The organism is Paenibacillus alvei DSM 29 (assembly GCF_000293805.1).
Lineage (GTDB): Bacteria > Bacillota > Bacilli > Paenibacillales > Paenibacillaceae > Paenibacillus_B > Paenibacillus_B alvei.
In genome coordinates this window covers 115,344-346,029 of record NZ_AMBZ01000007.1, presented here as the reverse complement: position 1 = coordinate 346,029, position 230,686 = coordinate 115,344, and the positions used below count along the sequence as shown (strand labels likewise).

Here is a 230,686-nt window from a genome sequence, read left to right as displayed (position 1 = left end):
AATTGTTGCGCCGCGGAGGCACCCGCCTCCACGGATGCTTGAACAGCGCCAACATCGCCGGTTACCGCGATGGTCACTAGCCCGCCGCCCACATTGCACTTTTCTATCAGTTCGACCTGAGCTGATTTGAGCATGATGTCCAGACATTCAATCGCTGGAAGAAGTCCCCGCGTTTCAATTAATCCAAGCGCCTGCATGCTATCACCTCCTGTTACTGCAGCTTCCGATCAGGTTCGCCCGCCGGGTAAGTCATATAAAACATCCTCGCGCAGTTCGACGATCCCTTGGTCGCTTTCACCCCTTTGGGGATGAAGAGTACATCCCCCTCATGGGCGGTGAAGGTTCTCTCGTTCAAAGTGACATCGAGCGTGCCTTCCAACACGATATAAGTTTCTGCGTCGGCTGTCTCCTGCTCGAAGCTACCGCGGTCGACAGTCAGAAACCCTGCGCTCATGGAACTATCCGGCTTCCCGATTACCTCTTGACGATATACCTTGGCGCTAGCTGTTCCCGTTTCGTAAGCTTCCATTTTTACCGTCCGGCCCCGCACAAGTTTCAAGCCAGTCGGATCCGTCTCCGCTTGATAAGGTGGCTCGATAGTCGTTCCCAACAGCTTTTCAACCAGTCCTTTTTCCGATAACATCTTGAAAATTTTAAAAATAGCATTCATGTCGAGATCATCTTGAGTCTTGCAGCCTGCGGCTTCGGAGCTCTTAGTCCCACAAGGCTCATTGGTAAACTCTAACCCCAGCTCTATTGCCCTATCACGGGCCGCCGGTGTCACAATCGTGTTACGGTCAATGCAGCATTGCTTCTGTCCGGAAGCCGCCCATCCTTCTACATCCGCAGCACATATTAGTTTTTTCACAGTTCTCGCCCCCTCTCGCTGCATTCGATTACTGTTCGAATATTTATTCGAACACGCAGTCCGCGTCGATGATGCCGACGACGACGGCATCCACTGGAACATCGTCTGTATGCAGCATCTTGCGGGCCGAAGAGCCGGTGCAGACAATCACCCGATCACCTATGCCAGCGCCGATCGTATCGACTACAATCAAACGGCCCCCGTCGTCACTTCCACCAATCACCTCGGCCAGCATCAGTTTCATTCCTACAAGGGAATCGGCTTTACGGGTAGACCAGATATTGTGAATCAATTCAGCCGCAATCATTGCATTCCTTCCTCCCCGCTTTTCCGCTCCTCTGCTTAATCTCGGCGATGGCGTCCTCCACGGAAGCTGTGTCCCCAAAAATAGCGAGAAGAATCATGTTTTGCGGGCAACTGCCGCGAATATCCTCCACGGTTACGCCCACCACTTTTTCAGCTACATCAGCGGCCCAGACCATATCAATCAGCCTTCCCTGCACCAATCCTATCGCGTCACATTGGGGAACTTCCCGACTACTGGGCGCTCCTCTGCGACGAAGCAAAATGTCAAGCGTCCCCTTGGAAGGAGATTTGATAATCCGAAATTCCACTCACATCGCCTCCTGCGTACAATTCAGAGCAATGCCCAGCGGCGTGACAAACAGAGGGTTGCTAGGCTTATAGGTAGCAATGCCGGTCTTCTGCTCAATGATTGTCTCCATATCGGACAAGCAGCAGGTGCCGCCGACCAAGTACAATTCCTTGACCTCATGGCCCACAACATGGCGGTTGATGATGGAAGCAACCTTATCAATGACCGGCCGGAGCAGCGGCAGCAATTCTTGGTGATGGGCAGGGTCGCGCTTGAAACAGTCCGCTTCAGAAAAACTCATCTGGTATGCCCCGGCAATCACCAAAGAAAAGTGAGTGCCTCCCGTTGCTTCGTCGGCGACATAGACAACCTTTCCATTTTTCAGAATCGAAATGCCTGTTGTTCCGCCTCCAATGTCTACAATGGCTCCGTCGGATATTTGCAGCACGGCATTAGCCGCCGTAGGTTCGTCCAATAAAGCCGTAACTTCAAATCCCGCACCCTGGATCACATGCTTGATGGCGCCAGCATCCAGTAAATCGGTTCCCGGAGGAATCGCCGAAGCCGCATATTCAAGTTCTGCATCCAATTGCTGCTCCAACTGCGCTTTAAGCTCCCTCACGATCTGAATTGCTCCTAAGTAGTCCACTACCATTCCGTCGCGGACGACATCGGCGTAGCGGTAAGCTCCTGCCACCGGTTTCCGGGTCTCATCCAACACCGTAAGCACCACACAGGCCGTTCCCAGATCCACACCGGTATAGTAGAACGAAGACCGCCCTGCAATCGGTTTCTGGATGACCGCTTCAAATTGTTTTACCAGTTGATCGCAGTATGCGAAGGGTTTTGTTTCTGGCATGTTCTACCTCCTGTAGTTCTGCAAATAAGCGAGCTTAATGCGTTAATCATATAGTTGATTCCAGGAATAACAGGTTTCTCCGGCTTTTCTTGGGGACTGCCTGCTGCGGCTTCCAACACCGCAAACCCAAGCTCCCGCAAAGCGCTGCGCAGATGGTGCAGCAAAGCAATTTCTTTGCCCTTTTCCAATTGAATGTGAAACTCGGTCACCTCAAAGCAATCTCCCGCATCCTCAAAAAGAACATCGCAAGTAATGCCGGTACAACCATGGAAAGATAAATCGGCAGCAGATGTGCCGCCCCCTTCCCCTTTCTGGAGGGCTGAAAAAAGCTTTGACAGCTCTAGTACCTTCTGTGCCAGAAGCACATCCCGCTCCAGCAGCTCCTGCCCAGTTAACAAGAACAGGGCTGAGACGGACTGCATCTGACAGCGCAGCTTCCCACGCCGCCAATCCGGCTCTTCCGCTTGTTGCTCCGGATTAGGGACTGGCTCTTGCTTTTGTTCCTGGTTTTTCTCTTGCGTACCATAGGACACGGCGATCTGGCGATCTGTCAAGAACTGGCGCGCCTCTGGCGTTAATCGGCTTCCATGCTCCACCATGTATGATGTAAAAGGCCCTATCCTGTACACATTGCGCAATTCCATTTCGGTAATAAATTTCATGGTCTCAACTCCACTCATATTACCCGAACAAATAACGTTTCAATTCCCCGATTCCCCTTCCCACGGGAAGACTAATGCGGAAAAAGGGTTCGGTTATCCCGGCACGTTTCAAAACTTGTACACAATCGTTCTCATTTTCCAGCGCAAGATCGGCTTGCGTTATTACCCCGACAACGGGCTTTGTGAAAGAAGACGCAAAGCCGGGCGAGTAGACTTCCAGATGCCGGGACTGATCCACCAATATCAAAATATGGCTTGCGTTCTGCGCCGTTGCAATCAAATGGCTGTACATCCAGGTATTCTCGACATATGCGCCCGGTGTATCGATCGTCTTCGGCCCATAGATAATATCCTGCGTCCTCCGCAACGGGCGATTCGTACCATCAAGCGCATGGGCCAGCGTCGTTTTTCCGCAGTCTGTAGGGCCGATCAGCATAATGCGTTTTTTCATGTCCGTGTAATTTCCGCCGTCGCAAAACCCAGACTACCGCTCAACGTCTCAATGATGGTCCGTAACGCGGTTTCCACACTGGCTATATCTCCGGTGAGAAGCACCGAACCAGTAAAGCGATCCAGAAAGCCGATTTTCACATCTGCCACCTTGGTGGCGATATCGGCGGCAATAATGGAGGTTTCGCTGGGCGACAGTGTTAATATGCCAATTGCCCCCGCTTCATCGATGCCGAGTCTTTCATACATGTCAGGCACGGGTGAAGCAATGATATGGGCCAGCGTCACTTGTTTGCCCGGCACCGACTCCTGAATAATCCGCCCGAGATCAGGTCCAGCAGGCTGCTCCATAAACGTCCTCCTTAAAGATTTGCGAGTTTGTAAAGCGCTAGCTTTACTAAACAAAACTGGCTTCGTAAGCATGCTCTTAATGTTTGATTACCCGGACTGGGAAATGGTATTGGCTGATTTGACGTTCAATACGCTCCAGATCGGCTTCATTAAGGCTTAGATCGCGTTCAACGGTGTAAGCCATATCCAATTGCCTGTATTTGTTAATCCCCAGCTTGTGATAAGGGAGCAAATCGATGCCTTTAAAATTACGGTATTCCTTATAGGGAAGCAGAAACTCTACCGTTTCGCGGATGGTGTCCTCATCATCATTGAGCCCCTTCATTAGCGGCATCCGCACCTCCACGTTATGTTTGCGGGTGATCAGTTCCCGCAAATTTTCGAGAATGCGCTCGTTGCGTACACCCGTCAGTTGATAATGGCGATCCGAATCCATATGTTTCAGATCGTATAAGATCAAATCGGTAAATTCGGCCATGGCCAAAATCGCTTCCGGTTTGGTATGCCCAGAGGTTTCAATGGCCGTATGGATTCCGGAGCGCTTGCATTCCTTGAGTAAATTGACCGCAAACTCGGACTGCGCACATACTTCGCCGCCGCCCAACGTGACGCCACCCCCGGATGTCGTGTAGAACAGCATATCCTGCTCTACAATTTCCACAATTTCCGATACCGTCATATTCTTCCCGACGATAGAGAGCGCCCGTGCGGGACAAACCTTCTCACATTCCCGACAACCCATGCACTCGATCTTCCGGTCCACCACATGCTGCAGCTTGGAAGGCTCCTGCGACCCGGAAGTGTCCAGACGGTGAATTCCTCGGGGACACGCCGCAACACATGCGCCGCAATCGTTGCACAAATCCCGTTGGTACATTACCTGATATTTCTTTTCCAGACCCTCTGGGTTCGCACACCACTGACAGCGCAGGGGACATCCCTTGAAGAAAACAAGCGTTCGGATACCGGGGCCGTCATATATGGAGTATTTTTGAATGTTGAAAATACGTGCCTGCCTTTCCGGCATACCTGAATCCATAGCTGTGGCTCCTCCCTTTCCGCATATCTAATTGCCAGAATGTCTCTTCCCCGGCGTACAGCACCGGAGAAGAGCACGGGGCTATTTTTAGAAATGCTCAATCATCGTTCTGCTGATGATCTCATCCTGCACTTCTTTACACAATTCCACAAAGTATGCGCTATAGCCAGCGACCCGAATAATCAAATCACGGTATTGATCAGGATTTTGCTGCGCTTTAATCAGCGTTTCATTATCCACATAACTGAACTGCATTTGACCGTTTCCGAGAATGGAGGCCGTCCGCAACAGATTAATCAGTCCGTTCTCTCCTTCAGGTGTTTCCAGCAAACCGCGTAAAAGTTTGAAGTTATGCACCATACCAATATTCATGGCTTCGACATCTATTTTGCTAATTGATTTGATAATAGCCGTCGGGCCCTTCTTGTCATGACCCTGAGTCGGGCTGATACCGTCGGACAGCGGCAGCCAAGCTTTGCGCCCATTGGCGGTAGCACCGGTCATCTCGCCGAAAGGCGTATTATTCGAAATCGAAAGCGTACCGTGACTGAAGGTGGAGTACAGCGTTTTAAATTTGCGGTGATAGTTCTCAGTCCACCCGGTGATATCGGCGGCGATACGATCGGCATAATCGTCGTCGTTGCCGAATTTTGGCGCGTCCAGACAATCCTTGTGAATCTGCTCATAACCTTCGAAATCGGCCAGCAACGCGTCACGGATTTGCTCGAGCGAATATTTTTTGTCATCGTAAACCAGCTTCTTGATGGCAGCCATCGAATCGGTGTAAGTTGCCAGACCGGACCAGATCAAGCCAGGTCCCCAGTTATACATGGCGCCGCCGGCGGAAACGTCGCGGCCAGTCTCCATCGTGCCTTCATACATGATCGACATAAGCGGCTTTGGCGCATAATCGCGGTGAACGCGCTGGCTAATCACGGTACCCACTGCGGAAAGCTCGGTGATGTATTCTACCTGCTTCTTAACCGCCGCTTCAAATTCCTCATAGGTCGAGAAGTTCCGCAGATCGCCCATGTCCAATCCTGGCTTGCTTCCGTGCCAGAGCATTTTGCCACGGTTAAGGACAAACTCAATGGCAATCGGCCACTGGGTGTATCCGGTGGAGGTCCATTGATACAAGCGCCCGGATTTTTGCGGTTCCACACAGCCCATCAGACAGTAATCGCGAGCATCTTCGATACTGCAGCCCTTCATCAGCATCATCTTGATGTGGGAATCATCGAAATGGCAGGCTGGGAAGCCCAAACCAGCACGAACGACATCCACAATCTTCTTCAAATATTTCTGAGGAGAACTATTGTGGATACGGCAAGCAAGTGAAGGCTGATAAACGCCGACATGACGTACTGCATCCATGAGCAGGTAAGTCAAGTCGTTGGTGGCATCGCCCCCCTCTCGTTTTTGTCCGCCGACACACATATTGACGAACGGCTGGTAGCCGGCAAAGAACTTGGAGCCGCCCGCGCTGGAAACCCACATCATTTCCGAGCATTTGATTAGGAAACAGCCTGCAATCTCAAATGCTTCAAACTCTGTCAAACGGCCTGCTTTTCTGTCCGCCTCATAGAAAGGATACATATATTGGTCCACACGGCCGACAGACATGCCTGTCTGATTTTCTTCCACTACGAGCAAAGATTCTACGGTCCAGACCGATTGCATGGCCTCATGGAATGTAGTCGGAGCGTGAGCCGGCACGCGAGCGTTGACTTCACCGATTTTTTGCAACTCCGCCTTGCGCTTCGGATTTGTTTCTTTAGCAGCCAGTTGGTATGCGTATTCAGACATCCGTTTGGCATACGCCATCACGCCTTCGGTCGTATCCAGCACGGATTTATAGTAATAGATTTTGTCGATGTCTTCCGGGTTTTGCATGGACAGCTTCGCAATGTGCTCTTTGGCTTCCCGCTGGATATCCAGCATCCCTTTCTTCATAAGAATGACATCGTAGCCTGGGTTGGAGTCTCCGCCGCCGTTGATCTGATGATAGGAAAGATCGCTGACGAATGCTTCGCCGGAAAATTCCCACAGACCAGCATCCCGATATTGCTGTTCACAAATTTCATCCACCGATTTGCCTTCCCAGAACGGGAACAGCTCCTCGCGCATAATCCGCTTGTCTTCCTCGGAGATGTAGAACGGATCCTGAGGACGGTTGTGAATGGTATCGAGCTCATCCCGGGTCCAGCGCCAAGCAATGTCAGGCGAGAAAGCGCCTGCGCGCGGCGCGCCGCAAGGATGACCAACAATCAACTCGTTGTCCTGGATGAGCAGCGGAGCCTCTTCACACGCTTTGCGGAAAGCCTTGGCACGCAGCATAATTGCTGGCAGACCCGGATTTTCCTTGTATACCTGAGTAAAGGCTCTGGCACGATAGGTTGTAATGCTTGGCGTAGCGGTCAAATAATGTTCTTTCAAAGCCCGCAAACGCTCGGTCATTCCCTCCGGGTATGCGCATTCTTCCTTGCGATGCTGACTCGAGCCGTCTGCTGTCAGCGGTTGAGCTCCTTTATCTGATAGCCCCTTAGAAATTCCCTGGAACAGCTTCATGATCGCTGCTCGTTCTTGAGGAGCCATGGCTTTCGTAGCTTCGGCAAATTTGCTTGAAAACTCATGAATATCCAATATATTTCCCTCGCAATCTTGTAGGATTTATATATATAAAATGCGTGTTCAAAAAGGCCGGTTTTCAGCACCGGAGCTTATGCTTCCGATGTGCGTTTTTTCAAAACGCTTCAGTTGGATGAAGCTAGGGCCTGAGGAGCGGAGTGTACGTTTTGGGTACATGAGCACCTGAAATGTTTCCGGAGGAAACATACTTCGTAAGCATCTGCTTAGACCGGCTGAATTCAAGATTCGATGCCGAGTCCACTTCATGATTTACTTCGTGATCAAAAGCGGACTATTTGAACAACCTATTAAAAGCTTTTACGGTAAATGTGCGCCAACTCTTCCTCCGTTGGCTGACGAGGATTGGTTGGCGTACAGCGGTCTGCCATCGCGGTTCGCGCCATACGGGACAACGCCTCCTCAAAAGCATCCTGATCGACGCCAAGTTCGCGGATTCCGGTTTCGATACCGATGGAGCGTTTCAGCTTTCCAATTGCCTGGATCAAACTTACGGTTCCTTCACGGGCGGTTCGGGCCGGCAAGTGCAGCAGCGAAGCGAGCCTAGCATAACGTTCGCAAACCCTGTCTATGGCTTTTCCGCCCAAGTTGGCGTTATACTCCATTACCGCCTCAAGAAGCAGGGAATTCACCCGTCCGTGAGCAATGTGAAACGTTCCGCCAAAGGCGTGGGACATACTATGAATGATACCAAGACCGGCGTTAGTAAACGCCATTCCCGCCATACAGGATGCATGCTGCACCCGAATCCGCGCCTCTGCATCTGCCGGATTGTGGTAAAGCGTTTCCAGATGAGCAAATACCAGTTGGACGGCCTTTTCGGCTAATGCATCGGTAAAGTCGGTCGCTTTGGCAGAGACATAAGCCTCCAGCGCATGAGTCAGAACATCCATTCCGGTGTCCACCACCACTTTGTTTGGCAATTGCTTGGTAAGGGTGGAATCGAGAATCGCGATGTCTGGTGCGATAAAATCATCCACGATCACGATTTTGTCTCCGTCTACCGTAATTACCGAAAAGTCGGTTACTTCCGATCCGGTGCCGCTGGTAGAAGGAATGGCAATAAATGATGGTTTGACAAAAGGCGCGCCTTTCTCCTGTGCATATTGCCGGGCGAAGTACAGAACGCCCTTTGCTGTATCAATGACCGAGCCACCGCCCAGCGCCAGTAACACATCAGCGCCGCTTTCCCAATACACTTGAAGCGCTTCGGCCACAATACTGACGTTGGGATCCGGCTTAACACCGGTAAACACTGCAGTAGAGATTCCACCGCTTTGCAACAGATCAACCACTTGCTCCAGATAACCCAACTTCTCCATCATCTGGTCGGAAACGATACAGGCTTTCTTACCTTGAATTTCCGCCAGTTTCTTCAGTGACTGTTCGCCTGAATAAACCTTCGATTTCATAACAAAGATGTCGTTTATCACGGTCACCTCCCTTGAATTTATCGATAACCTGCCCTTAAGAAGGAAGGGCATAGCGGGCAATGATCTTTTCAATGTCTGGGTGTGGATTAGGAATAACGTTGGAACAGTACACCTCAGTCCCCATCGCCTGTACAGCGGCAACACCTGCATCTACTGCAGCCCTTACAGCCCCTACATCTCCGCGAACAAGGACAGATATATAACCGGACGCCACGTTTTCGTAACCGATCAAATCTACATCGGCCGCTTTGCACATGGCATCCGCCGCTTCCATGACGAATACAATTCCAAAGGTTTCAATGAAACCCAGTGCATCATGCTTGCTCATAACCTCTCTCCCTTCCCGGCAATTAAGCGTTAATTGCATGCGCTTTCACAATTCCTGCAATAGAACTGAGCGGACGCGGCATCACATTATGGGCAGTGACTTTGCCGATCTTCGCTGCCGCTTCAGCGCCAGCCTCTACTGCCGAACGAACTGCCGCGACATCACCTTTTACCATTATCGTTACAAGCGTGGAACCCACATTCTCATAGGATACAAGAACAACATCTGCTGCTTTAAGCATAGCGTCCGCCGCTTGAATGGCAGGAACCATGCCCAATGTTTCCACAAGCCCAAGAGCTTCTTCTCCCCGGTATTCCAATCGAACCTCACCTCACCTGGGTATTTTAATTTGTGAATCCGCTATTAATATCAGATACTTCAACTCCTACTTGCAGGTTAACATAGGTTCGCTCCGTGATTATGGAGGATTCGGTAGATGATTTTAGGATTCTAATGCCCCTTTTACCGACAATCTGGTACAAAAACGTCTTTCTTGCATCACAAGTACCAGAACGCCCTCAAGCTCGTTCGTTTCATTGAAATTCTCCTGCTATCTTGCTATAATTGTGGAAAAATCTGTGCGGCGAGTGTATACAATGGTTAACGCATGTATATGGAATGCCGAGAAAAGGCCATCATGAAACCTCTAACCGACTTTTTATCCAAACAAATGAATATGGAAGAACTGGTGCAGCGAAAACTCCGTCTGTTTTTTGAAGACGAGCGTATTGTTTTTGACAAATCTCGTTTTGCGGGCGGGTTGACCAATTATAACTACATTATGAATATCCACGGAACGGAGTACGTGATTCGCAAGCCCGGTAACCTGACGGATCAGATGATCGACCGCAGGATAGAGCGTGTAAACAACGGCATCGCTTCGGAGTTTGGCGTAAATTCGGAGTGTATCTATTTTGATGAGGAAAGCGGCATTAAGATCAGCAAATATATTCCCGATAGCACAACGCTTGCCGCGGCAGGCCCCATGGCTTTGCAAAGCTTGCAGGCCGTTTCTTCTTTACTAAAGAAGATTCATGGTAGTCCCAAGCACTTCCCTAACAAGTTTGATTGGCTCAGTGAGCTTGCCAAATATGAAACTATTGTCACGCAGATCAACGGTGAATTGTTTTTTGACTACGCGCCCTTAAAAGAGCAATTGCTTCGTTTCATGCAAGACCATGTCAAAAATGTCCTTTCCGTACCTTGCCATAATGATACGGTTCCAGAGAATTTTCTTGTAGACGGGGACGGCAGTGTCTATTTGATTGATTGGGAATATTCCGGAATGAACGATCCTGCTTTTGATATTGCTGCGTATATCATCGAATCGCGTTTGACAGCAGAGGCGATTGACCAACTGTTTGAAGCCTATTACGGCAATGCGTTGACGCAGGATGATCTGATGAAGGTCAAATGCTATATGATGGCCCAGGATTTGTTATGGACGGTGTGGGCCCTGCTGCGTCATTATACAGGGGATGATTACCTGGATTACTGCTCGCTGCGATATAACCGCCTGCGACGGAATATTCAAGTATTAAGCATGCAACCGGATTATCCTATCGCCGACATGGTAATGCGCTAGCACGAGCCTTCGTTTGCGCTGGGATGAGAAACTTTTGGAGGTTTATCCAGTCTCTTTAAAAACGATTGACGGGTCAGATCATATATAAAAAACCTGTACTTTCTTATCTACATGGATAAAAAAGTACAGGTTTTTTGTAATTTAAGCTCAGAATTTGCAATTGAATGAAGGCGCAGTACCCGCATTCCATTAAAATACACTACGTACTAATCCTCCATCGATTCTTAAAGCAGAACCATTAATAGCTGAAGAAAGAGGACTACTTAAAAACGTAACAAAATGTGCTATTTCTTCTGGTCGAATAAGCCGCTGAATGATAGAAGTTGGCCGATTTTCTTTCATAAACCGCAATTCAGCTTCCTCCATGTTCAATTTCTCATTTGGATATAAGCTGTTTAGCATCGTTTCCACGCCTTCCGTTAGAGTGGAACCAGGCATAATCGTGTTGACGGTTACGTTTGTGCCTTTCGTCAGCTCGGCTAAACTGCGTGACAGCGAGAGCTGCATCGTCTTAGTCGCGCTATAATGGGCCATTTCTTGAGAAGGCATAATGGCTGCTTCACTAGCGATAAATATAACCCGGCCTTCTTTTTTGAATCATTTGATTCAGGTACCATCGAGTAAGCCGAACACCACTCATAATGTTGACCTCAAACATCTTAAACCAATCTTCATCAGGAATATGAAAGTATTCTTTTGGCTCAAAAATCCCTAAGTTGTTAATAAGAATATCTACTTCTGGGTATTCCTCTATAACCTTTTGGCACCCTTTTTCTGATCCTAAATCAGATACTAATGACTGAAGGACAGCTTCAGGAGCCTGTTCTTGAATTTCTTTCATGGTTTGCTTAACCTTTTCTTCATGGCGTCCATTTATAATGACCGTAACGCCTTCCATTGCTAATGACATAGCAATTGCTTTCCCAATACCTGCTGTAGATCCCGTAACTAGCGCAGTCTTCCCTTTCAAATTCATAAACATTTGAAATCCCTCCAACATTAAATGTAGTTTCCTCTTCCCTCGCATTTACCACAACTGCTTTTAGCTCAATCAACACTTCATTTTTATAAAATAAGGAGTGGATAAGGATATGAACTCCAACAATTCCACTCCCCTGTAATTTTCTTATTGCTGCTTGATTGCAGGAAAATGAGGCAACACGTCTTCGCCTAGCTCATGAATAACTTCTTCAGCCGGCCTTTTCCCATCAAATAATGCAAAGAAAAGATGATTTACGCCAATTTCTTTATATATGTTCAGTAATTCTACTAATCGATTCCGCCCTACTCGGAATCCCAAACGAATCGGGGTAGGCATTTCATTTGGATCCTCTGATAAATCCAAATGCATGGGCTGTGTAAATGGTTTAAAGACCCCAGGATGGTACTGCTCCACAAGTTCTCTCCACTGTCGAATCGCCTCGGCTTGAAATTGCGGACTTCTCGGATAATACATCCATCCGTCGCCATTTTCCGCAAACCATTCCATCGACTGCTGCGCATATCCTGTAATGATCGTCGGAATTCGCTTTGTCGGTTTTGGAACTAAATTACTGCCCTGAATGACTCCTAAAGAAGATCGAATAGAAGGATACTCTTTATATAACACTTGATTTAAATAATGAAATGATTCAATGAATCGATCTCCTCGATCATCATGATTAACGTTCAGACCATGGAAATCGGCTCTCCGATCACCAGAAGAAACTCCCATAATTAAGCGTTCTGGAAATAAACGGTCGATCGTCGCGATTTCCTTAGCCACTCGTAAGGGATGACGTAATGTAAGGACAATCGCAGACGTTCCTAAGGCGATTTCTTTCGTCTGGCTTGCTAAATAGGTTAAATAAATAAGCATATCATAAATTTGACCTACTGCTGGGTCGCCAAACGAAGGATCTTCTAATATTACATCTCGAAGCCATAAACCGGTAAAACCATAATGCTCAGCTAATTGCGATAACTCTACTTGCTTCTCCATTGTCGGAGTTCCGAACTGATAATTTTCTAATGGAATGTGGAGTCCTAGTGTCAACTCCCCTTCTTTATACATCCGATTATAGCCGTGGTGATTGGAAAATACACTCATGAAGTTCTCCTTCCTACACGTTCCTATATATGAAGGAATTCATTAGAAATCAAAATTGTCCGGATCTGGACCCACTCGATGGTTCTGATTTAAACCGTCAATTTTTTTCATATCTTCTACCGTTAACTCAAAGTCAAACACTATAGAGTTTTCAATAATTCGATGTTCTTTTGTAGACTTTGGAATCGTCACAACACCATTTTGTAAATCCCATCGCAAAATGACTTGAGCTACAGATTTGTTATATTTTCTCGCAATTTCTGTTAAAAACCTCGTTGTCTAATAATTGCCCTTGCATTAATGGGGACCATGCCTCTAGCTGGATTCCATGTTCTTGGCAGAACGATTGGAGGTCTTTTTGAGTCAAACGCGGATGGTACTCCACTTGATTCACCATCGGTTTAATTTCTGCATCTTTCATCAATTCTTCAAGATGATGAATTTGAAAATTACTTACCCCGATTGCTTTTACTCTTCCTTCTTTATAAAGGGTCTCTAACGCTTTCCATGCGTCTTTATACTTACCTTCTACAGGCCAGTGAACGAGGTATAAATCAAGATATTCCAGCCCGAGCTTTTTTAAACTTGTTTCGTATGCGGCAATTGTGGACTCATATCCCAAATCAGCATTCCATACTTTGGAAGTTACAAACAAGTCTTCTCTTGAAATCCCAGCTTTTTGAATTCCTTCACGGATGCCTTGTCCGACTCCTTCTTCATTACCATAGATAGCTGAAGTATCAACACTACGATAACCATTCGCAATAGCTGCTTTTACCGCATTAACTAACTCAGGCCCCTCTTCTACTTTAAATACTCCAATACCAAACCAAGGCATTTTTACACCGTTATGCAACGTCGTTGTATCCTGCAAATTTTTGGTCATTCCAATTACCTCCATTATTATCTGTTTCGAATGCGTGGTCTTTATTTAAAATGTCCGACTTTTGGAAAGAAAGTCTTTATCTGCTCCCGTTACACCACTTTGTCCCCAGTTACCTGGAATCATTTCACGAATGACGATAAGTACTTTGTCCATAGGTGCATGAGTGAATTTAGAAGTTATTTGTGTAAGCTGGTTTACCCATTTATCCTTTGTATCTTGATCAAATGTATTCCATATATCAATCGTGATGACAGCCATTCCATCTATGTTATTATCCAGTGCATGATAAGACTCTTTTGTATTCCAATTGACCATCCTGCTCTTCTCTGCAAAATTAGCATCGATTGCGGCTGCCCCAGCTTTTCCCCAGTTTTCTTTCTCGAGTTCTTTTATCAATACTTGAATTTTGTCAGGGACAATCTTTAATAATTTTGTTGTAAGTTCGGTTACATTATAAATGAATTCCTTTTTTCATCTGTTGACATCGTTGGCCAAGTATTTAGCTCAATGAATGGCATAGTATCCTATCCTCCTCTCTTCAAATTCTTTATTTCAACCAGACTTTGAAGTACCCGATCTTTACCGCTATTTTGATCGTTTTCTTCTAACGCTATACTCCAACGAATAAGGATTCACAGCTCCAAGCACCATATTAAAGCTGTATGAATAAGTCCAATGGAGTTAGTTCTATCATTCGCGTTAGGTTTGAAGATGTCCACAACATGTATTATAAGGAGTATCTTTTGCGAAGGTAAGTACGCACTTTTAAGTTATATAGGCACCTAAAAGTAACATTTAGGATCTTATGTCCCTTTTTTGAATTGAATGGACTGAGTAACGAAGAAGAACAGAAAGAAATATTGGATTAGATGGTCGTCAGATGATATCATCATCCGATTATTGTGAGATCATGTTAATGCCAACGCAAAAAACACCTCCAAGGTTGTCTTCATATCTTGCGACATAAAAACATTCTCTTGAAGGTGTTAAGATGCACACCAGGTGGTAGATATGACTGCTTCTTTATTACATCGTATTTACAATTAATCCAATATGAGTGAAATAATTCAATGCTCCGAATAAAGTGAATGACACTCCCGTAATTGTCCAAACAGTACTCATAATTTTAACAACAAAAGACTCTCTATTCGCTAATGAGAAGGGCAGCAAAATAGCTCCAATTCCAGTAAGTGCGTATAGTCCTGAAATAAACGATGCTTCAAGCATAGGGTAGTCTGCAAACTGACCTGAAATAGGTTCTTCAGGCGGCGCTGCAAACAGTTGGAAATATACACCTGCAATTGCAATTGAAATCAGGGCAAGTCCCATCGCTGAAGCAAAATAAGAAAGAGGACGAGCCATTTCGACAGTCTGATCAAGAATTACTTTTGAGTCCTTTTTGAACTCTTTTGTCATTTGTTCATTTTTCGATATTTTATTTGACATACGCCAAAGGATAACTGCCCCTGCAAGCAACATTACTCCAAATGCAAGAGAGGGTTCTCCAAATATAATATCGTCAAAAGGAAATCCTACTTTGGATAAAGGCCATGTGAGCGTCATGGCTCCACCCAGAAGAGTAAGAATAAAGCCGGATACAGCAAATCCTATAGCCCATCCCTCTAAACTTACTTGTCTTCCTCTTTTAAGAAGCCATCCAAAACGGACTAGCTGCAAGAGACCTATTCCTGTTGCAATAGACATAATCGTGTTATACATCTGTGTATTTGACCATTCAATATGCATACAAATACTTCCTTTACTAGTGAAATAAATTATTCAAATTAACGAATTGTATATAAAGCTTTGGACCAAGGAATTAATTGGTCTAACATTTGGTTAACAGAATCGGTTTGCACTGCTTTTGGTTTAAAATCAGTACCATTTTCAAAATCTGTGAATAGTGACAAGGCTGGATGTACACGTACATCTGCAATTAATAGCTCACCCATAATACCACGCAAATGTTCAGCCGCTCGCGCACCACCTACAGAGCCATAAGATACAATACCCGCAGCTTTGTTATTCCATTCAACTCGTAAATAATCCAGTGCATTTTTGAGAGCACCTGTAATGGAATGATTGTACTCTTGTACGATGAAAACAAACCCATCTTGCTTTGCAATCACTTCTGACCAAGCTTGTGCACCAGAAGCATCTTGCCCTGGTTCACCTAGTAAAGGCAATTTGTAATCTGCAATATCAATAATTGTATAATTCGCATCTCCGCGTTGATCTGCAATTTCTTTTACCCATTGTGCCACCTGTGGACTTACACGCCCTTCACGTGTTGATCCAATAATGATTCCGATATTTAATTCTGCCATTACTTTTTCCTCCTTTTTATTTGAAGCAAAGAACCTATTTAAAAAACCCATTTCTTAATCCCACCTTTAAAAAGTGTAAAAAGGTTCGAATCCGTATATCTTGAATTCGAGTTAATAGTAACACGATTATTCAAATTTCGTCAACATTTCTAGACTAGGAAATAATATTACTAAATAAGTTAAATAGTCCCATCTGTTTTGTTGTCAATATATTTTGAAGCGGTATTTTTAGCTATTCGAAGTCTGAGCATCAGCAAGAACAATTTGATATAATACACCACACAATAAAGCAAGCATGAGAAGGTGATTCTTTGAAGATTGACAGGTTGATAGGCATTATTGGGGGGGTAACGAATAAAGAACGAGTTACGATTCAAGAATTAGCAGATAAATTTGAAGTAACGAAACGTACTATATTCCGTGATTTAGATACATTGAATATGGATTGGGTCGCAGATTTCGTAATTAGCCTTCAAGGGAAGGGTCGTGCATTGAAGCCCGCTTCCCTACGTCAAATTGTATAGGGTAAGCTTGAAAACATGGTTTCTTTCTATAAAGATGACATATATCGGTTGACTTCCATAGTTCAAAATAAGGGCATTCCCATACCATCAATTGAATCTAATTATGAAATCAAGTTTATCATAGTATACAAATAGTACAAAGAATTTTTGTATAACCCCCGAACATCTCTTCACTACCGATGTAATTAGTGCAAATTCTATCATAAATGAGTAAGCAGCAAAAACATGCAAAAGAAAAAACATCTCCCCAATTAAATGAGGAGATGTTCATACATTCATATATAATTAGTGAGTAATGGATGATTTCGGATATAACGTTGTTCCCCAAATCGAAACATTAATATCGCTTGCTAACGGAACGTTATATTCATCAACAACTGTTCTCCACCATTCCCAAGCAAGACCTGTGCATTCTCTCGCAAAAATTCTTATGTTCTTGGCATTAGGAGGAAGTGGGATTTCTGTTGAGAAATGAGCAGATCTATCGCGCCAATTTCCATCCCAACTTTTACGAGTCACGATTTCTTGTCCATCTGCATCATATGAAAATTCATCCCAATATACTTCAAACTGAGCTACATATGCACCACTATGATCAAGCTTAATTTTACCCTTCGAATATTCCGTCGTTTTCGTCTCGATATACTCGGTATTGTTGTGAACAGCAGCAATGGAATTGTCTTTCAAGAAGACACTTGTATATGAAATCGGGTAAGCAGGGTTCTTGCTGCTAAATTGTGCATTGTCCTTGATTACACTTTGGATAACATTGAAGTCTTTCGTAACGACTTGGTTATGGGTTTGCGCGTCGCCGCCTAGTACAACGGCAGTAAACGAGCTGTTCTCATAAATATCTTTGTACTGTCCGCTAGCTTGTATGCTAGGATTATTGAGCAACAATTTAAATGCCGTTTGTACGTCATTGCTCTTAGAAGTTGTTTCCAATTTTACGTAAATAGTTCTGCCGTAAGCCACGTTAGATACCATCAGCGGCGGTGCCTCATTGCTTACTCCCTTGCGAGCTAACTCAGCAAATGTCACACTGTCATCGAACAAGTCTGATGGATTGTTGGGCAGTCCTGCACTTACGGTATAAAAGATTTGCTTGTAAGCAGCAACCATCACTTTTTTCTCGCCATTTGCAACCGCGTTAAAGTCGATTCCGAGTGTACCGTTCAGTACTTTAGCGTTCACATTCAGGGCGCTGGAAATTTGATTTTGGCTGTAAACCATGGATTCAGCGTATTGTAATCTTGCAGGCAGTGTATGCGTGCTGGAATACTTCTCGCCCCAAGTCGACACGAGCTGATCAATGGCACTAGATACAGTGCCGTAATTTGGATTTTGAACGGAAATTGTATTCTCGTTCTTCAAACCAGGCAGATCGATGCTAATATCTAATGGTTTTCTCGCAGCCATAACCAGACTAGGCTGATTATCGGCAAAATCCTTATTTGCAAGCTGTATTGCGCCTGGATACGTGCGATTCGTGATTGAATCAACGATGGAAATATCTACGGGTGACGTTGTGAGTGATTTTTTGTCCCGTTCAACCACGATAAATTTGCCATTGGACTGAATGCCTTCTTTGGGAACAAAACTACTGATTTGATCCCCTTGAATAGCCAAAACCTCATTGCGATTATAGTTCAGTCCTGCGATCCCCATATCAATATCATTGGGTTCGGTTGGTGCTGCGGAGGAAATACTCGCAAAAGCGAACACTTGTAAGCTTACTAACAAACTTACGAGTACTTTCCTTCCTTTCAAGTGGTTTGATTTTTTCTTCATACAGTGATCCCCTTTTTATGTAAATTTGTAGTACTAATGTACTACATTAATTTTTTATCGGTAATTTGGTATGAATTTTTTATATTTATAAATAGAAAGAATACGAAATTTCATAACTTTTATGACAGGAATAAAATTTTTTTGAGTCTAATTCGAGTATATATCATAATACATTCCATATATGGGTTTTCTTATTAAACATGATTTTGTATATATAACACATAACCACCATATATAACCATTAAGAAAGAATCAAATAAAAAACTCCCCTAACAGCCCATTAGGAGAGTGTGTTTGAACCTAGATTAGCCAATCTATTCCACGCATGAGAATGCACCCTATTTCAAACCATAATTATGCGGTAACTTTAATATGTGTTTGAGCAAATTGACTTCGCTTACGGAGGTGGAAAAACTTGAAATGTAATGTTGGTAAAACAGAACAAGCGATTCGAATCTCGATTGGAGCTGCAATCATCTTTGCGGGACTTTATTATAGAAGATGGTGGGGATTAATTGGATTGGCCCCGATCATTACAGGCACAACCCGCTATTGTCCGGCGAATGCGGTTCTTGGCATAAAAAATTGCAAAGTGAAATAAATGCACCCTTTCGCTTTTATATTTTCCGTAATTCAATGACGATTGGTTGAAGTTTCCGATAATGAGTCTAAAACCTTATGATAGGTTTTGGACTCCGCTTCATCCAATCCCTTCAGTCATCTGTTGCCCGCCAATTCCATTTTCCGAGAGTTCCGTATTCATATTGGAATTAGCCACTGTTCATAATCCTGGATGATTCGGCGGATTGGCCTTGAGATAGGAGATAAACGCGCGGGATGCATATGAAAGATATTTATCCCGAGGATAAATGAGAGCCAACTCCCAAGCAATTTCCGGTTGAGAGACGGTAACGGCATGAATGGCAAGATGGTGCAAACGGTTCGCCATCGACCGCGGAATCAATGATATTCCTAGTTGCGAAGCTACCATCTCGCAACAGAAATCCCATAGAGAGGTCAAATGAGCGACCTTGGGTTCGAACCCAGCCTGCAAGCATGCTTGCTCTACTACGTCATGAAGGGCAAATTCCTTGGTGAACAGTATGAACGGCTCATTCTGTAATTCGGTCAAGCTGACGGATTTTCTCCCGGCCAGCCAATGATGACTGCTCACGATGACTACCAGTTCTTCCGTTAATAAGGAAACCGTTCGATACAAACGTGTGTTCACCGGCAGCACCGTGACCCCAAAATCGATATTTCCTTGCTCCATCTGCATCATTACTTGTTTCGCGCTGTATTCTACCATTTGAATCTCAATCTTGGGATATCTCTTCTTGAATCCGGCAATGATTTTTGGGAAAAGCAATGCGCTGATTGTAGGCATGATCCCCATTGTCACTTTTCCTCTTTGCACGTGAACCAGTTCATTTACAGAAGAAGATAAATCCTCTAGCATCTGTAAAATTTTCAAAGCCTTCTCGTTAACCAGCTTGCCTGTATCGGTGAGTACAATCTCCCTGTCGGAACGATCAAGCAAAGTAACGCCCAACTCATCCTCGAGACTTTTGATCATCTTACTGATAGATGGCTGAGAAACAAACAAAACCTGCGAAGCTTTTGTAAAATTTTTATGCTTGGCTACTTCTGCAAAATAATGAAGCTGTTTAATATCCATCTGATCCGGATCTTCCTCCTTCCCCTACAGGCAAAGTGGTATCCAAACCATTCATCCCTTGGCTCAAGATCATGATATGCTTGACACGCCAAAAACAGCACCTCGCGCCGCTAAACGCTTGGTGCTGTTCGAAAATGTCGATGGTTTAAACCGGATTTACCGGGTGCTTGCGCTCTGAGAAGAAGACAGCCTTTGATGAATAAGCATCGAAACGGTTTACTAACTCGGTACGCAGCGAATTGGCAGGAATAATTCCGTCAATAATCATTTCCGAGGCTAGCCGGTAAATATCAATGTCCTGTTTATATTCCTCACGCTTTTGTTCGATAAAGGCAGCTCGCTCGTTTTCAGGAAGCCCCGCAATTTTATTGGCATATACGGCGTTGACTGCGGCCTCTGGCCCCATCACCGCGATTTGGGCTGTAGGCAGTGCAAGACAACAATCTGGTTCAAATGCTGGACCAGCCATCGCATAAAGGCCTGCTCCGTACGCTTTGCGAACGATTACCGAAATTTTAGGCACGGTTGCTTCGGACATAGCTGATATCATTTTCGCCCCATGGCGGATAATTCCTGCTCGCTCCACCTTCGTGCCGATCATAAAACCGGGGGACGTCGGCAAGAAATAGAAGCGGGATATGAAATGCATCGCAAAGGGTAATAAAATCTGGCTGCCTTATCCGCTGAATCAAGGAACAGCACGCCTCCCTTCACCCGCGGCTGATTGGCAATAATCCCGACTGGTTTTCCGTTCATTCGGGCCAATCCTGTAATGAGCTCTCCGGCAAACAGCTTCTTTATCTCAAAGAATGATTCCTCGTCGATAATCCGATCAATCAGGTCATACATATTGAACGGGGCATTCTGATTAGTCGGGATGAGCTCTTCCAATGATTTTTCAAAGAATGGTGGTGCCACTGGTTCTGCGACCGGCGGTTGTTCAGAAAAATGGGAGGGAAAATAGGAAAGATATCGCCGCGCCATCAAAATGGCTTCTTCTTCGGTTTTTGCCAGTACATCCCCGCACCCGGAAATCGAGCAGTGCATATGAGCTCCGCCCATCTCTTCCAGCGTAACCTTTTCTCCGATCACCATCTCCGCCATTCGCGGGGATCCGAGATACATCGATGCATTTCCATCTACCATAATCACGATATCGCAAAATGCCGGAATGTAGGCTCCGCCCGCAGCCGAAGGGCCGAACAGCAGGCAGATTTGAGGGATTTTGCCCGACAATTTGACTTGATTGTAAAAAATACGGCCAGCTCCGCGCCTGCCGGGAAACATCTCGACCTGATCTGTAATGCGGGCACCTGCTGAATCCACGAGATAAATCAACGGAACTCTCATTTTCTCCGCCGTCTCTTGGATTCGAATGATCTTCTCTACCGTACGCGATCCCCAAGAACCGGCTTTTACGGTAGAATCATTGGCCATTACACACACGGTTCTCCCGTTCATTTTTCCAATCGCCGTAACGACACCATCCGCCGGAAGATCTTCTGCAGCGCAGTTAGCGAACAATGCATCCTCCAGCTCGAAACCCGGATCAAACAATAGCTTCAACCGATCGCGCACAAATCGCTTCCCTTTATCTGCATTCTTTTGATGATAAGATGGATCCCCTCCTTTGAGGATTCGTGAAACACGTTCCTGCAGCTCCTCCGGATTGAATTCGATGGACATCCCCTATTCCTCCTTATCTGCGACATGCTTGTTACTCGCCCTTAAATATGGGAGGACGTTTCTCTTTGAACGCCTGCAGTCCTTCCAAGCGATCCTTTGTCGGAATCGTCGCTTCATATGCATGCTGCTCAATCGCCAGCCCGGTGTTCAGCTCCACTTCCATTCCCTTATCGATAGCAAATTTGGCCTGGGTCACAGCGATTGGAGCATTTCGAACAATACGGCCCGCCATTTCTAAGGCCTTATCGAGCAGGAATTCAGGCGGAGACACAGCCTCTACCAGCCCGATGTTCCTTGCTTCTTCGGCATCGATTTTTCTTGCCGTGAAAATGAGTTCCTTCGCGCGCCCCTTCCCGATCAGCCTCGGCAGCCGTTGCGTTCCTCCAGCGCCGGGAATAATCCCGAGCGAAGTCTCCGCAAGGGCGAATGTGGCGGTTGTAGAGGCAATCCGAATGTCACAGGCCAACGCCACTTCCATTCCCCCGCCAACAGCGGCTCCGTTCATGGCGGCAATGACAGGCTGGGGCAAGGCTTCTACATCATTGATGGTTTCGCGAATGAAAGATACCGTTCTGCGTACCTGGTTCATGTCCATGCCTGTGCGTTCTTTTAAATCGGCCCCTGCGCAAAATGCTTTCTCGCCAGTGCCTGTGATTACGATACAGCGAACAGTCCGATCCAATTTACATGCCGCTGCCGCATCACGCAATTGTTCGAGCATCTTGATTGATAACGAATTGGCGGCTTCCGGCCGGTTCAACGTGATGAGCACAATTCCATTTCCCCTGTTAGAGACTAATACGGCTTTTTCCATGATCGCCCCTCTTTCCCTGAACCCAATCATGCACCTGCTTATTCGTTCGAGCTGTCGACCTGTAAATTCCGGCTCGGCAACGTTCTTCCGATCTTCTCCTGAATAAAGCGCGCCGCGGAGAGCAGCTTTTCCTGATTTACCCCCGTCTGAATCCCCATCGCATCCAGCATGAAAAGCAAATCTTCCGAAGCGACATTGCCGGAGGCTCCAGGGGCATACGGGCACCCTCCCAGTCCTCCGACAGAGGCATCGAATGTTGTGATCCCCATGTCCATGGACACCAGAATATTAGCCAGTGCCGTTCCACGCGTATCGTGAAAGTGCAGAGCCAGTTTCTTGGCATCAAAACGCTTTAGAAGCATACCCAATATGTCTTGTACCTGCTTTGGATTTGCAATGCCGATTGTATCCCCTAGAGATAACTCGCTTATCCCCATTTCGAACAATTTATCCGATACTCGGATGACCTCGTCGATAGAAACAGGCCCTTCATAAGGACAGCCAAAGACCGTTGATACATAACCGCGGACTGACTTTCCTGCGGAAAGAGCAGCTTGCACAACTTCTCGCAGAATGGGAAAAGTAATGCTTATTGACTTGTTTATATTCCTTTGATTATGGGTCTCGCTGGCAGACATAAAGACGGCCGCTTCATCCACGTTGGCTTCAAGTGCTCGCTCCAAGCCCTGCCGATTCGGAACAAGCGCCGAATACGTAATGCCAGGCATACGCTTAATTCCTTTTGCAACTTCAGCGGCATCTGCCAGCGCTGGAATCCACCTCGGATTCACAAATGAAGTGATTTCTAAGGATTTCATTCCGGTACCGGACAATTGGTTGATCCAAGCGATTTTATCTTCTGTTGCAACGAACACCTTCTCATTTTGCAATCCGTCCCTTGGACCCACCTCTTTGATCGTCACACTCGCCGGCCAGTTCATCTCCCCCAACCCCCAGCATCCGTTTAATCCAACTCGATCAGCAGCTCTCCCTCATCAACAAAGTCGCCTTCGCTCACGTTGACCTTGTTTACCGTCCCTCCGGTGCCAGATGTAATGGAAATCTCCATTTTCATCGATTCCAACACGACCACATTTTGTCCTGCCTCGACTTGATCCCCAGGCTTGACAAGAATCTTATATACATTCCCCGCCATAACCGCCACGATTTTGCTCATCTGAATAACCTCCTTTTTTACGAATAGCCTTTCGGTAACTCGCCGAGGCCTTATCCAATCAAGTCATGTCTGCTCCAGTACATATTTCGCAACAAAGCCTGTTGTTGTATCGCCTGAACGGAATGCTGGATGCCCGGTGACTTCTTGCAGCATTGGGATGTTTGTCTTGATGCCTTCAACCTGATACTCGGCCAGCGCCTGTTGAAGCCGATCAATCGCTTCATTGCGATCCTTCCCTTTGACGATCAGCTTCGCAATCATCGGATCATAGAAGGGCGTGACCACAGAACCATCGTGTACAGCCAGCTCATGGCGGATTCCTTCTCCTTCAGGTGTGGAAAACTTTGTAATTACTCCTGGAGATGGGAAGAACGTCTTCGGATCTTCCGCATAAATCCGTACTTCAATCGCATGGCCTTCGCGTTTCACATCAGATTGACCAAAGTTCAAAGAATGTCCTGCCGCAATTCGCAGCTGCTCTGCAACCAAGTCCAAGCCGGTAATCTCTTCTGTAATCGTATGCTCCACCTGCAGACGAGTATTCATTTCAAGGAAATAGAAATTTTTGTGCTCGTCGACTAAAAATTCGATCGTTCCGGCATTCCGGTATCCAATCGATTTAGCCGCCCTAACCGCCGCTTCTCCCATTTTTTCTCGCATGAGTTCATCCAAAAAGGCAGAAGGAGCTTCCTCTACGACTTTTTGATGACGCCGTTGAATGGAACATTCCCGCTCCCATAAGTAGACGGTATTCCCCTGGGCGTCAGCCAAAATCTGAATTTCGATATGCCGAGGATTTTCCACGACCTTCTCTAGATACATGGCCCCATCTCCGAAGAAATTAGCAGCACGCTTCTGGTTCCCTTCAAATGCTTGCTTCATCTCCGCTTCGTTATTTACGATTTGCATGCCGATGCCGCCACCGCCGGCCGAGGCTTTCAGCATAACCGGATAGCCGATACGGCTGGCTGCCTGTGCCGCTTCTTCCGCATCCGCTAACGGCAAGGAAATGCCGGGGACAACAGGCACGCCTGCCTGTTCCATGCTGTTTCGGGCTTCAATTTTACTGCCCATACGGGCAATGACATCTGCTGATGGACCGATAAATACGATACCGGCTTCCTCGCAACGGCGTGCAAATTCCGCATTTTCCGAAAGAAGTCCGTAGCCGGGGTGTATCGCATCCGCTTTTGAAAGAAGGGCGATTTCTAAAATTTTGTCAATTTTTAAATAGCTGTCTGTTACTTTGGGATTTCCGACTTCGTAGGCCTCATCCGCCATTTTGACGTGAGGGGCTTCTTTATCCACTTTCGAGTAGATGCTGACGGTGGCAATGCCCAGCGTTTTGCAAGTGCGGATCACTCGAGCTGCAATTTCGCCTCGGTTGGCGATTAGAATCTTTTTGAACATAGTCACGATCCCCTTTAACAACCGATCTGGCGTGCAATGACCATTCGTTGCACTTCCGAAGTTCCTTCCCCGATCTCAAGCAGCTTGGCGTCCCGGAAGAACCGCTCGACCTGGTATTCTTTCATATATCCATAACCGCCATGGATCTGAACGGCTTGATCGCACGCCTTCATGCATATTTCCGAGGCAAATAATTTGGCCATCGCCGCTTCCTTCTTGAACTTCCTGCCTTTATCCTTAAGCCATGCCGCTTTATACACCATAGTGCGTGCCAGTTCAATATTCATGGCCATGTCAGCCAGCTTGAATTGGATGGCTTGAAAGGAGGATAAGCTTTGTCCAAACTGTTTTCTTTCTTTAGCATATTGGAGTGATTTTTCGTAAGCCCCTTGGGCAATTCCAACCGCCATCGCTCCGATACCAATTCGGCCTCCGTCAAGCGTAGCTAAAAATTGCTTGTATCCATGTCCTTCTTTCCCTAGAAGATTTTCTTTGGGAACGGTTACATCTTGTAAAATTAATTCCGTTGTATTTGAAGCGTGCAGCCCCATTTTTTCGTAATTGTTAATGACCGTAAATCCTGGCGCATCTGTAGACACGATAAACGCACTGATTCCATCCGTCCCTTTGGTGCGATCGGTGACGGCCGTGAGCGACAGGTTTTTGGCAAAGCTTGCGTTGGTAATGAAGCATTTGGAACCGGAAATGATCCACTGACTCCCATTCAACTTCGCTGTTGTTTGGGTTCCGCCTGCGTCGGAGCCTGCATTCGGTTCCGTCAGTCCAAACGCGCCCATGTATTCCCCTGTACAAAGAGGAGTTAAGTATTTTTTCTTTTGCTCGTGCGTTCCGAATAAATGAATGGGTGCTCCGCCTAATGAAATATGAGCGGAATAGGTAATGCCCGTTGATGCGCAGACCCGGCTTAATTCTTCTACAGCGATAGCAAAGCTAATGGTATCCGCTCCCCCGCCGCCATACTGTTCGGGAAAAGGAAGACCCATGACGCCTACCTTCGTTAATTTATCGAAGACATCCTTCGGAAATTGCTTCGTACGATCCCGTTCATCCGCGCCCGGGGCAACCTCACCCTCCGAAAAATCGCGCATCATTTTTTTGATCAAGGCCTGTTCTTCGGTTAAATCAAAATGCATGATTTCATCGCTCCTTTTTAATAAAGTCCGATGTCCGTGCCGTAGCTTTCAATCTTTTGCTTGACTCTTTTCAAGAAGCGGCCGCACACAAGACCGTCCAAAACCCGGTGATCCAAGGAAAGACAAATGTTCATCATATCGCGAACGGCAATCATGTTATTGATGACGATCGGACGTTTGACGATGGCTTCCATACTCAAAATGGCTACCTGCGGTGGATTGATGATCGGGGCTGAAAGCACGGAGCCGAAGGAGCCTGTGTTATTCACGGTAAACGTTCCGCCAGTTAGATCCGCCTGCGTTAACTTGCCTTCTTTCGTTTTCGTGATCAATTCGTCTATCGCTTTGGCTAGACCATAAATGCTTTTCTGGTCGGCGTCCTTAATAACGGGAACGAATAAGGCATTCTCGGTGGCCACGGCAATCGAGATATGAACCGCTTTTTTGGCGATGATGTGATTGTCTGTCCACTGCGAATTTAAAATAGGGAATTCCTTCAGAGCTTCCGCTACTGACTTAATAAAGAATGGCAAATAAGTGAGATGGAGTCCTTCTTTTTTCTTAAACTCTTCTTTGATCCGGCTGCGATAACTAACCAGATTCGTGACATCGCATTCAACCATCAGCCATGCGTGCGGGATTTCCTGCTTGCTTTGTACCATTCGTTTGGCTATCGTCTTGCGGATGCCGGTAACCGGGATCATCTCGTCGGTTTGATGAATGGTAGCATGTAAGACAGAACATGCATCAATGGATTCGGAAGGCAGTGAAATATCGGGAATTGATGGTGCCGCTCGTGATGACGACTGAGATGGAGATTCTTTTGCGAAACTGGGGAGTCTTCGGGTTGTTTCCTTCCTTGTACGATTTGCATGATGTCTCTCCGGGTGATGCGTCCCGCAATGCCTGATCCTTCTATACGGGAAAGATCGAGGTTGTTGTCTTGCGCCAGTTTGAGCACGGCTGGCGAATAGCGCTGCTGCCGGGCTGATTGTACGGTAGTATCAACGGTTTCTTCATATGGGGCGGCAGAAGCTGGCTTGGATTCACCCGGTATAACCGCTTGTTTTTACCTCCTCAATACAGCAGAGCAAAGTTCCTACTGCTACCGTTTCGTCTTCTTGAACGACAATTTCGGTTATCGTGCCGCTAAAAGTAGAAGGAACCTCCGCAGTCACTTTATCTGTCAGCACTTCGCATACAGGATCGTATTTATTGACTTTATCCCCGACGTTGACGAGCCACTTGGAAATGGTTCCTTCCGTTACACTTTCTCCTAACTGGGGCATAACGATTTTCTCAGCCATATTCTCCTCCCGTCGGATCACAATTCAGCCAATTCTTTCATGGCCTGATATACTTTATCCGGGTTGAGCATGAAGAACTTTTCCATTGGCAAGCTGTAAGGCATAGCGGGAACGTCTGGAGCGCAAAGGCGTTTGATCGGAGCATCCAGTTCATAAAGGCATTCCTCTGCGATGATCGCCGCGACTTCAGCACCAACGCCGCCTTCCTTGTTGTCTTCATGAATAATGAGCACTTTTCCGGTTTTGCGAGCAGCCTCTACAATCGCTTCCTTGTCCAGAGGATATAGGGTGCGCAGATCCAGAATGTGAGCACTGTATCCGTCTTTAGATAGCTGCTCTGCCGCTTTTAGCGCAAAATGCAAGGTTAGACCGTAAGAAATAACGGTGATGTCTTCCCCTTGCTGCTTAATATCCGCCTTCCCGATCGGCACCGTGTAATCCGAGACCGGCACTTCTCCTTTGATCGAGCGATAACATCGCTTATGCTCGAAGAAAATAACAGGATCTTCATCGCGGATGGCCGCCTTAAGCAAGCCTTTGGCATCATACGGAGTGGAGGGCGTGACCACTTTTAAGCCAGGAATGCAGCAAAACATCGCTTCTACGCTTTGCGAATGATAGAGGGCTCCGCGAACTCCTCCGCCATAAGGAGCACGAATGACCAAGGGACAGTTCCAATCTCCGTTGGAGCGGTATCTCATTTTGGCTGCTTCATTCACAATTTGGTTGACGGCAGGCATGATATACTCGGCAAACTGAATTTCTGCAACTGGCCTCATTCCATGAGCAGCCGCTCCAATCGATACGCCTGCAATGGCCGCTTCCGATAGCGGCGTGTCGATAACCCGCTGTTCCCCGAATTCCTCGTGGAATCCCTGTGTAACCCGAAATACGCCCCCACGCACTCCGACGTCTTCTCCTAATACAAATACCCTGCTATCTTGCTGCATTTCCTCTCGAAGAGCTTGGGACACTGCTTCAAGATAAGAAATTACGGCCATTTCTCCTCACTCCCCTTATTTTGCATAAACGTGCTTAAGGGCATCTTCCGGAGCTGAATCCGGGGCATACTCCGCATATTCCGTGGCCTCATCGACTTCCATGCGTATCCGGTCATGGATCTCCCTGTCTGTATGTTCATCTAACAGTCCCGAATGTTTCAGATAATTGCTGAAGGATACGAGCGGATCCTGCTTCCTGGCCTCTTCCACTTCTTCGCGGGAACGGTAGGATCGATCATCGTCATCGCTTGAATGCGGGACTAAACGATTGAGCACCGCTTCGATAAGCGTAGGCCCTTCTCCTCTTCTTGCCCGATCGGCCGCTTCTTTCGTGACCTTGTATACTTCTAATGGATCATTTCCGTCCACACTAATGCCGGGAAACCCATAGCCCTTTGCCCGATCCGCGATGCTTTCGCAAGCCGCCTGCTTGGAAAACGGAACCGATATGGCGTACTTGTTGTTCTCGCACAAGAAAATGACAGGCAGCTTGTGCACCCCCGCAAAGTTCGCCGCTTCGTGAAATTCCCCTTGGTTGCTGCCGCCGTCCCCAAAGGCTGTTAATGCGACTAGTTTTTTTCTTGCATTTTTCCAGATAAAGCGATTCCAACTGCGTGCGGAATTTGGCTCGACACGACACTAGAGCCCGAAAGAATATTCCGGCTTTTGCTCCCGTAATGACCCGGCATTTGGCGTCCGCCGCTCGTTGGATCTCCTGCCTTTGCGAAAGCGGAAAGCATTAATTCCTGTGCTGTCAGGCCGAAAGCAATGACCATACCCATGTCCCGATAATAGGGACACAGAAAATCTTTCATTTGATCCAACGCGTATGTCGCCCCTATCTGTGCTGCTTCATGACCTTGGCAAGAAACGAGAAAAGGGATCTTTCCCGCACGATTCAGCAGCCACATCCGTTCATCTACTTTCCGCGCCAAGACCATATGCTGATACATTTCAAGAACCTGCTGATCTGACAACCCCAGTGCTTGGTGCCGGTTCTGGACTTGACCATTTCCGATGTTATTCATATCGTATCCCTCCGACAATTGTGCCGCTGCATACTGCGGTTTCCTTTATGTTACATACTGCCATTCCAATCGTGAAATACAAATAGTGCATAGTAACGATGCAAAAAAATATAGTCATTTGAAATGCTTCAGATCTTAATCATTGCAAAAGAATCATATTCAAAAGGTTACAGTAACGGGGGATGTTCAACAGGAACCATGTGAAAATAAATACACAGCGCCTTTGTCGGCGCTGTGTATTTTTAGTCTGATACGATGAGGTGCGACCATAATAGATAGCATTTTATAAGGAATGGAGCAGCAAAGGGGTCACTGGAGAGCTTTCATTGTAACCTTAGCAGCCTCTGCAATCAGTTCGTTATGATAGGCAGCATCTTTCTTATCGCGGCTGGATAGAACTGCAATGATAATAGGTGCTCGATTTGGTGGCCATACGATGGCGATATCGTTTCGTGTTCCGTAGCCTCCTGCTCCTGATTTATCGGCAACTTCCCAATCTATTGGAACGCCAGCGCGAATAAGCTTGTCTCCGGTAGCATTTCCGCGCATCCAATTCATTAGGAGATTTTGTTTATCGGCCGGGAGCGCATTTCCGACTGTGAAAGCCTTCAGATCATCAGCAAGCGCTTGAGGTGTGCTTGTATCGCGAATGTCTCCAGGAGTAGCCTCGTTTAATTCTGTTTCATAACGATCCGCGTGAGTAACTTGATCACCAATTTGTCTCAGCGCTTTTTCGAATCCTTTTGGTCCATCTAGTTCTTTAAGAAAAAGGTTGACTGCAGTATTATCACTGAAACGAACGGCAGCCTCTGCAAGTTCCCCAAGTGTCATTCCCGTATGTACATGCTTCTCCGTGATCGGTGAATATTCAACAAGATCATCTTTTGTATACGTAATAACTTTGTCAAGCTGCTCAATTTCGTTTTTTTGCAGTAGAACTCCTGCAGCTAAAGCCTTGAAGGTAGACGTATAAGCAAACCGTTCATTTGAACGATAAGTGATTGTCTGGTTCGTGCCTGTATCGATCGCATAAACGCCCAGTCGAGCATCATACTTTTTCTCAAGTTGAACGAATTGCTGATGAGCTTGATTGGCAGGCTTGAGTATTTGGTCGTTTTTTCTTTTGCTTCTGCCTGTAAGGATACCCCAGTAAACAAGTTGACATTTGTAAGAGACAAAGATAGTATTCCGACGAAAAGCGCTATTTTTCGTATCTTGGTATGTTTCAAAAAGATCCCTACCTTCCCTAGTTGGTTTCAATTCATGTTTTCACTACATTGATCGTGTAAGCTAATAACATGTGAAGTTATTACCAGATTAACAATGATTAACTAGAATTACAAATCAAACTGCTCACAAAGTTTTGATTAGATAAGTTTACAGGTGGAATTAGGCTGGAAATATCCTTGTTTACATAGCAAAAAAGTGCCTATATGAGCTATAGGCACTTTTAATTATAATATTTTATTTTCTCTCTCTAGTAGAACCGGATTCGTATTTCGTTGTAGGCTCCTTTACTTTATCGAAGACGATGATACCGTCGAACTGTTCTCTTGGAACGAATCGCATTGACATCGGCTCAATAATCTCCGACGTCATTCCATCCTCCGCTGCATAGATCGGCTTGAACATCCATGAGTTGCTCTGCTTCGGGGACTTATGCTTGGAAAGATCGGCATATGCAATTTTATACCCGCTTCGCATCATCAACTCTTCCAGACTTCCCTTCGGCATTGGCTTAATATCGAAGAGCTTCTGCGTCGTAATGGTGCTTGCCTTGCCGCTGTTCATATAGAGCCCAATTACATAAGCTTTATCCTTCAGCTTCTTATGGAGCAGTTCGCCCATGCTGGTAAAGCTGCCGATCCATTTTCCTTGCTCTTTGGTCTGAATCTTAGATGTATTCTTCGCTAAATGATCGTTATGTGCCCATAATATCACTTTTTTGCCGGGATACATCACCTTCATTAGCCATTCGACATTGTCAGCCATAATTCGGTCGCGGAATTCATAGCTTTCCTTCGTATTGTACATCCCCATCTCGATGAACTTTACTCGATCTCCGAGCGTCTTGATCGCAATATCCACCATATTCGGGTTGGCTGGATAAGCCGCAGCGAGCTCCTTCTTGTGCTCTTGGATGAATTGGATCAAGGCGTTGTATTTTGGCTCGTACGTTTCCTTGACCTTCTTAACGGCTGCCTTTGCCTCTGGATGGCCATCTTCCATGCCATATTCATTAAGTACCTTATACAAATCCGTCATGGCTTGCATCTCGAAGTTGAAATACTGCTGACCTTGCTCCTTGTCCACCTTGGCAATCCATCCAACAAGAAACTGTGTAAGATAGCCCGAAGTGAATTGCATGTCATAACCTGCGAGATGGAGCGGGTTTTTGGTTTCCTGCGACTTCTTTATGTATTCGAATAGATTCAGCGTTTCCTTGGAGTGCCAAATTGGAAAAATAGAACGCTGCATCATTTCTGCCGGGATCCATGTGCCGGCATTCTCGTCCGTCATGAAAGCATCCCCAAGTCCGGATTCAAATGCGATCACGTCAAACCCCATCTCTTCGTGCAAATACTTGATCAATCTTGTCTTCATGCTGCTGTATTCTGCAACACGGTGGAAATTCTCACCGAGACTGACGACCGTCTTGTCCTTCAAGATCGGCTTCAGAAACTCTAAATCTTTATAATTCGATGACGTGGTCGATGTAATCTCCCTTATACTTTCCTTCACTCCGTCATTCTTTTGCGCTGCTGCTGAGGCATTGAACGGGGATAGAATGAGCGCAAACGCCATACCTAGAGCTATTAATCCTTTTAATCGTTGTACTGCTTGCATGATGAAAATACTCCTCCTTAGAAATCCATTCTCGTTACTCTTTTATTTGCAAAGTCATCGTAACAGGAATTTCTAAGGAAAGTATAAAGTTGGAGTTGCTTCATTCATTATCAAATAATGTCCTTGTAACCCGACGACTTAGCAGTCAGTACCCCTTGTTTCTTTTGCCATCCTCCATTTCCATTCATCTTATACTCGATATCAAAAGCGTTTTTCACTTACTATGATACGAACCTAGGCAAATGAAGTTTGATTAGCATATATTGCTTGACAAAGGGGGGGAATAACTATGACTTCTAATAAAAGGAAAATAGGTAAAACACGCAAAGGCATTGCAATTATTTCACAGCGAAGACCGCCGTTATGTTTAGGCTGTTCACAGTATGCCCTGACTGCAATCAACGGCGCGATCAAGGATTTACGAGCGGCAAAGCGATTTCTTTCCCTTGGGAGATTTGAACGGGCTGAAACTGCTCTAGCTAATAGCCTCCCAGACATTACCAAGGCAATTCGTAATATTAATCGTATAGAACGCCATTAAAAAAGAGACGGTTTGCATTATGGTGAACCATCTCTTTTTTAGAAGGAAGATATTTACACACCTCTATTTAAGAATAATCCTCCCATTAGTAGATACCCTCCTTGGGCGTCTTTCCACGCCCTTAGCATTAAGGTCATTACTTGTGGTGGCACGGTTCCCGAGCTGTCTGTAACGACATGTGTAAAGGCCATCCTTTGCCAGATGGCCTTTCTTTTTAGAACATGATCGTACTCTCTAAGAGTAATTTACTGAGTACTGGTAAAGCTATTTGAAAATGAAGGTAAGGAGAATCCTTATGACTGAAAAACCGATTATTGTTTACTTTAAATCACCGGAACAAGCGAAGAAAGCTTTGGATCAAATGAAGAGCGAATTTGAAATAATCGAGTCCCAAATTGATCGTTTTGACGGGTACCCTGGAAGTGGGTATGACCCCAATAACCCTATTACTGGAGATATTCCAAGTTTGGGTTCGATTACACTCAACGGCAACTTTGGACGCGATTCCGGTATTTTAGCTGCCACAAGTACAAGTGCAAGCGGTATGAGTTCTGGTGGGACGAGGGTATCTGGCTTTGATATTATACTCACTGCAATTGTTGACAAAAATAATGGCGATAGGGCTATGCAGATTGCAAAGGAATGCGGTTGTTTGAATCTGGAATCGAACATAAAAGTTCAGAAGGGGTAAGGACTGACCTCCGTGATTGCACGGAAGGAATTAGTGCTAGTGATTATCCCTTCCGCAGCTTAACGAGGCCACCCGATTGTTCCCGCGGCAGCCTCGTAATGTTTTAATATAGAGCTATCGTCTCCTTTTTTTCAAGATACAATTTTCACGTTTTCGCTACTCAAAGCGGTTAATTGCTCGAATTGCTCGGGCGATGTCTGGAAGGCTGTTAGCCAACGCATCTTCAGCACACGCAAATGATGCAGCTCATTCCCTGCGATCGTATAAGCAAGCGCACGCGCGGATATCGTCATGTTGTTCGTGGTGCCTGTGCGAAGCGCAGCTTCATCGGTAAGACCACGCAGCAGCGTCAACGTCGCATGGCGGACGGCTTGATAGTCCTCCAGCAGCTCGGACATTGGCATTGAATCGAATGCGGAGCCGTTCATGAACTGATTCTCATCGAATCCCGGCAGAGGAGTCTGATCCCCTCTCGCAATACGCAACAGCCGGTATGCCATGACGCGTTCCGTGTCAGCGATATGACCGAGCACTTCCTTAATAGACCATTTGCCCGGCGCATAGCGACATTCCACCTGGCCAATGTAATTTGCAAATGCTTCCCCATACTCTGTCGAAAGTGGCTGTGTTACCATGTTCCCTACGCTCCTTTCTAAAAATCATTTTACGAACTTTATCTAGCTCCCTTTTTACATTTTATCATTACAAAATTCATAGCAGGCTTATTTTCCATCACTTTATTCGGCTCATCAATCTCTGAAAACTCGATTAATCCATACTTCCCAAATTCTCGTTTTATTGAATTCGAATCATAGAAGAACATTTTGACGCCATCCATAATCTCAAATCGATCTTGACTCAGTTCTCTGCCCTTGCCATACATAGGAGCCTTTTTTGTAACAGCAGTAAATATCATGTATCCCTCTGGTTTTAGCTGATTATAGCAGTCTTTCATTAATTTTTTCTTTCATGACTATTTAATAAATGGATCAAGGCATAACAGAATATGCCGTCATATCGTTTGTTATCAAATGGCATATTCGTCACTGAACCATGATAAATATTAGCAGTAACCCCGTTATTCCTAGCTAAATCAATCGCTGTTTTTGATATCTCAATACCTGTTACTTGAATTCCGTTGTCTGAAAAAATCTTTGCATTTCTCCCATAACCAAAACCAGGTATCAATATGTCCTTAACTTTCTTTTCAAGGAAAAAATTCTTTGCCAAAATAGCGGAGTTTGAAGGTTCTAATCCCCACATCATTTGTTTCTCTATAAAGCTTGCTTCCCAAAATTCTGTCATATTTATCTCCTCTGTATGTTATTATGCGAAATGATTAATATATATTACAGACATTCAATATCTGTAATTACAACATGGAAATCCACATTAGGACTAAGTGCAGCCAATTCACCGTTAAGTTTTTGCTTTAGCCATTACTTTTGAGCGTATAAAGCTCTTAGAAAGATATTATAGATCTTATTTGTCCATTATTGTACAGATGCAAATGATTCTAGTCAATCTCATATCTTTGAAGGAGACGATTTGAATGAGGAATCTTCCAGTAGAAATGTATAACTACCACACATGGGCGAATCAAACGATCCTAAATAGAATCAATGAAATTCCGTCCTCTGTACGAAGTCAAGAAGTGACTAGCTCCTTTCCTACCATCGCCATGCCCTTAGTCATATTTATACGGTTGATAAGATGTGGTACATGACTTTAACAGGTACGGATATGCGGGAGGCGCTGACAGCGTGTATACCGCTAAATGAGAAAATCCTGAACTCGGGCCGACGCGAAATGCGTTAGCCCGAACAGTCTGCTCAAAAATTCAACTCGCAATCGCAATGTTCCCATACATCAAATAAGATGTCTAACTCAGTTATCCCTTAGCGTATTAGCGAAATCATTCTTACAGAATTGCAAAATGATTACTTACTCTTTAAGAATCTCGTAATTTCAGCATAGAGCTCCTCTTGAAACTGTATTCGATCAAAGCCAGGAGGATCTTGTGAAGGGGGAAATGATGGCGAAACCATCGAAGCTGGAAATGGGCTCAAAAAGGAAAAATGTCCCGCATTTTGTACGGTTCTATATTGAACCTTATCTCGGTCAGCAACTCCATTCATAATAATTTGCGCGTGAAAAGCAGGCGTGAACGGATCTTTTTCGGCATCAAGCATTAAGATCGGAATGTTGATCATGCGTAATGCTTCTTCGGATTGAAACCATACCGATGCTGGCGCAAGCAATACAAGCGACTGAATACGGGGATCCGGCGTAACCTCAATGCGCTGCGGTTGACCTTCCGGTGACTCATGTGGAAATGAGGTTGGCTCGCCGCCTGCCGCTGCCAAAGCAGTGTATCCCCCGAGCGAATGACCGATAACCGAAACATCATTTGGTATAACTTTTTCAGCAAACCCCTCATTTTCAAAAAACCAATCGATGGCCATCCGAATATGTCTTGGTCTGTTCGCAAGATTTTGCATCGTACCTTCCAAGCTATTATCATTTCTGTTATTGAAGGGGTGTTCCGGCATTCCTACGATAAAGCCATTACGCGCTAAATGCTGGGCTAACATGCGATATGCGAAAGGAGTGCTGCCAGTACCGTGAGAGATCAGCACTAACGGGAACGTTCCTTCCAAGACCTCCGCATCACTTGCTAGCTCGGTCGGATAAGGCCCTAATTGAACAGTTTGTTCTGCAGTGCCTGTAGGATACATGATCCACATTGGAAACGATATGCTCAGAGCATTATCGGATATTTCTACTTTACGGAGCCCAGCATATCCGGGCTGTTTGATTTCATCTGTATTCATAGGTGTTCCCCCTGAGATATTAAGGATATAGGTTCGATTGCCACCATGGAGCTAACATACATATTCTATGCTGTAGTTCATGATATCGTTTTTGAACTATTTTGCGAAATGGGATGTCATTCTATTTTAACATTCGAATTTGATCATTTATTTTCCCCCTGCTCAGTCCTCCGTGATAACATATGGCAGATTCAATGTGAAATTCCAAGTACTTTTTCACCGATAATCGAGCTTCCTCGATATTGAGAGTGGTTGGCTCATGAATGCCTCCGAGTATTCCGTTTACACTATACAATGAATCTCCAGCAATTAATGTTTTACTTCTTTTTAAATAAAGACTGATATGACCGGGAGTGTGTCCAGGAGTGTGGATGATTTGAATTCCTCCGCAAAAGGGAAGTTCCTGACCGTCGTTTACGGTATTGTCTATCCTTCCCTTGGGGGGATTTTGTATTTGTCCGTCTTTAAGAAGGGGGAGTTCCCCTTGAATATAAGGCTGATCCAATTCGTGTGCGTATACTTGAACATGATCGCTGCACTCTCGCAAAATGTCAGGTAAACATCCAATATGATCAATATCCTGATGTGTCAAAATTACAACGTTAATCTGATCAAGTGAGACTCCTACTTTCTTCATAGCCGCTTTTAAATCTTCGATTTGTCCTGGAAACCCGGTATCTATTAATACCGCCATTTCCTGATCCCATAAAAGAGTTGGATGGATGGTATTCCCGTGAAAGTTCAGCTCAAGCATGTAAACGCCATTCGAAATTTCCACGTTTTTCAGCTCCTTATCAGCAAAGTGATGTAAGCCAATCTTGCTAGTCGTCGGACCCGACAAGCTCAATTCCCAGTCGTATTTGCTCCGCAGCGCGGTGGCATACACGCCTTGCTACACTGCTCCCCTGTTCTGCAGCCATTGTTACTTTCGGGGCGAACTGCCCGAACTATTGATCGCGCTTCATCAATAATTCTTGATAGTTTAAAATAAACCTTCTTTTCATGCCCTAGTTTGCATATCGTAATTGATTGATAGTTGTTGTAAATATCGTATTTTATTTATTTAATTTCCAGAATAAAGGATGATATTGCATTAATGATTATATGATTAAATTAACAAAGATGATGGCGGTTGTTGTGTGCGCATCCACATTCCTCGTCGCGTTGCCAAGCCCATCCCAAGCAGCAGATGGCGTGTGCTGCGCTCCAACCTTATGGAAAACCGCGACAAACTGCTTCAATGGAAAAACCATCATCCAAAGATACTACATGCAAACCTGCAAGTATGCGATGGCAAATCAGAGCCCAGAACATGGGTGGAGACAGAATCCTATAACGGATGCAAAGACCCGAACGAATACGGTTCACTTACGATTGCTGTCATCAATGTAAATAAGCGGCTCTACCGATTCGTTCTAGATCCCGAGAAGGATTCGACGGAAGGAATCGTAGGCCGTTTTATGGTTATAAGTCTCCGCATATAATCCGAACCCACATAGCATAATCCAATAATAAAGCTAAATCCCAGTGTCACTCTAACTTATTGCCGGGAATGTTGCACAAAAAACGCATCCGCTCCCAAAGGGACGAATGCGTTGAGATACAATCCTTTATTAACATATGCTAGCCCGATTGGCCTTCCCCAATTATACTACATAATGACATCCCCCGGTGTCCGCTGGCAGTTTACCGTCATTTTTCCACACTGATACGATGCCGCCGCTTTACCATCCTTCTCCGCACGTACCAACTGTAACCGAGCGGAAGCAGGCTGGCAGCGCCGATCCAAGCGCCGAAACCAAAGATATTCAGATATGCGTCCAAAGGTTTGGCAGGATCGCCGTCGTCTATCAATCCCAGTCCCAGCGCGGCACCAAGCACCAAGCCAATGTTACGGGTCAATGCAATCATGCTTCCGAGCGCCCCTGCGTCTTCCTTCACTGCGTGGCTCATAATGAAGCTGTTATTCGGCGAGGCGATCAGCCCCATCCCCGAACCGATCAAGGCCAGCGTACAAATAACTGCCCACAACGGCAATACGCCGAATACCCCGGAGAACAGCAGGAACCCGCCTGCCATGGCGCATAGGCCAAGTCCCATTAAGCGGCGTGATCCTATCCGATCAGATAAGTGCCCTGCGACGGGACCAATTACAGCCAAGAGAAGCGGATACGCCAGCATAACATAGCCGGTATCCGCCGTGGATACCGAAGTGATACCCGAAATATAAAATGGCATGAGAACTAATGCAATATTGGCCATCAGGAAAGATGCGCAGCTAATGATGAGACCGCAGGCTACGGCTGGAATACGGAATGCCGTGAGTGGCAGAAAAGGCTCTTTCTGTCGGGATTGCCACAACCAGCCCAAAGGCCAAAGAATTAGCAGGACTACGTACAGTAGAAGCATATTTGAGGATCCCCACCCTATGGCGCCTCCATTCACAATGGCGTAGATTCCAATGCCGATGCTGCCCATGAACAAAATGGCTCCAACTATGTCCAATGAGGCTTTCCTCGTTTCTTTCTTCTGATCAGCAGGGATGAAGCGCAGCGCTAACCCGGTTGCCGCGACTGCCACAGGCATATGAATCAGGAACGCCCATTGCCAGCTCAACCAGGCCGCGGTAAAGCTGCCTGCAACCGGTCCCGCCATGCCCCCCAAAGCAACAGCGGTACTCACGAACCCGAGAGCCCGCCCTCGAATCGCGCCCGGCATATGAAACGTGATGATTGCCATATTCGTTGCCTGAAACATTGCCGCGCCAGTTGCTTGCACAATACGCATAAGGAGGAGCACAGTAAGATTCGGCGAGATCGCTACCAGAACAGAGCTAATTGTAAATAGGGCTATGCCGCAGTTATGGATGCGGCGATGCCCCCAGCGATCGCCTAACTTGCCCATTAAGGGAAGTAGCGACGTAATGGCGAGAAGATACCCCGTCGTCATCCAGTGCACGGTCCCAATATCGGACTGAAACACGGTGACGAATCGGGGGAGCGACACATTCACTACCCCGGCGGTAAAGTGAGACAAGAACGCGCTGAGGCAAATTGCTGTCATCATCCATGCCCGCTGGTTGTCAGCTGTTCTGGGGCTTTCAAGTGCGGAAACGCTCAACAAACTTCCCTCCCTTTCAGCGGAAGAGCGGCTTGCCTGCTGTCGAACATGATAACCTGCCCCCGTTTTACGCAAATGGTACACCCTACATGGCCGTTGCCGCTGATGACCACAAACTCATCTTTTGCATGCATCTTTATCACCATATCCTGTAAAATTTGAATTAATAAACATTCTTGATTATACAGGGTCAAATTATTTTTACCATCCCATATTTCAGGGGTTGCAGCATGATTTATTTATTAAACTGTATACAGTATGAACTCCTTAACTTGTTTAGTGCCAACTCCGAACAGATAAGAAATATAATCCCTATATCGACTTTAGGCATTTCGTTATACAATGCACGCGATATTTGTTGTGTGCAAAAAAATAAAAGCCCGACCGAATATCCACTCCTTAGCGCAAGTGTCTATCTTCCGGGCTTTCATATAATCTACCTAAAATCTGACTACTTCTCCATTTTGTTTTGTGCAATAAAAGGTGATGAACGAATAAGCGTCCTTATCGGCCATAATGAGCTGCAATAATGCTTCTTTGGTGCCTTTTTTGGCTTGTTGGACAAGATGGCTTACTCTCATGTTCACTCCCCTTTTCATAGATAAGAGATTGCAGGTGTCAGAAAAGTTCATTTTATATATAAAAAAATTATTTATGGCTATTTATTTCTATATAATTCCAATCACTAGAGCAGTGACGACGAGAACAATACTTATGCCCCATATCCAGAACAGTGAGTAGCGGATATGGCGGCCCATCTCCAGACCCGCTAATCCGAGCGCCAGCCACAGGGCCGGGGACAGCGGGCTCACGAATGTCCCGACGATATTACCAATCACCATCGCGTACGCAGTGGACAACGAAGCGACGCCGAAACCGGATGCAATCTGATCGACGACGGGAAGCAGGGCAAAGTAATACGCATCCGTGCTCAATATTAAATCGAACGGAACGCCCAGTAAGCCGACGATAATATGCAGATAAGGCGCAATGCTGCCCGGGAGTATCTTCACGGCGTCGTTGGCAATGGCCGTAAGCATGCCGGTTCCGTTCAGAATGCCCAAAAATAAGCCGGCCGCAAGAATGATTGAGGCCATCGTGAGCGCATTAGGCGCGTGGGCACGCAATCGTTCCATCTGCTCATTCACCTTGAAGAAGTTAAGCGGCAAGGCGATGCTTACCCCGATCATAAAAGCTAGGCCCGCCGGGATAATTCCAGCTACAAGTACGCCAATCACCGATAAGGCGAGACAGGCATTGACCCACAGAAGTCTGGGGCGAGCGAGACCTTTCACTTGTTCGGACTGGACTAAAATCGAAGCAGCCGCTCCTGCCGCCGTCGCCTCTAGCGTGGCCGCCTCCTCCCGTGATCCATATTTGCGGATGATTCTCCGCTTCTCCCGAATGCCGAGAAGTGTGGCCAATCCAAGCATGAGCACCATGCCGATAATCTGGACAGGGATGAGCGGCTGCCATAATTCTGTGACATCCGCTTTCAGTACGGTAGCCGTTCGGCCCAACGGACCCGCCCACGGAATCATGTTCATGACGCTTGCGCTCCCTCCGACCAAGAGGAGCAGCAGATACGGATTCATCTGCAAGCGTTTATACACGGGCAGCAGCGCAGGTATCGTAATTAAGAAAGTCGAGGCGCCCGAACCGTCTAAATGGGCAATCGCGGCCACCAAAACCGTTCCGACACATACCGTGATGACGCTTCCGCGTGAAAAAGCGACCATTTTATTGATTAATGGATCAAAGAGTCCGACATCCTGCATAATGCCGAAAAAGATGATCGCGAAAATAAACATGATCGCGACTTGGATAACCGAGCTGACGCCATTTCCAAAAAAAACGCCAATTTCCGAAAAACTATACCCTGCGAGTAATGCGCCAAGGATCGGCGGTATCACCATGGCAACAATCGGGGTCACTTTGCCGCTAATAAGCAAGGCGACGATAATTAAAATTGTAATTAGACCAATCAAGCTCAGACTCAATAGGATATCCCCTTTCCGTGATCGCGGCTTTGCTCACCATTCCGTATTCCGCAATGGATGAATGCGTTTACAATTCGCTATGAACGAAACACCCGCTTTGCTTACTATGAAATTTATCACGGATAAATCGGACGATAAATATTGTAGCCATAAGAACGATAGAATTCATTTTATCGATTTTGTTCATAAGTTTCACAAAGGATGTATCTGCGTTCCGGTCTTCCCACCGTGCCATAGATAAGCATCGTCCGTACTCTCTTCAAGGATACTAAATATTCTAAATAACGCCGCGCCGTTGATCGGCTAATGCCAAGCTCGGCGCTTAATTCAACAGCCGTAATTCCCCCGATCACTTGCTGCGTGAAAACGCAGTAAATCTTTTCTAGTGTGATAGAATCAATCCCCTTCGGGAGAGCCGCATCCGCCCGGACGGAACTCAACACGCGATGCAAGCCGAACAAAGCGTCGATATCACTCTGCTTCATTTCTTTGGTGGAGCGCATCATGCTCCGATATTCCTTATATTCTGCCAAGGTAAGGCTGAAGCGCTCCTCGTCTACCGGCTTGACAATATAATCGAACACCCCGGCGCGAAGCGCTTCCTGAACCGCCTTGGCATCCTTCTCCGCCGAGACGATAATGATATCAGCATCATGACAGGACTGGCGAAGCTCCCATAACAGATTCATCCTTTCCACGTCAGGAATATATATATCCAATCAATAGCGTTGCATTAAATTTCAGACCTAATTACAAATTCTAAATTGTACTAAAAATGTTAAATTATCGACGTCCATTCAAAGAAAAAATCTCCATAATTAGGGGAGCAGGTAGTCCTGTCCAAATCCCTAATCATAGGAGATCGTACATGGACAAGGATACACTACTTTCATCATTTGGTAAATGGGTCGCACCACTAAATGCACAAATCATTTCAGATTGGACGGATAAAACCGGCGAAGATAAGTACGTTAAAAAGCTGCATTCACTGGCCTATCTCTTGATCTTTATGGATGCACAGCTGCAGCAGCGAGACTGTTTACGAACTATCGTTACTGAATTGCAGTGTAACGAAGCGTTCCAGAAAGAACTTGGAATTACGTCCATAAGCACCTCACAGCTATCAAGGAAAAACAACAAGCTTTCCAGTGAGGTTTTGCAAAGCATATTTGCGGATCTGGTCTTGAAAATCAGCGAGCACAGCCGTCCTGCTTCAGGGCGAATCGGCACAGTAAAATTGCTAGATTCCACGACGATGAGCCTATGTTTAAGTAAATACAAATGGGCAACGTACCGAAAAACAAAATCCGGTGTCAAACTTCATTTGCGAGTAACCTTTTGCGATCCGGACACGGTTTATCCAGAAAAGGCAGTGCTTACACCTGCGAAGCCTGCGGATCGTACTCAAATGGATGCTCTTATTGATGAAACCGGAGCCACCTATGTGTTCGATCGCGGCTATGTCGATTACAAGAAGTATGATCATTACTGCAGGGAAGGCATTTTTTTCGTAACTCGTTTGAAGAACAACGCGGTCGTGGAGACGCTCTCCGAATTTCCAGTAGCCGAAAACTCCTTGATCCATCGGGATCAAATGGTTCGAATCGGTAAAGGAAAGAAACAGATGGAAGAGGCATTGCGACTTGTAGAAACGACCGATTTAAAGGGTAAGCTGATCCGCATCATTAGCAATCGCTTTGATTTAACAGCAGAAGAGATCAGTGAGCTGTATCGCAATCGTTGGAAGATAGAAACATTCTTCCGTTGGGTTAAACAGCATCTGAAGCTGACGCGTTTCTATGGAGAGCAAGAGAACGCGGTATGGAATCAGATCCTCATTTGTTTGATCGCATATAGCCTTCAGCTCTTGATGAAAATGGAGCTTGGTACAACGAAGAGCTTATTAGATCTACATCGACTACTTATCTCAATGCTGTATCAGCCCTGGGAAACGTTCAGAGAAGCTGTTTTTCGGAAGCCTGCTCGCACTTCCAAAGGTCGGCAGAAAGTCGTAAAGACCTAAGATTCAGGAAAATAGTTCCTTGAAATGATAGATATTACCAAATGGGCGCGGCTACTTGCTTTCATAGAACCCTTAACTTTTTGGCTTATATGAAAGCAAGAAAACTGTAAATTATTTTATCTGCAACAATATCTTTCCTTTAATATTTGCAGTGGGATTCTTTTATGCAACGCTATTGATTTTAAGTAGATATTTCATTTAATTGTTCTTATTATTGTTTAAACTTATTACTACACGCTGATCACAGAATTATTTTTGGATTGTTCCTTGCTAATCATTTTCATTCGATACTTTGTACATATTGATTCTTCTAATTTACATGCTCGTATCAGCGTCGAATCTGTATATTGCATTTCTCGATTTATAGATGTTATCAGATATTACGGGCACCAAATAAGATCGTATCATTGATCGCTTCTGATCCATAATAATTTGATGATGCAATTAACAACCGACTTTAATTACTTACATAATCACCAATACTATGTGAATTTTTTCTCATTTCCATGCCGATGCATTCATTATTAATTTCGTCATCTAGTGTCGTTTCTAAATGCCTGCCAACACATGATATAAGGCAATTTCGTCTTTTTCCAGTCAACGATTCTATACAAACTTCTATTTGCTCATACTTGACACATGAAAGTTCGTTTATGTTACATGTACCTACCTCATTTGACGGTTTTTTTCAAATGAAATGGCATTTAGCATCTCGTGAGGCTCCATCCTTAAGTTATTCAAAAAAGAACTCGGTAATTTTATACCGAGTACAGTCCCCTTTTTGTATTGAAAAATCGAACCTTAACTAACTTAATTCTAATAGAGCTGCCAACCGTTCCAAATTCGTACATAGACTATGCAACAACTGATCGGCCGCTTCTTTATTGGCTTTCTTGACAGATATATCAAGGACAATCCGCTCATTCAGTATGCCGTAGTACAGACCGAAACCTTCGCTATTTACTGGCGCGAAAGTAAATGATTCCATAATCTCATAAGGTATGCTTGTCGTTGATATAAAGTCTGCAGTCAAAGCTTTCATCCCTTGCGACTGAAAGAAATAGTCGGATTGGCTTGGGGAGGCCTGCTTCAATTGGCTTATTCTCTTTAAGCCGAACAAATGACGCTCAATTCCAGCTCCGCGCTGGCAGGCTTTGATCCGTTCAGTATGCGCCGCTGCCGCGCGCTTAAAGCTGTCTATCAGTTGCTGCCGGCGTGATTGCCAATCCTTATCTACGCCTAGCTTACATTCATGCATATAACTTTCTACAAATTGCTTCTTTTCGTTGCTTATGGAACGGGCACATTCGGTTCTCCCTTGATAGTAATGGCGCATAGCGACCGGTTCATATACGCTTTGCAATTGCCCTGTTGACTCGTATTGGGCTAATGCTAAGGCAATATGGAAGAAGGCATCAGGACTTACTTGGCCACGCTTCATCAGAGACTTACCGAAACGATCAAAACTAACGTGGGCAAAATAATGATTATCGTACTCCGCTTGAGCCTGTTCACTGCATTGCACCAATAACGACTGCACGCGTTCATCTAGCTGCCAGCACAGCGCTGTAACTAACTCACTGCTACACTCTTGATGAGAAATCGATTCTTCTTGCTGGGTACCATCTTGTTGTGTAAACAGTTGATTTACCACATTCAGGACTGGCACACCGTCAATCGATGAATGCTCAAAATTAAAACGGATTGCACCGTTAGCATCGATAAGTATCTGCATCGTCTTCGCAAACCACTGATTTTTCCAACCTAATAACGCACAGTGCAACTGTTCCGCTGTGCTGTCAACTGCATCGTCTGAAAAACCGATCGCAAATATCGCATCATGAATCGTACGCAAATGCTGAGCATTCACAGGATGTTGCTGCAACTGTTCATACACATCCGCCGACAGTTCACGCTTGGCCGCCGCTACACTTTCGACAGAAACAGTCTCCTCGGGAACATTGATATAGCGCAAGTTACCCTCTAATTGCGCCGCTGGAATAACGGCACCTTGCTCATCCGTTACCATTAATTTGTAGAAGTGTGAGTTGCGGATAACAACGACGAAGTTATTTTCCACTGTATCTGCACCTACATAAAACTCATCTTCCCCATGAGCTGGCAAGCGGCAGCTCTTGAAAATATTTCGATAGTAGCTCATATCCACAGCTGCACCTTTAGCCGTCTCCTCCATTGGATAACGACCTGAAATTAGCTGTAAATAGATGCTTACCGCCCGTTCAATCAACAACGCCGCCTTATGAGCTCTGTCTCCCATATGAGCGTGATAATCCGGATGGATCGTTAACGCAATATTCGTCTCGCTTTGTAAGTTGCCCCTTGTCATTAAGTAGCTCTGCAGCCACCACGGAGCGAGCCAACTGTCTTCTCCAGCTTCTGCATGCTGCTCTAACTGTTGCTGCAACAGCGGTCCCTCATCTTGCTGAAAACGCAGCACAATATGCTTAAACTCATTTAATTGTTCTACGGTCAGTAGCGGTTCCGCCCACTCCAGCAAAGTCGTTAGTGTGTCTGGCAACATTGGAACGGGCAATTTTTTTAGAAGAGGTCGTAATTGTGTTGTGTACTTGTTCGTGTTGTTCATAACGATCTCCTCTTATCTCATGTCTCATGTTTAGGTTCGAGCGCTAGCTTAACCATCCAACCGAGCACAGCTAAAAAGGCAACCGTTATCACAAATAACCCAATATTACCCAATAGCGTGCCCTCTGCCAATGTTTGGTCTACTCCATATTCAGGCAACGGTAAAGGAACTTTCGTAGTCTCCATCTTAAGTTAACTCCTTTCCTAACCTCTGTTCAGATTCCTTTTGCAGCTTATGCTGAGGATCTACATATCCTTCACGCCTCGCGTCATGGCGCAATTGTCGAATCAACCCGGAAATCGCCAAGAAGAACACAAACATGTACGGAATACCTAAGAAAACTGCAATCGCCCGCACTCCATTCAGTGTCCCTGTAGCTACGTTGGCGAAGGCAACCATCGTGGTTATGACCGACCAGATCAAGGTGCGCACTACTGGCGCGTTTTCTGGTCCATTGCTTGTAATTATACTCAGTGAGATCATCGAACTTGTCGCAGTCGTTGACAGGAACACAAGAATCAACACGATAAACACAATCCCAGTGAGTGTGAACAACGGCAGCTTCTGCAAGACCATAATGAATGATAAATAGACGTCGTCAGGATGATCTTGAATATATTGAATAATTGAGCCATCGCCAACAATCGCATTGAGGAAGCCTGTGCCACCAAATACGCTGAACCATACAATGAGGAACATCACTGGCGCTAATACGCCCCCAACAATAATTTGCCGAATCGTACGTCCTTTAGAGATGCGGGCAATAAATATACCGAGGAACGGTGTCCACGAAATCCACCAAATCAAAGTCGTATTCGGCCAATCGAAGAACCACCCTTTATTTAGAAACGGCAAGGTCTCAAGACTAGTCGGCACGACGCCAAGAAACGTATTTTTGAACGTTTGTGCAATAAAGTTCATTAGAAACGGTGAGTTTCCTAATGCAAATACGTAAACCAATATGGCGACCGCAACAACAACGTTAATATCACCCAAAATTTTCATGCCTTTGCCGATTGGCAATACGGCAGCCAACGTATAGATTGCGAAAATCGCCAATAAAATGAATACTGAATAGCCTAAGCCTTCATTGTTATAGCCAAAAACGGAGGAAACCGCATTTTTAACTTGGAATACACCAAGACCAATCGAGGCTGCCATCGTCAGTGCGGATGCACCGGCTGCCAAAATATTGGTGATGTTAGCTAGTGGCTTGCCCCACTTTTATCCGAAAACCCTTCCGCAATCGGAGTCCCTGGCAAAAACTTAGCCCCACGTGAATAAGCAAAATAGCCAATCACTAATCCCGATATCGTATAGATCGACCATGCTGGCAAACCCCAAATAAACATCGTATATTTCATCGCGTTTTCAGCAGCGGCCACCGCATCTGCCCCAGATCTAATGCCACCGGCTGATTGCAAATAGTGAACAAGCGGCTCTGCGACACCAAAGTTTACTAGACCTACTCCAATTCCCGCAGTGAACAACATTCCTAGCCATGAAAAAGTGCTAAATTCCGGCTTTTCATCTTTCTTACCTAGCTTGACATTGCCAAACTTGCTAAAGGCAAGCACTAAGCAAATTCCGATAATAATAAGTGGAATCATCATCGTAAACCAGCTAAAGGTTCCGTGATACTGATATACCCATCCCCATAACGTGTTCGTCAGATTTTCGGGATTAACGACCGCCCATACAGAAAAAATGCCTGTGAATACAATTGCCGACCAGAATGTTAATGAACTTTTTCCGCCACTTGTCATGGAGGATAGAGGAGGTCCTTTTTCAGCCATAATGTGAAATCTCCATTCTTATGTTGTATTAAGTTCTTCCAAAACATAATATTTCCGTCTCACAGTCCATAAATTCATCAGTCTCAGTTATTGATAATTATTCAAGGCTGTTAGGGCTGTTTCTTGTAGTGAACGTCGAAATTGCAAACTAAAGCAGTTGAAAAATACACATAATTTAAACTGGAATGGAAACCATATGATCGATGAAGGAGGTTGATTATGGAAAACAAGTGTGGTTTGCATTCTCCGCAACAATCTGACGTTAACCGTCAATTTCAACTTCTGTCCACTAAGATTAAAAGCATGCTGGAATCCATGGATCAAGAAGATATCGACATTTTAAAAAATCTTAAGTTGCTTTCTAACGTATGTTCCGATACGGGGAAATTGGTTTCCGCCTATCACTTGAATCGACTGCTTCTTCCCTATACAAGTCAATGCACGGAAATTTTCAAAGCCATCAAGCTGCTAAGCGAGCAACGTAAAGGTGCCCTTATTATTGTTGAAAGAGAAGATAAGATACAAGATTGGATCACCGTAGGAACTCCTCTATCTGCAAAAATCTCAAGTACGCTGTTAGTCTCCATTTTTCATACAGGGAGTCCATTGCATGACGGCGCTGTGTTAATTCAGAATGATACAATCGTTTCAGCAGCAAATGTGCTTCCGCTGACCCGGAAACAGTACAAAAGTAAGCTTGGTACCCGACACCGCGCAGCAATTGGTTTATCCGAAAATACAGATGCCCTAACCTTCATCGTTTCCGAGGAAACGGGGGCAAAATCATTCACGTTTAACGGCTCACTATATGGATTCGAAATCCCTGACGAGCAAACTTAATCCTCTCTAGGAGTGCAATATTGAATATGAATAAAAACAAAATGAATGATGATTTCTCGCAGCTCCGAATCGAAATCAACGAAAAGCTAACCGAAATCGAAAAAAAGGTAAATCAAAATATAGCCACTCTAAGTCATAATGATATTCGCATCATTGATATTGTCCAAAAATTGTCTAGAAAACTGCTCGAATTGGAAACGACTGCATCAACTTACTTACTTAATCGTTTGTTGTCCAAGTATACGAAATGCAGTACTGAATTATCTCTTGCCATTCACAAACTTAGCCGAAAACGTCAAGGAGCTCTGATTGTAATAGAGGCTGGCGATCCTGTTGCGCCTTTTTTACAAGGAGGAATACCCATTAATGCTGTAATTACGAGTCAATTATTAGAATCCATATTTCAACCTGATAGTTTGCTTCAAGAAGGAGCTGTCCTCATTCAATCTGATTTGCTTGTTTCCGCATCCAACACCTTGCCTTTAACCGAACAAATATTTTGGGATCGAGCAGCTGATATTCGGGAATTATCTGCAATAGGCCTGTCTGAAAAGTGCGATGCATTGATTATATTAATCACAGACGGTGGAACAACCTACTTCTCATTGGAAGGCAATCTCTTTCCTTTTTCAGCATCCTGAAAAACAAAAAAGCAAGCAAACTAGCTGTTGCCTGCTACTATCCATTTTGCTACGTTTACTGTACGCTTAGCTTGATATTTAACCGCTGCCTGAACGTCCTCTACCATTTTTCCATTTTGGACGGTTACGCTTGTTCCGTAAGGGTTTCCCCCGGCTTTAAAAAGTGAGGCATCGGTATAACCTGGGGAAACCACAATGGCGCCCCAATGATACATCGCGGTATAGATACCTAAAATGGTTTGCTCTTGCCCACCATGAGCATTTTGCGCTGAAGACATCGCGCTAACCACCTTATTTGTGAGCTTACCATGGAACCATAGCTTACCGGTTGCATCTAAAAATTGTTTCATTTGTCCGGGCATAGTGCCGTAACGCGTCGGTACGCTAAAAATAATGGCATCTGCCCATTCAAGATCATCAAGTTTCACTATGGGAACATCCTTTACACGGTCAACATGTTCTTTCCATGCGGGATTTTCTTGTATTGTTTCTTCAGAAGCCAATTCTGGGACTCTTAAAACTCTCACTTCCGCCCCCTGCTCCATTCCGCCTTCTGCAGCCCATTGAGCCAAACGATAATTTGTTCCTGTCATGCTGTAAAAGATAATTGCCAGTTTAACCGGATACATCCCTCTATCTCCTATTCTTCATTCGAAATCTTCTTCATTCGGAATCATTACTTAACTAAAAAACAAACATAATATAAGTTTCACCTACTTCTTCCTGTTTCATACTCTCCTTACGTACTAGTACGTACGATATGATCGGCTGTTCGTATTGCTAAAGCAACTGTAGAATTCGTCGGATTCGCTGCAGCAAGAATGGGTATTACGCTGTTATCAGCAACATAGAGACCGGGAACTCCATGAATTTCTCCAATACGATTCGTTGCCGAGGTAGCTGGGTCAGTTCCCATTCGACACGTGCAAGATTCATGAACATCGCTTCCTGGCGGTAATAAGGCAGGCTCCCCATCTAAAGTTACTCCCATTGCATTCGCCGATCGAATAATGCCATCACGCATTTGATGGATTACCGTATAATCCTTGTTGCTATATGAAAAATGAACTTGGTTCAAAGGCACACCGTATTCGTCTCGAAGAGTAGGGTCTAAATAAACTCGATTCTCTGGCCTTGACTCGACTAAACCGAAAGCAGCATATACGACACTCACCTGATCGGGGAGCACTTTTTCCTCAAATTGCTGGTATGAAAAAAATTGATTGGGACCTAAGATTTGTATTTGATACGGAGATTCTCTTGTTTCACGCTTTAATATTGCCAGGTTGCCAATATTATCAGGGAACTGCCTGCGGCTTATTTTACCCGTTCCCAATACAAATGAATGGTTGGTTAAATAACGTCCGATTGCCGCTCCTTGTATGCCCGAATTGAGCAAAATGCGCGGCGTTTCCAACGTACTTGCAGATATAACAACGTTTTTTGCTCGAATGGTATGCGTTCTTTTATCTGGGGACATTACATGAACGCCTGATGCTTTTCCATTTTCGAGGAGTACACGGGTCGTATAGGCATTCACTGCAAGATCATAAGGTTTGTTATTTAGGGCATATGCAAGAAAATGAATGGAACTAAACCATGCATTCGAATGAATTTCCCCCATTCGCGGGCCTGTCATATCAATGGCAAGCGGCATATCAGTTGCTTCTAGTACACCTCCTGCAAGAAGCCGATTCATGAGAATCCTTTGCATGGTAGAACCATCGGCATAAGATGTAGTGCAATGCAATACACGCTCGGCAATCCTAAAATATACATCCAATTCAACTGGATGAACAGGCCAGGATTGGAGTTGAAACTCTGCAGGACGAGGACAAGCAGCATTCCAAAACAATGTCCTCCCGCCAAGGGCAAACGTTAATCTGGCACCCGAAAATTCCGGAAGTCGCTCCCCAATAGGAGTAGAATTATCGGGCCATAACTGATCACGCATGCGGTCGACATTCATAGTAGGGATATTCAATGCATGCGAATGAAATAATTTATCCCCTTTTTCAAGAATGCCAATTCTCTTTGCCCCTTGGTTTTTCCATAATTCACATAATCTATATAGCATTGCTCCTCCACCTGCGCCACTCCCGACGATAAGAACGTCATATTCCGAATTGGCCATTTCCTCGAGCGGTTTGGTTGGTATCCAATTATTAGGGTATCTCCACATATGAATCATCCTCTCAATCTTAGGATTCCAATCCATTTTATTACCCGCTTCTTGTCTCATATTCCACATTCATTATAGTATTCTGCTTCCTTACCTCTTAATATCTTGATTTCGAGATAATTTGTGTTATACTAACTTTTATAAAGCAGCTTATTATTAATAATTAACAGGAAGGGAGAGCAGTTATCCAATACAAAGGTCTTCTAAATTGAAAATGAGTTTATGGGAAACAATAAAAATAAATGCAAAAGGAGCAATTATCATGAAGAAACATACAACAGGTATCCATCACATCACGGCATTTGCTAGAAATGCGCAGGAAAACATCGATTTTTATGCAGGGATACTAGGTATTCGTCTTGTAAAAAAGACTGTCAATTTCGATGCGCCTGAGGTATATCATTTTTATTTCGGCAATGAAAACGGAAGTCCCGGGACGATTATGACATTTTTCCCTTGGGAAACTGGACGGAAAGGCCGCATCGGCGGTGGACAAGTAGGAGTGACTACGTTTGTCGTGCCTACGGGCTCAATGGACTTCTGGGAAACGCGATTACAACATTTCGGTGTGCAAATTACCCGAGAAGAAAGATTCGGTGAACAATTCTTGCAATTCTCGGATCATGACGGGCTGCAGCTCGAAATCGTGGCGCGAGAGGATGGCCCGAATAGCAAATGGTCTTTTGGAGGAATACCGGTAGACAAGGCCATTAAAGGTTTCGGAGGAGCCGTATTGTATAGTACTCATCCGAAGGCAACCTCTGAATTGCTTGAGAACGTGATGGGACTCGAAATGATTGGACAAGAAGGAGACTGGATGCGTTTCAAAGGAAGCGCCGATCTGGGGAATGTGATTGATATTAATATTGCACCAATGGAACGCGGGTCGGGAGGATACGGTACCGTGCACCATATCGCATGGCGCGCCAAAGACTTTGAGGATCATGAGGAATGGAGAGAGCATATCGGACAATCCGGATATCACCCAACTCCGATCGTCGATCGTCAATATTTCAATGCGATTTATTTCCGTGAGCAGGGAGAAATCTTATTCGAAATTGCTACCGATCCTCCAGGATTCACCCGGGACGAAGCATTTGAAGAGCTTGGTAAGGAATTGAAGCTTCCTGCACAATATGAACCGCATCGGGCGCAAATCGAGAAGCTCCTGCCGCCTATCCAGGTACGTGAATTGGAGGGTAAATAAATCATGCAGCATATTTTCCAAAAAGGCACGGATCCTTCAAAGCCTACGCTTGTCTTGCTCCACGGAACTGGCGGAACTGAGCATGATTTGCTTCCGATAGCGCAAATCGTATCGCCGGAGTCATCCGTGCTAAGCGTTAGAGGGAACGTACTAGAGCACGGCATGCCGCGCTTTTTCCGCAGATTAAGCGAGGGAGTCTTTGATGAAGAGGATCTTATCTTTAGAACCAATGAGCTGAATGAATTTCTGAATGAGGCGGCAACTAAGTATGAGCTTGATCGCAGCAACTTCATTGCGGTTGGTTACTCCAATGGAGCCAATATTGCCGGAAGCCTCTTATTTCACTACAAAGGTTCTCTAAGAGGAGCAATATTGCATCACCCTATGGTTCCGCGTCGCGGGCTGAAACTGCCCGACCTTGCCGGTTCGCCTGTATTTATCGGTGCAGGAACGAACGATCCGATTTGCGCACCGCAAGAGACTGAAGAACTGCAGTCGCTGTTAACCCAAGCGGGTGCACGTGTTACCGTCCATTGGGAGCAGCATGGCCATCAATTAACACATTCCGAGGTTCATGCAGCCGCATCTTGGTTACAAAGCCATATCAATCAGGGGTGAGCCCATGCTAACCATTTATCCGGAGGAACAAACCGAGCGGGATAATTATAAACTGCTCATCGGCAGTATCCTCCCGAGACCAATCGCGTTCATTACAACATTGTCAGCTGAAGGCGTATTAAATGCCGCACCTTATAGCTATTTCAATATCGTCTCTGCCGATCCGCCCATGGTCTCTGTATCCGTTCAAAGGAAAAAGGGCGTGCGCAAAGATACTTCAAAAAATATCATGGAAACAGGTTCGTTTGTTGTTCATATATCGGATGAGGATTATATCGAGGCAATCAATATGACGGCGGCTAATCTTCCGCCCGATGAAAGCGAAGTGGAGTTAGCTCATCTTACTTCTATCCCGAGCGCCAAGATTAAGGTTCCGGGGATTGCTGAAGCCAAAATCCGCATGGAGTGTACGTTAAAGCAATCACTTTCTCTCGGTGGCACTCCTTCGTCTCCAGCATGCGATCTAATTATCGGGGAAATCGTATGCTTTCACATTGCGGATGAATTGTATGAGAGAGGTCGAATCGATGCGCAGCAATTAAAGCCTGTTAGCCGACTAGCTGGCAACAGCTATTCCAAGTTAGGTGAAATCTTTTCGATTGATCGACCTAATTGATTCCCTTTTCTCAACATGTAAAACCAAAAGAATCCCACAGACATATCGCTGCTACGCTGACTGTTCATTTTTATCGGCATAGCGGCGATATATCAGGGGTCGGTAAAACTCATACAATAGCAAACGATATTTATATAAGGTGCGATTCTACATCATTGCTCCATACATGTCTCAAATAAAGAGCAATTCATTGATGTTATTCATAAAGTTATGGAGCTCTTTTGTAATCCTAATGAGTTGATGCTCCTCACAAAACAGCTTAATCTTAAGTTCATCCTCTTGTATGGAAATAGCGATCTCCGTAGATAATCTCTCCGTCTTATTACGGTACATCTCCTTAATGCCAGTTAGCTCATCCTTCATCTCAGAAGATTGGGAATCATAGTGACCCAAATAGTTAAAGATCGGAATTGTTATTGTTTCGGAGCTGTAGATATCTTTTAAAGCACGCCTCACCTTTTTAAACTTGTTCTTCGGTTCTTCATGGGACAGCAATGCGGTAAAATGAATATTTTTCTCATTTGCAAAACGAATCAGATCTTTTATTTCTTCAAAAGCAATATGTTGATCCCTGGATGAGCTTAAAGGCAGAATATCAATAAACGCACCGATTGTATGGTGATAATTATGTGACCCATATTTTCTTCCTGTATGCATAAGTGCAAACGGTACCCTCTCAAGCTCAAAAGCAACCTCTGCCGTTTTCAAAAACACCTTCAAGGAAAAATCCCACGGCCTATCTTGTACAGACTCGCGAATTTCTTCTGTCAACGGAATGGCGATCGTTGTATTTATCAATGATGCTTCCTTATATTTTTTAAAATATTGACTGAAGCTGTCCTGGAATTCGTTTAGTTTAAACCTCTCCATCAGTTCCTTTTCCGTAACTCCTTGAGGCCCTTTCAACTGTTCTTGTACATAATGCTCATATTGCAGGTTGTGTTGTCCTCTTAGTTCCCCATTGTTCGCATAGGCTTGACGTATACTGGCTTGGATGATTTCGGAGCTCATCGCATCAAAGATTAGATGGTTACATGGCATGTAAACCTTATAGTGACGATCAGACAATTTGATCATGATCATATGATACAGCAATTTGTTATAAAGCTTTGTACGTTCTACCTGTTCTCCATAAAGCTGATGGATGTAAGCCAGAGCATTTTCTTTCAGTGCTTCGCTTGCATGCTCCAAGTTCAAATACGGAATTTCAATGCCTTGAACTACACCATACGCTCGGATCATAGGTTGATCATCGGATGCAATTAGAACACTTCTCAATACACTTTGTTCGTTATTGACACACTCCATGCTCTTTTTCAGCAGCTCCACATTGACTTTATGGTTAAAATCTATGATTGCCCCGCTATACATTTGATTGGCATCCAGAATGATTTTCTGCATCGCTGATAGTGGATAAACCCTCGTACTCTCGTTATTACTTATAATCGCACGGTCAAATCCTTTGAGTTGGTCAGTTAAAGCTTGCTTCCATTGCGTGAAGTTGAGGGAAGCAAGCTCCTTGCTATCAAGAACTTCTTCCTCGAAATCCATTCCTTTGCTCGCCCAGCTTTTATAGATGTTACGTATATTTTCATAATAGAAAAAATCTTTAATGGATATATCGATATCTGCCTTTTTTAACTCTTTGTATATCTTTGCAATTCGTAGCGAATCTGCGCCTACTTCGAATAAATTGTCCTTCACGCCCAATTGCTGCAATCCTAATACATTTTTGCAAATGTTGATCATGAGATTCTCAATCTCATTTTCGGCTTCCTCATAATGAGCCGCCGTCTTAATGATGTCCTCTAGTTCAGGCAGTCGCTTTCGATCAACTTTACCATTCAAAGTAAACGGTAATGATTCCATTCTCACGAAGTATGCGGGAATCATATAAGAAGGCAATTTCTTGCCCAACGATTCCCGTAACGTATGGACGGCAATCTCCTTCTCCGCTACGTAATAGGCACAAAGATACTTCGTACCGTCCATTTCCTTATCAAAGATCGCAACCTGAGACACCTCTGGAATCTGTAACAGATTCTGTTCGATCTCGCCTATTTCAATTCGATATCCTCTAATTTTGACCTGATGGTCGATTCTTCCCCTATATTCGATGTCCCCATCAGGCAGCCATTTCGCTAGATCTCCTGTTCTGTAGAGAATCTCTCCTGGCTGATAAGGATTATTTATAAATTTTACTTTCGTCAGCTCCTTATTGTTCAGGTATCCTCTTGCTACACCCACACCTGCAATGCACAGTTCACCGGATACACCCGTTGGCACCAGTTTATTATGATTATCCAGTATCCATACTCGATGATTTTTAATAGGCGTTCCGATCGATATTTTTGCATGATTCTCCTGGGACAGCCTGCATGCGGTTGTACATACGGTATCTTCCGTCGGGCCATATGCGTTGATAACCTCTACGTTTCCAAGCAGGTGTGCGATTTGTTCAACTTTCAGTTCACTTCCTGCGGTAATCACCCGCTTCAATCCATTCAATGCCTCGACATTTGCCGCTACAAATGGGGGTATGGTTATCGTTGTAATCGCGTGCATTCTCATATATTCGTTGAACAAATCAGCATTGAGCAGTACTTCTCTATCCGGTATACAAAGTGTATTGCCAAGCAATAACGCCATACACAGTTCCCATGAGAACGCATCAAATGCGACACTTGCAAATTGCAGGATATGTTCATCGTTGCCAATTCCCAGATCACGTTCAAACCAATGCTTCAAGTTGATGACACCTTTATGCTCCACCATAACCCCTTTAGGCTTTCCAGTCGTTCCCGAGGTATAGATTACGTAGGCCAAATCATTGGCACTGTTGATATTATCGATTTGTTCAACAGAACTCGCATACAGTCTCTCTTTTTCTAAATCAATAACTTCATTGATCTCAAGTGTTCTCATTTGCGTAAGGGTATGGGTGGAAAGCATAATTGCTGCTTTACTATCTTCTAACATATAATTGATTCGATCTTCAGGATAATTCGCGTCAATAGGAAGATAAGCTGCGCCTGCCTTTAAAATGGCAAGTATGCCGATGACCATATCGATGGAGCGATCAATCATGATGGGTACAATGGAATCCACACTTATGCCTTTATCCCTGAGTAGCTTGGCCAACGCATTTGCTCTCTGATTTAGTTCCCCGTAGCTTAGGGTATCCTCACCGCATCGTACTGCGGCTTTCTCCGGGTTTCTCATAACTTGATCTTCAAAGAGACCGTGAATTGTACCCTCTGTTGGAACATCCATATAGGTGTCATTAAAACCATCCAACACCTTGTTTCTCTCGTCAGCTCCAACAATCTCAATCTCATCAATGCTTATATTTGGATTGGCAATGACCTGATTTAAAATATGGGAGAAGTGACCTTTGATTTTGTTGACTTCCTCTTCTTCATAAACCCCATCATTGTAAGTGAATTTGACAAGCAGTTCGTCTCCGGGAATGACTTTGATATTGAAGCTGTAGTTCGTTTCCTCAAATATTCGGGCCGACCGAATGTGGAGATTCACCTGATCCTGGATATCCTTAGGAATCATATCTTGATCGATCGGATAATTTTCAAAGACCATCAGCCCGTTGATGAGACCAGTACCAACCTCAGTAAGGTTTTGAACTTCAGCGATCGAACAGTATTGATAAGGCTCGCAATCATGGAAATCCGTCGTTATTTTCTGCAGCACTTCGCTATATCTTTTCTCTTGAGTAGTATTCACTCGCAATGGAATGGTGTTGATAAACAAGCCAACCATTTCATCAATGCCGTTTATTTGAGTCGTCCTGCCTGATACAATAAATCCGAACACGACATCATCCACATGATTGTATCTTTGAAGCTGAATCGCCCATACACTCTGGAAGATCGTATTAATCGTTACGTTATTTTGTTTCGCCACATTTTCGATTTGTTTGGTAATGTCTTGATCAAGGCTAAGAATGACCTCTTGCGGCTTTCCTTCGGTTACTGCCGCTCGTTCATCCTCACTACAAAAAGTCTAATGAGGATATCTTTCGATAAATCAAACCCTCTTTTCCGATCCTCCAAAACAAGCTGCTCGATATACGCTTCCTTTTCAATCCCCAGGTCTCTAATATCAAGGTACGTAAATTCAGCTTCTCTGGATTTGTAAACGATCTGCATGTTTTCTTTAAAACTGCTGCTGTCAAAATTCGTGCGAAAGACGTCATGGCGGGCGATGAGTTCCCTAAAGCTCTGGTTAAATAATTCCTTGTTTAGTTCACCGATCACTCTAAGCTCCATATTGACATGATAATATTCGCCTTTATCCGCCATCGAATGGAATAGAAGCCCCTCCTGCATCGGGGTAAGCGGGTAGATTCGTTTCACATTTTCGATTTGCTCGATGTTCTGAGTAATTTCGTCCCAAGATATGTGCTCATCGGTAAGATCCGAAGCGGTTATTTCTACATGATCCTGGGATATGCAATGATCAATGATCCAAGTAAGGCTATCCATATAGCGCTGTAACAATCTTTCAATCGTATCATCGTTAAACTCTTCCCTGATATAGCTCAAGGTCAGACGAAATTGTTTATGGAGCACCATAGCTGACATGTTCAGAGGATACAATCTGCTACTCTCTTTACTCACTGAATCTCCCGGAGAAATATCTGATAATATAAAGCTCGCACTTGATATATTCTCGTCGAACTGCCCCAAATAGTTAAAGCTGATGTCCGGTTTACGCATTGCCTTCCATTCAAATGGGGACAAATATTTCAAAATTCCATAACCTATCCCTTTATGAGGGATTCGTCTCAAGGTATCCTTTGTATCTTTAATTACGTCCGCTACATGATCTTTGGCGCGCAGAACCACCGGATACTGACTGGTGAACCAGCCAACTGTCCTTGTAATGTCCACCTCATCAATAATTTGTTCTCTTCCGTGCGATTCCAGATTAATGAGAATTCGATCGGTTTGGTTGAAGTCTGCTATCGTGTAGGTCAAGGCCGACAGAAGGATATCATTGATTTCCGTTGAATAGGCCTTATTTACTTTGGTTAATAATTTTTCGGTATAGGCCTTATCCAGTTCGATTGTCTTTTGTATGATCTTAGCGTTATCAATATTGGAGGGGTCATAATCCTTGTAAAGTTCTTTCAATTCCCATTCGCTGAGACTGTTCCAGTAATTGCGTTCATTTTGCAATGCATATCCGCTAGCATATTGTTTTTGCTTGGAAGCCCATTCTTGGAAGGAGGTCGTTTTTAAAGGCAGTTTCTGTTCTGGTTCGTTATAAAGCAAGTCAAAATCCTCTATTATGATTCTCCATGACACAGCATCGACTACCATATGATGAATGGCTATAAGCAAGTAGTCGCCCTTGTCCGTTTTAAACAGCCCTATTTTCACAAGTGGGCCCTTCGCTAAGTTCATGCTTGCTTGGAGTTCGGTGCATAAGCTTGTTATATAGTCATCCGCAATAGGTTTACCCCTGAGCTCATAAATATGAAAATCATACAATTTATTGGTTACTTCTCTGTTTATAAATGTATGGTCGACATATACGGCTCTTAACAGATCATGATGCTGCACAATTTGATCAAAAGCTCGTTCGATTCGGTCTACTCTAAAGCCTTCCTGTCGGAACAACATCAGATCCTGATTGAAATGATCCTGATTGAGATGTTCTTGCTCTAAAAACCATTTGTGAATCGGTGTCAGCTCGATCTCGCCTGATACCTCACTCTGATCGACGGCTTTCTTCGTATCCTTGATATGAACGATTAAGTCTTTCATTCTAGGGTTATTCATTAAGTCTTTAATCTCAAACGTATAGCCTCTATTGTTCATTTGAGAGATCGCTTGAATCGCTTTAATAGAATCTCCGCCCAGGGCGAAAAACTCGTCATTACGACCAACATTCTTTACACCTAATACCTTTTCCCACACCTGTGCAATTGATTTTTCCATGTCATTTCGGGGCGCTACATATTCTACTCCTGAATCAACTTCACCATCTGGTTCCGGCAGCGCCTTACGGTCTACTTTCCCGTTAGGGGTTAACGGCAACCGATCCATTTGTACGAAGTGCGATGGAATCATGTAGCTCGGCAGCGATGCAGCTACATGATCACGCAGCGCCGAAACAGATAATGCCGTCTCGCTGACGAAATACGCACACAAGTACGCCTGTCTGTCTTCTCCTGTCCGTGCCACAACGATTGCATCCTGGATCTCCTCATACAGCATCAAACGCTGGGCGATTTCGCTTGGCTCGATGCGGAAGCCTCGAATTTTGACCTGTTCATCGATCCGGCCCAAGTATTCTATATTCCCATCAGGCAGCCATCGGGCCAAGTCTCCCGTCTTATACATCCGTGTACCCGCTTCAAACGGGTTCGGAACAAATTTTGCTTCGGTTAATTCTGCATTGTTCAAATACCCCTGGGCTAGCCCGTCTCCGGCAACGCATAGTTCGCCCGCTACCCCAATAGGCTGTAAATAGTTATGACGATCGACGATGTATGCTTTTGAATTGCTGATCGCTTTTCCAATCGGGATAGATCTGTCGAACTCTTCCTTAATGACATAATAGGTCGAGAAGGTTGTATTTTCTGTTGGGCCATATCCATTAATCAGCTTCAGGCTCTGATGAGCCTTTCTTACTTGATTGACATGCTCCCAAGACAGTGCATCTCCACCCACCACTAAGTTTTTCAGCCCTGCAAAAATCGTCACGTCCTGTTGAACCAATTGGTTCAACAATGGCGAGGTCAGCCACATCGTTGTAATTTGGTTATTCCTTATTTCCTGCCCTAATCGTTCTGCATGTAAGAGGATATGCTCGTCAACTAAGACCAAGCCGCTTCCGTTCAGCAAGGCCCCCCAGATCTCAAATGTAGATGCATCAAAAACCATTGCCCCCGTTTGTAAAATCCGGTCGCCTTCCGCAAACTCAATGTAGTTTGTGTTTTTGACAAGCCGCACAACACTTCTATGCCCAACGATAACCCCTTTTGGTTTTCCTGTGGAGCCAGAGGTATACATGACATAGGCCAAATCAGAGGGGCTGTTCACTTGCTGCGGATTGCTGCAGCTTGCAGCCGACAGCTCTTCAGCGATTTGATCTATATGCACGATGTCGATATGGCTATCGATATGATGTCGCAACATCTCTCCGTGATTGGATGGAGCCAGAAGAATTCCCGTATTGGAATCTGCAAGCAGGGTATTCATTCGTTTTGCCGGATATTTCCGATCAAGAGGCAAATAAGCGCCGCCCGCCTTCAGGATACCTACAATGCCGATGACCATCTCCACCGAACGTTCTCCTATAATCCCAATCAAGACATTTCTTCCTACGCCCTTTTGTCTTAAACGATGGGCCAGACGATTTGCTCTCTCATTGAGCTCTTGATACGTAACCTGTTCATCCTGGCAGCGTAATGCGATTTGCTGCGGCACCCTGTCTGCTTGCTCTTCAAGCAGCTGAACGATCGTTTTATCCTTCGGATAATGGCTGTGCGTCTGATTGAACACATTGAGAATTTGCTGCTTCTCGCTGTCCTCGATAATTTCGACTTCCTTAACGCGCATCTGTATGTTTTCCAAAATCTGATCAACAACAGCATTAAACGCACCAATGATCTTTGAAATCCCCGCTTCAAACAAGGCGTTCTCCTTATAGATGAAATTGAATGTCAACTTGTCGTCTTGAGTCACAACTAGCGTTAGGTTATAATTCGATCCTTCAATAAGCTGATGAGGCAATACAAACACGGAATTCAGTATTTTTAAATCATTGTTTTTCAAAATTTCTTCGTTTAATTGCTTCTCATCAATCGGGTAATTCTCAAATACAAGGAGGCTGCTAATCAAATCGCTTTTCATTTCACTCTGATTTTGAATTTCAGCGAGGCTTACATAATCATGCTTGCCGTTTTGCAGTGTATTGCTGCTTATGCGCTTCACCAAATCTTGATATCGCAAGTTGTCTGTAAAGCGCACACGAAGCGGGATTGTATTAATAAACAGTCCTGGAATCACTTCCACGCCTTCGATTTCCGCATTTCTGCCTGATACGACATAACCATATACAATGTCATCCGAATTGTTGTATTTGCTAAGGAGAATCGCCCATATGCTTTGAACGATTGTATTTACTGTTACTCTACTCTCCTGGGCAAGGCGTACGATGTGTGACGTTTTTTCTTTGTCCCAAACCAGTGCCTTCTCTTTCAGCATAACTTCATTTGTTTTATTCTCTTTTTCAAAAGGCATCTTTGTGACTTCTTTGCATGCTTGCAAGTAATCCTTCCAGTACGCTTTTGACTCAACGATATCTTTGTTTTTCAACCAGTCGATATAAGCAGAATACGGCACTGCCTCGTTCAGATTCGCCTTTAGGCCAAGCTTTAATTCATTATAAATTTGAAATAATTCGATGAGAATTAAGCTGTTGCACCAGCCGTCCATCAAAATATGATGCAGATGAAAGATCATGCTGTATCTTTTCTCCTGCATTCGAACAAGCACAATACGCAGCAGCATATCCTTGCTTAAATCAAAGCGTCTTGTTCGATATTGCTTGATTAATTGTTCCAAATAGGCTTCATGATCATCGCCACGATTCGTAATATCCATATACTCAACCGCTGCGCTTCGCTTTTTATAAACCACCTGCATATTTTGCTTGAATGCGGAATAGTCAAACGTCGTTCTTAAAATATCATGCCGGTCGATAACAAGGTTAAAAGCCCGATCGAGCATTTCCAAATCGATTTGCCCTTCAACCTGAAAACAAGACAATTTAATGTACGTATCCTGTTCATCCGACAAAGCATGATAAAGCATACCCTCTTGCATAGGCGCAAGAGGGTAGATGTTCTTAATATTGTGAAGCTCATCCTTGTATACATGCAATTCTGCCATTGTGATGTCTTCTAGCGTAATATCGGTTACGGTGATTTCTGCTTCCTGTTTGGCTGAACAATGATCGATTAGACGGATCAAGTGATCTTGATATACGCTCAGCAGCTTTTCGACAGTTCCTGGATAAAACTCATCCTGTCTATAGGAAATCGAGATCATTATTTGGTCGGCAATGAGTATGGCTTCCATATCCAACGAATGGATGCTTGCAAGATAACTGGAGGAGTGGTCATTGAAACCATGATTTATGATCTCAAATCCATTTTCTCTTGCAGCTTGATCGCTTCTTCCTACATATTTGAAGCTAATTTCAGGCGTTACATCGTGAAAGTCTTCACTGGATAGGTACTTGAAGACCCCATAGAACCTTCCCTGATTGGGAATCTTCCGCAGCATGTCTTTCGTATGCTTGATTGTATCACCGAGATCATCGTAAGCTTTGAGCACAACCGGAAATTGTGAACTGAAGCATCCTACCGTTCTGCTCACATCCATAGCGTGGAACAATCCATCTCTCTCCTGGCTTATTAAGCTAATCAGCGTGTTCGCTTCTCTTGTCCAATCACGGATTGTCAGGGCTAAGGCGGCTAGTAAAATGTCAAGAAAATCCGTGCGATAGGCTTTGTTGAGCCTTTCCAGCAAATCACCGGTAACTTGTACACCAAGCTCTTGAACTTGTTTGTTCAACTCCATGCAAGTTTACCTCTTTCCCTTGGCAATTTTTTGAGGTTCGTCTCATGTAAGCTTTTCCAATATTCAGCCTGACTTTTTACACGGTAAGAGTTTGCAGATTCATGAAGTTTTTCTGACCAATCCTTGAAGGATGTCGTTTTCTTGGCAAAAGCGATGCTTAATCCTTCTTCCGCCTGTATATAGCCATTCGAGAAATCTTCGAGCAGGATACGCCAAGACATCTCATCAATGACAAGACCATGAATGGCAATGAATAACTTATCTCCCGCACTCGTCCTGAACAAGCCTAGTCTAACTAACGGGCCTTTTTCGAGCTCCATGCTGCTTTGAATCTCCTTGCATGTTCCGATAACTTCTTGATCCGATATGCTCTCATATACATGCAAGTCATACAGGTTTTTACCGGTATCTCGAATGACTTGCATGACATTGCCGTTATCATTCTTGTACACCATTCGCAATGCATCATGATGGATGAGCAGTTGATCAAAAACCTTTTTTACAATGTCAGCCTGGAGGCCGGCTTCCCTGTGCAGCATTTTAGTTTGGCACCAATGATGTTGATCTGTATGTTCTTGTTCAAAAAACCATTTCTGAATCGGAGTTAACGTTACTTCCCCTGCTGAGGATTCCTCACTATGCTTGATACGCTGCTGCTCAATCCAGTTTACTAGCTGCTTGATCGTGGGGTTTTTGTATAAATGATCAACTTCGAAAATGTAGCCTTTGGCTCTAGCTCGAGATATTAGTTGGATAGCTTTAATCGAATCCCCACCCTTTTGGAAGAAGTCATCGTTGAAGCCGATTGAATTTGAGCCCAAAGTCACTTTCCAGATCGTTGCTATCTCCTCTTCGATCTCATTGCGCGGAGCCTCATTGCTTACAACAGCACCGACTCGTCCTGAGAGCACCGGCAATGCATCACGAGCGGGCCTTCCATCCAAGGTATGCTTTCCCGCTTCTTCTTGTCCGAAATTCCCAATATCCTTGAGCGTAAGGCCAGAGTTATCGTTATGATCGTTATGGGTGATGAACTCTAAAATACGGCTATAGTCTTGCCCCCATCTCGCGACCGTCTCTTCTTTAAATAGGCATGTTTTATAAGTCATACCCATGTGAAAGACGCCATTTTCCTCAAGAATTTCAATGACAAAATCAAAATCGGAGAATTTCGTTTTATACGCATAAGGTGTAATTTCTACATTATCGATCGCGAGTACTCTTTCATCCGTTTTTTCATAGACAAACCTTACATTAATGAAGCCTTCCCTGCTGTTTTTCGCTTTTTTCATGTAACTTGCCAAAAAGTTGAACGGATAGTACATGTGGGAATAGGCTTCTAAACAATTTTGTTTGACTTCCTTTAAAAATGCTGTGAACGTCTTCTTATCCGACAGATTGTTTTTCAATACCATGGTGTTGGTGAACATACCAATGCTGTCATGAAACGAACCCTCTGCTCGGTTGGTAACAGGGGTGCCTATGCATATTTCTTCATTTCCGGTTAATTTTTTCAGTAAAAGAGTAAACGCTGCAGCCAGCAACATAAATAAAGAGCATTGATGGCGGGCAGACACTGATTTCAAATCACGAACCAATTCTGAGCCAAGTTTCATATGGACGGTATTGGCCGCAAAATCCGAATCTGCAGGGGCTGGATAATCGGCTGGGAGCTTCAGGACGCTAATATCTCTGGATAATTTGGTAAGCCAGTATTGTTCACCGTGCTTACACTCGTTCGACGCCAAATACTGCGTTTCCCACTCAACAAAATCTCTATACTGTTTATTCACAGGCAAAAGACGCTCATTCGCATATAAGCGCATAAATTCCTGCACAAAGATGCTCATCGAGATTCCGTCTGCTATCGTATGATGAAAGTTGAAAATCAACGTACCTTCATAAGCTCCTTCATCAATCAAGATGACCTTGAACAAAGGAGCTTCCGCTAGGTCAAACGGTGTAACGAATTGTTCGATGAGATCATCCAGTTCCTCTTGGAAGCCCTTTTTAACAACCTCAATTTTAAAATCCACTTGTTCAAGAATCTCTTGCTTAAACTCCCCGTCTTCAACAAATAGGCGTGTTCGCAAGCTTTCATGACGACTCACGATTTCATTGAGTACGGTCTCGAATTGATGACGATCCAGTGCACCTCTCACCTTTAAGACGGTCACCATATTGTAGGGGTCGTCTTTGCCGATGGAGCTCAGTGTGAATAAACGCTGCTGGATAATTGACATAGGAAGTATGGATTGCTGAAATTCCTTTTGAGAGGATTGAATTTGAATCTCTCGATTTTCGTGTTGGCTCCATGGAGAGTCGCCAAAATATCCGGCTTGGCGCATCTCTTCAATAGTCATTTTTATCGCTTCAAATAGATAATCGATATCCGCATCCGAGTGTTCGGTTGAGAAGAAGCAATTCCGGCCTTCCCAGACGTATACCCCCTTCTCCAGCAAACCAAAGAAAAAGATTTCGAAATCTCCTCGAAACACAAATCGGAATAAGGAACCAAAATTCACTACTTTTATAGGGACATGTTGATTTTCGAAATAGGTGTTGACTCGATGCACAAAATCATTGGTTTTCTTATTCAGCCTGTCATAAAGCGTATCCTTATTTTCCGTTATATAGGTTAATGTAGCGTGAGCCGCGGCCATGGCCAACGGATGATGCGAAAAGGTTCCAGCCACAAAGGTTCTCTTTTGCTCACAAGGCGGAACTGACGTATCGCCAAAGCTCCACATGCCTCCATCAATACAGTCCATAAACGCTGACTTGCCAGATACAACCCCGATAGGCATTCCGCCGCCAATGACCTTTCCATAGGTTACGATATCAGCTTTGATGCCAAAATACGCTTGGGCTCCTCCTGGATCAATTCGAAAGCCGGTAATAATCTCGTCGAATATAAGCGCTATCCCGTTATCCTCCGTGATTTGCCTTAACTTCTGAAGAAATTCCTTGGGCTGAACATCAGGTCTTCGGCTTTGAACCGTTTCTACTAAGACACCAGCTATCTCATTCGCGTGATTCCTGATATATTCCAAGGAAGCTGCTTGATTGTAATTCAACATGACTAAATCACTAACTACGCTGTCCATAATACCTGGTGCCAATGGGATCGTTGTCAGGCTTCCATCCTCTCCAATCGAGGACAATCCAAGCAAGCCATCATATGTGCCGTGATAGGAGCCCGCAAAAGTAACGATTTTCTTCTTTCCCGTGCTGGCACGCGCAATTCGTACAGCGACCATATTGGCTTCTGTACCCGAGTTATAGAAAGCTACCCTCTCGACACCTGTTAAATGGCTGATTTGTTCTGCAACCGTCCCGGCCAGCCTGCCCATTGGACCTAGAGGCATTCCTCTGAGGAGCTCCTCCGTCAATGCTTCATTGATAAAGCTCGGGTTATGTCCAAGCAAGTTAACGCCAAAGCCCATCGTTACATCAATAATGCTATTTCCATCAATATCGCGAAGCTTCGATCCCTGTCCGGCGTCAGCCACAATCTGATAAATCATTTCCTTCATGATCGGCCTGAATCCCGCTACATTTCGATTATTTGCATATACTTTTCTGAATCTTTGGATGTTCTCTTTTGATTTTGGAGTAAAGCTTGTATACTTTTTCTCTATATTTCGAATATAGGTAAGCTGCAAATCATTGAAATTTTCACTATCAATTAAATCAAGTTTTTTGTAGGGGACATAGTGGCTTTTGGTGTCCACCGCCACCGGAGCAGACTTTGGGCTGCTCACAGTGACCTCGTTCTGCTTCAAGCTTGGCAGCTTGTTGTCTGCCGGCTGCATCTGTCCGGGATTTGTTGGATTTGTCAGATTCTTTAGAACAGCCAGCTGCTCCGACATAATTTGCATCTGCGTAGTAAAGATACTCTGCAAGGCGTCCACACCATTGAACGAACCTAACGAGTAACGCTGTTCCTTGCCTACAGCCTTCAAGCTATTCATCTGCTCTTCAGCATGAATCTCACTCACCGGCTCGCCGGACACACGCTCAGCAACCGTTACGCTCTCGTCTTCATCCTCGGCCCAATCGGTATGTTTGCTAATATGCTCGGTTATCTTTTCAACGGTATCCAGGTTGATAAAAAACTCATTTAAAGTAATCGAGAGATTAAACTTATTCGAAATCTGTTTATTGAGCTGAATGAGTACTAAAGAATCAAAGCCAAGTGTAAGCAGGTTGAGATCATCCTCGATTTCTTCGATCTTTAGCCCTGTTAAAATGATGATCATTTCTTTTAATTCCGATTTGATTTTTTCTTTTGGGTTAGGCCGCAAGTCGCGACTTAGAGGCTTTTGTGGAATCTGCGGAGTCTGCACATACTGTGAAGTTTGAGGCACTGCTTTTATGTCCTTGGCTGTTCCCGTTACTTGCATGGGGACACTGTCGTTGCGCTTCATTCTCCTTCCCTCGCGCCAAAGCTCCTTCTTTTGAAATGGATAATTGGGGAGCTTAACTTTACTTTTCGCATAAGATTTATAGAATGTGTTCCAATCCAAATCCATTCCATTCCTAAACAGAGCTGAGACAGAGAGTAAGAATTGCGCATAATCCTCTGCTTCTCTTCTCATGGAAGGCAAAAACAAGATATCATCATCATGCAGACATTGGTTGGCTAATACACTTAAGGTTGCATCCCCACCGATTTCAATAAAGATGTCGACGCCAAGTCGTTTTGCTTCTTGAACTGCACGCTGGAAATCAACCGGTTTTGATAGATGCTCTACCCAATACTTGCTTGTGCCCAGCATCTCTTCATTTTCCAATCTTCCTGTAATGCTGGATATCATCGGTATCTGTAAGCTTGAGAATGTAATATCTCCGATGCCCTTCTCATACATGCCTTCATATTCCTTCATTAACATGGAGTGATAGGGATGAGGAATATTGAGCTTATTATAAAAGACTCTGTGCTTGGCCTGTAACGTTTCAATCACGAGATCTACCTCATCATTTCGGCCCGAGATCGTAACATTGTCAGGAGCATTAATCGCAGCGATTGTTACATGTTTGCATCCGCTCTCCTCCAATGCAGCTCGCACGTATTCCACATTTGTAAGGATGACGACCATCTTGCCTTCGACATCAATCGATTCCATCATTTTTCCACGCTGCGCAATCATTAGAATCACATCATCTAGGCTAAGCAATCCTGCATAGCAGGCTGCTGTATACTCACCTATGCTGTGACCAATGATGACGTCAGGCTTAACACCTAACGTACCCCACAGCTTCGTTAAGGCATACTCAACCGAGAATATGGCCGCCTGTGAATATAGCGGTCTACTGAGCAGGGTCGGGTCTTCCCCATAGATTCCATCAAGTATGGATAGGCCAAGTATGGAGTTAAACTTCTCATTGCACACATTCATCGTTTCTTTAAACGTACTGGACAATGTATAAAACTCTCTTGCAATCGCTTCATAGATGGAGCCCTGTCCTGTAAATAAAAAGGCAATTTTCTTGTCTTTGGCCGTGCTCTTTTGGATAAGAAGCTCATGGTCGATGTCGCCGCTTAGCACCAGTTCCATTCTATCTACTAATTCTTCTTTGCTTTTCCCGACTGCCGCAAATCTGTAGTTTAAAAATGATCGGCTAATATTGGTCGTATACGCAATATCTCCAACAGAGTCTGTATTCTTTATCAGATGCTCCTTCATCATACTCACATATTCTTTTAGCGCCTTTTCACTCTTGGCTGACAAGGTTAACAGGTGTGATGGCAATTCATCCAACTGCTCATCCTTGCTCTGCGGCAGAGGGGGCTCCTCAAGAATAACATGCGCCAAGGTGCCGCTAAACCCAAAAGAACTAATACCAGCTCTTCTGACTCCTTCAGGCTTATGCCAAGCCATGAGTTCGTCTGCGATCTTAACTTTTCCCCACGAAATGTTCTTATTGGGGTTTTTATAGTAGATGTTCGGCAAGATTTTCTTATGCTCGATTGACATAATAACTTTAATTAACGAGGCCATTCCAGACGCGGCTTCTAAATGCCCTATATTCGGTTTGGCAGATCCGATCAGGAGAGGAGCCTTTTTATTCTTAAAAACCTCCGATAACGACTGGATTTCGATCAAGTCGCCTAGCGGCGTTCCCGCTCCATGCGTTTCAATATAATCGATATCATTGATCGTTAACTTGGCATTTTGCAGCGCCTGTTTCATTACGCCCTGTTGAGACAGCCCGTTAGGAGCCGTAAAGCCGTTGGACTTGCCATCTTGTCCAATCACTACATTTTTGATCAGGGCCACAACTTCATTTCCTGCTTGTTTAGCGTCTTTGCATCTTTTAAGTATGATGACGCCACAGCCCTCGCCTCTTCCAAAACCATCTGCCTCATGATCAAATGCTCTGCATTTTCCATCCTTAGATAAACCGCTGAATTTGGAAAGTCCGATAAATGGCTCTGGTGTAAGCAATAGATTAGAGCCCCCGACAATAGCCATGTCGCACTGATTATTCCGCAAGCTGTCTACGGCCATATTCAAAGCTGAAATGGAAGAAGAGCAAGCGGTATCACAGATGATGGCCGGCCCTTTGAAGTCATAGAAATACGACAATCTACCAGCTGCGGAACTGAGTGAGACTCCGGCCGTAGAGTATGCCGTAATATCGGAAGCATCGCCTGAATACAATTCGGCGTTGGCATATTCGTAGGCGCTTATTCCAATAAACACACCAGTCCTGCTCCCCTTAAGCTCCTCTATATTCAAAGCTGAATTCTCTAGTGCCTCCCAGCTAACCTCCAATAAAAGCCGGTGCTGAGGGTCTATAGAAGCAGCTTCTAGGGCAGATAAGCCGAAATGAATATTATCAAAATCTTTTATGTTATCCCGCAAAAATGAGGCGTTTTTTGTGATCATTTTCCCATCATCTTCAGGATTGTCGCTGTAATAGGTACGATAGTCAAATCGATCCGGTTTGATTTCTGTAACAGAATCCATCCTGTTAGCCATTACATGCCAATATCCTTCAGGATTCCAAGCATCACCTGGAAAACGACATGAATAGCCGATTACAGCAATTTCTTCGCTGCTCTTCTGATCTTGGATGATCGTGGACAGCTCTTCTATTTTAGCTGCAGCTTTTTTGAGAGCTGATTTATATTTATCAATCTCTTGCTCCATACAGTCACTTCCTTTTCCTCTAAAGTGATCTACTGATTACGCGCCAATTTTTTGTTGTTCCGGATTGAATTGAATAAAAGATTTAAATGATTTCAAGAAAAATAAAGGGATGAACAAGACGGTCATTGCCATAAAGCCAGAAAATACGATGGATTTAATCGGGAAAAACTCACCTAGAAGGCCGCCAATAAACATGGCCAACGGTGAAAGTCCCATTGTAAGCGTTCCCTTTATAGAGGACACCTTGCCCCTCATTTCCTGGATAACTGTTAATTGAACGGTCGATTCAATCAAGACATTGACAAGTGCATTGAATATACCGCCGATAAATAACAAGATAGCCATGACGACAAAGTTGTTCATCATGACCGCGGTCAAAAAAACGATCCCCGCTAATAGCCCTGAAACCGTAAGAACCATACTTCTGTTATCGGGCTTAATCCGAATTACGGATGTAAAAACCATCCCCGCGAGCATACCTAGCGTAAAAATAGCCATCGCAATGCCGTATCTTACTTCCCCCAAACTCTCGGAATTTTTAAACATCGGTGCAAGCAATACAATACTTATCGTTGCAAAAAGTTTAAAAACCCCGCCAAAACAATTAAGTCTCTAAGTCCTTTCATCTTCCAGATGTACGAAAATCCGTCCTTCATATCCTGCCACAAATTATATTGTTGATCCTGACTCGTTGACTTTGGAATTTTCATAAAAAAGGTGAGGACAAATGAAATCATATAAGATATGCCATTGCATAAGAATAGAATTGGCGGTCCTACGAGATGATACAACACCCCGCCAGATGAGGGCCCAATGATTTGAGAAATTGCACGCAACATGCTTACATTGGCACTTGCCTGTACAATCTGAGATGTGGGGACGATATCTGGAATCGTTGAAGTAACTGCGGGATTGAAAAACGCCGCACATCCGCCAAGAATAATCCCCGCAACAAAAGCCATCCAAATTTCAAGAAATCCAAAGATAGCTGCAATCCCTACAAAAAGAATACATACTCCTCGAATGAAATCCATTAATAATATCATTTTCCTTCTATCTGTGCGATCTACAATTACACCGGCAAAAGGAGATATGAGGACTTTAGGCAGCAATGATGTCGCGAGCAACGCCCCCATCAGTCCTGGTGAGCCTGTTTCGTAGAGTATCCAAAAGGTTAAGGCGATTTCATAGATCGAGTCGCCTAAAGTGGAAACCAGTTGACCTTGCCAGAGCAAAAAGAAATTCATCGACCATAACCGCTTTTTAGGTTCGCTTGTATTCTCCATTTTTCCTCCAGTCGAGAGCTAAAACAAAAGAATCGCGCTCAGTTTGAAGATTTGGCCCACTCTTCCACCAAACACGATTCCCTTGTCCAACACCTATTTAATTAAGCTTTCACGAGGCTGCCTTCGTACTTCGGATACGTATAAAAGCCTTGTCCCGTTTTCCTTCCGTGTGTTCCTACTTCCACCATTTTACGAAAAAGCGGGCAGCAACGAAATTTTGAATCCTGATAGCTCTCGTATAATATATCGAGGGAATGTACAACGGTATCCAATCCTATCAAATCGGCAGTTTCAAGCGGTCCCATTTTATGTCCAAAGCACTTCTTGAATACATCGTCCACATCCTTCGGCTTTGCAACCTGATCCTGAACAACGAATGCAGCCTCGTTCATCATCAGATGTGAAATCCGGTTGGATACAAAGCCAGGCAGGTCATTGACAATAATAGCTTCTTTATTCAGCGTTGCGAGAAGATGAACGGTAGCATCAATGGTTTCATCCGAAGTATGGTAGCCCTTGATAACCTCGACCACTGGTTTCATAATTACTGGATTCATATAATGGGAGCCGATGACCTTCGTCGGCCTGTTCGTGAGTGAAGCGACTATTGTAACTTCAAGCATTTCTGAACAATATCTTCGCTACCTGTTTCTACAAAAAGTGCATACCATCCCATACGATTTCTCCTTTTGACGGTAAACTAAACGTATTCTGTTCAGCTATGAAGCTCAATCATTACCCGCTAGATTTTTTAACGTTTTCAATATTAGTTAGTCATTATTGAAATTTCATTACGAAACAAAAAGAGGATAAGGAATTCGTTAAAATCCCTTGTCCTCTTAAAAAAATAAAAAATTTTTACGATATTAGACATAGCTTCGCCACGAATCTATCTTCTTATAATAGACGATAGACGCTTTGAACGAGAGCTATTTTCACCAAGAAAAATTAACGTGCCTAAACAACGATTAATCTTTGCACAGTGATTGAATGAAATAAAGGCTGTTAAGATGTTGTGTAAAGAAAAATGCTAGAAGAGTGTAGCGAGAGGAATAACAATTTCAACCTTACCGTATGCACTTAAAATTGTTTTATGTGATGTTCTGGTGATTATGCGTGGACTAACTTTGACTAACTTCCATTCCGTGCTGCTTTAACCCAAATGATAATGAGGATGAATAATAATTTCGATTTCAAGTCTGTCTTATGCCACATTGATCCCCGGTATGTGACATACATGGTTTTTTTAGACATTATACGCTCTTACTAATCTGTTGTAAATATCTAGATATCGAAAGCTCATTCATACTATTGCTAAAATAGCAAGCTATCTTTTTAACGACACGAAGGTTATTGCGCCATATTTTCCATGTTAAGGGGTGACCCACTTTTATAGTAAATGTGCAAGATTACGATCGTCAAGTTGATTTTTATGTTCATTTTTCACCTGCAGGATATATATTTTCTATTTTCCTATAGAAATGATCGGAATAAAGTGTTTACAAGTTATTGGTAACGTGTTATATTTAACACATCTTCCAGATATTACTTGCCAACATATTAAAGGAGATGAATCGTTTGAAGAAATTGCTCTTGTCCATGTCAGTACTGGTCGCCCTGGCTACAGCAGCGCCTGCCTATGCTTCCACTGCACCTGTCGATGCTGTCAAGCCTGAGGTTCGACAAACACAGCAGTTCGTTAAGTACTATGCACTTCGCCCTAATGAACTGAGCGCACTGGAAGGAATCTATTTGAAGAAAGGCCAACAGCTCACGATCTATGCACAAGGCCAATATTCGTATTATTCGGTATATGACTCGCGCAATCATCTCGGGACATTTTACAACAGCAATGTAGGAAGAATTTTCACTGCAACTGAGGACGGATATCTGTATTTGCAGTTTGCGGCGCCTTCCTCCTATACGATCAATCATATCACGGCTACTTATCACATTAATTGACCTTAGGTTGATATAATACCGACCAAATTTCTTGCAAAAACATGAAATAATCCCTGCTAGAAAAGAAGACAGCGACAGTTACGGGCAAAGATAGTCCGCGGCTGTCGCTGTTTTATTCGTTTGAAGAATGGATCGTTAAAATTTGATGAAGGTAACCGTAAATTTGGTATAGGCATTTTTCTTACTTTCTACCCTAATCAAAGCTTGATGCGCTTCTATAATAGATTTGGCTAAGGCCAAGCCAATCCCTACCGAATCATGCTTTTTGGAGCCTCTTGCTTTGTAGAATCGCTCAAAAATATGCGGCAACTCCTCAGCAGCAATCCCCTCTCCGAAGTCTTGAATCACCAGCTCTGTATAAATCGGTGTATCTTCGATTGCAATCTTGATCTTCCCACCGGGTTCGGAGTGCTCAATCGCATTCTTCAGCAGATTCAATAATGCTTCCTGCGTCCATACTTTATCGTGAACAACGACTACTTCCTCCGGGGTATGCCAATCAATCGATATATGCTGATTGGTAATCATGCTCTGTAATCGATCTAGAGCGTCTTCAATGGTCTCTACTAAATTGGCCGGTTCTTTCTCAAATGAAATAGCTCTTGCATCGATTTTCGCTACCTTCAACAAATTTTGAATCAAGACATTCATTCTAGAGAGTTGCACATCGTTATTTTGCAGCAGTTGAACTTGCTGCTGACGCGGTAAGCTTTCACTCATTATCATCTCATTGTAGATAGATATGGTGGAAAGCGGCGTTTTTAATTGATGGGATATATCCTGCATCATTTGTACTAGAAATTCTCTCTCTTCACGTAAATCCTGCATGCTTTTGCGAATAATATCTTTCATCGAACGAAAGGAAACGGCCAGTTTCGCGAGATCCCCTTCTTTGTTTTCATTGATGACAACCGAGTAATCCCCATCGATGATTTTTTTGGCTGCCGAGGTAAGCTGTCTGATTTTATGGAAGATCATCTTGTGCTGCATGTAGCTTGCAAGAAGCAGGATACATCCGAAACACACCAATCCCCAATACATAAATTGATTATGGCGAGCAATATGGTTATTTAGAAGTGGGAAAAGCTGCGACTCCAACCCCTCATATAACCCATACTGCCTTAAGATCTCTCGCCCTTTTTCCTGATACGGAATGGAATCCGTAGAATGGCTTGTTAGGACTTTCATTATTCCGGCTTCATTCTCAGGGTTTTGTTCCATCAATCTTGCGGTAATCTCCCCCCATGATGCAATTGAATCGCTCTTCAATTGATTGTAGAATAGTTGCTGGGTAATCAATTGATAGACGGTAAATAGCGTTAAGAGAACGGCCAGTTTCGCGATGTAGCTTTTCAACTCGGTATTTTTCATCATCTACTCTCTACTCACATCCTTGCTCCAGCGATAGCCCAGTCCTCTTTGCGTAACGATGAACTGCGGATTTCTCGGATCATCTTCCACTTTGTCTCGCAAACGTCGAATATATACAGATAACGTATTTTCATCAAAGAAAACCTCATCACCTTCCGTGATATGTAGCAGGAGTTCATCTCTTTTTAGTGCTTTGTGGGCATTCATCATGAATGTGAGCAGAAGCTTATATTCTAAATTCGTTACTGGCAGGCTTTCATCATTTTTGTACACCTTGACTAGGTTCATATCGATTCTGATATTCTCAGACGTTAAGATCGTTGAAGAAGTCCCTAGACGCGCTTGCTTGCGTAATTGCACTTTCACTCTGGACATCAGTTCCTTCACGCGGAAGGGCTTCGTAATATAATCGTCCCCTCCAATATCCAGCCCCATGACCACATTCGCTTCTTCATCAAGGGCAGTTAAGAAAATGACCGATGTGTCACTCTGTTTTTTGAAATGCATGCATAAATCATAGCCATTTCCATCTGGAAGACCGATATCTAGAATAATTAAATCAAAAGTACGATGTTCAAACTGATGCTTCGCTTCTCTAACACTAGAGGCTTTAACCACCTCATACCCCTCATTTTTCAATGAAAATTCGATGGCTAGACCAAGAGCTTCATCATCTTCAACCAGCAATATGTTGCTCAACGTGTGGCCCTCCTTCTCCTCTTTCTATTTCCGCATAAGCCAATAAAATCAGAATAGCCTGACTATTCACATAGCCAGGCCCTCCGTATTATTCTTCCCTGATCACATCAATAATATTATCCTGTTGGATTTTGCGAAGTGGTATCAGAACGGATACATAACTGATGAACAATGCGGCAGCAAACGTAATGATACATGCCATATAAGGGATTGTCCATTCAAGCTTCAAGATACCAGAAGCAGCCACATATATTATATAGGATAGTATACATCCGAAGAAGACCCCTTGTAAGCTTCCAGATACACCGTATATGAGTGCTTCATAGATAATCATCTTTTTCAGATCTTTTTGCGACATGCCTATTGATTTTAATGCAGCCAGTTCTTTGCGTCTAATGATGATGCTGATCGTAATCGTATTGATGATATTCACACTGCCAATCAGCGAAATAACCGCAATAAAACCATATACGAGCACTTTAATAACGAGTTCTGATTCTTTCCTTGTTTTATTCTCGTCTAGGTAATTAACGATTGTAATAGAGTGCTTTGTTCCAACGGTCCGCTGAATGTCCGCAACGGTTGCGCTAGATTGATGCACATCCTTCAATTTGATTCGAAAACTAGTGTCTTGTTCGCTAACTTCAGATACATTTTCAAGCAACTTCAATTGCTCCAAAATGGCTTGACTGTCGACGGAGGAATCACGATGACCTTCTTGCAGATAGATGGCTAGATCCGATTTCGCAGACTCATTGTTCACGTATTTGGATTCAAATGCGATATTCATGATCGATGAGAATGTAATAAACAATACACTGCTTATAATGATCGATAAGATGGTGATAGTATATCGATTTTTATTTCTTTTCACATTCTTCAAGGCCAGGCTCAGTGGAAAAGAAGCCGGTTTTTTCAGCACCGTATTTTTTTGTTTTTTGATCGATTCTTTTCTTATGGATAACCTGCTGCTGATCGCCAGCAAGGGAGATATTCTTCCTGCAAAAAAAGCCGGATAATAACTGGACGCCAACACCGCTGTCAGGGTAATGATTGAACTGATCAATATGATTTGCCAGTCGATGTGAAAGAACGAGACACTTGCACCCGTTTCTAATAACAGGAGGAAAATGAACTGAAGCGCAGCAAGAGCCAAGATGCTGCATACAATTCCAAGCGGGATGGCGATAACAGCCAGCACAGCCGCTTCCCTCATGACGATGTGTCGAATCTGCTTGCGCGTCGCGCCTATGCTTCGGAGCAAGCCGAACTGCTTCATCCGCTCAACGACACTGATTTGAAAGGCGTTATAGATGACGACAGCTGTCGCCACCACAACTATACTGATGACGATGACAAGCACAGCCAAAATCGAGCGATTCGACTGTGGCTTCAACACTCTGATCAATTCTTCATTGATTACCAACTTCTCAGTTCCAGTAAATGATTTGATCTCGTCTAGAACTTCATTAAAGTTCGCCTTTTGGTTGATCTCAATTAAGATCATGCCTTCCCCACTAGCAAAATCACGTTTATAGGTTAATAATCGACCCACTTTACTTTTCTGTGTAAACTCGCGATTGTCTAGCAGCCCAACCAGTTTATAGGTTTCTCCCTCCATTTGAAAAGAGTCGCCGAGCTTAAGATTTTTATGGATATAAGGAAGCGTCCATGAATCGACAGCTGCCTCATGTTCATTGGCAGGCAGTTGTCCATCGAGAAGGCTATAGGGTAAAAACTCCAGCGCACGTTGATCGGCGAAATTCATTTGTACCGCAACGTCCCCGAGTGGGATGGTCTTGCCCTGTGACATCAATCCATACGATGCGATTTGGGGATTGTATCTGATTTTATTCAGAATCGCTTCATCGTAATTGGAGATGCCAACATGAAACGAAAACCCATTCAGCTTTTTGATGTTTTCAATTTGGGAGAGCTGTGATCCTTTCATAAACAGACCGATCGTGGATATTAACGCTACAGAGAGTACAATTCCGACCAAGGTTAAGATGGTTCGCTTGATATTCCCTTTTAGATACCGGCTGCTTAGTTGTTTGTAACTGCTGATCAACTTCATTCTCCTCCAATCTATGCCTGATTCGCAGCTAGCCGTTGATCTGAGATGATACTGCCGTCTTCGATCGTAATGACCCGGTCGGAAGCCGATGCAATCGATAAATCATGCGTAATCAACACAATGGTTTGATTGTATTTCTTCGCTGTCAAACGTAATAAATCCATGACTTCCTTTGTATTTTTCGTATCTAGGTTGCCTGTAGGCTCATCGGCCAGTATCAAATGCGGACGATTGATAAGCGCCCTGCCGATGGAGACCCGTTGCTGTTGGCCGCCAGATAGTTCGGATGGCAGATGAGTCTTCCGTTCCTGCAGCCCTAAGGTTTCAATAATTTCATCGAGATATTTCATATCTACCTGTTCATTATCTAAAATCGTAGGCAAAGCGATATTTTCCTGGACATTCAATACGGGAATTAAGTTAAAGAATTGAAAAATAAATCCGACTTTCCTTCTTCTGAATATCGAAAGTTCATCATCCGAATAATCGTAAATACTATTTTCCCCGATGAATACTTTTCCTGAAGTTGGCCGATCCAATCCTCCTAATATATGCAGCAGTGTACTTTTCCCTGAGCCGGACACACCCACGATGGAAACAAATTCTCCTTGCTGAATCGAAAGCGTAATCCCTTTTAACGCCTCTACCCTGCTATTGCCTTCGCCATAACTTTTCACTACATTTTCCATGCGTACAACTTCCACACTGTCACCTACTCATACGTAAAGTTCGATCTCTTACACTCAATCTTGTACATCTACAAAGTTTACCTTTTCTTCGCTAACCGCATAGACGCTTCTGATTTCATCTATAACCTTGTTCACCTTTTCTTTCTTTTTATAATCAAAGCTTTCTTTTTGGAAATGAATCAATGAAATTGTTGACTCTGCTTCTTTTATGTTGTTATAAGTTTTGTCATCAACAATAACAAGATCCATAGGTCTATACCCGATCCACGCCTGACGTTTCACATACTGTACAGGCACCATCTTACCATTCAAGTCGATTTGGTTATTCTTCATTTCGTCATCACCTAAAGAGAAGAGCAGATTTTGACCATTCGATAATTCTTGGATCGCGGTAACTGGATCTGAAATAATGGACAAACTTTCAGGATCTTGTCTAGCTCGAATAATCCCCTTCTTGATGAACTGCTCAGCGGTGGATCGCTGAATAACCGAATAATTGATATTTCGGATATCAACTTCCTGGCCCGTTTCCTTCTTATCCTGCTCTGACAATTTCGTTACTATTTTGGTTGTGACCAACTTCATTTTGTAGTCGATCATTTCTTTGCTTCTATCTTTGTACAGCTCTTTGACTTTCTTCGTCTCTTGATCTGTACCGATAACTAAAATTCCATTAACCGCTTGTGAAGGGCCTTCTACAAAACGTTTTACGCCGAGACCTATACCTGCAAAAATAGCGATAACCAAAACGAGACCTATTATTTTTTTCATCTTTTTGACTGCTCCTTTTATAAAAATCATCTGATGTCTGGATTATAGATGAATTTGCTTTACAAGTTAATGACTCTTATCTAACCATTTTAATCATCTTCCTTACTTTTTAGTAAGAATCGAAATGAAGACTTGCCTGTCCTAAATTAAGGACTGTATTGAGGATGCGATCCAAAATGACGAAATAGATCGATGCTGAAATGAAAACAGCGACAGTCATAGACGAAAAATTAGTCCGTGACTGCCGCTGTTTTATTCGCTTTAAATCCGTTCCAGAAGGAAAAAGGGATTCATAAATAATTACTTTTCCAATTTATAACCTTTATTACTGCGACAACATTACGATAGCTTTTTAGCTTGTTTCCTGGCTTGAGGAAAGGTTAGCGATTTTTTTGCTCACTATGACCATTACTGCCGCCAGTACAAGAAAATATAATGGCATCGTCACTAACGAATCATTATGCAGATAGCTCATTCCGCTTGTAATCAGACTCACGACTACATAATACCCTAATCCAAAGATAGCCCCTGCTGTCCCCAATACATCGCTGTAACGTACTAGCGCCAAGCTTAAGCAGTTCGGAATCGCCATGCCAATCCCAAGCAGCAGGATGAAAATGCAGGCGACAAACACACCCATGGACAACAGCGATGAGCTTAAACCGTTAAGCGTAAACCCGACCAGCGCTCCAGCACCAAGTACAGTGACGAGACAGCCGATCAGAATGATCTGCTCTGGTTTCAAGGTGGACAATAGCTTCTTCGACAGCATGGCTCCTATTATCGAAGACAACGCTACAAAAATACCGAAGAAACCATAGATGCCTGGCGTCATCTCAAAGTATTCAATAAATACGAAAGGCGCTTCTGCATAGTAACTGAACAGAATGCCGTTCGTTGCTCCGATTAGAAAGCCAAATGCCCATACTCTGCCGTCTGTAATGAGGCGCTTGGCGACAGACAATGTATTCACATTCAAAGTTGTCGTGGCACCTCTCGTTTCAGGCAAGGAAGCGAACGTGTACATGAATATCGCCACACCCATGATGACAAGGGTTAGAAAAACAGCCCTGAAGCCTAACGACTGATCAACCCAGCCTCCAATCAGCGGCCCTAAAGCCGGTGTAAAAGCAAGAGCTGCTGAGATTTGAGCAAATACAGCATGACGCTTCGAACCATCGATGCTTTCTCGTAAGATCGTTTGCGTTACAACCGAGCCTGTACTTGCACCGAATGCCTGCATGAATCGACTAACCAATAGCCACTCCACGGAACCTGACAGATAACAGCCTATGCTGCCTATTCCATATACGAAAATGCCCCAAAGCATGGCAGGGCGCCGACCAATTGCATCCGATAACCTTCCCCAGCAAAAAACACCAACCGCAAACCCAAGAAAATAAATGCTGAGCGTGAGCTGAATCATGTTGTTGCTTGCCTGCAATTGACTAGCAATGTCCGGCAAAGAAGGCGTGTATATCGTTTCGCTGATTTGTGGAAATCCCACAAGAATAATAAATAAAAGCAATGATGGAGTTGAGATTTTTTGTGCCAACTTGCATTCCCCCTATAATTTCGAAAATCTCAATTACATCATCGAAATGTCAGGGAATCGGGGGTTTGCATTTGATTAATCTTGCAAATGAGAGTGCCATAATGAGTGATCACCTTACAATGTTATAGGGGGTAAATATATAGAGGATTATATCAGAATCACATAAATATTACCACGCTCTGACAAGCTTGGACTTGAATTCAAATGCAGATGGCACCGGAACCCCAACCTACGGCTTATTTCTAGCAAATGGTTTCTATGACACTTGGGAAGAAGTTGGTAAAGGCAATGGATTTACTTTCTGTCAGGACGCCGACCTATTGAATGATCAATCTTCCTTATTCGCTAGAATCGACTACATTTTATTTAAAAATGGATGGATGCCCGTCAAGGCAGATAATGTTGGAGAGAAGCAGCAAGATCGAACCGATACAGGACTGTGGCCTTCCGATCATGCAGGGGTAACAGCAACATTAAATCTTGGGTGCAGAAGTTACGGATAAGCAGTGATGAGTCGTCAAATATCCATCGACGACCCGTCCCCATTTCATTTCTTTGTGAATGTGGGGCTTTCCAATATTTACGTAACGTATTTATACCTAAAACCACCTTGGAATGTGAAAAACATCACAATATAATAATTGAAAATATATTAAAATTAAAATGAACTTAAAAGAGAGCCAACTTAGAAGTCGGAAGAGCAACTATGAAAGCCATTCAATTGCGTAGAAACCGCAGTACATAGCCTACTCGACATTACGGGTTCGCTTCGTTGCATTCCGTCCTAGGTATTCCCTTAAGGTTCATCTATAAAGAGATAGAAAGCGGAGGAAAACTCATGAGAAAGAATGCAGCAGCAACGTTGATTCTCGTTCTCTCGTTTATGCTCATCATCGCTGGATGCGGCGGTAACGGGAATACGAGCGCGAACCAGAATCAAGACAATGCAACAAAAGCAGAGAAACCAGAATCAGAAGCCGTGTCGGGAGCTTCGAAAGCAAGCTACACCCCTATCGATCAATTACAAGATAAATATGATATCATCATCATCGGTGCAGGTGGAGCTGGGATGACCGCTGCCCTTGAGGCAAAAGCCAAAGGCATGAACCCGGTTATTTTCGAAAAAATGCCGGCAGCCGGCGGAAATACGATGAAGTCCTCATCGGGTATGAATGCTTCTCAGACGAAATTCCAAAAAGAGCAAAGCATTGAAGATAGCAACGATCTCTTCTTTGAAGAAACGTTAAAAGGCGGTCATGGAACGAACGACAAAGAAATGCTTCGTTACTTCGTTGACAATTCCGCAAACGCGATTGACTGGCTGGATTCTATCGGCATTCGCTTGAACAATCTCACGATTACTGGCGGTATGAAAGAAAAACGTACACACCGTCCTGAGGACGGCTCTGCTGTTGGACAATATCTCGTTAGCGGTCTTGTTAAAAATGTACAATCTAAAGGAATTCCACTTTTCGTCAATGCAAAAGTAACAGATATTACTGAAAAAGACGGTAAGGTTAACGGCGTTAAAGTTCTCTTTGAAGAGAAGGATGAGAAAAATATTGCAGCGAATGCAGTTGTTGTGACAACTGGCGGTTACGGTGCCAATATGGATATGATCTCCTCTGTTCGCCCTGATTTGAAAGGTCTCGTAACGACAAACCAAGAAGGCAGCACAGGTGACGGCATTACAATGATTGAAAAACTCGGCGGCGTTACTGTTGATATGGATCAAATTCAGGTTCACCCTACTGTGCAGCAAGAGAAATCGTATCTCATCGGGGAAGCTGTCCGCGGTGAAGGCGCAATTCTCGTTTCTAAAGACGGCAAACGATTCACTAACGAATTAGACACTCGTGACAATGTAACTGCAGCCATCAATAAGCTTGCTGACAAAGCCGCTTATCTCGTATTTGATTCCGGCGTAAAGTCGCGTGCAAAAGCGATTCAGCAATACGAAAAAATGGGCTTCGTTATTAAAGGCGAAACGGTTGAGGCTCTGGCAAAAGAAATGGGCGTTCCGGCAGACCAACTAAAATCTACGCTGGATACATGGAACGGCGCAGTGAAGGATAAAAAAGACGCTGAATTCGGCAGAACAACAGGCATGGACAACGAACTGTCCGCTGGCCCATTCTATGCCATCAAAATCGCTCCAGGTATTCATTACACTATGGGCGGCGTGAAAGTCAATACGAACACTGAGGTAGTAACGAAGGACGGCAAGTCTATCCCAGGTCTGTTCGCAGCTGGCGAAGTGATTGGCGGATTGCACGGTCAAAACCGTATCGGCGGCAACTCCGTTGCAGATATCATCATTTTCGGACGTCAAGCTGGTATCAAGTCGGCTGACTTCGCAAAAGCACAATAAGCGATTTCGTATCACAATGAACGCTTGGGCTCATCAAAGCTCAAGCGTTTTTTCTACTTACCAAGAAAAAAACGCACACTTCCCCCTTACCTAACGCAAGAAAAGTACTATAAAACTATTGCATGATAGCGAGCGTTCGGATAATCCAATTAGAACCCGTCTGTAATAGTCACTCCAAACTATCAGAAGCTCGTTTCTTAAGAGTCGCTGCAATTGATCAAGAAATAATGAAAAGCGGGCGGATACTTCATCCCCCTTATCGACTCTTATTATAAATAATGCAGATCTTCTAATGATTAAAATAGCCGGCCTGTCTCCAACGACAGCCGGCTATTTTTGCAGCTTGTATATTTTTGATTATAGTCTGAAACGATTTACCATCATCTGCAGCTCTTCCGCCATTTGCTTAAGCTGTTCGATCGAGGCCGATATGGTCTCCACGGAAGCAAGCTGCTCTTCTGAAGCAGCAACGACTGATTGTACCGCAGAGGAAGCATCAGTCGCAACCTTCGCCATTTCATCTACGGAGGCCGTAATCTCCTCTGTACCTGCTGACATTTCTTCGGTAGCTGCAGATGTCTCCTGCACTTGACCTGTTACTTGCTGCACCAACGCCATAATATGCTCGAACATCTGCCCGGCCTGTGCAACCACCTTCATGCCGGAAGCTACCTCCTGCCGAACATAGCCCATTGCATTTACGGTTTCCTGCGTGCTATTCTGCATGACGGAAATGAGTTCGGCAATCTGCTTGGCAGATTCACTCGATTGTTCAGCCAGTTTGCGAACCTCGCCAGCAACTACAGAGAAGCCTCTGCCGCTCTCCCCGGCTCTTGCCGCTTCAATCGATGCATTCAGTGCAAGCAGGTTCGTCTGCCCTGCAATATTCGTAATGACATCAATAATCTTCTCAATCTGAAGGGAATGATCAAGCAGCTGCTCCACTGCGGATTCAGTTGTATGCACGGATTGATTAATTGACTTCATCTGCTCCATCGCATCAACGATCGTCGCATTCCCCTTCTCGGCTTGTAGCGCTGAATGACTTGCCAATTCCGCTACACTGGCCGTGTTTTCAACGATAGATTGGATGCCGCGTGCAAATTCCTCAAGTGCGATTGCATTTTCCTCCGATGCCGTCTGCTGCAACTGTGAACCGGTTGCGATTTGTTCCATTGAAGCTGCAATATGCTCTGTCGCTTGCGCCGTTTCATTTGCATTGTCCGATACAAGGCGTGAATTATGAAGCAGCAGCTCTGAACGTTCATGCACAGTGCTCATAATCGACGACAAACCTTCCATCATCTTGTTAAAGTCCTTCATCAGCACCCCAATTTCATCCTTGGATTCATACGTGCCGCGAACGGTTAGATCCCCTTGTTCAGCTTGCTCCATCAGCCTTTGCATTTGACGAAGCGGCTTCACAATCATGTTGACGGTGATGTACCCAACAAACAAGCATAGCAGGAAGGATATGATTCCAATAATCACATTTGTTAAGGTGGAAGCATCTGTAAGCTGCCCCACCTCCTCAGCTTGCTTTGCTGCCAAATCTTCATTCAGTTTCGCAAGCTCAGTAAGTATATGTTGTACTTTGACTCTGACTTCACGCACATTCCCATTATAAAAATCATATGCCTCTTCGTTCTTATTGGCTATGGCTAATTCAATTGAACGTATATTACTTTCACGATAAGGCTTTAACGCCTTATCATATCCATCTACCAGCTTCTTCTCTTGTTCTGTTTGCATAACCTCTTTGTAACGTGTCAACAAAGTATTATTCTCTGCTCGCAATCGATCAATCGTTTGCTTGAGTTCATTATTTCTAGTGTCGTCACTGCTAGCCATCAATTCGAAGATAGCCGCATCAATGGTACGATTGTTCACCATAATCTGCTTCACCCACATGATGGATTTCAGATTATGATCGAACATGTTGTCGTTCTTATCATTGATTTCATTCATTGACTGATACGACATCATGGTGATGAAAGCCAACAGCACACTGCCGACTCCGACCAGTATAAAGATTTTCATTGAAGTATTCAGGTCTCTAAATCTAAACTTCATGGTTTCTCTCCCCTCTATATGTAACTTAATCATTATCGACAAATTCAGACATATTTTTTATAGCTTCATATAGTTTCCAATGCTTTTTAACGGTTTTCTGAAAATTTACTGTAAATACATTACTATTATCACTACCAGCGAAGGCTATAAAATTAAAAAACTCACGCTTGAGACCATGCGGTCGACCGTTACCTAACGGTCTCGCCCAGTTCATCAAACGTGAGTTTTTCGTTCATTATGAAATAATGCCTTTAACATTTCACAATCTTAAATTAGCTTAACACTAGGTACGGGTTTTGCCGTATGGATCTGCGTCCCTATCAATGCATTCCTGACGCATGCTTGAGCTTCATCGACATATTGTGTACGCAGCGCAAGTACCGAATAGTGCCCGTATTCGCGCGCATAATGACCGAATGCGTCTCTACACGCTGTCCCGCCAAATAACGCACGCCGTTCAGCAGGTCACTAGTCGTAATGCCTGTCGCTGCAAAAATAATGTCCCCCGTGCCTACGAGATCCTCCATCCGCAGCAGCGCACTAGGATCCGAAATCCCCATTTTCCTGCAGCGATCATACTGCTTCCGGCTTTCCACCATTAGACGGCCCTGCATCTCTCCCCCAAGACAGCGTAATGCAGCTGCGGCTAATACGCCTTCCGGAGCACCGCCTGAGCCTACATAGAGATCCACACCGCTTTCGGGAATCGCCGACACAATTGCACCAGATACATCTCCATGCTCGAGGAGCTTTATCCGAACTCCATGATTTCGCAGCACTTGAATGATATCACTATGGCGATCGCGCTGCAGAATCATGACCGTGAGCTCCTGAACAGACTTGCCGAGCCTTTCAGCAGACTTCTCCAGCGTAAGCTCAATCGGATCGTCCAGACTAACATGTCCGGCGAGTAACGGACCGACTGCAAGCTTCTGCATATACATATCCGGCGCATGCAGCAGGTTTCCTCTTTCCGCAATAGCAATAACAGACATCCCGTTGTTCAATCCATTTGCGACGACTTCCGTACCTTCCAGCGGATCCACTGCTACATCCACATCCGGCCCTACACGATTCCCAACCTGCTCTCCAATATAGAGCATAGGCGCCTCGTCCATTTCACCTTCACCAATTACAACTGTGCCGTTAATCGGTACAGTATCGAACATTTCTCGAATGGCAGAGGTGGCGGCAAGGTCAGCGCCATGTTTGTCACCCCGTCCAATCCAGGAGGCTGACGCCAGTGCACCTGCCTCTGTCACACGCGCGATTTCCAAAGCTAGCTGACGATCCATCTCCACTTCTCTCCCTTTTTAGCTGCGTAAAGTTAATTGCAAATGCATTCAGTGAATCAAATCCATCACAATACCTGCTGTTTCCTCAATAGCTTTATCCGTAACATCGATGACAGGACAACCTAATCGGTCGAACAATGAACGGGCATTTTCCAATTCCTCTACTATGCGATCAAGTGATGCATATCTGGCTAGAACAGGAAGACCCATCGTCTTCAATCGTTCGGAACGAACCTTCAATAGATGCTCAGCGTTCATCGTCAGACCGATTATCTTGCTTGGCGAAATACTGTATAAGTGCTCCGGCGGCTGAATTTCAGGCACGACCGGATAGTTGACAACCTTTTTCCCTTTATGGGCTAAAAATACGCTTAATGGTGTTTTGGAAGTGCGTGATACGCCAAGCAGCACGATATCAGCTTTCAGTATCGCATGCAGATCCTTGCCGTCATCACATTTAACAGCGAACTCCACCGCCTCAACACGTTGAAAATAATCGTCATCCAAGCGATGCAGCAAGCCCGGCATTCGCTTCGGCTGATCCTCAAATGTATCTACAAACGCCTGGATCATCGGCCCCATTACATCTACAGCTCGAACATGCAGGCGAATGGCATGCTCCTTGATCGCCTCCCGCAATTCGGGCTGTACCAGCGTATAAGCAACAAAGCCTCCGGACTCTGCAGCTTCCTCCATCAAAATACGAAGCTCTTCCTCGTTGCGCACATTCATGTAACGCTTAATCTTGATTTGCGGCGCTTCAAATTGTCGTATAGCAGCCCTTACTACTGCTTCTGCCGTCTCTCCGACGGAATCCGAACACACGGTAATTGTATATGACGCGTTCCCCATACGCTTCGTCCCCCTGCTAATCCTGGTCTACTTTGTCGAGCAGCAGCTTAATGATTGTCGTCTTCGTAATTCGCCCTACGACATTGCCATCTTCATCAGAAGAATTCTCTGGATACGATACAACTGGAAGGCTATCTACTTGATGATGAATCATTTTGCGCGCTGCTTCCAATACAGATTCCTCTGGACTGATCGTCACAATATTCGGCTGTCTGGTCATCACCATACTGACAGGCATGGAGGATGCATTCGGATTGCCTAATGTTACCTTAAGCAGATCTTTACGGGAAATGATACCCGCAAGCTTGCCTCCTTCGTCCGTCACCATTAAACTGCCGATATTTTCAAGGAATAAAGTGACCACCGCATCCTGCACCGTCGTCTTCACATCGACTACAATTGGCATGCCTTGAACCTGTCCGACCTTCATGTTGCGCAGGACGTATGAATCCGACTTCTTTTTCTCTGCCTTCTCCCCGAGAAAATAGCCTACCTTGGGCTTTGCTGCAATATAATCGAGCATGACAAGCAAGGATAAATCAGCACGAATCGTAGGGCGACTCACCGTGAGCATCTCCGCAATTTGCTCTCCCGTAATTGGGGCATGCTTTTTGACGATTTTGATAATTTCTAACTGTCTTGTTGTTAGTTCGATAACGCATCCCTCCGTTTCATGCTATAAAGGCCGCCTTGTATCACGATATCTTTCCTTACGCTGTACACGCAGGATTCAGCTCGCATTCTGTTCTGACAAGATTATAGCATTCCGAGCGGAGTGCGCGTAACTCCCGATTGCAGGAGAAGCAGCACTCCAGCCCGTTTTTATCTCGCAGGGTTACGATATCTCGCTGATGACACCAATCACACCGCTGCTTCTTGGGATTGTTCTGCCTGAACTTCGCCTGTGCCAAGCATTTGTGCATGCTGCTGCCGCGCTGCGCCATTCATACGAATATGGGCTTGCGCTGCTGCAATTCGCGCAACAGGCAGTCGATAAGGCGAACAACTGACATAGTCCAGTCCAATCTGCTGGCAGAACATAATGGATTCATAGTCGCCTCCATGCTCGCCGCAAATACTAGTCGTAAGCATCGGGTTTCTAGCTCGGCCTTGCACAACCGCCATCTCAATCAGCTTGCCGACTCCCTCTGTATCCAGCACTTGAAATGGATTGTAAGGAAGCAGCTTATTCTCCACATAGTGAGTCAAGAACTTTCCTTCCGCATCATCGCGGCTGTAGCCAAACGTCATTTGCGTTAAATCATTGGTGCCAAAGGAGAAAAAATCAGCAGATCGAGCAATTTCTCCAGCTGTCAATGCTGCGCGCGGCACCTCGATCATCGTCCCTACTTTGTAAGGGCAATTCCGTCGCTCCTCGCCCAGCACTTGTTGCGCTACCAGATCAACAACGTTCCGGAGGAAATGCAGCTCATTGACGTGACCAACAAGCGGAATCATAATGTGCGGCAGCACCGTAACCCTGTCTCGCAAACAGCGAAGCACAGCCTGGAAGATTGCTTCCACCTGCATTTCATAAATTTCCGGGAACATAATGCCAAGTCTGCATCCGCGCTGCCCAAGCATTGGGTTGGTTTCCTGCAGTTCGCGAACACGGCGGATCATGCGTTCCAGTTCCTGAAGTTCTCCATCCTTATCCGCTTGTTCACTATCTAAGGTATGCAGGGCTTCCTTGCGCTCTGTAAGCTCCTCTATGTTCGGCAGGAACTCATGCAGAGGAGGATCAAGCAGCCGTATAGTAACCGGGAGACCATCCATCTCCCTGAACATATCTTCGAAGTCTGCCCTCTGCATCGGCAGTAATCGATTCAGTGCCAGCTGGCGATCAATCTCCTTCTCCGCCATAATCATTTGTTGGACAATAGGCACTCTAGTCGGAGACATGAACATGTGTTCCGTCCTGCACAAACCGATTCCTTCTGCCCCGAATTCTCTTGCCTTACGGGCATCAGACGGTGAATCTGCGTTTGCAAGAACCTTCATCGAGCGAATCTGATCAGCCCATTCCAACACTTGCAGCATTTCTGGCGTTATATTCGCATCTTGAAGCTCAATCCGTCCCGGAATGACTTGACCGCTGCCGCCATCAATCGTAAGCCAATCTCCCTCGTGGATGATGAATCCATTGGCGATCAACTGCTGTTTTTCCTCGTCAATCTGCAGCGTTTCACAGCCGCATACACAAGGTTTCCCCATACCCCGTGCAACTACCGCAGCATGGCTGGTCATCCCGCCTCGCAGCGTGACAATCCCTTCAGCAGCAATGACACCGTGAATATCTTCCGGAGTCGTCTCCATTCGTACAAGAATAACCTGTTTTCCAGCCCGTTTCCATTCATCGGCCACGTCAGCCTCGAATACAGCTTGCCCACAAGCTGCACCTGGAGAAGCGGGGAGTCCTGTCGCAATCGCACTATGGTCAGCAGCCGCATGGAGTGAACGATGGAGCAGATGATTCAAATGCTGAACATCTATTCTCATCACTGCCTCTTCCTTACTAATAAGCCCTTCCTTTACTAGATCAGAAGCTACTTGCAATGCTGCTCTGGCGTTGCGCTTCGCATTGCGAGTTTGAAGCAGATATAACTTACCGTTCTCAACGGTAAATTCAATATCCTGCATATCGCGATATTGCAATTCCAATTGCTTCGCACATAAGGATAATTCCTCATACACATGCGGCATCGTCACTTCCAGCTCCGCGATTGGACAAGGCGTTCTTGTGCCTCCGACGACATCCTCCCCTTGCGCATTCATCAAGTATTCACCGAATAGAATCGGCTCTCCAGTCGAAGGGTTCCGCGTGAACAACACGCCAGTTCCACTCGTCTCGCCCATATTGCCGAATACCATGGACTGCACATTGACTGCAGTCCCCTGATCATCTGGAATCTGATGGACTTTCCGATATACCTTCGCCCTTGGGCTGGACCAGGACAAGAACACGGCCTCAATAGCTTCCTGAAGCTGCTGCTTTACAATTTGCGGGAACGTACGCTCCGCTCGCACTTCAATAAGAAGCTTGAACTTCTGAACAAGTGATTTCAGGGATGCTTCTGTGAGCTGATGGTCCTCTGCACACCCGGCAAGCTGCTTTTCTTGCTGCAATAAACGCTCAAAGTGAACTCCCTCAATGTTATAAACGACGGAGCCATACATTTGAATGAAACGGCGATAACAATCATAAGCGAATCGTCGATTGCCCGTGAGCTTAGCCAATCCTTCTACCGTCTTGTCAGTAAGCCCGAGATTGAGTATCGTATCCATCATCCCTGGCATGGATGTCACGGAACCAGAACGCACGGATACGAGCAGCGGGCAGTCTTCACTGCCAAAACGCCGTTCCTGCGCTCTTTCCACCTCGACCAGAGCACGCATCACTTCATCCATGATTCCTGCAGGCATATGGCATCCGCTGCTGTAATATTGCCTGCACACTTCTGTAGTAATGGTGAAGCCAGGCGGGACAGGAAGCCCCGCCTTTGTCATTTCAGCCAGATTAGCGCCTTTGCCGCCCAGGAGCTCGGCATCCTCTTTCCCGCCATTTCGAAACGAGTTCACTCTTGATATTGTCAAGCCGAAGCGCTCCCTTCTTGCTCGCGGCACGATTCTTTATTACACACCATATATTTTGTCTTCACACCATTTGTAGGCAAGGTATCGATAATATCATCACAATAACGGCAAATGATCGTGCCCAAGTCGTTCTCTTTTACATACTCAGTGATGAGCTCATCGATTTGGTTTCGCATGTTGGTTCTACCTCCTCGGATTGGACGAACATATACTTGACGAAATCCGTTACACGGCACGCGTATGCCCATTCATTGTCATACCATGCCAACAGCTTCACTTGGTGACCTGACGTTTGAATCGATAATCCATCAATAATTGCAGATTTGCGGTTGCCAATATAATCACTGGACACCAAAGGCTCCTCGTTATATTCCAGATAAGGCTCCATGCCTTCCCTAATTGCATTCGTAAATACTCGAACAATATCTTCCTTCGTAACTTCACTGTGCAATCCAGCAGTAAGGTCAACCAAGGATACATTTTGCACAGGAACTCGCAAGGAGATTCCTTGAACCCGCTCCGCGAGATGTGGCAGAATATCCTTTAAGGCTTTGCCAACTCCTGTTGAAGTGGGAATAATCGAGCTGCCGCAAGCGCGGCCTCTTCGCCAATCTGAGTGCGAATTATCCAGATGCTTTTGGTCATTCGTATACGCATGTACGGTCGTCATCCAACCGTAGTCCAGGCCAAATTCTTGATCGAGCACATGAAGGAGAGGCGCTAGACAATTCGTCGTGCAGGAAGCTGTCGAGATCAGCGCATGCTGCTGCGGGTTATATGCATGCTCGTTAACACCCATTACAATGGTACAGTCCAGATCCTTGCCCGGTGCTGTCACCACTACCCGCTTCGCGCCCGCCTCCATATGAAGGGACGCTTCTGAACGACTCTTAAACTTGCCTGTCGCATCGACGACGACATCAATTCCATGCTCTCTCCATGGAAGCAGTTCTGGTCTGCGCTCGCTCACCACCGGAATTCGGTGCCCTTGAATGAAAAGGCATTGTTCTCCTGCCTTCATATCTACATCCCAGCGACCGTGAATCGAATCATACTTCAAGAGATGCACCAATTGATCGGGTGCGCAGGTAGAATTTATAAGGCCGAGTGAAGCACCGTCACCATCCATGAACAGACTGCGAATAACCAATCTTCCGATTCTTCCTGTACCGCTAACACCGAGTCGTTTCTGCATATATCGTTTGAACCTCCTTTGTTCACTTTATATATTACGTCATAATTAATTGGATTTCAATAATTAATACACACTATATGTAATTTTGTTTCGGAAATGAATAAGAAAAACGTGGATTAGCGCAATAATTAGACATATATAATACACACTATATTCAAGAAGCAGCATGTCTTAATCACCTTTATTAGCGATTCCAAAGCAAAATCAGCGGTACCCTTCAGACAACAAAAAAGATGACTCTCATCCTCAGAAGGTCATCTACGGTATAACTCATCTATTCTTCACTCCCCTGGCCGTTTTGGCTCAGGTTCCTTTGCAGCTCCTTTTACTCGAAATACAAATGATTATGGTTTTTGCAACCCGGATTAAATGAAACATTGCAAACCGGACACTTATAATGAGAATTCAAATACTGCTCAATGGTGAGCTCTGCATAGCAGCTTCCACAAAGGATCGCCTTCGCGCCCTGCTCTTCCATAGGCCATACGATTGGCTGATGATCGGCCATCTCTGCATGACAATAATAACAGCCGTAATACACATCACAGCATTTGAACTTAATTGCAATCACATCTACCTCGGAATGATAGTGCCGGCATCTTGTCATCGCATCTATCGCACCTGTCACATGAATCATTTCATTACCTCGCTTTATAGTGTTTCTGCTTTCGAATCTCTCTCAAGCGGTCGGCTCGTCTATATTCGTCTTATACAAGCATACCATATTCCTTCAATTCACCACCCTGTACCTAAGCAAATTACAGTCAGACGGTTTTCTTTCTGTAAAATAGGTAAACACTGTTACCGACCCGATCAAAATTTAAGGAGGATCGATATGAAAAAACTTGCAATTGCATGTATGCTGGCAAGCTGTCTGCTGCTAAGTGCGTGTACAGCCAAGGAGGCACTTGCGGAAGAGAAAACTCCATTTGTGAACGTGAACATTATTAACACAAAAGGAGAATCGATCGGTACTGCACAGCTAACCCAAGTAGGTAACAAGGTTCAAATGGCTGTCGATGTACGGGATCTGTCACCCGGTAAACATGGCATTCACTTTCATGCGGTAGGACGTTGTGATACTCCTGACTTCAAGACGGCAGAGGCACATTTGAATCCAACCCATAAGGAGCATGGCTTCGAAAATCCGAAGGGCTACCACAGCGGCGACTTGCCTAATTTAGAAGTAGGTGCAGATGGCAAGGCCCAAGCTACCTTCACAACCGAGATGGTCACGCTGGAGAAGGACAAGCCTAATTCCCTGGTGAAGCCTGGCGGCACAGCGTTAATTATTCATGCGCAGCCGGACGATTACAAGACTGACCCAGCAGGTAACTCAGGCGATCGCATCGCATGCGGAGTTATTCAATAGTAATGTGATCAACACAATGAGGGGCTTCCATTCGTCATCCTTGATGATGTAATGGTAGCCCCTCATTATGTTCTAGACGAGTCATCTATTTACGTGTAAATAGAGTCATTGCCTCATCCAACGATTTAAGTTGGCCAAGGGCAGAGTAATCCAGCCATGGCTGCTGTGCAATCGCATGAACATTACTGTTTTTGACTGCCTTTAGATTTTTCCAGATGGCGCTATCCTCCAACTCTTTGAATAGCTGCTGAGCAGCCGAATCAGCAGCTACCTCAAGCAGAATATGATCGGGATCGAAATCTGGCAGCACCTCGCTGGAGATAGCTTGCGGCCCTTCTTTTCCTCGTCCTATATTTTCCAAACCCTTCGCAGGTTTAATTCCCAAATCTCGATAAAGCAATGATCCATAATTGCGATCTAACCCGTATACTCTGAGCTCTTTTTTCATGACGCGCAGCACTAACACCGTTTCGTCTCCAAGCGCTTGCTTGATAGATTCTTTTGCTGTAGCGGCTTTTTGTTTATAATCAGCAATAAACGCCTCGGCCTCTTTTCCTTGCCTAACGCCTTGCCGAGCTGTTGCAACTGCTCTTCCCAGGTCGACTGCTTGAAACTCAGTACCATTGTCGGCGCGATCTTTTCGAGTTCATCCTTGCCCTTTATCAGTTCTTCCTGCGCGATGATAAGGTCTGGTTCCGCGTTCACGAGCGCTTCGAGGTTGGGATCTTGGGAATTCCCTAAATTTTGTGTATGTTGCAAGAGATCGGCTACATGCGGGAGAAACTCTTTTCCTTTTTGCGTGACGGCTCCGATCGGAGTAATTCCCAATGCAAGCAAGTCGCTTGTAAAAGGAATAGATAATACCGCAATCCGTTTGTCTGCTCCCGCAATATCTGCTGGAGGCTTCGTATCGGAAGTGACCGTTTGAACCTGTGATGAATTCCCCGATTCGCTCTGTTTATTCGAGGCCACTTGTCCGCTACATGCTGCGGTAATCATTACGAGTAAAGTACAGATGCAAGTAATTATCTTCATGCGATGACGTGTAATCATGATGCAATATCCCCTTTAAAGTCGTCTAAGATTTAAATGAAAATGAAATCATTATTATGATAGGTAAAGAACGATAAAACACATGCCCGATGTTGCGCGCACCATACAGCTTTACGTTCTTCCACATCCGATCATAGACCGGCATAGACATCATTGCATTGGCGCTTCTTTATCGATATGTATGACAAATGGATTCACGCTTAGTGTTTATATCCGACATCACGGTCAATGTCGCGTATTTTTCCACTTGGCTGCAGTAATTGCTGCTTCGCCTGATTCATGCGCAGATCGGTCAAATACTCGATTGGACTCTTCTTCCTTTGCGTTTGAATAGCTAAGAGTAATATGAAGGATTCATACCAGCCATATCTGCTAGTTTGTCCAAGGAAATCAGCGATAGAGATTGGCTGTTCCAAAATAATTATCGAATCAAACGTCTAATGCGATGATGCTGCTCGACCCGTATTTCCCCGCTTACAGGCAACGTCAACTCCTTCTCCTTACTCTTCTCACATCACTCCACCCCATTGCGTGATAGATGTCGAACTCGGTTTTGTATAGGTGCAGTCCATGTTTAGCATCGCATTCAACTACAGAAACGGATCCAACTGGCAATAGAAAAACAATATTCGGCAGCACCCCGGCAGCAATACATCCGTCTTTCATGTACAATTTTCCCGTTCCCCCTTCACCACTTCCTATCCTCTCGATCCTATCATTCGCTGCTCACGAATTACTCAAATAATAATGATTATCAATATCAACTACTTATTTTCTCATGTTCGTTTTCATTTGTCCACAGATGATGCATAATAACCACTCCATACACGTAAAAAGCTGCTCCAATTCCACACCTTCGATGTTACGAACAACTCCAATAGCATCAACAATACCTGCATAATTGTACGATGAATGCCATAAATTAAAACTCCCAAATTACATTATTTTGGTATTGTAATAATTATAAACTTACATCGAGCTAGAAGAAATGGAGGGGAAAATTCCTATGGATGCAATGGATGTGGGGTCTTTTTGCAGCGTGAGAATGAGAATCTTCAGGAACTAAGCATAAAGATCGATCAAGCAGGATGGATGGTAACTTCTACAGGTGAGGGATCCTGGAATGATGCGTTGGAAGTTGCCCAAAATGAATGGAAGCGTTATTTATCGGATACGGATCGGTTCGCCCTCATTACGAAGCACCTAGAGAATAAGCAGCTTACGTCATTACAAAAACGACAGCTTACAGAGCTTCGTCACTTGATGATCAATCAACAGTTAGATCCGAAGCTTGCCGAACACTCTACTCGCATGACAAAGGAACTCGTAGACATTTTCAATTCCTACCGTCCTACCCTAAAGAACCAGCATGTATCGAACAATGATATTCGCACGATTCTGGAAACGAGCCTTGATCCGGACGAACGTAAGCAGGCTTGGCTCGCTAGCAAGCAAATTGGCAAGCAGGTCTGCGATCGTTCACTACGGCTTATCCAGCAGCGCAATGAAGAGGCGCGCACACTTGGTTACGACAATTATTATCAGATGCAATATAGCGCGCAGGATCTCGATCTTGATGGCGTATTTGCCTTAATCGATGAGCTGCTTGTCCAGAGTGAAGAACCGTATCGGCTCGTGAAGCAGCAAATTGACGAGGAACTGGCTCAAAAATTTCGTATTACAGTATCGCAGCTTAGGCCGTGGCATTATTCAGATCCATTCTTTCAGAGTACGCCTGCTGTCAGTGAATGGAATATGGCCGATTATTTGCAAAATGACCGGATGGAAGCAATTACTGCAGAGACGTTTCAACGTATGGGACTTGATATCAAAGATGTTATCGCACGCAGTGACCTATATCCGCGTGATAAGAAATATCCATATGGGTATTGCACGGCGATGGGACGTACGGGCGAACCACGGATCATGATGAGCATCAATCCGAGCGAATTTGGGATGAGCGTAATGCTGCACGAGTTCGGTCATGCGGCATATGAGAAAAATATTGACGCAGCGCTGCCTTTCCTGCTGCGGAAGCCTGCCCATACGCTTACTACCGAAGCGATTGCGATGCTCTTTGGCAGAATGACAAAGGAAGAGGAATGGATTACCCGCTTCATCAAGCCGGAACCAACCGCCTTTTCTTCCCATGCTTCTGCCCTGCCCGGTACTCTTCAACGCGAGATGCTGGTCAGTATGAGATGGTATATTACATTTGTGAAGTTCGAGCGGGAGCTGTATGAGCGTCCACATACGAACGTGAATGAACGTTGGTGGCAACTCGTAGCAGAGATCCAGCACTTGCATGCGCCTGAGGATACCCGGCATCCGCACTGGGCTGCCAAGATGCATTTCACGCTTGCTCCTGTAAGCTATCAAAGCTATTTATTGGGTGAGCTGACTGCTTCCCAACTGCAACATTATATGATGGCGAATATTTCGCATGACTTGTTCTCTCTGGAAGCAGGAACTTTTGTAAAGGAGCAATTTTTCCTCCCTGGCGCGACATGGACATGGAATGATCTGTTGAAGCGTGCAACGGGCGAGCCGCTTAATCCAAAGTATTTTGTCCAACAGTTCGTAAGCTCGCACTGCAATCGATAACACTATACCGTACTCGTACATATGAGGAATGCAGGGCAGAATATCATCTCTCGCTGCACATTCCCCTTTCACGTTCTAATGAAAAGTTGTATTCACCGTATTCGCTGGACTTCCTACTTCAACCGGATCAATTCGGCGTAATAGAAACGACGAATCTTGCAAAAAGGCTTGCAAATACGCATGAGCAAACGGTTGTTCTAATTGAGATTTTCCGTTTCTTCCGGATTTGTAGCATGATGACAATAGTTCTCGACAGGTTGGCGGATTAGAAGGCGATATAAAGCTGTGGGAACAATGGTGTACCTATGAGCGAGTAGATGTGATGAAGCTCGTAATGCACTATCGTAACACTTGATATAACCGGATAAAAAGAAAACAGCACCCATGTTGCCGCATGAGTGCTGTTCCGCTATTTCACTTTCATGTAATGCGCAGCTTGGCTGCTGCGAATAACGATTAGGTTCGTCATAAGCGGCTGCAGCAGAGTAAATATCAATACACAAAGCACCGAGCTGAACAAATTAATAAAGAGGGGCATGCCTGTGTATAGGAGATGCAATAAACTTGTTGTCAGTGTCAGTGGAGCAATAGCCAGTACAAAATGGATCCCGGAATGATAAATTGACGCAGCTGGATTAGGCTTGAACAGGATGAATGAAATAACAATACCGTGAATGAGAAGCGGAAGCAGGAATAAATAGCTTGCTCCAGGGAAAAGTCCTATTGCAACTATCAGAAGCAGGAAGTAGAACAGCATCCCTGTCAGCAGCATTTCTAATCCATTAACAACATGACGTGTGAGTCGAGTGATTAAGAGATGTACAAATAATGCAGCCAGTACGAATGCGAGATTAACTGAAGCAGGTATGGAAGCAAGATTAAGCTGCATACCTGCAATCAAATTTCCAATATACACTCCCCCAACAAAGAGCAGATAAGAAAGAATAACGGACGAAATCACACTTCCTAATATAATAAGGAAACTATTAGCCATTCCTTTCAGCGCGATCGCTCTTTTCTTGAGAAGGACAGCAATAGCTAGCAGCCACCCAACACCAATAAGAACGGACATAGGTACGGTCCAAGCATCGGGATAATGCAGCAGCATCGTGAACCAATTGAAATACACGTGTTCTGGTTCAATCAATTGCTTCAAATCCATGCTTCCGAATCGTTTGGCTGCCGCAAGTGCGTTTTCCCCATGATGCTGCAACGTTGCAAGAGAGACGTTCTCAGGCGCATCTTGTGCTGTATGGTATTTGTCCCAGCCGTCAATATACCCGAAGTTAAGTCCTGGAATGCCAGCTTGAAGTGAAACGGTTAAATCCGTATCATTTGGCATCATCCGATATATTTCGCCTAACATAGAGCTGCTAACCGGCGATACTGCGAATGAAGCAAAGCCGGATATAAGAGCTCCATTATCCTTACTCGTTTGAAACATAAGAGAAGACCCTTTTGAGCCTCGCGCCTCAAAATTGAGAACCAGGCCTATCTCCTCCCGCAGCTTTTCATCTAACCAGAATAGCTCTGCACCAAGCAGCCCTTTCTCTTCACCATCTGACAGAACGAACCAAATATCTCGCTCAAGCGGCGGACTAGATTGTAGGACCCGTGCCGTTTCCAATAGCGTGGCGACCCCAACCGCATCGTCGTTAGCACCTGGTCCAAAAGGCGTTGAATCATAATGTGCCAACAGCATTAATGCTTTGCCTGGCTTGGTTCCTTTATGTATGCCGATAATATTATGCAGCTCTAAAGACTCTGTTGCGCCTTTAACTATACCTGTCCATGGATACGTTTTGACAGAAGGCTGCAGCCCTAACAATTTCATTTGCTCCACCAAATACGCTCTAACCTTAGCGTTCTCAGCCGTACCTGATGGATGCGGCTTCCGGGCAATTGCCTGCACATGCTTAAACGCTCTTGCAGCAGAAAATTGTAGTTTTGGCGCATCCTCTCCCTTAGGAGCAGGCGGCTGCTCGAACCATAAAGTTGAGAGTATAAGCAGCACACACAAGATTACGATACCCATCGACCTAACCCACATACTTATTGAATACTGTTCAGTCAAAGTCTTGTTCAAGATCGACTCACCTCCATAATCCCCAACATAACAAAAGGTATTTTTTACCTTTTCTGATACTAATATCATATCCGACCTTTATGTTAAGAACAAGAAATAAATAGAAATAAATGATCATGTATTGCTTCCTTATTTATGTCGAACTTACCCCATCACATCGTATCCAACAAATTAAAGCAAACATTTTGTTAACGTATTATATATTATGTTAACTTCTACTACCACAATGCACAAAATCGCTATATAATACGATTTGTGCTGTACGCAATTTTATATCGAAGGCCTTACATAGGAGAGTGACTATTGTTGAATTGGTGGGACATGTTTGTCGGATTTATTTTAGGAGTTGTTGAAGGCCTGACAGAATTTGCTCCGGTATCATCTACCGGACATATGATTCTTGTGGATGACTTTATGCTGCATTCCAAGGAAATATTCTCGCCTCAAATGGCGAATATGTTCAAGGTCGTCATTCAGCTTGGCTCCATTCTAGCTGTTGTCGTCGTATTTTGGGATCGTTTTTTCCAGCTTCTCGGCTTGAAGCGTGCACCAGTTGATCCGGAACTGGGCAGAGCCGGTCATTCCAGATTGAAGCTGACTCAAGTATTGGTCGGATTAATCCCTGCAGCCGTGCTTGGATTACTGTTCGAAAAGTATATTGATCAATACTTATTTTCTATTCAGACCGTCTTGATCGGTCTCGTGCTAGGTGCAGTGCTTATGGTTGCAGCGGATTGGTTCCGGCCTGCAAAGCCAACAGCCAAGACTGTCGACCAGGTTACGTACATGCAAGCGCTAGGCATCGGCTTGTTCCAGTGTCTTGGACTATGGCCGGGCTTCTCCCGCTCCGGCTCTACAATCTCCGGCGGCGTACTGCTTGGGATGAGTCACCGTGCAGCTGCTGACTTTACATTCATTATGGCCGTACCTGTCATGGCAGGTGCCAGCGGATTATCCCTTCTGAAGCATTGGAAGGATTTCTCGATGGATGCACTTCCATTCTTTATTGTCGGGTTCATAAGCGCGTTTTTGTTCGCCCTGCTGTCTATTCGCTTCTTCTTGAAGCTCATCAACCGAATTAAGCTGGTCCCGTTTGCGATTTATCGCGTCGTATTGGCCGCAGTGATTTATTTTGTTTTCTTATAAAATGAACAGCACGACAACAGTCTTACAGCATAGCAAAACAAGCCTTTGACCTAATGGTCAAAGGCTTGTTTTCGATTACCGTTATCGTGGTCAATGGAATAAAGAAATGACCTCTCATCCCTATCTATCCATTTTCTCAAGTTACCGAGTTATCTTCACCTTGAATCCGTCCAGCTCCGCTTCTGCATCCCGAAATAGCTGCAGCAGCTGCTCACAGTATTCCCCCAGTTGCTTTTTACTAGCCTCATAATGGCTCCAATGAATTGTAAGCGGCAGTGAAGAGGCTTCCGTCAAACAATCCCACAGCGCATCCAAATTCCGTCCATAATAATCGGGAAGCTCCAGCACCTCGCTGAGGACATCATGCACCGCATTTCGAGAGGATATAGCACGCCCATCCAATTCAACAACTCGTCTTGTCATCGTCCTCATTCCTTCCCTTTCATCTGCTGGAATGTTTTATAATGATCCTCGGTCTTGTAAATAAGTCCGTCATTTGAGAAGAGAAGACGGTATTTCCCACGAAAGCCATCAGAATAGTGGATGTCTGCCTCATACCAAATGCGGCCCTTCTTCTTGGGCAGCTTGCCTTCCCGATTGCGGAAGATATCTCCGCCAATACTCTTGCCTGGAGCTACTTCATTCAGATTGCCTTCCTTTGCATTCCATCCGAGCTTCTCCGCTTCCTTCTTCGTAATAAAATTATCTGGCAGAGAATGATGCTTCCTTATATAATTCGCTACTTCCTCGAAGTCTGTTAGAGGTTTCGATTGAACTGGCTCGTTAGACTCCACTGTTGGCGAAGGACGTTCAATGGCCTTCTTCCCTTTATCAACCTGTGTTGTGCCGCATCCTGTCATTACCATCAAGGTAAGGAACAAGACGAACAGCGATTTCATCCATTTCAACGTAAAATTCCCTCCATATGTGCTAATCACCTGCTATTGTGAATCAGGAATTATTGTAACATGAATAAGCCCATAGATTAAAATCTACTTTTAGATTACCAGCGTAGCCATCAAAACAAACCTTCGCATCTCTAGTTCAGACGAGTCAAAATAAAAAGAAAGTCCAGCATAGCGCTGGACTTTCCAAGAACATAAGCATGTTCGATTATTGAATGTGAATAGTAGGAAGAGAGTACGTGAAATCTCGGTAAGGCGACATATCGAAGCCTTGCAGGCGAGCGTTCGTTGCGAACATATCACGACGTTGGTACATGAAGATGTAAGGAAGATCTTCGTTCAGCTCTTTATAGATTTGATGGAAGAATCCTTTCCGTTTCTCAACATCGAGAGTCGAATTAGCCTGCTTGAACAAATCATCGATCTTCGTATTGCTGTATCCGATATCGTTTTGGAAGCCTTTCGTTGAGAATACACCTTCAGAAGATTGCGGATCTGGTGTCAAGCTCCATGCCATGAACAGCATGTCGAAATCGCCCTTCTTACGCTTGTCGACAACTGCGTTGAATTCCATTTGGTCAGCGATGAACTCGATGCCAAGATCGCCGAAGTTCTTCTGTGCAACTGGAATAATTGCATCATTGACTGGGTTCGGTGTTGAAGCTGTGAAGTGAATTACGAACTTCTCGCCATTCTTCTCACGCTTACCGTCAGCGCCGACTTTCCAGCCTGCTTCATCAAGCAATTGCTTCGCCTTCTCCAGATCGAAGTTGTATTTCGTTACGTCATCTGTGTAAGACCAGGATTGCTTGGATTGCGGAATGTCGATAACGTCTGCATAGCCTTGGTATACGGCATCAACAATCTCTTGACGGTTCAAGCCGTATGTCAGTGCTTGACGAACACGCTTGTCCTTGAACTTATCCAGCTTGTGGTTGAATGCGATGTAGCCGTAGCCATTCGTACGGTACAATGTGGAATCCAGGAAGCCCATTTCCTTCAATTGTTCAACTTGGTCTTTGGATACTGCTGGAGCATCCATATCCGTTTCACCCGTTTGCAGCAATTGAACGTTGGTTTCGTCAGTTGTGAATTTGAAGATCAGCTTTTCAACCTTAGGCTTGCCCAAGAAGTAGTTCTCATTTGCAGTAAACTGCGCTTCTTGTCCTGCTACGAACTTATCCAGCTTGTATGGGCCAGCTCCGATTGGCTTCGTGAACAAGTCATGCATATAACCGAGGTTGCCTTGTTTGTAATCTTTGCCGTAGTATGCCTTAGGCATGATTTCCAAACCACCGATAGCAGCAAGTGCTGTCGCACTAACTTCTGTTGTCGTGAATTCGATCGTTAATGGATCGATAACCTTGATTCCTTCGATGGAAGATACTTTACCTTCGCGGTATTCTTGTCCACCCTTGATATGTGCGTCCTTGACGATATCAGACGGACCATCGTAGGATTTGTCATGCAGTGCAGTAAATGTAAACGCTACGTCTTCTGCAGTAAGATCCGTGCCGTCGCTAAATTTCAAGCCTTTCTTCAGCTTGAACGTATATTTAAGATTGTCAGGAGACACTTGATAGTCTTCCGCCAATGCTTTCTTCAATGTACCATCTTTATCATACTCCAGCATGCCCTTGAATAAAGCGCGCATTACATAAGTATCATAGGCTGTCTCCGAATAAATCGGGTTGAAAATACCTTTTGGAGCTGTCATACCGATAATAGCCATATCTTTACGGTTGTTTGCCAATTCTGGAGATTTAGAAGGATCTGTTGCTTTTATTACACCCTCAGAAACAATTTCGCCTTCCCCAGCAGCATCGTCCTTTTTCTCTTCTTGGCCAGAACCCTGCTCATTTGATTGTGCATTCTTCTCTGATTCCTTCGCCTTGTCGCTGCCGCACGCGGACAACGCGATCGATACAACAAGAAGCGTACTCAGGAACAAACTCCACTTCTTCTTCATACTTTCGCCCCCTAAATCTGGAATAAATCCAATGATGTGATGTTTTTTTATGCACTATTTTAAACATGGCAGCAGCGGAAAAAAATACGAGAATTTCGTTCGTTTTCCATTAAATTCTTTGCACATAAAACCGTCTACCATAAATAGGCACCTCAATATTTCTCACTATACTACTTTATCTTCATAGTTTTGTAAAGTAGTTTCTTATATTTTCTTACAGGAGTAGTCGTGGAGAGGATTTTTACTCAAATTGATATTTCCATAGTAGACATTATGAATAATTAACCACATGTCTGAAAACAAAATACATTATGACATAAAAAGGGATCCTGATAATCAGGATCCATTATATACATTAATTGTAAGATGATAATTTTTCGTTTTTACGATTCCATCTCGATGGACACCGCATGGGCAATACATGGAATGCTCTCCCCTTGCTGGTACGAAAGTGGAGACAGCAATGAGCCTGTAGCCACGACTAACAAGCGTTTTAGTTGCCCTCGAATCATTCGCTTCATCAAATGCCCATAAGTGACAACAGCTGAGCAGCCGCAGCCACTGCCCCCAGCTTGAACAGCTTGCTTGTTGCGGTCAAATACCATGAGTCCGCAATCGTCGAATACTGTACCCTCCATTGATACTCCAGACTGTTTCAACAAGTCTGACGCGATTGGATGACCGACTGCAGCCAAATCCCCAGTTACGATAAGATCGTAATCTTTTGCCTCCCGCCCGGTGTCTCTGAAATGTGCCCGCAGTGTATCTACAGCTGCGGGACGCCATTGCCGCCCCCATATTGAATGGATCCGTAACCCCTAGATCAATGACCTTGCCTATCGTAGCGGTAGTAACCCTTGGCCCGCTACCTCGGCTGCACAGAACGGCTGCCCCTGCTCCGGTCACAGTAAACTGAGCCGTTGGCGGCTTCTGTGAACCATATTCTGTAGGGTAACGAAACTGCTTCTCTGCTGTACAGTTATGACTGCACGTGCCCGCCAGCGCATAATTGGCATTGCCAGAATCGATAATCATCGCCGCAAGTGCCAACGATTCCATGGAAGTCGAGCACGCGCCAAATACACCAATATAAGGAACTGACAAAGTACGTGCAGCGAAGCTGTTGCTTGTTATCTGATTCATTAAGTCTCCGCCGATGAAGTACTCGATATGGCTTGTATTTACATTTGCCTTCGTAATGGCGAGACTCGTCGCTTGTTCAAGAAGCTTGCGCTCGGCCTTTTCCCAGCTCTTCTCATACAAATCAAGCTGCTCATGAATCAAATCATAATCAGCCGCCAGCGGCCCCTGCCCTTCCTCAGGGCCAACAATAGCTGACGTGCCGATAATATATGGAGCTCGCTCAAATTTCCAAGATTGCTTGCCTATTAGCATAAAGCCACCTCGCTTCATCCCATTCCTTTGCAATTATTGAATGAGTAATGGTCGTACCTTTTCAATAATGTGCTTCATCGTACGAGAACATTGCCAATACATTTGCTTAGCCTTTTCATCTTCTGTTGCCAGGCAGAACAGTTCCAGATCAGCTTCGCATTTTTTCATCGTTGCCAGCGTATTCGCCCGCTTCTGCGGAACCGTGATTTTAATTTGGTCATTGAGGAGATCAACATATAATTCTCCGAAGCTGTCTACTTGAGCCAAATATACATCCTGAACGGCCTTCACCCCCAGTGCGGTTAACTGTTCGCTCAGCCATTTTTTATCACGTCCAATGGTGGCCAGTGGTTTTTCCAAAACCTGACCGTCCATAATGACTGCTTGCGGCTCGTATTCAGGTGCAACCTTGATGCCCAAATGCTTCGGGGTAAAGGGCATATTCTCATTTTTTAACAGCACACTAACATCGCCGCTTGATTCCATCATGGCAAATTCCACATCAGCGACTTTGAATACATCCTTTTTGCGAAGAAGCAGCAGCAATTCATCAGTGGTTAGACGTTCCTTTTTTAAATTATCCTCTAAAATTTTTCCGTTCTTGATAAGGACTGTTGACTTGCCATCAATCCAATCTCGCATCGGTTTACTTTTTAATTGCAATATTTCGATTCCGAATGATACAGCAACCCACACCCCAAGCGACACAAGCCCTAAATACCAATTGCTCTCCAATCCAAAGAGACATAGGCTGCTAGGCTTCCGATCGTGATGCCGGTTATGTATTCAAATACGGATAATTGCGTTACCTGACGCTTACCGAGCATCTTCGTAAGCAAGAACAAGGCAACAACCGCAACCAAAGTCCGAAGTGTGATTTCCAGCCATTGTGGCATAATACATCCTCCTTGAGAAGAAAAGTTCCATTTGTTCCACTACGTCATTATTTGTAGGTGCTCCTGTTTTTATGAAAGTGGTTTTATTTGCTCCTGGGAGGTATGGTACAGCCGTATTCGGGACAAATTATGCTCTGTAGATCGAACGAGGAAGGGAGGTGTTGCAGCATGACAGTAGGATCACAAGTAAAAACATGCTTAGCTTCATTAAAGGGTGTACAGGCTGATTTAGAGTCATTCGCACTAGCTACTCAAAACCAAGAAGCCAAGCAATTATATACCAATGCAGCGCAACAAACGCAGCAGATCTTGGATCAAGTGGAAAGCCGCGTTCAGCAGTTGGAAGCGGAAGAGCCGCAATATAAAGGCTTCTAAACCTAGCAGAACGTACAAGCCATGCAACAATTGCATGGCTTTTTCATATGAATGACGCGCTGAAATCCGTCAAACGTCCAATCACCCCCGCAGTTTCCTACATACAATTATACGGTAATACATCATTCTCCAGCGAAAGGGGTTAAGAACATGTCTGATGTAAGAAACTGTGGTGTTGGCGGATTTTGCGGTGGCTTCACAAGCACAGGTGTTATCTTGGTACTTTTCATTTTGCTTGTAATCGTAAGCCGCTCATTCTTGTTCTAATAATCGAATCCAGGCAACCACCCAAGCATCGCTTGGGTGGTTTATTATTTTTTACTTCTCTTGTCTATTTCCCAAGCTCATTCCAATATGGATAGGACGATTGATAATATTCTTCCAAGGTCATGTCACGTTCGGTCAAAAGCCAAGATAGATTTTTCCCAACATACCGAATGTGCCAAGGCTCATATTGATACCCTGTAATGTGTTCTTTGCCTTTGGGATATCGCACAATATATCCATATTCATGGGCATGATCCTTCAGCCATTTCGCTTCCTTCGTCACTGCGAAGCAAGCTTCAACCGCACATTTCCCGTCACTGCGAGTCAGATCAACAGCCAGCCCTGTCTTATGCTCACTATGTCCAGGTTCTGCGCAGTACAATTCAGCCATTTTCTTGCCATAACGCCGAACATTGTTCTGGTATATTTCCGTTTGAGCAGCTTGAGAGCGGTAAGCAGATACGCCAGCTAAATAAATGCCGTCTTGTCTAGCGCCGGCAATAAGTTGTTCCAAAGCACGGGCCGCTTCTTTACGCAATTTACGCTTATCCACCCGCTCATCAAAAATAAATGGAGCATTCGGATAAACAAGATCACTGGGACGGTAATCATTAGGGAGCTTATTGAATTTGTTCACAAGCACCCCATTACTTCTAACCTCATTTTCTGACAACTTATGAACAAGCTGTGTCGGCATTTGCTGCATCTTCCATACTGCGTGATTGAATGAACGCAAGGTTTGCAGGTGCAGCTCAACGGTATCCCCTGCATGAACCGTATAGGATAAGTGAGCAGCAGGCTTTGTCTCAATATCCAGCATGGTTCGCTCATTTCCCTGTATCATGCAACCACTGTACAAGGTCAGACTCAACACCAAAATGCTTATCACATATATATTCCGCAATACATCACCCCCATCACTACTTGTTAGTATGAGTCGATGAGACATGATTCATGTGAATCGAAATAACAGTTATTAATAATTAAAAAGAGCCTGCCTGTGCTTAATGCGCACCTCAGCAGACTCTTAACGCTATATATTATTAATTATATTACTTATTATTTCGCTATGCCTCAATTGCTGCTGGCGCCTCCGCTAGCGACTCTTCCTCACCCTCCGCTTCTTCCATTCCTCGCTGCGTAACAATGGATACCAACAGTTCGTTCTTATGGGATATGAGATGTATATGTTCTGGAACTTGAACATCTTCTACCAATAATTTGCCGCCTATCCTCAAAGTAGAGATATCGACTTGAATAACGGAAGGAAGATGTGCAGGCAGCCCCTCAATCTCCAGATTCGTTTCTTGTGTTTGCAAAATACCGCCTTTTTTCACACCTACAGGTGTGCCCACATACTCAATTGGCACATGAATGCGAATCGGATGATTGGCCGATACCTGTTGGAAGTCAATATGCGCATAAGCACCGTCGCCTTTGACAACGTCCTTGATTAAAGCTTGTACAGGCTTCATACCCTCAATCTGCAGCTGGAACACCTCTGTACGTCCAACACGGGCGAGCTTAGCGAACTCCCTTGAATCGACATGAAGTGCTGTACTTTCCATATCTGCACCGTACACAACACCCGGAATCCGACCTTTCTGACGTAATTCACGAAGGGAAGAGCGAGTAAAGTCCGTTCTTCTCTCTGCTTTCAGTTGATAAGTTTTGCCTTGTGCGTTCATGATGAAACTGCCTCCTTATAGCAATCCTTTCACTTCACCAGAGTGATGTCCTGCGATGAGTGTAGCAGGACATGTGTATCATTACCCTGATTCATCTAATGTGAAACTCATTTTTCGAAAATTTTCATTATTTTCAGAAATAAATCAAATATCGCAATAATGACGGATATGTTGCCATCGCGTATAAGAAAAGCCAGCATTCGGTTTGAATGCTGGCTTTGGCGTTTGCATGCGCTGTTTTATAGGGTGGGATCAACAAATAGGAAGCTCACTGCTTCATTTCATTAACACGTGGATTTGCAGCGTTCCCTGCAAAAATCTTCCGCATTTAACAGTTATGGTCGCAGTACCGGGTTGTTTTGCATTTACCCGGCCATCCTCCCCAACAGACATTATCGAAGATGAACTGCTGGTAAATCGGAGATCGCTGGTCATCTCGAACCGATCACCGTTCTTCGCAATGCCATATACTTTTATTTGCTGCTGCTGTCCAACAACCATTCTCGCATCAGCCTTTATTTCGATTGACACAAGCGTTTGATTCCATATCGTTTTAGATTGACTTATGTTACTTTCGTTGTGGAGCCGATCAGCAGCGGTTACCGCATACGAATACTGCTTTCCGGGATTGCTTGTCGTGTCTAGGTAAAACTGATACATCCCATTTATTTTCCGAATCGTTGTTAATATGTTCTTCGGATCGTTAATGTCAATTGCTGTATTGCCTTCGGCCCGATATATCACGTAATAAGCTGCTGAGCTGTTCTTTGCATCCTCCCAGGACAGGTGCACACCCTGACCTGTTACATGCGCAGCCGTAAGCTTGGGTACAGGCGGGGTATTGGCTGGCAGCCATGGCATCTCGGGAACAAGCGCCTTAAAGCGATAGCTCTCTCCACTTAGCCGATCCTTCAAACCAAGGGGATTGTTAAGGATATCCGTCGTGCTAAAATGCATGCTGCCCTTCACCACGTCGAAATTAAGCAGGTACTTCAGTTGATTAGGAAGCTCATCTGGATTGAGCCATGCTGGCGTATTGGGATCGTTTACCTTATAATCGGCATGACCAATATAGAGCTGAGTGTGCGTACCTTCAGTTTCCTTCACCCACCAGTCCACAAGCTTCTCAAAAGCCGCTGGAGTAAAGCCAAAATACCAATAAATTTGCGGAGTAATATAATCAATCCAGCCCTTTTGAATCCATAAGCGGGTATCTGCATAAAGGTCATCATAGTTCTCTACACCAGCTGTCGTGTCCGATCCAGTCGGATCTGTCGCTTTATTGCGCCATACTCCAAATGGGCTAATGCCGAACTTCATGTAAGGCTTCACTTGCTTCATTTCCTTCGACAATTCCTCAATGAAGGCATTCACATTGTTGCGTCTCCAATCCGTAATGTCGGGAAACCCAGCCCCATAGTTCTGATAAGTCTCCCGATCCGGAAAGTCTACCCCATCTACCTTGTACGGATAGAAGTAATCATCGAAGTGAACCGCATCGATATCATAATTGTTGACAACCTCCATAACGCTGTCGATGACAAAGCCCTTCGCCTCAGGTACGCCTGGATTGAAATAAAGCTTCCCTCCGTAGGTGATAACCCAATCAGGATGCAGTCTTGCAGGATGATCGGCAACCAATTTTGTAACGTCTGACTGCATGCTGACACGATAGGGATTGAACCAAGCGTGGAATTCCATATTGCGCTTATGTGCTTCCTCAATCATGAACTGAAGCGGATTGTATCCCGGATCCTTACCCTGTACGCCAGTCAGCCATTCTGACCATGGCGCGTACTTCGAAGGGTAGAATGCATCAGCAGTCGGCTTGATTTGCATCACAACCGCATTCATTCCTGCCGCTTCCAGTTCATTTAACAGCTGAATAAAATCACGCTTCTGTTCTTTCTCCGTTACAACACCCTCTCGCGGCCAGTCGATATTGACGACTGAAGCAATCCAAGCCGCTCGCAATTGGCGCTTGGGAGGTGATGAATTCTTATTAACGACAAGCGTGAAATCCGCTGTCTTTCCTCTGTAAGTAGCTGAAATGGAGCTAATTCCAACTTGAAGCGCAGCTATGACACCAGTTGCATCTACCGTCGCTGTCTTCGGCTGACTTGTCTTGAACATCACACTGCTTGTCACCTCTTGCGATGTGCCATTTGAGTAGTAAGCTGTCACTTTCCCTTGCAAGGACTCGCCAATAGTCATTGCGCGAAGTCCAGACAGTTCAATTTTCTCCAGCTTCGGCTGCGCCGCAACAACCGTTAGCTCATAAGAGGAAGTCAGCTCGCCATATACCGCCTTCATCACGCTCGTACCACTCTCCAAGGCAGTGACCATGCCATCTGCATCAATGGAAGCCACCTTCGGATTGCTGCTGTAATATGTGATTCCATCAAGCATAGCAACAGGCTTCGGTGTACTTTCGTAGCGCGCAAATGCATTGGTTTTTACACGTTGACCGATATCCATGAGCGGATTTCCATACAGGCTCAATTGCTGCATGGCTGGTGCGCTGCTGGTGACAGCAACTTCATATACCGAGTCTGGAGCCTGCAAATATTGAATGGTTAACTTTGCACGTCCTTCACCTACTCCTGTTATGGTATGATCAGCATTCACTCGTACAATCGAAACATCACTGCTTACAAGTACTGCATCCTTGGTTACATCTGCTTGCTCTACTGCTCCAGCATATGTTGCCAATACCTGAACCCGCTTGGTTTCCCCCGTCTGCAAGGGCGGTAAACCGGCAACAGTAACTTCATAGACAGTAGTCGCTCCATAGAAAGCCCGCAAACTATCGAAAGAAATAGCTCCGCTATTTTTGTTCCGATCATTCGTTTCTACCACATACAACTGGTTCAGTTTAATAGGCTGGACTAGATTCGTAGGCATGTTTGCCGTAACATACCTCCATCCCTCCCAACTCAGCCCGATGCTGGTTGTAAAGTCTATTGTAGGCCTTGCTCCTGTTCCGTCCTGCAATTGAGCTCGCAGCCAATGTTTATTTCCATCTCCATATACCCAAACACCGATTGTAGAAGGATAGCCGATTAATTCCCGACCTGCTCCACCAGAAGCATTTAAGAAATTCAGATAGGCTGCGGATGTTCCTGATGTATCAGTGAAATCATAGGTGAGCTTGACGGCATGCTCATCATGCTGCACAGCATCCGGCCTAGAGGTTAAGATTGCCTTAACAGAGCCCGGCACTGCTCGAGCGGATGATGCCGTTAATTGTTGAAGCTGCTCGAAGTCATCAATTAACAGGGAGGAAGCAGCGCTTTCGAGATTAGGCAACATAGCCTGTTCATCGGCCTCTTCAGAAGATGGTGTCGGTGACGCTTCTGAGGAATTTATCGCGTAAGCGTTTACAATTGTGCTGAACATAAACATGACCGACAGCATTACCATGAGCATAATGCGAGCCCGTTTCCTTGCATGATGCAACGTTAATTCCCTCCTTCTTGATTAAGAAATGAGAATATCATCAGACAGCTCTAGATGGATGAAATATAATTTCACAATTTTTAACAACTTAAGTTTAAAAGATTTCAACACTCGTGTATATAGCGACAAAAGTTTTCTTTTGTCTAATTATGTAGGCCCACGGAAGCAATCCTTTGCACCCGCCATTTATATCCATAAAGACAAAAAGCCGAAGCCTTTAATCAAGAGACTTACAGGAAGACGAACTTCCTGTAAGCCTCCAATCAGCTTCGGTTACATCGTTACATATGAACTTGTCATTTACAAAATCGTAGATGAAGCATTGTTTAATCATTGCAGAAGAAGGACGATCATTTTGTAATTTTCTCCGAATGATACCACCGCTGTCCCGTGCTGGGATTGTAATACACAGTTACCTTCCTCCCCGTTGATGGATCCACGCTAATTTCCGATGTCTCGATATATCCTTCCGGCACCTTGTCCTCCGCATTAGCCTCATGCCTGCGATCTCGAAAAGCAGATACAATGAGTATGACGATGAAAAAGGCAATCTGTATGGAAAAATAAACGATTAAGAACGTTGTCATTTCACATCACGCTTGGGGCGAATCGTAACTGCCGTGCCATAGGCGACAATCTCACTCATATTGCGGCCGACCTCTCCAGAGTCGAAGCGCATCATTATGATTGCATCTGCTCCCATAGCTTGCGCATTCGCAACTAAGCGATCTATCGCTTGCCTACGCGCATCCTCCAGCATCTCGGTGTACTGCTTAATCTCGCCGCCTACAAGGCCCTTCAATCCAGCCGCAATGTCCTTCCCCAATCCTCTCGCCCGAACGGTCAAGCCAAATACCGTTCCGAGAACTTCCTTCACCTCATAATCTGGCACATGTTCTGTTGTTACAATAATCATCGATTAGCCCCTCCTCAACCGCACCTTATACTGACAGTATCTCTTAATGATAAGTTGACCATAATACGGTTGAGGATTCATTTTCGTTCAAACCTAGTTAAAAAACAATTAAGTTAACATAATAATTATTATGTATATAAAATTCACTAGAATGATGTACCCAAATATAAGTCCTAGTTGCAAGCACTACATTGTTCTTCGTTTAAAATAAACTCTTGTCCACAAAAATATCGCATTCCCAATTAACAGAATCGTAAACTGCAACCCGCTGTTCCCCTTGTTCATGAGATCGTACAGCGCCCATACGAGCAAGGCTATCGTATAGAACACGTAGCCATTTTTTGCTGATTTGTCATTATGATAGCGTTCCATTTCATCTTGTTTTCTCATTTCAGTTCCTCCTCGTAAGTGAACAGCATGTCGACCGTGACCCCTAATGTGCGTGACAGCTTGAAGGCAAGTGCTAATGTTGGATCGTATTTGTCATTTTCGATCGCATTAATCGTCTGCCGGGTCACTTCACACCGTAGCGCCAGCTCTTGTTGTGACAAGCCCATACGCTTCCGCAGCTCTGTAATCTTGTTTTTCATAACGAGACCTACCCTCTCAAATGTAAAAAACATTTTACATTGTTTATTATAAGCAACTACGAAATAATGTCAAATATATTTTACATCGTTTTATTTTTTACGCCGATTTATTCACTTCTTTCCCCCTTGTGAAAGCTGTTGAAATGCCCACCCATCTCGCTTGTGAAAGCTTATAACAAAAAGAACCCCTGCTCCTTAGGAGTGCAGGGGTTCAGGAATTCTTCTCGTCGTATTATATCGTGAACTTGAGCATTTCTGCTTGTAAGTCCTTCATTTTCCCATTCAATAGAGCGGCTGTATCTGATATTTCCTCTACGATAGCCAATTGTTCCTCGGACGCAGCGGCTACACTTTGCGTGTTCCCCGATGATTCCTTAGCAATTGAAGCCAAGTTATCAAGCGTGGCAGCTACCTCTTCAGTGCCGGCCGACATTTCCTCCGCTGCTGCGGATACTTCTTGAATCTGTTCCGTGACATGCTGCACAGCCTTCCAGATTTCTTGGAAATGCGCACCAGCCTCTTGAACGACAAGCGTTCCTTGCTCTGCCTGTTCCGCGCTTTCTCCCATCGCTTCAGCGAGTTCCTTCGTATGCATGACAACGGAGTTCAGCAGTTCGCCAATCTGTTCCGTGGAGACCTTTGTCTGCTCCGCCAGCTTGCGCACCTCCTGTGCCACAACCCCGAAGCCGCGTCCATGCTCTCCTGCCCGCGCCGCTTCAATTGAAGCATTAAGCGCCAGCAAATTCGTCTGCACGGCTACATTGCCGATAATGCTCACGATATGCTCAATCTTCTCCGATTGATCCGCCAATGATTGCGTAATGGCTACGGAACGGTTAACCGAGCTGCGAATCTGATCCATCTGCTGCATAGTCAACTGTACAACCTGATTACCTTGATCGACCGATACTGCAGCGTCATGACTAAGTTCAGAAACAGTCGAGGAGGATTCCGCTATTCGCTGTATGCCGATTGCAATCTCTTCCATGGCCGCTTTACTTTCTTCCGCACCTTGCATCTGCGTTTCGGAACCGGTAGCCACTTCCTGGATCGATCCGGATATTTCATAGCTTGACTGCGCTGTTTGCTCCGCGATCATGGTCAAATGATGAGAAGATTCGGCAACATGATTAGCAGTTGTCTTCGCATTCGTTATTAAGTGCTTAATTTGAGCGATCATGACATTGAAGCTGTCTGCCAGGACTCCAATCTCATCCTTGGAATGAACGGGAATAGACACGGTCAAATCCCCGCCTGCCACTTGCTTCGACAATTTCGACAGTTGCTTGAGCGGACTTATTAATCGGCGGATCAAAAAGGCAATAATGATGATGAACACTGCTCCTACCCCTGTGCCGATGCCTATCGCTTTCCACAGCATCCCATTCAGATCAGCCTTAACCTTATTGTTATTGAAATCTACTGCAAAAACGGCCACCGTCTCACCTTTATCGTTGTGAATCGGCTTAACGACCGTGATCCATTCTCCGCCAAGATCTTCATACGCATCACTGAACCCGATTCCGGATTTCTCCATGGTACGTACCGCTTCAAACAGGGCCGGCTTCAATTCATAATCGCTGCCAGGCTTGTTGCCTAATTGTTCAAAATCATGGCTTCCCTGCAGCACCTTCATGTACGATTTCCCGTCTTTTTCCGTTACTTCCGGAAACAGCAAATAGACGTAGTTAATAAAATTGTCCCGAACCATTACGTTCAAATTGTCACGTATCCACTCAATGTTTTCGTCATTGGAATATTGCGATGCTCCCATTGACTTCAGCTTGCCTGCAGCGCTCGCAATACCATCGTTTTCAATTTCAATTTGCCTTGTCAGCGTAGTGTGAAGGGATAACATCTCATCATTATAAATTCCCCGCTCCATCCAATAAGAAGTCGTCGTAAATACAACGCACATGAGAGCAAGCAAAATTGTCATCCCGATGACTGACTTCATGACTAAACTTTTGTGCTTCATCCAAATAAGCCCCCTTTTGACTGGTACGCAGGTTACATACGGGAGTCATTCGTATTACGAATACAAATTCATATGCACCACTTACGTATTAGCTGACCGAACAAAGTATGCCAACGAGCTATATATCGTCATATTTCGACAAAAATGAATAGATATGCTCTAAATTTAGTGGAATAATTATAGATTGCACAACATTTTTTTCCAAACATGCAAAGAACCTTACCGTTAATCCGGTAAGGTTCTTTCCTTCCACTACAATTCACGTGTTCAACCAACCATATGACCGTAACGTCAACAGCCGATTTACGGTCACGCTCCCTCGCCACTCCATCTCGCCAGCGGTACTCACGGCAGGCCAGCTGATCGGCCAACCTCCATCTTCCTGCTGTTCACCAACTAATGCCATCAAATGTTCTTCAATTTCGTTATCTGCGATAAATTGAGCGCAATAGCTCTCGCGCATAGGTGCCCAATCCAGCACTTTATGTACATACCCCTCTGCCTTCGTATTACGTTCAATAACGCCGGGCTGCCGCAGCCAATCGTTAACCTTCTGCAAAGCCTCCCCCGCTCTTTCCCTATCCGGATGAGCTGTCAAAAAGGAAATATACTGAATATTGCTGTGATAGTCAGCGCATTCTGCCGTCTTCAGTTGACTCCACATAAACTGCTCAGCTTGCTTAAACCAGCCTTTTTGCATAATTTCGGGAGCTGCCTGCTGCTTCATCAGATAGCCGAGAATATGTCCCGTGGGGTTCACGGAAGCGCAACCGTCATCGGATACAGTCCACCATGGCGCATGGGGATAATCGTTCGCCGACATCAGAATTAAAGGGAATCCTCCCGTACTTGTTACCGAAATCGATTCCAAATAGCGGCCTATTCCTGCTAAAATATCAGCATCATATTCATCGATTTCACCCATGATCGAAAGTGCCATTTCAGTGGGTACAGGCTGGCTGTGCGGACAACGAATATCTGGCTCTAAGGCTTGACCGAATCCGCCATCTTCATTTTGGAAGCCCTTGAGTGCAAGGATTACCGCCTCCTTACTCCCCTTGTTAAAATGATATTCAAACCGTCTTCGATCCAAAAGTCTCGCATTCTTGTGAACAAATCGCTGCGCACGAATGAAACTATCAACATCCAACATTTTATCAACTCCATTTATATTTAATGTGATTAATATATTTCATTTTCCGGTCTTTATTGACCTCTTTCTTTCACACGAATTGCCGTTCAAGGTTTCGCTGATGGACGAAACGCTTTATTTAATTACGTTAATATTCATGGCTGCAATAACTTAGTGAAGTACGCAAGCGCGTCGGAAGTCACCGAACTAGCAAGCCTTTCCTGAAGCTGCTGCCTCGCCTCATGAGCATTTATCGTTAATGCTTCGATTCCTAATTGCTCCATCCAATGATCGATCGTTTCATATGACGTGCTATTCCAGCCGTTAACTTCGCCTGCATCATTGCGTCGTTCCGTCACTCCTGAAATGACGATGTCCATTTTGCCCTGCAGCTCGTTCAACGCGTTATCGAATACCTTTTTCTGGTCTGGAGATTTCATATCTGCCTTCATCCGGAGCACCCTAGTATCAATCCCTGGATGTTCGGCGATGATGGCGTACAATAGCTTCGCTTCGGGCGACATTAATCCCGCCTCATATCGCTCCCTCACCGTACGTAGGCTCCCAACAATCGCGTTCCTGACAAGTGGCACTAAATCAATGGATATGAATACTCCTTTCTTTTTGAAAAACTTTCCATAAGCGGCAACGCCATCTCCAGGAAATCGAACTCGCCAGCGCCACGGATCTGCCTCCGTATCACTGTGCCATTGCTTCTTCTCCGTCACACTGACTAGCGAGGGATGATTCGGCGCGAGGTTGGCCAGCGGCAATATGCCTACATGGCGAATAAGTTCAACTGCCTCTTCATAACTTTGAATCTGGTTCGCATTCATACTCTATTCCTTCCCTTCTTATACATGCTCAACACGCATCAACAACATCCGTTCACCCGTTATACCATTTCGTATTATATGGTACGGGCATACCGTTCGCTGACCTGACTTGCATGCTGATGAATGGCTGCGCGCAATTCGTCAGGCTCCAGCACCTCTGCATCCAGTCCCAGTCCATAAAAGAAACGCTGAGCCCACTCCCATTCAGATCGGGGACAGCTAAAATCAACCTCCCCCATATCTTCGCCTGTATCATGGACATACTCCCCGATATGCTCATCCTGCTCCGCAAGCAGCATGCCGCGATATGTTAGTTTCGCCCTTACCCTTATAGAACCTGTATCCTTCTCCCCATCGGAGATAGTGTGCTTATTGGAAATACTTTGACCTTCCAGTTCCCTGAACACCTCATCATCCACAACCGCTATCTGCGACATCCGGTCTACTCGAAATGCTCGATCCTCTCCATGCGTTGGGGAGTACGCGTCACAGTACCAGAAGCCGTGCGCAGAATAAATCCGATTCGGCTGCAAATATAACCAGCGCTCATGCTTCTGCGATCGATAGTACACATGAAGCCACACTGGCTTCGGCTGTGCAATATGCTCCAGCAGTTGCTTTAATTGAGGAGCACGATAATTCCTCGCTGGAACCGACAGCTCGATTCTCTCCAATATCGGTTCCACTTCTGTCAGCACCTCAATGGACACGATCTGCTTCAGTTTGTCCATTACAGTCCAGCGCTCTTGATTGAAAGGCGAGTCGGGAAGCTGAGTCATCCCTTGCAGGGCGAAGAGCACCGTTAATGCCTCTGTTGTCGTTAATTGAAGCGGCTGTAACGTGTACCCCTCCATCAACCGATAGCCGCCGGTTGAACCCGAAGTCGCATACAACGGTACACCCATTTCTCCTAATGCCTGCATGTCGCGGATTATGGTGCGGCGGGATACCTCAAACTTTTCCGCAAGCGACTGAGCCGTTTCGGGACGCTGCTGAAGGGCGATAATGATAGCGGTTAATCGATCAATTTTTCTCAAGAGATTCACCTTATCTGGATTATTTTAACTGTATTGTTTTGATTATATCACGCGAATGGTGACAGCTTGTGTGTCACCATTCATGATCGGAGCATGATTTTTTCGTACCCGAAACAGGCGAAATTGTTACATCTCATCGACATCGTCCTAAACGATGCTTACCAATCCGCCGGAATCTGATATAGTTAATCCGATACATAACGGCGAGAGCCGCAAGGAAGGACATCGGAAGATGAATGTACAATCGAAGCAAGGGCTTCTCGAAGAAGCTGCGAAATTTATTAGGCAATGCTACCAAGAGCTCGGCAAATCTCCTGCAGACATTAATGAGCGCCTATCACGGATAGAGTCCGACATTCTGCAAACGGGCACTTACTCGCATACGACAGAGGAGCTATCACATGGAGCTAAGATGGCTTGGCGCAACAGTAACCGCTGTATTGGACGCCTGTTCTGGTCATCCTTGCACGTGGTTGACGCGCGGCATTTAACGGAAGGGAAGCAGGTAGCTGATGCGCTCATCCATCATATTGAGTCGGCGACGAATGAAGGGCGAATACGTCCCACCATCACAATCTTCGCGCCGGCGCATCCAGACGGAACCCATCATGTTCGCATATGGAATCACCAGCTCATCCGCTATGCCGGCTATGAAACGGAGCAAGGGATGATTGGGGATCCGCACTCGCTTGCGTTTACCCAGATGTGCCAATCGCTTGGGTGGCAAGGAAAGAGAACGCCCTTCGACGTACTGCCGCTCATCATCCAGGCAGAAGCAAATCCGCCGCAGCTATTCGATATCCCGCGAGCTTGCATAATGGAGGTTCCTCTTGTCCATCCGGAGTTCGAATGGTTCGCCGAGCTGCAGCTGCGTTGGTACGCCGTCCCGATTATCTCGGACATGCGTCTCGATATCGGCGGCATATCTTATCCTGCGGCGCCATTTAATGGCTGGTACATGGGCACCGAGATCGGTGCGCGCAATCTGGCCGACGAAGCACGATATAATCTGCTTCCCGTGATTGCGGAGCACATGGGACTCTCTACTGCTTCAAATACAACTCTATGGAAAGACAGGGCGCTTGTTGAGCTCAATGCAGCGGTACTTCACTCCTTTAAGGAAGCGGGAGTAAGCATCGTAGACCATCATACTGCCGCGCAACAATTCGTCAGGTTCCAGGAGCAGGAACAGAGCTGCGAACGGGCTTATACGGGTGACTGGACTTGGCTGATTCCGCCGATGTCGCCTGCGTCAACGCCTATTTTTCACCAAAGCTACGATAATACGATCGTGAATCCGAACTTTTACTATCAATCTGCTCCGTATTCCGTAAGGCAATAAATGAAGATCAATCAAGGTCAGAGCTTGCTCGCTTATGCAGCCGAGCAGGCTTCTTCTTTTTCTTCCCCTCTCATATACGATCTATCAGCACAGCAACTTCATCTCATATCCTGCCGTTGCCGCTATTTGACATTGGGTTCGAACAGGACTATAGTAGTTTCTGCACACAATAGTTTCCTAATTCAACTATTTCCTGATTCCATTGATTAAGGAGTGAAATCAACATGACTGCATCATCACCCGATTGGATCGTCATCCAAGGAGCCCGGGAACATAACTTGAAGGATGTCACGGTTCGCTTTCCACGGAACCAATTGTCTGTTGTATCGGGCGTATCCGGCTCAGGTAAATCCACCCTTTTGCTCAATATCCTCGTCCAAGAAGGGGAACGCAAGTTTGTCAGTGCTTCTGGACATGCCGCGGACAATGTACAGCGGCCGGATTATGACAACATCTATGGCTTGTCACCAATCATCAGCGTTAGCCAACATCATCACAACTTCAGCCGACGCTCTACTGTCGGAACGTATAGTGAAATTTATACATACCTTCGCCTTTTATACACCGCTATTGGTGAACGAGCTTGCCCGCACTGCCATACGATATTCAACTATGCAGATATACGAACATCCCCTGTTCGCATGTCCGAAGAGAATCACATGCATCAAGAACAATATGCTTGCCCTTCCTGCGGACAACCAGTAGAAAATATAACAATGGCGCACTTCTCCTTTAATTCGCAGTTGGGTGCGTGCCCGACGTGTACCGGTCTTGGCGAACAAGTAGAGCCCATTCTCGATGCAATTGTACGTCCCGACTTGTCGATTCACGATGGCGGCATCCAAGTATGGAAAAAGGGCTTCTTGTGGCACTTTGCCCCGCTTCTCCTGCGTGCAGCCAAATATTATCGTCTTCCCTTGCTCGAAGAGGATCTTCAGCGGCCGATCGGCGAATTGCCGGACATCGTGCGTCACATGCTGCTGTACGGAACGGACGACCAACGCATTCGCGCACTTCGCCCTGACGCCCCTGCCCCATCCAATATGAAGCAGGGTAAATATGAGGGTGCCGTGAACAGCCTGCTGCGCCGGTATTACGAGGGTGACGATGACGAAGAATCACAGCAGGAATTCACACGCTTCCTACGAACGGTTCCATGCGGATCATGTCACGGATCGCGGTTGAATCCCGCCAGTCTTCACGTCCAAGTGCACAACACGCCGATCCACCATCTTATGTCCATGTCTCTAACGCAACTGCTGAATTGGCTGGAAGACTTGCCTTCTACTCTGCCTGAGCGCTACATCGAAGCGGCTCATCCTATCTGGATAGAATTGCTGGAACGTACGCAAAGTCTCATGAATACGGGAATGGATTATCTAACACTGGATCGAAGCTTTTCTAGCCTGTCTGGCGGCGAAGCGCAACGTATGCGGCTGTCCTCCTTGCTGAATTCGAGCTTGAGCGGCATGATCTGTGTACTTGATGAACCTACGGCAGGATTGCACCCGCAGGATACCGACAAGCTGATGCGTTCGATACGCAAGCTAACTGATCTAGGCAATACGGTAATCGTCATCGAACATGATATTGATGTGATCCGACAAGCGGACTATGTCGTAGACATTGGGCCAGGTGCTGGAGAGCTTGGGGGAAATTTGATGTTCCAAGGCAAGGTCAATGAGTTGATGCAGCATCCAGAATCGATGACGGCACGAAGCTTGCGGGGTTCTTTGGAGACGAACCAGTCAACTGCTCGCAGTTGGCATCGCGTATTAACGATCCGTGATGCGCATTCGAACAATTTGCAGCATAATACGGTAGATATTCCTCTAGGAATCCTTACCGTCATAGCAGGCGTATCGGGCTCAGGTAAATCCACTCTCGTATTGGAAGAGCTGCTCCCGCGAATTCAATCTTGCCATTTAACATCGTCTAAATCAGATCGAATAAGCGGACATGAGCATATCCAGCATCTCGTTGTTGTAGATCAGCAAGCAATGGGCAAAATATCCCGTTCCAATGCAGCGACGTATACAAAAGTTTTTGACGAGATTCGGGAATGGTTCAAGGAGCTTGCATCTCGACAAGGCTTGCGATTAAAAGCCTCAGACTTCTCCTTCAATGTAGCCGGAGGAAGATGTGAAACATGCAAAGGCACAGGCAGCATTAAAGTTCAAATGCACTTCATGGCCGATCGTTTCATTGCCTGCCCGACTTGCCAAGGCAAACGTTATCATGAGAAAATACTATCTGTGCAATGGCGCGGACACTCTATCGCTGATGTGCTTCAGTTAAGTATCGAGCAGGCGAGGGAACTATTCCGCGATAATCTGAAAATCGCAGCTAAGCTGAATTGCTTATGCGACATTGGCTTAGGGTATTTGCGATTGGGCCAGCCATCCAGTACTTTTTCAGGCGGTGAGGCTCAGCGGGTCAAGCTGGCTGCTGAGCTGTCCAATGCCAGAAGCGGTCATACGCTTTACATATTGGATGAACCATCAGTAGGATTGCACAATCAAGATACGAGTAAGCTGCTGGCAGTATTGAATCGCCTTGTCGATCGCGGGGACTCGGTTCTGCTCATCGAGCACCATACCCAACTTATCGCAAATGCTGATTGGGTGATCGAGCTTGGACCCGGAGGTGGACAGGCTGGAGGATCCGTTATCGCATTTGGAACTCCGGATGAGCTCCGCACCTGCAAAGAGTCGATTATTGGAGCATATTTATAAGCTCAACGCTTCTCCCGATGGGTCTGATGATGTCCACGAGACTACAGATGCAGATAAATGCAGCATCGAAGCTGACAATTAGATATGGCCATAGAAGATATGCACATAGAAAGGAAGGTTCTCCTTGTCAGAAAGACAATTATATGACTTCGAAACCGAATTTACGATGCTCCAGTGCAAACTGGCAGCCGAGCACAATCGATTTAACGTGGAAGGAATCACGTCCGCCCAATACAATATACTTGATCTGCTTAATACCAGCGGCCCAAGGACAACCCGAGAGCTTGCCGATGCGTTCCATGCATCGCTGTCAGCGATCTCAAAGCTGACAAAGAAGCTGATTGAGAAAAAGATGATTACCCAGACTCGAGACAAAAGCGATAGAAGGTACATGTACCATGATATCACCGTGGCGGGACTGGACTTTCTTAAAAAAGCAGCAGAATCCCGACATAGCATCATGGACGATATTCGGATTGCACTAAGCGAGGATGAGCTGACCCAGTTTGCTCGCCTATGTGGAAAAATAAATCAAACTATCCAAAAGTGACATTTGAAAGGTGCACCATGTAGTTCACTCATATTGTGCACCTTTAACACTTGGAATTCCGCTATTTCCCTAATGCAGTCTTATCTTTCTCATCCCTTGGATGCACGGAACCACGAACCAGCACCCCTAATTTTGACCCATCTTCGATTTCGTTCACCTAGCATCTTCAAATCATTTTTTAATAAATACAAGATGGTTTCGTTTCATCCTGCTCTGCTTCTTCGTGACCTCGGCCACGGAGCGAACAATAGCGTTACAGGCAGCAGTAGCAAGCCAACGATAAGCAGTGTCCAAATAACACTGTTCTGCATATTCAGCTCATGTTCAATAATCGCCTCCAACGACGATCCAACAACATACCCGCTTTCAATCCGTTCAGGCATGTCCTTCGGTGCGTATGGAGCCAGACCTGCATACAGGACGGAATCAGTACCTTCAGGAAAAGCCATCGGCTTTAGTTGCCCGTCCACTGCCTCACCGATAACGGTAACCTCCTCGCCATTTCGCACGCCTGCATAGCTTCGTGCCGTTTCCTTCTGACTCACAACAAGTATGTTACCATTCTCCACTGTTTGGTTTGAATCACGAAGTAAATCTTCTGGCAGCGGCACTTCCAGACCTGTCAGTCGGAATACAGAAGGTTGAAGCGAGATACCGTTTACCGACAGTCCATTGACATCACCAATCGTTGACGTCATAACAGCCACATACCTGCATTTGCGAGAATTACATGACCAATTGCGATCTTCCTTCACGAGAATCGCATAAGAGTCTGCCAAATAATCATCTCGAGCAGGGGCGCTTGATTTCAGTGTCCCCTTTATAGCAACTATGCCGCTCGTATCTGCAGTTATCGTTTGAACCGCAACCGCATGCTTTATATCCCTTTCCCACCCTTTTGACTCGCTGTAGATGATAGCGAAACCACTGAAAATGAGAATATCTGCAAGCAGAAAAAAAGAAACCACCCGCGTATCTTTCGAGTTTTGGTGCCCTTTCGTTGTGTACCTTGATGACGCTGGTTCGTCACGCTCGCTCTCACTCCCCATTTCCTTTTTTGCTAATGATCGAGAAAAATGAACAATTGCAGTTATATATGGATGCAAAATTACAACACAAACACAAAAACGCCCACTAGCTGCACATAAGGACGTTAGAGTCTACTTGTGTTTAACTGGCGGCTCCCCATTTAAAGGAATATCACAGCTGTCATAATTACATTGCCCGGCGGGAACAATGGTGCGCCTTGAAGCGATGTATGTATACAACTTTCCTCCTACTCCCAACTTCATACTAATCCAAACAAACGGACTAAAAAGCATGAGCATGGGTACTCGCATACAGAGAGCATGCACCGCCTCAATACCAGAGCGAATGCGTCCGCTGCCCGTTTCACGGACATGCATACTGGATATCAAATGATCGACGGATACTGATATCCGTTCTGTTACCTCGGGCTCGCGTATGGAGTAAAATTGCAGCACATGCAGCCAATCCCAGCGCTCCAGCTGCTTGCGTATCCCTGTGCATAACGGGCACCACCCGTCATAATATACTTCCAGCAACCAACGTGATTGTGTGTGCATCGTCTCCACCTACCTTTCCAGTCTTCTCCTATATGAATAACAGCATGTTACGAGTAAAATACCGTAAATTGCACGACCGCCTCTTCATCCCCTACATTGGCATACATATGCGTTTCGGTAGCTGAAAATTGAATCGAGTCAAATTGATGAAGTGTATACGTATCCTCCCCGATCGTCAATCGGATCGTGCCTGACATAACCGTTGCAATTTCCACGGTCCATGGGTGATTCGGTTCTGGCTCGTATACACAATTCGGCTTCAAACGTGCACGCAGCATTTCCATCTTTTCGCGCAAGTCCGTAAATACAGGCTCCAATATCCACTGCCCTGACTCGCTTTCATAAGTAGGGCCGTGGCCTGCACGCGAAATCCGTACCGACTTATCGGGCATGAGCAGCGTCATAAGCGGGACGGACAAGTGACGGGATATTTTCCACATCATTCCGATTGTCGGATTCGTATCCCCACGCTCGATATTCCCAAGAGTAAGCTTGCTTACCCCTGATAGAACGGCCAATTCTTCTAAGCTGAGCTGCTTGTCTTTTCTTAACTTCCGCAAATTCGCTCCTACCGATTGCATCAATTGCTTCGTTTCGTGTTCATTCATCGAATGTTTCCCCCAATTCAAACGAATAGTGTACAATCATCACGAAAAATATTTATTACAATATACTTTACTTAAAATATAATATAGTATATTATACTTTACTGGATACACAATTGAAAATGATTTTCAAGTAGAGGTAAGGTGAGCATCATGAGAGCCATATTTGTTGGCATTTTAGCATCCATGTTTTTTCATCCACATTCATTATTAATCGCGCGATGAACCTATCTGGGACAAGCTGGGCTTGGACCGCATCGCTGCGCTTTTTACTTGCCATCCCGATCCTGCTGGCAATTGTTGCATTTCGCAAAAACCTTACACCGCTTTTCCGAGAAATGCGCAAGCATCCTTTGCACTGGCTAACTTGGGGTTCCATGTGCGGCGTCGCGTTCTATTCTCTGCTCAGCTTCGCGGCAGTCTATGCACCATCTTGGCTCACATCAGGAACGTGGCAAATTACGATCTTAATTGGCGCATGCTTGTCTCCTCTGTTCTATGAGACTCGCCAGACACCGAATGGCCCGGTAAAAGTGCGACAATCTATTCCATTCAAAAGCATGCGTATTTCCGTCATTATACTTATCGGTGTAGCATTTATGCAAGTGTCTGAAGCGAGCAATGTTACACTGTCTGAATTGCTGCTTGGTTTCATACCTGTTATTATCGGCGCCACCTTCTATCCGCTTGGCAACCGTAAAATGATGGAGCTGTGCGGCAGTAAGCTGGATTCCTTCCAGCGCACACTCGGCATGGCGCTTGGCAGCATGCCTATTGCCATTCTGCTTGGCATTTATGGAACCGCTACGGTTGGATTGCCATCCGCTTCCCAGTTAGGTCAAGCTTTGCTGCTTGCCATTAGCTCTGGCGTAATCGCCAGCCTGCTGTTCTTCTTGGCAACCGATATGGCGAAGCACAACACAGTGCTGCTTGCCGGGGTCGAATCTACTCAAGCAGGTATTCTTATCTTCACCGTGCTTGGCGAGGTACTGCTGCTCAACGGTTCATTCCCTCAAGGGTGGTCGCTCGTCGGAATGTTCATCATTATTGCCGGGATGATCGCCACAAGCTTAGCAAATCGCAATATTGCGCCGGTCAAGCCTCAGCCTGTACCCACACTATCCAAGAGTGCTAGCTAATATACGGATACAGCGAAAGAGCGCCGCATACAGCCAATGTGTATGCGGCGCTCTTTCTATTATATAAGGTGGAGGGAAAACTAACCATGGTAAGTTATTATTTTCACAAAGTAATCAAAATGAAAGTCATTGATGGTTATGCGTAATACGCATTCAGTAATTCACGTGTTTCTTCATTTTCTTGTTCAGGTGCAAGTCCTTTGTCTGCCCAGCATTGTCTGCACTCTTCTTCTGTCGTGCAGCGGTCGTTATCATCACACATATAGCAAAGTTGAAGGAAGTTGCGAGTTACTTGATCCGTTGTGTCAAATGTTTTGAATGTTCTCATCATTATCACTCCCTGTTCTTTATGGTTATACTATATCATGGAATTTAATGATAGTATGTGAATTAAATCACAACTTAACGTGAACATATATATGTAAGCTGCAGTTCTCCCACAATCGTTTGGTTACGGTAGAACTGCAGCTATTTACTGGAGTTCTTATTTCTTGTCCTTCATTTCTAGATGAATTTTGCTGCTGCATCGGATACGGCTGCTTCCGCAACATAATCTGTCGGGTTCATCGTTACATAACGGATAGCCCTTCATCCTATTATTATTTTGCGCTATCTTTTTGGGAGCAGCTGAATATATTCGTCTGACAGCTTCATCAAAGAGAGAATATAGTCGTAATCCTTTCGATACGCTTCTTGAACCGGGACAGGCTGTAGGGTTTTCAGCGAAATGGCCGTACCATCCTCAAAGCCCTCGCCTGGGACGAACATCACCTCATTATTGAAAAATGAGCCCGTAGGCAAATAATAACGCATACCAACCACGTTATTATCGGTGTTCAGCATATCGCGTCCAAAAGCGATAAATTGCTTCTCCTGTAGCGATATACCGAGTAGGTTGGCGATCGTCGGCATAATATCAATCTGACCGCCTATATGTTCAATGACTTTCCCCCCGGCTTGTTTCGGCACATGGATAATAAGCGGAATATTAAAGCGGCTCACTTCATTCGAGTAAGGAACACCCAATCTTTTAGATATATCTGCGTCGCTTCCTTCATTCGGATTCACGCCAAAATGATCGCCATACACGACCAGCATTGTTTGATCCCAGACTCCTTGCTTCTTTAACTCTTCGATAAACTGACCCAACGCATAATCGGTATAGTTAATTGCCGTTAGATAGTTCCCTATATACGAGCCCTCCATATCTGCTGGGAGCTTCAACTTCCGCAGCTTGTCCGGAACAAGAAATGGAGCATGACTGGATGTTGTAACGAATTGAGCATAGAAGGGCTTATCCTTTTTCGTCATGTCCCGAATCTGTTTTGCTCCGGTCCGATACAATTCTTCATCCGAAGCACCAAAATCATTGAAGAAATCGTTCGTATAGTATGGCTTATCGTAGTAATGATCGAATGCTAAACCAGGATAAAGCAAATGTCGGTTCCAGAATGTTACGTCATTGACATGGAACGTCGCCGATTGATAATTCAAGTCATGAAGAAGCCGAGGCAGGCTTGGCAGCTCTCTTATCCCAAAGCCCGTAGACATCGCAACCGTTCCTGTCGGGTAAATGGACGTATTGGACAGGAATTCTGCATCCGATGTATTCCCCTGGCCGATTTGCTGATATATATTCGAAAAATAGTAGCTATTCTTCAAAAGCTCATTCAGCACAGGTGTGATCTCCTGTCCTTCCAGCTTGGCTTGAATCGGGAAATTTTGAAAGGCTTCTAGCTGAACCACAATTACATTGGCGCCACGAGCAGTACCGAAATAATGCGGCTGACCAAGCGGCTGGCTGTCTTTGCGATAAGGATAAGTTGCTTGAAGCTCATTAATTTTCGATCTTGTTTGATCCAGGTTTCCGTTCGCAATGATTTCATTCTCACGTATAATTTTCAACGCTGTTGCTGCTTGATAGTTGAGATAGCCAATCTTCTCTGACTTTACTTTCTCATTGCTGATCGATTCGGCCTTGTCTATTACGAACCAGGAGTAGCTCATGCAGACGACCATAAGCAGAGCCGCTGCTACTCTCCACTTCCAACCTATGTACCGCTGCAAAGGAGCCGAATCCATCCAGAATCGGTGTTTCGAGTAGTTTCTGCGGAGCAACCATCGCGCTGCTATGAAAATCAATGCCACTGCAATATCTACAAAAAACAAAAAATGTGAGGTCTTGATGAGCGGCCCGATACTGCCGCTGATTTGGGGAACTTGCCCCATTTCATTAAACGCTGTAAATGTCGGAACTGAATTAAAGTGAATATGGTACAGCGTCGCTGCGAACATAATAATAGAGAAAATGCCATTAAAAACCCAATAAATGGAACCCTTCACTAGTCCAGGCAATACTGCTTCAAACAAACTAACAAGAACAAGTATTGAAATCATATCTGTTAGCAAGCCTGATGCGGTTACCGAATCATAGACGAAATGACGAAGCAGCATTAATTTCCCCACTAGAAGAAATGTCAACAGCCCGCCTTGCGAAAGCTGAACCCGCTGGCGTTCAACCTTAGCTAGTGAAATATTAGTCATGATCGCTCATCCTTTGCAATGATGTTCATTCGTGATGATGATGCTTTTTTACATACCGACCTATTATAATACAGAACCAAATGAATGAATATGGTTATTATGGATCACGAGGAAGCGATTGCTACCCTCATATCCCGCTTCCTAATCTTACTCCTGATCCGATGTAGAGAAAAAATGATAGGAGCCCTGCCATGAAGCAATCCCTCCTTTTTTCAACACCGCTGATTTATTATAGACTTGCAGGAAGTATGACTTGCCATAATCCTGAGTAAATACAATCGGCTGATCTTCAGCAAGATAATGCAACTGTCCGAACCCATAATTGCGATCAAGCGTTACAAGCAATTGATGCTGACTTCCATCCTGCACTGCTGAGCTAACCAAGTATTTATCAACGTCAGGATGCTGAGACTTCGTACCAGAGTCGCTGTACATGGATCCTGCACTTCTTGCTACTTCTGTTGTCCCCGCATAGTAGCGCACCTCATTGTTCCATGCCCCGTTGACAGATTGCAAGCCATAATACCGATAAAGCGTGATATCCTCGAGCGGCAAAATATCCAAATGTACTTGTACCTTTCCACCTTCTACCTCATACGTTACGGTTTCCTGCAAAATTTCACGGCCGCTGCCATCCTGCTCCTTCGTATTAAAGCCTTGAATTCGATTTACAACTTCGATTTTGATCTTGTTTCCGGTTGCAACGATCCCATCTTGCAGCTCTTTCCCATCTACCCAAACTTTGTACCGAACGGTTCTTCCTGTTGTAGAGCTATTCCCACCGCCATCATAATTATGATTGCCGCCAGTGAAATCCTGACCCTTTCCATTTCCATTCTGGTTGGCACCAACGATGTACGGTCCAATCCAGTCCGATATATCAGGCCATAGCATCACTGAAGGACGAGCCAAATCCGCATTGGTATCCTTGTTCGCATTCGGACTAAGCCTCCACTCCTTCATCCCGTACAAGTGATTCGCACCGGCATGATCGAACATGATCCACATATCGTTGCCGCTATTGTACTTATGCGCAATCTTCAGGCTGCTTCCATTTTTCAAGACATATTGAGTGGTGCCAAGCAGCGGGTTGGTCAGTATTGGATTTGAAAATGCGTAATTCATTTTTAATGGGTGTTCACTCCCCTTCATCTGAGCAACGGTCGAACAAAACGATGCCATGAGCACCGAAGCAAGAAGGAAAGTAGCCGTCAGAATACGTACATATTTCGTTGCCTTCATTAGTTCACTCCCTTTAATCTTTTAATAAAGCGTTTTCATAAAGTTGGAACATAACGCCATCAATTCTCCTAGCATCCTCTCCCATCTAAGTGAACTCTCTTTTATGGATATTTCATCCTATCTTATCATAGCAAATTGATTAAATAATTCAATTAATACGTTTGTTTGAAGTTTTTGAAACATGAATTTGATTAAAATCCAAACTTGTCGACTTTTTGACTCGGAGAAATACTCATTTGTATTAGTTACGCATAGAGTGGCATTCCGGGATATGAACATAAGCAAGCACGAATACGATAAGGAGTTTGTTCCTATGGTAATGACACCACATGTGATAAATCTCCCCTTTGTATTGCACAATGACATCAAGTATTTTGATAATTATGTCCATTGCCGAATGAGGATGAATATTTCCAATTGTCACCTTGTGAGAACGCATTTAGGGGTCTGGTCAAGATAGGTTCACTGGGGAATTGGGCTATGAGGATTTTTCACGACATGTTACATGGATTCCTGTCATGGCCTGTTTGTTCTGCGCACATTTTGACTGAGAGTTTTTTGCCTGCCCTTTTTGACGAAACAGCCAGGTTATCGTTCATAAAAACCGGTAAGTAACGGTTTTGGGAATAATTTTATGTTTAACGGGCAGTAATAGAAAAAGCAAATTCCTATCTATGAGGATGCCCACGAAACCGGAGCATTACCACACGTCTTAGTTACCGTAAGCAATAGAACACCGACAGAGGAGTGCAGCAAAATGACGCTCGAACTAGGCGACCATGTTTGGTACTGGAATGGCAACATCTCACTTGACCAGAACATCCCGAGGGCCCTTTGGTTCCCGGGTTCGAATCCCCACGATCCAAACGATTACCAGGGCCTCGGAAAGGAAATCTACAATTACGTGATCCACGCCGATGAAATCGCGCGTGGGCGCCCGCATATGCGAAACTACGAAGGTAGTTTCGCGTGGCTCAACAACAACCCCGGTAACATCATTTAGGCCGACCCGGCGGGCTCGACTTTGGGCAGTATCCCGGCAAGTTCAACTGGCACAACTTCTTGATCTTCCCAACGTGGAGTGATGGATTCAACGCAATCGCCTTGCTGCTCCGCAGCCCGGCTTACGTGGATCTGTCAATCCTGGACGGATTCAAGAAATACGCCCCCGCGTCAGATGGAAACAACCCGGTTGCATACGCCAACGCGGTGGCTGCGGCTTTGTCGCACGAGGGCATTACGGTGAATACTCGGATCGGCGACCTGACCGACGACCAGATGTTGGTCATGCAAAATAAGATCCAAGAAGTCGAGGGCGCCATTCCCGGCAATAGTCTCGCGTGGGACTCGGAGGACATACCAACAGAGATCGCGAGCCAATTGCCGCCTTCTGTCCGCTGAGTGTCCCCGGGCACTTCATCGCCGCGCAACCCGAAACTGGACAACAACCCGGTGTACGGGCGCAAATTTTTATGTGCGCCCTGAACAACATGATAGGCGGCTTCTATACGCATCTCACGGACGTGCTGGCTGGAATAGTCGCCAGCACTACGGTTTGCTTGCGGCGACCTGCTCGGCCGAATACATCGATTCGGCGGAATTCCGCCTTACTTACATCTGGCGCTGGTCGAGATCATCGGCGGAACGCAGGGCGGGCAGTACGTCGACGTGGATCTCTACCATTTCTTCCTCGACTTGTAATCGGCGAGAGCCGGACACGGTTGTTCCCGTCATTACCAGTATTCTCCCCATACAGGCACAAAAACAGGGCATGCATGTGCATGCCCTATTGCCAAAACATTATGCTATTATTCTTATGTCTCTGGATCATATGCAACGTTAACGGAGCGATACCCGAGCTGTTTGATTTGCTCTGTTGTCATATATAAGATACCTTCCTCCAGAACACTATTTGCTGGATTCAATTCAATTAAGCGACTTCCATGCTCAAGTTTAAATCGGAAGGCAGCGGCCTTCTTATCCAGCTTGCTTAGCTTCCAACCATACACTTCCGCAAGCGGCTTAACCGGAATTTTCGCAGTCTGCTTCTCTTCAAATACAAACGGCACGCGCGCGGTCGTACCATCAATCGTCACTTTGTAATCGCACTGCGTCTTCATTTTCATTTTTTCCTCGGGCAGCGCGTCCAGATCGAAATCCGACGGCAAATCAATCGTTGAATCCTTCGCGTTCTCGGAGTGCGGCAAATAAGCTTCAGCCGCTGCCCAATCCTTCAAGGGCTTGGATACGCGCTTCTTCAAATCCAAAACATACAAAGGGCGATCTGGCTTGTTCAGTGTATACACCACGTAGCCCTTGTCTGGTTGAACGCCGCGGAGGTTACCAAATGCGACACGATCCAGCTTGTCCGCAGCAGGATCGTAGATCACAATTTCCTCCTGGTTTGACTTTTCATTCAAGCGACTATAAATGATTCGATTATCTGAAAGCCACGTAGCTCCAATGGAATAATCCGTGCGAAGCCACTCCTTCGTCTTCCCGGTTTGATTATTACGCAATACATAACTATGAACCTTGCCCATATTTCCTTTACCAGTCGGTTCAAAATATAATCGTTCATGTATGCCCCATTTGCCATCAGGCGAGGAACGGAACAATTTCCCCTTCACAACTTCTTGATCCTCAGGATCATAAATATACTGCATCCCGCCTTCCACACTATCGGCAAAATTCGTATCGAGCACAGGTAGTTGCTGACCTTCTTCTACCCGCATGCTCCTAATATTCGGGTTCCATTTCTTCCACTGGCCGTCAGCCATCTTTACAACAACACGCTTCTCGCGCGTCTCCAAGTCGATCCGTTCAACATTATAATAGACCGCCCCGCTCTGCGGATCGGTAAATATCTTCTCGGCAGAATATGTACCTGCTGCACCTGCGAGTGATGGCAGGCTCAAGCCTAAGAGGATACCCCATGCCCAAATTGTCGCCTTCAAGGGATCATCTCCTTCACGTATAATCATTCATCAGCACAGCCCGATATGTTGGCTGCATATTTGATTTTTCGCCTACTAATAACAACGTGCTGCAATCGAAAATGTTTCAACTCTTTTTATAAGCCTTGTCATATAGACGAATAGGGTGAAGTTGTTCCCTTCAATGCTTTAGTTCTACTAATATAATCAGTTCCAACAAAAAAACGCCTACCGCACGTGCGATAGACGTCTCCTACTTGTTAGCCTGTGATGTGCATAACAAGCATTACATAAAGAACATATAAATGGGTGTAAATAAAATGGATGTAATTAGTCCAGCTAACCCCATTGCCAAACCACTAAACGTACCTTGCTTCTCTGAATCCGCCAAACTCTTTGCTGTCCCGAATCCATGTGCAGCTGTTCCCATTGCAATGCCGAGGGGCACTTCGCCGCGAATACCGGTCATGCGCAGGAAGCTCGTTCCGAACAATGCACCTACAACACCGGTAAATACCGTAAATACAGCGGACAATTCAGGCATTGCGCCTAGCGACTTCGAAATTTCAACCGCGATTGGTGAGCTGACTGATTTCGGCAGCATGCTCAGCATCACCTCTCTCGCACCATCCAAGCTCATCATGATCGCCGCGACACTAACTATCCCTACAAGCGATCCGCATGTAATCGACAAGCAGATGGCAGCGAACTGTTTCTTAACCAGCTCACGATATTTATAAATCGGTACACCGAGTGCAATTGTAGCTGGCCCAAGGATGAGAGCCAAAATATCTGCCCCATTTTTATAATCTTGAAGCGGAATGTTTCCGATGACGAGGAAGCCGATTAGCACTACCGAGCAAAATACGATCGGATGCATCCATTTGAAGCGAACGTGCAGAACGCGAGACAATGCATACACAACGATCGTTGCCGCTATTCCAAACAAAGGCTGCTGTGTCCACGATAATACGTTCATGTAGCATCCCCCTTTTTCACTGTTACCGTATCAGCTTCTGACGAGGGCTTCTCCATCTTCGATGCCACGAAGCCGGTCATCCATAGTACGACAAGCGTACTGCCAATAATGCCTACCGAAATACTCACCCAATGCGCACTTAGTATGGGCAAGAACGCCATAATGCCGACAACATACGGGATGAAGAATAACAGCATATGATCAAGCAGGAATTGAGCGGAATTCTCTACCCACTCCAGCTTCACCCACTTCATGCCGAGTGCAATCAGGAACAGCACCAAGCCAAGCACGTTGCCGGGCAGCGGGAGATGAAGCAAATTGTGCAGCCACACACCTGCAATGTTGAACCCTAATAGAATTGCAAATCCAAGCATAAGGAACCACCTTCTGATGATAAGACTTTGTTGAAATCCGTTCCTATTCTGAAACACCACTATTTTAGCAGAACTGGACTTCACGTCCCACAGACGGATATGGTCGAAAAGCTGAGCTGTAAGCGGTTTTTTACAATAAAAAGGCCTGGAGCAGCCTCCAAGCCTTTTCACCTTTTTTCTGCAATTTTCATAAATTCTAATCATTTTCGCATGATTCGTGTCACACTATTGCCGCAATCGGCGAATAATCCGTGTTACGCGCCACACTGTCCAATTCATATGGCGCTGCTTGCGGAATGCAATATACTGCGGCTCCCACGTAACATCAAATAAAGACAACCTTACTCTTCTATAGTTATTCATCGGATACAGCTCACGAATCCTGCGGAAGATTGCTACCGCTGTCCGTTCAGACCATAAATATGGCGCACGATCCGATTCAACATGCGAAAGCGGCAATAATCCACTCGCAAGTTGCTTGCAATCATGATGTTGTCCTAACCAAACGATAATGTCGCGCAGCTGCTTCAGCACCTCATCCTGTTCCGGCTGACATAAGCCGTGGCAGGAACGAATATCGCCAATCATTATCATCTCCGCTGTGTAATCAATCCGAAGGACGATGTAGCCGAGCAGTCGATCCCCATCTGCTTCATCCAATAAGCGTACTAACTGCAGCGTAGGATCAGGGACGATTAACATTTGATGAATCGTATCAAGATATCCCGGAGTCACTTCTTCCCACATTTTAGCTGACTCCATAACTTGCTGAACCAATGGTTCTGGCAAAGGGAATGGAATCAGCTCATAGCGATGAAGAGGCGGGCCAGTTACAGGTTCAGCCAGCTCATAACGGGCAATTTCTCCTACCTTGAAAAAGTCATTTCCATAATCATGGAGCAGCGGCATACCCTCAATCCCTGCTTGATAGAACACAATATCAAGCCCAAAACGATCAGCGTGCTCATATAAAGAGTGCAAGGCGTCATGCTCCTTAGCCTTCATTCGTTCTAATCGAGGCATTCCAAGCATAATGACCCGGCGGCCCTTAATAATGAATGGGAAGCGGATTTTGCCGCCATTGACAGAGAAGACACGCTTGTCCGCTACATTGTGATACATCCAGCCATTAATGCCAGTTAAGATGGCTTGATCATCTGCGCGCCAATCTCTTCCAAGCGGCTTCTTTAAATGCCGCTCGAACATCAGTACTCCAATTGCATACATAACTCCCGCTACGAGAAGCCCCGTAATTAATGTCGTCGTAAATTGAACGTAGCTCAAAGTATATGTCGCTGCATCTGCTGACTTTTCATGGTACTCAGCTAACATGTATCCCATCATCATGTACAGAAGCATGAGAAGCGTCCCGAATAAGCTGGTGAAGAAAATGGTGCTCTTCGTTAATGGGAACCGATATCGCGTGAACTGTGAGCGAATTAGAAATAAGAACAGCAGCATTCCGCAAAGCCACAGCGTATGGCGAATCGTTGTCCCCAACAGGAATGTAAGCAGCGTACAAATGGCGAGAGAGGCTAAAGTCATCACATACGCCCGAATCGTTCTTTCAAATAGCCCCTTCAATTGCAGCAGCATCAAAAGGCTTGCACCTAATAAGATACCGTTCACTATTGGAAATATGGAACCATGGAACAAGGGCAGAACGAACATGGATGATTCCCAGGATGGCTCTGTAAACGTGTATGTAAATAAAAACAAAGAGGTCATGAACAGCAGAATCACAACTGACCATGCAGACAAAGAGCTCCATATCGACCTCTGTACGAACCATAGAATGCTTCCTGACTCTATATACGATCCTAACGTAGGATGATCCTCGAACTTCTTGACGGCAACACCGCCGAATTCGAAGGCCGCAAAGATTAACCCCAGCGTAAAGGGAATAAAGTAGTATACGATCCGATAGAGAAGCAATGCGGTAAATACCGTGCTGTCTGCAACCCCTAGCGCCTGCAGGCCAATTAAGTATGTGATGTCGAAAGTCCCGAATCCCCCTGGGACCATACTGATCAGACCGGCGATGGCGCTCACTGTAAATACACCGATTACTTCAGCATAGGAGACATCTGCCTTCAGCATAAATAAGATTACATAGGCCACCGAACCTGCAGCGAGCCATTCAATAAATGACACAACCGTATAGCCAAATGTCAGCTTGGCGTTCGCGTTCGCTCTTCCCTTCCAGCGCGAGAAAAGTAAATACGCAGGAAAGAATAAGGCCACCCCGACAAGAACGATCCATAGCCATCCCTTGGCTGCAAGCAGCTCACCTGCAGGGAACACGTGCAGCAGCACTAAGATACCTAGCAATGATAATCCGCTAATCATGGAAGGCGCCATCCAAGCGATCGCCAGCAGCAATTTACCCGCATCCCCTGTAAATGGACGGTATAGAACGGTACGAATTCCTACCCCAGCAATACCTCCGAATCCAACAATGCCGTTAAAGGTATTTGCAATCCAAGAAACTCGAAATGTTTTGCCAATAGGAACAGGTGCCTTAATCGAACGTAGCAGCAGGCGGTCATAGAAAAACATAGTTGCAACCGCCAGTCCTCCTAATACAATGAGTCCCGTAAAATACTCACTCGATATTAAACGGATGGCATGCAGCGATTCCCGTAGTGAAAACCTGGATAATTCCTTCTTTCCTTGAATAAAGACAAAGATAATGACGGCTAAAGGAAAGGCTATCTTGAGCGTCTGAACAAGCCGCTTATTGCGCAATAAGGCTTGCAGCTTCGTCTTGATTGCATTCATTCAACCCCTCCTCTTTTCCCTGATACCATATAGTTTGTAGTGGGGGCAGGTTCGTTATACGTTTCCCTTCCTAATTGTATACGTTCTTGCATCATTTTTCGACTCATGATAAAAATGCCTGCAAGCGAGTCACAGCTTCTTCTTTTTGTCGATCGGTTACATGGGTGTATACCGTTGTCGTTTGAATGGAAGCATGTCCAAGCATTTCCTGCACGGTTCGTATATCAGTACCGCTCTGCAGCAGCATGGTAGCGAAGGAGTGGCGCAGCTTATGGCAGGAATACGATCGCCCTCTTCCTCCATGCGGTCTCCGTTCCTGATCCGATTGCAGCTTACAAAAAGCCTGCTCTGCAATGTATTGAATATTGCGAATTGACAGACGCTGACCCTTCTGGGAAATGAAGAAGGCATCCTCACCTTCCCTCCAAGGCGTGAGTCGCTCCGCAAGCGCAATGTCCAGCTGAGCAGCAACCACCGCAGGCAGGGGAATCGTTCTCCACTTTCTCCCTTTGCCCAATACTTCAATGGAATGCCGTTCCGGATAATAATCCGATACATTCAGACGATGAACCTCGCCAACACGAAGACCCGCATATCCCATCAGCATGAGAATCGCCAGATTACGATCACGATACTTTCCTTCTGTTCGAACGAGAAGCTGGCGGAGCTGCTCTGGGTTCATAAATACAGGTGCACGGTTCATTTCTGTCTTTGATTTTTTCACCCCGGCAGCCGGGTTCACATCTGCCAGCTCAAACTCATTTAGCGCTTTATAAAAGCTTGTTACTGCACAATGCTTGCGATTACGCGTCGCATCACTCACACCGGACGCCTTCACCTTCGCAAGAAATGAAAGCACTTGGAACTTCGTCGCTTCTTCGGCAGGCTTGCCGTCCAAAGTGAGCAAAAATTGACGAACATCTCCCATATAATTTTTCTTCGTATAATACGTATACCCCGCATTGTCCATCCACAATCGAAAGGCTTCAAGCGGCTGCTCGTACATGGCCTGCAAATCATCTCGTGTCCAGTTCATTACGCATTTCTCCCTTGATTATGCTGCCTAAATAGCTACAAAAAAACTGCGTATAATTGATATTATACGCAGTTTTAGATCTGAGAGGCAAATAAATTAGCCCGTATCCATTGGATCGTAACAATCATCGATTGTTTTCGAAATTTTGACTATCGATAATCGCGGTGATATCCACTGATCAACATGATCTGGGAAAAAGTGAAGCCGATTCATCCTTAGAGTAGGAGAAACCGGCTTTTTCATGAACACGATTCGCTTAGCTTTTTTTCATTAAAATGTTGACGTTCCTGTCGGATGACAAGAACTTGATATCATGGTCGTCAGCTATACTAATCTCTTTCATCATACACGGGCCCCAGTCTGTCCGCTACAGGGCCTATTAAACGTTCATATTTTTAACGTCATGACTTTCTCTCCCTAACTAGGTATATGTTAAACTAGGGGTACCTCCAGCATTTCGGAAAAACCACGCTAAGCACATTTTAATACAAAAAAAGCCGCCTATCGCCACTTCATTCAAGCGACGACAGGCTGCTTAACCGTGTTTTCTACTTTTATTTCTAAAACAACTAAACTTCCACTCCTTCTCAATCCTTCGCAATATACCAATAAGCATTTCCTACAAACAAAATGCCGCCAACCATGTTGCCAAGCGTGACCGGAATCAAATTTGCGGCCAGTCCTGCCCATGAAACCGTCTCTGGATGCGGGATGAACAGCGAGACCGACAGTAGCGTCATATTCGCCACGCTGTGCTCAAACCCGGAGGTGATAAAGGCGAACAGGCACCAAAAAATCATGACCAGCTTCGCGACCTCTTCCTTCAGCTTCATCGAACACCAAACCGCGAGACAGACAAGCGTATTACATAAAATTCCACGCACGAACAGTTCCATAAACGGCGCATTCATCTTCGCGTTCGCAGCGTTGTTGATGAAGTCAGCCGTGCCGCCCTGTGCAAGCCCGGTAACAACGAAAAGCGCCGGGAGACGGAATCGATCTGAAGAAGATTAGCTGAAAGGCAGAGATAAATCAGGCTGTTGAGGAAGCCATATAAATGATCTCTAACGAAACGTGATATCGCTATTTGCGGCTAAATTGAGCCGCTAAGATTCTAGTATCGTTATTGTGCTAAACAAGTGCCTTTGTGACTGTTTTACCCCCAATATCGACTTGTAGTTACGTTAAATCTGATTTCCTTTTGTTTTTGAGACGTAACGCCGCCGATTACGTTCGCAAAAAAAGCTCCCTTAACAGCAGCAGGCCCAAAAACATGAGCCTGTTCGCCGAAAAGAGAGCATAATAAACGAATCGTCATCCAAGTATTTTCCGTATCTTATTCTTTGATCACCAACTTTAGCGGAGCAGGAATCGTTTTGTCCACTGTCTTGCCCTGCAGCACATCATATGCAGCTTGCACCGCAAGCTGTCCGATCAGCTCAGGCTGTTGCGCCACAGTAGCCGTCAGCTTGCCTTCCTGAATCGATTTTAATGCATCATCATTACCGTCAAATCCGACAACCGGAATATTTTTGCCGGTGCTCTTAATAGCTTCAATCGCACCTAGCGCCATTTCGTCATTGTGCGCGAACACAGCTTGTACATCAGGGTTTGCTTGCAGCAGGTTCTCCATCACATTGAGACCTTTTGTACGGTCAAAGTCTGCCGTTTGCTTTGCAATAACTTTCAAAGTTTGGTCGGCCACTTCGTGGAAGCCTTTGCCGCGTTCACGGGTCGCCGATGCGCCCGCTACACCTTCAAGCTCAATGACTTTCGCATTTTTGCCGACGAGTTTCTCGATAAATTCAGCCGCCATGCGCCCGCCCTTGACATTATCTGAAGCTACTAGTGCTTTAACGTCGCCTTGATCCGCCGAGCGGTCGAGCGTAATGACAGGAATACCAAGGTTGTTCGCCGATTGCACGGCTGTTGAGATGGCTGAAGAATCAGTCGGATTAATGAGCAATACATTAACGCCTTTTTGCATTAAGTCATCCACGTCATTGCTTTGTTTAGCCGAATCGTTTTGCGCATCAACGACAATTGTTTCTATGCCGTGTTTTTTGGCTTCGGCAACCACGCCGTCTTTCAAGGAAACGAAAAACGGGTTATTCAGCGTTGAGACGGACAAACCGATTTTCATATTTTTCAAGTCCCCGTCTGACTTTGGTTTCGCCCAGCTTGGAGGCTCTAGGGAACATCCGGTCGTTACAATGAGCAGAAACGCTGCCAGTATAAACGTTAGCTTTTTCATGTGATTCTCTCCTCTCGCTTATGCAGATTTCTTCCGGTCGATGAGCACCGCAATTAGAATAACGATACCCTTGACCACCATTTGATAGAAAGAAGATACGCCAAGCAGGTTAAGACCGTTGTTCAGGGTGCCGATAATCAGTGCACCAATCAGCGTGCCGACAATTCGCCCCCGGCCTCCGGAAAGGCTTGTACCGCCCAATACAACCGCAGCGATTGCGTCCAGCTCATAGGATGTACCTGCAGTCGGCTGTGCCGAATTCAAACGTGAAGTCAAGATAGCCCCGGCCAAAGCGGAAAGCATACCTGCCAAAGAATAAATCATGATTTTAACGCGTGATACTTTAATGCCGGAAACGATAGCCGCTTTTTCGTTGCCGCCGATTGCATAGGTTTTGCGTCCAAATGCCGTTTTGTGCAATATCACCCACAGCACGGCAAAGGCAATAATCATCGTAATAGCAGGAACCGGAATACCGAACTGATAACCGCGACCGAACAATTGGAATGTCATGCTGTCACCAAGCCCGGTAATCGGGTTACCATCCGTATAAACAAGCGTCATTCCTCGGAAAATCGTCATTGTTGCAAGTGTCGCAATAAACGGAGCCATTTTGCCCTGTGTCACCAGAAGACCGTTAATCATGCCCATAACGCCACCAAGCAAACATCCGGCGAGGATAGACAGAATCGGATCATAGCCGGCTACGAGCATATTGGCTACAAACGCACTTGATAATGCCAGGGTTGAACCGACGGACAAGTCGATCCCGCCCGTAAGAATGACGAAGGTCATCCCAAACGCAATCAGTGCGTTGATAGATACCTGCCGCAGCAAGTTTAAAATGTTAAGCGGTTCCAAAAAACTTGGGTTTAGAATGGATACGATGACAATCAGAATGAATAGACCAAGAAGCGGTCCGAGCTTTTGCGTCATTTGCGAAAGTTGAAAGCCTTTGCTTGTTTTTGCATCATTGATGGTAGTCATATCACTGTCCCCCTGTCGCCAGCGTCATTATTTTCTCCTGTGTCGCTTCTGCTTTGTTTAATTCTCCTGTAATTCTCCCTTCATGAACAACAACGATGCGGTCGCTCATGCCGAGCACTTCAGGCAATTCGGAAGATACCATAATGATGGCAACGCCATGGCCTGTAAGCTCGTTCATGAGCTGGTAGATTTCGCGCTTAGCGCCAACGTCTACGCCCCGGGTCGGTTCATCAAGGATTAACAGCTTCGGCCCGATACCTATCCACTTGGCAATAACCACCTTCTGCTGATTACCGCCTGACAAATTGCCCGCTGCGGTTTCCGCTGAATGCGTTTTGATCTGCAGTCGCTTAATCAAGGCATCCACGAACACCTTTTCACTTTGCGTCGAGATGAGGCCCTTTTTTGTAAATCCACTGATGCTTGGGAGCACCATGTTTTCCCGAACGGAAAAGTCCAGAACCAATCCTTCGTCTTTGCGGTCTTCCGTGATGAAACCGATTCCATGATTTACGGCATCGACCGGCTTTCTAATCACGACCTTCTTGCCGAACATGCGAACCTCGCCTTGATCCAGCCGATCCAATCCGAAAAGCGCTCTCATGATTTCGGTGCGTCCCGAACCCATCAGGCCTGAGAAACCAACGATTTCGCCTTGACGTACCTTGAAGCTTACATCTTCAAACCATCCTTTGCGAGTTGCATGCTCAACTTCCAATACAACCTCGGCCGGTGAAGGATTGCGAGCAGGGAAGCGTTCGGTCAGCTCTCTGCCGACCATTTTCTTTACGACTTCGTCGAAATTCGTTTCCGGAATCGCCTTCGTGTCTACCGTCCGGCCGTCACGCATAACCGTAATCCGGTCGCAAATTTCGAAGATCTCCTCCATTCGATGCGAAATATAAACAATCGATACTCCTTCTTGTTTCAAGGATCGAATGACTTCAAATAGTTTCTGAATTTCTCTTTCCGTCAGCGCCGAGGTTGGTTCGTCCATGATAATGACCTTGGTGTCCGTCAACAGTGCCTTGGCGATTTCAATCATCTGCTGCTGTCCCACCGAGCATTGTCCTGCTTCCATATTCAACGGAATGTCAACGGAGAGTCTTTTGAACTGCTCCTTTGCAAGCGCCTTCATTTCCTTTGATTTAAGAAGTCCCCAAGACGAGGACATTTCCTTCCCGATGAACAGGTTATCCACCACAGTCATATCAGGCCATATATTCAGCTCCTGGTGGATAAAAGCGATGCCTTGACGCTCCGCTTCTTTCGGATTGGCAAAATACGTTTCCTTGCCGTCGATAAGAATAGTTCCCTTATCTCTTTGATGCAGGCCCGTCAGGATGTTCATCAAGGTAGACTTGCCCGCACCGTTTTCACCCATGAGGGCGTGAACCTCGCCTTCGCGCAAGTCAAAATCGACGCCAGATAATACCTGGTTGCTGCCGAAGGCCTTGTGGATTCCTTTCATTTGAATCTGCATAATGGCTCCTCCTTAAAAGTTTTGCGAACGTTGCTTCTATGGATGTTCTTTACAGCAAAACTTACTTCGTTAGCAGATGCTTAGTTTTGCGGAGCTATGCTCCTATGGATGTCTTCGCAGCAAAACTACTTCGAAAGCTTACGCTTCGTTTTGCGTGTGTTGCTTCTCTGATTGCCTTCATAGCAAAACTAGCTTCGTAAGCAAATGCTTCGTTTAGCGGAGCAAGACTCCTCTAACTGTTTATCACAGAAAACTGCTTTGGCAAGCACACGCTTGCTAACCGAAATAGACGCCTGCCTGTAAAATGATATTGGCGAACGGCTTGGCCTCGCCCGTGCGAATCACAGCTTTGGCCTTGCGGGTCAATTGTTTGAATTCTTCGTGAGGACAATCCTCGATTTCGCAATCTGCAAATTTATGCTGAATATAAGCATTTGCTTCACTATTTTGCGTTTTGATTTCTTCCGCAATCACCACTTTTTCGATTTGCATATCGGCAGCAATGGCATTTACGGTTTCTTCGAAACTTGGCGTGCCTAGCGTCAGCGCCAGATCAATTTTCTTTACCCCTTCCGGGATGGGAAGACCGACGTCGGCGACAACGATCGAATCCGTATGGCCCAAATCAGCTAGAATTTTCGAAATATGACTGTTCAATATGCCTTGTTTTTTCATTACATCTGCGCCTCCACTTCTTGACGATATGGCATGCCGCCCTGCGCACCAAACTTCGTTACAGACAAGGAAGCTGCACGATTGGCAAAACGGACGCTATCGTAAATCGCTGTTCCCTCTGCCAGAGCAACCGCAAAAGCGGCATTAAAAGTATCTCCCGCACCAGTTGTATCCACCACTTCTACTTTGTAAGAGGGTACAAGCACTTCATTTGAGCCATCAAAATAACGTACTCCCTTGCTGCCTTCGGTTATAAACAGCTTGTTCGGATACTTGCGCAGCGCCTCTGAAATGCTCAGGCTTGAAAACAGTATTTTCGCTTCATGCTCATTTGGCGTAATATACGCAGCATTTTCGATTACTTCATTATCAAGCGGACGTGCAGGCGCCGGATTGAGCAGCAGCGGAATCCCCAGCTTCTTGCAGATTCGGCTAACATAAGTTACGGATTCTACCGGAATTTCTTGCTGGATCATCACCATATCCGCGTCTTTAAAAGCTCTCATCGAATGGTCGATGTAATCCGGCGTTACTTCATTGTTGGCCGCTTTTACGACAACAATACTGTTATCGCCTTCCGCTAAAACGATATGCGCCGTTCCGCTTTCCATATGTGTAACCGGTTCCACATAGTCGATACAAACTTTGTTTTGCTTAAAGTTGTTCAAAATTTGTTCAGCGAATGCATCGTCTCCCACGCGCCCGATCATGGTTACGTCGGCTCCGAGCCGCGCTGCGGCTACGGCCTGGTTAGCTCCTTTGCCTCCAGGAACGGTTTTGAAGCTTTCTCCGAGTACCGTTTCACCGGCCCCCGGGCGTTTGGACGATGTAACGACCAAATCAATCGATGAGCTTCCTACTACAATAATTTTTGCCATGTTGCCCCACCTTCCTCATTGTTTCCCGCTCTGTAAATGTTACGGGCATCTGTATGATTTTCTGATCTACGTTTTCATTCTCTAATAATTGTATCAAAAGGTCTGCCGAGGCTCTGCCCATATCATAAGCAGGCTGCCTGATCGTCGTCAGCGCCGGTGTTAAGAGACTGCTGAGCGGAATATCGTCAAATCCGATAATTTGCACGTCATCGGGTACATTCTTGCCAAGTCGAAGCGCTTCATGAAGCACCGCCGTAGCAACAATGTCGTTGCTGGCAATTATGCCATCGGTGTCCGGATAACGTTCGAACAATTCCTTCGCCCACTTTCCTGCTTCCGTGAACGAAAATGATGTAGTCTGGATCACATTGTAATCCATCCCATGACGATTCAACACATCAATCGCGCCCTGATAACGATCCTGCGCCGGCCGAATGGAAGCCGGACCCTGCATGACCGTAATCCGTCGACTGCCGCGGGCAATCATTTCACGGGCAGCTATCTTTCCGCCTTCGTATCCGTCCGCATATACCGATGGGCGATTATCCACCGTCCGGTCGAGGAATACTACCGGAATCCTCAGCTTTCGATAGATATCGGCATCCGGATGATTCGTGGAAGCAATCACGCCAACCACATTATTTTGTACAAAGGTTTGGATATATTCCTTTTCTTTTTTGAGGTCTTCATCGCTGTTACCAAAAATGATCCGAAAATCATTTTCCTGCATCTTATCCTCGACCCCTCGCGCCAACTCAGGAAAAAAGGGTTAGTGATATCCGGGAGAAGGAAACCGATGAGTCTGGATTTTCGCTTGTATAAGGATCTTGCTACTTCATTCGGCGTATAATGGAGTTCTTTGATAGCGTTTTCAATCTTTCTGCGGGTATCATCATGCACATATCCAGTGTCATTGATTACCCGCGATACGGTTGCCGCCGATACGCCCGCATGTTTCGCTACGTCTCTAATTGTTGCCATAATTGTTACTCACCTCTAAATATGAAACCGGTTACACATATAAAATAACACAATCATTTATCTTTGACAAGGTTTATGCCTGTTCCATTATCTAGGTTGGATGACTGCTGCATCTTTTGATGGTTGTGGCAGGCTGCGGTTCTGATCAAGTAGAATCTGAGGACATTTGTACTAAAAAAATACGACACAAACATTAATCCTTGACCTTTGATTTCCACCCATTTAGTAGAAATTCCTTGAACCAATGTTTGTGTCGTTCTATAATCTCCTGTAATGCGGCAAATGGAGATCGAAACGCCTTCCTTCGAAATGAAGGAAATTTTGCTTATTAGAAAACCTATCTCATGAAATCTTCAAGTGATTTTTTGGATCAACTCATACCCATTCCCCATCCCTTTGGGCTTAATGTTGACTGTACCCATATAAGGAATCACACCGATGGAAACGCCAGCAGGAAATGCATGCCCGATTACGTCTTTGTTCGTTCCAGACGAAGGCCTCACTTCAGAGCATTTTCTCTCCCTGCGTCACGATACTTTGTTTCTCTTAAGCTGAAATAGAGCTACCGCCTGTTTGTAGGCCGTGAACCACAGAGTCCAATTCATTTTCCGTTAGCTCCAATCGGACATGAGTTCCGCTTTGAAAACCAGACATGAACATCAGAATAGCCATACATTTAGCAGGAGTACATGCCTTTTCATTCTCATATTGTCGGACATCCTCTCATGCACGAATGTACTCCTATCATTCGCTAAATTCAGCTAATTATGATTAGATTGTTCCAAATGCTTTTTTCTGTTGATCCACAATTGGTATTCCTTATCTAGTGCCGCATACTTCTTATCTCCCGGCTTACACAGTGATAGCTCAGCTAACACTTGGGACAATTTATGCTCTACCATTAATCGATCGTACACAACAGTTGAGGAAGGCATCTGTTCCGATCTCCTTGCATCAACGCTTCCAATTTGCACTGCCTGACTTAATGGGCGCTGTGATAGAGTCACTTTACCGTCATGAAAGACCAACCATTTGTGACATACTCGTTCGAGGAAATACCGATCATGAGAAGCAATCAGCATCGTTCCAGAATATGAGGTTAACGTTTCCTCCAGCTGCGTCCTGCTCTGTAAATCTAAATGATTCGTTGGTTCATCTAGAACAAGTACGTCTGAATGATTGACGATTAAGTTCGCAATTTTAAGACGCATCCGTTCCCCCAAGCTTAGGCGCTTCATCGGTTTCATCAACATTGCTGACTCGATCCCCATCTGAGCGAGTACCGTACGTACCTCGGCAAGACTTTCGGAGTCGTACCATTCTAATGCACATTGCTCCGTATCCAGCTCGTCCAGCTCCTGAGATAAGTAGACGGGCTTGATACTTGGGCTTAGCCAGATCTCCCCCTTATCAGGTTGAAGCTGCCCAATCAGCATCCGGATAAGGGTTGATTTGCCGCATCCATTCGGCCCCAGAAGTCCGATTCTGTCACCACGCTGAACGGTAAATGAACTATCTTGAAATAAGAGCTTATTCCCTACAGATTTACGAATCCGATTGGCTTCCAGCATTCGCCTCCCCCGTTTCTCGGGATGATCGAATTCAAAATAGATTTGCTGCTCTTCTCGCGGCTTCTGAATTCCTTCATATTCCAATCGACGAAGCCTTTTTATCCTCGATTTCACCTGTCGATCCATTTTCTTGGCCTTGGTACGATAGAACTCCTTGATCCCAGTACGCATCTCGATCATTTTGCCAACTTTGCCTGCTTCTCGGTGCGCCTTGGAAGACCACTGTTCCAAACGGAGGATTTCCGCTTCTATTTTTGCTTTATACTTTTGCTCTGTCTCATATTGATGCAGCTGATTCTGATATCTTCGAGCTTTTTCATCGCGATACGCACTGTAGTTCCCCATGTATTCATGAGCAACCCCATCCTCGAGCTCAATGATGCGCTGAACCGTCCGATCGAGAAAATATCGATCATGCGAGATGACAATCATCGAACCATCATATGCATTCAGTTCTCGAATCAACCATTCTACGCCATCCAAATCTAAATGATTCGTTGGTTCATCTAATAGTAATAAATGAGGGCGAGTAGACCAGATATGAGCTAGCGCCATCTTCGTGCGCTCCCCTCCGCTCATATGACGAACTCTCTCCATTTCCCAGGACTGTACCTGACTTACGCCCATCATGCTTGTTGCAGTCATGAATGAGGAAGCTCCCTCCTTCTCCAGCATACATTCCGACATCTCACGGAACATTTGAACAGAATACGAAGTCGATTGCCGTAAATATCCGATATCAATCGAATCTCCGTAACAAGTGATCACGCCTGCGTCCGGCTTTTCTGTTCCATATAGTAACTGAGCGAGTGTCGTTTTGCCTGCACCATTGCATCCGACCAGTCCAATGCGATCCCCCTTGGCAATATCGAGCTGAACATTTCGCAGAACCTGCAAATCTCCAAAGGCTTTCGCTAATTTTCTGCAGCTTAACAACAACGTCATACGTTAACCTCCTTTATCTGCGCAACTAAGCGCAACAAAAAAACCCACCGGCCTCTGCCGATGAGTCACGATTAGATTGTGCGATAAAGAAACCTAACGTCAACAATTCGCATACCCTCCATAAGCACTCGGAAAGAGCTTACGCATAGTACAAGTCACGACAAAACAAAACAGGAGCATGGCTTATTCAGCCTGCACTGCTTCCTCTGTACGAACTATTACGATAAGGAGTATCTGTATATAGGCACACTTGTTTTCTAACCGTTCCACCATTGCGGCAGAGCATCTGGATCGTTGTATCCAATTTCATAACGAAATCCAATTAGTTAGTCCACATGACCTAAAAATAGATACCTCCTCTACTATATTCGCTATAACCTTAACATAATGTGATGAAAAAGTACACTAATAATGAACATCATTTCATGAATCCAATATTTGCAGTAATTTTTTAGTTAACATAATATTTTATATGTAAACACAATATAAAACGTAAATCATTTACTCCTAACAAAATATTGTAGAACGACAGAATACTGATTATTTTAGTGACAGAAACACTTTTTCCATTCGCGATTCTCAGGCCAAAGGTACATCGATAGTTCGGAAAGTACAAGCACTTTTTGCAATTTGCCTCAAGCGCTTTAAAGTGTTTCCTCTCCTTTCTAATTCCACAACACGATTCATGCTCATTCCAGTCTTTGCTTCATTCGATCTACTCCAAATAAATTCACCTCATTATAGCTTATCTTTATCCTTCATTCGGAAGTTGTTTAAGAGGCCTCATCCCTGTGCAATAAAGAAATTCCAATATGGCATACAACGACAAGAGAGACAGGAAATTTATGTCCATGTATTTTAACGGTATTTTGGGTCAATCTATATGTGTTTCCAACATCAATAAAATGAAAAATCAAAGGAGCTATTCAGACAATCCGAAATTGAGTACATACAAGCAGGAATGACATTAACTTTAAGACTTCACAGAGGGTCGATCCGATCAAAATCCGGCTATGCCGGGTTCCGACCTTGCCACTGGTTTTGGTCTGGTCGATGCGTCCCGCGCGATCGATGAAGCAAAACGTATGGGTTAGCAGACTGTTAAAGCTCGAAACTATCGAAAAACGAAGGAGTATCAACAAATGGCAGTACCTCAATTACCGAATGAAATTATCTTAATGATGGCTAGCCGCGATATGCGAATGCACCACTATATTTGGCATACAGTGCGAAACAATTGGCTCCGCCTGTCTAGCTCAGCACAGCAGAGTTTGAGAAACTTGGGGTGGGAACCCCCCCGCCCCGCCCTGAATCAAAACAGAACTCCAATCTTTAACAATGCTTCAGGTGAAGATTTTTGTTTATGCATCGGCAAATGATCGCATCCGTCAACAAGGAACTGGAAAGAATCGGCCAACCCGATTACCTTAAAGTCGAAGGGTGGACGAATGTTCCTGCGCCTGGTGATCAGGATTATCCGGTTCCTCCGGCTTGGAATTCCGATTTGAATCAAGTAAAATCAGATTCCTATTATTCAACGGTTCTGTTGCCTTTAGAAAATCAGTTTAAAGATCCGGAACAATTAAGGAATATGAGCTTGGGTGAGATGGGAGCGCGCATCGAGTTTACGATTCATAATAATCTTCATATGCGGTTTGCGTCGAATCCTGGTCAACAAAGACCTCCTGTGGCTGCCGAGAATCCTGAAGTTATAGACTCAAGATGGGATAATCCTCAGTATGACTATTTAGGGGATACTTATTCAAGTCATGTAAACCCAATATTTTGGAAGCTGCATGGTTGGGTAGATAACAGAATTGAAGATTGGAAAAACGCAAATGAGGTTTTAGATATACAATGGATCGGAACATGGGAAGGGCCCACTCATCATCATCATTTTGCAGATTCGCAGGATCATCTGAACCGGGCAGTAAGTGTGCTGGGAGAGAATGATCTGCTTCCGGAATTCCCGACAGGAGAACCGACGCTGAGATGACTGCGAGAATCATTCTTTTTGCCGTGCCAATTGAAACTATGGATGAAGAAGAACAGATCAATTTTCTGTCGTTACTCAGAAAAGTATTCACTTTTCTTGCTGCAAATCAACGTCCAGAAAAATAATTGCTTTTTTTGCATATAATCCATGGTTAAATAATTTCAAAGTAAACCTTATTCTGTCGTTGGACAAAAATACCGAGGAGATCACTGAATTCAATGAAACAAAACAAAAAACAAGAGAGCAGATGCCCTCTTGTTTCGAGTAATTTACTGAATGCGTTTATTTAATCAATCTAATTTTTAGTTCCATTAATTAATTTGTTTGTACGTTCTTTATTACTCTGCGTTCTACAATTGCAAGTCTCGTAAACAGAGCAACCGCGCCTGCTGCAAGCCCGCTAATAAGCCCGATCCAATACCCATAGGCTTGCAAGTCTGTCCAGTTGGCCAATACATAGCCTAATGGCAAACCAATAATCCAATACGAGGCAAATGCAATAATGAACACTGCATTAACATCTTTATAACCGCGAAGTGTACCTTGTACGGGTGCCGCAACCGCATCAGACAGTTGGAAGAATATAGCGTATATAAGGAACGACGATGTAATCTCGCGTACCCCCGCTTCCTTCGTGTACATGCCTGCCACTTCATTATGGAATAAGAACAGGAATACCGCACATAGCAAGGATAAACTCACCGCTGTAAATATACCAAGTCTCGCATAGGTCTTCGCATCCTTGAATCGCTTGGCGCCTACTTCGAAACCAACGAGAATCGTTAATGACATCGCGATGCTCATCGGAAGCATGTATAATAATGAAGCGAAATTGAGTGCCGATTGATGTGCTGCAATTGTTGCCGTGTCATATTCACTCATGAATATGGTTACCATGGAGAATATACTTACTTCAAAGAAAATGGATAGTCCAATTGGCAACCCGATGAGCAGCACTTCTATCCAATGCGTAAGCGATATCCCCTTCCAAGAACGAAACATGCCCATTTCCCGCATACGATCGTTACGGCGCAAAAATGCAAATGCGACGCATGTAATAATGAAATACGTAATTGCTGTTGCGATTCCAGCTCCTGCGCCGCCGAACTGAGGCAGCCCCATTTTTCCGAAAATGAACAAGTAATTCAACAGCACATTAACTGGGAAGGACAGCAGTGTAATAATCATCGTAACCCGAGTTAAGCCAAGCCCATCAATGCTAGCGCGCATTACGGTGTAAAGGAAAGATGGAATGACTCCAAAGCCAATTGCAGTCAAATATTCCCGAGCAACTCGATGGACATCTGTATCCAGCTTCATGAAAGTCAGTATCGGATCAACCGCAAAATACCGATTCCGATGACAGCCGCTCCGAAAATGACAGCTAAATATGCTGCTTGGGTCACACTTGGGGCTATTAACTGCCTGCGTCCTGCTCCCATATGCTGTGCTACGATCGGCGTCACCGCGAGAAATATTCCGCTAAGCCCCGTATATACGGGAACCCAAATACTCGTTGCAATCGCTACTCCCGCTAAATCAGAGGTTCGGTAGTTGCCTGACATTACCGTATCAAAGAACGTCATCAACTGCATCGCTACTTGCGTTACGAATATGGGCAGTAAAATATGAAGCATTTGAATCATTTTTTGCTTTAACGAGTAAGTTTGTTTCATGTCCTCTTATCTCCTTGTCTGCACAACTTTAACCATTGTAGCATCTCTACCCATTAGTTTGAACATATATTTGACTACCGACTTGTTTCTTTACGCAAGAACGCTAGTTCGGTTACAATAGAAGGAGTATGGAAGGAGGTCTCTGCCAAAAATGACGATTCAAAAGACGAGAGACCGTGCTGTGCTTCAGCACAAGCTGCCGTCCCTGCCCTGGTACGTGCAACAATTTATTGAATATAAGATGCCAGATTTATCTCCATCCTCCTTGTTGGAATATGTGCGGGACTACGAAATATTTTTAGGCTGGCTCGTTTCAGAAGGACTTACTGATGCTCATGACCTGAAAGATGTTACGCTGCTGGATTTGGAGTCACTGCGAATGGAGCATATTACTTCGTTCCGCATTTATTTGACGACATACAAGGAAGCGACGAATGCTCGTGTAACCGTATCCCGCAAGCTGTCCTCTCTGCGCTCTCTATTTCACTACTTGAGCCAAATTGCAGAGGATGAGAATTTCTATCCGTTATTAAAACGGAATGTAATGGCCAAAATCGAAATCAAACGTATACATAAACCGAAGGACAGTGCTTCCAAACTCAAGGGAAAGCTGCTTGAAGACAATGAAATCAGCGGCTTTATCCACTATGTGCGGGAAGGATATGCTCAAGATGTCATCAATAATAAGCAAGCCGCTTACGCCCATGCACAAAATGCGGTTCGAGACGCTGCTATCGTCAGTCTGATTCTGAACTCAGGACTGCGGGTCAGCGAAGTCGTCAACCTGAACTTGGACGATGTCGATATGAACAACAAGCTTGTCTACGTGTACCGCAAGGGACATAATGATGAAACGTTCAAGACTCCCGTTTATTACCGCGATAGTGCCAAACAAGATCTGGTCGATTACTTAGCAACCCGTTCTACTCGATACGCAGCGCCTAAAAAAGAAAAGCCTTCTTTCTCGCAATCAAAAATGGAGAAAAGGAAGGCAATCGGATGACAAAGCGCGCCATCCAGCAGATGATCATTAAATATGCAAAGAGATATGGCAAACCTGCCCTAACCGTGCATAAGCTTCGTCACTCCTTTGCTACGGACTATTATTTGCAAAATGATATCTATAAAACAAAAGAACAGCTTGGCCACGCCTCAACTGAAACAACGGAAATTTATGCCCATCTAACCGATAAGACAATGTCTGAGGCCATTGAGCGGCGTCCAAGTGCTGATGAATAACGTATTCAACTATCAAGTTTGTATAAGCTTATAAATGGAACAGACACAAATAGAACCGCTCTGGATTAGAAGAGCGGTTCATTCTTTATTAGCTGCCCTATCGTTTTCGTCGGAAGATGCTTCCCGAACCTGAACGAGTCTTCGGCGGCTTATTCTTCTTTACTTTCGGCGGATTATAACTGCCTCCACTATCCCCTCGTGATATAGAGCCACGCTTGCTATTATCCTTAGGCTGTCTGGAGAAGAACCCTCCACCAGTGTTCGTTGACGTATCTGACGAAGAGCCTCTGCGGAAGATAGAGCCTTTTCGCTCAACCGTCATTGGAGGGGCTTTTTTCTTATCCTCCACCGTAGGCTTCTGATATGATTTCGTCGGTTCGTATGTACGACGATCATTGTAACCTCGGTATTTCCCGGCTCCACTTAATGAATCGAACAGCGTATCAAGCAGCTTGTATTGCAAGTACATTTCCAGGAAGCTGCGGTCATAATTCTGTTTTACATATTCATGTGAATCAACCTCGATGATCGCATCTTCTGGTTTGTCTTTGTCGCGCTGCACCTGTATAAGCTCATCATCATAGACGAGGAACATCCGTTCATCACTCTGCTCCGATGTCTGCTTAGGTGTGCGCTTATCAGCAATTGACTTGACTGCCTCTGGCACGGTCGTATTTTCAGCACGATAAATATAGGAAGTGCTCTTTCCATCACGACTAACCGACTCCAGCGGATACGTTTCTGATACATCATACTGACCGCAGGCGGTCAACAATGGAATAATCAAGCTGAAAATGACTAGCCATTTGATTGAATCCAATCCGAATTTTCGCATAGGCGCCTCTTAAGAACCGCGCAGGATGCGTACGTCGGCAGATATGACGGAATCTCCTTCATACAACTGGAATCGTCCATCCTGCCATTCAATGCGAAGCAGCTTACGATCATCGGCTTGAAATTGCCATACGTACTGCTCCCCAGATACGCCAAATGGCGTTTGTCCTGTACACACAACTCTGCCGTTATATTGGTCTTCCATATAATACCATTTCCCGTCTAACTCAATTTCTGTAGGCACTTCCTCCGCATCGTCTAGACGACCATCAATGGAATCATAGAGACTATAGTAAGCTTTCTCTCTTTGCTCCACGAGTAAATATTTGATTTGTGAGCCATCTCTCAGCGTCAGCCAAGCCGAATTGCGCATGCGCCAATCCGTACGTCCAATGACCTCATAACTGATTAAAGATACTTCACAAATATCGCCAGGTCCGAGCGTGGATGGGGTTTTCTCCGGTTGAGGCGCTTCCGGCTTAGCCATTATATTTTTGATACGTTTCCATATGCTCATGAATGGTGCCTCCTTTCTGTTGCGTTATACACAGGCTGCGATAATTAGCGCGCCGACCACATGAAGCGATCCTGCCACAAGTGCATAGGACATATTTCCTTCCTTCGTTCCGACTTCTAAGTTCATATTGAATACAGAACGGAACAACAAGCGGACAAGAAGCTCTAGAATGAGCAAAATAATAAATGAGAAGAGAGACATCATTAATGCCTCGCCCAAGCTGTAAGCGACGCGAATAGAACTAGACAAAATATAGCCTTGGGAGAACAGCTTCATAATAAAGCGAGTCGTCACCGCTACATTACCTTGTCTCATCTCATGAATATCTTTGTATCCTGTAAAAAAGGAGTCTACAATCATGAGAATGAATAAGAGCACCGCTCCAATGGCTGTCCACACTGCAATTCTCGGGACATTTTCCAGTAAGACAGACCAATTTTCTAATCCGAAACTCAATTCGAATCCTCCTTCACTGCTCCAATAACGAATACCTTCCTAAGCGAAGTTTGTCCAGATTGAGCAGTCTCGTATAAAAGTTTGTTCTCTTCATTGTATCGAATTTATCCTGACATATACCTTGATGGAGAATAAAGAAAGACGCTTGCACATCAGATAACAAGCGTCTTCTATATCCGATTCCGATTATTCGGCAGATTTATCGTACTTCTTCATCAGGGCTGCCAATTCATCCTCGACACCTTTATCCTTTGTCAAGCTCGCGAACTCATCATCCAATGACTTGCTTCCCGCTCCGCGAATTTCATTGCTCGCTTCAGCCTGAGCTTCCATTTGCAGCATTTTGTCTTCCATGCGTTTCAAGCCTGACATAGCAGTATCGGAGCTGAATCCCGCCATCGCTTTGTTGATTTCTGTTTGTGCCTTCGCAGCGTTGATACGAGCAACCAACGTTTCACGCTTGTTTTTCATATCTGTGTATTGCTTGCGCATTTCTTCCAGCTTCGCGCGAAGGGCATCTGCAGAAGCTTTATTTTGATCATAGCTTGCTTTATATTCATTCATTTTCGCTTCAGCAGCTTTTTTCTCTTCCAACGCACGGCGTGCCAATTCAATATTATCAGCTTGAACTGCAATTGCGGCTTGCTCAGCGCGCTTATTCACAAGAGCCTCTTGCTCCTCATAAGATTGTTTGAAGCGTTTCTCGATCGCGATTTGCTGTGCGACTGCGCGTTCTGCTTCTTCCAAATCCTCTTGCATATCGCGCAAATATTGATCCGTCATCTTAATCGGATCTTCCGCCTTTTCAATCAAAGCATAAATATTGGACATCGTTAAATCACGCAAACGTTTAAATACGGACATTGTATATTTCCTCCTTTGAGTTGCATAACCATTGAAACAAAATACGTGTGATTTACTATTATGTTTCATTACACATTCATACGAATCAGTTCTAAAGTTGTTTCAAAAAACAAAAAATCCTATCTCTATTTTATATGGAAAAGTGGAATTTTGTATACACCCATCGCAGCACAACAAAAAGATTCAAAATTGAATGGAAAACAATATAAAAAAGAAGATCAGGAAACCCCGATCTTCTCTCTCAGACGCTCAACTTGCTCTATTTCATTGCAGACAATGTAAGTAAAAATTGCTTCCAAGCGCGATCAACAACAGCTTCAATCTCTGATGTTGTAAGATGATCATAGTGAATGCCTGCACAGACCGTTACCGTTGCTTGCAGTTCCTGTGCAGCCTGTTGAGCCATAGGTTCAGTTAATACATATTCCTTATGACCCGGAACCTTGTTCGTCTGCACCACCCATTCCTGCTGATCCGTCCCCTGCCCCTTGTATGCAGTGGATACGGCACCAATATGCTGATCCCCACCACAAATCGTGAACAGATAATCCCTACCGATTTTTTGGAACTGGATGCTCAGATCTTCCCCCGGCTGTAGCTGATTCATACCAATTCGCGCCCCCTCATTTTAGCCGCTTGAACCTTATCTAATAATACCGCGAATTTCATCCAAACTATGAATGTTCTCCATTTCCATAAAGCTCTGAAGTCCAGCCAAAAGCTCTTCCCCCGCACGCAAATTCATAAAGTTATAAGTACCAACCTGTACGACTTCGGCTCCTGCCATAATAAACTCGATAATATCCGAGGCCGACGCAATTCCACCCATTCCCATAATCGGAATGGACACCTGCTGTGCAACCTGATGAACCATTCGCAGCGCTATTGGCTTAATAGCTGGACCAGACAAGCCCGCATACGTATTTGAAAACATGCTGCGACGCTGATAAATATCTATTTTCATGCCGGAGAACGTATTAACCAAGGAGACGCAGTCGGCTCCCTCATCCTCACACATGACTGCCATTTCTACAATATTTTCTGCGTTTGGAGACAGTTTCACAGCAAGAGGCAACGAGGTAACTTGACGAACCTCGCGAATAACCTCTCTTGCAACTTCAGTTTTAACACCGAAAGCAATTCCGCCTTCTTTTACATTTGGGCATGAAATGTTCAGTTCAATCATATCCACGGCCCGAACTTTTGCTTTTCGGCGCTCCTCAGCATCCTTCGTTATCTTCAGGGCCCCGATTACATATTCTTCAATGTTGCTGCCGCCCAGATTTGCGATTTTAACCGGTTCAATGGTCTCCCAAAATTTCATTTCTTCTGTCAGGAATGCATCGATGCCTGGATTTTCAAGTCCTACACTATTCATCATTCCGCCAGGTGTTTCCCATACTCGGGCACCGTTATTCCCCTTACGTGGATGGAGGGTAAGCCCTTTGCAGGAGATGCCGCCCAGCTTGTTGATATCATACAATTTGGCATATTCTTGTCCAAAGCCAAAAGTCCCCGATGCCATCACAATCGGATTGTTGAACGGAATTCCGGCCACATTACAAGCTAAGTTCCGCATGCCATTCCACCTCCTCCGCTAAAAATACAGGCCCGTCCGCACATACTTTGCGGTTGCCGTTTTTATTCATTACTGTGCACACATAACATGCTCCGATTCCACAAGCCATCCGTTTTTCAAAAGAAACATATACTTTCGTATCCAAGCCTTCTGCTTGTAAAGCGATCGCCTTCATCATACCGAGTGGACCGCAAACAAGCACATTGTCATACTTGCTCAAGTCAATGTCATCAAGCAGATTTCCGTTTACGCGAACCACTAATTCGTTTGCATATGGTTCGTAAACTTCCGTTAAATAAGATTGTCCTCGGAAGCCGAGATAAATATCCGGTTTATCCAGCTGCTTCGCTGTATACAATAAGGGTGCAATGCCTATACCGCCTCCGATTAGCGCAGTTCGTCCTTTAACGTGGGGGAAACCATTGCCGAACGGCCCTTCCAGCTGTATACGGTCTCCTTCACGAAGCTGTGCAAACAATCGTGTGCCTTCTCCTGCAATTTTGTACAGGAATTGAATGCGATCCCGCTCCAGATTACAAATACTGATTGGACGAGACAGAACGGGTGCCATATTCCAGGCTCGCAGCATATAGAATTGTCCCATTCTTGCTTGAAACTGACCCTCCACCGTCATGAGGTAAATGCCTTCAGAGATGCGTTCGTTGGAAAGAATCGTATACACAAGTATGCTCCTTTTTTCACGAGTAAGGATAGTCTGCATCCTTCTCACGTTATTATTGAGACGTGCAGATTCCTGCTCGTAAGAAAAGCCCCACCCTACTGTGGCGGCCCGATATGGCCTATTTAAAGCTTTTCTCACCTTTACAACTCTACTATGCCTGTTCTAAACCTCCCCCTACTGTGACACATATCACAAATCAGTCATCATTATGACAATGGTTTCGCAAATTTTCAGAATATTAGCAAGAAGTTACAAGTCGTGCTTGAAACAGCTGCCTGTACAATGAGATTAATTCCCTGTCACTGTTGAATGATGATTGGGGCATATTTCTTTACCCCCAAGGACATAACAAGAACATTGATGTCTACGGAATGGGGGAATGGCACTATGCGAAATAAACAAATTTGTTTATCTGTATTATCTTTGTGCTTGCTCGCAGTAGCTGGCTGCTTCGCTCGCCAACAGGAAGCGCCATCCATACCCAATCTTCCTCCGATCAAGCCCAATCAAACGCAATCAGAATCAATCCATTCATCAACTGAAAGCCTGTGGACGAAAGATCGCACTCATTCTGTCCCCCGCATTTTCAAGGCTGGATCAGAGACCACCCATTCTCAAAGCTACAATAGCTTACATGGGACAACTGGATTAGAAACGATTCATTTGCCAAAGTTCACCGTTACGACGGAGAAGACAGAACGCAAAGAACTGAAAAAGAAGCAGGCGCAATCTCATTCTAGACAACAAATAGAAAATGATTCGAATGCTCGCAAGCAAACTTGGCAAAAATCGAGCACATCTCAATCTGTAGCACAAACTTCGCAGTCTTCACGTTCTAGCATGCATAAAATGAAGAAACGACAGCTCACAATTGCAGAGCTTAGGGTGAAGTATCCGCATATCTTCAAATTAAATGCAAAGCAACGTCGAGGCGAACGACAAGTTGCCCTTACCTTCGATGACGCACCAGATAATCGAATTACACCGCTTGTCTTGGATATATTGAAGGAGCACAATATACAAGCCACCTTCTTCCTTGTAGGCACTCGTGCCAAGGCATATCCGAAGTTGGTCGAGCGTATGGTTCGCGAAGGCCATATCATCGGCAATCATTCGTACAACCATCCGTTGTTGACGAGGCTCACGCTTCCTGCCTTTGAGCATCAGTTAAAGGATACGGAACGGATTATTGAGCAGTCTATCGGATATAAACCGCGTTATTTCCGTCCGCCATATGGCGAGATAAATGAGGAGCAACTGCGATGGGCAGGAGATAACGGGTACTTGGTCGTCAATTGGGACGTAGATTCAAATGACTGGAGAGGTTTGAGCGCATCACACATATTGCAGAATGTCATGCGTGAAGTTCGTCCAGGCTCCATTATTTTGCAGCATGCAAGCGGTAGCACACAGAATGGGTATTTGCATGGAACCGTAAAGGCACTCCCTTCTATAATTAAGCAGTTAAGAGAGCGGCAATATGAATTCGTTACCTTACCGGATTTACTTCAGGATCAGAAGGAGAAGAAGGAGTAAATAAAACAAGCCCCGCCGAATGGCGAGGCTTGTTATTCAATTGCTGGTATTAAGTATGATCTACTTTATAATAGTAGATATTATTTCAACACGTACACTTTTACGTCTTGCACGCCGAATGTGTTGCCTGTCTGTTTACTTACCGGTACAAAAATGTCAACCTTTTTCCCCTTGATTGCACCGCCGGTATCTGTAGCTACCGCAACCATCCCGCCTGTTGGCAAGTGTTTGAAATCATATCCCGTAATATACAATTTCGTACCCAGTGGAATGACTTTTGGATCCACTGCAACTGTACCAAGTTTCAATGCGTTGCCCAAAGCATCTACCGCACCCCATTTTCCGTTTTCACTCGGATGGGCCGTATATGCTGTAGCACGCATATTCAATGTCTTTTTATATGTTGCTGTACGTCCTGAGGACATTTGAACCACATTTTTAGGAGCAGCCTGTTGAACTGCCTTTTCATTATTTGAAGCCGAAGCCGTCTTCACTGCCTGTCCGTTATTATTTGCTCCACCCAAAGCATTACCGACTGGCATACCTTCCAATACAGACTTTTGAACAACAGGTCCTGGAAGCTCGATGGAAAGACCACCATACAAATTTTTAGGATTGATTGTCGGATTTGCCGACAATACAGATTCAACACTCATGTTGTATTTCTTAGCAATTGAATAAAACGTTTCTCCCTCTATTACCGTATAGGGCTCCGCCTGTGCCGGCAAAATTTGAAGAATGGACGCAAGTCCAAGTAAAGCAGCTGTAATCGTTACTGTAATTCTTTTACGCATGTTTTCCTCCTGTGCATTAGCCTGCGGGGTTAGTTGTCGGATTCGGGTCAAGGAGTTCCCCTACGCTATTCCATTTGCGGAATAAGCGATTCACCCCAAGGTGTTCGGTAAAATATTGAACACCGGTCAATAGTCCCCCGTACGGGTGTGTCGTTTCGGCTCGGATTGCATCATATCACAATTTTGTAACCTGTGCGCAGGAATATGATGGTAAGTTTCTGGAACCCGCGCCCCCCAATGGTTTGAAGCTTCGAAATTTTTTTATTTCATAACAAATTTGTAATCCCAGATGACATTTTTGTAATCTTTATAGACCTATCATAACACATATTTCTGATTTGTAAACGAAAACGCTTTCAAATGGACTTAACAAAAATAGGCACCCCTGATTTGGATGCCTTTGTGATGTAAGCTATTTATAAAACTCTACTTAAGAAATCTTTCGTTCTTGCATGTGCCGGCTGGTTGAAAAGCTGCTGTGGAGAGCCTTCCTCCACAATATTGCCGCCATCCATGAACAGAATCCGATCTCCCACCTCTCTTGCAAAGTTCATTTCATGAGTTACAATGACCATTGTCATTCCTTCTGCAGCTAATGATTTCATAACCTCAAGAACTTCACCAACCATCTCTGGATCTAACGCAGACGTTGGCTCATCGAACAACATTACATGAGGCTGCATAGCAAGCGCACGAGCAATGGCTATACGCTGCTTCTGTCCTCCGGACAGTTGTCTTGGATAAGCATTTGCCTTATCTGCCAGTCCAACCTTGCCAAGCAGTTCAATTGCCAGTTTTTTAGCATCGGCTTCAGGCACACTTTTGACCTTGATCGGTGCAAGTGCAATATTTTGGAGCACAGTCATATGAGGAAATAAGTTGAATGATTGAAAAACCATTCCCATTTTCTCACGTGTCTTATTTATATTATGTGACTTGTCCGTGATGCATTGACCTTCAAATAATATGTCACCTTTGGTTGGTGTTTCCAGCAAATTAATGCAACGAAGGAGCGTACTCTTTCCAGATCCACTTGGACCAATAACTACTACCACTTCACCGCGATCGATTGACAAGTTGACACCCTTTAAAATATCTAATTTACCATACGATTTGTGCAAATTCCGAATCTCAATCATGCTCGCTCAACTTCCTTTCCAAACGTGCTACCACTTTCGATAATGTAAAGGTTAAAATCAGGTAGATACATGCCGCTCCCAGCAGCGGCCCCATAGCCGAATAGATTTTGGCACGGATGATGTTTGTCTCAAACATCAAGTCCGCAATCCCGATCGTACTTACAATCGAAGTTTCCTTAATGATCGTAATAAATTCGTTCCCAATCGCCGGTATAACGTTGCGAAATGCTTGTGGAAGGACGATCAGCCGCATTCCCATCGACTTGGACATGCCGAGTGAACGAGCTGCTTCCAACTGTCCATGGTCAATAGATTGAATGCCTGCTCGGAAGATTTCAGCCAGATACGCTCCACTATTCAAGGAGAGGGCAATTGCCCCAGATGTCAAAGCCGTAAACTCTACACCATATTCCGCGAGACCATAATGAATGATGAATAATTGTACAAGCAGTGGTGTTCCACGGAATACTTCAATATAAGTCACTGCAAACCATTTCAGCGGCTTAATTTTCGACATTCGCATTAGTACAATGGTGACACCCAATAACAGCCCGAATAAGACAGATATCGCGGACAACAGCACCGTAATGCCAGCACCGGATACAAACCCTAATTTATATTTCCATAACATGTCGATCCAATCGAACATGACAACCTACCCCTTCCCTACGCATAACGGCTCATAATCTGTATTTCTTCTATAATAAAGAGAAAACGCCCCTCACTGGTTGGATTCCCAAGAGGAGCGAATACGTCACATACGTAAAAGCATTGACCGTCATTGTTAAGCGACAGCCGCTGTTTTATTGTTGTTCCGCCAGTTGTACCGCTTGTGTAATATATTCGTCCAGTTTCCCCTGCTGCTTCAAGCGTTCAAGCGTCTTATTCACTTCATCGCGCAGCTTCACGCTGCCCTTGCGAACACCGATCACATACCCTTCGCTTGCTGGCTTCAGCTCAACTGGCGCGACAGCAACCTCCTTGCGGTTTGCCGCAAATGCAGCTGCTACAGGCTTCTCAACGACAACCGCTTCTAAGCGATTTGCTTCTAACGCCAGCACGAGATCATTTACTTTATCCAGCATTTCCTTCTTTGCATCTGGAATTTGCTGTATGACATTCTCGAATGTCGATCCGAGCTGTACGCCAACTTTTAGTCCCTTCAAATCCTCAGGTGTCTTGTACTTGTCCTTATCAGCTGCACGTACAATGACTCCAGCTTCCGCCAAATAATAGGGTGTAGAGAATTCCATTGCGTTTTCCCGTTCAGGCGAAGGATCCAACCCCGCGATGGCAATGTCGATCTTGCCTGTTTTTAATTCCTCAGGCAGCGTCGTTAAAGATGTATCCTTAATCTCTAACTCTACGCCCAAATCCTTCGCAATTTCCTTTGCTATCTCAATATCGAATCCGACAATTTGATCCTTGCCGTCTACCGTTTTGCGAAATTCAAATGGTGGATAGTCAGCACTCGTGCCAAGTACCAGTTTCTTATTTTCTTGAACAGTTGCTAGACGGTCTTCTTTAGCACCGCAGCCAACTAATAAGGATAAAATGAGTGTGCATGCCGCAACAATTTTCAGTGATTTCATATCCTTCAACCCCGCTCATCATTTATGTGATTTCCCCGCTCGCAATTGGTGAGGTAACATCATTATACACATATATGCATAGTTATACAACCATTTTTTCGCAGGCTCATTACAACAAAATAGAGTAATAGTGCATAATTCTTTCATTTTATAATACATCGGTCAATTATGGTAATATAGAGGCTACAAATCATTCTTTTTTTGAGTTAGTGGCAAACGGATGGTAATCAAGGTTCGTCCCGGTGAGGATTGAATGACCAGTTGCCCTTCATGGCGCTCCACAATGCTGTAGCAAATGGACAATCCGAGCCCAGTCCCCTTTTCCTTCGTTGTGACAAATGGGGTACCCGCTGTATGCAATACATCTTGTGTAAAGCCAGGACCTTCATCTTCCACCTCTAGAACTACTGTGCCCTCTTCAGAACGAGTCCGAATGGTAAGAACCTGATTTTCATCCATTGCCTCAAGGCCATTACGGATGAGATTGTGCAGAAGCTGCCTAATCTCCTTCTCATCCATTTCCATTTGAGGAACCAGAGCTAGATCCAATCGAATATCCTGGCAGCTCGCGGATGCTGTCGCTTGGACAAGCGGGTATAATTGTCTAATGATTTCATTCATACAATGGGGGCGGAACTGAGCAATCTTATGTTTGGCCAGGGACAAATATTCAGTAATGATCGAATTTGCACGCTCAATTTCCTCCAACATCGTATGAAAGTAAAGATGTTCATTCGCATGCTCCGGTTTATTGCGCAGAAGCTGCAAAAATCCCTTTATAGTCGTTAGCGGGTTCCGTATTTCATGACCGATTGCAGCAGCCATCTCCCCCACAACCTGCAAAGCGCTCATACGCTTTATTTCCTGTTCCATCTTAGCCTTCTGACGCAATGCTTCGCTCATTCGATTCATATCAGAGCCAAGCATGCAAAATTCGTTATTTGAGTCAATGCAAACTGTACCTTCATAGTTCCCGTTTGCAATTCGGTGTGAGGCACTCACTAATTGATCCAGCGGAAATACGATCAGTCTGCGTATCCACCAGTTCATAAGGAAATAAATCGCTACAATAATAACGCTAATCGTGGTCAGTGTGACAATCCATACATGAATAAGTACATTGTTGATTACACTCGCAGGCAGCATAATCATCGCTCTCCAGTTCGCTTCCTCCAGCGTTACAGAACTTACATACATTGAATTTCCATGATAATCATCCAAAATAAAGGCATCCTGTTGATCTCCTAATTTGCGCAGCAAAGAAACTGCATCTTCATTAAGATCCGTGTATATATTGTCATAAACGCTTCTATCTTTGTCTGGGTCGTATAGTAAATCACCTTGAAGGGTAATTAGTAGAATCTTGCTGTTGGGGTGCACACTTAGCTTACTTGCTAACTGCTTCAAATCGCCATACCGTATATCAACTCCGGCTACACCGAGCAGTGTGCCTCTTGAATTGTATATAGGTGTGCTGATGGATATCATTGGTTGGTTGAGATAAGGGTCGATATAAGATGCTGTCAGGTGGGTTCCATTCTTCTTTACGGCACCATGATAATAGTCATATCGCGGATCGTCTCGATACTGGGGCAATGACTCATCCACATGATCTTGTCTATAAAAATTTCGAAGCTGGCCTGCCTCATCGTATCCATACCATGATGCAAATTTGTCTGCCCATCGAGAACTGGATTGCATCGTAAACCAATAGCCAAATAAAAGCTCATTAGGCTGACTCGCATACCATTCCGTCACTTGGTCTAACTTGGCTTTAATACGACTAGAAGTACCGAATATGCCTTGAATGATTCTCGCATAGGTTTCTACCATAAGCTTGTGGTGACGAATGGCCGCTTCAACTTCATTAGCGGCCATTCTAGCTTGGTTCAAATAATTGTTTTGCAGGCTTGTTTCAATGATCGAGCGTATAGCTTCATAGGAAAAAGAAAAATAATGGCTAACGCAGCCACTAGTGTTATCACTATGCGGGCGCTAAGCTGACTTTGTATCGTTCTAAACATAACATCCTCCGATTGACAATTGTCAGGACGAGATAACGCTGTCAGTTATAGTCTGGATGATATGTACGCTCGCAGCTCTTCCAGGTCGAATGGCTTCGAAAAGAAACCAATCGCACCAGCCGCCTTCGCTTCGTTGACTTTGTCCGCATCACTATAAGCAGACATCATGATAACCTCGGTATCTGGACGCATCGTACGAACCGTATGCAGAACATCCAGCCCATTCATATCAGGCAGGCTAACATCCATAAGCACGATTCTGCTCGGACATTCCCGCATCGAGTCTAGCGCTTGCTCTCCCGTCTCTGCCTCTCTTACCTCTAGCGGCAGCTCTTCCAGCGCTTCCTTCAATAGAATGCGGATAGACAGCTGATCTTCTACAACAAGTATAGAACAATGGCTCGCCACATCCTGTCCTTCGTCCATATCCCTGTGATTGGGCGAACTGTTGACTGCTATAGCTGGAGCTTGTTCAAGTGAACGGGGACGCTGCTTACTTATAAAGTATAAATAAATAATAAATGGGACAGACGCGGAAAATAACACGAAAAAAATAGTTCCACAATCCTATCCTCCTTCCGATGAGGACGACAACAATCGAGTTATTACGACAACGATAAGGATGATTATGATTCATATTATAGTATGTTTTGTCGAAGTAAGATATGCTATTTTCTTATTTTTCCGAAAAAAAGACCTTTACATGAAAATTATCACGTAAAGGTCTCATAAACAGGAATGTTACAACAAAAATCATGAATCCATAGATTGTTCTGTTTCAATCGGCATCCGAATTGGCAAAGAGACGATAACAGTCGTCCCTACACCAGGTTCACTTTCAATGGACATTTCTCCTCCATGAGCCTTAACTAACTCGTATGTGATGGCAAGCCCCAATCCAGTACCGCCATGGCTAGGATTAACCTGATAGAACTTGTCCATTACTTTAGTCAAATGTTCTTCGCTTATCCCGATTCCCTGATCCACAATCCGAACAACCACCTTTTCAGCATCCCAAGAGGTGTGAATCGTGATTACAGATTCTTCTGGCGAAAACTTGACCGCATTATCAATTAAATTCAAGAAAACCTGCTTTAAACGATTCGGATCGGCGTTCAGCATCTGCTCATTTCCTCTAACCCGCTCTTCCAATCGAATTTGCTTCTTCTCGGCCTTCATTTTTACTTGTAGGATCGTGTCTTCGATAATCGTAGCGATGGACACTTGTCGCCAATGGAATTGCAGCTTATTCTCTTGCAGCTTTGAGAAGTCAAGCAATTCCTCAACAAGCCCAATTAATCGATCAGTTTCCTTATGAATAACATTCAAGCCCAACTTCGTTTCCTCTTGATCGAAGGAACCAGACAACAGAGTTTCGCTCCATCCCTTGATCCCCGTTAATGGCGTCCGCAATTCATGAGAGATGGAAGATACAAAATCATTCTTCAATTGATTGCTTCGAACAATCTCCTGAGCCATGAAGTTGAGCGTTTTAGACAGCTCCCCAAGCTCATACTTGTATCCATCCTTGGCCCTGACGTCGAATCGCCCGCGTGCCATATGAGCCGACACAGCTGTTATTTCGTTGATCGGCTTTACAATCGAATTAGCCAAACCAAGACTAATAACCAAGACGATAATTAATATGGTTATAGACACCAATATGGATACGAGTACGATACTATTCAACTGGCTGTTCACGACTTCCAATGAGGTTACAAGTCGGACAATGTAGCTGATATTGCCTCGCTCAAACAATGGTGCAGACACTGCCATAATTGATTCACCAGTTCCAGGCTGTTTGCCTATCCAATGCTCAATCTTACTTTGCTGCGCGCTGAGAACATCTAGCGTTCCGATCGGCTTGTCTACTCGAAACCCGCTTGAGGAAATGAGCACTTTTCCCGTTCGATCCAAAATCTGAACTTCAGCACCGCGTAATTTGAACAGTTCTAACAGCTCTGGCAATAAACCTTGGTCATTTTCACTAGAGCTTAAGTTGATATATTGCTGATAATATCTTGTCGTTACAGATGCATGATTCGTTAAATTGCTGGATACGGAATCATAATAATAGGTCCGCACAGAGATGAGGAAGACCACTTCCAGCATCAGCATCGTCATAAAGACAACGATGAAGTAATGCATGACTACCGAGCGGCGTATGCCCGGCTTAATCAAGGAGTTATTCCCTTCCATTTATATCCGTGCCCCCATACCGTTTCCAGGAATCTTGGCGATGATGGCTCATCCTCAATTTTTTGACGCAAACGACGAATGTTCACATCCACAATTTTAGGATCGCCCATGTAATCTTTACCCCATACATGATCAAGCAGCACATCTCGGCTTAATGTCATCTCTTCTTTTTCCATAAAGAACTGAACAAGTGAGAATTCTGTAGGAGTCAGATCAATTGCTTGATTGTTTTTCGTAAACCGCTTCGCAATTAAATCAAGTGAAAACGGTCCAGATTGATAAACTACCTTTTGTGCAGTATGCTGGTAGGCGCTAACCCTGCGCAGCAAGGACTGAATCCGTGCAACCAGTTCTGTAGGACTGAATGGCTTGCTGACATGATCGTCCGCGCCTACTGACAGGGCATATACTTTATCCTGCTCTTGCACTTTAGCAGTCAAGAAGATGATTCCGAGCCGCTCATTCTGCTCCCTAACGCGTCGGCATACTTCGAATCCATCAATTCCTGGTACCATGACGTCCAGCAGAGCGATATCAATAGTCGGATCGTTCATAATCATTTGATAAGCATCATTGCCGTTATCTGCTTCTACAACATCGAATCCATTCCGTTTCAAATTAATGACAATAAAGCTGCGGATCGATTCTTCATCTTCAAGAATGAGTATTTTCGTCATCGTTACTATCTCCTTACTTCATATCCTTTAAGAATCACTGTCGCTCTTGATAAGTTCCGGTATTTTCGGAATAGCTTTATTCGCTGTAAGCGGCTCCTTGCTATAGATGCCGATGATCTTGTCCCCAAATGAACTTAGATACGTCCATTTTCTTTGTAGGACTCCCATGCCTCCGGTGTAAAGAAGCGGATGATGGCGAACGTTTCGTTCGTATGCAGATCGACAAAGCGGAGCATTTCATCTTTTTCGATTTCGTATCCACTGTTACACGTCCATACCATGATTTTGGGAAAGTCAAATGGAAGCGATTCAAATGATCGCGATATTGCTTCTCTACCAGTTTCAAGCCTTGCTGTCCATCCCATTGGAAGAAATTAGTGAAATAAGGAATCTCATACGGCTGATATAATTGATCCCAGCCTTGAGGAGTTTCAGGCTTTCCAATTTCTATAATTCCATCACTGTTCATATCCATGCTAAGAATCTCTTCTTTTTTGTTACCCAAGCCATTCTGAAGCAGCGCCTGAAGCGTTTGATCCTTTTTCATCCCAATGATATCTGTAAGATAGTAATTGGCCCCCGCTATCGCATCAAGCACAATTCCTTTCCGATCCTTCGAAATAAATCCGGAGACCATATTGGTATATGAATTAGCCAAAGATGACAGTTTCAAATCTTGATACTTGATCAGCTTTCCATTCTGATAATCAAACGCACTGAGTTGCGCCGTTTGGCTTTGGCCTGTTCGATAATTCAAAATGAACAATTTATTTTTGCCGCTCTGATCTAGATCATCGATAACGAACTGGGAATATGGCTGTTCGAACATTCGAATCATTTCCGTATCTGTAAATCGATACACAACCAGCCCTTTGTTCAGCTTTGTGTCATTGCTTCCATAACCAACTACGAGCTCCAGATTTTTATCTCCAGTTAGATCCACCAGCTCCACCCGATCCAACTGGGTGCCTTCACCATCGAAGTCGAACACCTTTGTCCATGTGTCCCCTTCTGACTTAAAGATCATCCCATGAATGCGAACGTCCTTGTCTGGCGTCTCGTAGAACACGATGGCTTCTCCCTTGCCGTCATTGTTAAGGTCAGCAATGCGGATCGTGCTTGTATCGTCTGCATTGCGCGGCCGAATGACATTGGCTCCTTCAGGCTTCTGAGAATCAATAATTGATTTTAAATTCGCTTTATCTGCGGACAATCGCGGTTCCTTCAGCATCGATTTAGGATCTTGAACCCACTCACATCCGCTTAGCAGTAAACTTGCCAGTAGAAGGAAGAGCGATGCTTTACGTATTGTTCGCCTTTTTATCATACATGCCATTCCTCCTTTATTGCTTCTATCATTTTGCTTCTTCATGAAATACCAGTGCTAATGCTCAAAATCCGAATTACAGGCATACTCTATTATTATAAAAAAAAGAGTCACCTAATGGTGACAATCCCGTGACAAACCTTGTATCCTTTTCTACTTTATCAGGAGTACGCCTAGCCGATATCCAAGTTAATAACGATTGCCTGCAAATAAACACCACTTAACACCATTAATACCACAACTTATCGATAATCCCGTTTTCCGCCTTGATGTCCTTTAAGTCATATACGGATATCGGAAAGTACAGGAAACCATATACATAAGCCGCAATCTCATAAAGCTGGAAGAAGAGAACCAGTGCTTTATCCGTCATGTAGAAATCTTGATCAGGCCGTATAGATTTGAATGGCTCAAGTGTTTCGATATCTCTCTCCTTGATCTGGGCAGCCACATGCTTAGACAATACATCCACATATGGGGCTCCCGGCTTGAACAATTCAGGCAGAGACAACAGTTTTCCTGTCTCCGTCTCGAAAGTCAATCCTCGCTGATACGTCATTCCGTGCGCGGCATGATAAGGATAGTCGTAAACACTCAAGGTAAGGCTTAGATATCCTCTTTCGTTTAATTTAATTTCAAACCAGCCCTGCACCTGAATATTTTTCGGATCTTCCTCATAGCCAGAAGTACGAATTAATTCCATGACCTGCTTTTGGATCGTGTGATTCATACGCTCCGCCGCTTGTGGATGCTTCGGATCCACCACGACAGGAACGTACACCTCCAGATTGGGCTTACGAATAACATGAGGCTCGATCGTAATCGGCAATGGATACAGCATAAAAAAGCCACCTCCTACGGATGTATGAATAGTTTAAAGTTGGGCGTTCTTCTTTTCCCACTCTATATCCTATGCACCTTATAGAGATGGCTTGACAATTGCCTATTTACTTTTGACAAAATAAAACTAAAGAATAAGTGCCTTCTCTGATTGGAGCAGCCGTCTGCCCTTTACATCTACAGCAATCGTACCGTTTTGGAGCCCCCATAAGCGCGTTGCATATTTCTCCGCAAGCTCTACCTGATGGAATACAGCTATAACGATCTTGCGCTGTTTGGCACACAGATCTCGGAATGTCGATAACACAGATTCAGCAGATTGCGGGTCTAAGCCAAGCACGGGCTCGTCCGCAAGCAGCACATCTGCACCATGCACGAGCGCTCTGGCAATAGCAATACGCTGCTTTTCCCCACCGCTCAAATCACCGCACTTCTTGTGAGCCTTGTCCAATAAGCCAAGCTGCTCAATTGTGTCCATTGCCCCCATATAGTCATCAGAACGAACCATCCCCGTTGCCATTCTCCACAGCGGAGTTTGATGGAAGCGTCCGATTAAAACATTCTTCAACGCCTTGCGATTGTCAGACAGTACTGGGTTCTGCTCCAAGTACGCGAATTCCCGCTTTACCTTGCGTCTGCCGTTCCATTGCTGGGCAAATATATCGACTCCGTCAACAATGAACTTTCCGCTCGTCCATCTTTCTTGCAACGCCAGACACTTCAACAGGGTTGACTTCCCGCTTCCGCTTGCGCCTATTACACCAATAAACTCTCCCGGGTGAACCTCAAAGCTAATATTTTTCAATACCTTCTGATCAGGAGGGTATTGCTTCACTAACTGATCTACTTTAATCATCGTCAAGACTCCTCTCCATTCCGACAATGGCCGTTCACTGCTCTTGCGCTGCAAAAGATTATTTATATCGTTCCATAGGTCGCAGCGAATGAAGAACACTACTCTTAGTGTAAGGAAGGCAGCCCCTAACTTGCAAGCGTTTTATTGTGCCGCCTGAATATGAAGCCAAGTAGCGAGAAGCCAATATACCAAATGCCGAGCAAGTAGAACATGCTGCCGACTGATACGTACTGGATGCCGATGCCCGCTAAATTCGGACCAACGATGCTCCCTAAGCTAAAATGTATGGATGCAATCACGTTAGCGGAAGGCAAATATTCCTTCGGCAATATGTCTGCTGCATACGCCAAGCCTAAAGAGAAGAACGAACCTACTAATCCGCCAACAAGCATGAACATTATGAGAATCCCCCAAATATTCGTCCCTGCAAGCGGGATGATAAGGAAGCCAATTCCCCCTAAGATACCGCATCCCATCAGCACTTTTTCCGATCGATGCGATCACTAAGCATACCTAATGGCAGCTGCAGGATAAGTCCTCCGATCCCGAAGAACGGAAGCAAGTAGGATATCCAATGCTGCTCCATGCCGAGACGCAACGCATACACCGGGAAGTTGCTGTTCATGGAAGCTTCCATATACCCGTATAGGAATGCAGGCAGCAGCGCGAACCATGCCCATTGATAGGAGCGGCGGTAGCGCTTCTCCGGTCTAGATCCGTCTTTCATCATCGCAGCCTGCTCATTTGGCAGCTTCACATATACAATCGCCATGACGATCAAGAACATAAGAACAATCGCGATGAACGGCGCAGAGTCATGTATGGCCAAGAGATTGATGCCTAATGGTCCGAAGCTGAAGCCTACTCCATATGCCATACCATATAATGATATATTTCTTCCCCGTCGATTCGCAGGACTGACAGACACAGCCCAAAGCTGTGTCGCATAGTGCAGCGCACTGTCACCAAGACCTACGACAATCCGCAAAATGAACCATACCCAAATGTTTGGGAATATCGGAAACAATGCTAATGCAAACGTAACCGATACCATGCCGGCAAGCAGCATTTTTTTAAAACCAAGCCGAATGAGTATTCGCTCTACAAGGAACATCATAGAAAACACACCTAAATATAGAGCAGTAGCATTCAGTGCATTCAAGTCAGATGGAACGCCCATTCGTTCCAAGAAGATCGTAAGCAAGGGCAGCAGTAGACCCTGGCTTAAACCTGTAATCATAACGACAATGATGAGAATGATAAATTTCCAAGTTGGGGAATCTGTCGCGTTCCGCCAAGATGCCATTCTTTTAAACCTCCCCATTTCCTCTATCAAATGAACATTTCACAATTATAGTAGACAATGCTATGCAATACAATTCATAATAAACGAAGACAGTCATTGTCATTTACCAAGGAGGCTACGCAGGCATGACCTATCATGTTCGTATCGACTGTTCATCGGTATATGAACTTATTGGAAGCTTCATGCTATTTGTACACCGCAAATGGATTCGCAACGTAGACAACGGCATGACGTGGGTACGTCAAGCAGAGCAAATGATGCCCGCCGAGTGGGACGAGCACGCCCGTCAGATCAAGCGATATTCGTTAACGGATTATGACATGCTGTATGCCATGGCGCTTGAATACGCTGGCGGCAGTCAGATCACCGGGTACATCAAGCATCTGGAACAGGCAACTGAAGAGCAGTGGAAGCTCATTCAGGATCAATATGGTCTGTCCGAGAAGCCTCTCACGAGAGAGAAGTGTCAGCTGCACTATGTTCCTGCATTGAAATGCTGGTATGAGCACTATATCTCTCATACATTGCCGCAATGGGAGCCTATTTTGCAGCAAGATGCGCATGAGAAGCGGCTCTTAATGAGCAAAATAAATCCAGAAGAAGTTGTTGAAGTCGCCACAAACGGCATCGTCATCCGCGATGAGCAAAATCAGATTCGCGAGTGTATCCTTGCTCCAATGTGGCATTATCGTCCCATGAATAATACGTGCACCTTCAAAAACAAGCTGCTTGTATTGTACGCAGTGGACGAACCTGAAGAAGATGATTGTATACCATCTCACAACCTTCTCCGCATGACCCAGGCACTTGCTGATCATGAGCGGCTGCAGCTGCTGCGCTTCGTCAGTCAAGGTGCACGATCATTCACTGATATTCAGCAGCATCTCGGGTTATCCAAAGGAACTGTGAAGCATCATTTGGCCGTTCTTCGATCCGCTGGATATATACGTACCTATTGGGACGGCAATTCGGAGTCTATTGCTCTTCGTCAGGAAGGGTTGTCCGACTTGTCTGTATTTTTAGAAGATTATGTACAAGTGCAATAGTAACGACTGACAATGTTCGCGTAATGGAAGATCATCGTTATCCTCCTCACGCTTGTCAAGTCTGAAAAGCGCAAGGGGGAAATTATATTGACTACATCAATTCCTAAGCAAACGATACTGTTCGACATGGATGACACACTCATTTATTGCAACAAATACTTTGACATCGTCATCCATCAATTTTTGGATACAATGGCGACATGGTTCAGAACATGGAACATCCCTGCTGCGGAGATTAAGTCCATACAATCCCAATTCGATATTGAAGGCGTGCATAAGAACGGCTTTGAGAGCGAGCACTTCCCGCGCTCTCTCATCGGCGCTTATCATCACTTCTCCAGCCTTACCGGGAGAGAAACGTCAGATGAAGAAGTCGAATTTCTGCGAAAGCTGGGAATGAGCGTTTACGAAATGGAAATCGAGCCTTATCCAGGTATGGTCGAGACACTAGAACAACTACGGGATGCAGGTCACCGTCTGTATTTATATACTGGCGGAGAGCCTGTTATTCAACAGCGTAAAATTGATCAAATGAAGCTGTCCCAATACTTCGATGATCGCATATTTATCAGGCAGCATAAGACAGCGGAAGCGCTGGCGGACATCGTCGCGGATCAGGACTTCCAGCCTGCCAATACATGGATGATCGGCAACTCGGTTCGTACCGATGTGGAGCCCGGGCTTATGGCTGGCCTAAATGTCATTTATTTAAAACGGCCTAATGAGTGGTTTTACAATGTTGTCGAGATCGAAACAAAGCCACAAGGCGCATTGTATACAATCGAACGGCTCGCGGACGTTCCACGTGTCATCCTAAAGTGGTTGACGTCCCAAGTGCAGAAACCAAGTCAAGCAAAGGCCTAAAGCCATCTAGCAAATAAATAGATCACAGTCACTGCCGGCTTTAGGCATGGGTTAGGGCGAAAAGCCATGTATAACCGCAGCAGCAATGCTGTGTTGTCATACATGGCTTCTCTCAATCTTCGTAAATCTTCAAATCCCCGCTTGAACGATTGGCGAAGCCCAGTCTTCCTTTTACCGTTGCGTTTCCCTTCGTGAAGTTAAGCCTTTTGGTTGTCCCCTTCTCTAGCAGATCGCGCATCATCACTGCAGATATTGTCTTGCCGATCGCCAACTGTTTCTTCCACACGACGAATTTACAGCCCTGTTTGTAGTTCGAGCAGCCATATCCCTTGCGTCCTTCGATAATCGTTCCGCCGCAACCTTCGCGCGGGCATAGCCCAAATGTTTCCGGCGGCTGCGGTGAACTGCTCGTTCTTGCTTGCCTGCCTCTGTCCGAAATTGTAGAGACTGTTTTACTTGACATAGCGGCATGACTTCGAGCATCATCAGACGTGCCGTTTTTGTCCGTATATGCGCTGGTTCCATTGGATTTTCTGTTTCCCGCTCTTTTTCCAGTTCCTTTGCTCCCAGGCTTCTTGTCAATTTCAATTAGCGCGAGCACGTCGGCCGACACCGGCTTCTGCTTCTCAACGCAATCTATGACATGTAATGTGAACTTACGCACTGCCTCCATGAACACATCCTCGGAAGCCTCACCTCGGGCGATCTGCGTCAATCTGCGCTCCCATTGCCCCGTCATCTCCGGTGAAGTAAGCAGATTAACGCCGGCTCCGCGAATAAGTTCAACCGCAGTCTTTCCCTTCGTTGTCAATGTCAAGCGCTTGCCTGTCATACCGATATAACCAACCTGCTTCAAGCGCTCAATTGTCGCTGCGCGTGTCGCTGGCGTTCCCAGTCCTGCATCCTTCATCGCATCGCGAAGCTCCTCATTATCCAACTGCTTACCCGCGCTTTCCATTGCCTTCAGCAGCGTACCCTCCGTATACGATTTTGGGGGCTGTGTGGACTTCGGTGCAATCTCCGCTTCTTTGCAATCTACTGGCTGCTCCTTGATCAGATGAAAGGCATCTTCTTCTCCAAGCTCTACAATCTCTTCTGTCGATGAGGACTTCTCATCGCCATCGTCCTCGTCCTTTTGCTTCGAACGTTTGGTAGTCCGGGCGGATGATTTCTCCTTTAATCCGTCATAGAGATTTTTCCACCCTCGTACTCGCCATTGCTTCATGCTCGTCTTAAAGACGATTTGCTCCACCTCTGTCAGCACCGTATATAACGTGTACTCCGCCACGGGATAGAAATGCGCTAGCATACGGCGCACAATAAGATCATAGATCTTGCCTTCCTCCGAAGACAATGTACCCGGACGCTTCGTCGTCGGAAGGATTGCATGATGATCCTCCACCTTGTCAGGATTGCACACCCCGCGATTGTTACGATGGACTCGTTTCGGATCTGCCTGCCCGGTTAGTGCGGCATACTCCTGCATGTTCCTCAGCATGTTCAGTGCTTGATGCATACCTGCGATATTCTGTTCGGTGACATAGTTCGAGTTCGTGCGCGGGTACGTAATTGCTTTATGTTTTTCATACAAGGCCTGTGCAATGTCTAGGGTCTTTTTCGCAGAATAGCCGTATCGCGCATTGGCATCGCGCTGCAGCAGCGTAAGATCATACAGCTTATAAGGGTATTCTTTGCCTTCCTTCACATTATACTCCGCAATGCGCCCTTCTCTTCCTCTTACCTTATCTGCGATGCTAGTTGCCAGTTGCTCGTCCACGATTCGATCGCCTTGTCTTATCCCTTTGTAGATAACGTCCCCTTGTTGAAAGACAGCCGTTATATCGAAGTACGATTCAGCCTGAAAGGCGGCAATTTCCTGCTCCCGATCATAAATGAGCGCGAGAACAGGCGTCTGCACTCGCCCAACGGACAATAAGGCTTTATGCTTCGTCGTGAAAGCACGTGAAGCATTCATCCCGATAATCCAATCCGCCTCGCTGCGAGCTCTTGCCGCGGCTGTCAGCCGCTCATAATGTTCCGCTCCCTTCAACTCCTCGAATCCGCGACGTATTGTTTCAGCGGTCAAATCCGAAATCCATAAGCGCTTGACGGGTTGCTTCCACTTATAGTGCTGTTGGATAAGCGCGAAAATATATTGACCTTCCCGCCCTGCGTCACATGCATTCACAACTGTACTGCATTGCTTGGCCAGCTCGCCAATGATCTTCAATTGATCCTTCGTCCGGCGTTCCGCTACGATCTTGAATGCAGACGGGAGGATTGGTAGATCATTGAAGTTCCAACGTTTATATTTGGCATCGTACACTTCAGGCTCAGCTAGTCTGAGCAGATGTCCAATCGCCCATGTAATAATATACCGTTCACCTTCAATATGAGTTCGATGCTTCCGTCCTCTCGGTTCAATGACAGAAGCTATGTTGCGGCCCATATCCGGTTTCTCTGCCACGACAAGCGTCTTCATCCTCTCACCTCTTTCCTTGCACAACAGAAGAAGCCGCGCATTCGACACCTGGCGCAGCTTCTTGCAAACTTACCTATTCCTTATTATTATCTACAACGTCCATTAAGGCAATAGAGGTTGACGAATGTGGCTGTAATTGGTCTGTCGTGAACCGCTTAACTTCCTTATCATTTGCCGCGCAGCATTAATTTCCAGAGACGGGAGTTGCCTAGAACATACGCCAGAATCATCATCATAATGAGCACGGCAACGAACAGGTATGTAACCCAGTTTGGAAGATCCGCACCACCAGCAACAGAACCGATCATCCAGTAAAGCAGTGCCACCCCAATGCCTAACCAGGAACCCACCCCGCTTGGAAGCTGTTCACTAACTTCAGAGGAGGTTTGCTTTTCGTCTCCCTTATCGAATTCGCTTAGATTAATGCCTACTGCAGAAACTCCAATCAAGATGACAATCATGCCGATTCCAAGCAGCCCACCGATAACAGCCGCATGAATCTGCTCACTTATGGACATTCCACTGAACAGAGCGAACACCCATGTACTTGCTAAGCTAATGCCGCCAAGCGGCATCCCAGACAGCATCTTGCCAAGCAGCAAGTGCCCTGGATGTGTGCCAGAAATAATGTAAAAAGCCATGTTGCGCCCTTCCCCGACAAACATCGCGGCAAGAACCTCTCCGTAGCTTAACAGAGCAACGAGCAAGCCTGCCGCCAGAACAATCACCATACGTAAGGAATCATCCTGAGCAGCAATTATCGGACCTGCAAAGAATGCGGCAATTAGGCCTGCAGCAAGGAACAACAGCCGCACATACGTTATGCGATTACGTCTCAACTGCAGCCATTCCTTTGCTTGAATTGCGCCTATTGGACCCGACATCAACGCAGGCCATCTGGATTGGGAAGACGCATTTTTTCCAGCATCGAAGCGCTTGGAAGCTTCTCTCCAACCATCCCGATACAATGCACCAATTCGCAGCGGGGCAAGCCACAAAGCGATCAGCATCCCAATACCTGGAAACATCAACATACCTATAACTAAGTAGATCCTCGCTTGATATTCTTGTAGCAACAATCCAATAGCTTCTATAGGAATTCCATTCGATAGAATATACACCACATAAACAAGTAAAGCAATAATTATTCCAGGTATAACAGCCCGTATTGCTCCCAAGATAGCAGGCATCACTCGAACCAAGATTACCAGCATCAACAAGCCAGACAAATCTCCAATCAATCCAGCGAATAAACTGATAAGAAACAATAGTGGTGCTGCCCAAACAACAATATCATACGGCAAAAGGTTGCTTAGTACGATTGCTGTTAATAGAGATGTAAATGCCTTAGAGGGCAGCTCTGCAATCACAAAAGCAAGCAGCACATGTGCAGGAGGACAAGCTGATATGTGTACGAATTGCATGAATCGGTCTGAATATAACTGCCCTTCCTGCTTACCGAATATATCAAGCACGCTCAAAAATACAGATAATAATAATATGAAGGACACAACGAGACCGAAGCTGTATACAGATGCATCACGAAGCAAAAGAACAATCCAACCGACGACAAACAGTTGAGCCAGCTTTAGCCATAACCCAAGCTTCCATTTGTTGAATCTCCAGGATTGATTCCATTTCTCTTGCAAGATGGATCGAACTAGCGCACGTGTTGTATGTGAGCTTGCCATCACGTCACCTCCACGCTCGGCACATTACCAGTCAAGTAGAGGAAGATCTGTTCCAGATTCGCATCTGGCATTTCTAGCTGCGTTCGGAGTTCATCCATCGTTCCTAATGCTTGCAACTGACCACGATCAATAATTGCAATCTGATCCGCCAATTCTTCTGCCAAGCCAAGGATATGGGTCGTTATAAATATGGCTGTTCCCTGGTTGGCAGCATCAACGATTAGATCCTTGACCTCACGTGCAGCACGAGGGTCAAGACCATTCGTAACTTCGTCAAGCAGAAGTACTTTGGGGCGATGAATCAACCCTGCTGCTATCGCCATCTTACGCTTCATCCCTAGGGAGAAGCCACGGATCAGATGATCGCCCCATTGTTCTAGCTTGAGCGCCTTCAACAGTTCCTCCGTTCGAGCTCTGGCCTCCTGCTCTGGAATATGATACAAGCCTGCAACGAGCCACAGGAATTCACGTGCGGTCAGTCCCTCGCGCAGCAGCGGGTTATCCGGCACATAACCGATTAGCTTCCGCGCAGATAAGCCATCTTGGAACAAGTCTTTTCCGCATATCGTAATCTCTCCTGCCGTTGGATCAAGCAAGCCTATCAACATTTTAATTGTAGTAGTTTTGCCTGCCCCATTGCTGCCAAGGAATGCTAGAATTTCACCTGGCTCGACGGTCAGATCAATGCCCTTTACTGCTTCAAAATTGCCATATGTTTTGCGCAAACCCGCAATTTTGATCGCCTTGCCTTCCCTTGTTCCGATGAATTCCTTTCGTTTCGTTCGTATTGCTTCTGAACGGGGCAATGAACCGTTCAGTGTCTCACTGGCAGCAGCAATATCCGAGATTGAGCGCTGTACTTCGACACTAGCTTCAGAACTGGGTTGTTCATCACTGAAATATTCAGATAACTTATCAAGGTACTTCGTGGGTTCATCTACGCTGAAAATGAGCTTGGAGAAGTTGATCACTTCTTTGCTCGGCCATGGAAGAGGTGTTTCGGTCGGTTGTTTCATCGTTACTTCGATCATTTCCGCAGTATCTGCTACAAGGTAGAGGGTCTTGTTGTCGGGAGAATATTTCTGTTCACTGTGAGGCAGCTCCAGAAAACGTGGCAATGTTCCTGTATAACGTTCTACTCGATCAATTTCATGGTAAGGAATATGTAGATGGAAACCAAAATACTTGAAATCAAGCCCCTCCGTGCCAATGGAGTGAGCTTCCTTCATCAGGACGAGCAGACTGCGAGTGCCACCGTAAAGTACAAGCACTCCGATTACCATGACAATCCAATTCCACGGAGAACCCAAGAAGATAGCCACGAGAATAATCGCAATAAGTCCTAACAGTATGCCGACAGTCAGGCCGATCAAATTGTACTTCAGTGCAGTGGACTTTTTTCGAAATGTGAAGTTCACCTATCAAACCTCCAACCCTATTCTGTTAAATTCAGGTATATTATAACATAATTATAGGAAATTGCATTACTGTAATCGGCCCCAAATTGATAATTGAGCAAGCAGTTCTAATTCTCTCTTCACTCTAATAAGCAGTTCTTCTTGGTGGCTTTGCAAGAAAAAATGTCCTCCAGGCAGCATCTCGCATGTAAATCGTGAATCCGTGAATCTCTTCCAATCACGCAAATTGTCCTCAGGCACCATATGATCATCATATCCACCCCAAGCAACAATTGGACAAGTCACTTTTCCACCTTCGTAGGAGTATGTTTCGGACAATTGAAAATCGGCACGCAATATTGGTGAGAACAAATCCATCAGTTCGTCATTCGCTAGCACTTCATCTGGTGTTCCACCATATGTTCGCAGTCCAGCACGAAATTCTGCTTCAGGCAGATGGTAGATCGGCTCGATCTCTCGATCCGCATCAGGCGCATTGCGCCCTCCAACCATCAGCAGAATCGGGCGCCGACCGAATTGCTCCGCACAATATCGCGCAAGCTCAAAGGCAATAATGGCCCCCATGCTGTGCCCATAGAAAAGAAAGGGCTTGTCCAGATGAGAGCGAATCGCCTGCGCTGCCGCTTCAACCATCGATTTGGTGTCCGTATAAAATGTTTCCCCCATCCATGTACCTCTGCCTGGATACTGTATCGAGCATACCTCAAGATAGTCTGGCAGCTTCTTATGCCATGTACGAAACACGGATGCGGATCCCCCTGCAAATGGGAAACAGAATAGACGAAATGTAGCATTGGGATTAGGCTTCGGACAAACGATCCATCGATTGTTTACAGTCACTGTACTCATTTCAAGCACTCCTTCTGTGTATTAGTCAGCTTAGAGGGGGGAGAATACACACCTTCTCCCCCCCTAGCTGAATTAGTTAAGGAACGAGTGAAGCATATGGTGCGCTACGGCCTCCACATACGGCAAATCCATCATTGTGTGATGCTCACCTTCAACATAATAGACATCTACACCATGCTTTGCCAGCGAGTTCCAACCCATTGTTTCCTCCTGATATACTGCACTTTCGTCATGTATACGAATCAACGTCAATCGGCCATTATACATCTCAGGCTTGTAAGCTGTAGTCGCTATCGAATTATCACGGTATACTTGGAGCAAAGTTCTAACATGTTCCACTGTCATATCCTCAGCAGCGATTTTACGCTTCTTCGCCTCAGCCAACAACTCATCTAGCTGCCTATTCGGTTCAACCTGCTGCAGTTCGCCTAATGGAAGGTCGATAAGTTTGGACCACAGCTCTGCATCGCTGAGTGCCATATCCTCATCCTCATCGGCATATTTAGCCGGAGTATCCAGTAAAACAAGATCAGAGATCACTTCTCCCTGCTGCACAAGCTGACGAGCCATCTCGAAAGCAATCGTTCCGCCAATGGACCAGCCGCCAAGCCGATAAGGTCCATGTGGCAGTACAGAACGAAGCTCAGTGATGTAATCGGCTGCCATATCCTCGATAAGTCCTGTTCTTTCCCCGTTTAATGCCCGAGACTGGAAGGCATAAAATGGCTGATCGCTCCCCAGATGCTTGGACAGCGTCGTATAGCTAAGCACGAGGCCACCCGCCGGATGGACGAAGAAGATTGGAATCTGCGTCCCCTTCGGCTGTAGCGTGACAAGTGTCGAGAACGGTGCTTGCGTATCGCTGTATAAAATTTCCTTGGCCAATTCGGCGACTGTCCCTTTTTCAAGAACAATACTGATCGGAAGCTCGCAGTTGAATTGCTGCTTGATTCGAGCAATGGCTCGAATCGCAAGCAAGGAATGTCCGCCTAGATCGTAGAAATGATCATGGATTCCTACATCACTTACTTGCAGCATGTCCTCAAAAATCTGCTTCAGCTGGAACTCTGTCAAGTTGCGTGGTGCTGCTTGTACCGTGTTCCCTTCAAGGAGATGCTCGTTAGGCATCGGCAACACTCGGCGATCCACCTTGCCATTCGCCGTAAGCGGCAATTCATCCAACAGCACAATCGCAGACGGAATCATATAGGCCGGTAATCGCTCTTTCAGCGCTTGCTGCATATTTGCTATGTCGACATCGGCTTCATTTTCAGCCACAACATAAGCAATGAGGCGCTGCCCGCCCGCTTGATCTTCACGGGCAAGTGCAAGTGCGTGTTTCACCCCATCCTGCTGGGCAAGCGCAGATTCCACTTCTTCAAGCTCGATGCGGAAGCCGCGAATTTTCACCTGATAATCGGTGCGACCTAAGTATTCAATATCACCGTTCTGTACATATCTCGCCAGATCTCCTGTCCGGTACAGCCGTTCTCCAGCTGCAAACGGATTCGAGATAAACACAGCATCGGTCAGTTCCGGCTTGTTCCAATATCCACGCGCCAGACCTCTTCCTCCAATGTACAGCTCGCCAGGCACGCCTGTCGGCACGGGCTGCATATGCTTGTCCAGGATGTACACTTGCGTATTGGCAATCGGACGTCCTATTGGAACTTCGCTGTATGTCGGCCCTCCATTCTCAACCGGCACTGGTGCACGGAATGCCGTGCTGATGACTGTCGCTTCCGTTGGGCCGTACGTGTTGTACCACGCCACGCGTCTACCTGCAAGCTGCTGCCATTCCGCGAACCGCTCCGGCGATGGCCGCTCTCCGCCGATGATGACCGTGCGAATGCTGCTCGGCAGCGGAGCTCGTCCTGCTGCCAGCTCACTTACCCACTCATGCCAATATGCTGTCGGCAGGTTGAGCACACTGAGCTGCTCTCTTTCGATAAGCTCTGTGAAGCCAGATATGCTGAGCAGGCGCTCCTCCGGCATGACTAATGCTGCGCCGCACAGCCATGTCGGGAACAGCTCTTCAATTGCAGCATCGAAGCTAATGGTCGCGAATTGAAGCACACGGTCTGCTTCGGTCAGCTCGTACAGCGACACCGCACTGTGATTGTGGTTCACCATGGCAGCGTGCGTAACGACGACGCCTTTCGGCTGTCCGGTTGAACCTGATGTGTAAATCACGTACGCCGCGTTCTCTTCGCCTACTCCGCTTATAACTGCATCCGCCGACTCCTTCGCAATTGCCTCCCAATCGGCATCCAGCCGCACGATCGTCGCCTCATGCTGCGGCAATTGCCGAATGAGGCGCTCTTGTGTCAGCAGCAGCGGCATGCACGCATCTTCGATCATATACGCAATCCGCTCTGTCGGATATGCGGCATCAATCGGGACATAGGCAGCGCCGGACTTCAAGATGCCTAAGATGCCGACCGCCAGCTCTGCAGAACGCTCAGCACAGATGCCGACCAATACTTCTGGGCCTGCGCCCAGCTTCCGCAAATAATGAGCCAGTCGGTTGGCGCGCTCGTTCAGCTCCCGGTACGTGAGCATGTCTTGTCCAACGACGAGCGCCGTCCGCTCCGGTGCAGCGATCGCTTGCGCCTCGATAAGCTGATGCACGCAGCCTGACGGATACTCTGCCGCTGTTTTGTTCAAGTCCAGCAACAACTGCGATTTCTCATATTCGCTAAGCATTGGTAAGTGTACGGCCATTTCAGTCGGACCAGCTGCCATGCCCTGAAGCAAGTTGCGCAGATGCTCCAGCATACGACGAACATCGGCACTGCTGAATCGAGTTGTATCGTAGCCGATGTTCAGCCCCAACGACTCACCAGGCAGAACAGACAACGTAATTGGATAATTCGTCCGTTCGAAGGAATGCACCCCAAGCAATTCTACGCCTTCGGAAGCCGTTGTCTCTTCCGCAACTGCGTCTTCCACTGCTGCGGCTACCTCCGGAACCGTGACCTGTATCGGGTAATTCTCATACACGATAATGCTGTCGAACAGCGGCGTTCCATGCGGCACTTCACTCCATGATTGGATCTGCGTCAAAGCCGTATATTCATACTGCTGCTTCTCTGCTTGCTGCTCTTGCAAGTGCAACAGCCATGCCAATACATCCATATCTGTCCGAACTTGAACACGAACCGGCAGCGTATTGATGAACAATCCAACGATAGATTCCACACCAGCTAAATCTGCAGGTCTGCCAGCAACAGTTGCCCCGAACAGCACATCGGTGTCTCCACTGTAGCGGCTAAGCATCAACCCCCATGCTGCTTGCACCATAGTGCTGAGTGTTAGCTGGTGGTTTCGCGCGAATGATTGCAGCTGGCTGGTCAGCTCTGTCCCAATCTCCAGCTCCAGTTCGTTATAGTCCATATCAGTTGTCGGCACTAAATCCGGTTGCTGCAGACGAATCTCAGTAGGTGCTGCAATACCTGCCAAGTACTCACGCCAGAATGTTTCTGCTGCCTGCTGATCCTGCTTCTGCATCCATGCGATGTAATCGCGATAAGATCTCGTCGGTTCAAGCTGTATTGGTGTCCCCATGGCATATGCATAATAAAGAGCGAAAAATTCCTGTATGACAATCGGGTTGCTCCACCCATCAAGCAGCATATGATGGAACGTCCATATCAACTGAACCTTATCATTCGCTAGATGAATAATTGTAAAGCGCATAATCGGCGCTTCATGGAACTGGAAGCCTCTTTGGCGATCTTCTTCCAGGAGGCTCTTCATCATATGCTTCTGCTGCTCTGCCGCAATGGAACGCCAGTCTAGCTGCTGAATTGGCAGCGGCACATCATCAAGAACTGCTTGTAGTGGCTGTTCGAAGCCTTCCAAACATATACGAGTTCGCAATATCGAATGCCGATTCACCAAGTCACGCCAAGCCTGTTCAAATGCGTCTACGCTGAACTTTCCGCCCAGCATAAACCCTGTCTGCTCACAGTACATTCCGGAACGCAGATCAGCAAGCGAGTGGAACAACATCCCCTCCTGCATCGGACTAAGCGGATACAGATCACGAATGTTCGGCGCAGCAGCGTACAGATGATCTAGCTGCGCTTGTGAAGCTGAGACGAGCGGGAAGTCCGACAACGTCCATCCTCCTGCTTCCGGCTGCTTGCAATGCTCAATGATTTCTCTAATAGCATTCAAATAAGAAGCTGCAAGGTGCTCAATAGTAGCGGAATGATGCAACTGTCGGCTATAAGTCCAACTCATAACCAGTTGCTTGCCGCTAATGAGCCCATTGATTTCGATCAAATGATCACGCGGAGCTTCGGGACTAACTGGCATGCCATAAGATTCTGGGGCAATGCCGATTACTAGCTCTGTGTCTTCTGCAGCCTGATCCATCTGGCCCAAATAGTTGAACAATATGTCTGGTTCAGTCGCTTGCCGCATCATGTCAGACGCTGCGATGTCAGAGGCTATATAACGTAATAACCCGTATCTGACTCCTTTTTGCGGGATACTGCGAAGCTGTTCCTTGATCGCCTTAATATCTTCCTGAACCGTTCCGCTGGCACTTAACTCTAGCAGCAGCGGATGGACTGCTGTGAACCAGCCAACAGTACGTGATAGATCAACGTCTTCGAACAACTCTTCTCTTCCATGCTCCTCAACATCCACCACAACCGTTCTGTTATCTGTCCAGGCTGCGATTGTCCGGGCTAATGCCGCCAACAGGATGTCATTCATTCGCGTGCGATATACAGAAGGAACATCCTGCAGCAAGGCTCGCGTCGTTTCAGCATCCAGCACAGTCGTTATCGTTTCGGACGATGCATACGTATTGACTTGGTTAACGGTGTCGGCTGATACAATGACATCGGTTGGCAGAGGCTGCGCATGCAGGCGCTTTGGCTGCATCCAGTATGCTCGCTCATCCTTCACTTCATCAGAATCAGCATACGCATGCAATCGTTCTGCCCACGCTTTGAACGATGTTGTTTTCGCTGGAAGCTGAGCTGGCATGCGTTGCAAGAGCTGCTCATACGCAAGCTGCAGGTCCTCGAGAATAATGCGCCAAGATACTCCGTCCACAGCCAGATGATGAATCACGATTAACAGTCTCGCTGGGTGATCCGGTCCAAGCTCGAACAGTGCTGTGCGTATGATAGGACCTTCTGTCAAGTTCAACGTTTGCTGCAAACGATCTGATTCTGCTTCGATATGTTCAATCTGTTCCTGTGCCGACAATGCAGTCAAATCAAATACAAGTATAGGTGCTTCCGCTTCTCCATCTACGCCAGCGATCCGCTGTTCCCAGCCAGCTTCCGTCAGCGCGAAGCGCAGCCGCAAGACATCATGATGGAGCATCAGATGCGCTACAGCCTCCTGCAGAGCTTCCAATTGGACAGGCTGCTTGATGGTCAGCAGCATCGCTTGATTCCAATGATGACGATTCTCCATTGGCTGTTCGAAGAACCAACGCTGAATCGGTGTCAGTGGTACGAACCCAGTTACCGGTCCATCGTCCACCAGCATCGGGATAGCCTGCTTAGCCACCGCAGCCAATTCTGCCACTGTCTGATTCTCGAACAGTTGCTTAGGTGTCAGCTTCAGCCCTGCCTGACCAGCCCGCGACACAATCTGAATGCTTAGAATAGAGTCCCCGCCCAGTTCAAAGAAGTTATCATGAACGCCTATACGCTCGGTTCCAAGCACTTGCGCCCACACCTTGCTCAGAATCCGCTCTGTCTCATTGCGCGGAGCAGCATATTCGCGGATCTTCTGCCAAGCGTTCAGATCAGGCGTAGGCAGCGCTTTGCGATCCAGTTTTCCGTTCGCTGTAAGCGGCAGTTGATCCAACAGTACGATCGCAGACGGGATCATGTATGCCGGTAGCCGTTCCTTCAACGCTTGTTGTAATTGGGATACGGACACATCTGCTGCATTCTCCATAACTGCATATGCGACAAGCCGCTTCTCACCTTGTTGATCTTCGCGGGCAAGTGCAAGTGCATGTCTCACCCCATCCTGCTGGGTAAGCGCAGATTCCACTTCTTCAAGCTCGATGCGGAAGCCGCGAATTTTCACCTGATAATCAGTGCGACCTAAGTATTCAATATCACCGTTTTGTACATATCTCGCCAGATCTCCTGTCCGGTACAGCCGTTCTCCAGCTGCAAACGGATTCGAGATAAACACGGCATCGGTCAGTTCCGGCTTGTTCCAATATCCACGCGCCAGACCTCTTCCTCCAATGTACAGCTCGCCAGGCACGCCTGTCGGCACGGGCTGCATATGCTTGTCCAGGATGTACACTTGCGTATTGGCAATCGGACGTCCTATTGGAACTTCGCTGTATGTCGGCCCTCCATTCTCATCCGGCACTGGTGCACGGAATGCCGTGCTGATGACTGTCGCTTCCGTTGGGCCGTACGTGTTGTACCACGCCACGCGTCTACCTGCAAGCTGCTGCCATTCCGCGAACCGCTCCGGCGATGGCCGCTCTCCGCCGATGATGACCGTGCGAATGCTGCTCGGCAGCGGAGCCCGCCCTGCTGCCAGCTCATTTACCCACTCATGCCAATATGCTGTCGGCAGGTTGAGCACACTGAGCCGCTCTCTTTCAATAAGCTCCGTGAAGCCGGATATGCTGAGCAGGCGCTCCTCCGGCATGACTAATGCTGCGCCGCACAGCCATGTCGGGAACAGCTCTTCAATTGCAGCATCGAAGCTAATGGTCGCGAATTGAAGCACACGGTCTGCTTCGGTCAGCTCGTACAGCGATACCGCACTGTGATTGTGGTTCACCATGGCAGCGTGCGTAACGACGACGCCTTTCGGCTGTCCGGTTGAACCTGATGTGTAAATCACGTACGCCGCGTTCTCTTCGCCTACTCCGCTTATAACTGCATCCGCCGACTCCTTCGCAATTGCCTCCCAATCGGCATCCAGCCGCACGATCGTCGCCTCATGCTGCGGCAACTGCCGAATGAGGCGCTCTTGTGTCAGCAGCAGCGGCATGCACGCATCTTCGATCATATACGCAATTCGCTCTGCCGGATATGCGGCATCAATCGGGACATAGGCAGCGCCGGACTTCAAGATGCCTAAGATGCCGACCGCCAGCTCTGTAGAACGCTCCGCACAGATGCCGACCAATACTTCTGGTCCTGCGCCCAGCTTCCGCAAATAATGAGCCAGTCGGTTGGCGCGCTCGTTCAGCTCCCCGTATGTGAGCATGTCTTGTCCAACGACGAGCGCCGTCCGCTCTGGTGCAGCGAGCGCCTGTGCTTCGATGAGCTGATGCACACAGCCTGACGGGTACTCTGCCATCGTCTCATTCCAGTTCAGCAGCAACTGGTCTCCCTCGGCATCTCCAAGCATCGGCACTTCTACAACCAGCCCATCTGGAAGAGATGCGATGCCCTGCAGAAGATTGCGCAAGTGCAGCAGCATCCGCTCCATGTCGGTGGAAGAATATCGAGTCGTATCGTAACCAATCTGCAGCTCCAGCGCATCCCCAGGCACAGCAGTCAATGTAATCGGATAGTTCGTTCGTTCGAAAGACTGTACACCAAGCAGCTGCACGCCTCCAGTCTCGTTAGCTGTGACAGCTTTCTGATTTTCTTTTACATCAGCTAAATCAATCTCTGCTGGATGTCCTGCTTCATCCCCTGCACGAACTATTCTGTCGTTTTTATCTATAGCAGACCTATCCATGCTTCCCGGCTCCGATATCGTAACTTGAATCGGATAGTTCTCATATACGATAATGCTGTCGAACAGCGGTGTTCCTTGCGGCATATCACTCCACGACTGAATCTGACTAAGTGCCGCATATTCGTACTGCTGCTTGTCCGTCTGCCAAGTTTGCAGGTCGCGCAGCCAGGATATGACGTCCATATGAGCCGATATCTTCGTTCTTACAGGCAGTGTGTTGATGAACAAGCCGACGATTGTCTCAACGCCCTCCAGCTCAGCAGGCCGTCCTGCGACAGTTGCTCCGAACAGCACATCGGATTCTCCGCTATAACGGCTTAGCAGCAGCCCCCATGCACCTTGTACAATCGTACTGAGCGTCAACTGATGCATGCGCGCCAAGCTGTTCAGCGATGCAGTCAATGGCTCATCTACATGCAGAACAACCTCTGCAAAGCCAGATGATTCAACAGCTGTTGGTCGATCCAGCGGCAATTGTATAGGCGCCTCGATACCGGACAAATAGGTTGTCCAGAACGATTCCGCCGCCACTTGATCCTGTTCATGCAGCCAATACATATAATCCCTGTAGGAGCGAACCGCCTCCAATTGAATTTCCGTGCCTGTCACAATGGACTCATACAGAGCGAAGCACTCCTGAACGACAATCGGGTTGCTCCATCCGTCGAGCAGCAGATGGTGGAACGTCCATACGAATTTGACTGTATTGGCATCTAAGTGAATAATGGCCATACGCATAATTGGTGCCCGAGTAAAGTCAAAGCCAGTTCGGCGATCTTCCTCTAAAAATAATTGCAGCTTGCGCTCCTGTTCATGTGCAGACAGCATGCTCCAATCCAGCTCATTGAACGGAACAGAAACGTCATCGACCAATATCTGCACCGGATGATCTAGCCCCTCCCACTCAATGCGAGTACGAAGCACTGCGTGCCGCTCCATAACCTGTTGCCACGCCTGCACGAACGCCATTGCCTGGAATCTGCCTTGCAGCGTGAAAGTGTTCTGCTCGCAATACATTCCTGAATGCGGCTCCGCGAGGGAGTGGAATAACATTCCCGCTTGCATCGGAGTCAGCGGATACAGATCACGGATGTGTTGATCCTTCGCATACAATTGATCAAGCTGTACTTGCGGCAGCTTGGCCAACGGGAAGTCAGACGGCGTAATTCCGCCTGCCTGAGGTTGACGGCAATGATCGATAATAGTATGAAGAGCAGACAAGAACAGCTCCGACAGTTGTTCAATCGTTTCAGCACGGAAAAGATGTTCACTGTACATGAAGCCAAGATGAAATTCGCCATTCGTAACCATTCCAGCAATGTCCAGCAGATAGCGTCTAAGCCCATGCGAACTGCTGTCAAGTGCCGTTTCCTCATATGCGCTCGCCAACAGCGTATCAGCGGCAACGCCTTGATCGATCTGTCCCAAATAATTGAACATAATCAGCGAATCTGGATGCGAGTCCATTAACTCGCGAACTTCTTCATCTTCATTAACATAGCGCAGCAGACCGTATCCAAGCCCCCGCTGTGGAATATTCCGCATGAACTCTTTAACACGCTTGAGTGTGAACTCGACACTCTCTGCTGCAAACACTTCAAGTCGAACCGGGAAGACCGAGGTGAACCAGCCAACTGTACGTGACAAGTCGAACTCTTCGAATATATCTTCTCGACCATGACCTTCCATATCAATTTGCAGTGTCATTTGCCCTGACCACTTATTGAAGGCAAGGAGCAATGCAGTCAGCAGTACATCATTAATCTGAGTACGATAAGCAAGCGGCACCTCCTGCAGCAATGCCTTCGTCTCCTCTGCAGATAGAGAAATATTGACAGTGCGGGTCGAGCTAACTGTATTCAGCTTGCGTGCAGCTTCAACATGATCGATCTCCTTCATGAACGGCATATGCAGCTCTGTGCCGTCATTATGACTCGACCAATAATACAGCTCGCGTTTAACTGCTTCAGATTGCGCATACTCCTTCATGCGGGCTGCAAATTGGCGGTATGACGTCGTTTTGGGCGGGAGCTGAACGGGTTCATTTTGAAGTAACTGCGCATAAGCCGTCTCCAGATCTTCCATCACAATCCGCCATGACACTGCATCTACTGCTAGATGGTGAATGACGATGAACAGTCTAGCAGCATCGTGTTCACCGCAATCAAACAGAGCTGCCCGTATAATCGGCCCAGCTGTCAGATCGAGACTGGATTGCAGCCGTGCGGTCTCTGCTTGGATGGCAGTCAGTCTGCGATCTTCTGAGCAATTCGACAGATCTACCCACTCTAATGGCATATCAGAGCCAACAGGAGCAGACACCTGCTTCCAACCGTCACCCACTGGAATAAAGCGAAGCCGCAGCGCATCATGCTGCTTCAGCAAATGAGCTATCGCCTGCTCTATGGCGTGACGATTTACCGGAGGACGCACGGACAACAGCATCGATTGATTCCAGTGATGCCGATCGATCATTTCTTTGTCGAAGAACCAACGCTGAATTGGCGTCAATTCAACTTCTCCCGTTACTTCCACTTGCTCTGCCACCACTACTTTTTCCTTAGCTACTGCCGCCAATTGTGCAATTGTCGGGTTGTGGAATACAAGCTTAGGTGTCAGATGCACTCCTGCTTGACGTGCACGCGATACAATCTGCATACTGAGAATCGAGTCCCCGCCCAATTCGAAATAATTGTCATGTATGCTTACCTGCTTCACACCCAATACGTCTGCCCATACTTGAGCCAGCGTTCTCTCTATCGCATTGCGTGGCGGAGCATAAGGCTTGCCGGATACGAGGCGCGCATCCTGCGGAGCAGGCAAAGCTTTGCGATCCAGCTTGCCATTAGGCGACAGCGGCATCGCCTTCAAGAACGTATACGATGCTGGAACCATATAATCAGGCAATATTTCCAGCAGGTAGCTGCTGAGCTGCGCAGCCTGCACTTCTTTAGCTTCTTCTGCGACGACATAAGCAACGAGACGTTTATGCCCAGGGGTATCTTCCCGTGTTACGACGGCCGCTTCCTTAATATTCGGATGAGCCGTAAGCACACTTTCAATTTCCCCAAGCTCAATGCGGAACCCGCGAATTTTAACCTGATGGTCGATACGCCCCATATATTCGATCACACCGTCCGGCATATATCGTGCCAGATCTCCTGTCTTATATAGACGGGATTGCATCGAAGGATCAAATGGATTGCGAATAAACTTCTCTTCCGTCAGCGCCTCGCGATTCCAATAGCCGCGCGCCAGCCCAACGCCGCCGATATGCAGCTCCCCAGGCACCCCGATCGGCACAGGACGAAGCTCCTGATCGAGCAAATAGATCTGAATGTTCGCAATCGGCATCCCGATCGGAACGGTCCGCAATGCCGTATCCCGGCGGCATGTCCAGTGCGTAACATCGATAGCCGCTTCTGTAGGGCCGTACAGATTGTGAAGCTGTGCGTCCAGCTTGGCAAAGAAGCGCTCCTGATAGTCATAGGAAAGTGCTTCCCCACTGCACATAACCTGACGAATCGTAGTGCAATGCTCAACACCTTCTTCTTCCAGGAAGGCCTGCAGCATTGATGGAACGAAGTGCAGTGTCGTAATTCGTTCCTGACGAATAAGATCACGCAGATATGCAGGATCACGGTGTCCTCCAGGTGCAGCAACGACAAGCGTAGCTCCCGTCATTATCGGCCAGAAAAATTCCCATACGGATACATCGAAACTGAACGGTGTTTTTTGCAGAACACGATCTTCTGATGTAAGCTGATATGCCTCCTGCATCCAGAGGAGCCGGTTGACAACAGCACGATGAATATTGACGACCCCTTTGGGCCTTCCGGTTGAACCTGATGTATAAATGATGTAGCACATGTTGTCAGGAGATACCTTGATGTTCAGCGGTGCATCGCTCTCTGCTGCAATGTACTGCCGCTGCTCATCCATGCATACGGCTTGTCCTGCATATTCAGGGATCCGCTCAAGCAAGTGACGCTGCGTAAGCAGCAGTGGTGCGTTCGTATCCTCGAACATGAACGCAAGCCGATCATGTGGATAATCCGGATCCATCGGCACATATGCGCCGCCAGCCTTCAATATCGCAAGCAGACCAACCACCATATCGATCGAGCGCTCCATACATACTGCCACAGGAACCTCTGGACCGACACCTTTTCGCTGCAAATATCGGGCAAGCCGATTTGCTTCGGCATTCAATTCGGCATATGTCAGCACCTGTTCCTCATAACGAAGTGCAGGCAAGGCAGGCGTACGTTCCACCTGCTGCTCGAACAGATGATGAATGCATTGTTCCAGTGGATATGGAGCATCTGTCCGGTTCCATTCTGTAAGCAGAAGCTGGTGCTCTTCTTCGCTCAGCATAGTCAGCACTTGGACAGGCTGCTCTGGATGACTGCACATGCCTTGCAGCAGCACGATTAGATGATTCAACATTCTTGTAATCGCGCCAGCTTCGAACCGCTGCTGGTCATATGTAATGACTAAGTCGAATCCATTATCAGGAACGGCGAGCAAGGTAAGCGGATAATTCGTCTGCTCGAACAGATACATCGAACTAACCGTTAACCCGCCTGCATCACTGCCTTCACTGTTTCCGGCACTGACCGGATAATTTTCGAAAACAAACAAGCTGTCGAACAGCGGCGCTCCTTGGGCGAGCTCACTGCAGTTCTGAATCATCGACAATGGGCTATATTCGTATTCCCGCTGTTCCACCTGCTTCGCCTGCACATCTTGCACCCATGTCAGAATCGTCTCATCGTCTGGCACATGAATCCGAACAGGCAGCGTATTAATGAAAATGCCCATCATCGACTCCACGCCGATCAGATCAGCAGGACGACCCGAAACAGTCGCACCGAACACGACATCCTCCTCGCCACTGTATCTTCTCAGCAAGAGTGCCCATGCACTTTGCACCAGCGTATTGGGTGTTACTTGGTGCTGCCGAGTGAAGGCCTGTATATTGTCGTTCAATGCAGCAGGCAATGTGATCTTGATGCTGCTGAACTCTCCCTGGGACTCAGTATTAGCCGGAAGCAAGCGGTCTACTGTCAAAGGCGTAGGCGCATGAATGCCGTGCAAGGAATCGCGCCAGTACTGCTTCGCCCGCTCCATATCTTGCTGCTGCAGCCAGCCAATGTAGTCTCGATACGGTCGAACCGGCTCGAATACGAGCTCCACAGGCTGCTCTCCCGAGCGGACAACTGCCTCATATACTTGCAGCACTTCTGCAATCAAAGCATTCATACTCCATCCGTCGAGCAGCAGATGGTGATAGCTCCATAAGAACAGCGAACTCTCATCAGTGAGACGAATCATCGTAATGCGCATTAACGGCGCCTCCGTCAGCTTGAAGCCTCTTATTCGATCCTCACGCAAGAATGCTTCTGTCTTCGCCTCGCGCTCCGCCTCTGTCCATGTCCGCCAATCGTAATATTCGACCGGAACAGTTACATAGTTGTACACAACTTGATGCGGTTCATTCAGTTCCTCCCAGTAAAAAGCGGTACGTAAAATGGAATGCCGTTCGACAACCCGATTCCATGCCTGCTCCATCGCCGCCGGATGGAAGTCTCCCTGCAGTATCCAGCTCATTTGTTCAAAATATGCGTGTGAATCCGGTGTGAACGCTGCGTGGAACAACATGCCTTGCTGCATTGGAGATAATGTATAGATATCCTCGACACCTTGACCAGTGCCGGCCAGCTGATCGAGCTGCTCTTGCGTCAAGCGTGCAAGCGGAAAATCAGACGGTGTAACTCCGCGTGATTCCGGCAAACGGCAATGTGCAATAATAGCGCGTAGTTGTTCCATGTACAGCACGGCAAGCTGTTCTATACTTTCACTCAAGTACAGGTTCTCACTATATGTCCACGTCAGCCGCAGCGAGCCTCCTGCAACAAGTCCGGTAATATCAAGCAGATGGGCCCTTTTCTCTTGCAGACTCTGTTCAGATCCAGTACGTTCAGGAGCTTGTCCGAATAGACCGTCCTCCCCGCTGCTCAGCACTTGATCGAATTGTCCCAAGTAGTTGAAGCTGACCTGCGGTTTCGGCAGCGCTTCGAGCATTTGTGCCTGCTCCTTGCTGCCCATATACCGAAGCATACCGTATCCGATCCCATTATTCGGCACCTGACGCAACTGCTCCTTCACCGACTTCAGCTCGGCACCGAGCTCTCTTTTGCTGCTTCGCTCCAGAAGCACAGGATACATCGAAGTAAACCAGCCTACCGTCCGTGACAAGTCAACCTCATCGAACAGCTCTTCGCGTCCATGCCCTTCCATATGAAGCAGCAGCTTGTCATGCCCTGACCAATCTGATATGGCAAGCAGCAGCGCAGTAAGCAGGACATCATTAATATGAGTCCGGTACGCATGCGGAACGTCCTGCAGCAGCATCTGTGTCTCTTCAGGCGGAAGCTCCACCATAATATCCTGTGTCGTCGCATTCATGTTCTCGCCATGTATGAAGTCGACAGGCAGTGATGGGATGTGTTTGCGTTTCTCATCAAGCCAGTAGTCCGCCTCTATTAGCACCTTATCTGAGGTTGCATATTCGGCCAGCTTTTTCGCCCAGTCACGGAATGCGGTAGTCTTCGCTGGAAGTCTAATCGACTCACCTGCTGCTACATTTTGGCCAATTCGATATAAATCCTCCATCAGAATTCGCCAAGAGACACCGTCCACGCCGAGATGATGGATGACGATGAGCAAGCGGCCTGCTTGGTCTGCGCCCAAGTTGAAATAGACAGCCTGCAGCAGTACACCTGCATTTAGATCGAGACTTTGCTGTGCTTCCGCTGCGATGCGCTCGATCATAGCTGTCTGCTCTTCTGCACGCAATCCACTTACATCTACGCAAGTAAATGGAACTTCTTCGGTAACGCCCGCATTATATTGCTCCCAACCTGCATCTCCAGCTGTATATTGCAGGCGCAAAGCATCATGATGATGGATTAGCTGCCGAACAACTTCACGCAGCATCTGTTGCTGGACGGATGGATGAACAATAAACATCATGGACTGATTGAAATGATGGTGCGCTTGCATCGGCTGGGCAAAAAACCAGCGCTGAATTGGCGTAAGCGGTACTTCTCCGGTTACGATGCCCTGCTCGGCCTCCACGACTGCCCCTTCACGAATTTCTGCAGCCAAATCGGCAATTGTCTGATGCTGGAACAGCATTTTAGGTGTAAGCTGCAATCCACTCTGCCGAGCACGGCTGACAATCTGGATGCTCAAGATCGAGTCTCCGCCCAATTCGAAGAAATTGTCGTGGATGCCTACCTGCTCTACGCCAAGCACATCTGCCCATATGGCAGCAAGCTGCGCTTCTTTGGCTGTGCGCGGCGCCACATAAGCTTGCGTCTCCACTGTAAACTCTGGTTCAGGAAGCGCCTTGCGATCCACCTTGCCATTCGGGGTAATTGGCAGTTGCTCCAACATGACGAAGGCGGCTGGAACCATATATTCAGGCAATTTCGTACGCAAGTAAGTACGAAGCTCTGCTGTGAATGCACTGTGTGCATCGTGTTCTTCCGACACTACATACGCAACCAGTCTCCGATCGCCTGAACGTACCTCTTTCACAAGCGCGACCGCCTCTTTAACTGCAGCATGCTCCGTTATCGCTTTTTCCACTTCACCCAGCTCGATTCGGTAGCCGCGAACTTTCACTTGATCATCTGCACGCCCGATAAATTCAATCGCACCAGCTGCGTTATACCGTGCCAAGTCGCCCGTGCGGTAGAGCAAGCGTTCAGGCTGGAACGGACTTGGAACGAACTTCTCGGCGGTAAGCTTCGGCTGGTGCAAATATCCGCGTGCCAATCCGCTGCCACCAACGTAGATTTCACCTGCAACGCCATCAGGAACAATCTGCATATGCTCATCCAGCAAATAAATTTCTGTATTGGCTATTGGATAGCCAATGGAAGGAAGATGAAGCTGACCCCCGTTCGCAGATACAGTCGGAACGTGACCTGCAATGGCAACGACTGTCGACTCTGTAGGTCCATAATGGTTCACAAGCTGAAATGGCAGGTTGTCTGCCGGAAATAAGCGCAGTCGGTCTCCACCAGTCAACAAATACCGCAGTGCGCACGATGCAGGCCAATCTAACGAAATAACCGCTTCGGCCATCGGAGTCGGTAAAAAGCTGAGCGTAATTCCGCTTTGCAGCATCCAGTCACGCAGTCCAATTGGATCGGTTCGCAGCTCCTCGTGCGGAATGTAGATGGAAGCTCCCGCTGCTAATGTTGGCCATAGCTCCCATACAGAAGCATCGAATGCAGGCCCTGCGAACAATGTCGCCCGATCCGCCGCGGTCATCGCATATTCGCGTATATGCCATTGCACCAAATTCATTAGACCAGCATGCTCGATCTGAACGCCTTTCGGTTTCCCTGTCGAACCGGACGTATAAATAACATAGGCCAGTTGGCTTGGAGAGGTGCATAAATCAGGCGGAACTTCGCCTTCCTCTTCGGCATACGCGGCTATATCATCGATCCATACAATTGTTGCATCTGAATGTTGCGGAAGATGAGTTTGTAATGATTTCTCTGCTATCAACACTGGAATTCGAGCGTCTTCCATCATGTAGGCGATCCGCTCCCGAGGATAGTTCGGGTCAATAGGCAAATAAGCACCGCCTGCTTTCATAATGGCTACTATAGCAATAACTTGTGCCGCCGACCGATGGGCCAACACTCCAGCAATTGTCTCCGTACCTATGCCGAGCTTGCGCACATGATGGGCAAGCTGGTTCGCACGACGATTTAATTCACGATAAGTCAATGTAATCTGTCCGTCTACGACAGCGATCGCATTAGGTGTCAGTTCAGCATGAGCGGCTATTCGTTCGTGCAGACTTATCAAGCTTGCATCGCCCACCGCGCTAGTCTGATTGCGTGCAACGAGCAGTTCATGAACTTCTGCATCATCCAGCAGCGGCAATGTCCCGATTGGGCTGTCCGGATTGGCCGCAATCCCTGCGAACAGATTGTTCAGATGACGCAGCATGCGCAGCACGGTACTCTCATGGAAAAGATCAGTATTATACTCCATCTGTGCTACTACACCGTTGTCCCCTGTATCAAAAATCATCAGCGTAATATCAAACTTGGCGCTCCGGCTATCAAATGTATATGGTTCGACGACAAGCCCACCAGTCCCTACACTGGAGCGGTCTGAGACCTGTGCCTCATCCATCGTGAACATCACTTGGAACAGCGGTGCATGACTGACAGAGCGCTCCGGCTGCAGCGCATTGACCAATCGTTCAAACGACAAATCCTGATTGGAATACGCCTCCAAAGCTGTCCTTCTCACCTGTTTAAGCATCTGGCGGTACGTCGGGCTTCCAGATAAATCGCCACGCATAACGAGCGTGTTGACAAAGAAGCCAATTAATCCTTCTACTTCCGACATGCCCCGATTCGCAATCGGTGTGCCGACAGATAGATCATGCTTGCCCGTATACCGATAAAGGAAGATCTGGAATGCTGCCAGCATCGTCATGAACAGCGAAGCCCCTTCCTTGCGGCTTAATTCCCGCAGCGGCTTAACGATATGCTCACCAATATGTAGTGAACGAATATCCCCGCGGAACGTCTGAACCGCTGGACGCGGACGATCTGTTGGCAGCTCCAACACATGGTCGGCGTCCCCCAGCTTATCTGTCCAATAGTCCAGTTGGTGCTGCAATTCGGTCTCTGTCAACCATTGGCGCTGCCAGATCGCATAATCAACATATTGAATCGGCAGGTCAGGCAGTGGAGAGGATTGCCCTGCCGCATGAGCTTCATACAATAACAGCAGTTCCTGCTGAAACACCGTCAGCGACCAGCCATCGAACACAATATGATGGAAGGTGACAAGCAGGATATGATTGTTATCCCCAACTGTAATAAGCAAGCCGCGCAGCAGCGGCCCTGTTGCCAGGTTAAACGGTTTTGCCGCCTCTTCGTTGACGAGGCGCTGCGCTTCTTCTTCCTGGTCCAAGCCCACTTCTGCCTGATCAGACAGATTCACCTGCATCAGCGGGAATTGCCAATCTGCTTCGATAGGTTCAACTACTTGCACAGCACCGTCCGCTCTCTCCATGAAGCGAGTTCGCAATGCCTGATGCCTGCGTACAATCTCCGTCAAGCTGCGCTGCAGAGCGGATATGTCAAGCTTGCTTCTAAAGCGAAGCGAGAACGGAATGTTATAATGGCTCATGTTAGGCTCAAGTTGATCCAGCAGCCAGAGGCGTTGCTGTGCATAAGAGAGCGCAGAACCATGCGGATCAATCGGCTGCGGAGTAGGAGACGGCCTTATGGCCGCCTTCCTCTCTGCTAATTTTTTGACAAGCATCTGACGTTGTTCGGGAGTTAATGAGGCCAACCGTGTGTTCATATCGCTCATCTATTCATTCTCCTTGTCCGCCGCTTGCTCTGCCAACATTTGAAGCAGCTCCTCTTCGGAAATTCCATCCAACTCCTTGAGAAGCTCATCTAGCATAGCAGTGCCGGCTTGTTCTTCCTGTGCTTGCTGAATTGTCGCAACAAGTGATGCTACTGTAGGCGATTCGAATAATGCTGCCAGTGGAACCTCGACCTGAAAGGCATCGCGTATTCGCGAAATCAAACGAGTGGCAAGCAAGGAATGACCGCCCAATTCAAAGAAATTGTCTTCAATTCCGACCCGCTCGATGCCCATTACTTCTGCCCAGATTGCCGATAATTTCTCCTCCGTCGGATTGCGCGGTGCTATATAGCTTCGCTTCAAATCAAGGTGAGAAATCTCGGGAGCCGGAAGTGCTTTGCGGTCTACTTTGCCGTTGCTGGTGAGCGGGAATGCATCCATGATCACAAATGCCGCTGGAATCATATAGTCGGGCAGTCTGTTAGCGAGATGGGCTCTAAGACCGGCTACTGTGATGTCTGCATCCTCGGTAGTCAGATAGGCGACTAACCGCTTGTCTTCCTCTCCGTCTTGACGTGCCATTACCGTTACTTCACGTACGGAGGGATATTGAGCCAACACGGACTCAATCTCACCCAGTTCAATACGGAAACCGCGAATTTTAACCTGCTCATCGGCGCGCCCTACATATTCAAGCTCTCCATTTGCCTTCCAGCAAGCCAAGTCCCCACTCTTGTACATGCGTGCCTCCGGTTGTTGGCTGAACGGATTCGGAATGAATCTTTCTGCGGTTAATTCGGCTCGGTTCAGATAACCTCGTGTCACACCAGCTCCAGCAATATACATCTCCCCTGTCACACCAACAGGCACAGGCTGCAGTGCACTGTCCAGCACATAAATGTGCAAATCGGGAATCGGCTTGCCGATCAGGCTTCCACTTGCTTCGTGCACATCCTTCATCGTAATCGGTCGATAGGTGACATGGACCGTCGTCTCGGTAATGCCATACATGTTGACTAACGTCGGATAGTCCTCTCCATGGCGCTCGAACCAAGGGCTAAGTGCAGGCAGATCCAATGCCTCACCGCCAAATATGACATAACGAAGCGCTAGGTCCGCAATTCCCATTCGCTCCTCTGCACGAATCAACTGTTGGAAAGCGGATGGCGTCTGATTCAGCACCGTAACCTGTTCCGCTGCAAGCAATTGATAAAACTCATCCGTTGCACGGCTCGTATAATAGGAAACAACAACTAATTTCCCACCGTACAGCAGTGCTCCCCACATTTCCCAAACTGAGAAATCGAAGGCATATGAGTGGAACAACGTCCATACATCCTGTTCATGGAAACCGTACCAAGCCTCTGTTGAAGTAAACAAGCGCACGACATGCTCATGGCATACGGCAACCCCTTTTGGCTTGCCGGTTGAGCCTGAGGTGTAAATAACATAAGCAAGATTGTCTGGAGCAGCCGTTGTGCCCAAGTTGTCACCACTCTCCAGCGCAAGCTCGTCCTGTATCGCATCCAGACAGATCATCCGTACCCCAACTGTTGGCAATGAATCCTGGTGCTGTGCTTGTGTCAGCACCAGCGGTGTCTCCGAATCTTCCAGCATAAAGCTGAGACGTTCTGCCGGATACACCGGATCAAGCGGCACATAAGCGGCTCCCGCCTTGAGAATGCCAAGAATGGAAACTATTAGGTTGTGCGATCGCTCCATGCATAAGCCGACCATCGTTTCAGGGCCTGCTCCTTGCTTCTGTAAATAACGAGCGAGACGGTTCGCTTGCTCATTAAGTTCAGTGTAGGTCAGTGCATGTTTCTCATAAACAACAGCAATGTTATCTGGTCGTGCTGCGGCCTGCTGCTCGAACCATTCGTGAATGCAGCGAACGTCCGCTGTTGGCATCGAGATCGGTTCTGCAGGCAGCAGTTCATTGCGCTCAGCTTCAGTCAGTATCGGCAGAGTAGCTACAGTTAGGCTCCAATCCGCTGCTAAACCGGTTAGCAGTGCAGTCAGATGCCCCATCATACGACTGATAGCGCCGTCCCCATAACGGGCCGTATCATAAGCAATACGCAAGGACAGCTCTTCCCCTGGGACTGCGGCCACCATCAATGGGTAATTCGTCTGGTCGATTGTCTCAGATGACGTAATGACTACTCCTTCACCTGCTTGCTCAGCTGGCGGCCCAATCGGGTAATTCTCGAACACGACAATCGAATCGAATAAGCTGATTCCGCGCGGTACTTCACTCCAGCTCTGAATTTTTACTAACGGACAGAATTCATATTCGCGCTGCTCGACCAGTTGATCTTGCAATCTTCTCAGCCAATTCTGAGCTGCTTCATCAGGGTTGACTTGCACGCGCACAGGCAGCGTGTTGATGAATAATCCCACCATATGCTCTGAGCCTTGAAGATCCGCTGGTCTTCCTGCAACCGTAGAACCGAACACAACATCCGTCTCACCTGTATATCGATATAGCAAAATGGCCCATGCGCCTTGCACGACTGTGTTCAACGTAACATTATGCTGACGCGCCAACTGCTGCAAACGTTGAGTCACTTCCTTAGACAGCAGGTGCTCGACATCCTTATTGCCAGCAGCTTCCGCTGTCTGTGATCGCTCTACAGGCAGCCGTATCGGCGCAGTGAATCCTCTTAACTTGTCCGTCCAGAACTGCTCCGCTTCATGTTCATCTTGCTTGTATAACCAAGCGATATAGTCGCGATACGGTCTTCCGGCAATCAATTCAAGCGGCTGCTTGCTGCAGAGCGCATGATAGATGGTAGCCAGCTCACCGAGTATGATCGGTGTGCTCCAGCCGTCAAGCAGCAGGTGATGGAACGTCCAGATGAATTGGCAGCAATCGTCAGACAATCGGATCATAGCCATGCGCATAAGCGGCGCATTATCCAGAACGAACCCTTTCACCCTATCTTCTCGTAAAAATTCAGCAACCAGAGCGGATTGCTCCTCTGCCCCGTACCCACTCCAATCAAGGTCAGTGAACGGTATCGTGACGCGCGGATAAACGACTTGATGCGGTTCAGATATTCCTTCCCACAGGAAGGCTGTCCGCAGTATCGGGTGCTGATCGCACAGCATCTTCCACGCTTGTTGCCACGCCTGCCGATTCAAACTGCCTTGCAGCGTGAAACTAACCTGCTGAATATAGACGCCGGATGACGGCGCATAGATCGAATGGAACAGCATCCCCTCTTGAGCCGGAGCTAGGCCGTATGCATCCTCAATCTGTTCTGTATTCGTCAGGTGGCGGTCAATCTCTACTTGTGACAGACGGGCAAGCGGGAAGTCAGAAGGCGTAAATTTACCTGCTTCCGCTGATTGGCAGTGTGCGATTAGAGAACGCAGTGACTGCGCGAAATGCACAATCAGTGCATGCATCTCTTCTTCACGGAATAGATTGCTGCTGTAAGATAAAGTCAATTGCAGTTGCCCTTCCACAATGATTCCCGCTACGTCCAGCAGATGGGCGAGCGGATCGGACGGATTCTGAACGACTCCATAATCCTCCGAAGCTGCACCGAATATGCTTGCTGCCTCCTTCTGCAGCTGATGGAACTGTCCCAAATAGTTAAAGCTGATCTCAGGCGTAGGCAGCGATTGCAGCTTGGCTTTCAGTTGTTGATCGTCCGACAGATAACGAAGTACACCATACCCTAATCCGCGCTCTGGGACTTGACGAAGCTGTTCCTTTATGGAGCAGAGTGCTTCACCCAGAGCTGTATCCGGAGCGAGCTCCAAGTACACTGGATATATGGATGTAAACCAGCCAACGGTACGGGATACGTCCACACCATCCGCAATCTCCTCTCTGCCGTGGCCTTCCATATGGATCAACATCGAAGATTGACCTGTGAATTGGCGCATTGCCAGCATCAGAGCAGTAAGCAGGACATCATTAATCTGTGTGCGATATACTGCCGGCACCTGCTGCAGCAGTGCCTGGGTTTCCTCTTTCGTTAGTGCAGCCGCTTCAGTACGGGACGATGCTGCTGTGTTCAGCGATCTTCGGTCGTCGTCCTCCGTCAGACGTACATCGACAGGCAGTGAAGCGAACTCCCGCTCCGTCAATGCAAGCCAATACGAGGCCTCCTTGCGTGTCTGTTCCAATTGCGCGTATTGCTGCAGCTGCGCGCTCCATTGCTGGAAGGAAGTTGTCTTCGGCTGCAGCTGTGGCGTAATACCTTGGCACGCCTGTGTGTACGCCTCTTCGAGATCTTCCAGTATAATGCGCCACGACACCGCATCAATGACCAGATGGTGAGTGACAATCAGCAATCGAGACGGCTGATTAGCCCCAAGATTGAATAACACTGCACGCATGAGCGGCCCATGTTCAATGTTCAAGCTGCTCTGCACAGTTTCCGCCAATAATGTAATTGCTTCAGACTGAGCTGATTCCGAGAGCTGCGACAAATCTTCGGTTGCGAGGATGACCGTTTCGTCCAAGCCAAGATTATTCTGTCTCCAGTCCTGAGCTTCCTTCATGAAGCGCATCCGCAATGCATCGTGATGGGCCACAAGCGCTTGTATTGTTAGCTCCAATGCTTGCACATGCACAGGCTGCTGTACAGTCATTATCATCGCTTGATTCCAGTGATGTCTATAAGCAAGTGGCTGCTCGAAAAACCACTGTTGTATCGGAGTCAACTCTACTTGCCCAGTAACCAGTCCTTGCTCCGCTACCGTACGCTCAGACCATTCGGCAACTTCGCTGAGCTGTGCTACCGTAGGATGTCCGAAGATCATCTTTGGTGTTAAGCTAATGCCTTCGCGTGATGCACGGGACATCACCTGTATGCTCAATATCGAATCCCCGCCGAGCTCGAAGAAGTTGTCATGAATGCCAACCTGCTCAAGACCGAGTACCTCTTCCCATATAGCTGTCAAGCTGCGCTCTACCTCATTGCGCGGCGCGACATATGAGCCCGCATTCAACATCTGTTCCCATGCAGGTGCAGGCAGTTGCTTGTGATCTACCTTGCCGTTAGCCGTCAGCGGCAGAGCATCAAGTGTGACGAAAGCCAGCGGCACCATGTAATCAGGGAGCCGTTCCTGCAAGTAGCTGCGGACGGAATGGACTGCTCCGTCATGCTGGTCATCCTGCTGTTTCTGATGCAGCACGATGTATGCAACCAATCGCTTATCACCTGGACGATCCTCACGTACGACGACGGAAGCCTCTCGTACTGCTGCATGCTCCGCAATGGCCGCTTGAATTTCACCAAGCTCAATGCGATAGCCGCGTATTTTCACCTGGTCATCATTGCGTCCGAGAAATTCAATATCACCGCTTGGCAGATGTCTGGCAAGATCTCCTGTTCGATATAGCCGTTCTCCTTGTACAAACGGACTGTCGATGAACCGCACTGCCGTCAGATCGGGACGGTTCATATAACCGCGGGCAAGGCCCTCACCGCCAACATACATCTCGCCTGTCACTCCTTGCGGAACCGGACGCAGCTTGCGATCCAATATATATACCCGTATATTGGCGATCGGTCGGCCGATGGATGGAGCACTCTCGCTAGGTGACTTGCTGGACTGCGTCGGAACTTGACAAGCCGTGGCAACAACAGTCGATTCCGATGGGCCGTAGTGATTATGCAAGGCAAACGGCAGTGTATCTGGCGGATATTGAGCAAGTCGATCACCACCAGTCAGGATGGCGCGCAGCTTGCAGCTATCCGGCCACTCCAGCGTCAGCATCGGTTCAGCGAGCGGCGTCGGAATGAAGGAGAGTGTAATCTCATTTTCGAGCAGCCAGTTGCGTAAAGCGACCGGATTCAGTCTCGTCTCTTCATTTGCAATATAGATGCTGGCTCCTGCCGTTACATAAGGCCACAACTCCCAGACGGAAGCATCGAAAGCAACACCTGCCAGCATTGTTGCCCGGTCGGCTGCCTGAACGTCATATGTCCGGCGATGCCATCCGATCAGATTCATCAAGCCGCGGTGGGTAATCTCTACCCCTTTCGGCTGACCTGTCGATCCGGAAGTAAATATGACGTATGCCAGTTGATCCATGCCAGCCGCTGGAGGAAGCTGGACTTGAGCATTTACAGCTTCTTCTGCAGCTTCAGATCCTCCATTCACTTCAGCACCGTCACCCACTTCAGCCTGCAGTTCCTGTTCTACCACTACGATACGCCCAGCGAATGGAGGCAGCTGCTCACATACCCGCTCTTGCGTTAGCAGTACCTTCACTTGCGATTCGGCGAGCATGTATGACAAGCGTTCCTGTGGATAAGTCGAGTCTAGCGGCAGGTATGCCCCACCGACCTTCCAGATGCCAAGCATACCTGCTACCGATTCAATAGAACGCTCCATGCAGATAGCTACAATATCGCCACTTGCAACACCATTTTGAATGAAGCTGTGCGCTAATCGTTCAGCCATGCGGCTTAGCTCGCCGTAAGTGACGGCTTGCTTCTCAGATACAATCGCAACAGCGCCAGGCTGTATCCGCACCTGCTCTGCGAACCATTCCGCAACAGTCTTGTCAAGCGGGAGCTCGGTATGAGTGCTGTTCCACTCCACCAATGTCTGCTTGCGCTCCTTTTCAGAGAGAAGCTGCAGATTGCCAATTTTCTGTGCTGGCCGATTCGCCATCTCCTGCAGCAGTGTTCCTAGATGTACCAGCATGCGCTCTACGCTAGAAGCCGTAAACAGCTTCGGATCGAACAACAATTGCAGTTGCAGCTCATCGCCAGATTCCGCAACCAAGGTGATCGGATAGTTTGTCTGTTCGGACGTGCGGAAGCTGTGCAGCTGCAGCGCATCCGGATGATCCTGCTCCGGCACATCCTGCACCGGATAGTTCTGGAATACAACAAGACTGTCGAACAACGAAATTCCGTTAGGCACATCGCTCCAGCCTTGCACTTGAGCGAGCGGGCTATACTCGAATTGGTGGCGAATAGCGACCATCTGCTTGTTAAGCTGCTTCAACCACTGTTGAACGGGTTGCTCTTCATCGACCGTTACACGCACCGGCAACGAGTTAATAAATAAGCCAATCATTGATTCGAAGCCCGGTAATTCCGTCGGTCGTCCAGCAACCGTCGTGCCGAATAGCACATCTTCTTCGTTCGCATAGCGACTGAGCAATAATCCCCAAGCACCCTGTATTAAGGTGCTTATTGTCAAGTCATAATGCCTTGTCATTGCTTGCAAGCGTGCTGTTGCCTTTGCAGAAAGTGTGTAAGTCACTTTCGTCTCGCCTTGCTCTTGCTGTTCACCTTTGCGACGCTGGATCGGCAGGGCTGTTGGAGCAGCGAAGCCGCTTAGCTGCGTACGCCAATAAGCCTCCGCTGCTTGCATATCTTGCCTTTGCAGCCATGCAATATAATCCCGATAGGCTGAAGTAACGGGAAGCAATTGAATCTCCTTCCCTTGAACGAGCGAATTATAGCTTGTCAACACTTCGCCAAGTAATGTAAGCACGCTCCAACCATCCAACAAAATATGGTGAAAGCTCCAGACGAATTTGTACAGTTGCTCTTCTGTACGAATGAGCGCAAATCGCATCAGCGGAGGTGCTGCAAGATCAAATGTCCGTTCCTTATCCTGCTCAAGAAGCTTCTCCCACTGAATTGTTTGCTCTTCCTGTTCCATTCCTCGCCAATCCTGATGTTCAAACGGCACTTGAAGTGAGCGGAGTACGAACTGGTGTGGCTTGTCCACGCCGTTCCACATAAATCCGCTGCGCAATATCGAATGGCGATCGAGCACTGTCTGCCAAGCTTGCTCGAATGCATCTATGTTCAGCTTCCCTTGCAGAGCGAAGCTCGACTGCTCAAAGTATAGCTGCGAGTCTGGCGAGTATATGGCATGGAACAGCATCCCTTCCTGCATCGGCGAGATCAAATAGATATCTTCGATCTGGCGATAGCTGGCAAGATGCTCATCCAGCTGTTCCTGGGTCAAAGCCGCCAGCGGGAAGTCAGAAGGTGTAAAACGGCCCGCTTCGGCTGACAGGCAGTGAGCGATAAGCGCGCGCAGCGCAGTAACATACTCGCCAGCCAGCTCCTCTATCGTCTCGCTCTTATACAAATCGCTGCTGTACGACCACGTCATATGCAGCTTGCCGCAGACGATCATGGTGTTGATATCGAGCAAATATGTTCTTTTATTCGCTGTATGCAATACAGAACCCGACGATTCGGTGGCGATGCTGAATCTGCCTTCGCCCTCTCCTGGCTTCTGTTGTTGGTTCGTCTGTTCCAAATAGTTGAAGCTGATTGCCGCCTGCGGTAAATGACGCAGCGCCTCTCTACTCGCCTCATCACCCAAACAGCGCAATATGCTGTATCCGATACCGTTGTTCGGAATCGCAGCAAGTCGCTCCTTTGTACGAATAATGGCATCCCCCAGCTTAGCTGCTGTAGAACGATCGATCTCAAGGTAGATCGGGTATACAAACGCAAACCAGCCAACCGTTCGTGATAGGTCAACACCATCCATTAATTCTTCTCGGCCGTGCCCTACCATATCGATAGCAACTGACTCGGATTGGGTCCACTCCGCTATCGTGTGAGCAAGTGCCGTTACAAGTACATCTCTAAGCTGTGTACGATATGCGTTTGGAACTTCTCTTAACAGAGACTGTGTCTCCGCCTCACTGAGTTCAACTGCCATAGTTGCGGTTGAAGCTTCTGTATTTACCATCTTGTCTGTTCGCGAATCTAGCTCATAATCGGTCGGCAGAGCTGCTATTTGTGAAGGCGAAGCTTCTACCCAATTGTTCACTTCATGCATAAGTGCGTCCGATTGTGCATAGCTGACAAGCTGCTCAGACCAATGCTTGAACGAGGTTGTCTTCGGTGGGAGCACCGCCTGTTCTCCTTTTACGAACGCTTCATAGACGGTTTGCAAATCTTCCAGCAGGATACGCCAAGACATACCATCAACGACCAGATGATGAATCGTAATGAGAAAATGAGCTCGTTCTTGGCGGCCAAGATCGAACAACACAACTCTGATCAGCGGCCCATTCAAACTTAGACTTTGTTGATATTCCTCAGCCTTGTACTCCAGCACTGCTTGCTGCTCGTCTGACGGTACATGTGACAGATCCACCCGCTCAAACGGTGTTTTCTCAAGCAGATCACCCATGTGCTGCACCCAAGTTGAATCCTCTGTCAGCGTATAGTGCATACGCAAGGCGTCATGATGCTCGATAAGCCGCGCTACCGCTTGCTCCATCGCAACGACATGCACCGGCTGTTCGACTGTAAGGAACATCGCTTGATTCCAATGATGGCGATTCGTAATGTCTTGCTCGAAAAACCACTGTTGATTCGGAGTTAGCGGAACCGGCCCTGTTACCATGCCTTGCTCGTTTGCGGATATCCCAGCTGACTTCGCCACAGCAGACAGTTCCGAGATGGTGCGATGCTCGAAGATATGCCGCGGTGACAACGATAATCCAGCCTGAGCTGCCTTCGAGACCACTTGGATAGACAGAATCGAATCCCCGCCAAGCTCAAAGAAATTATCGTAAATGCCGACACGATTAACCCCCAGCACTTCAGACCAGATACGGCAAAGAGTTTCCTCAACGCCATTACGCGGCGCTACATACTCCTGTTCTCTAGTTAATTGAGAGAAATCAGGCGCTGGCAGCGCTTTGCGATCAACCTTTCCGCTCGGAGTAAGCGGAAGCTCAGGCAATATGACTATGGCAGCAGGAACCATATATACAGGCAGCCGCTCCATCACATAATGACGCAGTTCGCCATTTTCCAAGTGCTCCTCTTCCCGCAGCACCACATAAGCAACCAGTCGATTGTCACCACGCTGATCTGCATGCGCAATCGTAATCGCATGGCGCACCTTCGGATGGCGCAGCAGTACAACCTCGATCTCCTCCAGCTCAATGCGGAAGCCGCGGATCTTCACCTGATAATCAACCCGTCCCCAGAATTCAAGTTGACCATCATGCAGATAACGACCGATATCCCCGGTGCGATACAATCGTTCTCCGTCTTCAAATGGACTCGGAAGGAATCGCTCCGCTGTCAGTTCTGGCCGATGAAGATATCCTTGGGCCAATCCTGCCCCGCCAATATACATCTCACCGGGCACCCCAATCGGTACCAGATCCTTGTTCTCATCTAAGATGTAAATACGGGTATTAGCGATAGGTCTGCCAATCGGAATCTCTTCGTAAACAAGCTCGTCATCTGAACTTGCATCAGTAGCACGATATACTGTGCAGCTCACAGTTGCTTCGGTCGGTCCATAGGTGTTATACCATGCCACTTGATTGCCAACGATACGCTGCCAATCAGCAAGCCGTTCCGGTGATGGACGTTCACCACCGACAATAACGGCGCGTACCGTTGATGGCAGCGAGATCGTCCCTTCTGCCATCTCGCTTACCCATTCATGCCAGTATGCTGTAGGAAAGTTAAGCACCGTTATCTGATGCTGCTCCACCAGTTGACAGCATTCGGCCGGACTCATTAACCTTTCCGGCATCATGACGAGAGCTGCCCCGTGAATCCATGTCGGGAAAAATTCTTCGACAGCCGCATCGAAGCTAATCGTTGCAAATTGCAATGCGCGATCCGCTGCTGTCAATTCAAAATGCGCTGCTGCACTTAGATTGTGATTAAGCATCGCTCGATGCGGAACGACAACGCCTTTCGGCACCCCCGTGGAACCTGATGTATAAATGACATAGGCAGGATGATCTCCAGTTACATCGGCTTCCAATTCTTCGCCAGATTGGGCAGAGATTGCATCACGCTCTGCATCAAGACAAATCACTGTTGCACTATTCACTGGCAATTGCGATGCAAGATCCGTCTTCGTCAGCAGGAATGACATCTGTGCATCGTCGATCATGTATGCAATGCGCTCCTGTGGATACGCCGGATCTATCGGCACATATGCAGCACCCGCCTTCAAGACACCCAGCAGCGCTATCGCCAGCTCCACTGAGCGATCGCAGAACAGACCAACCAGCTTGCCCGGACCTGCCCCTAGCTGGCGCAAATAAGCTGCGACTCGGTTCGCTTGGCCATTCAAGTCCCGATAAGTCATCGATACAGCCCCACATACGACAGCCAATGCATCAGGAGTGCGTTCTGCTTGCTCACGTATAAGCTCGTGTACGCAGCCACTTGCGTCATAATCAATAACTTCGCCAGCAGAGATCGCAAGCACTTGTTCACGATCCTCAGGCGTAAGGATAGGAATGGATGCCAACGCCTGTGTCGATGAAGCAGCCATCGCCTCAAGAACCGTATGTAAATTCGCTATCATCTGCTGAATCATGTCTTTGTCGAATATGCTGCGATCATATGAAATGGATAGTTCCAGAAAATCGCCAGGAACTACACTTATCGTGAGCGGATAGTTTGTCTGCTCTTCCGAATGAACCCTTGTAATCATATTCAGCAGGCCGCGTTCTTCTTCCTTCGTTTGCTGAATGGGATAGTTCTCGAACACAATAATACTTTCAAAGAGCGCTTGGCCGCGTGCTACCTCACTCCACGCCTGTACATCGGACAGCGGGCAGTATTCATAATCTCGAATGCTCGCTTGAAGCTCCTGCAATTGTTTTAAATACGATATGGCATCCATCTGCGGATCAGCGTTCACTCGCACAGGCAGCGTATTAATGAACAGACCGACCATTGATTCAACACCTGGAAGATTCGCGGGACGACCGGAGACAGTAGCTCCGAAAATTACATTTTGCTCCCTCGTATATCGAGATAGCAGCACCCCCCATGCCCCCTGTACGAAAGTGTTGAGTGTCAATTGATGCTGACGCGCCAAATTGCGCAGTTCATTTGTTACGTTTACAGATAACGCAGTACCAATTTCTTCGTATCCGCTGTTCCCCTTTATACGGCTTGGAGGCAGGGAGGTCGGTGCGCCGACCCCCTGCAGCAGATTTCGCCAGAACTGCTCCGCTTGCTGCACATCCTGCTTCTGATTCCATGCAATGTAGTCCCGATATGGACGGATGCCGGGCAATCGCAAGTTTTGTCCTTGAATAAATGCGCCATAGAAGGCGAACACTTCCCCCATAACGATGGAAATACTCCAGCCGTCCAACAAAATATGATGGAACATCCATACGAACTGGTAACAATCCTCTTGATATTGGATAAGCGACAATCGCATCAGTGGTACTTCAGATAATTGAAACCCTTTGCTGCGGTTATCGCGTAAATAGGCATCAAACCGCTCCTGCTGCTGATCTTCTATCATTCCGCGCCAATCGTATTGCTCCAGTGAAACGTGAAGCTGATCATAGACGACCTGCACAGGCTTCTCGATATCTTCCCATACGAAACCGGTACGTAAAATGTCATGGCGTTCGATGACTTTGTTCCACGCCTTCTCGAATAAAGCGACGTCAATTGCACCTTGAAACGTACAACTATAGGACACAACGTAGACCCCAGAATCAGGGGAATAAAGCGTATGAAAGAGCATCCCCCGCTGGGTAGGGGAAAGCGCGTATATATCTTTAATGTTTGCAGTCATCGTTAGCTGTTCCTCCCGCCATGCATTTTTTTCATGATCAAGTCCAACTCTTGCTGGCTCAGTCCCGCTTCAGGGAAATCTGAAGGCGTGAACGTATCTGCAGCAGAATGATGGCAATTTGCGATGATGGCGTGAAGCGTTTCAGTAAAGTCATTCGCTAACTGCTCAATGGTGCTCTTATGATGCAAATTCGTACTGTAGGTAATCATCAACTGCAGTTGGTTATTGACTACCATTCCTGCCACATCGATAAGGTGCTGACGTGAATTGGATAGTTCATGTGTCATCCCGCCTGACTCAGAAGCCGGCTGGAATAAGCCGCCTTCCTCATACATAGATGACATCTGACCCAAGTAGTTGTAGCTCACCTCCACCGTAGGGAACTGCGCCAGTGTATGATTTCCTCGCTCTCCTTGATCGAGATAACGCAATATACCGTAGCCTACGCCACGATCTGGTACTGCCCGTAATTGCTCCTTGACGGCAAGAAGTCGGGATACGGGTTCCGTCTCATAACCTCCGTCAAGCAAGACCGGATAAATTGCAGTAAACCAACCTACTGTACGAGACAGATCCGCTCCCTGCACAATATCTTCACGCCCATGTCCTTCCAGATGAACAAGCAGAGTGCTGCTGCCTGTCCAGCGTTCCATGGCAGCAAGAAGTGCAGTCAACAATACTTCATCAATGCGCGTCCGATAGACGGCTGGTACATTTTGCAGCAATCTCTGTGTGCTCTCTGCATCAAGCTGAACGCTGATGCCTTCAGATGACGCATGAGTATTGATCATCGGAATCTGGTCATCGCTTACTGGATAATCAAGTGGGAGACGCGGTACCCATGCCATCGCCATGTCTTCCCAGTACTCGAGCTGCTGTCTGTATGCTCCCTTGGCCGCTTCTTCTGCAAGCATATGAGCCCATTGCCGGAATGACGTCGTTTTGGCTGGAAGCTCTACCGGATGTCCTTCTGCTAGCTGATTATATACTCGCTCAGCGTCCTCCAGCAGGATGCGCCACGATACGCCGTCTACGACAAGGTGATGAATCGTTAAGAAGAGTCGTGCTGGTTGACCTCCTCCCAATTCGAACAAGGCAGCGCGCATCATAATCCCGCCAGACAAGCTTAAGCTGGCTTGCAGTCCGGCGGCGATCTCTTCGATTTTGGCTGACTGCTCCACCTGCTCCATCATGGAGAGATCGAAGTGTGCAAATGGTACCTCGGCCTGTTCTAGCTCATCATTGCATTGTGTCCAGCCATGTTCGTCCTCGTTAAATCTCATGCGCAGCGCATCATGATGGCTGATAAGATGATAGATCATTTGTCGTACGATATCCGGGCTTACTGAGTCCGAGTGCAGCTGCAGCATGAACGATTGGTTCCAAAGATCACGGTTGACGAGCGGCAGCTCGAAAAACCAGTGCTGCACAGGAGTAAGCGGAAGCGGCCCCTGCACCAATCCCTGTTCTGCTTGAACCGTTGTCGTCGTTTCCACGACCATCGCAAGCTCCGCAATCGTCTGGTATTGGAACAATTGCTTCGGTGTCAGCTTCAAGCCTGCTTGCGAAGCACGTGCCACAATCTGAATACTTAGGATCGAATCTCCACCCAGTTCAAAAAAGTTATCATGAATGCCAACCTGCTCTACCCCGAGCACATTCGACCATATTTCCGCCAAAATTCGTTCTACTTCCTCTGTAGGTGCTGCATACCCTTGAGAAGAAGTAAACTCAGGTTCAGGCAATGCATGGCGGTTGACTTTGCCGCTAGGTAGCAGTGGCAATTCATCCAGCACCACAATGACAGTCGGAACCATGTAGTCCGGCAGTTGTTCCTTGAGATAGGCACGCAAATTGTCGCCAGTCAAGTGTCCGCCTGCCTGAGCTTGCACCGCATACGCCACCAGCCGCTTCTCTTTGGAGCCGTTTGTCTTTGCAACAACGATAGCTTGGCTAACATCTGGATGTGAGCTGATTTCCTTCTCAATCTCACCAGGCTCAATACGGAAACCCCTGATTTTCACTTGATGGTCAAGGCGTCCGAGGAACTCCATATTTCCATCCGGCATATATCGAACCAAATCACCTGTTTGATATAAGCGTTCCCCTGGTACAAAAGGACTGTCTACGAACTTCTCCGCTGTCAGCTCAGGCTGATGCAAGTAACCATGCGCCAATCCGTCTCCCCCGATATAAAGCTCGCCAGGCAGCCCTATTGGCACCAAACTTTGGTTTTTGTCTAATATGTAGCATGTAGTGCCCGTGATTGGTCTCCCGATCGGAATGATAGAACCCATTTTTTGCGGGAACCTATAACAGCATGTAAATGTCGTATTTTCCGTAGGACCATATCCATTAATTAACTCCAAGCCGTCTAATGCCAGCGCCTTCTGCACATGCACCATGCTTAGCGTATCGCCGCCAGCCCATAGCTGCTTCAATTGACACAGTCCGTCCAAGTTCTCCTCTACCATCGTATGGAAGAGCGGGGCTGTCAGCCAAGCAACGGTAACCTTATTGCTCTGCATATATTCGCCAAGCTCCTGAACAGAAGGCAGCCCTGGAGGCATAATTGCTAATGTACCGCCATTTAGCAAGCTTCCCCATACCTCGAACGTTGACGCATCGAAGGAGATAGGGGCAAATTGCAGCATAACCTCACCTGATCCGAACCGGGCAAAGTCGAGTCCTTTCACAAGCCGAACGATGCCGAGATGCGGGATAGATACTCCTTTTGGTCGTCCGGTTGAGCCTGAAGTATAGATGATGTACGCCAAATGTTCAGCACCGCATGACAGCTCAGGCGCATCCGTCGTTTGCTCTGCAATCATCTCCCATTCTTGATCCAGCAAAATCATTTTCGCTGCCGTCTTAGGCAGCTTATGCTGTAATCGATCCTGTGTGAGCAACAGCGCAATGTTTGTCTCCTCCACCATGAACATAAGCCGTTCTGTCGGATAATCCGGATCAAGAGGAACATAGGTCCCTCCAGCCTTTAAAATACCAAGCAGGGCTGCAATCGCATCAAATGAGCGTTCCAACGCAATCCCGACAGGGACATTAGGACCGACCCCATGCTTTCGCAAATATTGGGCAAGCTGATTTGCTCTCGCTTGCAGTTCGCGGTAAGTAAGCTGCTCTGACCCAAACACAAGTGCAATTGAATCAGGGGTACGTGCTGCTTGTTCATCGAACAGCTCATGCACCGTCTTATCGCGCGGGTAATTCCCAGCCGTATCATTCCATTGGTGAAGCAGAAGACGCTCCTCGTCCTCGGTTAGCATTGAGATGTTACGAATGCTGTCATGAGATTGCTTTATTATGCCTGCCAAAATTCGTTCTAAGTGTACTGTTATCTGTCTTATCGTTGCTTCACTATACCGATGAGCATCATAACTGACACGCAGTTCCAGCTCATGACTAGGAATGACCGTTACAGTAATCGGATAATTCGTCCGCTCATATGCCTTAACTTCAAGCAACTCCAGCTTCTGAGCTGACTCCATCTCCAGTTCGGCTATTGCTGCTGCTACTTCCGGTGAAGCCTGCAGCACAGGATAGTTCTCGTAGACGACGAGACTTTCGAATAGTGACGTCCCACGCTTCACCTCACTCCAGCTATGAACCTGGGCTAACGATGCATATTCATACTGCCTCATGTTGGTCTGCACTTCTTGCAGCTCACGCAGCCAGTGCAATACTTGCTTGTGCGGCTCTATGTATACACGAACTGGCAATGTATTGATGAATAAGCCAACCATCGTTTCGACCGCATCAAGATCAACCGGTCTGCCCGCAACTGTCGTTCCGAACATAACGTCTGCTTCCCCACTATAACGACTGAGCAGAAGTGCCCATGCCCCTTGGATTAACGTACTGATCGTAAGCTGTTGACTGCGTGCAAAAGAGTCAAGCTCGTTCGTCAACACGGCGCCAATTCCGACCATCATCTCGTCATACTGTATTTCTTTATGTTCCGCAGCCGCCGCTCCCATTATGGCAGTAGGGCTCTCTATTCCTTGCAAATAGCTCTTCCAAAATTCCTCTGCCAACTTCTGATCTTGCTTGTCGAGCCATGCAATATAATTGCGATACGAAGGTACTGGATCAAGACTTACAGATGTACCCTCCGCATGCGCTTCATACAAGAGGAAAAATTCGTGAATGACGATTGGCACACTCCACCCGTCAAGCAATAAATGATGGAATGTCCAGATAAACTGGTTCACATTGTCTTCAAGTCGTACAATCGTGAAGCGCATCAGTGGCGACTGCGCGAAATCAAAGCCCCGACGGCGATCCTCCACGAGCAAGCTCTGCAACATCTCTTTGCGCTCCTTCGCTGGAAGCGAACGATAGTCCAGCACCTCCACATTCACCGGCGCCTCGTCGCAAAGTACGAGATGCGGGCGTTCCAGCCCTTCCCATTCTACATGGGTGCGCAGAATCGCATGCCGAGCCATCACTTGCTGCCAAGCTTGCGTGAATGACCGCACCTGGAATGGGCCTTGAAGCGTAAATACACTCTGCTCGCAATATAGGCTCGCTTCCGGAGCCTCCAACGAATGGAATAGCATTCCCTCCTGCATTGGTGTAAGCGGAAATAAATCTCGCAACGCATTGTTCCGAGCATAGACTTGATCAAGCTGCTGTTGCGTAACTTTGGCAAGCGGGAAGTCTGAAGGCGTTACCCCTACCGCATCAGGTAGCTGGCAATGGGAGATGATTCCAACCAGTTCTTCCATATATCGATCCGCAAGCTGCTCAATGGTAAGTGAATTATAATTGTTGTCGCTGTACGCCCACGTCACATGAAGCGAGCCGCCCACAATCATGCCGGATACATCAAGTAAATGCTGACGAACGGTTGACGGATCAACCTCAGCTCCCATAGATTCCGCAGCGACGCTAAACAGAGCATCTCCGCTGGATCCCAGCGTCTGATCAAATTGACCCAAATAATTGAAGCTAAGCTTAGGTGACGGGTACTCCTCAAACGGCCTGAGCATTGGTGGTTGAGCTACATAACGCAGCAGCCCATAAGTTAAACCTCGATTTGGTACAGCACGAAGCTGTTCTTTAATAGATTTCAACTGTTCACCGACTTCATCTTGCTCCGTAAGCTCAAGCAGGAGTGGATACATGGAAGTAAACCAACCCACCGTTCTCGATAAGTCAATTCCTTCAATTACCTCTTCTCGTCCATGCCCTTCCAAATGAAGCAGCAGCTTCTGATCCCCTGACCACCATGCCATCGTACGCGCCAGTGCCGTCAACAGCACATCGTTAATTTGGGTTCGATAAGCCGCAGGTACATCGTGCAGCAATTGCCGCGTCTCTTCGGCAGACAGGATGCGAACGGTCTGTTCAACAGTTGCGGCGGTGCTTGCTCCTTCTCTATCCACAGGGAATGCTGGTTCGTACGTGTTTCGTTCCCCGAACCAGTAAGCAGCATCTGCCTGTACTTCCGCCGAACATGCATATTCCGTCTGCTTCTCGGCCCATTCCCGGAAGGAAGTTGTTTTGGCTGGAAGCTCCACAGGTTCATTGTCGACTAATTGTTCACAAACGTTATGTAAATCTTCCAACAAAATGCGCCATGATACACCATCCACCGCTAAATGATGAATAATCAACAGTAGTCGCCCCGCAGTACCTTCCCCAAGCTGGAAATAAACAGCCTTAATCAGATTTCCTTCAGCCAGTTGTATGCTACGCTGCACCTCATCAGCTGCCTGTTCAAGCGCTTCCGCTTGTTGGTCTTGCGGCAGATGAGACAGATCTACTACAGCGAATGGAATCTGTTCCGAGATGCCCGCATTATGCTGCACCCATCCCTCTGAACTTCGCGTAAACTGCATTCTTAGCGCGTCATGATGGGCAACCAGATGGCCAATCGCATGCCGCAGCACATCTATACTTAACTTCGGATTGACGGTCAGCACCATGCCTTGGTTGAAGTGCTGCGGAGCTGAAAACTCTTGCTCGAAGAACCAGCGCTGTATCGGTGTAAGCGCTGCGGAGCCTTCGACGACTCCTTGTGCCGCTGTAGTCGTCTGCATCTTCACCGCTGCATGTGCCAGTTCTGCAATCGTTGGATGAGCAAAGAGCTGCTTCGGCGTAATATACAGACCTTGTTTTTTGGCGCGGCTAACAATCTGAATGCTTACAATCGAATCGCCGCCCAGGCTAAAGTAGTTGTCATGAATGCCGATCGGTTCAATCCCAAGCACATCCGACCAGATCTGAGCGAATTGTTGTTCCACTTCAGAACGAGGTGCGACATAAGTCTCGGTTTCCAGTGTAAGATTCGGTTCAGGCAGCGCCTTGCGATCGACTTTGCCGTTCGGTGTAAGCGGAAACGCGTCAATAATCATGAAAGAGGCAGGCACCATATAATCCGGAAGCCGCTCCTTCACATAGTGGCGCAGTTCGGCCCCTTGCACCGCAATAGCAGTCGTGTCTGCCAGCGTAACATAGGCAACCAATCGCGGGTCACCCGCCGACGTCTGATGCACAACAGCCAATGCTTCGCTAATGGCAGGATGCAAGGCAAGAACAGTCTCCACCTCACCCAGTTCAATACGGAAGCCGCGTATTTTTACTTGATCGTCCTTGCGGCCGATATATTCAATCTCTCCATCTGTCCGATAGCGGCATAAATCCCCCGTAGCATACATCCGCTCATCAGGTGATGATCCGAACGGATTGCGGATGAATCGTTCGGCAGTCAATTCGGGTTGCCTCCAATATCCTCGTGCCAGACTTTGTCCAGCCACATACAATTCCCCTACAGCGCCCACAGGAACAAGCTGCAGATGCCGATCCAATATGTACGCCTTCGTATTGGCAATCGGTCGACCAATCGTTGGCGCTTCTTCGCTATCTCTTCGGACAGGTATGAATCCGCTCGTAGAAACGACCGTATTCTCCGTCGGTCCATAGTTATTGACTAGTTGGAACGGCAGCTGTTCTGCTGGGTAGCGGTGAAGCTTATCGCCGCCGACCAGCAGCACGCGCAGCGATAGCTGATTCGGCCACGGTAAGTCAAGCAGTCTTTCACCAATCGGTGTCGGCATGAAACTAATTGTAATATGCTGCTCAACAATCCAGTCTCTCAATTGTTCAGGTATAAGCCTCGTATCTTCGTCCGGAATGAACAGGCCTGCACCAGCCGTTACATACGGCCAGATTTCCCATACAGAAGCATCAAAGGCAGTACCGGCCAGTAAAGTGGCACGATCGCTCTCCGTCACCTTATACGCATGTTGATGCCAATTGACCAGATTAAGTAGAGCATAATGTGTAATCTCTACTCCCTTCGGTCTACCTGTTGAGCCCGAGGTGTAGATAACATATGCCACATCGTCAAGATCTGCCTCACATATGAAGGCTTGAGCATTATACTGTTCGATTTGATCCCATTCTGTGTCTAGGAAAATAACCCGAGCGCCGTGGTCAGGCAGCCGATCTTGAAGCCGCTGCTGGGTAAGCAATACCTGTACCGCTGTATCTTCTACTATAAATTGCAGACGCTCCTTCGGGTATTCGGGATCAAGCGGAACATAAGCCCCGCCCGTTTTCAAAATGCCCAGCAGCCCGACAATCAGTTCAACCGAGCGCTCTGCACAAACGCCTACTAATGATCCTTTCCCGACACCTGCTTGCTGCAGAAATCTCGCCAGCTGATTAGACCGTTCATCCAACTCTTGGTAGGTGATAGATACGTCTAAGCTTGATACTGCAATCTGGTCGGGCAGCTGCTGCGCCATCTGAGCCACGCCATGAGGAACGGGACTTGTAAGCGCAAGCGGCAGCGCGGTATCATTCCATTCATGCAGCAGCTTCTGGTACTCTGCTTCAGGCAGTGATGGCAGGTCTGCAAGCGTGCGCTTTTCATTGTGGACAATGCTTGTCAGCACAGCTTGCAGTTGCTCCAGCAACCTCTCGATAGCATCGCCTGTGAATCGATCACATGCATACAGCATCTCAATTTTCAACATTGACCCTGGTCCTGCGACGATAGTCAAAGGATATCCGGTTTGCTCGAAGCTTTGCACTGCTTCCAGCTTTAAATTCCCTTGCTGTTCAATCACACTGCCGTCAATCGGATAATTCTCGAACACGACAATACTATCGAATAAGCGTTGTCCCTTTGGCAGCTCACTCCAATTCTGTACCTGCAGCAGCGGACTGTGCTCGTACTGCCGCAATTGTGTCTGATAAGCTTGAAATTCGCGGAACCAGTTAATAACAGTAGCATGACCTGGCACCTGAACGCGAACTGGCAATGTATTGATGAACAAGCCAACAATGGACTCTGCTCCCGGCAAGTCGTGAGGACGGCCTGAAACAACTGAACCGAAGACAACATCCTCTTCACCACTGTTCCTGCTCAGTACAATCGCCCAAGCACCTTGCAGAAGCGTGTTCAGTGTCATTCGATTACGGCGTGCAAATGCTTGCAGCTCTGCGGTGATATCCTCAGGCAGTATAACCGAACATTCGTCATACTGCTGCCCTACTTGTGCCGGAGTTCGGCCAATTGCTATCGGCGTCGGGCTTGAAAATCCTCGCAGTTGATCGCGCCAGAACGCTTCTACCTTCGACATATCCTGTTTCTTTAACCATGCGATATGATCGCGATACGGCCGCGAAGCATCGAATACTCCATCTACTCCTGCACGGAGACATTCATATTGGGTAAATAATTCGCGGAACAGAATTCCAAGGCTCCATCCATCTAAAAGTAGATGGTGGATCGTAATAACAAACGTGTAGCTCTGTTCCGCCATCTGAATCAAAGCAAGCCGCAGAAGCGGAGGCTCGCTTAACACGAATCCCCTGCTTCTGTCTGCTTGTAGATACGCTTCAAGACGATGCGGCTGCTCCTCCTCTGGGACGGAGCGCCAATCAAGAAGTTCCTGCGTAAGCTCAACTTCACGGTTCACAATTTGAATCGGTTCTTTCACATCGTCACTAATGAATGAAGCTCGCAATATAGCATGCCGCTGTACAATGTGCATCCACGCTTTATTCCAAGCGGATGGATCCAGATCCCCCTTGAAACTCAAGGAGGACTGGACGACGCATACGCCAGAATCAGGCGCATATAAACTATGGAATAACATGCCTTGCTGCATAGGGGAAAGCGGGAAAAAATCTTCAATGTGATTAAGGCTCATTGTATATACACAATCCTTCCCGAATCAGAATACCTGGTGAATGTCTTGTGCTGTCAGGAGCCGGAATGCTTCTTGATTGCGTCAAGGAAGCCGTCCAGTTCAGATTGATCCCAACCAAATTCGGCAAAATCAACGGCAGAATATGCATCAACAGGAGTTCCCGTACTCTGCAAAATAATCGTGCGAAGCGTTTCTGCAAACTCGGCCATCAGCCGTTCAATTGTCGCTCTTTCGTACAGATGTGCGTTATAGCACCATTCCACCTGAAGCTGGTCATCATGGAGATAGCAGTTTATATGGAGAGCAACATCGAGCTGTGTATGTTCCGACCAATCAGCCCCGATGGATTCCTGTGCAAGCCCAAAATAATCGGAGTTCCATGTCTGATCTGACGGCTTGATATAAGTAAAGCGAATTGACGGTTTCGCCTGCTCACGAAGCTGTCGTGCCATCTCTCGGTTCGGACTTGCATATTTCAGCAGTCCATACCCGATTCCATTATCAGGCACACGACGCAGTTGCTCTTTGACAGCAGCCATTACTTCCTGAACAGATTGGCTATCTCCTAGCTCTAGACACCATGGAAATTGATAGCTGAAGCAGCCCACGCTGCGTGACAAGTCCAATTTGAACTTGTCAATGAATCGCTCTTCCTGCAATTCAACGAACAATGAACGCTGCGCCGTCCATGATGAGATGGTTACGGCTAGAGCAGCGAGCAGTATTTCCCGTGCTTCGACACGGAACGCCGCAGTTGCTTGGTGCAACAGATCTGCCGTCTCCTGCTCGGTCAGGGAAAGGTTCAGCTTGCTGCTCATTCCCATCGTGGTTACATCGGCCATCACATCCAGATCAACATGTCGGTCAACCGGAAGCATCGGCACCTCTTGCTGCGTCATGCATGTCCAGAATTCCGGCTCCGATGTCGCATTATCTGACAGAACTTGCGATTTCAGCTGCTCGGCCCATGATTTGAACGAGGCCGTCTTCAACGGCAGTTTAACAGTCCCATCTTTGCTCAATTGTTCATAAGCTGTCTGCAAATCTTGAAGCAGAATGTGCCACGAGCTGTGATCGATTGCCAAGTGATGAATGGCAATGAACAATCTAGCAGGAATTCCCGGTCCAAGGTCGAACAGCGCTGCGCGGATGATCGGCCCTTCGGTTATATGGAGACTCCGCTGCAGCCGTTCTGTCTCTCTCTTGATCGCCTCCTTCTGTGCAGCTGTTGACAGATCAAACAGGTCAATGAACTCCAATATATGCTCATCTGGCTCAGCTTCGTTTCTTTGCTCTACGATGCCATCTGTTATCGCAAATCGCAGACGCAATGCATCATGATGAACAATGATGCTGTGGAATGCTTGTGACAGCAACGTGATATCAATCGATTCCGGCACTGTCAGCAGTCTGGACTGGTTCGCATGATGCGGGTTCGTCATTGCTAGTTCGAAGAACCATTGCTGGTGCGGTGTTAATGGAATGTCACCAACAACTGGACCTTGTTCGCTGCCCATCTGTACCGCTTCTGCCAAGAGAGCGATCGTCTGATGATCGAACAGATCCTTCGGTGTCAGCTTCAACCCGGCTTGGGTGCAGCGGAAAATAATCTGAATGCTCACAATCGAATCCCCGCCGAGCTCGAAGAAGTTGTCATGAATGCCAACCTGCTCAATACCGAGTACCTCTTCCCATATAGCTGTCAAGCTGCGCTCTACCTCATTGCGCGGCGCGACATACGAGCCCGCATTCAACATCTGTTCCCATGCAGGTGCAGGCAGCTGCTTGCGATCTACCTTGCCATTAGCCGTCAGCGGCAGGGCATCAAGTATGACGAAAGCCAGCGGCACCATGTAATCAGGAAGCCGTTCCTGCAAGTAGCTGCGGACGGAATGGACTGCTCCGTCATGCTGGTCATGCTGGTCATCCTGTTGCTTCTGATGCAGCACGATGTATGCAACCAATCGTTTATCACCTGGACGATCCTCACGTACGATGACGGAAGCCTCTCGTACTGCTGCATGCTCCGCAATGGCCGCATGAATTTCACCCAGCTCTATGCGATAGCCGCGTATTTTCACCTGATCGTCATTGCGTCCAAGAAATTCAATATCACCGCTTGGCAAATGTCTGGCAAGATCGCCTGTTCGATACAGCCGTTCTCCTTGTACAAACGGACTGTCGATGAACCGCTCTGCCGTCAGATCGGGACGGTTCATATAACCGCGGGCAAGGCCCTCACCGCCAACATACATCTCGCCTGGCACTCCTTGCGGAACCGGACGCAGCTTGCGATCCAATATATATACCCGTATATTGGCGATCGGTCGGCCGATGGATGGAGCACTCTCGCTAGGTGACTTGCTGGACTGCGTCGGAACTTGACAAGCCGTGGCAACAACAGTCGATTCCGATGGGCCGTAGTGATTATGCAAGGCAAACGGCAGTGTATCTGGCGGATATTGAGCAAGTCGATCACCACCAGTCAGGATGGCGCGCAGCTTGCAGCTATCCGGCCACTCCAGCGTCAGCATCGGTTCAGCGAGCGGCGTCGGAATGAAGGAGAGTGTAATCTCATTTTCGAGCAGCCAGTTGCGTAAAGCGACCGGATTCAGTCTCGTCTCTTCATTTGCAATATAGATGCTGGCTCCTGCCGTTACATAAGGCCACAACTCCCAGACGGAAGCATCGAAAGCAACACCTGCCAGCATTGTTGCCCGGTCGGCTGCCTGAACGTCATATGTCCGGCGATGCCATCCGATCAGATTCATCAAGCCGCGGTGGGTAATCTCTACCCCTTTCGGCTGACCTGTCGATCCGGAAGTAAATATGACGTATGCCAGTTGATCCATGCCAGCCGCTGCAGGAAGCTGAACTTGAGCGCCAATAGCTGCTTCTACTGCTTCAAATCCTCCATCCGCCTCAGCACCTTCACCCACTACAGCCTGCAGTTCATGTTCTGCCACTACGATACGCCCAGCGAATGGAGGCAGCTGCTCACGTACCCTCTCTTGCGTCAGCAGCACTTTCACTTGCGCTTCGGCGAGCATATATGACAGACGTTCCTGCGGATAAGTCGAATCCAGTGGAAGATAAGCCCCACCAGCCTTCCAGATGCCAAGCATACCTGCTACCGATTCGATAGAACGCTCCATGCAGATAGCTACAATATCACCGCTTGCAACACCATTTTGAATGAAACTGTACGCTAATCGTTCAGCCATGCGGCTTAACTCGCCGTAAGTAACGGCTTGCTCCTCAGATACAATCGCAACAGCGTCCGGCTGTATCCGCACCTGCTCTGCAAACCATTCCGCAACAGTTTTGTCAAGCGGGAGCTCGGTACTAGTGCTGTTCCATTCCATCAATGTCTGCTTGCGCTCCTGTTCAGAGAGAAGCTGCAGATTGCCAATTTTCTGTGCTGGCCGATTCGCCATCTCTTCCAGCAGTGTTCCTAGATGTCGCAGCATGCTCTCTATGCTGGAAGCTGTAAACAGCTTCGGATCGAACAACACTTGCAGCTGCAGCTCGTCGCCAGGTATCGCAACCAAGGTGATTGGATAGTTCGTCTGTTTGTACGCACGGGAGATTTGCAGCTGCAGCGCATCTGGATGATCTTGCTCCAGAACGTCTTGCACCGGATAGTTTTGGAATACAACAAGACTGTCGAATAACGGAATTCCGTTCGGCACATCGCTCCAGCCTTGCACTTGAACGAGCGGGCTATACTCGAACTGTCGAATGTCGACTATCTGCTTGTTCAACTGATTCAACCACTGCTGAACTGCTTGCTCTTCATCGATAGCTACACGCACTGGCAGCGTATTAATGAATAGACCGACCATAGATTCGACCCCTGCAAAATCAGCAGGCCGACCAGACACCGTTGTACCGTAAATAACTTCTTCCGCTCCACTGTATCTGCTCAACAGAATCGCCCATGCTGCCTGTACGATCGTATTGAGCGTCACTTTTTGCGTGCGCGCGATTTGATTCAGACGTGCCGACAGCATATGGGACAAACCAATGGTCTTCCAGTCTGCCGCTATCGAGGAACTGGACGACGAACGCTTCATCGGAAGCGGCGTAGGTTCACTTATCCCGCGAAGCATATCCTGCCAAAAGGCTTGGGCTTGATCCATATCCTGCTCTTGCAGCCAGGCGATATAGTCCCGAAACGGACGTACGTCATTCAGTTCTACAGCAGCATCCTTCATATATGAATCGTACATATGTACGACTTCGGATAGTATGATCGGAACGCTCCAGCCATCAATTAACAGATGATGATGACTCCATACGAGCGAATGGCGATCCGCTGCCTCTTTGAATAAGGTAATACGCATAAGCGGTGCCTGCGTCAAGTCGAACCCGCGATCAATGTCTTCCTGAAGGAACTGTGACAAGCGAACTGCTTGCTCCTCTGCCGCAAGATGCTGCCAATCCACTTCTACGAACGGCAACTCTACCGCGGCTAGCACGGCTTGATGCGGTTCAGACACCCCATTCACAACGAGTTGAGTTCGTAAGATGGAATGTCGATTAACTACCTCTTGCCAAGCGCGGCGGAACTGCATCACATCCAGATTTCCTTTGATCGAGAACGCCGTTTGTTCAAAATAGGTTGATGATTCTTCGGAGTATAACGTATGGAACAGCATTCCTTTTTGCATTGGAGACAGTGCATATAGATCTTCCAAATGAGTGATTCTGGCGATGATCGTATCCAATTGCTGTTGGTCGACCAAAGCCTGCGGAAAGTCGGACGGTGTAAGCACAGACAGTTCCGCAGCGCGAGGTATACACAATATTTCTCGCACAGACTGCACATAGCCAGCGGCCAATCGTTCCAATGTTTCCTTCTTATGAAGGTTCTCACTGTACATAAAGGTAAGTTGCAGCTTGCCACCCGATACCGCCGCATTAATTTCAATCGGATTCGATCTTGGAGATGACGGGCTTTGCATCGTTCCTGTTGACTCATGAGCGAGAGAGAATGTTCCATCCTGCATCACTTGATCGAATTGTCCTAAATAGTTAAAGATAATGTGCGGCTCTGCCATGGCCGCCAGCCGTTCTCGTACGGCATCATCTTCACTCAGATAGCGAAGCAAACCGTATCCGATTCCATGCTTTGGAACTAGGCGAAGCTGTTCTTTTACTTTTTTGAGCGCATCCAATTGGGAATTTGTATGTTCGATATCGATCTTAAGCGGGTACACAGCTGTGAACCAGCCGACCGTTCGTGACAGATCGATGTCTCCGACCAATTCCTCGCGTCCATGTCCTTCGAGATGAATAAGTACAGCTTCTTGCCCAGTCCAGCCTTTGACAGCAAGCGCCAATGCCGTCAACAATACATCGTTTACTTGCGTTTTGAACACCGTTGGCATGTCTTGCAACAGCATTCTCGTCTCTTGCTCATCGAGCGACACCTCAACCGATTGCACGGAAGCGAACGTATTCGCTGCTGCTACATCTTGTGCACTCAGCTCAAAATCAAGCGGTAGCTCAGCCGAACCTGACTGTTCGAGCCAGTAGGATAGTTCTTGCAACACTCCCGGCTGCTGGGCAAAGGACTGAAGTTCTGTAGACCAAGCAGTATATGAGGTTGTCTTGAGCGGCAGTGTTACAGTTTGATCCTGTATGAGTTGCGAGTAAGCAGCCTGCACATCTTCAAGGATAATTCTCCATGACACGCCATCCACGACCAGATGATGTGCAAACAATAGCAATTTTGCTGGTTGCGTCGCCCCTGTGTCGAACAGTACCGACTTGAAGAGTGGTCCTTCGGTCAAATTCAAGCTCGCTTGCAACTTGTCTGCATGCGCTCGTAGCGCATCACGCTGCTCGTCTGCTGACAGTGCGGACAAGTCGAATCTGTCAACTGTATACGCTGAACTCGCCTCTGCTATTTTCTGCACCCAGCCCGACCCTGTCCGCTCGTATTGTGCGCGCAGTACATCATGATGGTTCAACAAATGCACGAATGCCTGCTCCAGAGCAAAAATATTTACTGGTTGCGCTATCGTAAGCATGACTGCCTGATTCCAATGGTGAGGTTCCGTCATCGACTGCTCAAAGAACCATTGCTGAATTGGGGTAAGGGATACTTCACCCGTCACGATCCCCTGTTCAGCCTGTACAGGTGCAGCAAACTCGACGATAGTAGCTAATTCCGCTACCGTTTGATACTGGAACATTTGCCGCGGTGTCAGCTTTAAGCCTGCCTGATTACTCCGAGCTACGATCTGAATACTAAGAATAGAGTCTCCACCTAATTCAAAGAAGTTATCATGAATGCCAACACGAGCAATTCCAAGCACCTGCTGCCAAATTCGACAGAGCTGTAACTCTGTTATATTGCGTGGTTCCGCATATTCAACCGCAGCTTCTATCGCCGACCAATCTGGAGCTGGGAGTGCTCTGCGATCTACTTTGCCTGCAGGTGTCATCGGCAGCTCGGATAATGCCACAATCATAGCTGGAACCATATAGATCGGCAGCTTCTCCTTCAACGCATTGCGCAATGAGTTGACATCAAGCTGTCTTCCAGCTTGTGGTACTGCATAAGCGACTAACCGTTGTTCACCTGGACGAGCTTCACAAGCGATGACAACAGCATCTTGCACATGTAGCTGCTGCCGCAGTGCAGCCTCTACTTCCCCAAGTTCGATGCGGAACCCTCGTATCTTCACTTGATAATCAGTACGGCCTAAAAACTCGATATTGCCATCTTCCTTATATCTAGCCAAGTCTCCCGTACGATATAGAGTCCCATCCAAGCCAAGCGGATGCTGTATGAAGCGTTCTGCTGTAAGTTCAGGCTTGTTTAAATAGCCGCGTGCCAAACCATTGCCACCAATGTAAAGTTCACCAGGAATCCCGATTGGAACAGGCCGCATGTACTCATCTAACAGATAGACTTGAGTATTGGCAATTGGCCTTCCGATCGGTATCTCGTCATAATGCGATCCTCCGTCGGCATCCAACGCAGGAATACTGAATATGGTAGACGTAATCGTCGCCTCACTAGGACCGTATGCATTAAACCAAGCGATGCGATCACCGACGATTCTTCTCCAATCTGCCAGATGCTCTGGTGATGGGCGTTCACTGCCAACAATGACAGTACGCACACAATCAGGGGGCTTGTTTTCAGTCTGAACAAGATCACGTACCCATTCATGCCAGTAGGCTGATGGAAGATTCAGTACAGTTAATTGATAATCATCTACAAACTTGCTAAATGCTTCAATTGTCATTAGCCGGTCGACAGCCATGACAACTGTGGCTCCACTCGTCCATGCAGAGAAAAATTCCTCTAACGCTACGTCAAAGCTAATCGTTGCAAACTGCAGCACACGATCCTCTGCACGAATCCCGAATACCTTGCTCACACTTAGATTATGGTTAATCAAAGAGCCGTGAGTAACGACAACACCTTTTGGTTCGCCCGTCGACCCAGACGTATAAATGACATAGGCAGCATTCTCCTGAGTCACGTTACTAGCATCGTCATCAATTGCAGTAGTAGGCTCTTGCATGATCGAGTTCCAGTCAGAATCTAAGCAAACTGTTCTAGCCGCATGCTTCGGCAATCGATCCAAAAGATGTTGTTGCGTTAGCAAGAACTCGAGCTTTGAATGTTCCATCATATAGGCAATCCGCTCTTGCGGATAATCTGGATCGATCGGGACATACACACCGCCTGCCTTAAAGACCGCAAGCAAAGCAATTGCAAATTCAACTGATCGGTTGGCACATATCCCCACCAACACTTCAGGAGCGACTCCCAGCTTACGTAAATAATGCGCCAGTTGATTGGAACGCTCATTCAGCTCCCGATAAGTTATGGTTTTGTTTTCTACAACAAGCGCAATCGCATCCGGTCTTTGTATTGCGAGTTGCTCGAACCGTTCATGACTACATAAATTAGGAATATTAGCTGCTGTCGCATTCCACTTTACAAGCACTTGCTCGAGCTCCTCATTCGTCAGTATCCTGATTTCGTCCACTGGTCGATCAGGATACGCTGCCATCTGTTCTAACAAGGTGCAGTAATGTACCATCATCCGTTCGATTCGCTCTGCTTGGAACAAAGCGGTGTTGTAATTGAAGGAAGCAAGCATTCCCTCTGGTACTTCTACCATTGTTAGTTCCAGATCAAACTTGGATTCTCCCAGTTCAACATTCATAGGTGTCGTAGACAACCCTGGTAATTCAATCGTGCTCATTTGCTTCGTCTGAAGATCAAAGATTACTTGAAATAATGGACTATGAGTCAAGCTACGTTCTGGCTGCATAACCTCTACCAATTGCTCGAAAGGCAAGTCTTGATGATCGAACGCCTCCAAAGTCGTCTCTCTCACTTGCTGCAGCATATCTCGAACTGTAGTACCTGCTGTGAAGTCCGCACGAATCGGCAGCATATTGACGAAGAATCCGATTAAGCTCTCAATCTCTGGGCGGTTCCGGTTCGCAACGGGAATGCCAATACATAAGCTGTCCTGCCCAGAATAACGATGAAGCAGAACTTGGAATGCAGTTAGCAAAGTCATGTACAATGTCGCGCCCTCTTCACGACTCAGCTTCTCAAGCTCCAGTACCACTTTACTTGGCAGAATGCAATTGACAAGCGCACCCGAGAACGTTTGTATCGGAGGTCTTGGATAATCGGCAGGCAGTTCCAGAATAGTCGGAATCCCTTCTAGTTTCTTAGTCCAATAAGATAATTGCACTTCACGATTCGTACCTTGCAGCCATTCACGCTGCCATAGCGCATAATCCGCATATTGGATTGACAGATCCGGGAGACTCACCGCTTCACCTGAACAGAAGCCTTCATAGTAAGTCCCAAGTTCCCTTACGAACACGCCAATTGACCAGCCGTCTGAAATAATATGGTGCATTACAAGCACAACAACATGATCATCAGGAGATAATTTCAATACAGTAACCCTTATCAAGCAGTCTGTCGTCAAGTCAAATGGCCGCTGTACCTCTTCCGCAGCTATTCGGAGCGCAGCTTTCTCGCGTTTGTCCTTCGAAACATCGCTCAGATCAACTATCGGTACGCTCACATGCACTTCTGGACTAATGACCTGCCGTGGACTGCCGTCCTTCGATACGAATGTTGTACGGAACGTTTCATGACGCTTCACGATCTGCTTCAAGCTAAGTTCAAAGGCTTCTATATGGAATTCTCCGCTCAAGCGCAGCACTGTATAAATGTTATAAAAGCGATTATCCGGCTCAAGCTGATCCAAGAACCACAATCGCTGCTGTGCATAGGATAACGGCAGGATGTCCGGCCTTGTAACGGGAACCATTGGTTGCGCAGCTTCTATTCCATGCTTGCGGGCAACTTCCACCTGTAAGGCAAACTGTTCTATCGTTGGATAGTTGAAAATGGCTCGCAGCGGCAAATCAACCTTGAACACTTCACGTATACGCGAAATAAGCTGTGTAGCCATTAAAGAATGTCCGCCGAGCATGAAAAAATCATCTGTAATACGTACATGGCTTACACCTAGTACACGCGACCAAAGCGATACAAGCAATTCTTGAACCACAGTCAATTGCTCTGGTTCAACTTCATTAGAAGTATAGTCTGGAACTGGCAATGCTCTGCGATCAACCTTACCATTGATCGTCAGTGGTAGTGTATCCAGTATGATGAATGCAGACGGGATCATATGCTCAGGCAAGTGCTCCTTGGCGAATTGACGCAACACATCCGGTGTGACGCTATCCCCTGCCAGCTCTGCTGCAACTAGATAAGCAACCAATCGTTTATTGCCCGGCTCATCTTCCCGCACAATCACGACAGCTTCTTGGATATCTGGATGTGTCAGCAGAATTACTTCGATCTCTCCTGGTTCTACGCGGAAGCCGCGTATTTTTACTTGATTGTCGATACGTCCGATAAATTCGATCTGGCCGTCCTCATTCATTCGGACCAAGTCGCCCGTACGGTAGCAGCGTTCTCCGGCACGGAATGGACTTGGAATGAAGCTCTTATTCGTCATGTCAGAACGTTTCCAATACCCTCTGGCAACTCCTTGACCGCCAACTAGTAATTCACCGGGCACGCCAACCGGCAGCAAGTTCAATTGGCTATCCACGACATAAGCGGTCGAGTTCGGAATAGGACTTCCGATCGGAACAACATCGGGATGTTCACAGGCAACTCGGTACATC

The 230,686-nt window shown here is 46.4% G+C and carries 146 protein-coding genes, 19 pseudogenes and 1 riboswitch (2 of these 166 only partly in view); of the genes and pseudogenes, 32 read left to right on the top strand and 133 right to left on the bottom strand.

From position 1 onward, the window contains the following. The 13 genes from PAV_RS37005 to PAV_RS22765 all read right to left on the bottom strand — a co-directional run. A protein-coding gene (locus tag PAV_RS37005) for a BMC domain-containing protein (RefSeq protein WP_005550166.1) crosses the window boundary here: on the bottom strand, positions 1-197 show its 5' portion. The gene continues 622 nt to the left of window position 1, outside the view; 197 of the gene's 819 nt are visible here — the first part of the coding sequence; it begins with the start codon at positions 195-197; its stop codon lies beyond the left edge, outside the window. Between the two features lie 14 nt (positions 198-211). Continuing rightward, positions 212-868 (bottom strand): cupin domain-containing protein, encoded by a 657-nt coding sequence (locus tag PAV_RS22820; protein WP_005550165.1) that lies wholly within the window; start codon positions 866-868, stop codon positions 212-214. Between the two features lie 43 nt (positions 869-911). Next, complete coding sequence (locus PAV_RS22815; RefSeq protein WP_005550164.1) at positions 912-1,175, bottom strand: EutN/CcmL family microcompartment protein; 264 nt, start codon at positions 1,173-1,175, stop codon at positions 912-914. Then, positions 1,162-1,482 carry a microcompartments protein gene (locus PAV_RS22810; RefSeq protein ID WP_005550163.1) on the bottom strand — a complete coding sequence of 107 codons (321 nt, stop codon included), beginning with the start codon at positions 1,480-1,482 and terminating at the stop codon, positions 1,162-1,164. Before PAV_RS22810 ends, PAV_RS22815 begins: the two co-directional genes overlap by 14 nt. Beyond that, positions 1,483-2,322, bottom strand: a complete 840-nt coding sequence (eutJ, locus tag PAV_RS22805) for an ethanolamine utilization protein EutJ (RefSeq protein WP_005550162.1) — start codon at positions 2,320-2,322, stop codon at positions 1,483-1,485. Further along, positions 2,280-2,984: a hypothetical protein gene (locus PAV_RS22800; protein WP_005550161.1), complete on the bottom strand. Its 705-nt coding sequence runs from the start codon at positions 2,982-2,984 to the stop codon at positions 2,280-2,282. Before PAV_RS22800 ends, eutJ begins: the two co-directional genes overlap by 43 nt. A gap of 19 nt (positions 2,985-3,003) precedes the next feature. After that, on the bottom strand, positions 3,004-3,435 hold the full coding sequence (locus PAV_RS22795) for a EutP/PduV family microcompartment system protein (protein ID WP_005550160.1): 432 nt from the start codon (positions 3,433-3,435) through the stop codon (positions 3,004-3,006). Then, positions 3,432-3,785, bottom strand: a complete 354-nt coding sequence (locus PAV_RS22790) for a BMC domain-containing protein (RefSeq protein WP_005550158.1) — start codon at positions 3,783-3,785, stop codon at positions 3,432-3,434. The genes PAV_RS22795 and PAV_RS22790 overlap by 4 nt, the downstream gene beginning before the upstream one ends. Before the next feature lie 76 nt (positions 3,786-3,861). Further along, positions 3,862-4,824, bottom strand: a complete 963-nt coding sequence (cutD, locus tag PAV_RS22785; protein ID WP_005550157.1) for a choline TMA-lyase-activating enzyme — start codon at positions 4,822-4,824, stop codon at positions 3,862-3,864. A gap of 87 nt (positions 4,825-4,911) precedes the next feature. After that, complete coding sequence (gene cutC, locus PAV_RS22780; RefSeq protein ID WP_005550155.1) at positions 4,912-7,467, bottom strand: choline trimethylamine-lyase; 2,556 nt, start codon at positions 7,465-7,467, stop codon at positions 4,912-4,914. Positions 7,468-7,760: 293 nt separating this feature from the next. Beyond that, on the bottom strand, positions 7,761-8,903 hold the full coding sequence (locus PAV_RS22775) for a 1-propanol dehydrogenase PduQ (protein WP_005550153.1): 1,143 nt from the start codon (positions 8,901-8,903) through the stop codon (positions 7,761-7,763). A 34-nt stretch (positions 8,904-8,937) separates the two neighbouring features. Continuing rightward, positions 8,938-9,231, bottom strand: a complete 294-nt coding sequence (locus PAV_RS22770; RefSeq protein ID WP_005550150.1) for a BMC domain-containing protein — start codon at positions 9,229-9,231, stop codon at positions 8,938-8,940. 22 nt (positions 9,232-9,253) lie between these two features. Beyond that, on the bottom strand, positions 9,254-9,550 hold the full coding sequence (locus PAV_RS22765) for a BMC domain-containing protein (protein ID WP_005550149.1): 297 nt from the start codon (positions 9,548-9,550) through the stop codon (positions 9,254-9,256). Positions 9,551-9,868: 318 nt separating this feature from the next. On the opposite strand from PAV_RS22765, the gene PAV_RS22760 reads away from it, so the two are divergent. Next, on the top strand, positions 9,869-10,816 hold the full coding sequence (locus tag PAV_RS22760) for a choline kinase family protein (RefSeq protein ID WP_005550147.1): 948 nt from the start codon (positions 9,869-9,871) through the stop codon (positions 10,814-10,816). Between the two features lie 189 nt (positions 10,817-11,005). On the opposite strand, the pseudogene PAV_RS22755 reads toward PAV_RS22760, so the two are convergent. The 6 genes and pseudogenes from PAV_RS22755 to PAV_RS22730 all read right to left on the bottom strand — a co-directional run bounded on the left by PAV_RS22755 (position 11,006) and on the right by PAV_RS22730 (position 16,118). After that, a pseudogene (locus tag PAV_RS22755) lies at positions 11,006-11,798 on the bottom strand (SDR family NAD(P)-dependent oxidoreductase). 144 nt (positions 11,799-11,942) lie between these two features. Continuing rightward, a complete protein-coding gene (locus PAV_RS22750) occupies positions 11,943-12,905 on the bottom strand; it encodes an LLM class oxidoreductase (protein WP_005550146.1) in 963 nt (320 codons plus the stop codon). Positions 12,906-12,947: 42 nt separating this feature from the next. Continuing rightward, positions 12,948-13,791, bottom strand: a pseudogene (locus tag PAV_RS22745) (aldo/keto reductase). Between the two features lie 45 nt (positions 13,792-13,836). Continuing rightward, a pseudogene (locus PAV_RS22740) lies at positions 13,837-14,309 on the bottom strand (tautomerase family protein). A 508-nt stretch (positions 14,310-14,817) separates the two neighbouring features. Continuing rightward, positions 14,818-15,537 carry a DUF981 family protein gene (locus PAV_RS22735; RefSeq protein ID WP_005550143.1) on the bottom strand — a complete coding sequence of 240 codons (720 nt, stop codon included), beginning with the start codon at positions 15,535-15,537 and terminating at the stop codon, positions 14,818-14,820. A 38-nt stretch (positions 15,538-15,575) separates the two neighbouring features. Beyond that, positions 15,576-16,118, bottom strand: coding sequence for an NADPH-dependent FMN reductase (locus PAV_RS22730; protein WP_005550142.1), 543 nt, complete (start codon positions 16,116-16,118; stop codon positions 15,576-15,578). A 311-nt stretch (positions 16,119-16,429) separates the two neighbouring features. On the opposite strand from PAV_RS22730, the gene PAV_RS22725 reads away from it, so the two are divergent. Beyond that, the gene (locus tag PAV_RS22725; protein ID WP_005550141.1) at positions 16,430-16,642 is read left to right on the top strand and encodes an HTH domain-containing protein; all 213 of its coding nucleotides are present in this window, start codon (positions 16,430-16,432) and stop codon (positions 16,640-16,642) included. A gap of 285 nt (positions 16,643-16,927) precedes the next feature. Here the strand turns inward: PAV_RS22725 and alv are convergent, their stop codons facing one another. Next, complete coding sequence (alv, locus tag PAV_RS22720; protein ID WP_005550140.1) at positions 16,928-18,433, bottom strand: cholesterol-dependent cytolysin alveolysin; 1,506 nt, start codon at positions 18,431-18,433, stop codon at positions 16,928-16,930. 415 nt (positions 18,434-18,848) lie between these two features. On the opposite strand from alv, the gene PAV_RS22715 reads away from it, so the two are divergent. Beyond that, positions 18,849-19,034: a YgaP family membrane protein gene (locus tag PAV_RS22715; protein WP_005550136.1), complete on the top strand. Its 186-nt coding sequence runs from the start codon at positions 18,849-18,851 to the stop codon at positions 19,032-19,034. Between the two features lie 180 nt (positions 19,035-19,214). Here PAV_RS22715 and PAV_RS22710 read toward each other — a convergent pair whose 3' ends face one another. The 12 genes and pseudogenes from PAV_RS22710 to PAV_RS22655 all read right to left on the bottom strand — a co-directional run bounded on the left by PAV_RS22710 (position 19,215) and on the right by PAV_RS22655 (position 32,535). Then, entirely contained in the window at positions 19,215-20,111 is an 897-nt protein-coding gene (locus tag PAV_RS22710) for a LysR family transcriptional regulator (RefSeq protein WP_005550135.1), read from the bottom strand. A gap of 145 nt (positions 20,112-20,256) precedes the next feature. Continuing rightward, positions 20,257-21,797, bottom strand: a pseudogene (locus PAV_RS22705) (acyl-CoA carboxylase subunit beta). A gap of 31 nt (positions 21,798-21,828) precedes the next feature. Then, entirely contained in the window at positions 21,829-22,611 is a 783-nt protein-coding gene (locus PAV_RS22700; protein WP_005550130.1) for an enoyl-CoA hydratase, read from the bottom strand. A gap of 38 nt (positions 22,612-22,649) precedes the next feature. Further along, positions 22,650-23,552 (bottom strand): hydroxymethylglutaryl-CoA lyase, encoded by a 903-nt coding sequence (locus PAV_RS22695; protein WP_005550127.1) that lies wholly within the window; start codon positions 23,550-23,552, stop codon positions 22,650-22,652. A 23-nt stretch (positions 23,553-23,575) separates the two neighbouring features. Then, positions 23,576-23,788, bottom strand: a complete 213-nt coding sequence (locus PAV_RS22690; protein WP_005550125.1) for an acetyl-CoA carboxylase biotin carboxyl carrier protein subunit — start codon at positions 23,786-23,788, stop codon at positions 23,576-23,578. Between the two features lie 63 nt (positions 23,789-23,851). Then, positions 23,852-25,198 (bottom strand): acetyl-CoA carboxylase biotin carboxylase subunit, encoded by a 1,347-nt coding sequence (locus PAV_RS22685; RefSeq protein ID WP_005550124.1) that lies wholly within the window; start codon positions 25,196-25,198, stop codon positions 23,852-23,854. A gap of 14 nt (positions 25,199-25,212) precedes the next feature. Then, positions 25,213-26,352, bottom strand: a complete 1,140-nt coding sequence (locus PAV_RS22680) for an acyl-CoA dehydrogenase (protein WP_005550123.1) — start codon at positions 26,350-26,352, stop codon at positions 25,213-25,215. 17 nt (positions 26,353-26,369) lie between these two features. Further along, positions 26,370-27,659: pseudogene (locus PAV_RS22675) on the bottom strand (dihydrolipoamide acetyltransferase family protein). 17 nt (positions 27,660-27,676) lie between these two features. Continuing rightward, entirely contained in the window at positions 27,677-28,660 is a 984-nt protein-coding gene (locus tag PAV_RS22670) for an alpha-ketoacid dehydrogenase subunit beta (RefSeq protein ID WP_005550122.1), read from the bottom strand. A gap of 15 nt (positions 28,661-28,675) precedes the next feature. After that, a pseudogene (locus tag PAV_RS22665) lies at positions 28,676-29,688 on the bottom strand (thiamine pyrophosphate-dependent dehydrogenase E1 component subunit alpha). Between the two features lie 309 nt (positions 29,689-29,997). Further along, a pseudogene (gene bla / locus PAV_RS22660) lies at positions 29,998-30,923 on the bottom strand (class A beta-lactamase). A 229-nt stretch (positions 30,924-31,152) separates the two neighbouring features. After that, the gene (locus PAV_RS22655; protein ID WP_005550120.1) at positions 31,153-32,535 is read right to left on the bottom strand and encodes an erythromycin esterase family protein; all 1,383 of its coding nucleotides are present in this window, start codon (positions 32,533-32,535) and stop codon (positions 31,153-31,155) included. A 289-nt stretch (positions 32,536-32,824) separates the two neighbouring features. Between PAV_RS22655 and PAV_RS22650 the strand changes: the two genes are divergently transcribed. Together PAV_RS22650 and PAV_RS22645 are read left to right on the top strand one after the other, a co-directional pair. After that, on the top strand, positions 32,825-33,076 hold the full coding sequence (locus PAV_RS22650) for a hypothetical protein (RefSeq protein ID WP_005550119.1): 252 nt from the start codon (positions 32,825-32,827) through the stop codon (positions 33,074-33,076). A gap of 295 nt (positions 33,077-33,371) precedes the next feature. Then, complete coding sequence (locus tag PAV_RS22645; RefSeq protein ID WP_005550117.1) at positions 33,372-33,767, top strand: hypothetical protein; 396 nt, start codon at positions 33,372-33,374, stop codon at positions 33,765-33,767. 131 nt (positions 33,768-33,898) lie between these two features. Here the strand turns inward: PAV_RS22645 and PAV_RS22640 are convergent, their stop codons facing one another. The 4 genes and pseudogenes from PAV_RS22640 to PAV_RS22625 all read right to left on the bottom strand — a co-directional run bounded on the left by PAV_RS22640 (position 33,899) and on the right by PAV_RS22625 (position 37,379). Further along, positions 33,899-34,402 carry a DinB family protein gene (locus tag PAV_RS22640; RefSeq protein WP_005550115.1) on the bottom strand — a complete coding sequence of 168 codons (504 nt, stop codon included), beginning with the start codon at positions 34,400-34,402 and terminating at the stop codon, positions 33,899-33,901. Between the two features lie 38 nt (positions 34,403-34,440). Then, a pseudogene (locus PAV_RS22635) lies at positions 34,441-35,072 on the bottom strand (class I SAM-dependent methyltransferase). A gap of 635 nt (positions 35,073-35,707) precedes the next feature. Next, positions 35,708-36,601, bottom strand: coding sequence for an alpha/beta hydrolase family protein (locus tag PAV_RS22630; protein ID WP_005550109.1), 894 nt, complete (start codon positions 36,599-36,601; stop codon positions 35,708-35,710). Positions 36,602-36,722: 121 nt separating this feature from the next. After that, positions 36,723-37,379, bottom strand: coding sequence for an MBL fold metallo-hydrolase (locus PAV_RS22625; RefSeq protein WP_040736606.1), 657 nt, complete (start codon positions 37,377-37,379; stop codon positions 36,723-36,725). A gap of 361 nt (positions 37,380-37,740) precedes the next feature. Between PAV_RS22625 and PAV_RS22620 the strand changes: the two genes are divergently transcribed. Further along, positions 37,741-38,085: a hypothetical protein gene (locus tag PAV_RS22620; protein ID WP_005550107.1), complete on the top strand. Its 345-nt coding sequence runs from the start codon at positions 37,741-37,743 to the stop codon at positions 38,083-38,085. 208 nt (positions 38,086-38,293) lie between these two features. Here the strand turns inward: PAV_RS22620 and PAV_RS22615 are convergent, their stop codons facing one another. The 4 genes and pseudogenes from PAV_RS22615 to PAV_RS22600 all read right to left on the bottom strand — a co-directional run bounded on the left by PAV_RS22615 (position 38,294) and on the right by PAV_RS22600 (position 42,440). After that, positions 38,294-39,721: an MFS transporter gene (locus tag PAV_RS22615; protein ID WP_005550106.1), complete on the bottom strand. Its 1,428-nt coding sequence runs from the start codon at positions 39,719-39,721 to the stop codon at positions 38,294-38,296. A gap of 494 nt (positions 39,722-40,215) precedes the next feature. Continuing rightward, a pseudogene (locus tag PAV_RS34875) lies at positions 40,216-40,320 on the bottom strand (RNA polymerase subunit sigma-24); the annotation flags it as partial. A gap of 69 nt (positions 40,321-40,389) precedes the next feature. Further along, the gene (locus PAV_RS22605) at positions 40,390-41,721 is read right to left on the bottom strand and encodes a CitMHS family transporter (protein ID WP_005550103.1); all 1,332 of its coding nucleotides are present in this window, start codon (positions 41,719-41,721) and stop codon (positions 40,390-40,392) included. A 170-nt stretch (positions 41,722-41,891) separates the two neighbouring features. After that, entirely contained in the window at positions 41,892-42,440 is a 549-nt protein-coding gene (locus PAV_RS22600) for a response regulator (protein ID WP_005550102.1), read from the bottom strand. A gap of 149 nt (positions 42,441-42,589) precedes the next feature. Between PAV_RS22600 and PAV_RS22595 the strand changes: the two genes are divergently transcribed. Next, entirely contained in the window at positions 42,590-43,744 is a 1,155-nt protein-coding gene (locus PAV_RS22595; protein ID WP_005543483.1) for an IS4 family transposase, read from the top strand. Between the two features lie 805 nt (positions 43,745-44,549). Here the strand turns inward: PAV_RS22595 and PAV_RS22590 are convergent. From PAV_RS22590 to PAV_RS36995, 4 genes are read right to left on the bottom strand one after another with little or no spacing between them, the layout of a single operon-like run. Then, entirely contained in the window at positions 44,550-46,349 is a 1,800-nt protein-coding gene (locus tag PAV_RS22590; protein WP_005550100.1) for a choline/carnitine O-acyltransferase, read from the bottom strand. A 17-nt stretch (positions 46,350-46,366) separates the two neighbouring features. Continuing rightward, positions 46,367-46,534 carry a hypothetical protein gene (locus PAV_RS34870; protein ID WP_005550097.1) on the bottom strand — a complete coding sequence of 56 codons (168 nt, stop codon included), beginning with the start codon at positions 46,532-46,534 and terminating at the stop codon, positions 46,367-46,369. A 1-nt stretch (position 46,535) separates the two neighbouring features. Beyond that, positions 46,536-47,537 carry a BCCT family transporter gene (locus PAV_RS37000; protein ID WP_040736528.1) on the bottom strand — a complete coding sequence of 334 codons (1,002 nt, stop codon included), beginning with the start codon at positions 47,535-47,537 and terminating at the stop codon, positions 46,536-46,538. Between the two features lie 17 nt (positions 47,538-47,554). Beyond that, complete coding sequence (locus PAV_RS36995; RefSeq protein WP_040736527.1) at positions 47,555-48,145, bottom strand: BCCT family transporter; 591 nt, start codon at positions 48,143-48,145, stop codon at positions 47,555-47,557. A 219-nt stretch (positions 48,146-48,364) separates the two neighbouring features. On the opposite strand from PAV_RS36995, the gene PAV_RS22575 reads away from it, so the two are divergent. Beyond that, on the top strand, positions 48,365-48,985 hold the full coding sequence (locus PAV_RS22575) for a diadenylate cyclase (RefSeq protein WP_005550095.1): 621 nt from the start codon (positions 48,365-48,367) through the stop codon (positions 48,983-48,985). A 26-nt stretch (positions 48,986-49,011) separates the two neighbouring features. Then, the gene (locus PAV_RS22570) at positions 49,012-49,626 is read left to right on the top strand and encodes a diadenylate cyclase (RefSeq protein WP_040736526.1); all 615 of its coding nucleotides are present in this window, start codon (positions 49,012-49,014) and stop codon (positions 49,624-49,626) included. A 20-nt stretch (positions 49,627-49,646) separates the two neighbouring features. On the opposite strand, the gene wrbA is transcribed toward PAV_RS22570, so the two are convergent. Together wrbA and PAV_RS22560 are read right to left on the bottom strand one after the other, a co-directional pair. Further along, positions 49,647-50,255: an NAD(P)H:quinone oxidoreductase gene (gene wrbA / locus PAV_RS22565; protein WP_005550092.1), complete on the bottom strand. Its 609-nt coding sequence runs from the start codon at positions 50,253-50,255 to the stop codon at positions 49,647-49,649. Positions 50,256-50,365: 110 nt separating this feature from the next. Further along, positions 50,366-51,808, bottom strand: a complete 1,443-nt coding sequence (locus PAV_RS22560; protein WP_005550091.1) for a GMC oxidoreductase — start codon at positions 51,806-51,808, stop codon at positions 50,366-50,368. Between the two features lie 262 nt (positions 51,809-52,070). On the opposite strand from PAV_RS22560, the gene PAV_RS22555 reads away from it, so the two are divergent. The 3 genes from PAV_RS22555 to PAV_RS22545 are packed head-to-tail and all read left to right on the top strand — an operon-like array spanning position 52,071 to position 54,249. Beyond that, positions 52,071-53,015: a ring-cleaving dioxygenase gene (locus PAV_RS22555; protein WP_005550090.1), complete on the top strand. Its 945-nt coding sequence runs from the start codon at positions 52,071-52,073 to the stop codon at positions 53,013-53,015. A 3-nt stretch (positions 53,016-53,018) separates the two neighbouring features. After that, entirely contained in the window at positions 53,019-53,633 is a 615-nt protein-coding gene (locus PAV_RS22550) for an alpha/beta hydrolase (protein WP_005550089.1), read from the top strand. Positions 53,634-53,637: 4 nt separating this feature from the next. Continuing rightward, entirely contained in the window at positions 53,638-54,249 is a 612-nt protein-coding gene (locus PAV_RS22545; RefSeq protein ID WP_005550088.1) for a flavin reductase family protein, read from the top strand. A 171-nt stretch (positions 54,250-54,420) separates the two neighbouring features. Here PAV_RS22545 and PAV_RS32625 read toward each other — a convergent pair whose 3' ends face one another. The 6 genes and pseudogenes from PAV_RS32625 to PAV_RS22520 all read right to left on the bottom strand — a co-directional run. Further along, entirely contained in the window at positions 54,421-58,191 is a 3,771-nt protein-coding gene (locus PAV_RS32625; RefSeq protein ID WP_238555899.1) for an amino acid adenylation domain-containing protein, read from the bottom strand. Positions 58,192-58,235: 44 nt separating this feature from the next. Further along, a complete protein-coding gene (locus PAV_RS22535) occupies positions 58,236-63,866 on the bottom strand; it encodes a non-ribosomal peptide synthetase (protein WP_005550085.1) in 5,631 nt (1,876 codons plus the stop codon). Next, complete coding sequence (locus tag PAV_RS22530; protein WP_005550083.1) at positions 63,857-71,026, bottom strand: type I polyketide synthase; 7,170 nt, start codon at positions 71,024-71,026, stop codon at positions 63,857-63,859. The genes PAV_RS22535 and PAV_RS22530 overlap by 10 nt, the downstream gene beginning before the upstream one ends. 36 nt (positions 71,027-71,062) lie before the next feature. Continuing rightward, positions 71,063-71,572 carry an MFS transporter gene (locus tag PAV_RS36990; RefSeq protein WP_005550082.1) on the bottom strand — a complete coding sequence of 170 codons (510 nt, stop codon included), beginning with the start codon at positions 71,570-71,572 and terminating at the stop codon, positions 71,063-71,065. A 20-nt stretch (positions 71,573-71,592) separates the two neighbouring features. Continuing rightward, the gene (locus PAV_RS36985; protein ID WP_157267161.1) at positions 71,593-72,273 is read right to left on the bottom strand and encodes an MFS transporter; all 681 of its coding nucleotides are present in this window, start codon (positions 72,271-72,273) and stop codon (positions 71,593-71,595) included. Positions 72,274-72,413: 140 nt separating this feature from the next. Further along, positions 72,414-72,923, bottom strand: a pseudogene (locus PAV_RS22520) (3-hydroxyacyl-CoA dehydrogenase family protein); the annotation flags it as partial. A gap of 967 nt (positions 72,924-73,890) precedes the next feature. Between PAV_RS22520 and PAV_RS22515 the strand changes: the two are divergent. Continuing rightward, positions 73,891-74,274, top strand: coding sequence for a hypothetical protein (locus PAV_RS22515; RefSeq protein WP_005550076.1), 384 nt, complete (start codon positions 73,891-73,893; stop codon positions 74,272-74,274). 135 nt (positions 74,275-74,409) lie between these two features. On the opposite strand, the gene PAV_RS22510 is transcribed toward PAV_RS22515, so the two are convergent. The 6 genes from PAV_RS22510 to PAV_RS22485 all read right to left on the bottom strand — a co-directional run bounded on the left by PAV_RS22510 (position 74,410) and on the right by PAV_RS22485 (position 81,436). Beyond that, positions 74,410-75,645, bottom strand: coding sequence for a HAMP domain-containing sensor histidine kinase (locus PAV_RS22510; RefSeq protein WP_040736600.1), 1,236 nt, complete (start codon positions 75,643-75,645; stop codon positions 74,410-74,412). A gap of 3 nt (positions 75,646-75,648) precedes the next feature. Further along, entirely contained in the window at positions 75,649-76,344 is a 696-nt protein-coding gene (locus tag PAV_RS22505; RefSeq protein ID WP_005550074.1) for a response regulator transcription factor, read from the bottom strand. 88 nt (positions 76,345-76,432) lie between these two features. Continuing rightward, a complete protein-coding gene (locus PAV_RS22500) occupies positions 76,433-78,415 on the bottom strand; it encodes an ABC transporter permease (RefSeq protein WP_005550073.1) in 1,983 nt (660 codons plus the stop codon). A 17-nt stretch (positions 78,416-78,432) separates the two neighbouring features. After that, positions 78,433-79,125 (bottom strand): ABC transporter ATP-binding protein, encoded by a 693-nt coding sequence (locus PAV_RS22495; protein ID WP_005550072.1) that lies wholly within the window; start codon positions 79,123-79,125, stop codon positions 78,433-78,435. 39 nt (positions 79,126-79,164) lie between these two features. Further along, positions 79,165-79,881, bottom strand: a complete 717-nt coding sequence (locus PAV_RS22490; RefSeq protein ID WP_005550071.1) for a lipoprotein BA_5634 family protein — start codon at positions 79,879-79,881, stop codon at positions 79,165-79,167. A gap of 352 nt (positions 79,882-80,233) precedes the next feature. Further along, positions 80,234-81,436, bottom strand: a complete 1,203-nt coding sequence (locus PAV_RS22485; RefSeq protein ID WP_005550069.1) for a multidrug effflux MFS transporter — start codon at positions 81,434-81,436, stop codon at positions 80,234-80,236. A gap of 194 nt (positions 81,437-81,630) precedes the next feature. Between PAV_RS22485 and PAV_RS33715 the strand changes: the two genes are divergently transcribed. After that, on the top strand, positions 81,631-81,939 hold the full coding sequence (locus PAV_RS33715; RefSeq protein ID WP_193373008.1) for an exonuclease/endonuclease/phosphatase family protein: 309 nt from the start codon (positions 81,631-81,633) through the stop codon (positions 81,937-81,939). Between the two features lie 335 nt (positions 81,940-82,274). Then, positions 82,275-83,807: a flavocytochrome c gene (locus tag PAV_RS22475; RefSeq protein ID WP_005550067.1), complete on the top strand. Its 1,533-nt coding sequence runs from the start codon at positions 82,275-82,277 to the stop codon at positions 83,805-83,807. 357 nt (positions 83,808-84,164) lie between these two features. Here the strand turns inward: PAV_RS22475 and PAV_RS22470 are convergent, their stop codons facing one another. The 8 genes from PAV_RS22470 to PAV_RS22430 all read right to left on the bottom strand — a co-directional run bounded on the left by PAV_RS22470 (position 84,165) and on the right by PAV_RS22430 (position 93,453). Continuing rightward, positions 84,165-85,880, bottom strand: a complete 1,716-nt coding sequence (locus PAV_RS22470; protein ID WP_005550066.1) for a methyl-accepting chemotaxis protein — start codon at positions 85,878-85,880, stop codon at positions 84,165-84,167. Positions 85,881-86,200: 320 nt separating this feature from the next. Further along, positions 86,201-87,175: a class II fructose-bisphosphatase gene (glpX, locus tag PAV_RS22460; protein ID WP_005550065.1), complete on the bottom strand. Its 975-nt coding sequence runs from the start codon at positions 87,173-87,175 to the stop codon at positions 86,201-86,203. Between the two features lie 48 nt (positions 87,176-87,223). Next, positions 87,224-88,027 carry a pyruvate, water dikinase regulatory protein gene (locus PAV_RS22455; RefSeq protein WP_005550064.1) on the bottom strand — a complete coding sequence of 268 codons (804 nt, stop codon included), beginning with the start codon at positions 88,025-88,027 and terminating at the stop codon, positions 87,224-87,226. 16 nt (positions 88,028-88,043) lie between these two features. Beyond that, positions 88,044-88,682, bottom strand: coding sequence for a CBS domain-containing protein (locus PAV_RS22450; RefSeq protein WP_040736521.1), 639 nt, complete (start codon positions 88,680-88,682; stop codon positions 88,044-88,046). Positions 88,683-88,888: 206 nt separating this feature from the next. Next, positions 88,889-91,621 (bottom strand): pyruvate, phosphate dikinase, encoded by a 2,733-nt coding sequence (gene ppdK / locus PAV_RS22445; protein WP_005550062.1) that lies wholly within the window; start codon positions 91,619-91,621, stop codon positions 88,889-88,891. Beyond that, complete coding sequence (locus PAV_RS34865) at positions 91,618-91,797, bottom strand: GapA-binding peptide SR1P (RefSeq protein WP_005550061.1); 180 nt, start codon at positions 91,795-91,797, stop codon at positions 91,618-91,620. Before PAV_RS34865 ends, ppdK begins: the two co-directional genes overlap by 4 nt. Further along, positions 91,758-92,816, bottom strand: coding sequence for a type I glyceraldehyde-3-phosphate dehydrogenase (gene gap / locus PAV_RS22435; protein WP_005550060.1), 1,059 nt, complete (start codon positions 92,814-92,816; stop codon positions 91,758-91,760). Before gap ends, PAV_RS34865 begins: the two co-directional genes overlap by 40 nt. Positions 92,817-93,141: 325 nt before the next feature. Then, complete coding sequence (locus PAV_RS22430) at positions 93,142-93,453, bottom strand: CHY zinc finger protein (RefSeq protein ID WP_005550058.1); 312 nt, start codon at positions 93,451-93,453, stop codon at positions 93,142-93,144. Between the two features lie 198 nt (positions 93,454-93,651). On the opposite strand from PAV_RS22430, the gene PAV_RS22425 reads away from it, so the two are divergent. Further along, positions 93,652-94,188, top strand: coding sequence for a superoxide dismutase family protein (locus tag PAV_RS22425; RefSeq protein ID WP_005550057.1), 537 nt, complete (start codon positions 93,652-93,654; stop codon positions 94,186-94,188). An 85-nt stretch (positions 94,189-94,273) separates the two neighbouring features. Here PAV_RS22425 and PAV_RS36410 read toward each other — a convergent pair. Continuing rightward, positions 94,274-95,187, bottom strand: a pseudogene (locus PAV_RS36410) (ABC transporter substrate-binding protein). Between the two features lie 254 nt (positions 95,188-95,441). After that, the gene (locus PAV_RS34860) at positions 95,442-95,657 is read right to left on the bottom strand and encodes a helix-turn-helix transcriptional regulator (RefSeq protein ID WP_157267158.1); all 216 of its coding nucleotides are present in this window, start codon (positions 95,655-95,657) and stop codon (positions 95,442-95,444) included. 616 nt (positions 95,658-96,273) lie between these two features. Here PAV_RS34860 and PAV_RS22410 point away from each other — a divergent pair. Then, positions 96,274-97,845 carry a M3 family metallopeptidase gene (locus tag PAV_RS22410; RefSeq protein WP_005550051.1) on the top strand — a complete coding sequence of 524 codons (1,572 nt, stop codon included), beginning with the start codon at positions 96,274-96,276 and terminating at the stop codon, positions 97,843-97,845. 409 nt (positions 97,846-98,254) lie between these two features. Here PAV_RS22410 and PAV_RS22405 read toward each other — a convergent pair whose 3' ends face one another. Continuing rightward, entirely contained in the window at positions 98,255-99,931 is a 1,677-nt protein-coding gene (locus tag PAV_RS22405; protein WP_157267155.1) for a M28 family peptidase, read from the bottom strand. Positions 99,932-100,252: 321 nt separating this feature from the next. Between PAV_RS22405 and PAV_RS22400 the strand changes: the two genes are divergently transcribed. Continuing rightward, on the top strand, positions 100,253-101,077 hold the full coding sequence (locus PAV_RS22400; protein ID WP_157267196.1) for an undecaprenyl-diphosphate phosphatase: 825 nt from the start codon (positions 100,253-100,255) through the stop codon (positions 101,075-101,077). 141 nt (positions 101,078-101,218) lie between these two features. Here PAV_RS22400 and PAV_RS22395 read toward each other — a convergent pair whose 3' ends face one another. From PAV_RS22395 to PAV_RS22375, 5 genes and pseudogenes are all read right to left on the bottom strand, one after another. Beyond that, complete coding sequence (locus PAV_RS22395; RefSeq protein ID WP_005550047.1) at positions 101,219-101,500, bottom strand: barstar family protein; 282 nt, start codon at positions 101,498-101,500, stop codon at positions 101,219-101,221. Between the two features lie 5 nt (positions 101,501-101,505). After that, positions 101,506-101,985 (bottom strand): ribonuclease domain-containing protein, encoded by a 480-nt coding sequence (locus PAV_RS22390; protein WP_005550045.1) that lies wholly within the window; start codon positions 101,983-101,985, stop codon positions 101,506-101,508. Positions 101,986-102,190: 205 nt separating this feature from the next. Next, positions 102,191-103,951, bottom strand: coding sequence for an ABC transporter substrate-binding protein (locus tag PAV_RS22385; protein ID WP_005550044.1), 1,761 nt, complete (start codon positions 103,949-103,951; stop codon positions 102,191-102,193). 383 nt (positions 103,952-104,334) lie between these two features. Further along, positions 104,335-105,346 (bottom strand): annotated as a pseudogene (spoVAD, locus tag PAV_RS22380) (stage V sporulation protein AD). A gap of 33 nt (positions 105,347-105,379) precedes the next feature. Further along, positions 105,380-106,242: pseudogene (locus PAV_RS22375) on the bottom strand (DUF421 domain-containing protein). 168 nt (positions 106,243-106,410) lie between these two features. Between PAV_RS22375 and PAV_RS22370 the strand changes: the two are divergent. Next, complete coding sequence (locus tag PAV_RS22370; RefSeq protein WP_005550041.1) at positions 106,411-106,617, top strand: DUF1657 domain-containing protein; 207 nt, start codon at positions 106,411-106,413, stop codon at positions 106,615-106,617. 150 nt (positions 106,618-106,767) lie between these two features. Continuing rightward, complete coding sequence (locus tag PAV_RS35570) at positions 106,768-106,884, top strand: sporulation protein YjcZ (protein ID WP_193373007.1); 117 nt, start codon at positions 106,768-106,770, stop codon at positions 106,882-106,884. Positions 106,885-106,948: 64 nt separating this feature from the next. Here PAV_RS35570 and PAV_RS22365 read toward each other — a convergent pair whose 3' ends face one another. The 11 genes from PAV_RS22365 to PAV_RS22315 all read right to left on the bottom strand — a co-directional run bounded on the left by PAV_RS22365 (position 106,949) and on the right by PAV_RS22315 (position 118,529). Further along, positions 106,949-107,788 carry a M15 family metallopeptidase gene (locus tag PAV_RS22365; RefSeq protein ID WP_005550040.1) on the bottom strand — a complete coding sequence of 280 codons (840 nt, stop codon included), beginning with the start codon at positions 107,786-107,788 and terminating at the stop codon, positions 106,949-106,951. Between the two features lie 163 nt (positions 107,789-107,951). After that, positions 107,952-108,572 (bottom strand): 50S ribosomal protein L25, encoded by a 621-nt coding sequence (locus PAV_RS22360; RefSeq protein ID WP_005550039.1) that lies wholly within the window; start codon positions 108,570-108,572, stop codon positions 107,952-107,954. 276 nt (positions 108,573-108,848) lie between these two features. Beyond that, positions 108,849-112,031, bottom strand: a complete 3,183-nt coding sequence (locus PAV_RS22355; protein WP_005550037.1) for a family 10 glycosylhydrolase — start codon at positions 112,029-112,031, stop codon at positions 108,849-108,851. A 350-nt stretch (positions 112,032-112,381) separates the two neighbouring features. Continuing rightward, positions 112,382-112,618 carry a hypothetical protein gene (locus PAV_RS22350; RefSeq protein WP_005550036.1) on the bottom strand — a complete coding sequence of 79 codons (237 nt, stop codon included), beginning with the start codon at positions 112,616-112,618 and terminating at the stop codon, positions 112,382-112,384. After that, a complete protein-coding gene (locus tag PAV_RS22345; protein ID WP_005550035.1) occupies positions 112,615-112,947 on the bottom strand; it encodes a YbjQ family protein in 333 nt (110 codons plus the stop codon). The genes PAV_RS22350 and PAV_RS22345 overlap by 4 nt, the downstream gene beginning before the upstream one ends. A gap of 186 nt (positions 112,948-113,133) precedes the next feature. Beyond that, a complete protein-coding gene (locus tag PAV_RS22340) occupies positions 113,134-113,337 on the bottom strand; it encodes a hypothetical protein (RefSeq protein WP_005550033.1) in 204 nt (67 codons plus the stop codon). After that, positions 113,334-113,537 carry a helix-turn-helix transcriptional regulator gene (locus PAV_RS22335; protein ID WP_005550030.1) on the bottom strand — a complete coding sequence of 68 codons (204 nt, stop codon included), beginning with the start codon at positions 113,535-113,537 and terminating at the stop codon, positions 113,334-113,336. Before PAV_RS22335 ends, PAV_RS22340 begins: the two co-directional genes overlap by 4 nt. 232 nt (positions 113,538-113,769) lie before the next feature. Beyond that, positions 113,770-115,515 (bottom strand): methyl-accepting chemotaxis protein, encoded by a 1,746-nt coding sequence (locus PAV_RS22330; protein ID WP_005550029.1) that lies wholly within the window; start codon positions 115,513-115,515, stop codon positions 113,770-113,772. A gap of 259 nt (positions 115,516-115,774) precedes the next feature. After that, positions 115,775-116,668, bottom strand: coding sequence for a hypothetical protein (locus PAV_RS22325; RefSeq protein WP_005550028.1), 894 nt, complete (start codon positions 116,666-116,668; stop codon positions 115,775-115,777). Between the two features lie 134 nt (positions 116,669-116,802). Then, positions 116,803-117,483, bottom strand: coding sequence for an AlkZ-related protein (locus tag PAV_RS22320; RefSeq protein WP_005550027.1), 681 nt, complete (start codon positions 117,481-117,483; stop codon positions 116,803-116,805). Between the two features lie 74 nt (positions 117,484-117,557). Then, positions 117,558-118,529, bottom strand: a complete 972-nt coding sequence (locus PAV_RS22315; protein ID WP_238555888.1) for a helix-turn-helix transcriptional regulator — start codon at positions 118,527-118,529, stop codon at positions 117,558-117,560. 223 nt (positions 118,530-118,752) lie between these two features. On the opposite strand from PAV_RS22315, the gene PAV_RS22310 reads away from it, so the two are divergent. The 3 genes from PAV_RS22310 to PAV_RS22300 all read left to right on the top strand — a co-directional run bounded on the left by PAV_RS22310 (position 118,753) and on the right by PAV_RS22300 (position 123,147). Beyond that, a complete protein-coding gene (locus tag PAV_RS22310; protein WP_040736516.1) occupies positions 118,753-119,862 on the top strand; it encodes a nitric oxide synthase oxygenase in 1,110 nt (369 codons plus the stop codon). A 224-nt stretch (positions 119,863-120,086) separates the two neighbouring features. Then, the gene (uvrA, locus tag PAV_RS22305; protein WP_005550024.1) at positions 120,087-122,597 is read left to right on the top strand and encodes an excinuclease ABC subunit UvrA; all 2,511 of its coding nucleotides are present in this window, start codon (positions 120,087-120,089) and stop codon (positions 122,595-122,597) included. Positions 122,598-122,721: 124 nt separating this feature from the next. Then, positions 122,722-123,147, top strand: coding sequence for a MarR family winged helix-turn-helix transcriptional regulator (locus PAV_RS22300; RefSeq protein WP_005550022.1), 426 nt, complete (start codon positions 122,722-122,724; stop codon positions 123,145-123,147). A 203-nt stretch (positions 123,148-123,350) separates the two neighbouring features. Here the strand turns inward: PAV_RS22300 and PAV_RS22295 are convergent, their stop codons facing one another. The 3 genes from PAV_RS22295 to PAV_RS22285 form a co-directional block, all read right to left on the bottom strand. After that, complete coding sequence (locus PAV_RS22295; protein WP_005550021.1) at positions 123,351-124,196, bottom strand: hypothetical protein; 846 nt, start codon at positions 124,194-124,196, stop codon at positions 123,351-123,353. Between the two features lie 111 nt (positions 124,197-124,307). Further along, positions 124,308-124,733, bottom strand: coding sequence for a thiol-disulfide oxidoreductase DCC family protein (locus tag PAV_RS22290; protein ID WP_005550020.1), 426 nt, complete (start codon positions 124,731-124,733; stop codon positions 124,308-124,310). Between the two features lie 47 nt (positions 124,734-124,780). Next, positions 124,781-125,341: a helix-turn-helix domain-containing protein gene (locus tag PAV_RS22285; RefSeq protein WP_005550018.1), complete on the bottom strand. Its 561-nt coding sequence runs from the start codon at positions 125,339-125,341 to the stop codon at positions 124,781-124,783. Positions 125,342-125,491: 150 nt separating this feature from the next. On the opposite strand from PAV_RS22285, the pseudogene PAV_RS22280 reads away from it, so the two are divergent. Then, positions 125,492-126,477 (top strand): annotated as a pseudogene (locus tag PAV_RS22280) (DMT family transporter). Positions 126,478-126,613: 136 nt separating this feature from the next. On the opposite strand, the gene PAV_RS22275 reads toward PAV_RS22280, so the two are convergent. From PAV_RS22275 to PAV_RS22265, 3 genes are all read right to left on the bottom strand, one after another. Next, positions 126,614-126,805, bottom strand: a complete 192-nt coding sequence (locus PAV_RS22275; RefSeq protein ID WP_157267191.1) for a hypothetical protein — start codon at positions 126,803-126,805, stop codon at positions 126,614-126,616. Positions 126,806-127,086: 281 nt separating this feature from the next. Further along, complete coding sequence (locus tag PAV_RS22270) at positions 127,087-129,021, bottom strand: LTA synthase family protein (RefSeq protein ID WP_005550013.1); 1,935 nt, start codon at positions 129,019-129,021, stop codon at positions 127,087-127,089. 147 nt (positions 129,022-129,168) lie between these two features. Continuing rightward, positions 129,169-130,263 (bottom strand): hypothetical protein, encoded by a 1,095-nt coding sequence (locus PAV_RS22265; protein WP_005550011.1) that lies wholly within the window; start codon positions 130,261-130,263, stop codon positions 129,169-129,171. Positions 130,264-131,020: 757 nt separating this feature from the next. On the opposite strand from PAV_RS22265, the gene PAV_RS22260 reads away from it, so the two are divergent. Next, complete coding sequence (locus tag PAV_RS22260; RefSeq protein WP_005550010.1) at positions 131,021-131,266, top strand: hypothetical protein; 246 nt, start codon at positions 131,021-131,023, stop codon at positions 131,264-131,266. Between the two features lie 59 nt (positions 131,267-131,325). Continuing rightward, complete coding sequence (locus tag PAV_RS22255) at positions 131,326-131,664, top strand: hypothetical protein (protein ID WP_238555887.1); 339 nt, start codon at positions 131,326-131,328, stop codon at positions 131,662-131,664. Positions 131,665-131,874: 210 nt separating this feature from the next. On the opposite strand, the gene PAV_RS36980 is transcribed toward PAV_RS22255, so the two are convergent. The 14 genes and pseudogenes from PAV_RS36980 to abc-f form a co-directional block, all read right to left on the bottom strand. Next, on the bottom strand, positions 131,875-131,997 hold the full coding sequence (locus tag PAV_RS36980; RefSeq protein WP_005550007.1) for a hypothetical protein: 123 nt from the start codon (positions 131,995-131,997) through the stop codon (positions 131,875-131,877). A gap of 80 nt (positions 131,998-132,077) precedes the next feature. Next, positions 132,078-133,220: a hypothetical protein gene (locus tag PAV_RS22250; RefSeq protein ID WP_005550005.1), complete on the bottom strand. Its 1,143-nt coding sequence runs from the start codon at positions 133,218-133,220 to the stop codon at positions 132,078-132,080. Positions 133,221-133,485: 265 nt separating this feature from the next. After that, entirely contained in the window at positions 133,486-134,178 is a 693-nt protein-coding gene (locus PAV_RS22245; RefSeq protein WP_005550004.1) for an LrgB family protein, read from the bottom strand. Next, positions 134,175-134,552, bottom strand: coding sequence for a CidA/LrgA family protein (locus PAV_RS22240; RefSeq protein WP_005550003.1), 378 nt, complete (start codon positions 134,550-134,552; stop codon positions 134,175-134,177). The genes PAV_RS22245 and PAV_RS22240 overlap by 4 nt, the downstream gene beginning before the upstream one ends. Positions 134,553-134,777: 225 nt before the next feature. Further along, positions 134,778-137,333, bottom strand: coding sequence for a flippase-like domain-containing protein (locus tag PAV_RS22235; RefSeq protein WP_005550002.1), 2,556 nt, complete (start codon positions 137,331-137,333; stop codon positions 134,778-134,780). Between the two features lie 103 nt (positions 137,334-137,436). After that, positions 137,437-138,369 (bottom strand): tyrosine-type recombinase/integrase, encoded by a 933-nt coding sequence (locus PAV_RS22230; protein WP_005550000.1) that lies wholly within the window; start codon positions 138,367-138,369, stop codon positions 137,437-137,439. A gap of 587 nt (positions 138,370-138,956) precedes the next feature. Next, positions 138,957-139,334: pseudogene (locus PAV_RS22225) on the bottom strand (formate/nitrite transporter family protein); the annotation flags it as partial. Positions 139,335-139,705: 371 nt separating this feature from the next. Beyond that, a complete protein-coding gene (gene rbsB / locus PAV_RS22220) occupies positions 139,706-140,623 on the bottom strand; it encodes a ribose ABC transporter substrate-binding protein RbsB (RefSeq protein ID WP_005549995.1) in 918 nt (305 codons plus the stop codon). A gap of 18 nt (positions 140,624-140,641) precedes the next feature. Continuing rightward, on the bottom strand, positions 140,642-141,610 hold the full coding sequence (gene rbsC, locus PAV_RS22215) for a ribose ABC transporter permease RbsC (RefSeq protein ID WP_005549994.1): 969 nt from the start codon (positions 141,608-141,610) through the stop codon (positions 140,642-140,644). Position 141,611: 1 nt separating this feature from the next. Then, on the bottom strand, positions 141,612-143,093 hold the full coding sequence (locus PAV_RS22210) for a sugar ABC transporter ATP-binding protein (protein WP_005549993.1): 1,482 nt from the start codon (positions 143,091-143,093) through the stop codon (positions 141,612-141,614). Positions 143,094-143,369: 276 nt separating this feature from the next. Continuing rightward, positions 143,370-143,768 carry a D-ribose pyranase gene (gene rbsD / locus PAV_RS22205; RefSeq protein WP_005549992.1) on the bottom strand — a complete coding sequence of 133 codons (399 nt, stop codon included), beginning with the start codon at positions 143,766-143,768 and terminating at the stop codon, positions 143,370-143,372. After that, entirely contained in the window at positions 143,768-144,646 is an 879-nt protein-coding gene (gene rbsK, locus PAV_RS22200) for a ribokinase (RefSeq protein WP_005549991.1), read from the bottom strand. The genes rbsD and rbsK overlap by 1 nt, the downstream gene beginning before the upstream one ends. Further along, a pseudogene (locus PAV_RS22195) lies at positions 144,609-145,627 on the bottom strand (LacI family DNA-binding transcriptional regulator). The gene rbsK and the pseudogene PAV_RS22195 overlap by 38 nt, the downstream one beginning before the upstream one ends. Before the next feature lie 761 nt (positions 145,628-146,388). Further along, entirely contained in the window at positions 146,389-148,143 is a 1,755-nt protein-coding gene (abc-f, locus tag PAV_RS22190) for a ribosomal protection-like ABC-F family protein (RefSeq protein ID WP_005549989.1), read from the bottom strand. 1,357 nt (positions 148,144-149,500) lie between these two features. On the opposite strand from abc-f, the gene PAV_RS22185 reads away from it, so the two are divergent. After that, complete coding sequence (locus tag PAV_RS22185; RefSeq protein WP_157267149.1) at positions 149,501-150,139, top strand: hypothetical protein; 639 nt, start codon at positions 149,501-149,503, stop codon at positions 150,137-150,139. After that, positions 150,136-150,264 carry a hypothetical protein gene (locus PAV_RS36975; protein ID WP_005549985.1) on the top strand — a complete coding sequence of 43 codons (129 nt, stop codon included), beginning with the start codon at positions 150,136-150,138 and terminating at the stop codon, positions 150,262-150,264. The genes PAV_RS22185 and PAV_RS36975 overlap by 4 nt, the downstream gene beginning before the upstream one ends. Positions 150,265-150,454: 190 nt before the next feature. On the opposite strand, the pseudogene PAV_RS22180 reads toward PAV_RS36975, so the two are convergent. Next, positions 150,455-151,815, bottom strand: a pseudogene (locus tag PAV_RS22180) (MATE family efflux transporter). A 151-nt stretch (positions 151,816-151,966) separates the two neighbouring features. On the opposite strand from PAV_RS22180, the pseudogene xerS reads away from it, so the two are divergent. Further along, positions 151,967-153,054, top strand: a pseudogene (gene xerS / locus PAV_RS22175) (tyrosine recombinase XerS). Between the two features lie 97 nt (positions 153,055-153,151). Here the strand turns inward: xerS and PAV_RS22170 are convergent. The 7 genes from PAV_RS22170 to PAV_RS22140 form a co-directional block, all read right to left on the bottom strand. Next, positions 153,152-153,889, bottom strand: a complete 738-nt coding sequence (locus PAV_RS22170; RefSeq protein WP_005549982.1) for a DUF4247 domain-containing protein — start codon at positions 153,887-153,889, stop codon at positions 153,152-153,154. Between the two features lie 9 nt (positions 153,890-153,898). Further along, positions 153,899-154,405 carry a DUF4178 domain-containing protein gene (locus tag PAV_RS22165; protein WP_005549980.1) on the bottom strand — a complete coding sequence of 169 codons (507 nt, stop codon included), beginning with the start codon at positions 154,403-154,405 and terminating at the stop codon, positions 153,899-153,901. Positions 154,406-154,429: 24 nt separating this feature from the next. Then, complete coding sequence (locus tag PAV_RS22160; RefSeq protein WP_005549978.1) at positions 154,430-154,861, bottom strand: DUF350 domain-containing protein; 432 nt, start codon at positions 154,859-154,861, stop codon at positions 154,430-154,432. Positions 154,862-155,047: 186 nt separating this feature from the next. Further along, on the bottom strand, positions 155,048-155,725 hold the full coding sequence (locus tag PAV_RS22155) for a PspA/IM30 family protein (RefSeq protein WP_005549977.1): 678 nt from the start codon (positions 155,723-155,725) through the stop codon (positions 155,048-155,050). Positions 155,726-155,984: 259 nt separating this feature from the next. Continuing rightward, the gene (lpdD, locus tag PAV_RS22150) at positions 155,985-156,332 is read right to left on the bottom strand and encodes a prenylated flavin chaperone LpdD (protein WP_005549974.1); all 348 of its coding nucleotides are present in this window, start codon (positions 156,330-156,332) and stop codon (positions 155,985-155,987) included. A gap of 36 nt (positions 156,333-156,368) precedes the next feature. Further along, a complete protein-coding gene (locus PAV_RS22145) occupies positions 156,369-157,304 on the bottom strand; it encodes a dihydroorotate dehydrogenase (RefSeq protein ID WP_005549973.1) in 936 nt (311 codons plus the stop codon). Continuing rightward, positions 157,285-157,986: a dihydroorotate dehydrogenase electron transfer subunit gene (locus tag PAV_RS22140; protein WP_005549971.1), complete on the bottom strand. Its 702-nt coding sequence runs from the start codon at positions 157,984-157,986 to the stop codon at positions 157,285-157,287. The genes PAV_RS22145 and PAV_RS22140 overlap by 20 nt, the downstream gene beginning before the upstream one ends. Positions 157,987-158,373: 387 nt before the next feature. Between PAV_RS22140 and PAV_RS33710 the strand changes: the two genes are divergently transcribed. Then, on the top strand, positions 158,374-159,522 hold the full coding sequence (locus PAV_RS33710; RefSeq protein WP_005549970.1) for a polysaccharide deacetylase family protein: 1,149 nt from the start codon (positions 158,374-158,376) through the stop codon (positions 159,520-159,522). Positions 159,523-159,602: 80 nt separating this feature from the next. Here PAV_RS33710 and PAV_RS22130 read toward each other — a convergent pair whose 3' ends face one another. The 12 genes and pseudogenes from PAV_RS22130 to PAV_RS22075 form a co-directional block, all read right to left on the bottom strand. Further along, entirely contained in the window at positions 159,603-160,316 is a 714-nt protein-coding gene (locus tag PAV_RS22130) for a 3D domain-containing protein (RefSeq protein WP_005549969.1), read from the bottom strand. A gap of 2 nt (positions 160,317-160,318) precedes the next feature. After that, positions 160,319-160,487: riboswitch (cyclic di-AMP (ydaO/yuaA leader) on the bottom strand. A 245-nt stretch (positions 160,488-160,732) separates the two neighbouring features. Next, positions 160,733-161,455 (bottom strand): amino acid ABC transporter ATP-binding protein, encoded by a 723-nt coding sequence (locus tag PAV_RS22125; protein WP_005549967.1) that lies wholly within the window; start codon positions 161,453-161,455, stop codon positions 160,733-160,735. Further along, complete coding sequence (locus PAV_RS22120) at positions 161,448-162,104, bottom strand: amino acid ABC transporter permease (protein WP_005549965.1); 657 nt, start codon at positions 162,102-162,104, stop codon at positions 161,448-161,450. The genes PAV_RS22125 and PAV_RS22120 overlap by 8 nt, the downstream gene beginning before the upstream one ends. 154 nt (positions 162,105-162,258) lie before the next feature. Next, positions 162,259-163,047: a transporter substrate-binding domain-containing protein gene (locus tag PAV_RS22115; protein WP_005549963.1), complete on the bottom strand. Its 789-nt coding sequence runs from the start codon at positions 163,045-163,047 to the stop codon at positions 162,259-162,261. 183 nt (positions 163,048-163,230) lie between these two features. Next, positions 163,231-164,940 carry a sensor histidine kinase gene (locus tag PAV_RS32590; protein WP_238555886.1) on the bottom strand — a complete coding sequence of 570 codons (1,710 nt, stop codon included), beginning with the start codon at positions 164,938-164,940 and terminating at the stop codon, positions 163,231-163,233. A 176-nt stretch (positions 164,941-165,116) separates the two neighbouring features. Continuing rightward, positions 165,117-165,617, bottom strand: coding sequence for a response regulator (locus PAV_RS22105; RefSeq protein ID WP_005549961.1), 501 nt, complete (start codon positions 165,615-165,617; stop codon positions 165,117-165,119). Between the two features lie 207 nt (positions 165,618-165,824). Beyond that, complete coding sequence (locus PAV_RS22100) at positions 165,825-167,270, bottom strand: sensor histidine kinase (protein ID WP_005549960.1); 1,446 nt, start codon at positions 167,268-167,270, stop codon at positions 165,825-165,827. Further along, positions 167,249-167,947 carry a response regulator transcription factor gene (locus PAV_RS22095; RefSeq protein WP_005549959.1) on the bottom strand — a complete coding sequence of 233 codons (699 nt, stop codon included), beginning with the start codon at positions 167,945-167,947 and terminating at the stop codon, positions 167,249-167,251. The genes PAV_RS22100 and PAV_RS22095 overlap by 22 nt, the downstream gene beginning before the upstream one ends. 100 nt (positions 167,948-168,047) lie before the next feature. Further along, positions 168,048-169,274: a hypothetical protein gene (locus PAV_RS22090; protein WP_005549958.1), complete on the bottom strand. Its 1,227-nt coding sequence runs from the start codon at positions 169,272-169,274 to the stop codon at positions 168,048-168,050. A gap of 229 nt (positions 169,275-169,503) precedes the next feature. After that, positions 169,504-170,115 carry a DUF3298 and DUF4163 domain-containing protein gene (locus PAV_RS22085; RefSeq protein ID WP_005549957.1) on the bottom strand — a complete coding sequence of 204 codons (612 nt, stop codon included), beginning with the start codon at positions 170,113-170,115 and terminating at the stop codon, positions 169,504-169,506. A gap of 126 nt (positions 170,116-170,241) precedes the next feature. Further along, positions 170,242-170,970 (bottom strand): phosphonate ABC transporter ATP-binding protein, encoded by a 729-nt coding sequence (locus PAV_RS22080; protein WP_005549956.1) that lies wholly within the window; start codon positions 170,968-170,970, stop codon positions 170,242-170,244. A 125-nt stretch (positions 170,971-171,095) separates the two neighbouring features. Then, positions 171,096-172,276, bottom strand: a pseudogene (locus PAV_RS22075) (MFS transporter). 125 nt (positions 172,277-172,401) lie between these two features. On the opposite strand from PAV_RS22075, the gene PAV_RS22070 reads away from it, so the two are divergent. Then, complete coding sequence (locus tag PAV_RS22070; RefSeq protein ID WP_005549951.1) at positions 172,402-173,322, top strand: ArsR/SmtB family transcription factor; 921 nt, start codon at positions 172,402-172,404, stop codon at positions 173,320-173,322. Positions 173,323-173,409: 87 nt separating this feature from the next. Then, the gene (locus tag PAV_RS22065) at positions 173,410-174,186 is read left to right on the top strand and encodes an HAD family hydrolase (protein ID WP_005549949.1); all 777 of its coding nucleotides are present in this window, start codon (positions 173,410-173,412) and stop codon (positions 174,184-174,186) included. Between the two features lie 112 nt (positions 174,187-174,298). Here the strand turns inward: PAV_RS22065 and PAV_RS22060 are convergent, their stop codons facing one another. The 8 genes from PAV_RS22060 to PAV_RS22025 form a co-directional block, all read right to left on the bottom strand. Then, positions 174,299-176,668, bottom strand: coding sequence for a DNA topoisomerase 3 (locus tag PAV_RS22060; RefSeq protein WP_005549947.1), 2,370 nt, complete (start codon positions 176,666-176,668; stop codon positions 174,299-174,301). Between the two features lie 167 nt (positions 176,669-176,835). Then, positions 176,836-178,359 (bottom strand): hypothetical protein, encoded by a 1,524-nt coding sequence (locus PAV_RS22055; protein ID WP_005549945.1) that lies wholly within the window; start codon positions 178,357-178,359, stop codon positions 176,836-176,838. Then, complete coding sequence (locus PAV_RS22050; protein ID WP_005549944.1) at positions 178,359-179,777, bottom strand: ABC transporter ATP-binding protein; 1,419 nt, start codon at positions 179,775-179,777, stop codon at positions 178,359-178,361. The genes PAV_RS22055 and PAV_RS22050 overlap by 1 nt, the downstream gene beginning before the upstream one ends. A 66-nt stretch (positions 179,778-179,843) precedes the next feature. Then, positions 179,844-180,626: a thioesterase II family protein gene (locus tag PAV_RS22045; RefSeq protein ID WP_005549943.1), complete on the bottom strand. Its 783-nt coding sequence runs from the start codon at positions 180,624-180,626 to the stop codon at positions 179,844-179,846. 72 nt (positions 180,627-180,698) lie between these two features. Beyond that, complete coding sequence (locus PAV_RS22040) at positions 180,699-198,755, bottom strand: non-ribosomal peptide synthetase (protein ID WP_005549942.1); 18,057 nt, start codon at positions 198,753-198,755, stop codon at positions 180,699-180,701. After that, the gene (locus PAV_RS22035; protein WP_005549941.1) at positions 198,756-211,298 is read right to left on the bottom strand and encodes a non-ribosomal peptide synthetase; all 12,543 of its coding nucleotides are present in this window, start codon (positions 211,296-211,298) and stop codon (positions 198,756-198,758) included. Positions 211,299-211,300: 2 nt separating this feature from the next. Further along, positions 211,301-220,483 carry a non-ribosomal peptide synthetase gene (locus PAV_RS22030; protein WP_005549939.1) on the bottom strand — a complete coding sequence of 3,061 codons (9,183 nt, stop codon included), beginning with the start codon at positions 220,481-220,483 and terminating at the stop codon, positions 211,301-211,303. Positions 220,484-220,536: 53 nt separating this feature from the next. Further along, positions 220,537-230,686: the 3' portion of a non-ribosomal peptide synthetase gene (locus PAV_RS22025; protein WP_157267146.1), read on the bottom strand. 2,399 nt of this gene lie beyond the right edge of the window; only the last 10,150 of its 12,549 coding nucleotides appear in the window; its start codon lies off the right edge, out of view; it ends in the stop codon at positions 220,537-220,539.

Bases quoted from the DNA above. Each gene is read 5' to 3' on its own strand.
- PAV_RS35570 (WP_193373007.1), top strand. From the start codon at position 106,768: ATGTCTGATGTAAGAAACTGTGGTGTTGGCGGATTTTGCGGTGGCTTC.
- PAV_RS22555 (WP_005550090.1), top strand. From the start codon at position 52,071: ATGAAGAAACATACAACAGGTATCCATCACATCACGGCATTTGCTAGA.
- PAV_RS22530 (WP_005550083.1), bottom strand. From the start codon at position 71,026: ATGGAGCAAGAGATTGATAAATATAAATCAGCTCTCAAAAAAGCTGCA.
- PAV_RS22170 (WP_005549982.1), bottom strand. From the start codon at position 153,889: ATGCGAAAATTCGGATTGGATTCAATCAAATGGCTAGTCATTTTCAGC.
- PAV_RS22385 (WP_005550044.1), bottom strand. From the start codon at position 103,951: ATGAAGAAGAAGTGGAGTTTGTTCCTGAGTACGCTTCTTGTTGTATCG.
- PAV_RS36985 (WP_157267161.1), bottom strand. From the start codon at position 72,273: ATGAATTTCTTTTTGCTCTGGCAAGGTCAACTGGTTTCCACTTTAGGC.
- PAV_RS22545 (WP_005550088.1), top strand. From the start codon at position 53,638: ATGCTAACCATTTATCCGGAGGAACAAACCGAGCGGGATAATTATAAA.
- PAV_RS36990 (WP_005550082.1), bottom strand. From the start codon at position 71,572: ATGTTTAAAAATTCCGAGAGTTTGGGGGAAGTAAGATACGGCATTGCG.
- PAV_RS22760 (WP_005550147.1), top strand. From the start codon at position 9,869: ATGAAACCTCTAACCGACTTTTTATCCAAACAAATGAATATGGAAGAA.
- PAV_RS22800 (WP_005550161.1), bottom strand. From the start codon at position 2,984: ATGAAATTTATTACCGAAATGGAATTGCGCAATGTGTACAGGATAGGG.
- rbsK (WP_005549991.1), bottom strand. From the start codon at position 144,646: ATGGCAAAAATTATTGTAGTAGGAAGCTCATCGATTGATTTGGTCGTT.
- PAV_RS22210 (WP_005549993.1), bottom strand. From the start codon at position 143,093: ATGCAGATTCAAATGAAAGGAATCCACAAGGCCTTCGGCAGCAACCAG.
- PAV_RS22320 (WP_005550027.1), bottom strand. From the start codon at position 117,483: ATGAATGCGAACCAGATTCAAAGTTATGAAGAGGCAGTTGAACTTATT.
- PAV_RS22425 (WP_005550057.1), top strand. From the start codon at position 93,652: ATGAAAAAACTTGCAATTGCATGTATGCTGGCAAGCTGTCTGCTGCTA.
- PAV_RS33710 (WP_005549970.1), top strand. From the start codon at position 158,374: ATGCGAAATAAACAAATTTGTTTATCTGTATTATCTTTGTGCTTGCTC.
- PAV_RS22155 (WP_005549977.1), bottom strand. From the start codon at position 155,725: ATGTCCGTATTTAAACGTTTGCGTGATTTAACGATGTCCAATATTTAT.
- PAV_RS36995 (WP_040736527.1), bottom strand. From the start codon at position 48,145: ATGGCTGAAAAAGGACCTCCTCTATCCTCCATGACAAGTGGCGGAAAA.
- PAV_RS22055 (WP_005549945.1), bottom strand. From the start codon at position 178,359: ATGGCAAGCTCACATACAACACGTGCGCTAGTTCGATCCATCTTGCAA.
- PAV_RS22730 (WP_005550142.1), bottom strand. From the start codon at position 16,118: ATGGCAGAATTAAATATCGGAATCATTATTGGATCAACACGTGAAGGG.
- PAV_RS22060 (WP_005549947.1), bottom strand. From the start codon at position 176,668: ATGAAGACGCTTGTCGTGGCAGAGAAACCGGATATGGGCCGCAACATA.
- PAV_RS22240 (WP_005550003.1), bottom strand. From the start codon at position 134,552: ATGCTTGGATTTGCAATTCTATTAGGGTTCAACATTGCAGGTGTGTGG.
- PAV_RS22275 (WP_157267191.1), bottom strand. From the start codon at position 126,805: ATGAGAACATTCAAAACATTTGACACAACGGATCAAGTAACTCGCAAC.
- PAV_RS22710 (WP_005550135.1), bottom strand. From the start codon at position 20,111: ATGGATATTAAACAGCTTCATTATTTTGCAGAAGTAGCCAAGCATAAA.
- PAV_RS22095 (WP_005549959.1), bottom strand. From the start codon at position 167,947: ATGACGAAAATACTCATTCTTGAAGATGAAGAATCGATCCGCAGCTTT.
- PAV_RS22295 (WP_005550021.1), bottom strand. From the start codon at position 124,196: ATGGGGAGTGAGAGCGAGCGTGACGAACCAGCGTCATCAAGGTACACA.
- PAV_RS22655 (WP_005550120.1), bottom strand. From the start codon at position 32,535: ATGCAAGCAGTACAACGATTAAAAGGATTAATAGCTCTAGGTATGGCG.
- PAV_RS22145 (WP_005549973.1), bottom strand. From the start codon at position 157,304: ATGCGGAACTTAGCTTGTAATGTGGCCGGAATTCCGTTCAACAATCCG.
- PAV_RS22695 (WP_005550127.1), bottom strand. From the start codon at position 23,552: ATGAACTGGCCGGCGAGTGTGACGATCAAAGAGGTGGGTCCAAGGGAC.
- rbsC (WP_005549994.1), bottom strand. From the start codon at position 141,610: ATGACTACCATCAATGATGCAAAAACAAGCAAAGGCTTTCAACTTTCG.
- PAV_RS36975 (WP_005549985.1), top strand. From the start codon at position 150,136: ATGACTGCGAGAATCATTCTTTTTGCCGTGCCAATTGAAACTATGGAT.
- PAV_RS22345 (WP_005550035.1), bottom strand. From the start codon at position 112,947: ATGATTATTGTAACAACAGAACATGTGCCAGATTATGAGGTGAAGGAA.
- rbsB (WP_005549995.1), bottom strand. From the start codon at position 140,623: ATGAAAAAGCTAACGTTTATACTGGCAGCGTTTCTGCTCATTGTAACG.
- PAV_RS22100 (WP_005549960.1), bottom strand. From the start codon at position 167,270: ATGGAAGGGAATAACTCCTTGATTAAGCCGGGCATACGCCGCTCGGTA.
- PAV_RS22030 (WP_005549939.1), bottom strand. From the start codon at position 220,483: ATGAGCCTTAATCACATTGAAGATTTTTTCCCGCTTTCCCCTATGCAG.
- PAV_RS22490 (WP_005550071.1), bottom strand. From the start codon at position 79,881: ATGAAAAAAATAATAGGTCTCGTTTTGGTTATCGCTATTTTTGCAGGT.
- PAV_RS22115 (WP_005549963.1), bottom strand. From the start codon at position 163,047: ATGAAATCACTGAAAATTGTTGCGGCATGCACACTCATTTTATCCTTA.
- PAV_RS34870 (WP_005550097.1), bottom strand. From the start codon at position 46,534: ATGGAGACTACGAAAGTTCCTTTACCGTTGCCTGAATATGGAGTAGAC.
- PAV_RS22595 (WP_005543483.1), top strand. From the start codon at position 42,590: ATGGACAAGGATACACTACTTTCATCATTTGGTAAATGGGTCGCACCA.
- PAV_RS22085 (WP_005549957.1), bottom strand. From the start codon at position 170,115: ATGCTGTATCCATTGCCGATTACGATCGAGCCTCATGTTATTCGTAAG.
- uvrA (WP_005550024.1), top strand. From the start codon at position 120,087: ATGACTGCATCATCACCCGATTGGATCGTCATCCAAGGAGCCCGGGAA.
- PAV_RS22575 (WP_005550095.1), top strand. From the start codon at position 48,365: ATGGAAAACAAGTGTGGTTTGCATTCTCCGCAACAATCTGACGTTAAC.
- PAV_RS22590 (WP_005550100.1), bottom strand. From the start codon at position 46,349: ATGAACAACACGAACAAGTACACAACACAATTACGACCTCTTCTAAAA.
- PAV_RS22245 (WP_005550004.1), bottom strand. From the start codon at position 134,178: ATGAACGTATTATCGTGGACACAGCAGCCTTTGTTTGGAATAGCGGCA.
- alv (WP_005550140.1), bottom strand. From the start codon at position 18,433: ATGAAGAAAAAATCAAACCACTTGAAAGGAAGGAAAGTACTCGTAAGT.
- cutD (WP_005550157.1), bottom strand. From the start codon at position 4,824: ATGGATTCAGGTATGCCGGAAAGGCAGGCACGTATTTTCAACATTCAA.
- lpdD (WP_005549974.1), bottom strand. From the start codon at position 156,332: ATGAATCAGCTACAGCCGGGGGAAGATCTGAGCATCCAGTTCCAAAAA.
- PAV_RS22070 (WP_005549951.1), top strand. From the start codon at position 172,402: ATGACCTATCATGTTCGTATCGACTGTTCATCGGTATATGAACTTATT.
- PAV_RS22395 (WP_005550047.1), bottom strand. From the start codon at position 101,500: ATGACAAGACGAGTTGTTGAATTGGATGGGCGTGCTATATCCTCTCGA.
- PAV_RS22535 (WP_005550085.1), bottom strand. From the start codon at position 63,866: ATGGAGTTGAACAAACAAGTTCAAGAGCTTGGTGTACAAGTTACCGGT.
- glpX (WP_005550065.1), bottom strand. From the start codon at position 87,175: ATGGATCGTCAGCTAGCTTTGGAAATCGCGCGTGTGACAGAGGCAGGT.
- PAV_RS22265 (WP_005550011.1), bottom strand. From the start codon at position 130,263: ATGAAGGCAACGAAATATGTACGTATTCTGACGGCTACTTTCCTTCTT.
- PAV_RS22560 (WP_005550091.1), bottom strand. From the start codon at position 51,808: ATGTGGAGATACCCTAATAATTGGATACCAACCAAACCGCTCGAGGAA.
- PAV_RS22670 (WP_005550122.1), bottom strand. From the start codon at position 28,660: ATGGCCGTAATTTCTTATCTTGAAGCAGTGTCCCAAGCTCTTCGAGAG.
- PAV_RS22235 (WP_005550002.1), bottom strand. From the start codon at position 137,333: ATGAATGCAATCAAGACGAAGCTGCAAGCCTTATTGCGCAATAAGCGG.
- PAV_RS22040 (WP_005549942.1), bottom strand. From the start codon at position 198,755: ATGAGCGATATGAACACACGGTTGGCCTCATTAACTCCCGAACAACGT.
- PAV_RS36980 (WP_005550007.1), bottom strand. From the start codon at position 131,997: ATGACGGGAACAACCGTGTCCGGCTCTCGCCGATTACAAGTCGAGGAA.
- PAV_RS22035 (WP_005549941.1), bottom strand. From the start codon at position 211,298: ATGACTGCAAACATTAAAGATATATACGCGCTTTCCCCTACCCAGCGG.
- PAV_RS22090 (WP_005549958.1), bottom strand. From the start codon at position 169,274: ATGATAAAAAGGCGAACAATACGTAAAGCATCGCTCTTCCTTCTACTG.
- PAV_RS22165 (WP_005549980.1), bottom strand. From the start codon at position 154,405: ATGAGCATATGGAAACGTATCAAAAATATAATGGCTAAGCCGGAAGCG.
- PAV_RS22080 (WP_005549956.1), bottom strand. From the start codon at position 170,970: ATGATTAAAGTAGATCAGTTAGTGAAGCAATACCCTCCTGATCAGAAG.
- PAV_RS22815 (WP_005550164.1), bottom strand. From the start codon at position 1,175: ATGATTGCGGCTGAATTGATTCACAATATCTGGTCTACCCGTAAAGCC.
- PAV_RS22735 (WP_005550143.1), bottom strand. From the start codon at position 15,537: ATGCATATTGAATGGTCAAATACACAGATGTATAACACGATTATGTCT.
- PAV_RS22430 (WP_005550058.1), bottom strand. From the start codon at position 93,453: ATGATTCATGTGACAGGTGCGATAGATGCGATGACAAGATGCCGGCAC.
- PAV_RS22510 (WP_040736600.1), bottom strand. From the start codon at position 75,645: ATGAAAAATACCGAGTTGAAAAGCTACATCGCGAAACTGGCCGTTCTC.
- PAV_RS22290 (WP_005550020.1), bottom strand. From the start codon at position 124,733: ATGCACACACAATCACGTTGGTTGCTGGAAGTATATTATGACGGGTGG.
- PAV_RS22685 (WP_005550124.1), bottom strand. From the start codon at position 25,198: ATGTTCAAAAAGATTCTAATCGCCAACCGAGGCGAAATTGCAGCTCGA.
- PAV_RS22230 (WP_005550000.1), bottom strand. From the start codon at position 138,369: ATGAACTGGACACGAGATGATTTGCAGGCCATGTACGAGCAGCCGCTT.
- PAV_RS22475 (WP_005550067.1), top strand. From the start codon at position 82,275: ATGAGAAAGAATGCAGCAGCAACGTTGATTCTCGTTCTCTCGTTTATG.
- PAV_RS22680 (WP_005550123.1), bottom strand. From the start codon at position 26,352: ATGCATTTTGATTTAACCGAAGAACAGGCCTTGATCAAAAAAATGATG.
- PAV_RS22270 (WP_005550013.1), bottom strand. From the start codon at position 129,021: ATGACTAATATTTCACTAGCTAAGGTTGAACGCCAGCGGGTTCAGCTT.
- PAV_RS22325 (WP_005550028.1), bottom strand. From the start codon at position 116,668: ATGTTGGATGTTGATAGTTTCATTCGTGCGCAGCGATTTGTTCACAAG.
- gap (WP_005550060.1), bottom strand. From the start codon at position 92,816: ATGCAGAAACGACTCGGTGTTAGCGGTACAGGAAGAATCGGAAGATTG.
- PAV_RS22455 (WP_005550064.1), bottom strand. From the start codon at position 88,027: ATGGGGAACGCGTCATATACAATTACCGTGTGTTCGGATTCCGTCGGA.
- PAV_RS22340 (WP_005550033.1), bottom strand. From the start codon at position 113,337: ATGAGAAAACAAGATGAAATGGAACGCTATCATAATGACAAATCAGCA.
- PAV_RS22470 (WP_005550066.1), bottom strand. From the start codon at position 85,880: ATGAAGTTTAGATTTAGAGACCTGAATACTTCAATGAAAATCTTTATA.
- PAV_RS22360 (WP_005550039.1), bottom strand. From the start codon at position 108,572: ATGAACGCACAAGGCAAAACTTATCAACTGAAAGCAGAGAGAAGAACG.
- rbsD (WP_005549992.1), bottom strand. From the start codon at position 143,768: ATGAAAAAACAAGGCATATTGAACAGTCATATTTCGAAAATTCTAGCT.
- PAV_RS22125 (WP_005549967.1), bottom strand. From the start codon at position 161,455: ATGATTGAGATTCGGAATTTGCACAAATCGTATGGTAAATTAGATATT.
- PAV_RS22550 (WP_005550089.1), top strand. From the start codon at position 53,019: ATGCAGCATATTTTCCAAAAAGGCACGGATCCTTCAAAGCCTACGCTT.
- PAV_RS22310 (WP_040736516.1), top strand. From the start codon at position 118,753: ATGAATGTACAATCGAAGCAAGGGCTTCTCGAAGAAGCTGCGAAATTT.
- abc-f (WP_005549989.1), bottom strand. From the start codon at position 148,143: ATGACGTTGTTGTTAAGCTGCAGAAAATTAGCGAAAGCCTTTGGAGAT.
- PAV_RS22750 (WP_005550146.1), bottom strand. From the start codon at position 12,905: ATGAGTGTATTTTCCAATCACCACGGCTATAATCGGATGTATAAAGAA.
- PAV_RS22335 (WP_005550030.1), bottom strand. From the start codon at position 113,537: ATGAAAAACAAGATTACAGAGCTGCGGAAGCGTATGGGCTTGTCACAA.
- eutJ (WP_005550162.1), bottom strand. From the start codon at position 2,322: ATGCCAGAAACAAAACCCTTCGCATACTGCGATCAACTGGTAAAACAA.
- PAV_RS34865 (WP_005550061.1), bottom strand. From the start codon at position 91,797: ATGCGAAACCAAATCGATGAGCTCATCACTGAGTATGTAAAAGAGAAC.
- PAV_RS22400 (WP_157267196.1), top strand. From the start codon at position 100,253: ATGTTTGTCGGATTTATTTTAGGAGTTGTTGAAGGCCTGACAGAATTT.
- PAV_RS22645 (WP_005550117.1), top strand. From the start codon at position 33,372: ATGACTGAAAAACCGATTATTGTTTACTTTAAATCACCGGAACAAGCG.
- PAV_RS22650 (WP_005550119.1), top strand. From the start codon at position 32,825: ATGACTTCTAATAAAAGGAAAATAGGTAAAACACGCAAAGGCATTGCA.
- PAV_RS22120 (WP_005549965.1), bottom strand. From the start codon at position 162,104: ATGTTCGATTGGATCGACATGTTATGGAAATATAAATTAGGGTTTGTA.
- PAV_RS22350 (WP_005550036.1), bottom strand. From the start codon at position 112,618: ATGACAACGTTCTTAATCGTTTATTTTTCCATACAGATTGCCTTTTTC.
- PAV_RS22370 (WP_005550041.1), top strand. From the start codon at position 106,411: ATGACAGTAGGATCACAAGTAAAAACATGCTTAGCTTCATTAAAGGGT.
- PAV_RS22570 (WP_040736526.1), top strand. From the start codon at position 49,012: ATGAATAAAAACAAAATGAATGATGATTTCTCGCAGCTCCGAATCGAA.
- PAV_RS22790 (WP_005550158.1), bottom strand. From the start codon at position 3,785: ATGGAGCAGCCTGCTGGACCTGATCTCGGGCGGATTATTCAGGAGTCG.
- PAV_RS22285 (WP_005550018.1), bottom strand. From the start codon at position 125,341: ATGAATGAACACGAAACGAAGCAATTGATGCAATCGGTAGGAGCGAAT.
- PAV_RS22690 (WP_005550125.1), bottom strand. From the start codon at position 23,788: ATGAGCAAAATCGTGGCGGTTATGGCGGGGAATGTATATAAGATTCTT.
- PAV_RS22330 (WP_005550029.1), bottom strand. From the start codon at position 115,515: ATGAAGCACAAAAGTTTAGTCATGAAGTCAGTCATCGGGATGACAATT.
- PAV_RS22700 (WP_005550130.1), bottom strand. From the start codon at position 22,611: ATGGAAAAAGCCGTATTAGTCTCTAACAGGGGAAATGGAATTGTGCTC.
- PAV_RS22630 (WP_005550109.1), bottom strand. From the start codon at position 36,601: ATGAATACAGATGAAATCAAACAGCCCGGATATGCTGGGCTCCGTAAA.
- wrbA (WP_005550092.1), bottom strand. From the start codon at position 50,255: ATGTATCCGGTTAAACTGGCAATTATCTTTTACAGCATGACAGGAACA.
- PAV_RS22130 (WP_005549969.1), bottom strand. From the start codon at position 160,316: ATGCGTAAAAGAATTACAGTAACGATTACAGCTGCTTTACTTGGACTT.
- PAV_RS22795 (WP_005550160.1), bottom strand. From the start codon at position 3,435: ATGAAAAAACGCATTATGCTGATCGGCCCTACAGACTGCGGAAAAACG.
- PAV_RS22045 (WP_005549943.1), bottom strand. From the start codon at position 180,626: ATGAGTACAGTGACTGTAAACAATCGATGGATCGTTTGTCCGAAGCCT.
- PAV_RS22640 (WP_005550115.1), bottom strand. From the start codon at position 34,402: ATGGTAACACAGCCACTTTCGACAGAGTATGGGGAAGCATTTGCAAAT.
- PAV_RS22770 (WP_005550150.1), bottom strand. From the start codon at position 9,231: ATGAGCAAGCATGATGCACTGGGTTTCATTGAAACCTTTGGAATTGTA.
- PAV_RS22260 (WP_005550010.1), top strand. From the start codon at position 131,021: ATGACGCTCGAACTAGGCGACCATGTTTGGTACTGGAATGGCAACATC.